Here is a 228,839-nt window from a genome sequence, read left to right on the forward strand (position 1 = left end):
GAGTCTGTGCAATGCTCATCGAAAGGGAGAAAACTGCGCCCTGAACGGGACCGGAATAGGCGGTGACGAGAAATGGCATCAGAAGGATCACTCCGACACCCATGGCTTGGGTCGGGACAGCTTGCCTGCACATTCTCACGACCTCAGCCGACGCATTGCCGTCAGTCCACAGGCCAAGTGGAGAGGCAGCCGAGCGCCGTTCGACGATACGGCTGATCATCAACCGCATGAACACAACCGACACTCCGCCTACTACGACCGTCGACATCACCACCGGTTGCCAATTCGCTAACCACACCAACGCGAGAAGAACACCAATGCGACCAGCGCTGACGATCCCGTTGATCAAGGGCAACTTCCGGGACTCGTCCAAACTGGTCAAAGTGCTGTTCTGCAGAATGAACATGCCCCAGACGACAACGCCCACAAACACCAGGCAGGCAACCGGAATCGAGCCCTTCACTTCCGGAATGAACCAAACCGCCGCGACTGCCGCCATGACGCCCACAGGAATCGACAACATGTAGAACACCCGCAGACCTCGCCGGTGTACGGCGCCGAGGCTTGCACCTGCTGCAGGCATCATCGAATTGAAGACATCGCCGACTCCGGTACCGATGACCATCGCCGGCGCAGTAACGAGCGCAAGCAGCGCCGTCATGACGCCCAGCTGTGCCGGCGGTAGAACTACAGCCGCAACCGCCCAAAATCCCATGCCCAGCGCGGCATTGATGATCTGGGACGACGCCATTGAAGCTGCATCCGCGTAGATACGCGGCCCCTTGTTCGCCATCACGGCCCTACGAAGTGCCGACGCCTGCACACGATGGCGGACAGGGCCCCCAAACCTGCCGAAACGATTCCGGCAACCACGGCACCCGCCTTCGACAGGGACACCCTGCCCCCCAAGACGTATCGCCGAAGCCCGCCGGTGAGAACACTGCGCACGTAGTCACGCTCATCGTCGAGTTCCTCGGAGCCGTTCCGGTCGTCCCGTAGTTCGATCTTTCCCTTCCCTTCGGAATAGCAGCGGGCCAGGAAGAATCGAAATGTGCTGCGTTCCAAAGGAATATCGTGATCAATAACCGAGTTCGGCACGTAGATCCAATGAAAGTCGTTGCCAAGTTCCGCCATTCGGATACACAGGTCGGTATCCTCGGGTTGCGATTGCTCGCCGCTCTTGCCGAACCCGACTCGAAACCCTCCGACCGCACGGAAAGCCGCTGTTCGAACGGCCATGCTGCCACTCCAGACGTTGCGAACACGGGTGGTCTCGATCGGCATTCCTTGAAACGATTCTCCGACGACCCACCCGAATTCATCCGGAAACCAACCGGGCTTGGGTGATCTCCATACTGCCCTGTACCGTCCCCCCGTTCCGACGACTCGCTCGTCTGCGAACGGTTTGATCAGCTCCGACAACCAGTTGCTGTCAGCAATCTCGTCGTCATCAATGAAGGCAGTGTAGGGCGTCGACACGACAGCAACTCCGGCGTTGCGGGCGCCGGACGCACCTCGGGGTCCGTCCTCGTAGGAGATCACACAGATGTCTGGCATTGCGCGGCGCAAGGTGTGCGCGAGCGCGCGATTGTGGTCGACCGCAACGATGATCTCGGCAGGCTGCAAGGTCTGCGCTGCAATCGAATGAACAGCAGCAACAATCCCCCGCAGTCGCTCCATCGAATAACAAGCCATGACGACGCTTACCGCACCGCTCTTCAAATTGAGGCCATGTCGTGTGAGCATGGTCACGTCTCCAATCATTGCACCGGCCGATTTCCCGTCCCGCCCGCATCCGGACCACGCTCTGCACGCCCGAATCAAATCGTCTAAGCCGCCACAAAAGTCCAGATTAACCGACTTTTAGTCTGTTTTTTGGCTATTATCTTGACGATTGCCCCGCCAACTGTCGTAACCCAATGTACCCCAGTAACGGCTCAGCGATCATTTCGCTGATGCGGTACAACCGAGGTTGTGACGTTTCTGAAATGGGCATGCTGGATCACCCTCGTCGTGGGCGCAGGCGTACTCGCCCTTCGATACTTGCCGCTACGCAGTCCCGCGTTGCTCTCACTGGTGATCGCCGTGCCGTACCTGCCGCTCGCAATGGTGCCCGCGACGGTGACATTGCTCGCCACTCGCGAGAGGATTGGGTCGATCATCGGACTGGCCATGATCATGCTCGCGATCGGCACACAGATCGCGATGCCCGTCACCCCGCCTCATGCAGCCGAGGCCATGCGAATCATGTCGATCAACGTCGCAAAGGGTGCAGCCGACGTAGATGCGGTCATCGACGCAGCAAGACTTCACGAAGTCGACGCAATCGCAGTACAGGAATTGACCCCCGCCTTTGCAGTCGCGCTGGAAGCTGCAGGAATGTCCGGGATCTTCCCGTTCAATGTCCTCCGGCCGGACGATGATGCACGAGGAACCGGACTATGGAGTCGATTCCCGATCAGCAACCCCCGACAGTTGCATGGATTCGGGTTCGCCTGCGTCGCCGGCACAATCGAATTCGGAGGTGCAAAATACGACCTGGTCGCGACGCATATCACCGCCCCGATACAAGATCAGGACTCTACGAATTGGATCGCGGATCTCGCACGTGTGGATGCACTGATCGAGACGAATCTCAATCCACTCGTTGTCGCCGGCGACTTCAACGCAACCGTCGATCACAAGCAATTTCGACGTTTGCTACAGGATGGAACACAGGACGCAGCGAGGCAGGCTGGCCGGTCATACGTAAACACATTCCCCGCGAACTGGTCATGGCCGCCATTCGCGGCTCTCGACCACATCCTCGTCCCGTCGGAACTGACGGCGACGGCGTTCGACACCGTCGAGATCGCCGGCTCCGACCATCTCGCTATCCTAAGCGCGCTTGTGCAGCGCTGACGAAACTTGACTTGTCGCTACTATGTGGCAAATTCTAAACAAACCTGTATCCTGTTTTCTGGCGGATCAACTATCCGAGAGTTTGTTCTCGGCTGAGGCGCTCCCTCAGCCACTTGGATGTCGAAGGATTCAGATGCAGTTAGCGCGCAGCCGCACCGATGTGGCGAGTTCGACAGACCACATCGGGTCGGCGAACGCTGTTGAAAACACGACTGATCCCGACACGTGCGCACACTCGACGTGCGGGGTCACAGATGGCGGAAAATTCACAACTTGGTTTGGCAGCGAGTCCTCGCCGTTATTCGGCACATTGCACGTTCCGACTGGGGGCACAGCACGCGGAGGGGTCGTGCTGTGCCCTCCGATCGGAAAGGAGCATGTCGATTCCTATCGCGGCCTCATGCTTCTGGCTCAAAAACTCTGCGCGCAGGGCATGTTGGTCCTTCGGTTCGACTATCTAGGCACCGGCGACTCGTCCGGTGAACAGACCCGAGAAGACGCTGTCGAAATGTGGGAGTCGAGCGTCGTGGAGGCTGCCGAGTTTCTCCAGTCCTGTGGAGTGCGTGGAATCACCCTGGTCGGGCTGCGAGTAGGCGCGTTGATCGCAACTTCTGCGGCGTCGAGGATACGAGAAATGACGACGCTGGTACTTTGGGACCCCGTCATCCGTGGGCGCACGTTCGTTCAGCAACAGAAGGCGTTGAATCTGCTCGCAGCGGGCCCCGATGCCGACGATCCACTCATCCCGCTCGTCGGGATGTCGGTGCACCCACTTGCTGCACAACGTCTTTCGGGTATGAATCTCGCTGCGCTCCCCGTCGACCCTTCAATAAACGTCCTGGTTGCGTCGCGACCAGAGCACGCCGACACTGTACGAGTAAGACAACTCGTAGAATCGCTGTCAGCTGACCATATGAACATCGACGGCCAGGCCCCCTACATCGAGCCAGCCGACTTCGCGGTCCAGATACCCTGGCATACAGTGTCTTCTCTGGCGCAATGGATTAGCGATTCGACGCGCTCGCCACGCACAAGTGTCACCGCACATCTTCGTCATTCCACGACGTTGTTGAACTCTCAGTTCGAATTCCCGATCACCGAATGCATCTCCTACGCCGGCACGAACCGTATGCTGACTATCCACACAGCGCCGGCCTCGAGTGTCCCCGGCGGCCCGACACTAGTTCTATATGGCACCGCGTCCGAACACCGGATTGGTCCCAGTCGCCTTTGGGTTGAGTTGGCAAGAGAGTTGGCTGGCTACGGAATCACGACTATCCGATTCGACCGCACTTCGACCGGTGAAACGACCGCGGCGCAGGATCGAGAAATCAGCACCATCTACACACCCGAGCAACGCGCCGATGGGGTAGAGGCGGCCAGCAACGCTGGCGTCCGCCCAGAAAACCTGGTTGTCGCCGGTCTGTGCTCCGGATCGTGGAGCGCCGCAATCGCTGCCGCAGAACTCGGAGCAAATCGAGCAATACTGGTCAATCCCCTTCGGTGGACCACGCGACAATTAGAGTTCACGCGAAGCCAGTCGCTCGCGCATGCAGAATACTCGCGAGGAACCTTCGCGCTTCGAGCACACAACTGGGCTGTCAGGTTCAAAGACAAGCTTCGTGACCGGTTGCCGTATCGCGCCTGGCTCGCGTTGGGTCAGATTGGTCTCGTACAGGTACCAGAGGTGCTTCTCGCGCCGTTGGTCGAAGCCGGCGTCGCAACGACAGTGCTTGTATCACCAACCGACGAGGAGTGGTTTAACGAGAATCGCGGTCACAGCGGAGTCCGTCGCCTACGGAAAGCATTCGGCACCATCGAGATTCGAAGGCTCGAGCAGGGCGATCACGCGCTCATCGGACCAAGGATTCGCGCCTCGGTTCACGAGGAAATGAAGAATTCAATCTTGACGACTTTTGGAATCTCTCATTCCCGAGTTCACGACTACTCTCAACGCCGCCGGAGGCAATGAGCGATCCGGCTCAGGAGACCACTTCTGCGCCGAAATCGAGTGCATTCGCATAAGCCACAATCGCTCCCCGGCCGCAAGTGCCGGTGGGCGTCATTTACATGTCCGCAGCGGCACTGCAGATCCGAACCGGTGAGGCGAAATGTCGACATCCAACAATGTTGACACATCCAGATCGTGTCGTACGAGGATTGAACGTGCGAAGGCCCTCCCGCCGGACGGACGGGAGGGCCTTCGTTAGTCTCCGACTACTTTGCGCGCACTGCTTCCCGCAGCGGAACCCGACGCTCACTCCGGATGGTTCGCAGTACTCGAAATCCGTCACGTACTGCGTTGAGATTGCTCTCGCCATAGATACGGTCGCGCTCGTAGCTCGGTACTTCGGATATCTTCAATCCCGCGTTGGCTACCCGAACATTGATCAAGGTTTCGATCTCGAAACCGTCGCCCCATTGCGCCTCCGAGGTACCCGTCTCCGGCAGGTTCATGACAGGTATGTGGCGACGCCAGAACGCGTTGTAGCCGTAGCAAAGGTCGCTGAAAGACGCACGGAACTTGATGTTTACGATTCCATTCAGTGCTTTGTTTCCAAGTTTGCGGGAAAAGGTGATGTCATCACTCCCTCCGCCTTGCGCAAACCGTGTCCCCTTGGCAAAGTCGGCCCCCCGCACCAGCGCATCGACGAACAAAGGGATCTCGGCAGGATCCGTCGAACCGTCAGCGTCGATCATGACGACAATGTCACTCGTTGCCGCCCGAAATCCACATGCGAGTGCGTTGCCTTTCCCTCGTCTCGTCTGCGTTACGATCGTCGCCTTCGGCCACAACCGCTTGGCAACATCCACCGAATCATCGACCGAATGGCCATCGACGAAAACGATCTCATCGATTCCGTCAGGCATCCGCTCTGCGACGTAAGGCAGATTCTTCGCCTCATTCATCGCCGGCACCACCACCGTCACAGAGGGACGCCGTGAAGCCGGTGCGTGCTCCTGCTCGGATATCTGGATGCGGTCAGTTGTGTCCACGCTCATTGGTCCTCTGTCTCCCCGGTTGCGTCCCCCGCCAGATGTCAAAAACGGTGAACCTTTGGCTTCAAGCAAATAGTTGGCCAACCGCCGAACGCCCCGCCGTCCGGCACTGACTGGCTCACCTCTCGCTCGACTTGTACCGAACCAACGGTTGGTACCCCCAACCTCGCAGGTAAAGCGGCAAGGTTTGCTCGTCTGGAGATAAACATACCTTGAGTTTGTTTATTTCGCAGCCTCGACCTCAGGTGACCTTCCCCTCAGCTACAGAATGGCAATCAAATCACTGGAGTCGCCGAATTCGCCAGGCATGAGCCCACCCCGCAGTCGAGCGAGCGGAAGACTCCTCGCCCTGCACATTCACCGAATTTCTCGCCGACGACCGAAACATCGACTCAGCATCACGGAAGTGTTCAGCAAAGCGCTGAGCCTCGAAGCGAAGAGCCTCGTCGGCGTCACGGGACCGCGCAACCGCGTCCCGCAACTCAACCGGTACCAGGTCCTCAGGAAACCCTCCACGAACAGCCCTCTTCACATACTGCTCAGCCAGCATCCTTGCGGGTTGGCTCTGTGCAATGCCGTCAAGCTCCGAGGCACGCGACTTCTCCTCAGCCTTTCGCTGATCCCATGCCCGCTCCTGCGCCGCAATGTCGACCGACTCCGAAGGTTCGCCGGCCAAATGTGGGCTCCGGTGGCAAAGTTTCGCCACCAATGCGCCGGCAATCGTGTCTATGTCGACTGGCGGTGCAGTTGACTCACACTCCGCTATCCGTGCGTGAAACAACACCTGCAACAAAAGATCACCGAGTTCCTCGTTCAGCGCCTCACGGTCGCCGGACAGAATCGCATCGAGCACCTCATACGTCTCTTCCAGGAGGTAGTTCGACAAGCTCTCGTGAGTCTGAGCAACCTCCCAGCCGCCGAAACTCCACATCCGGTCCATCAACGCACTCGCTGTGACAAGTCCATCGCCCTTCACGCGTTCACCGGCAATCAAACGCGCACCATCCTCGAGCCTGCTGCGCGCCGCCTCGCACTCGGGGTCGGTCGTCACCAACACCCGGGCGCCGGGGACTGACTCAGCAAATCGGTCCCGAACCCGCGCTGGCACATCTTCGGCAATCTCGACAGGACCGACGAGAGCAGTCAAAGCTTCGATTGGAACGGACATGGGGCGAGACGGGTCGAGCACGACCACAGTCGGCAGGTGGTCCTCGTCTGATATCTCGTTCACCGTGTACTCACGCCTCGACCGGGACGGCACCGGCGGCGCGCCCGTCTATCGCCAGGATGAAGTCCGCGATGTACTGGAGTAGTTCGACGTCCCGCAGACGATCCGAGCCGACTCCGCCGGTGCGAGGCAGCGGGAGTTGCACGAGCCCGGTCGTTGCCCGGTACTGCGCGCTCGGATAGATCCTCTTGAGCCTGATCTGTTTGGAATCGGGCAGTGACATAGGCGAGATCTTGAGCTGAGTTCCGGTGACGGCAACTTCCTCCAGTTGGTACTCGCGGCAGAGGAGTCGAAGCTTGGCCACCGAGATCAGCCGTCGAACCTCTTCGGGCAGTGGGCCGTAGCGATCGACCAGTTCTTCGACTACGGCAGCGATGCCGTCGGAATCGGTTGCCGCAGCGAGCTTGCGGTACCCCTCCAACCTGAGCCTGTCACTGGTGACGTAGTCGGGCGGGATGTGCGCGTCCACCGGTAGGTCGATCCGGACTTCCTTCGTGCCCTCGTCCATGGTGATCGGCTTGCCGTCGGCTGCAGCCCGGAAGGCTTCGACCGCCTCACCGACCAGCCTGACGTACAGATCGAACCCGACCCCCGCGACGTGGCCGGACTGCTCTGCGCCCAGAACGTTTCCGGCTCCACGGATTTCGAGGTCCTTCATCGCGACGGCCATACCCGCGCCGAGGTCCGAATTCTGCGAAATCGTTGCCAGCCGGTCGTATGCCGTTTCCGTCAAAGGCTTTTCGGCCGGATACAGGAAATAGGCGTATCCACGTTCGCGACTACGCCCGACGCGTCCGCGAAGCTGATGCAACTGCGAGAGGCCCAGCGAATCCGCACGTTCGACGATCAGTGTGTTGGCGTTCGAGATGTCCAGACCGGTTTCGATGATCGTGGTACAGACCAACACGTCGAAGTCGCGTTCCCAGAATCCCTGCACGGTCTTTTCGAGAGTGTCCTCGTTCATCTGACCGTGCGCGACGACGACGCGAGCCTCCGGGACGAGTTCGCGGATCTTCTTGGCTGCCTTGTCGATCGAGCTGACGCGGTTGTGTACGTAGAAGACCTGGCCGTCGCGCAACAGTTCGCGCCGGATGGCCGCGGCAACCTGCTTGTCCGCATACGCGCCGACGTAGGTGAGGATCGGATGACGTTCTTCCGGCGGCGTGAGGATCGTGGACATCTCGCGGATCCCGGCCATACTCATCTCGAGAGTACGAGGAATCGGGGTAGCTGACATCGTCAGGACATCCACATGGGTGCGCAGTGCCTTGATGTGTTCCTTGTGCTCGACTCCGAATCGCTGTTCCTCGTCGACGATCACAAGCCCGAGGTCCTTCCAGCGGATACCGGTCTGCAGCAACCGGTGAGTACCGACGACGATGTCGATCTCACCTTCCGCCATGCCTGCGATGATTTCCTTCGAGTCCTTGGCGTCGGTGAAACGGGACAGCCCTCGCACCTTCACCGGGAACGACGCCATTCGTTCAGTGAACGTCTGAAGATGTTGCTGTGCAAGCAGGGTCGTCGGAACCAGCACCGCTACCTGCTTGCCGTCCTGCACTGCCTTGAACGCGGCACGAACGGCGATCTCCGTCTTGCCGTACCCGACGTCACCGATCACCACCCGGTCCATCGGAACCGGCTTCTCCATGTCGGACTTGACCTCACTGATGACGGTCAACTGGTCGATGGTCTCGGTGAACGCAAATGCGTCTTCGAGTTCCTTCTGCCACGGCGTGTCCGGGCCGAACGCATGCCCGGGAGCTGCCTGACGCGCAGCGTACAGCTGAACCAACTCACCCGCGATCTCACGAACTGCCTTGCGGGCCTTACGCTTGGTGTTTGCCCAGTCGGATCCACCGAGCTTGCTCAGCGCAGGCAACTCTCCACCGACGTACCGGGAAAGTTGATCGAGTGATTCCATCGGGACGAACAGACGATCGCCCGGGTGGCCACGCTTGCTCGGCGCGTACTCGATGACCAGGTATTCACGACGCGCCCCGCCGATGGTGCGTTCGACCATTTCGACAAACCGGCCGATACCGTGCTGATCGTGCACGACCATGTCCCCTGCCGACAGCGCGAGGGGGTCAACCTGATTGCGGCGCTTGGCCGGCAAACGCTTTCCGTCGCCGACCGCCGCAACACGGTTGCCGGTCAGATCGGACTCGGTGACGATCACCATCCCTGGTGTCGAGTCATCGCCGGCGAGTACAAGTCCGTCGTGCAGAGAACCGCGGAGCACCGCGACCTGTCCACGGGCGGGGGTCGCTCCGGCATCGAGCATCTTGGCAGGCACTTCGGCTTCACCGAGTCGCTCCACGACGCGGCTTGCCGTTCCAGCACCTGCCACCACGATCGCCGCGCGACCGCCCGTGCTCACGTGTGCCCGCAGGCTGACGAACAGTTCGGCCAACAAGTCGTCGGAACCACGAACCTGCGGTGCTGCCTGAACCGGGAGTTCGAGTTCTTCACCATTCCCGGACGCCAGCGGGCTGACCGTCCACCACGGACGGCCGGCAGCTTCGGCAGATTCGCGAACATGACGGAGCGACCGATATGCGGAGGCGCCGAGATCGACTCCCCCGCCGTTGAGGATCGACGTGTCCAGCGGTGCAGCGCCGCCGATCGACGCCGCGGTCCACGACGCTTCCAAGAATTCCTGGCCGGTGCGCACCAGGTCGGTGGCGCGGGTGCGCACCTTCTCCGGATCACACAGAAGGATGTGCGCCCCCACGGGAAGGACATCGGAAAGTAGTTGCAGCTCACCGGGTTTGAGGACCGGAAGTAGAGCTTCCATCCCCTCGACGGGGATGCCTGCCGAGATCTTGTCCAGCATCTCGACCAACGACGCGTCGGCCTGATTCTCAGCAGCAAGTGCTGCAGCTCGGTCGCGAACATCAGCTGTCAGAATCAGCTCACGACACGGCGGCGCGATCACGGAATCGACGTCGACGTCCGGTAGTGAACGCTGATCGGCAACAGAGAAATACCGAAGTTCCGATACCTCGTCACCCCAGAATTCGATACGGACCGGATGATCCGCCGTCGGCGAGAACAGATCGAGAATGCCACCGCGGACCGCGAACTCACCGCGCTTTCCCACCATGTCGACACGGCTGTACGCCATCTCCACCAGACGAACCAGAACGGAATCGAAATCGATCTCGGTGCCGACGCGCAACGTGATCGGCTCGATCTCGCCGAGCCCCGGCGCCATCGGCTGTACGAGAGAGCGCACCGTCGTGACAATCACCCGAAGAGGCGAGCCGTACGAGGCGTCGTCTGGTCTGGCGAGTCGGCGCAGTACCTCCACTCGCCGCCCGACGGTGTCCGCGCTCGGCGACAGTCGCTCGTGCGGCAATGTTTCCCACGACGGGAACTGCGCGACGCCTCCACCGAGCATCTCGGTGAGTTCTGACGTCAGATCGTCGGCTTCGCGACCGGTGGCCGTCACCAGCAGCACCGGCGTGCGGGAGGCAAGGGCAGCGGCGATGAATGGTCGCGCCGGCTTCGGCGCCACGATGTCCAGGGCGGCCGCACCGATGGAGTCGATCACTGGAGTGAACGCGGCGTCTGCGAGGGCGACCTCGGCGAGTCCAGCGAGCGCAGTCTGGGCAGAGGACAAGGAAGTCAACGAACGCGCTCCTGAACAGTGATGACGGGTTGCGGACGCACAGCCCGAGCGCAAGATCCCCACCGAGGCAGAGTTGTGCGCCGGTTCGATTCTATCGGTGCGCGATCTCGCAGCGCAGTCCGATCCGTTCAGTTTCCCGCAACGCTCGTCTTCTTCGTCGTTCGTTTGGTCGGTGAAGATCGGGTGGCCGGGACGCTCGGCGGTGTCACGGCCACGCTGGTGTGAGAGTTGAGCGCCCGAACCCGGCCGATTACCTTCGTTGCCTGGCCGGTTCTCCGCAGATGCACGGTCCTGCGACCGTTCGGCGCGAGGTGGAACCAGGAGTCTTCGGGCTCGAAGCCCTGCAGTTCGAGGGCAACGTATTGGGCGGCAGCATCGGTCGTGACGTCGACGACCCACTCGTCGTCACCGACAGTGCGCGCAGTAGCGACAAGTCCGACCGACCGCTCGAGGGGCCGTGCCGGACTCCCCAGGAGGTGCACCACTTCGTCCACCATCTCGCCGTCTTCGCCTTCGAGTGTGACGGTGACGGCGTCGTATGTCCGCGCCCCGAACCGAAAGACGTGAGTGAGGTCGGTGAAACGGCCGACAAGACTGTCCACCGACCAGGTCAGACTCGAATGCGCCTCCACCTTGACCGGTAACGCGACGTCGACCGGGACGACACCTGACCGACTGTGCGCTCGAAACCTGATCTCGCCGACGACAGGTTCGGCGGTCTCGTTGATCGCGTCCAGCCTCAATCCGTCCATACCGTCGTCCGTGACGAGGAGCGCGATCGGTTTGGCGCTCCTGCGGAGCACGAACCACGGAGCTTTGGGGTCACCGTTCCAATCGAGGACCCCCCACCCCGGTCCGGGCTCAAGATCCCGCAGTGCGAGCGTCAAGGCGCCGTCGCACCGAGAGTCCGGCCGACGCCAGTAACCGAGAGTGGACGCGAACGCCTCACAGACAGCTGCGCGTCCGAGGTCGAGATAGCGTTCCGGGTCGGACCACCGGACTTCACGAGCATCTTCGCCGAAGAGCGCGTGGACGTAGTGGTCCCGTACATCCTCGAAATCCCACGACGATCCGTTGTCCCGCGGCACGGCGGCTTTCCACGCCGGATGGTGCCCCGCGACGGTGAGTGAACCGAATTCGTTCTCGATCACGGCATTCGACGGTGGAATCGAAAACGCCAGTGATTCGGTCGCAAAACGTACTCGCGCGCTGAGCACGTCAGCCAAGGGACGACGATAGGCACCCACCCCGAAGTAGTGAGCGACCCCGCTTCCGACGTGCGTGGTCAATTGCTCTCCCCCGCGGGGCGCCGAGGGCGACGACGTCACGTACTCGAGTTCAGGTGCCACCGTCGAGATCAGCTCCAGCAGTCTCGAATGAATGAGCGGGATGTGTTGATCGACCAAGCCCAGCATGGTCGGCTGCTGTTCGGTCTCGCTGCCGCCGCAGAAGACTGCCAATGCGGGATTTCCACGCACTCTGTCCAAGAACGCGGTGACCTCGGTGGCGACGAGTTCGAAGAATTCGTCGGTGTCGGGCGGATCGAGCGTCGCCAACATCATGTCCTGCCACACGAGAATTCCCAGACGCGCGCATTCGACCCAGAAGTGGTCGCTCTCGTAGAACATCGTCCCCGGGATTCGAACCATGTTCAGGCCCGCCTCGGCCAGTTTCTCCAGCACACGGGTGGTGCCGGCGTCGCCTTGAAGCGAGATCGGGTCGGTCGGCACCCACACCGAACCACGGCAGTACACACCGATACCGTTGACACTCAACCGGAATCCACCATCGGATCTGTCAACTTCCACCGTCCGGAATCCAACGGAACCAAGATGCTCGGAGACTCCGTCCGTTTCCAACGTCACAGGATAGGTACACGGGGCGCCATGCGTATGCGGCCACCACAATTGCGCGTCCGCCACTTCGACGACGCCGGACACGTCGTGGAATCCGTCGGGTCCGGCAATCGCAGCCAATCGTTGCGAGTGCTCGCCGACTCGCACGGTGACGTAGTCCAGCGAGGCCGGCAACCCGGTGAGCCGAGCGCTGATCGCAACGCGACCGGTTGTGCCGTGGACACTCGCCTGAGTGGACACCGAGGTTACGGCGGCAACCCTTTTGTCCAACAACCGGATACCTCGCCACGGACCCACCGGCACCGGCACGCCACTGAATACAGGGGCCATACCGAGCATCGTGGTTCGGATCCACCGAAGGCCCTGCTCGCGTACCATCGACGAGCGCCAACGTCCGCGTGGGCGGCGTGCCTTCAAAGTCGCGGCGAGCGAATGAAAATGAATAGCCACCCGGACACGTTCACCCACTCCGACTCCGGCCGGAATGCTCACTTCCCCAGGTGCGAACATGGATTCACTGGACGCGACGAGGACGCCGTCGATCCAGACGTCCGCAAACGCCGTCAGACCGTCGAACTGGAGCAGCCACGACCCCTCACCGGTCGTAGCCGCTGTGGTTACGAACCACCAATCCGACGATTCAACAGATGACGAAACTGACGGCGATGCAAACTGTTTTGCACGTCCGGCGTCCGATTGCGACTCACGCAACGCACCGACGACTGTTCCCGGCACGGACGCCGTCACCCAGTCGGTCACGGTGTCGAGAGCATCCGGATGAGTCACGGATCCGGGTTCGGTTGCAGCGCATCGCCATCTCGCGCCGGCCAACACGTCTGCCGACGATCTGGTCACGGCTAGACCAACCTCAGATGTCGATGCGAGTCGACGCCGACCGTGTCGGCCACGACTTCCATCGCCCTCTTCCACGACACCGCCATCTCGTCGAGTTGCTCACGTGGGTCCACGGCGCGGCCCCGGGCGGCGCGCGCCATCTGAAACTGCACGCTCTTGGCCCCGGACGCCACTTTGCGGAAATCCGCCGCAGCTTCGACCATCCCGGAAAAACCTGAGGTGTCCAGGAACTCACTGGCGTCGGCCGCGAGCTCCGCGCTGGCACCGCACTGACGAAGAAGCCCGAAGGACCAGAGGTGAAAGGCATCCATGCCTGCCCCCTGCACCCATTCGAGGTCGGCGATCACCTTGCGCCCCAGCTCGCGCACGGGATTACCCGCTGCTCGAACCGCGACGTTCCGCCGAGCCACTTCGGCGATGTTTCCGGCGTTGGTGGCATGGACCGGATTCAACCGGATCTGTTCGACGTAAGGAACAAACGACGGAAGTGAGGAACGATCGAGATCGAAGACACCGGAGAAGTCTTCCCCTCGCAACATGTAATACCCGCTGTTGTGGAAGTATTCGAGCTCGCCGGCAACCCTGTCGATCCGATTGGGCACGATCGTGGTCTTGGTGTGCCCCTCGTGATAACTCGTTCCGAGGGTGTCGGGAAGCCAATATCCGTCCACCTCGACCGTCGACAACATCCCAACCGCGAGATTGTCCTCGACATGTATCAGTGGCGCCCGCCAGACGTTCATCTCGGCGACTTCGATTCCGTACAGCGCGTAGATGTCTTCTGCCTTGAGTTTGAGAAACGTCCACTGATTTCCGTCGAAACGCGACGAGAAGGCACAGGCCAACGCCGGGACGGGATCCAATCCGAGCGAATGCAACACTTCGATCCACAGATCCGTGTAGCAGTTGGTCTGCGCCCATACCCGGTCGTCCTCGTGCAACGTGTGGGGCCGGTAGCGATCAGGTGAAATGTCGATGAGCCGGGACATCAGATGCCCATTCGTTCACGAACGGTAGTCGGCCACGCAGTCACATCGAGACCATGAGTCCGCAACAAGGACAAGGCAATTCGCTCCATCCCGAAGCCGACGCACGAGCTGTGTGCTACTTCGCCCGCTGCCGTTCGGATGTCGAAGTTGACACCGAAATGGTCGAGATGGTTGTTCGAGGACACGATTGCCGTGCCCTCGTCGAGATCTCCGTAGAGCCGAACCGTCAGTTCCGTCTTCAGATTCTCTTCACGCTGGTTGGCTGCAAGCATCTTTCCAGCGCGTCCGAAGAAAGGGTCATTGGCGATCACCGGGGTGGCGTCGAGTTGGAGCTGACCGAGCACCTCGAGTCCCCGCTCGATCCAGTGCTCGCGATGCGCTCGTGCTGCGGCGGCATCACCGATAGTCACGAACTCGTGCATCCGAAACGCTTGCATGCGAGCCGGATCGATCGCCGGTTCGTGCCGGAAGCAAAAACCGTAGATGTCCAGTAGCACCCCACCTTCGGGGAGCACTCCGGTGTATCGCGCATAGGCGGGATGGCACGCAGCGGACACGAGCATGGTCTCGGTCGGCTCGAGGTGGCGATCCCACGATTGCCCCTCGGCGCGATCGGCGAGCAGTCGTGCGTGATCGCGATTGGAACCGGCGAAGGTATTGATGGCGCCGGTCAGATTGGGGAATGAAGCGATGTAGTCGGTGCGCTCGAAACTGCTGCGCGGGAACACCGGCGGAAACCGCAGCCGCGTCGCGGCAGCGCCTGGTCCTGCCGCAACCACCACTCGGTCGATACCGTCGACGATGTCCTCGAACACGCCGGAACGCCCGTAGAGTCCCGGTACCTCCGTCTCGACGAGAAGTCCCTCGACGAGCAGTTCGCGCTGAAATGCGGCCCGCGCCAGATCCAGGTCGGTCTCGCCGGTCACAGTTTCGGTTGTCACAGTCTCGCTTGTCATATCGTTCCCCGGTATCCGATTGCCATGTGCGCTGAACCCGCCATGATTCGATCGTTGTTCACCATCACAGCTGCGCCGTGCGCGTCACGAAGGTGCCGGCCGAGCGAAAACTCGGTGTCCTCGCGATATCCGGAGATGCCGCAAATCAACATTGTCTGCCCGACGATTTCCACCACCGCAGTGGAGGTTGTGACTTTCAAGTTGTTCATCGCGAGCGAAAAGCCCACCGCGCCGGTCGCCTCGAAATCGGCGCTACCCTCTTCGGCCTGAACCGCCCGGTCGTACCTGCGTGCAGAAGCATCGACGAGATCGGCGAATTGTTGTGCGGAAGCAGCAACTTCGGCGAGACGCAGCGCCCCCGGCGAAGTGACTCCCGGCTGCTTACGGGCGGCGGCACGCACGTACTTGCGGGCCTTCTCGACCGCAGCGTCGGCGATTCCCAGCCACACCGAACTCCAGACGACGTGCGAGACCGGAAGCATCGTGTGGGTGGAGATATCGGAGTACGGAACGTCGGCGACCATCTCGGGCGTCGAGGTGGCCCGAAGAATGTAACCGAGACTACAAGTTCCCCTCAGTCCCAGCGTGTTCCATTCGGTGGTGCGTTCGAGCGTCAGGTCTGGGGTACGACACACCACGAGAACCTGGTCGTTCGGCTGGCTCTCCGGTGTTCGCCGGGCCGTGACGACTATCGCGTCGGAATGCTCACCGTACGAAATGACGGGCGCATTCTTGATCAGTAGTAGATGTCCACCCAAATCTTCCACCGCACAGTAACTCCGGCTGACATCTCCGCCGATTCCCAGCTCGGTGGTTGCCGACGCCAACAGCAGTTGCTTGTCCGCCGTTTCTTCGATAAACCCACGTAGCGCTTCGGTGTTGCCATGCTTGACCAACGAGTAGATCTGTGTCTGATGCATGGCAAAAATCATTCCGCTTGCTGCACAGCGCGTTCCGATCACGCGAGCGATCTGCGACACCTCCTGCAGCGAGAGCCCTTCGCCCCCGAGTTCCCTCGGTACAGCCACGGACAGCAGCCGTTCGCTCCGCATGGCATCGACAGCTTCACGAGGAAACCTTGCCTCGGCATCGACTTCGTCGGCCCACACCGCTGCAACGTCGTCGGCCAACCGTGCGGCGCGCTCGAGGGCCGTCCCGGTGGAGCACTGCGATTGCGGAGCGTTCATGCAGCACCCAACTCCGCCAGCGCACCCTCGATCGCCTTGACGCTCGAGAAAGTACTCTTCCGCAACAACTCGTCAGGAAACTCGATGTCGAACGAATCCTCCAGCGCCAACATGACATTCACGCTCGCATGCGAAGTCAAACCCAACTCGTAAAGATCGGCCTCTCCGTCGATCGTGCTCACGTCGACTGCCAGCCGACCGTGCTCGACGAGCACTTTCCGAATTGCCTGATCAATCATCAGCGATGTCGTCCTTCTTTTCGATGCGAGTGCCCGAGCGAGTTGCGATCACCATTGCGATGGCAACGTCCGCTTCGTGCGAGATAGATACTTGAAAGTCGTGCAGATCCTGGGCCCGAGCCAGTTCCGCGGCATTACCGGACAGCGTCACCCCACAACCACCCCAGTCAGCCCGAGTGATTTCGATGGAATTCCACGGAACGGGAACGTCACCCGGTCGCAGCACCTTCACAACAGCCTCTTTGGCGGCGAAACGTGCAGCCAATCGCTGATCCCGCGCCGGACCGGCGCACGTCTGCAATTCGTGTGAAGTGAAGGTTCGATCGAGATACCTCCGCCCGAAGAGGTCGATACTTCGAGTGACATCCACGACGTTCACCACGTCACAGCCGATACGCGGGCCGATGTCGAGCATCGGCGGCGGTGCAGTGTCACCCATCTGTTGACTCCCCATCTGGGGTCGTACACGCCGGGCAGCCCCCTATGCTGCCCGGTGCGCCGACGCCGTCACCCTGCCCTGACAAACCCTCGTTATCAGCAATTATTCAGCTACCGGAAGAACATACCGCAATCCGTCGATAGTCGGCAAGATCAGACTTCCGGAATCCCATCGACACTGTAAACATACTCTCAGTTTGTTTCGAATGCAGAACAAAGAGAACAAGCTCCCTACCAGGACATTTCAAACAAACAAATCAAACGAGTCGCAAGGCGGGCTGCGATTTCAGTGGTCGCTGGCTAGACGCCGTGCCGCGAATTGTCTGAAGTACTCAACTTTCGATTCCGGGACCACGATCGGAAGTATCAGGTTCCACGATGCCTTCATGGAGTCCGAAAGCTCACGAACGGTCCCGGTCGCGGCTGCCATCAGCCGAACTCCGGACGCCACTTCCAACAAGAAACGAGCGATATCGGCAGAGTCCGCGTCCGAACGAAGATCACCTTCGTCGGCCGCGCGGCTGGCAAGTTCGCGGTAAATGTCGAGCCAGACGTCCAGAGTCGCCGGCCCGGAGCCCCGATAGTCGCCGATCTCGACCAACAAGCGGAACGTCGCTCTGACCATGGCGTCGTGCGCACCGATGTCGACGATGACCGACGAGATACCGATCAGCGACTCGAGCGCCGGAGTGCGACGGTCCAACCAGAGCTCACATTTTGCGTCGAAACGTGCCGAACCCTCGTCGATCACCGCCCGCGCGAGTTCTTCCTTCGACCCGAAATGGAAGTACAGGGCGCCTTTGGTCACCTGCGACTCGGCGATGATCTCACTCAAACTGGCATTGGCATAACCCAGGCGCAAGAACACACCCGCTGCACCGCGCAGCACCGAATCACGGGTGGCTTCTGCCCGCTCTTGCCTCACCATCGATCCGGCCTCCAATCACCACACATCGAACGAATCCTTGGTCTTACCCGTTCACAGCGTCAAAATGGAAGGCACGGTTCGGCATTCAACCCACCCTGCAAACAAATGAGACATTTGCCCATCAAACGATCGTGATACAGCGAACACAGCTTAGACCGCGATCCATCTCTGCGTGGCAGGCGCGCCTGGTTAACCCTCCAATTGTGGGTCGGCTTCCAGATTCGTGAGGCCGTTCCAGCACAGATTCACGAGGTGGGCGGCGACAACTTCCTTGGACGGAGTTCGTTCGTCGAGCCACCACGTAGCCGTCGTGGACACCATGCCGACAAGCGCCTGCGCGTACATCGTTGCTAGTCCGGGGTCGAAACCGCGTCTGGAGAAGTCTCCCGCCAGCAGGTAACCCACCTGACTGATCGCGTCGTTGAGGAGGCTCGAGTAAGTTCCGCTTGGCGCGACAACAGACGAATCGCGCACGAGTATCCGGAATCCGTCGGTGTGCTCTTCCACGTAGGTGAGCAAAGCCAACGCAACCCGCTCGACTCGAACTCTCGAGCGATTTTGCGAGAGGGAAGAAGTGATCATCTCGAGAAGGCGCGACATCTCCCGGTCCACTACGACGGCGTACAGCCCCTCCTTGCCACCGAAGTGCTCGTACACGACCGGCTTGGACACGTTCGCTCGCTGGGCGATCTCCTCGATCGAGGTCGCTTCGTATCCCCGTTCGGCGAAGAGCGCCCGCCCGATCTCGATGAGTTGCTGACGCCGTTGGGTACCGGTCATCCGGATTCGTGTCGCTCGTTCGGGAACTGGATCCCCGCCACCCGAACCGGACACCGTCGCCATTGTCTTCCTCTCGCCGACTCACAAATTGTTGCTGTGGACACTCAGCCTATCGGGACTTCGGGGGCCCAATCGGAGGAGCGGTTCGACCTACGGCGGGTCGGCGTGCGATTATTCTTTCGCGCGTTCGGCCGCAAGGCTCGGCAATGCGTGGCAATCCGCCGTGGTGTAATGGCAGCACCTCTGATTTTGGTTCAGATAGTTCAGGTTCGAGTCCTGGCGGCGGAGCTGGTGAACAACATGCATTTCCCGAGCGGAAATTCATGTCTTGATCGACAGCTTGATCGACAGAGGGAGCTCAAACCAGTGCAGACCGCCGTGATCGTTCTCGCAGCGGGTGCCGGTACACGAATGAAGTCGAAGACTCCCAAGGTCCTCCACACTCTCGCCGGACGCAGCATGCTGGCACATTCGCTTCACGCGGCAACCTCACTGAATCCCACGCACCTCGTGACCGTCGTCGGCCACGATCGTGAGCGTGTCACCGAGGCCGTCAACACAGTCGCCGGCGAGCTGGGTCGTCCCGTCACCGTCGCCGTTCAGGACGAACAGAAGGGCACCGGGCACGCCGTCAGCTGCGGGCTCGAGGGGCTGCCGGCCGACTTCGCCGGGACCGTACTCGTCACAGCCGCCGACGTGCCCCTGCTCGACGGCAAGACCATCGCGGATCTCCTCGCCCAGCACACGGCTGCTCCCGCTGCCGCGGTCACGGTGTTGACATCGACGGCCGTCGACCCCACCGGCTACGGACGAATCCTTCGCACGACGGACGGCGAGGTCAACGCCATCGTCGAGGAGAAGGAAGCCACTGATTCGCAGCGCTCGATCACCGAGGTCAATTCAGGGGTGTACGCCTTCGACTTCGAAACTCTGCGCGACGCCCTGGCATCCCTCGACTCCAACAACGCACAGCACGAGTTCTATCTCACCGATGTGATCATGATCGCTCGACGCGCAGGAAAGCGTGTTCGTGCGCAACACATCGCGGATTCGGTTCTCGTCGCGGGCGCCAACGACCGAGTGCAGCTCTCGACGCTCGCCCGCGAGATGAATCGTCGAATCCTGGAGTCGTGGATGCGCGCCGGCGTCACCGTCGTCGACCCCGCGAGCACCTGGATAGATTGCGACGTGCACATCTCGCAGGACGTGACGCTCCTGCCCGGAGTTCAGCTGACCGGCACGACGTCGGTGGGCGAAGACGCCGTGATCGGCCCGGACACCACCTTGGACAACGTGACAGTCGGCGAGCGCGCAGTGGTCGTCCGCTCGCACGGGACCGACTCTGTTGTCGGCGCGGACGCAACTGTCGGCCCCTTCGCCTATCTCCGGCCGGGTACCCGCCTGGGTGCACACGGCAAGATCGGCGCTTACGTGGAAACCAAGAACGCGGATATCGGCGAGCATTCGAAGATTCCGCATCTTACCTACGTCGGCGACGCCACCATCGGCCATCACAGCAATATCGGAGCTTCGAGCGTCTTCGTCAATTACGACGGGGTGAACAAGAGCCGTACTGTGGTGGGGTCGCACGTCCGAACCGGCTCCGACACCATGTTCGTCGCCCCACTCACTGTTGGTGACGGCGCATACACCGGTGCGGGCACGGTCTTGAAGAACGACGTACCGCCTGGGGCGCTTGCCGTCTCGGGTGGGGCGCAGCGCAACATCGAGGGTTGGGTGCAGAAGAATCGACCCGGCACTCCTGCGGCCGACGCCGCTGCAGCGGCTGCTCAACCTGACAGCCCTGCAACAACCTGACAGCACAGATCACCACCAGATCGACCGGCAAGTACAAAAGGATGGCATGAACCAGTGACTGCGAATTGGATCGACAACCAGAAGAACCTGATGTTGTTCTCGGGTCGCGCACATCCCGAGTTGGCGGAGCAGGTGGCGAAGGAACTCGACATCCGCGTCACCCCGCAGACCGCGCGCGACTTCGCGAACGGCGAGATCTTCGTTCGATTCGAAGAGTCCGTTCGCGGCTCCGACGCGTTTGTCCTGCAGAGTCATCCGGCACCGCTGAACACGTGGGTGATGGAGCAGCTCATCATGATCGACGCTCTCAAGCGTGGATCGGCAAAGCGCATCACTGCAGTGCTCCCGTTCTACCCGTACGCCCGCCAGGACAAGAAGCACCGCGGACGCGAGCCGATCTCCGCTCGCCTGATCGCGGACCTGCTCAAGACCGCCGGCGCCGATCGCATCATCACGGTCGACCTGCATACCGATCAGATCCAGGGCTTCTTCGACGGGCCCGTCGATCACATGCACGCACACAGCCAGTTGGCCAACCACATTCGCGCGGGCTACAACCTCGAGAACATCACGGTGGTCTCCCCCGACTCGGGCCGCGTTCGTGTCGCCGAGAAGTGGGCCGACTCGCTCGGCGGAGCACCGCTGGCATTCATTCACAAGACGCGCGATCCGTTGGTACCCAACCAGGTCAAGTCCAACCGCGTCGTCGGTGAGGTCGAAGGTCGCACCTGCATCCTGATCGACGACATGATCGACACCGGTGGAACCATCGCCGGTGCGGTCAAGGTCCTCAAGGAGGCCGGTGCGGGTGACGTCGTCATCGCCGCAACCCACGGCGTCTTGTCCGACCCTGCGGCCGAGCGTCTGTCGACGTGTGGCGCAAAGGAAGTTGTTGTCACCAATACACTTCCGATCGACGAGTCGAAGAAGTTCCCGACGCTGACGGTGCTGTCCATCGCACCGCTGCTGGCACGCACCATCAAGGAAGTTTTCGAGAACGGTTCTGTGACTTCGCTGTTCAACGGCAGCGCCTAGTCTCCCGCCGCACTACGGGCGCGTACCTGTGACTTCACGGTCACCGGTACGCGCCCGTAGTCGTCTTCGCGAACCTCACAGAAACAGACCACCTGGTCATCATGAAACCACCTGTGGGACACACGAATACCACCAAAAGCGGCAATCAGCATGATCTTGATCACGCCCGCGTCGAGAAACCCAGGTCGATGTTGGGGCGGTGTTCACCGCGCCGCAATCTTCGCCTAGTGTGGCTCGTCGTGATCGACGCGCAAACCCTGGAATCCCGGCCCGAATCTCATTCCCTGAATTCATCAGTTCCGACGATCCGGCGGTGGCGCCCAGGATCTTGTGTCTGGTGCGGAGACGACAACTCCGTGGACATGTTCCGCAACGAACCCCGCTGCGGAAAATGCCGTGAAAACGAAGGCATCATCGACGACGCGAAGCGTTTCCTCGGCATGTACGGTCTGCGCCCGCTCGGCGGCACGCTGCAGTCCGACGACGACGAAGAGCGCGAGTACCGCGTCAACGCTCGCGAGGCACGCCGAGTCCTGAACGAGATCCGCATGGACGTCCTTCCCGATGCGGCCGCGGTTCGCAAGGCAATTCGGCCGCGCGCCGCGACTGTTGTCGCCGACACGTCGCCCGCACGCGCTTCCCGCCCCGCCAGCACGGGCACCGCGACGCGCGTTGCCGCTCCGGTCAAGACGGACACCGTGGACATCGACACGCTCCAGACGCGCGTCCTAGGGCTTCTCGATCAGCTCGGTTCGATCGACGAGCAGATCAAGGTCGCCGAACTCGCACAAGGGTTGCCGGCGCGCGCTCGACTGAGCGATCTCAACAAGCAGAAGGCCACGGTTCTTCGCACGCTGGCTGCTCTCGAGAAGGCCCGAATCGCCGCCTCCAACTAATTCCTTCGCGTCCGTCCCACGGCCCCGTCTCCTTGCGAGACGGGGCCGTTCTGTATGAGCAGGTACCTTTACGAATCGTGAATGACATCACCATCACCTTCGTCGTGCTTGCACTGGTAGTGGCGCTGTTCGTGATCGGCCGAATCCCGGTCGGCATCATCGCGATCGGCACTGCCCTGGCGCTGTACGCCACCGGTGTGATCACGATGGAGCAGGCGCTCGCCGGATTCGGCGATCCCACTGTGGTGTTCATCGCCGCGCTCTTCGTCGTCAGCGAAGCCCTCGACGCCACCGGCGTCACCACGTGGGCGGGCGAGAAACTGCTGGCGAAAGTCGGCGAATCCCGAGTCCGTCTCGTGAGTGCGATCATGTTGCTGGTTGCCGCGTTGACCGCACTGATCAGCGTCAACGGAGCCGTAGCCGCGTTGGTGCCAATGGTGGTGGTCTTGGCGGTGCGTCTCGGTAAGTCGACGTCACAACTGCTTCTGCCGTTGGCATTTGCCGCCCATGCCGGATCGATGCTCACCTTGACCGGAACGCCGGTCAACATCATCGTTTCCGAAGCCGCCGAGGAATCCGGGGCCGGTGCTTTCGGGTTCTTCAGTTTCACCTTGGTCGGTGCGCCCCTGGTGTTGGGAACGATCGCGATCGCCGTACTTCTCGGCCCTCGCGTCCTCCCCCATCGTGCGGGGACGTCCATGTCGCCTGATCTGAGCCGACACGCCAAGACCCTCGCGAAGCAGTATCAGCTGATGGGCAAGGATGCGCCGTCCGCAGAGCCCTTGATCACCAAGCACGACGGCGTGGTCGAGGTGATAATCCCGCCGCGCTCGGAAATGATCGGCGACAGGGCTTTTCCGGGCATGATGACCGACAGCGGCGATCTGGTGATACTTGCAGTCCAGCGTGCCGGTGAGGACTGCGGCCCCAAGGGCGTCGAATTGGCAGCGGGTGACACGCTTCTCCTCCAAGGCAGCTGGGACGATCTCGACACGCACACCGCGGTCGATCCGAATGTCCTCGTGGTGGACGCACCTGCCCAGATCCGTAAGCAGGCAGCGCCGTTGGGCACCCGCGCGGTCATCGCTCTCGTCGTCGTCGCAGCGATGGTCGTGTTGCTGACGTTCGGATTGGTGCCGTCGGCGATAGCCGGACTCCTCGCGGCGTGTGCGATGGTGCTGCTACGAGTCATCAGTGTCGAGCAGGCGCATCGGTCTATCTCGTGGACCACGTTGATTCTCGTCGGCGGAATGATCCCGCTGTCGACCGCGATCCAGCAGACCGGCGCAGCCGAGAAGCTCGCGCATGCCTTCGTCGACGTCGTCGGTGGTGCAAGCCCGTATGTCGTCGTCGCCGGGCTCTTTGTCGTGACGGCGACTCTGGGCCAGCTGATCAGCAACACCGCGACCGCGTTGATCATCACGCCGATAGCTATCTCGGTCGCCATCGAACTCGACATCTCGGTGCTGCCCCTACTGATGACGGTCACCGTCGCTGCGGCGGCATCGTTCCTGACGCCCGTAGCCACGCCGGCGAACATGATGGTGATGGGGCCTGGCGGGTACAAGTTCGGTGATTACTGGAAGCTCGGACTCCCGATGTTGTTGTGGTTCCTGATAGTTGCAACGGTATTGATCCCACTGATCTGGAGTTTCTGATGTGCTCACCGAAGGTCTTGTCGGAGGTCTACGAATCGATCGGACGCGAGGGCAGGAAGGTCAGCCGACGATCGATGTTCGCGGCGCTCGGCACTACTGCGCTCGGCGCGACCGTCGTGGCCGGCGCGGTGCAGCCCCTAGCGTCGGCAGCGCCATCGGGTCGGACCATTGTCGATCTGACACACGTACTGACGCCGGATTTCCCGGTGTGGCCGGGCGCGCGCTCGTTCGAGATGAGGAACCTGGCGAAGATCGCCGACGCCGGCGGGTCTCTGGGCTCGCTCGGTTCTGCCGGGTCAGGTGGAAAGTTCTACCTCAACGAACTCAGCCTCGAGGAACACACGGGTACTCACATCGACGCGCCCGCACACGCCAGTGCGGACGGGATCACCGTCGAGAAGATTCCGGTTGCCGACCTCGTCGTACCGATTGCGATCGTCGACATCAGCGCCCGCGCCGCCGTCGACCCTGACACATTGCTCACCCGCCAGGACATCCTCGATTGGGAAGCCGTCCACGGGAAGATATCTCCCCGCAGCCTGGTGGCGATGAGCTCGGGTTGGGATACCCGGGCCGGTGCCGGTGGTGCCTTCACGAATCGAGATGCACTCGGCGTGCAGCACACACCCGGATTCGCCCCCGAGGCGATCGACTTTCTCGTCCGCGAACGCGACATAGTCGCCGTGGGCTCGGACACCCTCAGCATCGACGCTGGCCGAAGCACGACCCACGGGGCTCACCGAAGCGCTTTGGGCTCAGGCAAGTACGCAGTCGAAGCCCTTGCAAACCTGTCCGCACTTCCAGCCGCCGGCGCCACGGTGATGGTGGGCGCGCCGACGCACGCGGGTGGTTCCGGTGGTCCGTGCCGGGTTATCGCCTGGTACTGAACGCTGACGTGTTGAGAGATCAGGGCGTGGGTGTCACCCGAAGCACCTTGTCGCCTGTTCCGTTGTCCGTGGTCACCAGAAGCGAACCGTCGGGCGTCGGAGTCACCGACCGCAAGCGACCGAACTGGTTCTCCAACCCGAAGGTCTGCGCGTCGACCGAGCGTCCGTCGGCACTCAGGCGGAGGAAGATCAGTTCCTTGCTCTTGAGACCACCCATTACGAGCGCACCGTCCCAGGCACCCCACGCAGCCCCACTGGTGAAGGCAGCGCTCGCAGTAGCCAACGTCGAGCTACCCGAACGCCACACCGCCGCAATCGCTCCCGGCACTCGCACGGGGTCGGTCATCGGCACGGATTCGTCGTACGTTCCGGGAAGCCGATCCGGGCGGTAGCCGTAGTTTCCGCCGGGGGCAAGCAGGTTGACTTCGTCGTCGACGCTTGTGCCCTGCTCCACCGAGTAGACCCGGCCGGTTCCCGGTTGCACGGCCAAGCCTTGGACGTTGCGGTGCCCGAGCGTGTAGACCGGGCTGGAAGCATTCGGATTCCCCGCCGCCGGAGTTCCGTCGGCATTGATGTGCAAGACCTTGCCGCCCAGCGAATTCGGATCCTGCGGCACGCTCGGTGTCGCGGTGTCACCCGTTCCGACGAACAGCGTTCCGTCCTGGGCCGCAAGAATTCGGCACCCACCATGACGGCCTGACGAGACCGGGATCCCGGGCAATACGGTTCCGGTTCTCGTCAGTGCGGTCCATCCGGCGTCGACGGTCCACGAGATCACTCGAACGTCCGTGACTCCCCCGGCACTGAATCCCTGGCAGGTGTACAGGGTGCGCGACTGAGCGAAGTCGCGAGCAAGCGCGATGCCCATGAGTCCGGTTTCGGACTGCGCGTAGAGATCCGAAAGGTCAGCAGAGACTGGACCTGTCGTGTTGTCGCTTCGGCGAACGAAGAATCCGCCGGACCGTTGTCCGGTCAGGATCGCGCCGTCCGGGGCCGCCGCGACGTCCCAGGGGTGATCGAGTCCGTCGACCAGTGTGGTGACCGACAGATGTGGGAGGGTGTTCTCGATGGGTATGTCCGGGTCGTCGCTCCCCAACGATCCGGTGCTTCCGTTGCCGAAACTGCCGGGGTCGAAGGGGAATGGTTGAGCCACACACTGCGCCACCGGCATCACCAGTACTGCAGTCAGGGCCACGGTCAATGCGGCGAGCTTCGGATGACGCACGCGTTCTCCTCGGGTCGGAAACCGTTCTGCGCCTCACTATAAACAGACAAACACCATTTTTCGGGCCGTCGCGCTATACCCGCAGGCCACAGGAGAAACGAAACCCCTTCAGAAGTCTGCAAACTCCGACAAAGCGTTCGCCAGCGGGGACGCGGTCCGTCTTGATGTAGATCGTGCCTTCCGCCAGGCGGGCACACTCCAGTCCAGGAGGTATTCAAGATCCGCTTCCACTCCCCTGTCTCGAAGCCCGAAACGTCGTTCCAGCGCATCGTCGTCCGTCAAATGCGGTCTCGCCGCGTCGGGCACTTTCACTTCGGGGTCACAAAACAGGCCTACGGGCGCGGTAACCGTTCGTCGTCCTGAGGGATCTTTCCACTCCAGATGACCACCTCCGATTTGCTGCACTGTCCACCTGCCAAACGTCTTCAGTCGGTGATGTTTTCGACACAGACAGGCCAAGTTCCGTTCTGCAGTAGGTCCTCCCTGGGCGGGGTTGCCGTGATCGAACGGCACCGTGTGATCGATATCGCAACTATCGGAACGCACAACACAATTCGGAAAGCGGCACGTACCGTCTCGCGTCCTTACAATCTTCGCCAACGCCGCGGACGGCTGGTACGTGCATTCACTGCGCCGCGAACCACTGTTCCTTCTCGAGCGATTGCCCCTTGTCGAGCGATTACCCCTTGTCACAGCGGGCAGTATCTCCGGTGAGCGCATCGACCGACCCACGCCGAGCACCGGTCCGACTGCCCCCGCAGTCGAACAATGTTGCACCTCGGACGGTGAAAGGGTGAGGACTCTCTGCCACGTGGCATCCGCGGCGATCGCGCGCGCAAGGTCGGCATCGATATGGCCGTGCCCCTGCAAATAGCCTGGCAGGTCGTCGAATCCGAGCAGGGTGGAAGCGTTGACACCCACAAGAATTGTCGAAATCGGGAGCGCGGAGGTCTTCGAATCGTCCCTGCTGGTGCAATCGCCGTCGCACTGACAATCCAACAACGTCTTTCCTTCCGCCAATGCGATCAGTGCATCGGCACGACGTTGCCCGAAAGTTCTCGGATCTGAACCACACACCTGCATCGACATCGCACGGAGTCTGGTCGCCAAAGTCTGAGCGCCGACCGCTGGAAGCATTCCGTCCAGAGTCGACATGCCGTCGTGAGACGCGCACGTCCGAACGTCCCGATCCGCCTCCGCACGAACCCGCCTGGCACGCACCCCATCAGGGTCGTGCCGAGCAATGAGACCTCGTGCGCGCGCCTTCAACTTGTTACCGGTTGCACGGCACGCACCGTCCACGAGGAGTCGCTCGATCTCATCGAGCGCGTGCTCGGAAACATTGGCGAGAGCTTCGGACAGTGCCGTCGCTTTGGCCAGATCGATGTCACCACAAGCAAAAGCGGCCGCCACCCGCGGGAGCCGCCAGCGCAGGTCACATCCCAGTGCAATCATTTTCTGCGCGGCATACTCCGTAATACTCAGTATCGACGCGATCTCCACGTGCGCGAATTGACCCTGAAAAGCCTCGTTTACTCCAACCGCGGCGTCCTCCTCACAACGGTCCAGGTACAGCGCAGTGACTGCGTCGATCTCGAGGAAGTGGGCGCGCGCGATTTCCGCATGCTGCCGAGACAGCGCATCCGCGGAAATCATTGATTCGAACATATGATCGATACTACGGGCACCTACCGACAAGTTTGCGGAATCCCGGGGTATTCACCGATACCCAAGGCGGAGACAGCATCCTCTGACGTGCGCCCACTTCACGCCCGCTGCGCACACAACAGCGCAAAGCGCTGATCCTGATCCGTCCACACCTTCCGTACCCCGAAGCCCGCCGACGCGAGTTCCGCGGCAATCCCGTCCTCGGTGAACTTCGCCGAGATCTCGGTTCGCAGTTGCTCGTCCGCTGCGAAGGTGATCTCCAGATCCAGGTCGTCGATACGCACCGAGAGTTCCCGAAGCGCTTCCAGTCGCATCTCGATCCACTCGTTCTCGGCGTCCCAGAGCGCGAGGTGGCGGAAGTCCTCCAAGGGAAAGTTCGCTCCCAGTTGCTTGTTCAGGACCGCGAGAACATTGAGGTTGAACTGCGCCGTCACGCCGGCAGCGTCGTCGTAGGCGGGCACGAGGACTGCGGGATCGATCACCAATCCGACGCCCAGGATCAGGTTCTCCCCCGGATCGAGCACCGCCGCGATCCCCGAGAGGAAATCGGCTCGTTCTGCGGGAACAAGATTTCCGAGAGTTCCGCCGAGAAACGCGACCGTCCGCCGTCCACCACCGGGCAGATGATGCAGCGAGCCGGTGAAGTCGCTGACCACTCCGACCACGTCGATTCCGGGAAATTCGGCACCGACCTGCTGCGCAGCGCCTTCCAGTGCCGTTACCGAAACATCCTGCGGTACATACGTTCGCAGAGTTCCACGAGCGGTCATCGCGTCGAGGAGCAATCGGGTCTTCTCCGAGGAACCGGAACCCAGTTCGATCAGGATCTCGGGTTCGGTCAACGCCGCGATCTCGTCGGCGTACTGCGCGAGCAAGCCGCGCTCGGTACGGGTGGGGTAATACTCGGGTAAGGCCGTGATCTCCTCGAACAATTCACTTCCACGCGCGTCGTAGAACCATTTGGGCGAGAGCCATTTCGGCATAGCGGTCAAGCCCTCCCTGGCCTCGGCTCGCAGTGCGTCGACCGATTCGGCCGGTGTCAGATAAACCTCGAGTGTAGGGGTTTTCATTGTTCTCCCATCGGAATCGGGGTGATGATCAAATGACCGGGACGCGCGCAGACGATGTGCCGGTCCGGCACCTGCTGCCAGTCCGGGAGTTGATCGAACGGTTCGGAAACGATCAGGGCCCGCGACTCGTCGACTCGCGTGTACAGCGTGTGACCCCACGCCGTGGCCCACAGTTCCTGCCCGTCGCCGAACAGGAGGTTCAATCGTGAATCCGGTGCCACCGCAGCCACATCGTGAACGAGGCTCGTCACGGCGGCCTCCGCGGGCTTCGACTTCAACCGATGCCGTAGCACCGTCCACAACAAGGCAGCATCCGTCGGGGCGGGCATCTTCAGCAGTTCGACGGCGGGTACCTCCGCCGCCAAGTCGGCAAGTGAACCAGGCCAACCGGATACCGCTCCGTTGTGGCTGAAAGCGTAGGTTCCGTCGACGAACGGTGCACAGGCCCCGATCTCGACGGCCATCCCCTCCGTCGCGGAACGTACGGCAGCGAGAACGGATCCGGAATCGATGTGGGACAACGTCTCGTCGACAGTCGGGTCCGACCAGATCGGCGAGACACTGCGGTACCGTCCCTGCCTTCCACCGTTCCACCACGCCGCACCGAATCCGTCGGCATTGATGGTCCCGCCGCCACGCATCTCGCGAGGTGCCCACGACTGTCGCATCAGCGAGTTCTCGCCGTCGTGGAGGAGTTCACGAACCGAACGCGGCGGCCCGAGATACCCGAGGTGCCGACACATGTCAGGGTCTACCCGAAATCGTTCTGGCGCACCGAAAACCCGAGAAGATCTGGCGCCTGATCGGGTGGTCCCAGTTGCGGAACGTCCCGCGACAGGCAACGCTGTCGGTCCCGAACGATCCCCCTCGCAACACCTTGTAGTCGCCGCCGAAGAACACCTCCGAATACTCCCGATACGGGAAGGCCCGGAACCCCGGATACGGATGGAAACCCGAAGACGTCCACTCCCACACGTCGCCGATCATCTGCTCGACACCCGCTGCCGACGCCCCGGCCGGGTAGGAGCCGACGCCGGCGGGACCAAGATGGCGTTGACCGAGATTGGCGAGATTCTCGTCTGCGGGGACGTCCCCCCAGGGGAACCGTCGTGATCTTCCGGATTCCGGATCCCACCGCGCCGCCTTCTCCCATTCCGCCTCGGTGGGAAGCCGTTTGCCTGCCCAGTTGGCGTAGGCCTCGGCCTCGTAGAAGCTCACGTGCACTACCGGCTTGTCCGGTGGAACCGGAGCTTCGACGCCGAAAGTCTCGTGCCACCAACCCGAACTGTCGCGTTCCCAGAACAGGGGTGCACGAAGTTTCGCATCGACACGATGCCGCCAACCGTCGCGAGACCACAGTTCCGGGCGGGAATACCCACCGTCCTCGATGAATTCGACGAACTGCCCGTTGGTGACCGGGAATCTGTCGATCGCGAAGTCGGTGAGATAGACCTGATGTGCGGTGCGCTCGTTGTCGAGTGCCCACGGTTCGTCGTCGGTTCCCATGACGAACGGGCCGGCGGGAATCGTGATCTCGTCGAGTTCCGGCATGCGGGCCGCTTGCGGAGCGGGTGTCGCAACGAGTGCCGTGGGCCCCGAACGTAATTGGTGTGTCGCAAGCATGGTCTCGGCGTGTTGCTGTTCGTGCTGCGCGATCATCCCGAAGGCAAAACCGTCCATGTCGAGTTCTGTGCGCCCGAACGTGCTGGCTTCGAGCACATCCCAGACCTTCCCGCGAACAGTACGTACGTATTCGCGCGCCTCGGCCGGGTTGAGCAGGGGAAGTGTGGGTCTCGACGATCTCGAATGCTTGAAAGCGTCGTACAGCTCGTCTATGTCGCTACGCACCGGATCGCGGCCACCGACGTCGCGCACCAGCCAGAGTTCCTCTTGATTGCCGATATGCGCCAGGTCCCACACGAGCGGACTCATCAACGGGGAATGCTGAGCGATCAATTCGGTATCGTCAACGCAGTCGGTGAGCAGCGTCGACCGCTCACGCGCCCGCAGAAGCACGGCCTCGACCGCTTCCTTGGTGACCTCCTCCGTCATGTGGTGCTCTCACCGGGCACGATGGCGCGACAACACCGTTCGGCAGCGGCATCGAGAAGGCGGACGAACTGCGGCTCCGGCGCATACGAGGCGGCAAGCGACATCAGAGATGTTGCCGCCGAACGTAGTTCGACGTCATCCAAGCCGTACTCCGCCGCGTCTCGCCACCGCCCGGCCGTTGACGCTGCAGCATCACTCGCCTCACGCATCACAGCGGGCCCGGACAGTAACGCGTCGACCGCTGCTATCGGCACTCGCCACAGATCCCCCGGTTGTGCGTCGATGTAGCGAACCTCCAGGTGGCCGACAGCGCGAACCGGCGGGAACAGCGTGGACAGGTGATAGTCCAAGTCCGCCCAGACGGGTCGGCGTCCGATCTCGGCATCCAATGCGCCGTCGATCCAGTCTCCGAAGGTGGCACCCCGCGGAGCCGTCCAATCGTCGCCTTCGTTCCTCACGCACATAAGCGGAACGTCGAGCGCCCAGCCTGCGTAGTCCTGCGCTTCCGGGACTGCACTTGTTCGCCAGGAATCGAGTTCGAGCCACGTCCGCATGCGTTGGGAGGCCCAATCTCCTCTCGGAACCCCTTGCAGGCGCGGAGAACACGCAAACGCAGCGATGAGGGCCGGGCCCATGTCCCCGAGAAGTCGCCAACGCTGGGCGATGGACTCAGGACTGCTGCCGGCATCGACACTGACCTGTACTGCTGCGGTATTGCACATCATCAACGTGCCGTACGGGCCTATCCCGGCGAAGCGGGATTCCATTGCGCAGTAACGCGGCAACCGGAGAATGCGGGAGGGTGGGCGGGCGACGTCGGCCGCGGCCGCATTGATTTCTATGGAGTACGACGCGAGGAGCGTTTCGAGAGTCCGACGGTCTTCGTCGAGACAGTCACACAGTTCGCGGGCGGACGTGCGCGGAGCTGAGGAGAGTTCGATCTGTCCGCCAGGTTCTACGGTGACGAGGCTGCCGCGTGGAAGCGGCGCCGCCGGTGAATCCGGGTCGATACTGGTGGGTGCGTGTCGCCCGAGTGCCTTTGCCAGAGTCGCGGCTGACGGCCGCTCTCCACCGGGAACCTGGCTGGTCAGCCACTCGAGCTCAGCTCCGACCAAACGGGGTGGCCCCTGTTTGAAGCACACACCACCGACGTAGGCCTCGGCCGCAGGACGTGAATCCACCTGCGTGGTCTGTGCTGCTGTCAACGCTGCTGTCACCATTCGACTTCCCCTTCGGGCGGTCTTCGCGGTCGTTACCGACGATAGAACGCCAACGTCCGAGATGCACCCTTTGTGGTGTTACGTGTCGTTGAATTTCTTCAGTCGTATCCACCGGTACCCACAACCGGCGAGAACCACACCTGCCCCGGAAACAACCGCGATCCACGGAAGTGTGACCACCAGAACGACACAACCAGCCGCGCCGACGGCCTGCAACCACTTCGGATACAACCGGTCCACACCGCGTTGGCTGTACGCACTCACGTTCGCGACGAAGTAGTAGAGCAGCACTCCGAACGACGAAAAGCCGATCACCCCACGAAGATCGGTTGTCGAGACCAAGACGATCACAACGGCACCGACCACAAGTTCAGCATGGTGGGGGACCCCGAACCGCGGATGGACGGCAGCGAGCGAAACGGGCAGATCGCGCTCGCGGGCCATGGCCATCGCCGTGCGGCTCACTCCGGCTATCAAAGCCAGCAGCGCCCCCGCCGACGCCGCCGCGGCACCGATCACCACTACGGGAACGGCCCAGTTCCACCCGGCTGCGCCCACTGCATCTGCCAGTGGTCGCGCCGCATTCGCCAGCCGATCAGGTCCCAGTGTCACCAGCAGTACCACCGCTACCAGTGCATAGAGGACAACCGCGACGGTGAGTGCAATCAGAATCGCCCGCGGAATCGTTCGACGCGGATCACGCACTTCCTCCCCCAGCGTCGCGATCCTGGCGTAACCGGCGAACGCGAAGAACAGCAGTCCCGCCGATTGCAGAATCCCGTACCACGACCCGAACGCGAGATCCGGGAGCTCGCGCACCGCACCAGGGCCGACGACGGCAACCACCAGCGCTACACACAGTGCTGTCGTCGACACGGCGACGATCACCCTGGCCATGTGCGCCGTCCGTGTCACCCCGCGGTAGTTGACCGCAACCAGCGCCGCTACTACCAGCACCGCAACGGGAACACGCCAGGACGCCGGAACAACGTACGTCGCGAAGGTCAGAGCCATTGCCGCGCAACTCGCGGTCTTCCCGATCACGAACGACCAGCCGGCGGCAAACCCCCACCAAGGTCCAAGCTGCTCACGTCCGTAGACGTAGGTCCCACCTGACGTGGGGTATCTGGCTGCAAGCTGGGCCGACGACGTCGCGTTGCAGTAGGCGATGAACGCTGCGATCGCCAAGCCCACAAGCAACCCGGTACCGGCTACTGCGGCAGCAGGCGCGAACACCACGAAGACTCCGGCGCCGATCATCGCGCCGAGGCCGATAACTACGGCATCGGCCGTGCCCAGCCTTCGCTCCATCGGGACAGCTTCGTTCACAGGTAGTTTGAACCACACCGACATGAACGGAAGGTGCCATGTTCGATCTCGACACGATCCGCCGCGACACTCCTGGATGCCTGGACAAGGTGTTCCTCGACAGTGCAGGGTCCTCGCTCCCGCCCGAGCCGGTGCTGACCACGATGATCGAGCACCTGCGACGTGAAGCCGACGTCGGCGGATACGTCGCAGCTGCTCGTCAGAGCGGCGCCCTGGCCGCTGTTCCGCATTCGCTGGCCCGGGTCATCGGCGCTCAGGCAACCGATATCGCGTTGACGGACAGCGCAACCCGCGCGTGGAACGACTTCTTCGCCGCCGTTCCGCTCGGACCTGGCGATCGAATCCTCATCAGCGGAGTCGAATACGCGAGCAACGCCATCGCCGCTCTGGGTCGGGCGCGCTCCACCGGCGCCGGAGTCGAGATCATTCCGAGCGATCAAGACGGACGCATCGACCTCGACGCACTCGAAGCCATGCTCGACGATCGGGTTCGCCTCGTCTCCGTCGTCCACGTCCCCACCAACGGCGGCCTGATCAACCCGGTCCGTGAGGTCGTCGAACTCGCCAGGGCCCACGGCTCTCTCGTTCTGCTCGACGCGTGCCAGTCCGTCGGCCAATTGCCCATCGACGTCGGCGAACTCGGCGTCGACGCACTCAGTGCCACCGGGCGCAAATGGCTTCGCGGGCCACGCGGGACCGGATTCCTGTACGTCCGCCCCGGACTCGTCGACGCGCTCGAACCCGCGGCGATGGACCTGCACGGAGCTGAATGGACCGGCGGGGACAGCTACGTCCCTGCGCCGGACGCAACACGATTCGAGCTCTGGGAAACGAGTGTCGCTGCGCGCCTGGGTCTCGGCGTCGCCGCCGATTATCTGCTCTCGATCGGCACCGACACGGCGTGGGCGCAGATCGAATCCCGAGCCGGCGCACTGAGGCAAGGTCTGGCCGCGATTCCCGGAGTCGAAGTCCGCGATCGAGGAACTCAGCTGAGCGGCATCGTCTCCTTCACCGTCGACGGCGTTTCCGAGCACCTTGTGCGGGATCAGCTTGCAGCACAGAACATCACCGTCACCGTCAGCGGTCGCGGGTCCACGCTCCTCGACATGGATGCCCGCGGGCTCGACGCCGTGGTTCGCGCATCGCCGCACTACTTCGTCGACGAATCGGACCTGGACGCATTTCTGGGAGCAGTCAGGAGACTGCAAACCTCCCGTTGACCGGGACCATGCCTGATCTGCGGAAGTCGAAACTGCAACTGTGGGGTGATCAGCAGTTTCGCCTTCCGAGAGGACTATTCGCATGGCCGACCCCACCGTCAGACCGATCTCCGCTGCCGACATCACCACCTGGGACTACGAGGCCGACGTCGTCGTCGCGGGATACGGCATCGCCGGCGTCACTGCTGCGATCGAAGCAGCGCGAGCCGGCGCCGAGGTTCTCGTCCTGGAGCGAACGGGCGGTTGGGGCGGAGCCGCGTCACTGGCGGGTGGATTCATCTACCTGGGCGGTGGAACGCCGCTACAGAAGGCGTGTGGGTTCGAGGATTCGGTCCAGAACATGAAGACGTTCATGAAGGCAGCGCTCGGACCCGGAACCGACGACGCAAAGATCGATGCCTACTGCGAGGGCAGCGTCGATCATTACAACTGGCTCGTCGACGCCGGCGTCCCGTTCAAGGAATCGTTCTGGGGTCAGCCCGGCTGGGAACCACCGTACGACGACGGCCTCATGTACTCGGGCGGTGAGAACGCTGCGCCGTTCAACGCGCTCGTCGATCCCGCGCCCCGCGGACACGTCCCGCAGATGACCGAGAAGAAGACCGGTGAGCAGGGCGGCGGCTACATGCTGATGAAGCCACTCGTCGAGACGGCCGAAAAGCTCGGTGTCCGAGCAGAATACGACCTGCGCGTCCAGACTCTGGTGGTCGACGGTGATCGGGTTGTCGGAGTACTCGCCAAGCGTTACGGCAAAGACGTCGCGATTCGTGCCCGCAAGGGTGTCGTGCTGGCGATGGGCAGCTTCGCGTACAACAACGAGATGGTGCGCTCGAACGCACCGCGCATCTTCGGCCACCCGGCAGCCTCCATCGAGGCCCACGACGGCCGAGCAATCCAGATCGGTCAGGCTCTCGGCGCCGACACCGCACACATGGACGCCACGGAGGTCGCGTTCTTCTGCGACCCACAATTGATGGTGCGCGGCATTCTTGTCAACGGCCGCGGTCAGCGATACATCCCCGAGGACACCTACCCGGGCCGCATCGGACAAGCAACACTGTTCCAGCAGGACAACCAGACATTCCTCGTGATCGACGAAGCTGCGTACGAGGAAGGCATGAATGCCGAATCGTCCAGTGCGCAGTTGCGGGCGCAACCGACCTGGGTAGCGGAAACCGTCGAGGAACTCGAAGCCGAAATGGGGCTTCCCGCCGGATCGCTGCAATCGACCGTCGACCTCTACAACCGTCACGCGTCTGAAGGGTCCGACCCGGTGCTGGGGAAGAAGCCGGAGTGGGTCAAGCCTATCGTCGGACCATTCGCAGCGATCGATCTACGCGGCCGCACAGGCGGATTCACGCTCGGCGGGTTGAAGACCACCGTCGATTCCGAGGTTCTGCACGTCTCGGGTGCGCCGATCCCCGGGCTCTTCGCGGCAGGCCGTTGCACGTCCGGTGTCTGCGCAGGTGGTTACGCCAGCGGAACCAGCCTCGGCGACGGCAGCTTCTTCGGACGTCGTGCCGGAATCAGCGCGGCGCGTTAGGTCACCACAACCCGCACGCCGTCGGCAAAGCGGTACGGCTGAGTCTGCAGGACTGCGCCGAGGTGTTTCCTCAGTCTGGACACCTCGGCGCGCACTGCCACGACGTGCTCGCGATCGCCGAAGAGCACTTCGCTGAGTCCTGCGGCATCCACGCCCGCCGAACCGACGGCTGCCAGGGCCCGCAAGATCTGAGCGTGACGCGGCGAAAGCGCGCGCGTCCAGTTGGCGTCACCACGCACCGTCACCTGCGGCGATGCACCGAGGGACAGCTCCAGCTCGATCACCGGTCCGCCTACGCCGGTGCGCAACAGCCAGCCGTCCCCGAGTGGCTCAGGCAGACACATCCCCAGACCGGGCACGATGACGGGCTTGCCCGCACTCGGTGCCGCCACGCGGTCTGGTGCGGCAATTCCGCTGGCGCCTGCCACCCAGCCGAACTCGTCCACCACCAGCGCCGGACCCGTCCCGGCCGCGAACAGCGGCGCCGCCCGCGAGCGCAGGCGCTCGAGCGTAGCCGCGTGCTCGCGCCACAGCGTCGCCTCCGCGAGGCGAACCGCGGTTCGGACCAACGCGACAGTGGTGGGGTGCACCGAGGCTGCGGACCCACTGATGTCCACCACTCCCAGAATCTCGCCGGTCCGCGGATCATGAACCGGTGAGCCGGTGCACGACCAATTGTGATGCGTCGGCGCATAGTGCTCGGCCGAGAAGAGTTGCACCGCAGAATCTTCGATCAGCGCGGTGCCTATTGCATTGGTACCCACCGATTGCTCCGACCAGCGCGCGCCTTCGGCGAACCCGAGAGCGTCCGCCGCACGTTTGACGGTCTTCGCCCCTTCGCGCCACAGCAGGACACCGTCGGCGTCGGCAACGACCACGATGAAGCCCGCGTCCTCGGCGACCTCGGTGAGCGTGGTTCGCAGTTCCGGCAGAACGCTGCGCAGCGCGGTACGCGAACGCCTCGACTCCAACTCGGAGAAGTCGGCGACAGCAGACGCACCGCAGTGATCCGGCGTGAGCCCGCCCGCGGCCACTCTCGACCACGATCGCGCCACGACGGTCCGCGGCTGCGCCGGTGGTTCCTGCCCGGAGAGAACTGCGTCGTGCACCCGACTGAGTAGGCGGGCATGCTGCGACAGGTCGGTACCCGGCACGACGGCACCGAGCCGACTGCCTTCGGGAGCGTTCCCCACGGTGGTCACTCCGTCAGGCTACCGCTTTCGATGTGACGCGAACCACGTCCACACGGCCAGGTCCCCACCACCTGCGATTAGCGGCGGGGAGCAAACTCCGGTAACGTATCCAAAGTTGTCTCGGCGAGGGTGAATCGCAGCAGTTCCACACGTTGCAGGTTTACCGTGATCGACGCGGCTACGGCTCAGCTCGAGCGTTTCGCTCCTGGCCGTGTGCGCGCCTGTCTCACTTGTCGCAGGCAAAACCACACGTCAGTAAACCGAGCACGAACCCCGTGAGTTGTAGGAGCCGTTTCATCATGTCTGAAGAAAACAACCTCGTCGCCGTCGTCCGCACCGAATTCGGCAAGGGCGCAGCTCGCCGCGCACGTCGCGACGGCCAGGTCCCCACGGTTCTCTACGGCCACGGCGAAGATCCCCGCCACCTCAACGTGCCGGCACGCGACTTCGCCGCCATCCTCCGCGCACACGGCACCAACGCCATCCTCACCCTCGACATCGAGGGCACGGAGCAGGTTGCACTGACCAAGTCGGTCGTCGTGCACCCCATCCGCAACTACATCGAGCACGCTGACCTCCTCGTCATCAAGAAGGGCGAGAAGGTCACGATCGACGTGAACGTCATCGTCGTCGGTGACGCGGCTGCAGGCACCATGGTCGCGCAGGACGCATCCACGATCTCCATCGAGGCCGACGCGCTTCACATCCCCGAGCAGATCGAGGTTTCGGTCGAGGGTCTCGAGATCGGTACCCAGATCCTGGCAAGCCAGCTCGAACTGCCCAAGGGCTCGACCCTGCAGGCTGACGCCGACACCCTGATCGTCAACGTCGTTGCTGCACCCACCGAGGCAGACCTCGAAGAGGGCGCAGAAGCTCCCGCCGCCGACGAGGCTGCAGAAGAGGCCTGATCCTCTCGGTTCCTACAGAACTCACTGCGCGCGGCGCGTCATTCCGATTCGGAGTGACGCGCCGTTCGCGCGTAGCAGGAAAAAAGAACAAGCCAGAAAGTAGCGACCGTTGAGCACAGATACCGCACTCGTCATCGGCCTGGGTAATCCCGGCCCGCAGTACGAGAAGACTCGGCACAACGTCGGCTTCATGGTCGCCGGCACCCTTGCCGGGCGCATGGGCGGAAAGTTCAACGTACACAAGAAGAGTGGCGCCGAAATCGTCGAAGGTCGTCTCGCCGGCCGACGCGTGATTCTCGGAAAACCACGCTCGTACATGAATCTCTCGGGTGGCGCTGTCGCCGGTCTCGCGCGGTTCTTCTCGGTCGACGCGGCGAACGTCATCGTCGTCCATGACGAACTGGATCTCGATTTCGGGACAATCCGACTCAAACTCGGCGGCGGCGAAGGCGGCCACAACGGCCTGCGGTCCATTTCGAGTTCGTTGACCACCAAGGACTACCTGCGCACGCGCGTCGGGATCGGTCGCCCGCCGGGCCGCATGGACCCGGCGGACTACGTTCTCAAGCCGTTCTCGTCCACGGAGCGAAAAGAACTCGATCTCGTGTGCGAAGAGGCCGCGGATGCCGTGGAACTACTGCTCGAACTCGGCCTGGAAGCCGCACAGAACCGCCTGCACTGACGGTCAGTTACCCAGCAGGGCAGCCGAATTGGCTCGTCGGAGCTTTCCCGACGACGTCTTCGGGATACTGCCGGGCCCCAGGACCGCAACGGCGCGAGGTCGGACACCGACGTCGGCAACCACGGCGTGGACCACTTCACGCTCGATACGCTTGACCTCTTCCGGATCCTCGAAAGCGTTGGTCTCGACGGCGACCGCAAAGCTCTCACGCTTCTGGCCGGCATCGAGGCGAATGGCGACGGCGTTTCCGGGACGCACACCGGCAACACTTCCGGCCGCTCGCTCGATGTCGGTCGGATACACGTTCCGGCCGCCCATGATGATGACGTCCTTGACGCGCCCGCACACCACGACCAGGCCTTCTTCGGTGAAATAGCCGACGTCACCGGTATCGAGCCAACCGTCGGCGTCCTGCGCCGGCTTGTGTCCGTCGACTGTGACATACCCTGGAGTGACTGCTTTGCCGCGAACCTCGATGATTCCGACGCCTCGGGCCGGGAGCACCTGGCCGTCACGATCGACGATGCGACCCTCGAGGTCAGGCACCATCTTTCCGAGTGTGGCGAGGGCGCGAGCGTTGGGACGATTGGACGGCACCGCCCGAGACATCGACTCGAGAAAGTCTGGATCGACGTAGTCGAGAACCTGGCCTTGATCGGGATCCGGAATCGACACGGCCAGGGTGGTTTCCGCCATTCCGTACACGGGGGCCAGAGCAGTCGGGTTCAACCCGAAACGCGCGCCCGCCTCGGCGAGGGCATCCATCGTGTCAGGATCCACCGGCTCGGCACCGTTCCACATGTATCGGACGCTGGACAGATCGACTGCCCCGTCCTCTGCCTGTGCGAGTCGACGAGCCAAGAGGGAGTATGCGAAGTTCGGTGCGGCAGTGACAGTTCCGCCGTACTTGCCCATCAGTTCCGCCCACAGCACCGGGGTGCGGAGGAAGTCCATCGGCGTGATGCTGATGACCTCCGCGCCCACCTGCATCGGAACCGTCAAGAACCCGACCATGCCCATGTCGTGGAACAACGGAAGCCAGCTCACCATCACGTCGTCCTCGATGGAGAACTTGATGCGGTTGATCATCGCGTACGCATTTGTGTAGAAGTTCTCGTGCGTGATCTGGACGGCCTTGGGTGATCCGGTGGAACCGGACGTCAGCTGCTGGAGAGCGATATCCGATTCGGCCGTCTCCACAGGATCGATCGATGTTCCGCCACGAAGCTCGTCCACTGTCACGACGGTGATGCCACGCTCTTCGAGGAGCGGTTTGGCCGCGTCGAAGGGCGCACCCAGGATGACGGCTTTTGCCGAGATCATGTCGATCACCGTCTCGGTGTCCTGAGCCCAGACACCCAGATCCGTTCGGGGGGTCGGCTGATGCAGCATCGTCACCGACGCACCGCGCATCCACGTCGCCTGGCAGGCAGGTGCGATGTCGACGGGCTGTCCGGCGAGAATGCCGATCGCGACGCCGCGATCGATACCGACGTCGGCCAGGCCACCGGCCATGCGCCGAGCTTCCTGGTGGATGTCGCCCCAGGTCTGACGGAAAGCGTTGTCCGGCTCTCCCGTCACCAGGCCGCGGTCGGTGACTGCGGCGGTCGCATACATCTCTTCGGTGAACTTGCTCAACGCAACTCCTCGGTCAGTGTCACTCTTCGATCAGTGCAACTCTTCGCAGGACACAAATGGCTGTGTGTTCGAACACACACATACATGGATAATCAGCGATCGTTCGCCGAGTGTTACGCCGCAGTGGCTATTGCATTGTGGTCTGCGAGTATCCTTTCTCTGTTGTGCTGCCGCACTGTCCACCCGTCCGCGCACCGGCACGTCGCCGGCACCGACGCCCACTTCGAGAGGTTCTTCGTTGACTACCCCGTCCGACTCGACCGTCCCTACCGACTCGACTGTCCAGTCCGACATCGAAGGCCCCGATTCCACTGAGAGCGGGTCGGTCGCGGTCACGACGACCACCAAGGGCTTGTCCGCAGAGGTGGAGCGTCGCCGCACCTTCGCCGTCATCTCGCATCCTGACGCCGGTAAGTCGACACTCACCGAAGCGCTCGCACTGCACGCGAAGAAGATCTCCGAGGCCGGCGCCGTTCACGGCAAAGCCGGCCGCAAGTCGACGGTCTCGGACTGGATGGAGATGGAGAAGGCCCGCGGCATTTCCGTCAGTTCCACCGCACTGCAGTTCAACTACCACTCCTCCGAGACGCCGGACGAGCAGATCAACGTCATCAACCTCGTCGACACCCCCGGTCACTCCGACTTCTCCGAGGACACGTATCGCGTCCTGACCGCCGTCGACGCGGCGGTCATGCTCATCGACGCTGCCAAGGGCCTCGAACCGCAGACGCTCAAGCTGTTCCAGGTATGCCGCCACCGCGGCATTCCGGTCATCACTGTCATCAACAAGTGGGACCGGCCCGGTCAGACTCCTCTCGAACTGCTCGACGAGATCAGCGAACGCATCGGCCTCACTCCCACTCCCCTGTACTGGCCCGTCGGCATCGCCGGCGACTTCCGCGGACTGCTGCGGCGCGGCGAAGACGGTGAGGCTCGCGAGTACGTCCGCTTCACCCGTACCGCAGGCGGCGCGAAGATCGCCCCCGAAGAGGTCATGGACGCCGACGCGGCGCTCGCCAAGGAAGGCTCCGAGTGGGAGACCGCGGCCGAGGAGAGTGAGCTGCTCTCCGCTACCGGCCAGGACCACGATCAGGAGATGTTCCTCGCCGGTCAGACGTCCCCGGTGATCTTCGCGTCCGCGATGCTCAACTTCGGTGTCCGCCAGATCCTCGACACTCTCGTCGAATTGGCGCCGCCGCCGCGGGGCCGCGAAGACCTCAGCGGTAAGCCGCGCGAGGTCACCGATCCGTTCAGCGCGGTCGTCTTCAAGGTGCAGGCCGGTATGGACACCGCGCACCGTGACCGACTGGCATTCATGCGCATCGTCTCCGGCGTGTTCGAGCGCGGCATGGTCGTCACGCACGCCCAAACCGGCAAGCCCTTCACGACCAAGTACGCGCAGACGGTGTTCGGCCGTGAACGTTCCACCGTCGAATCCGCGTTCCCCGGCGATGTCGTCGGCCTCGTCAACGCCACCGCACTCGCACCCGGTCACACGCTGTACACCGAGAAGAAGGTGGAGTTCCCGCCGATTCCGTCGTTCGCGCCGGAACACTTCTCGATCCTGCGCGCCGAAAGCGCCGGCAAGTACAAGCAGTTCCGTCGTGCAGTCGACCAACTCGATTCCGAGGGCGTCGTCCAGATTCTTCGCAACGACATCCGCGGCGACGCCTCCCCCGTCATGGCGGCTGTCGGTCCGATGCAGTTCGAGGTTGTCGCAGCGCGCATGAAGGCCGAGTTCAACGTCGAGGCCAAGATGGAACCGCTCGGCTACGCATTGGCTCGCCGTACCGACGCCGCGTCCGAGGTCGAACTGAACCGTCAGCGCGGTGTGGAGGTCTTCACGCGATCCGACGGCGTCCTGCTCGCCCTGGTCAGTGACAAGTGGCGACTGCAGTACATCCAGAAGGAACTCCCGGACCTGACGCTCGAACCCCTCGTCGCTGCTGCGGACTGATGAGCCTGATCGAGGCGCTGTTCGACGCCGAACTGCACATCGGCAGCGCCACGATTCTCTGGCGAGAGATCATCGGAAACGCGTTCGGAATTGGCTCCGCGATCGCGGGTGCGCGACGCTCGGTATGGGCGTGGCCTGTCGGAATAGCCGGAAATGCCTTGTTGTTCACGGTGTTCATGGGCGCGCTTTTCCACACGCCGCAAGAGCTCAATCTCTACGGCCAGGCCGGCCGTCAGTTGTTGTTCGTCACCGTCAGCATCTACGGATGGACCCAGTGGCGACGTGGGGCACGTGACTCCGGTCGCGCAGTCCTGCCCCATTGGGCGACAGCCCGCGAGCGCGTCGCCATGATCGCCGTCATGGCAAGCGGCACAATCGCTTTCGCCTGGATCTTCGACCTTCTCGGCTCGTACGGAGCGTGGGCGGAGGCCTGGATCTTCACTGGCTCCATCCTCGCGACGTACGGCATGGCACGCGGCTGGACCGAGTTCTGGCTCATCTGGATCGGCGTCGACGCCGTTGGTGTTCCCCTTCTCTTCCGAGCCGGCTACTACCCTTCGGCGATCCTCTATCTGGTCTACGCATTCTTCGTATTGTGGGGCTTCGCAATGTGGCTGCGCATTCAACGCCGAACTCCACAAGGGGTGTGACCATAAACGAACTCCTGGTATGTTTGCGTCGATTAAGCAAACCAGCGGTCTGTTTACGGGCATCAGGAGCGAAACAATGGAAGACAAGAATTCCCACGGAATAGCGGGCCCCAACGGTTCCGGCAACGGATCGAGAGCCAGTGGTTCCGCGAGTAATGGTTCTGCGAGCAACCTTTCCACGGGTAACGGTTCTGCGAGCAACGGTTCCAACAGTGCCACCGCCACAGCGGATTTTCTGTCGACCGCACCCAAGCAATCGGACGCATTCACGTTTCCGCTTCCTGCCCGAACCACGGCCGCACACAGCAGCGGAGAGGACCTTTCAGTGCCAGCTTCAACACGCGAATCATCGAGGACACTCGAGACTCGGAGTCGCACCGTCGTCCGGCGCGACGCGATGGGCATAGCCGCCGTTCGAGTGGCCGGGCGACTCACCCACACCGAACTCATCGCAAATCAGGCCTCACCCTCGAGCACGCACTCCTCCGACCCGACGACGGATCTGGACGAGTTGCTCACGATGCTCGGCAGCTACCTGTTGTCTTCGGGCTTCGAGCACCCCGAAATCCACGCCAAACTCGGTGGACAGTCGATCGTCGTCAACCTCGTGTCGCCGGAGATCAGCGCCAGCTGAGCTCGACCCAGCTGTTCAGGGCCACAGCACTGCGCGTGTCCATGCTCGGTCCGAGCCACGCCGGTACAACCACCGCTGATGCCGACGCCCGGAGTCTGCCTGCCAGAACTCGACAGACTCCGGCTCGAGGCACCACGCCCGCCAGTCCTTCGACACGAACCCCGGGTCGCCGCCGATTCTTGCTTCCGCAGCGGCCACCGATGTCTCGTACGCCCCGGAGTCTTCGAGTACCTCACTCTGCTTACTCGCCGTCGCCACCGCCCTCGCAGTGACGGATCGTTCGACGAAGTCGCGGGTCCGAATTGCGTCGTCACCCTCGCGGACCAATCCGCGAATCCGGACCTGCTGGCCCGTCTCACGCCAGTAGAACGCCAGGGATGCTCGCGGATTTTCTTTCAGCTCAACACCTTTCGGTGAAGCAGCCGAACCGGAGAACCAGAAACCGCCCTCGGTCACGTCCTTGAGGATGAGGAAGCGGGAATCAGGCATACCGTCACCGTCCACGGTCGAGAGCGCACACACCTGTGGCTCGACGACGCCGAAGGCCACGGCCGCACGGAGCCAGTCGAGGAACAACTCTCCCGGCTTATCCGGAAAATGTTCAGGCGCGGGCGGCGGAGTTCCGGTCAGTGCGGGGATACCGCGAATCCACGTCCGTACGTCAGGCAGCGAGAAATCTGCATCAACCATGAGCCGACTCTAATCGTGAGCGGCCTCAGGAGACGTTGCGAACTACCGAGTCGCCGAACGACGGTTGCTGCAGCAGTGCCCACTTGTTGGACGTCAATCGGAAACTCGGCATGTCGGCGAGCGCCACCACCGATTCCCAGGTTCGCTCGTAACTCGTGTGGGAGATTCGCCATTCACCGTCGCTGCAGCGGGTGTATCTGTCGTGATAGAAGGCCGATCCGCGAAGCAGCATGCCGTCTTCGGGGATGACCACTGTGTCCGCGAGGCACCAGATCCCGGTTGCGGTGTCTCCGTCGACGTCGATCTCGGGTTGCCCGCACTGATGTTCGGTGATGATGTGTGAGCCGAGGGTGTTCTCGAGGAAGGAGACGAATGAATCCCGGGAATCGAAACTGAGTTGTTCTCCGTAGATCGCGGTGGCGTCGACGGTCAAAGTGTCGGCGAATTCGACCCACGATTTGGTGTCCAAGGCGCGTGCGTATCGGTACTTGAGTCTTTGGATGAGAACAATCGCTTCGAGATCCATGATCCCCGCCTCCCGGTGCAGCAACCACCCGTCCTATGTGTGCACATTAGCCTGTATCACGCCGAAACGGGCATTACTCTCAAAGCTAGTAGAAATGTCAGCCGATAACACGCTTTTCCAGGCCGTCGAGCATGATCGTGATCTTCTCGTCCAACCAACCTCGCCCGTGCCACGTCGATTCGTCGCCGATCCCCTCGACCAACGACTCCGACGCATTCCAGCTCTCCTGATACGCCTGGCGCGCAGAACGTGAATCCGCGGAGCTCACGGTCTTGTCCATCGCCGCCATCATGGCGAACTGCGTCATGGTCACCTCGGAGATGAAATCCACCGCCAGGACTGCGTCATGTGGTGTGAAGCCTTGCGCAGTCAACGAACCGACCAGTCTCTCCACGATCTCGATTATCGCCGGCGGCGTGCCCGGAACTGCGAGACCGACCTGGGCTAGACCTGGATAGCGCTCGAACGAGGACCACAGAACGTCGCAGAAATCCTTCAGGAATTCACGCCACGGGCGATTTGTATCGGGCCATACAGTCTGACGCACAACATGATCCGAGCAGGCCCGCAGCAGCGCTTCGCGGTCGGCGAAGTAACGATAAAGTGCAGAATGACTGACGCCCAGACGCTTTGCCACACTCGGCATGGTCAATTCACTCAGATCACCAGCCAGGGCGGCCTCGACGATGTCCGCTGTCGACAACGTCGGCGGCCGCCCCGTCTTCTTTCCGGTCTGCATTCTGCTCAGCTTGCCACCAACCGCCATCCCGACGCACGGTGGCGCTGATTCCAGAACGCGGCGTAGTTCCCACCGGCTGTGAGCAGAACTTCGTGGGTTCCTACTTCGACGATCGAACCGTCGTCACCGAGCACGATGATCTGGTCTGCGGCCACGACGGTCGACAGTTTGTGAGCGATCACGAGCAGTGTGCTTTCACTGGCGAGTTCCTGCATCGCACGCTGCACATGGGCCTCGTTCTCGGGATCGAGCGCGGCCGTCGCCTCGTCGAGCAGAACGATAGGTGCTCGTTTGAGGAGTGCGCGCGCGATGGACACCCGCTGCCGCTCTCCACCGGACAGCGCCGTCCCGCCCTCACCGACACGGGTGTCCCAACCCCGCGGGAGGCGCTCGACGATTTCCGCGACGCCCGCGATCCGAGCGACGTCGAAGACCTCCTCGTCCGTGGCTTCGGGGCGGCCGAGGCGGATGTTCGCGATCAACGTGTCGTCGAAGAGATACACGTCCTGGAAGACCAGGGACAACTGCGACATCAGGTCGGCACTCGTGAGGTCCCGTACGTCGACACCACCGACACGCACTACCCCGGAGTCGACGTCGTAGAAGCGCGAGATCAGCCGGGTGACGGTTGTTTTGCCAGACCCTGACGGACCGACCAACGCCGTCAACGACTTCCGTGGCACGTCGAAGGAGATGTTTCGCAGAACCTGCCCGCCGTCGGCGTAACCGAAGTCGACGGCGTCGAACTGCACGGCCGTCTCCCCCGTCGCCTGCCCGCTGGTATCGGGTTCGACCAGTGGTTCCACTTCGAGGATCTCGGACATCCGCCGGATTTCGTTGCGTGCCATTCTGATTGCACCGCCGAACTCGCCGATCTCACCCAGCGGCTGGATGAACCGTGCGGTCAGGCCGAGTAGCGCGATCAACGTGACCGGGTCGATGTCGCCGCCGAGCGCGAGGAACGCGCCCAGGATGATCACGGCAGAGAACACGAACTGCAAGGCGATCCCGTTCACCACGGAACCGATCACCACGAACCACAGTTGTGAACGACCAGCGGTGTGCTGAGCTTCGATCGCGTCGTCGAGCGGCTCGTACACCCCGTGGGTGCGTCCGAAAGCACGCAGGACCGGTTGGCAACGCGCGTATTCGAGCACTCGATTGTTCGACTCGACGGCCGCGGCATGCGCTCGATCGTCGGCCTTGGCAGTCATCGTCGCTGCAAACCGTGCTGCCACGAACAGAATCGGAACACTGATCACCAGTGCGAGCCCGAGCCGCCAATCGAAGAACAGCATGCACACGACAATGGTTGCCGGGCTGGCGATTCCGGAGATGATCGGCGTCATCAGATGCGCAGCCGCCCCCATCACCGAGATGGTGCCCTTGCTGGCGACCTGCGATACCTGGCCGAGTCGGCCGGCACCGAACCAACCGAGCGGGAGTGTGACGAGGTGATCGCCGAGGCGCAGATGCATCGTCCGCAGCAGAGTGAGCGCCGACTCGAACCCCTTTATGGCCTGCAGGTAGTGCGCAATCGAACTGATCACGGCGCACACGGCCATCGCGGCGAGCCACCGAACGAAACTGCCCCAGTCCTGCTCGAACAGCGCCTGCACGGTCGGCACGAGCAATGCCACGGCCAACCCTTGCATCACGCCGTACAACACTGCCCACACCAGGAACTCGCGATAGCGGCCCTGATTCTGCGGGCCGAGTATCCGGAAGAGGTCGCGAATCATGAGTTGGCCTTTCCTGCTGCGTCATACATACCTGCGATACTGTCGGCCCGACTGTGTTGAATCGAGTCGGCCCGACTGTGACTCGCCCACATCCGGGCATACGTTGAACCATTCGCCACGAGCTGATCATGCGTGCCCTTCTCCACGATCCGCCCGGCGTCGAGGACCACGATCTGATCGGCACTCACGATCGAAGCCAACCGGTGCGCGATCACCAGCACCGTACGGCCGACCGTCAAGCGCGACAACGCTTCCTGGATATCGGCTTCGGACTCCGGGTCCGCGAACGCCGTCGCCTCGTCGAGCACGAGAACAGGGGTATCCGCGAGGATCGCCCGCGCGATGGAGACTCGTTGCGCCTCACCGCCCGAGAACCTGGCGTCGACTCCGACCACGGAGTCGTACCCTCTCGGAAGCGCTTCGATTCGGGTGTCGATCTGCGCAGCCGCGGCGGCAACCTTCACCTCCGCCAACGACGCCTGCGGCCGGGCAAGCCGAATGTTGTCGAGCACAGTCGCTTCGACCAGCTGCACGTCCTGCAGAACGAATCCGACGTGGCGGTACAGCTCGTCGGTAGCGACTTCCCTGACGTCGACACCACCGATCACCACGGATCCGGCACGCACATCGTGGAACCTCGGAACCAGCGTCGCCAGCGTCGACTTACCCGAACCCGAAGGTCCGACCAACGCCGTCACCGTCCCCTCCGGCAGTGTGAGATCGATGTCGGACAGAACATCGGCGCCGTCGTCGTAGGCGAAGGAGACTCCGGAGAATCGAACTTCGTTCCCCGCAGGCTTTTTCGGATGATCGGTTTCCGGCAGAGCGTCGGTTGCGAACAGCGCGATCAGTCGCGCCGCAGCGGCGGCTGCCTCACGGCGTGCCTGCATACCGAAACCGATGGTCGTCACCGACACCGGAATCACCATCGCGACAAGAGAACTGGTCAGCACATCGATGGGTGACACCCATCCGGAGTGGACGAACCACGAACCGAGACCAAGGTTGACCACCAGCACTACCGGTGCACTCAATGCAATCGAGGCCAGCGCCTCGGTTCGCAGCATCGGGCGAACCCAACCCTCGTACGAGACGGCGAAAGCCTTGGCGGCATCGCGGTATCGAGAATGTGACTGCTTGTCCTGACCGAAAGTTTTGACCACTGCGATGCCGGTGACGAACTCGACGATGGTGTTGCTGATAGCCGCGATGCCCTCATTCATCCGGCTCATCTTGACTGCCATGTCCCTGGTCATCGTCGCATAGGCGATCATGTAGATCGGGAGTGTGGCAATCGCGACCAATCCCAGACGCCAGTCGATCGAAATCACGTAACCGAGCCCGACCAGTGGCACCGCGATGGCGCCGGTGGTCTCGACGGCGCTGTGCGCAACCAGGTAGTGGAGATCGGAAATGTCGTTCTGCGCGGCTTTGCGCACGGTTCCGGACGAGTGGGAGGTGAACCAGCCCAGTGGAAGTCGACCGAGAGTCGCTGCGATTCGACGCCGCAGCACCGCCTGCAGATTCACATCGGCGAAGTGCGTCACGATCAACGCACCGCCTCCGAAGAACGCACGCATACCCAGACCGAAGACGACCACCCACACGATCGTCCAGACACGAGACGAGTCGACGTCACCGCCCACGATCAGCGTCTTACCGAGTTCGGCGATGGCCACGTACGGCACGATGGCCGCGACCGCGGCGATCACCTGCATCACCATCGCGATGGTGGTCCGCGTGCGAACTGGAGCAAGGAGTTCGCGTAGCGCACTCTTGTGTGCCGCCGCTTCCGCCTTGGCTCGCGAGGCTTCGGCCGCAGATCCGTGCGGTGTGTCAGCCTCCGCCGGTGGAACGTCTGCTGCCTTGTCCTGTGTTGTCGTCATTTCGAGAACGCCTTCCATCGGGTGACTGCGTCGGTGTCGGATGCGATGCGGCCCTGGAGTTCCGCGCCGGTGAGAGTGCGATCGGCAAGAGCCTGGAGGTCTTCGAGGATCCAGTAGACCGCGAAAGGATAGCTGCCGAACCAAAGTTCACCGCTCACGTCCGCCGTGCGTCCGGCCTTCACTGCGGCGATCTCGTTGAACAGTGGATTTGCGTGAACGAGAGCGCCGTCGTAGATGTTGCCCGAGGTCACGACCATCGCGTCCGCCGCGTGCTGTCCAACCTCCTCGCCCGACACCGAAGACGTGGCGACACCTGTGTTGGGGCCGATCTTCGCGTCGAGTTCGGCTTGCGGGCGCCCGAAACCGGCTTCCTCGATGATCGAGGACATCGGCGACTCCGGAATGACGGTGTAAATGCCGCCGGAGAATCCCACCAGCACTGACAACGTCTGTGGTTGCGCCTCGACCGTTCCGGATACTTCGGCAAATTTGGTCTCGAGCCTCGACACGATTTCGCGAGCTTCGGACTCTCGACCCAATGCAGTCGCCGCGGTATTCAGAACTTCGCGCCACGGCGCCGCATAGGCGAGCACCGTCGTCGGGGCAATCTCGTTGGCCTGCGAGGTGATCGACGTCAGCGAGCCGACATCACTGAGCAGGATTCGGTCAGGATGAACGGCCGCGATCTGCTCCACATCTGGTGACTGGAAGAACGTCGGTTTGTCGATGACCTCGATCCCCTCGCTCTGCAATATCTCCTTCGCCGCGTGCGATTGCAGCGTGGCGAAGACCGTATCGGGCCTGACCCCGAGCGTGAGTGCGTTGAGCGCTGCAAACTCGTCCAGTGCGAGCAATTTCTGAGGTGCAGGTACGGCCGACGACGCGCCTGTTTCCGATGCGTCTGCGTCATCGCCGCCCACGGAGCAACCGACAAGCGCCGTTGCTGTCGCTGCGAGTGCCGTTGCTCGTAGGACCCACTGCTGACGCATCTATCTCTCCCTGCCTTAGTTACATGCTGTCTCGATTAGGGGAGCCTACAATAACTCATGCCGTTTGTGCAGCCTTCTTCACCGGAAGTGCAATTGCCGGCAGACAGGCGACGACACTGATGACTGCACCCATCACGAACGCCACCGCGAACGAGTCGCCGGAAATGCCGATCGCCAGGACTGCCGTGGTCACCGGCGCACCCACCGCCGATCCCACAGTCCTGATCACGCTGTTCACACCACTGGCTGCCGCCATTTCCGATGGTGGGACGATCGAGGCAACCAACAGGGCACAGACCGCGAATCCCACGCCGTTCCCCAAGCCGACGAGGGAGAAGAACGCGACGATCGCAACCACTGAACTCGGCCAGATCGCGAGTCCGACTGCGCCCGCCGCCATGAGGGCAAGCGCCATGACCGCGGGCACCCGCGGCCCGTATCTCCGCGAGAGAGCCGGCGTCAAGCGGCCACCGAGGAAGACGAGGACAGCGGCGGGCAAGAGTGCCAACCCCGTCTGTACAACGGTGAATCCGCTTCCATACGTGGATGATTCCGGCGCTTGGAGGATCCGTGGCAGGCAAAGGTAGAAGATGTACGGCACGAACCCGAACACCAGGGTGAGTGCACTGGTGATCATCATCGGCTTGTCCCGAAAGACTCGCATGTCGACGATCGGCGCGTCGTGGCGGGAATCCACGGCAATCAATACTGCGAACGAGACGAACGCGATCACCACCAGACCCCAGAATCCTAGCGACAGGACTCCCCAGTCGGAGGCCTTGGTTATCGCCAGGAGCAGGCTCACCAGCCCGAACGCCAGGGCACCGGCACCGGCCCAGTCCGTCGGCATACCCGGCCGGCGATGCGAACCAGGAACCACAGCCACTACCGCAGCCAACGCGAGCACGATCAAGATGCCGGTGATCACGAACAGCCACTGCCAACTGAGATACTCGAGAATGACGCCGCCGATCACCAGTGCACTTCCGGCACCGATCCCCAAAGTCCCAGCGAGCCAACCTATCCCCGAAGACAACTCTGGGCCTGCGACCGTTCTCCGCAGCACTGCCATCGCGAGTGGGAAGCTCGCCATACTCACTCCCTGGACAGCCCGAACGGCAAGCAGCACGCCGATATTCGGGGCGGCCGCCGCGGCGAATGTCGCGAGAGCAAAGATGATCAGGACGATCACCAGGACTCGCTTGTCCCCGAAACGGTCACCCATCGCCCCGACGATCGGAGCCAGCACCGCGGCCGCCAACAGGTACGACGTCAGAATCCAGCCCGTAACCGCCACGGATGTCTCGAAGTGCTCACCCAACACCGGCAACGCCGGCACCAGCATGGTCTGCATGAGCGAGTAGACGAGTACCGCCCCAGCCAGCGCGGCGATCACCCGACTCCCGGATCGCACGGGCGTCTCCACCAAGGTTTCCATCATTACCTTCCTCTGGATCACGATTTGAATCGGAACGGAGCATTCCGTTCCGATTCAGTAAATCACGCATTGCTAGCCTGTGGGGATGGTGAAAGAGAATGCGGGCCTTCCCGGGCGCGCCCGCGAAGCCGCAGACAACGACGTCACCGTCCTGCGCGCGGCACGCGAGATCTTCGCCGAACAGGGTTGGAATGCACCGGTATCGGCAATCGCCGCACGCGCCGGAGTCGGAGTCGGAAGCATCTATCGGCGCTACCGCGGCAAGGAAGACCTGGCACAAGCCCTACGCGTCTGGGCGATCGACCACCTCGCCACTCTTGCCAGAGAGTGCGTGAGCAACGCAGACACCGACGAAGCCGTACTGAAGACGTTCTTCTCGCGATACCTCACCGAATCGGTGGGACCGCTCATTCCCGTCCTCGGCGGCAGATTGCCCGAACACGCCGAAGTAACCCGCGCCGCAGCTGAATTGGAGGCCGCACTGCAGTCGATGGTCGACGCCTGCATCGACACTCGCGAAGTCCCGCCCGACTTCACCTCTGCTGACGTCATGCTCATGACAGTGCATCTGCGGCCGACCCTGCCGATCGAGGGCGATCGAGCCACCGAAATACACACGCGCTACCTCGACTTCATGCTCGACGGACTTCGTGGCGGAAAACCCCGACCGTCGAGCACTCCCCCGTCCTGGAGCGAATGGCTTCAGATGTGGCAGGGCAACTGACCCCGACGACCCCCGAGCGATGGATCAGGTTAGGCTTACCTGGCTTAGTTCTCCATGTTCGGAAGGTTCCATGAAAATCAATCGCCGTCTCACCGGCTTCGCCGTACTACCCGCCGTTGCCGCGCTCCTCCTCACCGGCTGCGGAAGCAGCGACGCACCATCTTCTGCCGCGACCGATTCCGCCGACCAGTCCTGGAGTTATACAACGGGATACGGCAACACGATCACCCTCGATCATACCCCCGAGCGGATCGTCGTCGATGCGTATTCCGCAGCTGCGCTGTGGGACTACGGCATTCGGCCGGTCGGAATCTTCGGTTACGGCGTCAGCAATCCAGACGTCACCGATCACGCCGACGAGTCGACGATGACCGTCGTCGGCCGGGAAGGTGAACTCAGCGCGGAAGCTCTTGCCGCACTGGATCCCGACCTCGTCATCGGGTACGGCAACAGCGACGACCCGACCCGCTGGACATGGTGGGACGAGCCGATGGGCAAGACCGTCAACAATGTTGCACCGTTTGTCGGCGTCAAGTTCTCCGGAGCCTCGACACCGGACGTGTTGAGCGAATACGCCTCACTCGCCGAAGCTCTCGGCGGCAACACCGACACAGCCGCAGCACGCGAGGGCAAGGAAGCATTCGACTCCGGTGCAGAGCGCATCCGGACGGTCGCGGCCAAGGTCGACGACATCGAAGTCCTCGCCCTGAACGGTGACGGGTCCGAGTTGTACGCAGGCACAACAGCGCTCGCTCAGTTCGGGTACCTGAAGGAACTCGGCGTGAAGTTCACCGGCCCGGGAGGCGACAAAGGCTGGGCCGATCTCAGCTGGGAACAGGTCCCGGACTATCCGGCGGACATCGTGTTCCAGTTCGCGAAGTCGGCAGAAGCATTCGCAGCATCACCGGTGTTCGTCAAGCTGCCCGCGGTGACCGCGAACCAGGTGATCGACTTCGACGACAAGCGTCCCAACACCTACGCCAATTACGGCGCCTGGTTCGAGCAGGTTGCTCAGCTACTCGACCAGGCCCGCAACGTCGCCTGACCTACTGCCCAGCGGTGAATCGCCCGGCCGCTTCCTCGAGAACGTCGAGGAAGATGGCCGCGGTGAGCGCGAATCCTTGGTTGTATCGTGCGTCGCTCGTCAACACGTTGCCCGCCTGAACTGCAGGCAACCGCTGCCACGTCGGCTGCGTCTTGATCGCGTCGAGCGCTTCCTGATCGCGCGCCTGGGCGATGATCACATCCGCCGGAGCCAACGTGTCGAGTTGCTCGAACGACAACTCGAACGAGTTCTCTGCATTGTCGTCGTCACGGAAAAGTACGTCCAGGCCGGCATCGATGGCAACACTGATCCGCAGATTCCGCTGATGCACAAGGAATCCGGTCGGCGTCTGAACGCCGAACACGATCTTCTTTCCGCCTAGCTTCTCCTGCAACATCGGTCGCAGTCTCGCGAGCTTGTCGTCGTACTCCGCGATGGAAGCTTCGGCGATCGCCACACGGTCGAGCTGGCTCGCCTGCGCCATCAGCGCACCTCGCCAGTCGACCGGGTGTCCGGCGATCGGCTCGACGTCGTCGCCGACGACCAACAGCGGCGCGATGGAAGACAAGCGCTCGGTGCCGTACCAGTCACTGGTGTAACCGATCGCGGTGATGACGATCAGGTCGGGCTCGAGAGCGAGCAGAGCCTCGAAATTGGTGGAGAAGTCGCCGGCGACGTTGACGAAGCTCGCGTCCTCGATGGTGCGGCCGGGAAACTGGAATCCTGCCTTGGCGTCGGGGAACCAGAAGTTCCCCGAACCGACGATCGGGTAATCCATCATCATGGCGAATTCGAGGTCGACGCGGCCGTCGAGCACCACCACACGCTTCGGGTCGCGCGGAACGTCGCCACTGAACTCGGCCCACGTGTACGGGAGAATGTCACTGGCAGAGTCGGATTCGCTGTCGGAGCTTCCGCAGGCGCTCAGCGCCAGTGCTGCAGCCACACCGGCTGCGCCACCGAAGAATCGACGCCGTGAAATGCGGTCGACGATCTGAGCCCACTCCGATTCGGTGACCTGCGCATCCAGGACGAGTGTCATACCTTTGCTCCTTCGATGTTTCGCTGACGCTCGCGTCCGAGCGGAATGACAAGCGGTGTATGGGAAACCGGATCGTCGATGATGCGGCACGCCATGCCGAACACCTCCTGCACCAGTTCTTCGGTGATGATCTCCGCGGGCGGGCCTTCGGCGACCACGGCGCCGTCCTTCATCGCGATGATGTGAGTTCCGTAGCGGCACGCGTGATTGAGATCGTGAAGCACCGCCACCAGCGTGTGTCCGTCGTTCTCGTTCAGATCGCGGCACAGCTCCAGCAGCTCGATCTGATGCGCGATGTCGAGGAACGTCGTCGGCTCGTCCAGCAGCACCAACGGAGTCTGCTGCGCGAGAACCATAGCGACCCAGACACGTTGGCGCTGACCACCGGACAGTTCGTCGACCGGCCTGGCCGACAGATCCGTGACCTTGGTTGCCTCCATCGCCTTGATGACGGCGGCTTCGTCCTCCCGGGACCACTGACGGATCAGCTTCTGGTGCGGATAACGTCCTCGCGCAACCAGATCGGCGACTTTGATGCCGTCCGGCGCGATCGACGTCTGCGGCAGAAGCCCGAGTCGCCTCGCGACTTCCTTGGCCGGGTACGACGTGATCGCTTTGCCGTCGAGGAGAACTTTGCCGGTAGTCGGCTTGAGCAACCGCGACAACGCACGCAGAAGCGTCGACTTGCCGCAGGCGTTGGGCCCGACGATGACTGTGAAGCCACCGTCGGGGATCTCGACGTCGAGGTGCTCCGAGATGACGCGCTTGTCGTAACCGATCGTGACGTCCTCGGCGCGAAGCCGATTCGTCCTTTCAGCCACGACGGCGGCCGTACTTGTCTCGTTCACGCTGTTCCTCGTTCCTTCACCGATCACTGCTTACGTGCCTCTCGCGCGAGAAGCCATACGAAATAGATGCCACCGATGGAGACGGTGACGACGCCGACCGGCAACTGTGTCGGTGCAAAAGCTCTTTGCGCCACCCAGTCGCTGACCATCAGCAGCGCTCCACCCATCGCCGCCGACGGCAGCAGGGTCACTCCGGCACTACCGGTCAATCGCCTCACCAACTGCGGAGCCGCCAGCGAGACGAATCCGATCGGTCCGGCCGCCGCCGTCACCATGGCCGTCAGTGCGACGCCGAGAACAACCAGGGAAAGACGCGTGGGTTCGGCCCGGACGCCGAGCGCCTTGGCGGCGTCGTCACCCATCTCGAGCATCTGCATCCGCCTGCCCAACACCAGGATCAGCGGAACGAGTATGGCCAGCACGACGACCACCGGCCACACCTGGGTCCAGCCGAGACCGTTCAGCGAACCGGCACCCCACACTGCGGCAGCCATGGCGTCGTCGAGTTTCGCCTTGAGGATCATCCAGGTGTTGACCGAGCCCAACATCGCACTGATGGCGATACCGACGATGATCAACCGGAATCCCTGCACACCACGTTTGTACGCAAGGAGGTAAACCACTGCTGCGGTGGCGATACCGCCTACCAAGGCGCCGACTGCGATCTCGTAGTAAGTGCCACCGATGAGGAGGATGACCACCAGAGCGCCCGTGTACGCACCGGAGTTGAAGCCGATGATGTCCGGGCTACCCAACGGGTTCCTGGTGAGCGACTGGAAGATTGCACCACTCATGCCGAGTGCCGCACCGAGCATCAGCGCCAACAGAACTCGGGGCAGACGCCATTCCACGACGACCATGTGAATACGCGCGGGAGCCTCGCCGAACAGTGCGCCGAGGACGTCCCCGATCGGCACCTGGTAGTCACCACTACCGAGCGCGATGACACCGATCGCCAGTGCAAGCGCAACGAGGACGAGGCAGACCGTGACCGTGCGGACGTCGATCCGCGCGGACCAGCCTTCTTTGGGTGAGCGCACCACCGTGGTGGGGCGCCCGAAATCGATGTTCACAGACCGCTCACCTTGCTTCGACGCACCAGCATGATCAGCACCGGAGCACCGATGAAGGCCGTGACGATACCGACCTGAAGTTCACCCGGGCGCAGCACGATTCGGCCGACGACGTCGGAGAAGAGGAGAAGAATCGGCGAACACACCAATGTGTACGGAAGAATCCATCGCTGATCGGGTCCGACGAACCATCTCGCAACGTGCGGAACCATCAGACCGACGAATCCGATCGGTCCGGCCGCAGCCGTCGCCGCGCCACACAGCAACGTCACCGCGATGACGCCGAGAATACGAGTGCGAGTGATATTGGCGCCGAGCGAACGTGCCAGATCGTCACCCAAAGCCACGGCATTGAGCTGGCGTGCCAACGCGAGCGCCAGGAATAGCCCGATGAGGATGAAGGGTGCAACGGCCAGAACGATTTCCAAGGAACGCCCGCTGAGTGAGCCGGCATTCCACTGGCGCATCTGGTCGAAAGCGGTCGGGTTGAGCAGGGTGATGCCGGAGGAGATGCCGCCGAGCACGGAGCCGATGGCGACACCGGCCAGCGTCAGCCGAATGGGCGTTGCACCGCCCCTGCCGATCGAGCCCAACGTGTAGACGATCGCCGTGGCTATCACCGCGCCGAGGAAAGCGAACCAGATGTAGGACCAGATGCTGGTCAGGCCGACGACCGCGACGGCAACAACCATCGCGAACCCCGCACCGGCATTGACACCGAGAATTCCGGGGTCAGCCAAGGGATTTCGTGTCATCGCCTGGATGAGGCCACCGGCGACACCGAGCGCCATGCCGACTATCAGACCGAGGAGAGTACGCGGTAGCCGCAGGTCACGGATGATCACGTGATCATTGGAATCGTCGTAGTTCACCAGCGCGTCGATCACGGTGCCGAACGGAATGGTCTTCGATCCCACCGCGATGCTCAGGAGGAGCACGGCGGCGAGCACCACCAGGCACACCAGAAGCCCTGCCATGCGACGAGAGTTTGTCGATACCAGCCCGTCCGGTTGCTTCTGCTTTTCTTGCAGCGACTCGTCGATCAGTTCTTCGGTGTGTTTGTCGGAGGCGCTCTTGTCAGCCGGACTGTTGTCGACGGCGCTCTTGTCCAGTCCAACGCTCACAATCCGGCGCTCTCTAGAGTCTTCTCGACCTCGTCGCGGATCTCTTCCTCGTCGCGGTCGGATTCCCAGGCAGCATCGAGTGCAGCGCGGACACTCTCGTCGAGGGCCTCGTATTTCGCATTCCACACCTCGGCCTTGTAGGTCCAGTAGCCGATGACCTTGTACTGCTCACCAGGCAACTTCAGTTCGTGGCGAAGGTACTTGCGGATGTCACGGAGCATCGTGCTTTCGCCTGCCACCCACACGTATCCGAGTTCGGTCGGAAGGTTCATCGCGCGAACAGCATCCGGGAGCTTCGACGGTGCAACACCGTTGCCACTGCCGACCAGCCAGATGAACTCGACGTCGGCGGCCGAGGCGATCTGCTGCTTGTGAGACTCGTCCACCACCTCGACGATCGCCTTGGCCGACATGCCGGCGGGCAACTGTTCGATCAAGCGCCCGAGTGCGGGGAGTCCAGTCGCGTCGGCGACGAACACCTGCCAGCGCGCGTCGGCCGGCGGCTCGTAGAGGCCACGAGACTCGCCGATCGCCAACTTGGCACCGATCTCGGCCGTCTGTGCCCAGTCGCTCGCGATACCACCCTCGTGAACGACGAAGTCGATCGTCATGCGGCTGGTCTCGGAATCGAACCGTCGCACGGTGTACGGCTGGCACGGGGACGGTTCCTCGCCCTCCGGGTATCGCCAACCGCGCGGTGCATCCGGATCTTCCGCCGGCAGAACGAACTTGCCCGTGGCCGGGACCGGGAAGTGGAGACGCAGGTATTCGTCACCGGTACCGGTGGTTTCGAAGGCGGTCAGCTCCTCCCCACCGAACACGATACGAACCATTCCCGGGGTCACGTACTCCTTGTGAAGTACCTCGCCGAACACAAGACTCACAACAATCTCCAACATCGATGGAACATGAACCGGACCCGAACACGAGGATCAATCCGACTTCCGGACATAGTTAACCCGCGCTAAGTAAGGTAGACCTTAATTTATTGCAGTGTTGTCGATGAGTCGATGCCTTCTCCGCTGCAACGGGGCCAACTACTATCGCAATTCGGCCAACGCAATACGTATGGCCTGTTCACGACAAGTATTGGCATCGGTGTGACTTCTGACTACCGCCCACGATCCCTAGCGTGGACCCAGTGCCTTCGACACCACTTCTTTCGGCCGAGACAAACGGCCCCCCAGCCAGGCCGGCGATCACGCCGCGCCAGGTAATTACCCGCGCGATCGCTTCCGAAGGTCGCGGAGCCAAGCTGGCGGCCGCCTCCGTCGGCTTCACCGGCCACCAGGTCGCGGAAGCATTGGTTCCGGTGGTGATCGGTGCGGTCATCGACCGAGCTGTGGCGACCAGCGATGCCGCAGCACTCGGAAAGTGGATCCTCGTTCTCGGAATTCTCTTCACCGGCTTGTTGCTCAGTTGGCGATTCGCGGCGCGTATCTCCGATTCCGTCACCGAGCACGGAGCACACCGCCTACGGATGGACATCGCGCGCCGAGGCCTCGATCCGCATGGCATGTCGCCTCGGCGCATGCCGGGCGAGGTCTACTCGATTGCGACATCCGACGCGGGTTCGGTGGCCGGATTCACGCACACGCTGAGCACCAAACTCGCCGCGGCTTGCGGGGTGCTGACCGCGGCGATCTCGCTGCTGGTGATCTCGGTACCGCTCGGCCTGCTCGTCATCCTCGGCACTCCCCCGGTGTTGGCTCTCATGCAGGTGGTCAGTCGACCGCTCGAACGCCGAGCCGAAACCGATCAATGGCAGGGCGCCAAGGCCGGCGCGCTCGCCGCTGATCTGCTCTCCGGACTCCGAATCCTGTCCGGTATCGGCGCCGGAGACGCTGCAGCGCAGCGATATCGGGGGGCGAGCCGAACTTCGCTGGAAGCAACCCTTCGCGCACAGCGATACCAAGCGATGTACTCCGCCGCCAACGTTGCAATCGCCGGCGCTTTCCTCGCCGTCATCGCGTACGTGGGTGGGCGGATGGCAGCGTCCGGGAGCATCTCGGTCGGTGAATTCGTTGCCGTGGTGGGTCTGGCACAGTTCCTTCGCGGTCCGCTGATCGACATCATCTACTTCGGCGCCGGCCTGGCCCGGGCGCGCGCCTCCGCCAACCGCGTCGCATCGCTTCTGGCGACCGGCGAGGCTGTCACTCCCGCGAGTGATCCTGCACCCCTGAACCACGCAGAGTTCCTGACGCTGCGCGACGTCGTGCTGGCCGGAGCTTCACCGGTCGATCTGGACGTCAAACGCGGCGAGATCATCGGCATCGTCACCGAGAATGCCGCCTGGGCGGATGCGTTGGTCGACGCACTGGCTCGTCGAATCGAGCCTTCGAGCGGAACGATTCATCTCGGCGACAACGCCATTCACGAACTGCACATCGACGAACTCCGGGCTCATGTTCTGGCAGCACCGCACGACGCCGCACTGTTCATCGGCACCGTGGGCGACAACATCGAGGCACTCGCACCGATCGGCAGTCGCAGCGACGAGGCTGTCGCCGCTGCTGCCGCAGATCAGGTGATCTCGGCACTGCCGCTCGGCCTCGCCACCCGAGTCACGGAGCAGGGAAATTCGCTCTCGGGCGGTCAGCGCCAGCGCATCGCATTGGCGAGAGCACTCGCGAGCGAAGCACCGGTGCTGGTTCTGCACGACCCCACCACCGCCGTCGACTCCGTCACCGAAGCGCGCATCGCACGCGGGATCGCCGAGGTACGCGGTGCTCACGCGACTCTTCTTCTGACCAGCAGCCCCGTGCTGCTCGATATCTGCGATCGGGTGATCGAGCTGTGAACGAACTACTCCCCACCGCGACACCGAAACAGGCACGCCGCGCGGCACTTCGGTTGATGGGTCCGCACCGGATATCGGCCATCGCCGCCGTGGTCACTCTGACTGCCGCGACCGCGATCGGTCTACTCACGCCACTTGTCCTCGGCGCCATGGTCGACGCCGTGACAGACGGAGACGGCGACACTGCCTCGCGCATCGGCACGCTGACTCTCGCGTTGGTCGCCATCGCGGTTGCCTCCTCCCTTCTCGTCGGAGTGAGCAACTACCTGCTCGCCGGTGTCGGTGAACGTGTAGTCGCCGACCTGCGCGAAGAAGTAGTCGTCCGGGTTCTCGACCTGCCACAGAGCGACGTCGAGCGAGCCGGGCGCGGAGACCTGGTCTCCCGGATCACCGGAGACGTCCGGTTGGTGACCCGCGCTGTATCCGAAGCGCTTCCGGTTTTTGCCACCGCAGCACTGACCATCGTGTTGACCCTGATCGGATTGGGCAGCCTCGATTGGCGATTCGCCGTCGCCGCGGTGATCGCAGCTCCCATCCAGATCCAGGCGCTGCGCTGGTATCTCTCGAGGTCTGCCCCGGTCTACCGCGAGGAGCGGGAGGCGGAAGGTGCACGTGCGCAACAGCTCCTTGACTCGCTGAGCAACTCCGACACCGTCGGATCGCTCCGTCTGGCCCAGCCCCATCTGGAACAGATCGAATCTCGATCGATGACGGCCGTCCGGCTGAGCTTGTTGACCACTCGTTTGCGCACGAGGTTCTTCGGTCGACTCAACATCGCCGAGTTCATCGGTCTGTCCGCCGTGCTGATCACCGGCTTCTGGCTGGTGAAGGACGGTCAGATCAGCATCGGTGCCGCTACCGCCGCAGCACTGTTCTTCCACCGTCTCTTCGATCCGGTGGGTGCAGTTCTCAGCGTGTTCGACGAATTGCAGGAAGGCACAATCGCGTTGGCTCGGCTGGTCGGAGTCACGCTTGCGCCCGTGCCACCCGCACCGACCGATCCACGTGAACCTGTCGACAGCTCGGCATCGTTGGAACGCGTCACGTTCTCGTACCGACGCGGCGACGCCCCCGTTCTGCGAGACATCGACATCACCATTCCGGCAGGGACCGTCACCGCACTGGTGGGCGCAACCGGAGCCGGAAAATCGACGGTGGCCAAACTGATCGCGGGAACCTATGAACCGACCGAAGGCGTCGTGAAGATCGGGGACATCCCCCGGAACGAATTGCCGCGGTCGACTTCTCGAAGCGCGGTCGCTCTCGTGACGCAGGAGGTCCACGTCTTTGCCGGTACGTTGGCCGAGGATCTACGGCTGGCCGACCCTTCCGCAACCGACAACGACATCACTGCGGCGCTCGAAACCGTCGGCGCCTCCGATTGGTTGCGGGCCCTCCCGGACGGACTCGAAACCGTGGTCGGAGACGGTGGACACCGGCTGACCGCAACACAGGCACAACAACTTGCGTTGGCAAGAATCGAATTACTGGATCCGCCGCTGCTGATTCTCGACGAGGCGACCGCCGAAGCGGGCAGCGCCGGAGCCAAGGTCCTCGATGACGCCGCGCTCGCCCTGACCCGGGGTCGCACTGCTGTCACAGTGGCACACCGACTCTCGCAGGCCGTCGACGCCGACCAGATCCTCGTCATGAACGACGGCCGCGTGGTCGAGCACGGCTCTCACGACGAGTTGGTCAACCTCGGGGGTCGGTATGCGGAGCTGTGGGAAGCGTGGTCCGCGCCGCGGCGTTGAGCGCGACGGTTGCACCGGGCACTTCCGGCCGGTGCAACCCAACTCACGCGTGCAGAAGGTACGGCACCGATTCGGGAGCCACACTCCCCTTGTTCATCATGCTGCCGGGTGTACGGCCGGTGACTCGGCGGAACACGGCGACAAAAGCACTCGGGGTTTCGTACCCGACTCGCCTACTGACCACCGAAACCGGCACTCCAGCAGCTAAATACGTCAGCGCCGCGCGGACACGAACCTGAATTCGCCACTGCGCAAACGTCATTCCCGTACCCTGCGCGAACACGCGCGTCAAGGTCCGGACACTACCGCCAGCCGTCAGCGCCCATTCCGACAGCGAGCGCTGGTCTGCCGGATTGGCGACCAACGCTTCGGCGACGAAGAGTGCTCGCGGATCGGTCGGCATCGGCACCTCCACGGCAGCAACCTCGAGCGGCTGCAGCATGTCGAAGGCCACTCGCTCCGCGCGACTACGGGCCTCGTCGGGCATGTTCCGTCGATGCATGTGCAGGAGTACCTCACGTAGGAGAGCACTGACTCCGAACAAACCGGGAACACCCGAGGGCGCGGCGTGCGCCTCAGGCCGGAAGTAGGTGCAGAAGAACTCGGTACCAGGGCCGGCCTTCACGGCATGTAACGCACCGGCAGGCAACCACAGTCCTGCCGACGGCGGCACCTCCCACGTGATGCCGTCAGCCACAACCGTGAGCATTCCGCCGGAGTTTCCCCAGATCAGCTCGTGCTCTGGATGACGATGCGGGGCCCACTGCCGCTGGTGAGAGAGCTTCAGAGTCACCGTTGTCATCGAGTAGGGGTGATCGATGGAACGCGGCCCCACGGGCACCGAAATTCTCTCTGCCACAGCTGTCATGATGACGAGTATAGGACTTTCGTTAGGCATACCTAAATAGGAACCCGAAAAATGTTGACTGTGACCCGCGAGTTACAGATACTGCGGGCACCGATATCGTGACGTCAACTCCCGGCTACGGGTCGGCAACGAGAGGTACATGATGGTTGACGCATCACGAATCCCGGTCATCGTCGGCGTCGGTGATCTGCGCTGGAACCCAGCCGACGGGCACCGCGAACCTCTCGATCTGATTCACGACGCCACCGTCGCCGCCTTGAACGACAGTGGACACGCCGAACTGGGAACCCAGATCGATTCCGTGTTCGCAATCAAGACCGTCAGCTGGTCGTACGACGACCTCCCCGGGCTGCTTGCCTCACGATTAGGTGCGACCCCCACGGTCACGTCTACCTCTCCGATCGGTGGCCACTGGCCCGCGGCGCTCCTCGATCGGATCGGCGCGTCCATCGCCCGCGGTGAATCCTCGGCTGCTCTGCTTGTGGGTGGCGAATCGCATGCCAGCAGCACTGCGCTACGAAAGTCGGGAGTCACCCCTGACTCGATCGGGTGGACGGCAGCACCGGGTGGGCCTCCCGGATTCGATCCGGCCGACCTGGGAAGCCCTGAAATGCAGCGCGCTGGTTTCATCGTGCCGACGCGCGTCTACCCGCTCTTCGAGAACTGTTTCAGTGCTGCCGAGGGCAACGGCGCCCGCGAATCGCTCGACTGGTCCGCGCGGATGTATGCCGCATTCTCGGAACTGGCGTCGAAGAATCCTGCCTCCTGGACGTCGGAGATCCGATCGGCAGAAGAGATCGGCACCGTCGGTCCGGGCAATCGGATGGTCTCCGAACCGTACCCACTGATGCTCAACGCCATGCCCTTCGTCAATCAGGCTGCGGCCGTTGTCGTCTGTTCGTTGTCGATGGCCCTCGAACTCGGCATGGACGAGAGCAAGCTCGTCTACCTCTGGGGCGGCGCAGGTGCCAGCGATCCGTTGGACATCCTCAGCCGCAACAGCTTCGACAGTTCAGCTGCAATGCATGACGCCGTCCATCGCACACTCGACGGTGCCGGAGTCGGCGCCGACGCACTCGACATCGTCGATGCCTACAGCTGCTTCCCGATCGTGCCCAAGCTGTTGATCCGAGAACTCGGACTTCCCGATACCGCGATCCCGAGCGTCACCGGCGGTCACTCGTTCTTCGGCGGACCACTGAACAGCTACACGCTACATTCCGTCGCCGAGGTCACCCGGCGAATTCGCGACGGCGCGAACCTCGCTCTCGTCCACGGCAACGGTGGATTCCTCACCTACCAGCACTGCGTTCTGATGTCGGCCGCCGCTCATGCCGACGGGTACGTCGGCGATCCCGACGCACGAGCTTTGACCGCGGAGGCTCCGGAACTGATCACTGACTACGAGGGCACTGCAGAAATCGTCACGGCCTCAGTCGAATACGGTCGCACCGGGGAGCCTGAGATCGGATTCGTGATCGCGACAACGCCGGACGGCCGGCGCGTCGCTGGGCATACCGGTCCCGAGAATGCCGCCGAACTGACCCAGCTTCGCGGCGACAACCCTCCGGCCATCGGGCGGACCGTTCATATCAGCGACGAGAACGGGCGACTCACGCTTACGTTCTGACGGCAGACAGCCGTGAGCACCGGGGCATGATTGCGCCCCGGTGCTCATGTCTTCGGTTGTCGCGGTTCACGCCGCGGTAGGTGGACTGTTCCCGCCGATCGGCTGCTGATACGGGTCGATCGACATCGGCGGATAGAACACCGACTTCCGATCGGGGCCGATTTCCACTCTCCACTGCGTGTGGTGCAGCGTCCGGTGATGGTGGCCGCACCACAAGATCAGATTATCGAGATCTGTTGGGCCACCATCGTTCCAATGAACGATATGGTGAGCATCGCACCACCCCGACGGAGTCGCACACCCCGGAAACGCGCACCCACCATCCCGGACGGCCAATGCTCGCCTTTGCGGCACCGTCGCAGTTCTCGCTTCCTTACCGCAGTCGAGCGGAACACCATTCTCGTCCAACAAAATCCGCGTGACCGTGCAGTCGCACGCCAGCATCCGGGCGGTGTCGATACTGATCGGGCCCACCCAATCCGTCCACGCGAACCCCAGTTCCTGAGTCGACGGCAGGAGGTCTTTCAAAGCTTGCAGATCTGTCATGTCTTTCGCACTGGCCGTGACCGTGATGTGCGGTTTCACCCCACCTTCGATCGGACCCAACCCCGCCCGCTCGTACCGCCGCAACAACTCACAAAACCCATCCGCACGCCGTAATGCCGGAGTGCGGGTGTCTTTGACGCCGTCCTTCTCCGGTGTCGGAGCGGACAGGCTCGACAACAAGGTGATCAGACGGGCCCCGTTCACCGCATCCAAGTCACCCTTGACCGTCACCCGCCCGTAAAGGCCTTTCGAGGCGTAGAACTCGTTACGCTCAGAGTCTTCGCCGACCGGGACCCCGTCCTCACGCTTTCCGTACTGCTTCTCGATTCGGCGGATCGCCGCCCGCACCGCATCACAATCCGCGATGTTCTTCGACGCCAGGCCGAGCAGGATCCCGCGCGCCTTGTCCACATCGGCCGGGGTCATGTTCTTCGGCGGATGCTGACAAAACGACGCCACCTGCCGCGCCTTCAACGCATCCACATCACCGCGATGAAACGCATCGCCCACCACCGGTTCGAGCATCAGCAACCGCGCCAGGCCCACCAGCAGACTGCACTCACCGATCTCCAGATTCGTCGACCCGTGCAACCACTGCGCGATCGCCCGAAAACCCTTCCCACCGAGAACCTCCCGGGAAAACATCTCCACGATCAGCAACACCATCCGCGACTGCAACTCGTGCCGGACACGCACCAGATCGAGAACCTCACCTTTGAGGTCCTCACCATCCAGCTGCCACGCATCCCGGCTGTCCATACCGAAATCTTAATCGAACATACTTTCGATAACCAGAGACAAAGCGGACAACTTCGAGAGCACGGAGACTCGAGACCTGTTGAAGTACATCACCATTCACCTAGTCGTCCAATATCACGCGATAGAAGACATACCCCGCGAAACGTACAATCGCGACAACGCACAGCACGAGCAGGATGTCGAAAAAGACGACCATGCTTCACCCCCGATGAGTTCGACCCAGTTCAACAACTTCTCCACGTGGAGAAGAACGTATCACGGTATCTTCTCTGCGTGGAGAAATCGACGCGAGAAGCACTTCTGGACGCCGGGCTTGACCTGCTGGGCCGGGTGGGGTTTCGAGCATGGTCGATGAGAGGTGTCGAAGACGAGGCAGGCATGCCACACGGCAGCGCGCGGCACTACTTCGCGAACCAACGCGGACTGATCTCCGAAGTGGTGCAACACCTTTTGGACGGCGATCTCCCTCGACCGGGCGAGACGCCGAAGCAACAGGTAGCCCGATGGCTGGGCCCCGAATCCAGCCGCACCCGGGCACGTTACGAACTGGTCGTCGCGTCATTCCACGATCCCGACCTCGCAGTGGAACTGGTGCGTGGTCGGGATCGGTTTGTCGACATCTTGGTCGAACGCGGCATGACCTCGTCCAATGCAACGGAGTTGGTCGCGGCGCTGGACGGCCTCGTTCTGGACGCACTGCTGCGCAGGCAAGAACCGGAGACCGTGGACCCAGAGCGAATCTTCGAGAAGTTCGGGACGAAGCTCCCCTAGCCGTCCAGCTCCGCGAACAGCTCCATCCACTGCTCTTCGGCGGCTTCCTTGTCAGCGATGACCTGCTTGAGTTCGGCGCCGAGCTTCTGCAGCTTGTCCGGGTCGGTGGCCGCGTCGGCGAGGGAAGCGTGCAGCTTCTTCTCACGGTCGTCGAACTTCGCGATCGACCGCTCGAGCTTCGAAAGCTCCTTGCGTGCAGCGCGATCCGCAGCGCCGTCGCGAACCTGCTTGCTCTTCGACGCACCGCTCGCGGTCGAAGCCACAGACGGATTGTCACCATCCCCCATCGCAGCACGTCGACGCAGGTAGTCCTCGATACCGCCGGGCAGGTTGGTGAGCTTGCGATCACCGAAGAGAGCCCAGGTGGTGTCACAGATGCGCTCGATCAGGTACCGGTCGTGCGAGATGACAACCATGGTGCCCGCCCAACCGTCGAGCAGATCCTCGAGTTGCTGCAACGTGTCGATGTCGAGATCGTTGGTCGGCTCGTCGAGAAGCAGGACGTTGGGCTCGGCCATGAGGACACGCGTCAGCTGCAGGCGTCGTCGCTCACCACCGGAGAGATCTCCGACTGGCGTGCGCTGGCGGGCGGGCGTGAAGCCCAAGCGCTCGGCCAGCTGACCGGCCGATACTTCCTTGTCACCCAACGTGATTCGCTCGGCTACATCCTTGACTGCGTCGAGTACGCGCATGTCGGTCGGCAGATCGTCGAGTTCCTGCTTGAGCCAACCGATGTGGACTGTCTGCCCCTGAATGCGCTTGCCTGCTGCCGGCTCGAGTTCGCCGGCCAGGGTCCGCAGCAGCGTTGTCTTACCCGAGCCGTTGACGCCGACCAGGCCGACACGCTCGCCCGGAGCAAGACGCCAGGTCAGATCCTCGACGAGTACGCGGCCGTCGGGGGTCTCCAGACGCGCGTCTTCGAGTTCGATGACAACCTTGCCGAGTCGACGCTGGGCGAACGACGCAAGTGCCACCGCGTCACGAGGCGCCGGAACGTCGGCGATCAGGGCTTCCGCGGCTTCGATGCGGTACTTCGGCTTGGACGTACGGGCGGGAGCACCACGGCGCAGCCAAGCGAGCTCCTTGCGCGCAAGATTGCGTCGACGCTCTTCGGAGGCGTCGGCCTGACGCGAGCGCTCGGCGCGGGCGAACACCCAGTCGTTGTAGCCACCCTCGTAGCTTTCGACGCCGCCACCGACAACCTCCCAGGTGCGGGTGGCGACGGTATCGAGGAACCAGCGATCGTGGGTCACGACGACAAGCGCGCTGCGACGTGAAACGAGGTGCTCGGCCAACCACTGAACACCTTCGACGTCGAGGTGGTTGGTGGGCTCGTCGAGCACCAGCAGATCGAGGTCCTGAACGAGAGCCGCGGCCAATGCGACGCGGCGGCGCTCACCGCCGGACAGTCCGTCGACCTTGGCGTCCAATGCGGACCGCTCGCCGCCGGCGCCCAGGTTGTCGATACCGATTCCGGAGAGCACCGAACGGATGCGCGCATCACCGGCCCACTCGTGCTGAGCTACCCCGAGCGGCCCCAGGACCACTTCACCGACCGTGGAGCCAGGAGGCAGTACTCCGCGCTGGGTCACGACGGCCATGCGCAATCCGCCTACGCGGCTGACGCGTCCCGAATCCGGCTGCTCCACACCCGCGAGGACTTCGAGCATCGTCGTCTTGCCGCCGCCGTTGAGGCCGACCACGCCGATGCGCTCGCCTTCCTCGACGCCCAGAGAGACTCCGTCGAGCAACGGCTTGACGCCGAACGACTTCGACACGTTTTCCAGATTGATCAGATTCGCCATCAGTGCTGTCCCTTTGCCGCATTGTCGAGTATTCGTGCTCCGGGAACGGGTCCGCTCGCCACGCGAACGGTGCGGCACACCCCCGCTCCCGCAAGTTCTGCGCTCACTTCCACCGCAGACTGTGCGTCCGCGCAGAGGAACGCGCATGTCGGTCCGGAGCCGGAGACGATCCCGGCCAAAGCTCCGGCCTCGACGCCCGCTCGCAGCGTCCGTCGTAGATCCGGGTTGAGTGAGAGCGCTGCCGCCTGCAGGTCGTTGCCGAGGAGCGGGGCGAGCAGATGAGCATCACCGGTGGTGAGCGCCTGAATCAAGGCGTCGGCGCTCCCCAACCGTTTCGGAGAACCTTCGGCCCGCAGCTTGTCCAGTTCTCGAAACACGACGGGCGTACTCAAGCCGCCCTTGGCCAGCGCCAATACCCAGTGAAAGGTATGGCGAGTCAAGACGGGGACAAGTTGTTCGCCGCGGCCGGTTCCGAGCGCGGTGCCACCGTGCAGGGAGAACGGAACGTCGCTCCCGAGCCGTGCCGCGAAGGCATCGAGATCAGGTCGCGAGAAGTCGAGCTTCCACAAAGAGTTGAGCGCAACCAACGCGGCGGCTGCGTCGGCGCTCCCGCCGGCCATTCCGCCCGCGACGGGAATGCCTTTCTCGATGACGATCTCAACGTTCGGGGCCACTCCACCCTCGACGGCGAGCATCTCAGCGGCACGCCAGACGAGATTGGTGCGATCGGTAGGCACAGCCGCGGCGTCGTCGCCGATCACCCGCACGGTCAGGGTGTCGGCAGGCGCCACCGTGACCGTGTCTGCCAGCGACAATGCCTGAAACACCGTCGTCAGTTCGTGATAACCGTCGTCGCGCAGGTCCCCGACGGCAAGGTGGAGATTCACCTTGGACGGGGCCCGGACAACTACGGGGCGGGGAACGACGGAGAGCACAAGGAACAACAATAGGCGCTGCGAACACCTGGGCGAAAACCTGCGACCGGGGCGCCGTCCGCCGCGCCCCGTCCGACAGCCGACACACCCACGCTATTTCACCGCGCGCACACCTACGCCCAGACCGACGACCGCAACGCCCACAGCGGCCACTATTCCCGCCAGAACGCCGCCCGACGCGAAGTCACCGGCAAACAGTGCCCGCTCGGCGTCGACGACATAGCCCAGCGGATTGATGTTCACGAGGACCTTCATCCAACCCGGCGCGTCGTCGAGCGGAAGCATGGTTCCCGACAGGATCAGGAGCGGGAACATCAGCGTCTGCTGAACGACCCAGAACATCCAATCCTGCTCCTGCACAGCCAGAGCGAGAGCATACGAGAGCGCACCGAGTCCGACGCCGAACACTCCGAGCAGGACGATCCCGAGTGCGGCGCCCGCTGCGTTGACGTCCAATCCGAGTGGTAACGCGACCAGGATGATCAGAATCGCCTGCGCGGCAAGCGGAACCATCTCCTTGCACGCCCTCCCGATCAGCAACGACGAGCGTCTGAGCGGAGTCACCAGCATGCGCTCGTGCGACCCCTGCTGCATCTCCATCAGAAGGTTGGAACCGGTCATCGTCGTTCCGAAGATCGCGATCATCACCAGTACACCGGGAATGAACCAATTCCACACGCCGTCACCGGTACCCGGGACCCCTTTGAGCAGAGGCCCGAACAACGCCAGCAGGATCAGCGGCTGAACGAGGCTGAAGATGACGCTGACCGGGTCACGCAACATCGGGCGCAGCTCACGGCCCATCACTATTGCGCTGTCTCGAACAATGTTGCCGTGCACGGTACGTGGGGCGTCGAGTGTGATTGTCATGGCAGATTCCTGTTCGTCGTAGTGGTTCTAGGGAGCGACTGCGGCGGCGCTCTCGCGCAGACTGCGGCCGGTGAGGGTGAGGAAGACGTCGTCGAGAGTCGGCCTGGTGATGTCGGCGGTGAGAGCGCGTGCACCGCGGGCATCCGCTTGACGCAACAACACCGGCAGCGTCGAATCACCCTCGCCCGCACGAATACTCACCACGTTTGCGTCGACGGCGACTTCACGAACGGTGACAAGTTGCTCGGCCACCGACGCTGCGACGCCGGCCGCCTCGGTGCTGTCGAAGGTGAGCAGAAGATGGTCTCCTGCAAGATCCGCTTTGAGTGCGGTGGCAGTGTTGTCGGCGATGACTGTGCCTTCGTCGATGACGATGACCCGCTCTGCCATCGAATCCGCTTCTTCGAGATAGTGCGTGGTCAGCACGATCGTGGTGCCCATCTCTCGCCGCAACCGGAGAATGTGGTCCCAGAGGTTGGCCCGGCTCTGCGGGTCCATCCCCGTAGTGGGTTCGTCGAGGAAAAGCAGTGGAGGGCGATGAACCAGACCCAGCGCGATATCGAGCCGCCGTCGCTGCCCGCCGGACAATGTACTGACCTTTCGAGTGCCCAGATCGGTGAGTTCGAGATCACCCAGCAGCTCGTCGGCCCGGACCTGCGAGTCACCCTTCGACATTCCGTAGCACAGTCCCTGCGTCACCAACTCGTCGCGAACCCGCTGGTTATGGCCGGCGCCGTTCCCCTGACCGACGTATCCGAGGCTGGAGCGCACTTCGTTTCGCGCCGCAGCGATGTCGAAGCCTGCGATCCGCGCACTTCCGGACGTGGGCTCGAGCAAGGTGGTCAGCATGCGCAACGTCGTCGATTTTCCGGCGCCGTTCGGTCCCAGCAAGGCAACCAACTCACCCTCCGCGACGTCGAGGGTGACCCCCTTGACGGCTTCCACGAGCTTCCTACCCTGGGCGAAGTGCTTGGTGAGCGCCTTCGTCTCGATCATCGGTCTGTCGTTTCCGCGACTCATGATGTGGCCCCAATTTCTTCTCGGCTGGTCGGATGTGGACCAACCTAAAATCAATTGCGGACTCATACGGTCCTAAATGTTTGGCAGACTTCCTTCCATGAAGGAGACATCGGCTCGCCTACTGCGGTTGCTGTCACTGCTCCAGACGCGTCGAGACTGGTCCGGTGCCGAACTCGCAGACAAGCTCGCGATCACCCCGCGCACTGTGCGCCGGGACGTGGACCGCCTCCGCGATCTCGGATATCCAGTCGACGCGACGGTCGGCGTCGGCGGTGGATATCGCCTGGGAGCCGGTGCGGAAATGCCTCCGCTTCAGCTCGATGACGAGGAAGTGCTCGCGGTGGCGCTCTCTCTGCAGTCCGGGGCGACCGGATCCGTGGTCGGCATCGGCGAGGCTTCGATGCGCGCGCTCGCGAAATTACGACAGATCATGCCGTCGAGACTGCGGCACCGTCTGGAGTCCCTGTCGATCGACGTGGTGCCGCGAGAGCCGGCAGCGAGCGCAGTCGATGCGTCGGTCCTGTCCGCCATCGCGTCGGTGTGCCACAACCACGAACGCCTGAGGTTCGACTACAGCACGCACGACGGGACGCAGAGCCGGCGCGAGGTGGAACCGTACCGACTCGTGCGGTCGGGAGTTCGGTGGTACCTGGTGGCCTGGGATCTCGCTCGCGAAGACTGGCGGTCGTTTCGCGTCGACAGAATGGAACCCAAGATCCCTACCGGTCCACGATTCACGCCCCGGGACCTACCGGCCGGGGGCGCAGCAGACTTCGTCTCGCGCGGTGTTGCTCGTGCCTATTCCTCCACGCGCGCAACAGTTCTACTGCATGCACCCATCGAGCAGATTGCACCCATGGTCAGTGAACAGTGGGGATCAGTGGAGTCCACCGACGAAGGCCGTTGCGTCATAGTGCTTTCGGGAACTTCCCTGCGGTCGATCGCACAGTGGCTCAGGGCCTTCGACGCCGATTTCACGGTGGTGAATCCACCTGAACTCCGTGAGGAATGCCGCACGATCGCGGCGGAAACGGCAGTGGCCGCTCAGCGGTATCTCAATGCATGACAGCACTTTCGCGCAAAATACAACAAGACCCCAACTCCGAAGAGCTGGGGTCTTGTCAGTACGTCATGCGTCGGTTGCCCGACTTACATGGACGTCTTAGACGATGGTAACGCCGGTGGCCTGCGGGCCCTTGTTGCCCTGACCGATCTCGAACGCCACGCGCTGGTTCTCCTCGAGAGTGCGGAAGCCGCCACTCTGGATCTCGGAGTAGTGAACGAAGACGTCAGCACTGCCGTCTTCGGGAGCGATGAAGCCGAACCCCTTCTCGGAGTTGAACCACTTCACGATGCCCTCTGCCATGTAAATCTCCTCTAACACAGTGTCAACAGGCAGTCGCTTCGACCGCCCGGGTCACTTACTACGACCGTTCTGAGACAAATCCGTGGAGGATGTCCAAACGCTCGCAACCTAACCATTTGCGAGCGTGGAAACACAAACACAAACACTTACGACCAACACAAGTAGACCACACATCCGCCGTGTTGTCTTCCCTGAGGCCTTCGTCACTGCCCAAGCCGTTGACAGGCATACCCCCTGGGGGTACCTTCAGATGCAGAGCGATACCTACACCGGGTATCCGTAAAATGAGTTTTCCACAACCGAAAGGATCTGCGATGACCACCGCCGAATACACCGTTTCCGGAATGACCTGCGGACACTGCGTCGGATCCGTCAAGGAAGAGATCGGCAACATCGCGGGCGTCACCGCGGTGGATGTCGAATTGGCGAGCGGACGCGTCGTCGTCACCAGCGATGCTCCTGTCTCCGCAGCCGACGTCGTCGCAGCAGTCGACGAAGCCGGCTACACAGTCGTACCAAGCTGAGTCAGCCGTGCGCACCTCGACAACACTTGCCGCCTACGCCGTAGGGTTGGTCGCCGTCTTCGGCGCCGCCCTCGGCGTGGGGGCCGCAATCGGAAGCCCGATAGACATGTCCACCACCCAGCACAGCACCCACGAATCAACCACCGAATCGATGCCAGGCATGGATTCCGCAACACCCGCAGGACTCGAAGTCTCCTCCGGCGGATACACACTCACCGAAGTGACCGCACCCGGTCGGGCCGGGGAGCAGGGAACGTTGGCATTCCGGATTCTCGACGGCAACAACGCACCCGTCGTCGATTTCGACCTCCTGCACGAGAAGAAGCTCCACCTCATCGTCGTCCGAAACGACACGAGCGAATTTCGCCACGTACATCCTTCACTCGCCGCTGACGGCACCTGGTCGATCGACTGGACCTGGCCCGTCGCCGGCACCTACCGGGTGTTCGCGGACTTCGATCCCACCGACGGGACCCAACTGACACTCGGCCGAAACTTCGACGTGGCAGGCGAATTCACTCCTGCGCCGTTGCCGGCGAAGAGCGCGACCGCAACTGTCGACGGATACACCGTGACTCTCGACGGTGATCTGAGCACTGCCGGCGGCCCGATCACGCTGAGCGTTGCTCGCGACGGAGCCCCGGTCACCGATCTCGACCCGTACCTCGGCGCCTACGGTCACCTTGTGGCTCTGCGCACCGGCGACCTCGCCTATCTGCACGTGCACCCCGAGGGTGAGCCGGGCGACGGCGTCACAGCTCCTGGTCCGGACATTTCCTTCCACGCGCAGGCGCCGAGCGAAGGCACCTACCGACTGTTCCTCGACTTCCAGCACAAGGGTGTGGTTCGCACCGCCGAATTCACCGTTGATGCAGGCACTTCCACAGCTTCAGTTCCAGACAATCACGAGGGAGGGCACTGATGACGTCACCGACTGCGGTCGACAATGCTGCCAACTCGAGCAGCGTCGAACTCGCGATCACCGGGATGACCTGCGCCTCCTGCGCGTCACGAATCGAGAAGAAACTCAACAAGATCGACGGCGTCACGGCCACCGTCAACTACGCGACGGAAAAGGCCAAGGTCACCTTCCCGGACGGGGTACCCGTCGAGGAGTTGGTGGCTGCCGTCGAGAACGCCGGCTACGCCGCCGCTCTCCCCAAGCCGCCCAGCTCGACTGACACCGTCGACCCGGATGCGGAAACACCGCAGGACCGCGATCTGCGCGAGCTTCGCGCGCGCCTGATCATCTCGACCCTTCTCTCCGTCCCGGTCATCGCGATGGCGATGATTCCCGCGCTCCAGTTCGACAACTGGCAGTGGCTCTCCCTCACGCTGGCCGCACCGGTCATCGTGTGGGCAGCCCTGCCCTTCCACCGGGCCGCATGGGTCAACCTGCGTCACGGCGCCGCCACGATGGACACGCTCATATCCCTGGGCACCATCTCGGCATTCATCTGGTCCCTCTATGCACTGTTCTTCGGCACCGCGGGCGAAGCAGGGATGAAACACGCCTTCAGACTCACGGTCGACCGGATGGACGGCAGCGCCAACATCTACCTCGAGGTTGCCGCGGGCGTCATCACGTTCGTGCTGGCCGGACGCTACTTCGAGCACAAGTCCAAGCGCACGTCCGGGGCCGCACTACGCGCGCTCATGGAACTCGGCGCGAAAGACGTCGCGGTATTGCGAAACGGTGTGGAAGTACGAATCCCCGCCGAAGAACTGACAGCGGGCGACTCCTTCATCGTTCGGCCCGGCGAGAAGATCGCCACCGACGGCATCATCGTCGAAGGCCACTCAGCCGTCGACATGAGCATGTTGACCGGCGAATCCGTGCCGGAGGAAGTCGGTGTCGGGGACACTGTCGTCGGTGCAACCGTCAACGTCGGCGGAACCTTGACCGTCGAGGCAACCCGCGTCGGGAGCGACACCCAACTCGCCCAGATGGCGGCACTGGTCGAAGACGCACAGAACGGCAAGGCCGAAGTTCAGCGCCTCGCCGATCGAATCGCCGGCATCTTCGTACCGGTCGTCATCGCGATTGCCGTTGCGACCCTGGGCTACTGGCTCGGTACCGGCAACCCCATCGAGATGGCCTTCACTGCTGCTGTCGCCGTGCTGATCATCGCGTGCCCCTGTGCCCTCGGATTGGCAACGCCCACAGCCCTGTTGGTGGGCACCGGCCGCGGAGCCCAGATGGGAATCCTGATCAAGGGTCCCGAGGTACTCGAATCGACCCGGGCAGTCGACACCGTCGTGCTCGACAAGACGGGAACCGTCACCACCGGTCAAATGACATTGCTCGACACCGTGGTCGGCGAAGGTACAACCGTCGACGAGGTGCTTCGGCTGGCCGGCGCCCTCGAACATCGCTCCGAGCACCCCATCGCAGCAGCAATCGCGAAGGGCGCGACCGAAGTCGTGGGCGAGTTGCCTCCGGTCGAGGACTTCGTGAACGTCGCCGGACGCGGCGTGCAGGGAATGGTCGACGGTCATGCCGTCGTCGCCGGCCGAGACGCACTGCTGGCCGACTGGTCGATGCCGTTGCCGGAAAATCTCCGTGAGGCGAAAGCTGAAGCAGAGAAGGCCGGGCGGACCGCAATCGCGGTGGGCTGGGACGGCCAGGCACGGGGCGTCCTCGTGATCGCCGACGCGGTCAAGGACACAAGTGCCGAAGCAATCGCGCAGTTGAAGGCACTCGGCCTGGAACCGGTCCTGCTGACCGGCGACAACGCCACTGTTGCCCGCACCGTGGCGGATCAGGTCGGGATCAGCACCGTCTTCGCCGAGGTCATGCCGGCCGACAAGGTCGACGCCGTCAAGAAACTGCAGGCGGAAGGACGCGTCGTGGCCATGGTCGGCGACGGCGTGAACGACGCGGCAGCCCTCGCTCAGGCAGATCTGGGTCTGGCAATGGGCACGGGCACCGACGTTGCAATCGAGGCCAGCGACATCACCCTGGTGCGCGGTGACCTGCGGTCAGCAGCCGATGCAATTCGACTGTCCCGCAAGACGCTCAAGACCATCAAGGGCAACCTGTTCTGGGCCTTCGCCTACAACACGGCTGCGATCCCGCTGGCCGCGGCCGGCCTACTCAACCCGATGCTCGCCGGTGCCGCAATGGCATTCAGCAGTGTGTTCGTGGTGAGCAACAGCCTGAGGTTGCGGCGGTTCAAATAGGGGGCAAGCCCCCTGTGCGCGGTTAGGGAGTCCCTGCACTCCTTAACCGCGCACGGGGCTATTCGCCTCCAGCCAGCCGAACGAAGGCTGCCGCGTCGAGCATCTCGCCACGCGTCTGTGGCTCGATACCGGCAGCGAGGAGCCGTCGTTCGGCTTCGGCGGGCGAACCTGCCCAACCACTGAGCGCGGCACGCAAAGTCTTGCGGCGCTGCGCGAATGCGGCGTCGATCGCCGCGAAAACCTGCTTGCGGTGCTTCTCGTCCATCGGCCACGGCGGCTCCGCGTACCGGTCGATACGAACCAGACCGGATTCGACCTTGGGCACCGGCCAGAAGACGTTGCGTCCGACGGCACCGGCGCGGCGAACCTCGCCGAAGAAGTTGGCCTTGACGCTGGGAACACCGTAGATCTTGCTTCCCGGATCAGCCGCCAGGCGATCGGCTACCTCGGCCTGCACCATCACGAGTGCGGTCCGCAAACTCGGCAACGAGGCGAACAGGTGCAGCAACACCGGCACCGCGACGTTGTACGGCAGGTTCGCGACCAGCGCGGTCGGCTCGCCGGGAATCTGCGAAGGCAACACACGCATCGCGTCGGCTTCGACGACGGTCAGGCGATCGGCCAACTCCGGCGCTCGCTCGGCCACCGTCTTCGGCAGGCGAGCCGCGAGGTTGGGATCGATCTCGACTGCGATGACCCGATCGACCACGTCCATCAGCGCCATCGTCAGCGAACCGAGACCAGGCCCTACCTCGAGAACGACGTCGTCACGTGTGACGCCTGCCGTGGTGACGATGCGCCGCACGGTATTGGCGTCGTGAACGAAGTTCTGCCCCAACTGTTTCGTGGGCCGGACACCGAATTCCTCGGCAAGAGCGCGCACCTCGACCGGACCGAGCAGGGCTGCCTGCCCGCGCGGAGTAGCGATGGGTTCGTTCGATTGTTCGGCGTCTGACACCAGTAGAACTTATCCCAGTCCGAGGCGACCCGAGCACGACGGCCATGCGCCCCAGCCCTGAGTGCGCTGCGTTTGCGTCGCGATCGCGATCTGCTCTTCGCGGGTTGCGAGGTCGGCGCGAGGCGCATACTTCAACCCGCCCTGCCGTTCCCACGTGTTCTGATCGAACTGCACGCCGCCGTAGAAACCGTTGCCGGTGTTGATAGCCCAGTTGCCGGTGGCTTCGCACTGTGCAAGCGCATCCCACGTCGCACCGTTCTCCACGGGCGGCACCTCGGTGCCCGGCTTCGTTCCGACACGCACGACCTTCGGCTGCGCCGGTGTGGTGATCGTCTCCGATACCTGTGTACGTCCGGCCTCGACACCGTTGACGAGATTCACGGCGAACGTCACGTCACGCACGCCTGGAACCCCCGGGTTCTCGACGATCGTCCGGCTCTGGTTCATCGTCGGATCCTCGATGCGCTGATCCGGCGGATCGAGCGGCAAGGTCTCGACTTTGTTCTCGGTGCGGTTGCGCGTCACCGTGACCTCGAGGCCCTCGGTCAGCGGAGCGTCGGCAGCCGGAACCACGGTGTCCGACTGCTCGAGCGGGGTGCCGTTGGCGGTGAGGAACTCCCCGACCGTGGGCGCTGCGATACGCACGTCTGCTGCTGCGTTTGCGCCGTCGACCAGTTTTGCGACGACCGGTGACAGGACATCGAGTGCAGCGCCGTCGAGCGGAAGACGCTGCGAGCGCGACGCCGACACGTGCACATCCGCCGCGACGTCCAACTGCTTGAGCGCATCGTCAACGGTCAAGGCAGTGGTCCAGAGCTTCTGCGGCTGACCGTCGACCGTCAGCGTGATCTCACGAGCGCGACGGAGCACTACGGTGTCGCCGTCGGACAGTGACGCGTCGGCCGCGGGAGCAACTGCGTCCTTGTCACCGATCGGGTAACCCGCATCCTCGAGAGCGCCGTCGACGTTGGTCGACATGGTGCTCAGGCGGATCTGTTCACCGTCGACGTCGAGGGTGATGGTCTTGTGCCGGACGACGGCCAGAACGCCACCCACGAGAACCGTCAGGAGAAGCGCGGCGATCACCGAGTACAACAACGGCGACCTGGTCGAGTTGATCTTGGCGAACGGTGACATGGGTTCCTGAGTTCTGTGTGGAGTGAGGCCGCGTCAGCGCAGGCCCAATTTGCTGGTGCAGGACGGCCACGCACCCCAGCCCTGACCGGCGCGGACCTTCTCGCCGATCGCGATCTGCTGTTCACGTGATGCGAGGTCGGCGCGAGCTGCGTACTGACCGCCGCCGAATGCTTCCCAGGTGCTCTGGGTGAACTGAAGTCCTCCGTAGAAACCGTTGCCGGTGTTGATGGCCCAGTTTCCGGTCGCTTCACACTGCGCAATGGAGTCCCACGTCGACGCGTTGGAAACGGCAGGAGCGGAAGCCTGCTTGGTACCGACCTTCACCACTGCTGCGACGGGTTCCTTGATCACGGTCGCGGACAGTTCGGTTCGCCCGGCCTCGACGCCGTTGACGGTCTTGACCTCGACGGTGGCCGTGCGCTCACCCGGAACACCCGGGTTCTCGACGACGGTCTTGTCCTTCTCGAGCTCGGGGTCTTCGACCTTGTTCTCCGGCGGCGCGATCGGCTGCGTCTCGACGCGGGTGTCCGTGCGATCGCGGGTGACCTGGATGGTCAGGCCGTTGGTAACGGGTGTGTCAGCGGTGGGAACAACCGAGTCTGCCTGCTCGAGCGGCGCATTCTTGGCCGCGAGAAGATCACCGACGGTCACGGCGGCGAGCTTGATCTCCGCCGCGGGAGCGCCACCGTCGCTGACGCTGACGGTCTTCGGGCTGACGACGTCGAGCTCGGTACGTTCGAGGGGCAGACGATGCGAGCGCGAAGCCGAGACTGCGAAGTCGTCGGAAACATCGACCTGCTTGAGTGCCTCGTCGACCGTCAATGCGGTGGTCCAGATTGTGGTCGGCTGGCCGTCGACGGTCAGAGCCAACTCACGGGCACGGCGCAAAACGACGGTATCGCCGTCGGACAGGGAGGAATCGGCGCTGGGTGCGAGAGCATCCTTGGGATCGACCGGGTATCCGGCGTCCTCGAGGGCGGTACCGACGCTGCTCGACATCGTGGACAGCGAGATCATGTCGCCGTCGACGTCGAGGGTGATCGTCTTGTGCCGAACCACGGCGAGCGCACCTCCGACGATGAGCGTCAGAAGCAACGCACCCACCACTGAATAGAGAAGTGGTGACTTCGTGGAGTTGATCTTGGCAAAAGGCGACACAGGAAATCCCAAGGCAGACGACGTTCGATCACAATACGGTAACGACCGAGCGTTGCATCGGCAACCAAATCACAACGAAATGCGACTTTTGTCACGGAACGGCAACGGCGTGTCGTGTGTTCTGCACTTTCCGGCTCCGATACCCGTGTATCGATTCAGCTCTGGGCGCAGTATGTTCTCGTCTGGTTCAAAGCAGTCCGGCGATCCCGGGCGCGACAGAAGAAAGCTGGGCGATAGTGCGAAGAAGATTCGACAGACCACGTAATGCCAGGTGGCCGATCCTGGCCATCCTGCTGGCGCTGATCGCAGCGCTGTTCGCCCCAGGAATAGCGAGCGCGCAACCCGGACGCACCTACACGATCGCCACCGATCTGACATTCGCCCCGTTCGAATTCGAGAACGAAGACGGCAAACTCGTCGGCATCGACATCGACCTGCTCAACGCGATCGCCGAGGATCAAGGTTTCAAGGTCGACATCAAGCAGCTCGGCTTCGACGCTGCGCTTCAGGCCGTGCAGGCGGGACAGGCCGACGGCGTCATCGCCGGCATGTCCATCACCGACGCCCGCAAGCAGGTGTTCGACTTCTCCGACCCGTACTTCGAGTCCGGCGTCCAGATGGCAGTTCTCGAGACCGACAACGACGTGAAGTCGTACGAAGACCTGAAAGGCAAGCGCGTCGCCGTCAAGAACGGCACCGAGGGCGCCAGCTTCGCAGAGTCCATCAAGGACCAATACGGCTTCACCACAGTCTATTTCGCCGACTCCGCCAGCATGTACGACGAGGTCCGCACCGGAAACTCCGTCGCAGTCTTCGACGACTACCCCGTCCTCGCCTACGGCATCACCCAGGGCAACGGCCTCAAGACGGTCACCGAAAAAGAGGTGGGCGCGAGCTACGGCTTCGCAGTCAACAAGGGCCAGAACGCCGAACTGCTCCAGATGTTCAACGCCGGTCTGCAGAACCTGCGCGACGACGGCCAGTACGACGAGATCGTCTCGACCTACCTCGGCCAGGGCGCATCGACGTCGGACAACTCGATCATCGGCTTGATCAAAAGCACCTACCCCCAACTCCTCAAAGGTCTGTGGCTGACGATCGTTCTCTCGGTCGTCTCGATCGCGATCGCTCTGGTTCTCGGTGCGATCTTCGGCCTCTGCCGCGTATCGACCAACGTGTTCGTCCGCGGAATAGGCACGACCTACGTCGACATCTTCCGCGGCACACCGCTGTTGGTGCAGGCATTCTTCATCTACTTCGGCATCCCGGCAGCCCTGCATTTCCAGATGTCCGCCTTCACCGCAGGCATCATCACGCTCTCGCTCAACGCCGGCGCGTACATGGCTGAAATCGTCCGCGGCGGCATCCTGTCCGTCGACAAGGGACAGATGGAAGCGTCACGAAGCCTGGGCATCAGCTACATGAAGTCGATGCGAAAAGTCATCATGCCGCAGGCAATTCGCACGATGATCCCGTCGTACATCAACCAGTTCGTCATCACCCTCAAGGACACGTCGATCCTGTCGGTCATCGGACTCGCCGAGCTCACTCAGACAGGGCGCATCATCATCGCGCGCAACTTCCAGTCGTTCAACATGTGGCTGATCATCGGCGTCATGTACTTCATCATCATCATGGCGCTCACCAAGCTGTCGAACCGCCTCGAGAAGAGGATCAACAAGTGACCGAAACAGCCGTCAACATGGGCAAGTCAGACACCGAGGTCAAGATTTCGGTCAAGGGACTGAAGAAGTCCTTCGGCGACAACGAGGTTCTCAAAGGCCTCGACGTCGACATCAAGAGCGGTGAAGTGGTCTGCGTCATCGGACCTTCCGGTTCGGGCAAGTCCACCTTCCTGCGCTGCCTCAACCGCCTCGAAGACATCACCGCCGGATCCGTGCGCGTCGACCAGTTCGACCTCACGAACAAGGACGTCGACATCGACAAGGTTCGCCAGCACATCGGGATGGTGTTCCAGCACTTCAACCTGTTCCCCCACATGAGCGTCGTCGAAAACGTGATGCTCGCTCCGGTACAGACCGGGCGATCGACCAAGGAACAGGCCCGCGAGATCGCCGTCAAACTGCTCGGCCAGGTCGGCCTGGCAGAGAAGGCAGATGCCAAGCCCGCCAGCCTGTCCGGTGGGCAGAAGCAACGAGTCGCCATCGCCCGCGCGCTGGCCATGAGCCCGGACATCATGCTGTTCGACGAGGCCACCAGCGCCCTCGACCCGGAGATGGTGGGTGAGGTTCTGCAGGTGCTGCGCGACCTCGCCGAGCAGGGCATGACCATGGTCGTCGTGACGCACGAGATGGGCTTTGCCCGTGAGGTTTCCGATCGTGTCATCTTCATGGCCGACGGATACATCGTCGAAGAAGGTAAGCCGGAGAGCCTGTTCGGCAACCCCCAGCAGCAACGCACCCAGGACTTCCTGGCGAAGGTCCTCTAGGGCCAAGCCCCCTGTGTGCCTTTTCGGTAGTGGGGACTACCGGAAAGGCGCACGGGCGGTGGCCAATTCGACCACAACGGCCGTCTCCATCCAGCCACGACGACCGGCAACCAGTGATGACATGCCGCGAAAAGACCGTGGGACCTTCTCGACTCGAACAAGATCGATGCTCCCAGGCACCAACAACCAGCGCCCGGACCCTTTTTCGAGAAATTCACCGCGCTCGAGCCGGATCGAACGAACGATCCCGGCCGTAGGTTCCACCTCGTCGGGATAGATTCCTCCATGAACCGACCCGTCGAACCACAGCGACTTCTGAATCGGGTGCAAAGCCCACCAAGATTTTTTGCCGACCACCGGTAACGGTGCACAGCACTCGAATTCCCACGTTTCGATGCGGACTGTGACCACGTTGTAGTCATCCATCTGAATACTCCGCGCAGTAGACGAACCGGAACACGACGGTCCCGGGCGCGGAGTTACCTGTCAGACCACAATAGCGTCAGAGCTTGTACACGCGCTCCGCTGTCGCCGTGGACGCTGCGGCCAGCGCCTGCGGATCCTCGCCGCGGATGTCCGCGAGTGCGCGCACCGTGTACGGCAGGCAGTACGACTCGTTGGGGGCGCCGCGGAACGGGTGCGGCGTCAAGAACGGCGCGTCCGTCTCGACGATCAGCTGATCCGAGGGCACCAACAGCGCGGCCTCACGCAGCGCCTTCGCATTCTTGAAACTCACGGTCCCCGAGAAACTCAACACGTAGCCCGCGTCGATGCATGCACGGGCCATCTCCGAATCGGAGGAGAAGCAGTGGAAGACCACGGTCTCCGGCGCGCCTTCCTCGTGCAGCACCCGCAGCAAATCCTGATCGGCTTCGCGATTGTGAATCATCAGCGTCTTACCGAGACGCTTCGCCAGATCGATGTGCCACCGGAAACCGTCGACCTGCTCCTCGATGGTGGCGCACCCCTCGAGCTTGCCGGGCCAGTAGAGGTCGAGCCCCGTCTCCCCCACTGCAACGACTCGTGGATCGGCCGCCAACCGCTCGATCTCGGCTCGCGTGCCGGCATCGAGAACGTTTGCCCTGGTCGGATGGATTGCGACGGCTGCGTAGACTCTCGAATCCCAATGAGCCGCTTCGACTGCAAATCGCGCGGCATCAAGGTCGTCGGCCACCGTGACGACTCGTCCGACGCCGACGGCCTCGGCTCGATCGACTATTTCGGCCACGGTCGCAGCATCGTGCGCACCACACGCGTCGAGGTGCGTATGGGCGTCGATCAGAGGCGACAAGGGCTCAGGGGCATCGGGGGCGGGACGGTCTTTGCTCACGCCCGATAGAGTAAGCGCACCATGACTGTGCCTGCCTCACCCTCCCAGACCCCGCGCCCGGACTCCGCCGCCCAGGAAGGCGCGGAACGACCGCCGTTCTACATCACGACAGCGATCGCGTATCCCAACGGCGCTCCGCACATCGGCCACGCGTACGAGTACATCTCCTCGGACGCGCTCGCCCGCTTCAAGCGGTTGGACGGACATGAAGTGTTCTTCATGACCGGCACCGACGAGCACGGTCTGAAGATGCAGCAGACAGCGATCAAAGAGGGCATCGACGTCCGCGAACTCGCGGCCCGGAACTCCGACGTGTTCCAGAACCTCGACAAGGTCCTGAACATCTCGTACGACCGGTTCATCCGCACCACCGACGCGGATCATCAGGTGGCCAGCAAGGCGATCTGGGAGAAGATGGCCGCGTCGGGCGACATCTACCTCGACACGTACTCGGGGTGGTACTCGGTTCGTGACGAGGCTTTCTACACCGAAGCCGAGACCACACTGCTGGAGGACGGCACACGTCAGTCCACCGAGACCGGCACGCCCGTGGAGTGGACCGAGGAGTCGAACTACACCTTCCGACTCTCGGCATACGAGGACCGCCTCCTCGCGCTGTACGAAGAGCACCCCGAATTCATCGCCCCCACGACGCGCCGCAACGAGATCGTCAGCTTCGTCAAGGGCGGCCTCAAGGACCTGTCGATCTCACGCACCACGTTCGACTGGGGCGTCGAGGTTCCCGGCGACTCCGACCACGTCATGTACGTCTGGGTCGACGCGCTCACCAACTACCTGACCGGCGTGGGTTACCCGAACGTCGACTCGGCGGAGTTCGAGAAGTTCTGGCCCGCGAGCCTGCACATCATCGGCAAGGACATCACGCGGTTCCACACCGTGTACTGGCCGGCGTTCCTCATGTCTGCGGGCATCGAACTACCGGAGCGGGTCTTCGTCCACGGGTTCTTGTACAACAAGGGCGAGAAGATGTCGAAGTCCGTCGGCAACGTCGTCGACCCCATCGCGATGGTCGATCAGTACGGCCTCGACGCGGTCCGTTTCTTCCTGCTCCGCGAGATTTCGTACGGCCAGGACGGCAGCTACAGCCACGAAGCAATCGTGACACGTATGAACGCAGACCTGTCCAATGAACTGGGCAACCTCGCGCAGCGTTCACTGACGATGGTCGCGAAGAACTGCGACGCCCAGGTCCCCACCCCCGGCGAGTTCACCGAGGACGACCTGGCGATGCTGGCGTCGGCGGACGCCTTGCTTGCCAAGTGCCGCAGCGAGTTCGACGTGCAGGCTCTGCACCTCGCGTTGGAAGCCATCTGGGGCGTTCTCGGCGAGACCAACCGGTACTTCTCCAAGCAGGAACCGTGGGTTCTACGCAAGACCGATCCGGCACGCATGGCGACGGTTCTGTACGTGACGCTCGAAGTGGTCCGCATCGTCGGGCTTCTCGTTCAGCCGGTGATGCCCGACGCTGCTTCGCGAATCCTCGATCTGCTCGGCCAGAGCGAAGAGAACCGTCAGTTCGCCGACATTGCGGTTCGCATCGACGCGAACCGGAAACTGCCTGCTCCGGCGCCAGTTTTCCCCCGCTTCGTCGAAGAATGAGCTAGGCGAGAGTGCCGCAGGTGGGGTCCGAGATATCCGGTTACAGGCGGATGTGTCGGACCCCACGTGCACACTCCAGCCATGACGACGAATAGAACATACATTCGAACCAGCGCTTCGGCGCAGACACTGCCATGGAACGGAGCACGGGTGTCCACTCAGGAGGTCAGCCCTCAATCCGTTTCCGCGGCGCGAGATCTCGTTTCCGAACTGTCCGCGGCGTACGACCGCGGATGGCAGCCGGCGGATCTGATTCATCTGGCGCGCCGAAGCAAAGACGCGTCCGACGCAGATCTCGCCGCCACCACCATCCTGTTCGACGCGAAGGCGTCGCGCGCCTCCGATCGCGCACCGCTCGAATGGGTGGGGCAGTTGCAGACGATCGGCGAGCAGTATCCGAAGTCTCGGCACATCGCTTCTCGAATCACCGTGGACGACGACGTTTTTCGCTCCCTCGCGGCCGGCCTCTTGTTCCAGGATCCATACTTCCTCGTTTCGCAGATCGTCGACGTCGCGCGATCGTGGATGCGCCTGCCTCAGTGGACGATATTGCTCGCGCCACCGTCCATCTGGCCGTCGCAACGCACCGACACCAGCTATGCCGGCGTCGGTGATACGGAGGTCGACGCCAAGGTACTCAAGCGAATTCGTGGGCTGCTCGCCAAAGCGGAAGCCACCAACTTCGCCGAAGAAGCCGAGATTTTCACCGCGAAGGCACAGGAGTTGATGACTCGATACGCGATCGATTCCGCGCTGCTCCACAGTCGCGCCGGGGTCACCGACACGTCCGTGAATGCCCGACGCATTCACATCGAGAACCCGTACGTGAAGGAAAAAGTTCACCTCCTGACCGAGATCGGTGAATCGAATCGAGTCAGGACGGTCTGGTTCAGCGACATCGCACTCGCGACCGTCGTCGGCACTCCGGTCGACCTTCAGCAAGTCGACATGCTGTTCACTTCCCTGCTCGTACAGGCAACCCGTGCAATGCAATTCGCCGACTCGAGCAATCGGGGTGGCTCACGCACCACCTCGTTCCGAAAGGGCTTCCTGGCCGGGTTCGCCAGCCGAATCGGACACCGCCTACGCGACGCCGACACTAAGGCCACCGCCGAAGCGGCCGACGCGGCATCGATGGACGTCGCGGACCTTCTGCCGATTCTCGCCACCACATCCGAGGCTGTCGACGCCGAGTTCGATCGATTGTTCCCGACAACCCGCAAGACTCGCGGACGGTCCGTCGACGCCGAAGGCTGGCACGCCGGCCAAGCCGCGGCCGACGACGCCAACCTGCGTCCCGGTGCGCCTGCAGTGCACCGCTCCCGCTAGTCCTTTCGAGCGGCCAGGACCGTCTCGTACAACTCACGCTTGGAGACTCCGGCCGTTGCGACCAGAGCACACGCGTCCTTCAAGCGCGCTCCCCCCTCGACCAACCGTTCCACCTCGTCGACAAGATCGGCAGGATCAGATGCCACCAGCACGGCGCCTTCGAGCACCACCGTGATCTCGCCGCGAACACCCTCGGCCGCCCAGGCAGCTAACTCTCCGAGAGTGCCGCGCTTCACTTCCTCGTAGGTCTTGGTCAATTCCCGGCACACGGCCGCGCGGCGATTCGGTCCGAGGACGTCCACCGCGTCTGCGAGGCAATCGGCAAGGCGATGGGGTGCTTCGAAGAAGACGCATGCTCGCTGCTCTGTTGCCAAGGCAGAGAGCCACGTCTTGCGCTGCCCCTGCTTACGCGGCGGGAACCCGTCGAAGCAGAACCGCTCCACGGGCAAGCCCGAGAGCGCGAGCGCCGTCGTCACCGCCGACGGACCAGGGAGGCACGTGATCGCGAGGTTCTCGGCTACGCACGCGGCAACAAGGCGATACCCGGGATCACTGACCGACGGCATGCCTGCATCCGTGACCAGCAGGACGGTCTTGCCCTCGGCCACATCTGCGACCAGCGCGGGCAGCCGCGAAATCTCGACCTGATCGTAGAAACTGACGATCTTCCCGGTGATGGTGACGTCGAGCGCGGACGCCAGAGACTTGGTGCGTCGTGTGTCCTCCGCAGCGACGACGTCGGCGGTTGCGAGAGCAGACCGAAGACGCGGGGATGCGTCACCGACATCTCCCATGGGTGTTGCGGCGAGTACCAAACGACCAGTCATACCTGACAGCCTACGATTGCCAGGTGACTGTGCAGACGGACGAGCGGCCAACGCCCGCCACGAGCGATCGGGTAGTGCGTAGTCCCGGCCCGCTGGTACCGGATCCTGATTTCGGCCCGACAGACAGATTGCGCGGCTGGATCGTCACCGCTTTCATCACCGCCGTCGCAGCGATCACCCGCTTCACGATGCTCGCCTACCCGACCGACGCCGGCACACCGGTCTTCGACGAGAAGCACTACGTTCCGCAGGGTTGGCAGGTCCTCACCGGCGGCGGCATCGAAGACAATCCCGGTTACGGGTTGGTGGTCCACCCGCCGATCGGCAAGCAGATGATCGCGATCGGCGAAGCACTCTTCGGTTACAACGGTTGGGGGTGGCGCTTCTCGTCGGCCCTGGTCGGAACGCTGATGGTCTTGCTGATCATCCGCATCGTGCGCCGCATGACGCGGTCGACGCTCATCGGCGCCATTGCTGGAATCCTGCTCATCGTGGACGGCGTCACCTTCGTCTCCTCACGCCTCGGGATGCTCGACATCTTTCTGGCATTCTTCGTCCTTGCGGCGCTCGGATGCCTGGTGGTCGATCGCGACCAAGTCCGCGAACGAATGGCGAAGGTGTACGACGAGGGCCGCATCGGCGATTCTGTCTGGGGTCCACGGCTGGGTTTCCGGTGGTGGAGGTTCGGCGCCGGCATCCTGCTCGGCCTGGCCTGCGGAACCAAGTGGTCCGGCATGTACTTCATTCTCTTCTTCGGGTTGCTCAGTGTTGCCTTCGACCTGTCGGCGCGCCGCGCATACCGTGTTCAGCGCCCCTGGGTGGGCACCGCCGTTCGCGACATCGGTCCAGCTCTGTATGCGCTGGTGATCATTCCGCTGGGTGTGTACCTCGCGAGCTACTGGGCCTGGTTCACCAGCGAGACCGGCGTCGACCGTCATGCCGTCGGCAACGAGATCGGTGAGGGCGGTACGTGGAGTTTCATCCCGTCTGCGCTGCGCTCACTCTGGTACTACAGCGGAAACGTTCTGCAGTTCCATGCCGGTCTGACCAACTCCGCCGGAAACCACCACCCGTGGGAGTCGAAACCGTGGACGTGGCCGATGGGGCTACGACCGATGCTCTATTACTATGCCGACGGCGAGCAGGTCACCGGTTGCGGGGCCGCCAGCTGCGTCAAGGCAGTCATGCTGATCGGCACACCGGCAATGTGGTGGCTGGCGCTACCGATGTTGGCGTGGGCGATCTGGCAGACGTTCGTGCGCCGTGACTGGCGATACGCGGTGGTCCTGACGGGTTACGGCGCCGCTTACCTTCCGTGGTTCGCGACGCTCGACCGCCAGATGTACTACTTCTACGCCGTTGCGCTCGCCCCGTTCATGGTCATGGGATTCGCGCTGGTCCTCGGCGACGTTCTGGGCAAGGCGAGCGCGTCCGTCGAGCGTCGTACCACCGGACTTCTTGCAGTCAGTCTGTACATCGGTCTGGTCGTGGCCAACTTCGTCTACCTCTGGCCGATACTCACAGCCATGCCGATCACGCCCGAATCGTGGCAGAACCATTTGTGGTTGCCGAGCTGGAAATAGGGGGACAAACGAAGGAGGCACCGAACCGGGTTCGGTGCCTCCTTCGTTTCACGATTACTCCGCCGGTTTGCCGACGCGGCGCCCCCGCCGCGGGCGTAAGAGGGCACGTTTCTGTTCCTTCGCCGCAACGATGATCGGGTCGTGCGAAAGATCCTTGTACAGCGAGAAGCACAGGCCGATCATGACCAGCACGAACGGCGCCGCCGCGATGATCGTCATCGTCTGCAAGCCGTCGAGCGCTTCGGAACCACCGGTCCAGAGCAGAAGTGTTGCGACGCCACCGGTCAACATGCCCCAGAAGACCACGACCCAGCGACTCGGTTCGAGCGTTCCGCGTTGTGAGAGCGTCCCCATCACCATCGACGCAGCGTCGGCGCCGGAGACGAAGAATACCGCGACGAGCAGCATGACCAGGACGGTCGTGACACCGGCAAGCGGCAGATTGTCGAGCATGCCGAACAGTTGAGCCTCTTCCGAGCCTCTGCCGGACAAGCCGATTCCGTCGCGTTCCTCGCCGATACCCGCGCCTCCGAAGATCGCGAACCAGAGCAAGCTGACAGTCGTGGGAACGGCGATGACGCCGACGATGAATTGGCGGATCGTGCGGCCGCGGCTGATGCGCGCCAGGAACATGCCGACGAACGGCGTCCAGGACACCCACCATGCCCAGTAGAAGATCGTCCACGACGAAAGCCACGCGCCCGTTTCAGGATTCGACGATGCACCCGTGCGGGCGGACATCTGGGCAAGGTCGGAAACGTAAGCACCGATGGTCGTCGGGAGCAGATTGAGAATCAGCACGGTCGGCCCGAGAACGAACACGAACAGGGCCAAGATCAGCGCGAGCACCATGTTGATGTTGGACAACCACTGAATTCCCTTGGCCACACCGGAAACTGCCGACGCGACGAACGCCAGGGTCAGTACCGCAACGATGGCCACGAGCAGGAATACGCCGGCTTCTTCCATCCAGCCGACTACCTCGAAACCGGAGCCGATCTGAAGTGCGCCGAGCCCCAAAGATGCTGCGGTACCGAAAAGTGTGGCGAAGATTGCCAGGATGTCGATGACCTTGCCGATCGGCCCTTCGGCTTTGCGACCGAGCAACGGGATGAAGGCCGAGCTGAACAGTTGCTTGCGTCCTCGGCGATACGACCCGTACGCAATGGCAAGGCCCACAACGGCATACATCGCCCAAGGATGAAGACCCCAGTGAAACATGGTGGTGGCCATGGCAGTTCCGACGCCACCGTCGGTGCCGGGAGGCGGAGTCACGTAGTGCGCCAGCGGTTCCGCGACACCGAAGAACATCAGGCCGATACCCATGCCGGCGCTGAACATCATGGCGATCCAGCTGACGGTGCGGAACTCGGGCTTCTCGCCGTCTTTGCCCAGCGGAATGTCGCCGAATCGACTGACGGCAAGGTAGATGGAGAACAGCACGAAGGCCGAAGCCGCAAGCACGAAGAGCCAGCCGATGTTGGTCACCAGCCAGTTGAGAACACTTCCGGTTACCGAATCGAGGTTGTCGGGAGCTACGAGACCCCACACGACGATTGCCGACACGGCTGCAGCCGCGACGGAAAACACCACGTAGTCGGTCCGAACGCCTACCCGAGTAAAGCCCGTCTCCGGGCGCTCTTCGTTGGCCCCGGAATCTTGTTCGGATCGATCAGATTTCGTCACCATAGATGACTACGTTCGTCACTTTGTGGGCCAAAAGCAAGCCGGAAGGCGGGCTCAACGTCCGTTGAGCCCGCCTTCTCACCCCGATCAAGCTGGGGTTTTAACCCAACCGTTGCCCTTGCCGATCAATCCGTCGATACTGATGCGTCCTGCGCCCATCACGGCGATCAAGAGCGATCCGACACCGAGTGCGACGACGAGTTCATAGCCGCCGTTGTCGATGAAGACACCCTTGTCCGCGTGCACGATGAAGAACGCGCCGACCATGTCGAGGAACAGCAGGGCTCCGACGAGCGGGGTCAGCAGACCTGCGATGAGCAGGATGCCGCCGCCGAGTTCGATCGACGCCGCCAGAACTGCCGAAATCTTGGGGAGCGGGGCGCCCATCCCTTCGAATGCAGCCTGCGTTCCAGCGATCTTGTAGGTGAAGAACTTCTGCCAACCGTGGGCGATGAAGATGATCCCGAGGCCGACACGGGCGATGAGGAGTCCGAGGTCACGAGCAATCGACGAATTCATGAGCCAAGACTGACAGCTTTAAGTTGAAGCGTCAACTTAATCATTGTGTCACGCACCTCTCAATGCCGACTCCACCATGGCGACGATCTCACTGTCGGAGTACCCGAGCGAGCGCACGTTATGCGCGAACGCGGTCGCCGCCTGTTCTGCCTGCGCCTGCACCGGATCAGTCCCCGAAGCGATGAATGTCCCTTGCTTGCCTCGCGTCTCGATGACGCCCTGATCGCTGAGCGCGCGATAAGCCTTCGCGACGGTATTTGCCGCCAATCCCAGCTCCGACGCCAACGCACGCACCGTCGGAATCTTGGTTCCCGCGATCAACCCACCGCCGTGCACCTGCTCGATAATCTGTTGCCGCAGTTGGTCGTACGGAGCTGTGGAGGAATCGTGGTCGATCGCGATCTTCATCGTCACCCTCGTCGTATCTTCTCGGTCACAGGCCCTCGATCGCTTCGCGGATCGTATGCGGGCCGGAGGTCAGAACCAATATCTTGCCGACACTGGACGGGGCATCGATGAGCGCTTCGACCACCGCGGCGACATCGGCACGAGGCACCGAGCCTCGATCGACGGGCGGCTCGGCTAGAAGGACTTCACCGGTGGGATCGTCGTCCGTCAGAAGCCCTGGCCGAAGAATCGTCCAGTCCAGCGAAGTCCTAGTCTTGAGATCTTCCTCCGCTGCAGTCTTCGCTCGTAGATAGGCGGCAAAAACCTCGTCGGTGTTCTCTGGTATTTCGTCACCAGCACCCATGGCGCTGATCTGGATGAACCGACGCACTCCGGCCTTCTCGGCAGCATCGGCCAACAGCACCGCCGCGGCCCGGTCGACGGAGTCCTTGCGCTCGATCGAGCTACCAGGTCCGGCACCTGCGGCGAAGACCGCGACGTCGGCACCGTCGAGTACCTTCGCAACTTCCTCGACCGTGGACGATTCCAGATCGATCACCACGGGGAACGCGCCGAGTGTGCGGACGGCACCCTCGTGCGCGGAATTGCGGATCAGCGCTACCGGCCGATCACCGTGCCCTGCCAGCAAGTACGTCAGGTGCTGCGCAATCTTGCCGTGCCCACCGGCAATGACCACGCGTCGTTCGTCCACACTGCGATGTTCCGTCATCGTTTTCTCCTCACAAGTCGGTACTTCAAGTGCAGCGCGCCGGAGGTGTCCGTTGTTCCCCTGTTTGTCCCACGAGTTCGGACTCAGAGGCAGAATGACGGACATGGCATCTGCAACCATCTTCCACAATCAACGGTGCAACACCTCGCGAACTGTTCTCGGGCTCATCCGGGACGCGGGCATCGAACCCACAATTGTGAAGTACCTCGATACTCCGCCTACCCGATCCGAGCTGGAAAAACTCCTCGCCGACTCCGGCCTCGAGCCCAGCCAAGCGGTTCGCAAGCGCGAAACGCAGTACAAGGAACTCGGACTCGCCGATGCTTCCGAATCCGAAATCCTCGACGCGATGATCGAGCACCCGATTCTGATCGAACGCCCGTTCGTGGTTACGGACAAGGGCACCGTGCTCGCGCGTCCGGCAGCCAAGGTGGAAGAAATTCTCTGACAGCGTCGACGGCTTACAGCGGATCGCGGGCGATCGGGCAGGACATACACCGAGGTCCACCACGGCCGGACCCCAGTTCCGAACCCGCGATTCGCAAGACCTCGATACCCGAGGCCTCGAGCCTGGCGTTCGTTTCGACGTTGCGCTCGTAAGCGACCACGACGCCCGGTTCGACGGCCAACGTGTTGTTCCCGTCGTCCCACTGCTCACGCTCGGCCGTCACCGTGTCGAGTCCGGTGTCGATCACACGAAGTTTTCCGATTCCCATGGCGTCGGCTGCCGCTTCGAGGAACGGTGTGGCCCCGCGAATACTCACCCCGTCGTCTTCCTTGCGCAGGGTGAACGCCGACAGCGTGTCCTGGATGGCCGGATACATGACGACTGCGTCGGCCTCGACCATGGTGCAGACCGTGTCGAGATGCATCGACGCTCGGCGTTGTTCGATCGGAACGACCAGCACCGTATGGGCGAGACCATCGTCGAACACGCTACGCGCCAACGCTTCTGCTCCAGCGGGCGACGTCCGTTCACCGACACCGATTGCGATCACCCCTGATGCGAGAAGCAGTACGTCTCCTCCCTCGACCGGAGCCGTGTGCGACTCGTACGCGCGGCGCACGCCCTTGAATCGAGGGTGATGCGCGTACACGAGATCCGTGATCGAGGATTCGCGAGCTCGCGCCGACAACGCCAAGGACGTGATGATCACCCTTGGTCCCACCCAGAACGACGAGTCTCGCGTGAAGAGCAGATTGGGCAGGGGGTCGATCACGAAGTCACCGCCGTGATGCATCCTGCGTACCAACGAGGTCGAGTCGGCATCGATCGGCAGCTCGTCGAACGTCATTCCCGCGGTGAGGATCGACGACAACTCCTTCGGCTCCACCTTTCGCAGGTACGCAGCCAGGTGTTGCCCGAGCGCGTGCCCGATCTTGCGTGCGTCGACGGCGGCCGCGATCCCCTGGATCCGCGCAGCGCCGCTGACCTCGAGCGCTTCGGTGAGGAGATCGGACAACAGCAGGACCTCGACGCCGCGCTCACGAAGGACGGTCGCGAACTGATCGTGTTCTTCCTGCGCACGGTCCACCCACGGCAACGCGTCGAACAGCAACTCGTCGTTGTTGCGTGGGGTCAACCGTTTCAGCTCGTCGCCGGGCCGATGAAGAATGACCGATCGCAATCGGCCCACCTCGGAATCGACACCGAGGGGGACGGAGCCAGAAGCGTTCATGACTGAACACTAATCCCGCGGGCCCCACCCAGCAGGGAGGAGCAGCTGCCGTACCGGCCCGCGTAACGTCTTGTCCGACGCAGGCGAGAGGACCACCAAATGGGCAGTACGGATCAGGCGGCGCTGAGCGGCGCCGGAATCGACCGGTTCACCGGACGCTGGGTCGGCGCTGGAGCCGGACATTTCCCCACGATCGACGACTTCGAATATTCCGAGGAGATCGAGTTCGCTCCGACTCCGAAACCGTTTGTCACCTACTCGTCGCGCACTCGTGGGCTCCCAGACGGCCGACCGCTTCACATGGAATCGGGTTACCTACGCCCGACACCGGGTGGCGAGCTCGAACTGCTCGTCAGTCAACCCACCGGATTTGTCGAGATCCATCGCGGAACCGTCGACTCCGAAGGCACTCTCGCCTTGACCCGTAACACGCTCGCAGCATCGCCCGACGCCAAACCGGTCCACGACGTCCGGCGGGTCATGCGGGTCCAGGGCGACACGCTGACGTACGACTTGTGGATGGCGCGCGGTGACACCCCGCTGACGCATCACCTCCACGCCACCCTTCACCGGGCCACGGACCGATAGTCGCCATGGAGATGCCTTCGTGGAAAGCCAAGGAATTGACTCCCGGTCAGCTCTCCGAGCGCAGCGGTGTCGCCGTCTCGGCCCTGCATTTCTACGAACGGGAAGGCCTCATCGTCAGTCGCCGGACCAGCGGCAACCAGCGTCGATACCAACGAGACACGCTTCGACGCGTCGCCTTCATCAGAATCTCGCAGCGCGTCGGGATTCCGTTGTCGGAAATCCGGGAAGCCCTCGGCACACTTCCTGAGGGCCGCACCCCGAACCGTGCAGATTGGGAGAGGTTGTCGACTGGATGGCGGCGCCACCTCGATCTCCGTATCGAGCAACTGGAACGTCTGCGGGACAACCTCACCGGTTGCATCGGCTGCGGGTGTCTCTCACTGGAGGGGTGCTCACTGGCCAACCCTCACGATCAACTCGCGGCCGCCGGCCCCGGTGCGCGCGTGCTGGAGGTCGATTTCGGCGCCGATTCAGGCGAGAAATGACTCGACGGCATCTCGATCGCGCCCCAGCAAGTCCTCAACGGTCTTCTTCAGCAACTTCTCGATCTGACCACCGATAATCGGCATCTTCACTTCGGCCGTTCCGTCGACGGCCAGTCGCGTGCGGGACTCGGCGGCTGTGAGGTCGAGCGTCGTCTCGATTCGTATCGGCAGTCCGTGCGCGATTCCGGTGACCGACCCGGCGGCCTTCCCGTCAGACAGGGGTCCCCAGTGGTCGACCCGTGTCAGACCGAGTCGACTCGGCGCAACCTTGGCGACCAGGCTCGGGAGGGAGGCGGAGTCGATTTCCTCGGACACCGATACTTGAATCGACCCGTCTGCAACGTCGATGTCCGAGGTGGCATAGAGGTCTCCGAGTCGGACTTCCCAATAACGCGGGTCCGTCAGAGTTCGATGAACGTCGTCGATGGGATATTTGAATTCGATATCGAAGTAAAAACTCTTCGGCATGACTTTGGTCCCTATTCGGCTAGATAAAAGTCCCGGCGGAGTTAACGCTCATCGCTTGAGCAATTTACTGAACTGGTCGTTCGCTTTTTGCATCACGAACTCGTATGGCGGTGCGAATTTACGCGCCCACCAGTATCCGAATCGGATGTCATTGGACGTATATACGAGATACGTGTTCTTCTCGATTCCCCGCAGAATGCACGACGCCACCTTCTCCGGCGAAACCGCACGCTTCTCGAATCGATGCGTGAGCTTTTCGACCCGCGGGTCGCCTCTGTCGATACCCGCAATTTCCACGGTTCCCACCAATGGCGTCTTCACGCCACCCGGCACAACCAGACTGACGCCGATTCCGTGCCGCTTCAGATCGAATCGCAGCACTTCGGAGACACCGCGAAGGCCGAACTTGCTCGCACTGTAGGCGGCATGCCACGGCAGGGCCAGGAGCCCCGCGGCCGAAGACACATTGACCAGGTGCCCACCCTTGCCGGCACGAATCATGGGCGGAACAAACGTCTCCATGACGTGGATCGGCCCCATCAGGTTGACGTCCACCATGGACTTCCAGTGCCGGTGTTCGAGGTTCTCGATAGTTCCCCACGCCGAAATGCCGGCGATATTCATGACGACATCCATCGGAGAGAATTGAGTGTGAATCTCGGTACCGAATTTCACGACCTCGTCGTAGTCCGAGATATCGAGCGCCTTCGCCATGCTGACCGTGCCGCCGGCGGCGCCGACCATCGCGACTGTCTCTTCCAATCCGAGGTTGTTGATATCGGTGAGAAACAATTCGGCGCCGGCCTCGGATGCACGGAGCGCAGTTGCGCGTCCTATTCCACTACCAGCGCCGGTGATCAGGCATTTCTTGCCGTCGAGCGACCTTACAGACATGGATGAACACTCCCCCGCACTCGTACTGTGGACATGCGGGAAAGTCTACGCACGCGCGGTGTGACCGCCCCGAAACACGCAAGACGGCCGAAGGGGTGCGGCCGCACTCTGCAAACCTTGCATGGGACGACCGCGGCGATCACTACAGACGCTGCATCATCTGCTCTTGATAACCCCTGACCGTACGGTCGAGTTCTTCCGCCGCTACATCGTCCCCACGCTTGCGCGCGTCCTGGGCTCGATCCTGAATTTCACGGATTGCGCGGCGCAATTCATCATCGCTCATCGTGTGTTTCATGTCACAATTCTGCGCCTGCTCGCAGGGTTTAGCTAGCACAGATTGGAATCCGGCAAACCGTTCAAGGTTCAACTCGCAGGTGATCCGCGCGACACCGTAAACAGCGGCCCCGATTGCGGCCCTAATCCCTCAAACCTCGCTTGAACTGCAGTTTTTCAATCGAAATAGTCGCGGAAAACCAGGCTAACGCATAGCTAATATCGCCAAAACAGGTAAAAAGTTTGATATTGGGCACATTGGCCAAGTACTGGAAGGTTCGAATAGCGCAGTCGTAGCTGCGCATTTCCGCGCGGCGGAAACTCAATGTGCGCTGAGACATAGCTGAGCACTCATTGGCCGGACGAATCGAATCTCGGACACATTTGACAACTAGTCCACTAAACAGACTACGGTGAGCTACCGATCGGTTATCCGCGTGATACCGTAGGATTCACTGAACGGACAATTGCTAGCTAGAGAGGATTACGGGGCGGTTCACAATGGCTGACTTTGCAGAACGATTGAACAAACTGTTCGACAGTGTTCATCCTCCGGGGCGCAAACCCCACACCAATGCCGAGGTTGCGGCAGCGCTCATCGAAGACGGCCATCAGATCTCCAAGCCGTACATCTCGCAGCTCCGCTCGGGACAGCGCACCAACCCCTCCGACGAGACAGTCGCGGCATTCGCCCGGTTCTTCAAGGTGAAGCCCGACTACTTCTTCAACGACATCTACGCAGCCAAGATCGATCACGACCTGGAACTGCTCTCGCAGCTCCAAGGCTATGGTCTTCGCCGCCTCTCGAGCCGTGCATTCGACCTCTCGGAAGAATCGCAGAATCTACTCACCACGATGGCTGAAAAGCTCCGCGCGAGTGAAGGTTTGCCAGAGGTTCCGCCTGACGCGTCGCGCTGATGCGAGTGTGCTGAAGCTCTGCATTGACCTGAAGCACTGCATTGACCGGAAGTACTGAAATGACATGGAGTAGGTCGACTATGAACGTCGACCTACTTTTGTCGTTTCATCGAGTTCTTTCGCCAACAACAACACCCATCGGCGCGCCGACATCTTCTCCGGTGGCGCAATCCACCTGGTGTCCAACACATCCGAGGCCAAGGGATCAGCGATCCACCCAGCCAATATCCCCGCGTGTGCAGTGACGGCCCGCGGCGGTTCCTGTCCACCGACGTCGAACATCCCGGCGCCGGACTGGATGTACATCGCATCCATGATCTGAGCGATCATGTCAGATGCCCGCAGCACGGACGTACTCCCGGCACTGTCCGCGTCGACTACCTCGGGGAATCGCTTGACGAGAAGCGCGTGCATCCGCCGCAGACGGTACAGATCACGTCGCGCACGTACCCAGGTCTCGAGAAGCACCCAGGTGATGCCCAGCGCTATCAGAACACTCGACGCAGCGATGAACCACACTCCTGCGCCCGTCCAGATATCCGATTCGAGTGCGCCGGTGCCACCGATCGATTCGACCAGCATCACGACGACCACGACGAGCAGGATCGACGAACCGGTCACGATCAACGCGATTCCACGCCCCAATGGTGCCCACGCGACGTGCCGTAGCCCCGTCGAAATGACAAGGGACAGTGCAACGATGATAAAGATGAGCGCCGGCGCCGGGTAACCGAAGAGCACCGCGATCGCCACCAGCAACCCCACCGAGTACAGCACCGTGGCGAGACCGCGCATGGCTGGGCGCGACATCACCGGCCAAGCGGACACGGCGCCGACTGCGCTGGCCGCAGACAACGCGGTCCACAAGACGATGACGATCATCGCTGCGGCATGTTGCTCCGGCGCAATGCGATCGACGATGTCCCACACCGCCGGAACCATGACCGTCGAGGACAATGCGACCGAGAAGCCTGCGAAGACCATCGACATCCGCAGAGGCGTCGCGGTGCGCGCGACAACTCGACCCAATCTCGCACCGGCTGCAACCCAGACGAGAAGGGCCACAGCCCAAAAGATCATCCGATCGCCTCGTCGTACCGCAATACCGACAGCGGTGTTCCACGGCCACTCATCGTTCGCAGACGCATGATCAACATCGACGCGAACGTCTCGGCTTCCCACTCCGCGATGTCATCCATCGGCACGGGTTCATTGCGCCGCAGAGAACGTTGACTCAGCATGTACGCGATCAAATCGTCACTGACCTCGAGCGTTGCCTCGGCGATCTCGGCACCCTCGTGACGAAAAACTATGTGCCCCAACTCATGTGCCAGAGTCCGCTCGACATTGGGCAACCCGGGGGCCAAAACGATGACGTCGTGATCGTCGTAGGCCCGGCGCTGACCGCACACTCCGGTGGCGAGCGGGGTTTCCAGATCGATCTCGATCGGGCGACCACGCTCGCGGGCGACTGTCTGCACCACTGTCAGCAGTGACACAGCCTCCGACGACGCTGCTGCGTCACATACAGCATCCACCGCAGCCAGAACGCGGCGATGTGAACGTCTGTCCGGCACGACTCACGCACCTCCCTGTGATCCGGGTGCCAGGAATTCGGCACGCGCTGCAGCCAATCGCGCCTTCTGCAGCGAAGCTCCACGGAAAGTCATAGCTCCCGCACCGGCCGCTACAACTGCCATGCCGCCCACACCACCGGCGACGGCGGCAGCATTGAGAATCGGCGGAAGCCCTTGAGTGAACGCCGTCGGGAATGCCTGCGGGTTCTCACTCGGACTCGCGACGTTCGGAGCGTTCGACGGTACCTGGGGAGCTACGGGTGCCGGTGCGGCCAGAACCTCGGGCGCGGAAGGCGCTGCGACTGCGCCCGGTGCTGCGTTCGCCGGTCCACCGGCAGACGGTGCCGGCGCTCCGCCGCCGACCGACGGCCCTTGCGGGTCGGACGGCCCCGCCGGTGGAAGTGCTACCGCCGAAGACTCCTCGGAGCTCTCCTGCGACTCGGAAGGGGACTGCGTCTCAGAGGTCTTCGACTCGGAGGGCGCTTCGCTCGAAGGACTCTCGGTCGGCGAGGTTGCATTGGTCGCCGGTGACACACTGCTGCTCGGACGGTGCGACACCGAAGGGTTCGCCGAGGGCTCAGTGGTCGCCTCAGTCGTCGTCGTGGGCTCAGTCGTCGTGGGCTCAGTCGTCGTCGTGGTGGGCTCGGTCGTCGTCGGCTCAGTCGTCGTCGGCTCAGTCGTCGTCGTGGTGGGCACTACCGTCGTCCCGCAGTTGTGGTGGTGACAATGCCAGCCGTAGTTCCCGTTGTTGTTGCCGCCGTAATTGCCGTTGCCGCTGTTACCGCCACCGTTGTTGCCGTTGTTGCCGTTGTTGCCGTTGTTACCGCCACCGTTGTTGCCGTTGTTGCCGTTGTTGCCGTTGTTGCCGTGGCCGTAATTACCGTTTCCGTTGCCGTTGTTTCCATTGCCGTTGTTGCCACCGGGCTGGGCGGCGACGATGGCCGGGAAAACCGACACGGCAAGGACGCCGATACCCATCAGGCACATCACAGCAACAAGCATCATCGCTAGCCGTCGTGGCTGGCTCATCGACATTCCTCCCCGACACATACGTCCGACCTGCGGAAAACTGCGGCAGACTCACCGTGCCTATCGCACCGGACACACCCTCGTTACATTTCCGGCAAACATGTATCCGCCCAAGGATCATCCCTCACTTGGAAGCTCAACGGTCCGGATCAGCGGTCGCAATCGTATGAAACGGCGCACACTCGAGCTGAATCTTCACAATTCGGGCAGGCTCTGAAAATGCAGGAAAGGGTCGTTCAACTTTCGTTGAAAGACCCTTTTTGCTGGAACTTCTTGGTGGAGCTGAGGGGAATCGAACCCCTGACCTCTTCGATGCGAACGAAGCGCGCTACCAACTGCGCCACAGCCCCGTGCCACCGCCTGAGCGGTGCTCGGCAACTCTAACAGGAACGAATACTCCCGTTGGAATCACCCGACACGAACTTTCGGCCCGACAAGATCGGCCCAGAAGATCCTCGGTCGATCACTGTCCGGATGCGCGACGCATCTCGGTGTGCCTGACCTCTTCTTCGTAGTGATCCAAGTGATCGAACACCGGATCTTCGTCGTCGACCTCGAGGACAACCGCTCCTGGCCGGCGCAGTCGCGCGGGAATCAGGCGCAGCTCTTCGTCGGTGTGCGATTCGACTCCGAGTCGCGATCGGTTGAGGCGTTCGGTGCGACGGCGGCGAATCTCCTGCTCGATCCGAACCTGTCGACGCAAGTACGCCATGTACCCGCCGAGACCGCACACGGTCAGCGCAAACAACCACCACACCATCGGCGAGATGATCAATGCGAGAGCGCCCGAGAGAATCGCGACGAAGGCAAGCCCCAGCAATGTCCGCTGTCGGAAGGCGTACCGCGCCTCCCGGGCGATGGCATCCGCTTCGGGGTCGAACCCGCCTCGTCCGCGTCGTACGGGAACAAATTCTCCGACCGGTGCACGACCGCCGGCGTAGTCGTCTTCTGCGTGAGTGTCCATCTGGTCCTCCGCGTCGTAGCTGCTGCGCACTGGTTCTGGTTGCCAGTTCGGATCGCTTCGATGTCCTGCTGCCGGCCCGCGCTGAACAGGGTTGCTGTCGCCGCGGTGGAGTACTCGAGTCGCGAGCGCCGCGTCACTCGTCTGCCGGATCCTGGGGCGCTTGTTGACGAGCATCGGCACCAGGACGAACAGCCACACGGCCACCAGCCCGATCCACACGAATGAGCTAGGCATGCCGCGGCCTCCTCCCGATCACCTACCAGCACCTATGCCAGCCGTTGACGAGTCAAGGTTAACGGCCGACGCCCTCGCATCGTTGCCGACGCGCCGAACCCCACCATACTCATGTGTCACACGCGTACCGAACTGAACTTCCGGTTCAGTCCCAAAAGTCTCAAGTTCTAGTTGAATCAAAAATCACAATTTGCCGACCAAAAGTAGGACTACTCAGCGGTAACTGCCGTTTAGCTCGCGTTTCCCACGCTACTTGCGCCGTCTTCGTCACACCCACGAAGCGCGTCCGGACCGCACCAATCTGTCGACAACGGTGGTGGGTACTTCCTCGATGGTCATTCCGACCAGAAGATGGTCGCGCCATTGGCCGTCGACATCGAGATAGCGCTTGAGGAGACCTTCCTCCCGGAACCCCACATTGCGCAGGACTGCGCGACTCGACGCGTTCTCGGGGCGAACTGTTGCGTCGACTCGATGCAGACCGACCTTCGAGAACGCGTGATCGAGCGTGAGCGCAACGGCCGCTGTGGCAACGCCACCGCCGGTGACGTGCGAGGCGACCCAATAGCCCACCCAGGCGGACCGCAGAGCGCCGCGCACGACATTTCCGATGGTGACCTGCCCGCAGTACTTCCCATCCAGTTCGATGACCAACGGAAGGATCCTGCCCTTACGCGCTTCGGAGCGAAGATTTCCGCACAGAGACGGCCAGACGGTGATGTGATGACGCGCATCCCAGGGCGACTCTCCGGTGGGCTCCCACGGCTCGAGGTGCTCACGATCGCGAATGCGGAGTCGACTCCACACCGCAGCGTCACGAAGCTTGACGGGGCGGACGGTCACGACTCCAGCGGGCACTCGCAGCGGGCCGAGATCTTCCGGCCATCCTGGATGGACTGACATCACACCCCACTCGGGTCGGCGTTACCCACGTTGGGCGAGAAAAGCTACGTCGACTTCTTCACCGATGTGCACTTCGGTGACGTCTCGATCGACAAGAACCAAACAATTGGCTTCCGCCAAGGTCGCGAGGAGATGTGAGGACGCACCGGGCGCACCGCCGAGGGCCTGCACCAGGTACTCCCCCGTCGCTTCGTCACGCATCAGCTGACCGCGCAGGAAACCCTTGCGATCGGCGATCGACGTGATCGTTCCGACCGTGCGCGCCTTCACCACTCGCCGCATCGGTTGGCGGCGTCCCAGCGCGATTCTGATCAACGGTCGAACCATGACTTCGAATACCACCAGTGCACTGACCGGGTTGGACGGTAGGAGAAAGGTCGGAACCTCGTCTCTTCCCAGCTTGCCGAAGCCTTGCACTGATCCCGGATGCATGGCTACACGCTCGACTTCGAGTGTCCCCAGATCGGCAAGTGCCTCACGGACTTCGTCGGACGCTCCGCCGCCCACGGCACCGGCGATGACAACGATTTCGGAGCGAATCAGCTGACCCTCGACTACTTCGCGGAGACGGCGCGAGTCGTTGCCCGCGATTCCCACGCGGTTGACGTCGGCGCCGGCATCGCGAGCGGCGGCTGCGAGAGCATACGAATTCACGTCGTAGACCTGACCAGGCCCCGGCGTGCGATCCACGTCGACGAGTTCGCCACCGACGCTGATGACGGAAAGCCGGGGGCGCGGATGGACGAGCACTTTGTCGCGACCGACCGCGGCAAGCAAACCGACCTGTGCGGCTCCGATGATGGTGCCTGCCCGAACGGCCACGTCGCCCGGCTGGACGTCGTCGCCTGCACGACGAACGTAGTCACCCGAACGCACCGGCTCGAAGATCCGGACACGAGCGCGACCACCGTCGGTGTTCTCGAGCGGAAGAACTGCGTCGGCCAGCGTGGGCAACGGCGCGCCGGTGTCGACTCGGACGGCCTGACGCGGTTGCAACCGGATCGGTTGGCGTGAGCCCGCTGTCACCTCGCCGACCACCGGCAAGCTGAGGTCCGTAGGCTCGCCGTCCTCGCCTCGGAGGTCGGCTCCAGCGCCGGCGACATCGACACTGCGAACCGCGTAACCGTCGATGGCAGCTTGATCGAATCCCGGCAATGGGCGTTCGGTCACCACTTCCTCGGCACACAGCAGTCCCTGCGCTTCCGAGATGGCGACCCGAACCGGACGGGGTGCCACTGCAGCAGCGGTAACCCTGGTCTGCTGCTCCTCAACCGACCGCATCTGGTCCGCGTCCTCCTGTGTCTCGAAATTCGGTGATATCCGTCAGCTCATGATGCCTTGCCTTCGAAAAGGGACAAGCACATTGATACTGCGTTATCGGGCGATCAACCACCGTGGCGACACGCTCAGCGGTCGAGTCGATCCGCGAGCCACTTGCGCAAGGACGGGCCGTAGTCGTCACTGTCGAGTGCCAGGTCAACCGAAGCGCGGAGGTACCCACCAGGGTTGCCCAGGTCATGACGCGTTCCGCGGTGCACCACCACGTGAACGGGATGCCCCTCGGAAATCAGGAGAGCGATGGCGTCGGTGAGTTGCAACTCACCGCCGGCTCCCGGCTTGATGCGACGAAGTGCGTCGAAGATCGCACGATCGAGTAGATAGCGACCCGCAGCGGCAAAGGTCGACGGCGCGTCTTCCACAGCCGGCTTCTCGACCATGCCGACGACCTTGAGCACGTCGGGGTTGACCGCGTCGGGAACGATCTCGACGTCGAACACGCCGTAGGCGCTGACTGCGTCTTTGGGGACGTCGATTGCACAGAGAACGGACCCGCCGCGCTTGGCCCGAACTCGCGCCATGATCTCCAGGACACCACGCGGCAGTACGAGATCATCGGGTAGAAGGACGGCGATGGCATCTTCGTCGTCGTCGAGAACCGACTCGACGCAACCAACTGCATGCCCGAGCCCGAGGGGCTGTTCCTGAATGACGGAATCAACTTCGAGCAAACCCGGCGCTTTGCGCACCTTTGCCAGGGCAGCAAGTTTTCCGCTTGCTTCCAGCTTGCTTTCGAGCACGAGGTCCTCGACGAAGTGTGCAACCACCCCGTCTTTGCCGGGGGACGTCACGATGACGAGCCGCTCGGCTCCCGAGTCCGCGGCTTCACCTGCCACCAGTTCGATGCCCGGTGTGTCCACGACCGGCAGCAATTCTTTCGGAACCGTCTTGGTGGCAGGCAGGAAACGAGTACCAAGTCCGGCTGCGGGAACCACGGCCGTACGGAAGGCCCTCGTGCTGCTAGCGACAACGTCTGTCATGCCAACACCTTAGCCGCCGCTTGTTACCGCTCGGTCAGCACGACGAATATCGTTGTGGGGTGACACCGCGGACAAAAGCACAATGGCGACAAATCGCACTCGCAGCACGTGAAGCAGTCTCCGAGCACGCTCGAAAAGCGGAAACTGCGGCGTTGATCACGCACATACCTTCGGTGATAGTCGAAGGAACAACGGTGTGTGCGTACGTCCCCACTCGCACCGAACCAGGATCCACCGATTTGCTCGACGCCGTTGCCGAGGTCGCCGGGCGTGTACTACTTCCGATCACCGGGGAGCCCGGACCGTTGTCCTGGGTCGAGTACAGCGGCGCGGACGGTTTGCGACCGGCGAAGTACGGCATCCGGGAGCCTGTCGGACCTGTCCTACCACCGGAAAGCCTGTCCGACGTGGAATGCATGCTGATCCCTGCACTTGCAGTGGACGTGCGCGGAACACGCCTCGGCCGCGGCGCAGGCTTCTACGACCGCACACTGGGGTCGGTCGGTCCGCAGACTCGGCTTGTGGCAATTGTCAGAGACTCCGAACTCGTCGAGACCTTGCCGGCCGACGACCATGACGTACCCATGGGCTGGGCATTGACGCCGGGCGGCGGGCTGACGCAGCTGCAACGTGATTGATCTGCGGGAATAGATCCCTGATTAGCGCTGTTGGCACTGTCACTTGTAGAGTGCTAAAGGCTGCGGTGTAAATACGCAGCTGCTCGAACATCACAGTGCGGAGGAAGCCCGGTGCCCACCTACTCATACGCATGTACGGAATGTGACAACCGTTTCGACATCGTCCAGTCCTTCAGCGAAGATTCGCTGACGGTCTGCCCAGCTTGCTCAGGCAAGCTCCGCAAGCTGTTCAACTCTGTCGGCATCGTGTTCAAGGGCAGCGGCTTCTACCGCACCGACAGCCGCGGCGGCTCCGGAACTGCGAGCGAGCCGGCCAAGAGTGATTCGGCACCCGCTGCGAAGTCCGAGTCCAAGTCGGACTCCTCGTCGACCTCGAGTTCGTCGACCAGCACGCCGGCGCCCGCCAAGGCTGCCGCAAGCTGATTTCCACAACCTCCGGGTTGTCCACAGGTTCACATCGTTAGGGCCGGAAGCACCGCTTCCGGCCCTAACGTGCATGAATGCCGTCAGCACGTACTCGCTCGCCGAGGCGCTCCGATCCACTGCGCGCCCAGCTCGATCTCACCCCGAGCACCCTCGATCGCGTCGTCGAACTGACGCGCGGCACACGATTCCGCACGGCGACAGTCCGCAAGATCGCGGCCGTTGCCCTGGCCGCACTCGGCGTCGTCCTCTTCTTCCGAGGCGATCCTGCGACCGATACGGTCGCTGTAGTTGTCTCGAGTCGCGATCTCACTCCCGGACAGGTGATCGCGAATTCGGATGTCGAGATCCGCGAGATCGACTCGAAACAACTTCCCGAAGGAGTTGTCTCCGATACCGGCTTGGTGGTCGGAAGAACCGTTGCCGGCCCGATACGCACCGGCGAAACAGTCACCGACGTGCGCGTTCTCAGCCCACGGCTGGCCGGGTTGTCCGTAGGAACCGACGACGCCCGCATCGTGCCCGTGCGACTTGCCGATGCGGCCGTTGCAGACATGTTGCGCAGCGGGGATGTCGTCGACGTCCTGACCGTCGGCCCTGACACATCCCGCACTGACACATCCCACCCCGACACACCCAACGAATCAATTGCCGACAAGGCCCCCCAGATTCTTGCCGCGGGGGCGGTAGTCGCGTTGGTCACCAAGTCGGAAAGTACACGTAACCAGCAGGAACAGGTGATCCTGCTGGCTCTGCCGACACCGGCAGCCAACGTCGTTGCCGCGGCATCGCTGTCCAATGCGATCACCGTGACATTCCGCTGACCGCACAAAGCGGCCGAAGCTCCTCTAGGATTTTTCCAGTCGGTTCGGTATCAACGGACCATCTGGCACTTGCCATCGGAGACTCGAGGGGACACCGACATGCTCAAGGGATTCAAGGACTTCCTGCTTCGCGGAAACGTGCTCGACCTGGCCGTCGCGGTTGTCGTGGGCGCAGCCTTCACCGCCATCGTGACGGCCTTCACGTCGAACATCATCAACCCACTCATCGCTGCTATCGGCGGATCCGACGAATTGGGCTGGGGAAAGGAGATCATTGCGGGCAATGCCGAAACCTTCGTGAATATCGGCGCCGTGGTCACCGCGATCATCAACTTCATCATCATCGCAGCGGTCGTCTACTTCGTGCTGATCGTCCCCGCGAACGCGGCGAAGAAGAAGTTCGTCTCCGAGCCCGAGGACAAGGAAGCCAGCGAAACCGATCTGCTCATCCAGATCCGCGACATCCTCTCTGCCAATGCCGGTGGCGCCGACACGGGAGCGCACGCCAAGACACTTGAATAGTCAGTGCACGCAGAACAAATCAGGCCCTCGGACAGTGCGTCCGAGGGCCTGATTTTTCAGCTGAGGATCTTGTCAACCACCGTGGTGCGGGGGTCGCTGACTACGCAGCCAATCGTCGTCCGATGATCCCGGCGACCCTTCCGGTCCACGCTCGTCCGACGTCGTCTCGGGAAAGACGTCCCCGAAGATGCGTGCCAGGCGCTTCTTGTCGACTGGCGGCTTCTTCGGGGTATCTGGTTGCTCCGACAAGCTGTCTCAGCCCTCGAGGCTGGACAGCTCGGCGATGACGTGGCTCGCCAATGCCGTCAGGGTTGCCATGCCGTCGCGAATCGCCGGCCTGGTCGAGGCCAGGTTGGCCACCAACGTGCTGCCCGAAACTCCGACTAGGCCGCGGGACAAGCCTGCTTCGAGCGATCCGGCCGAAAGACCGGAGGCGCGAAGTGCTTCGGCAATTCCCGGGATCTCGCGATCGAGAACCTCTGCGGTCACATCGGGAGTGACGTCACGCGGAGACACCCCGGTACCGCCGACCGAGATGACGAGGTCGACGCCACCGATGACTGCGGTGTTGAGAGCGTTGCGGATCTCCACTTCGTCGGCTGCGACGGCAACCGTCGCATCGACGAGAAAACCCGCTTCGTTCAGCAGTTCCGTCACCAGTGGACCGATGGAGTCGGTGTTGTCGCCGTGGGCTGTGCGATCGTCGACGATGACGACCAGAGCGCGGCCGGCCGATGTGGCTTCGAGTTCCATGACTCCTACCGTAGTGTCCGATCCCGACGCCGTTGCGATCTGGCCGAAGATCGGCTCGATCGTCTGCTGATCACCGAACATCATCGGCCGCCCTGCGCCGCCGCGGTTCCCAACGTGACATCGACGGTCTTGGTCTGTCCACCGTCGGTGTAGGTGATCGAGACCTTGTCTCCAGGAGCATGCGAGCGAACCGCCGCGATCAGCGAATCACCATCTGCGACAACACGATCGTCGACCTTGGTGATGACTGCACCCTTTGGGATACCGGCCTTGGCGGCCGGCCCGTCGGCAGTGACATCCATGACGGTCGCGCCGTCGGCGTTGTCCTGCGACGGCACGGTCACGCCGATCATGGCTTGGGTCGCCTTGCCGGTCTTGATCAGTTCGTCGGCGACGCGGCGCGCCTGATCGATCGGGATGGCGAAACCGAGGCCGATGGAGCCGCCCTGGGTACCCGACGACGCTCCAAGTGAGGCGATCGCCGTGTTGATGCCGATCAGCTGGCCGTCCATGTTGACGAGGGCGCCACCGGAGTTGCCGGGGTTGATCGCCGCGTCGGTCTGCAGAGCGTCGATGACGGTGTTCTGGTTGCCCGACTCGCCGCTCGTGGACACCGGGCGATCGAGGGCGGAGATGATGCCCTCGGTGACCGTTCCGGCCAGGCCGAGCGGGGACCCGACGGCCACAACCTGCTGTCCGACCTGAACGTCGCCGGAGTTGCCGAGATCGATGGGAGTGAGGTCGTTGCGGCCGTCGACCTTGATGACGGCGATGTCGGAGACGGGATCGGCACCGACCAGGGTGGCCGAGGCCTTGGTTCCGTCGGAGAACGCGACCCGCAGTTGCGCTCCCTGGGCACCGGCAACGTGATTGTTGGTCAGGATCAGGCCGTCGGAGGACAGGATGACACCGGAACCCTCACCGCCCTGTCCCTGCGCGGTGGCCACCTCGATCTGCACGACGCTGGGCACCACCTTCGAGGCAACGGCCTGAACCGAACCGGCGGGAGCGTTGGACGTGTTGGTCGCGGTCGGCTTCGGGGCGTTCAGCGAGTTGGTGACCGTCGCGGTTCCACCGTTGCGGTCCGCGACGACGGCTCCGACCACGCCACCGACGCCGCCGCTGACCAGGACCAGAGCGAGAGCGCCGGCAACCAGGGCCATGCGTCCCGACTTCGGCTTGGTGGTGGTCGAACCGGAGTTCGGCCCCTGTAGCGGTGCGGGGATCTGGTTGTGGCCGCCGCCTGGACCGTTCGGGCCACCGGGGCCACCGGCATTGGGTGCGCCGTACGGGGCGCTCTGCTGATACGCCGCTTCATGGGCACCGTGCGGGTGGCCGAAAGCCTGAGTGGGCTGCTGCGGCGCCTGCCCGAAGGCCTCGGTGGGTCGAGCTTCGGTGGGTCGGGCTTCGGTGGGTCGGGCAAACGACTCGGTCGGCTGGTACGGCTGCTGAGGCGCCTGCCCCTGTGGCTGCTGGGGTTGCACAGGTGGCTGCGCCTGAGGTGCTGCCGGCTGCGCCTGGGTAGTGGGCTCGTTGTTGGGCTGCTCGGGCCGGGTCGGCCCGACGTTACGGTCCTCGGTCATCGGCTCGCCTTCGTCTACGGTGACCACCGGACGGGCAGTCACAACTGTTCTGCCGACAATGCTGCCTTGCGCTGCTGAGAAGGCGCTGAGACGTGCCTGTCACTTTACCCAGAGTTCGTCGTGAAAAACCGGTGCCGTCCGGCTCGGCCCGAAAGACTCTCGGGCCGAACACATTAACCCGTGACGTCAGTCACCGAAGCCCGGGACCAACGGGTCTGCAGAACACGCTACTCGGCACTCGGCCCGGGTTCGCCGGGAAGCACGATACGAACAAGTGCTCCCCCACGATCGGATTCGTCGATCGCGATGGTTCCGCCGTGCTTGACGACAACCTGACGCACAATCGCAAGTCCCAGACCCGATCCCGGCATCGAACGTGCCGCAGTCGACCGGTAGAAACGATCGAACACCAACTCCCGATCCTCCTCCGGAATGCCCGGTCCCGCATCACTTACGGTCAATTCCAACAATCCTTGGCCCACCGGACGCATTTCGACGCGTACCTGTTCGCCCTTCGGACTCCACTTCGCAGCGTTGTCGAGGACGTTCAGCACCGCACGCGACAGGCCTGCCTGGTCTCCGTAGACGTACCACGGGGTGGTGACCGCTTCGAACTCGATTTCGTTGCGCCTGCGCCGTGCTCGCTCGAGTGCACGTTCGACGACGTCGCTGACGTCGACGCGCTCGTACACGGTCTCGGGAGCGTCTTCGCGGGCCAGGTCGACGAGGTCGCCGACAAGGGTCGACAGTTCCTCGATCTGCGCGACGACATCGGCACGAAGTTCCGCCATGTCCTCGTCGGGAATCTGCGGCGCACCTGGGCGACTGGACGCGATCAGCAATTCCATGTTGGTACGCAACGACGTCAGCGGCGTTCGCAACTCGTGTCCGGCATCCGCAACGAGACGCGACTGACGCTCGCGGGACTCGGCGAGCGCCCGCAGCATCGTGTTGAAACTCTCTGTCAGGCGCGCCAATTCGTCGCTGCCGGTCACGGGGATCTGCGTCAGATCGTCGGTCCTGGCGACACGTTCGGTGGCAGCAGTCAGCCTGGCAATAGGCCGTAAACCGGTGCGGCCCACGGTGGTACCCGCCACCGCAGCCAGGATGACGCCACACCCGCCGACCACGAAGAGAACCCACGCCAGCCGGTCCAGGACCGCAACCGTGGGCGCGAGTCGCTGGCCGATCACCAAAGTGCTTCCGTCATGGGTTCGTTGGGCCAACACACGCTGGCCGTCGACCGTGCGCAGCGAGGAATCCGACTCGCCACGCGCTACGGCGTCTTCGGCTTCACCGATCGGCACGTCGGAACCGGGCGGCTGATACGTGCTCAGATCCGAGAAGATCAGCGCCACACTGATGTCGGTGGTGTAGAGCGTTGCACCGGAGATGTACCGAGGATCGAAGCGCACGACATTGCTGTCGATGAGCACCGCCGCTCTGGTACGCAACTGGTGATCCACGTCCGCGTAGAGCGCACGCGAAACCACCGCGTACGCCGCGATCGCCATGACGGCGACGGCGATGGCCACCACCGACGCAGCGAGGAGCGTCACACGCCAACGCAACGACACCGAGCGGGTGAGCGGCATCGGCGGGCGCATTTCGACGGATGCGTTGGTGCTGGTGGACTTCTTCGGTTCGGCACTCTTGCCGAACGGAGCGGTGATCACGGAGGCGTCTCCCGCAGGACGTAGCCGACTCCGCGGACGGTGTGGATCAACCTCGGCTCGCCGTCGGCTTCCGTCTTACGACGCAGGTAGCCGACGTACACCTCGAGCGCATTGCCGGACGTCGGGAAGTCGTATCCCCACACTTCTTCGAGAATGCGTCCACGGGTCAGCACGCGGCGCGGGTTGGCCATGAGCATTTCGAGAAGGGAGAACTCGGTGCGGGTCAGGCTGATCGATCGTTCACCGCGCTTGACCTCACGGGTGACCGGGTCGAGGGTGAGGTCCTCGAACGCCATCATTTCGGAATCGGCGTCCAGATCGGGTGCGGTGCGACGCAGTAGTGCACGCAACCTGGCAAGCAACTCTTCCAAAGCGAAGGGCTTGGGCAGGTAGTCGTCGGCACCGGCGTCGAGGCCTGCGACTCGCTCGCTGACCGAATCGCGGGCGGTGAGCACGAGGATGGGCAGGTCGTCGCCGGCACTTCGAAGACGACGGCACACTTCGAGTCCGTCGAGTCGCGGCATCATGACGTCGAGTACGACGGCGTCGGGCCGGTTGGCGAGGATCTTCTCGAGTGCGTCGAGCCCGTCGACCGCGAGCTCGACCGTGTAGCCGTTGAAGCTGAGCGACCGCCGAAGCGACTCGCGAACCGCCCGGTCGTCGTCGACCACCAAAATACGCATACCGACAGTTTGGACTGAAGTGCTGAGATGCGGCTGAGAGGGTCCGATTCCGGGCTCCGGCGTGTCGCGGTCAGTCCCGGGTTCGCCTCGGTCCGGGCAGGCTCCAATGACGCCACAACGCAAGCAGTCTGAACACCGCGGCGAACGCGGTGCCGCACACCAGCGCTGCGTTGGTGGACAGTCCGGCTTGCGAGACTGTGACCACCAACGCAGCGCCGAGCAGTGCGGGAACCGCGTACAGGTCCTTGTGCAGGAGCAGCGGCACCTCGTTGACGAGGACGTCGCGGATCACTCCGCCGCCGATCGCAGCGGTCGCACCGATCAACGTCGCCGCCAGCGAGCTGGCGTTGTTGTCCAGCGCGATGACGGCGCCGGTACTCGCGAACAGGCCCATTCCCAGTGCGTCGAGCGCCAGGATTTCACGGCGCAGGCGATTGAGCGGCTCGTGTAGGTAGAACACGGCGAGTGAGGTGGCGGCGGCCGTTCCGAAGTACGGCCAACTGCTCAGGGAGCTGGGCGGATGGACGCCGAGAAGGACGTCGCGGACGATACCGCCGCCGATGCCGGTGAACACACCCACCGAGCACACCCCGAAGATGTCGAGTCGCTTGGTGACGCCCACCAAGGCACCCGAGGCCGCGAACGCCACGATGCCCACCAGTTCGAGGATCCTCAGCAGCACCGGCCAAGGATCGCACGGTCAGAGGCGGCTCGGGTCGATCACCCCGAGTCGAACTGCTTTGACCAGTCGGCGCGGAACCCGGTGGGTCTGTCCGAAGGCCGTGACCTCGACCAGATCGGGCGCCGTCGCCTTCCACTGGGCACGGCGACTGCGGGTGTTGGAACGGGACATCTTCCGCTTGGGAACGGCCATCAGAGCGCCTTGCGCTTTCCGTAGCGACGCTCGAACTTCTCGACGCGTCCGGCGGTGTCCATCACGCGTTGCGCTCCGGTCCAGAACGGGTGCGAGTCGCTCGTGACATCGACGACCAGCAGCGGGTAGATGGAACCGTCTTCCCATTCGACGGTGCGGTCACTCGTCACGGTCGATCGGGTCAGGAAGCTCTTGCCGGTGCTGGCGTCCTGGAAGACCACCGGGTGGTAGTCGGGGTGCATCTGCTTCTTCATTCGTTTCCCTCTCGCGTTGATTCGGTTTCGGCATAAGGTGATTCGGATTCGTCGCACGGGTCTTCGTGGAACTCGCCGAACGGGTCTTCCCAGGTGACCCACGACGCTTCGTCCGCCAACTCGTCGTCGGTGACCAAGGCGTGCTGCAGTGTTCGGTCGATCTCGAGCGGATTCGCACCGCATGTCAGAACAACCATCGAGGTGTCGCGATCACCGAAACGCTCGTCCCATTTCAGGGCGGCGAGCGCACGGCGTTCGGCCGGCACGCGGTCTCGTTCCTGAGGCGTCATCGCGGCCAGCCAGGTGTCCGCGCTGGCAACTCGCAGGCCGCCGCCCGCCGATTCGAGCCAGAGCGCTTCGCCAGGTTGCGTCGCCACCCAGACTCGCCCGCGGGAGTACACGACGCCTTCGAGCAGGACGTCGATCGCCTCGTGCAGACGCCCGGGGTGGAACGGCCGGTTCGCGGTGAACTCGACGAGCATCACTCCGCCGTCGTCGTCGAGCGGCGGCTGACGACGCAGCAACGGCGAGTGTGCGTCGGCCAGCTCACCGCGTCGCGCGTCCGCAGGCACCTCGAGGAGCAGTGCCTCGATGTCGTCTCCCTCATCGAAGACGGGTACCCGCGGGGCGATGCGTGCGAGAACCGCGTTCAGGCGGGACCGCTGCCAGCCGTCGAGTCCATCGGACCCGCGTAGGACGAGCGCGTCGGCGAAGTCGACCTGCCCGACGACGACCTGCGCCAGGGTGCGGTCGTCGTCGAGAGCGTCGTCGCCGGTGGCGTCGGCCAGCCAGGTCTGCGCGTCGATACACGTCACGACGGCGTCGACACGGACGTCACGCTGTGCCGGTCCGTCCAGTTGGCCGACGACGCCGGTCACGACGACGTGCTCGATCGCCCAACACAGCGCTTCGGGTTCGAGTTGGCGGTCCAGCAACAGGACGATGCGCTGCACCGAACTGTGCGAGTGAAGTCGACGCAGAAGCGGCAGCAGGTCTTCGCGCAGGGTGCAGGAGACGCAGCCGTGCGCGAGCTCGAGGATCGTCTCGCGCTCGGACACTGTGCCGGCAGACCCGGTACCCCCGGTCATCGAGGTGACCGTCCGCCTGACCACCCCTTCACGGACGTGGCTCAGGTCGTGGTGAACCAGAACAGTTCCGGTTCGCAGCAACGCTCGTGCGGTGTGTGGGGTGGATTCGCTCATACCGGCGACCAGGACCAGCGGAGTCCTGCCGTCCAAGATCGTGTTCACAGCGGGCCTTTCTGGGAATGATTGTCATTACCGAGGTTGAACGCTACATTGATCTCACCGCATTGTCGAAAATGATTGTCATCTGCAAGTTGAAAGGAATACCCATGTCGGCTCACTGCCAAGTGACCGGACGTGTGCCGGGGTTCGGAAAATCCGTCTCGCACTCCCACAAGCGTTCGAACCGTCGCTGGAACCCGAACATCCAGCGCAAGACCTACCTGCTGCCCAGCGAGGGTCGTCGCATCACACTCACGCTCTCGACCAAGGGCATCAAGACGATCGACCGCGACGGCATCGAATCCGTCGTCGCCCGGATCCGCGCGCGCGGCGAGAAGGTCTGAGCAGATGGCACGCAACGAGATCCGCCCGATCGTGAAACTCAAGTCCACCGCGGGCACCGGGTACACGTACGTGACCCGCAAGAACCGTCGCAACGACCCCGATCGACTCGTACTGAAGAAGTACGACCCGGTGCTGCGCAAGCACGTCGATTTCCGAGAAGAGAAGTAGGCATGGCCAAGAAGTCGAAGATCGCGAAGAACAACCAGCGACGGGTCGTCGTCGAGCGATACGCGGAGCAGAGGTCGGCACTCAAGGAGACGATCCGCTCCCCGAAAAGCTCACCCGAGGAGCGCGCAAAGGCCCAAGCGACCCTGCAACGTCTACCACGCGACGCCAGTCCGGTACGATTGCGCAATCGAGACGCTGCGGATGGACGTCCGCGCGGCCACCTGCGGAAGTTCGGGCTCTCCCGGATTCGCGTGCGAGAAATGGCGCACCGTGGGGAACTGCCTGGCGTACACAAGTCGAGCTGGTAAGGAAGTCGGATGGCAGTCAAGCGTTCACCGTCGAAGAAGCCACGCCCCGTAGAGGGTCGTAAGCCCAAGAAGAACCCGTTGTTCGCAGCGAAGATCACGCATGTCGATTACAAGGACATCAACTTGCTTCGCACGTTCATCTCGGACCGCGGCAAGATCCGCAGCCGTCGCGTCACGGGCCTGACCCCGCAGCAGCAGCGTCAGGTCGCCGTTGCAGTGAAGAACGCCCGCGAAATGGCGTTGCTCCCCTTCACCGCCGCACGGTAGTCATACGTAGAAGTACCGAAGAGGCCGCGCAGTCACTCGACTGCGCGGCCTTTTCGTTGCCCGGACTAAGATTTCCCGGAGTCGTTCATTCCAGTCGAGAGGTGCCCGCAGCGTGTCGGGAGTTGTTGCGGGTTTCACCGTCATTTTTGTGGTCATCGCGGTCGGGTATCTCCTCGGTCGCCTCGGCACCCTCGGTAGCCAAGGACAGTTCGTTCTCGGTCGGCTCGTCTTCTTCGTCGCGACGCCTGCCCTGCTGTTCACCACGCTCGCGTCGTCCGATCTGTCGGTGATCTTCTCGCCGACGCTCGCGGTCGCGTCGGCCACCGCCTTTGCCGTCGGCGCCTTGTACGTCGTCGTCGCAAAGATCTGGCTCGACCGGCCGCTGCCCGAGCTGACCATCGGCGCACTGTCGGCGTCGTACGTGAATTCGGCCAACCTCGGTATCCCGATCGCGGTGTTCGTGCTCGGCGATGCCACGTTCGTCGCGCCACTCCTGCTCTTCCAGATCGTCGTCTACTCCCCCATCGCCTTGACGATCCTCGATCTGACGGCCCTTCGCGGCGCTGACGCCGAGAAACTCTCGCTGATCGACACCGTCACTGCCCCGTTCAAGAATCCGATCGTGCTCGCGGGCGCTGCGGGGTTGATCGTCGCGTTGATCGGTTGGGTACCGCCCCGGCCGCTGATGCAGCCTTTCGAATTGATCGGCGCGACGTCCGTACCCGGTGCACTGTTGGCATTCGGGCTCTCGTTGTACGGCGTACGGGTACTCGAGAAGGGCTCGAGTCCTCGACGCGACGTCGCGCTGGCGTCGACGCTCAAGATCGTCGTCCAACCTGTGCTGGCCTATCTGATGGCGCATTTCCTCCTCGGCATCGACGGCCATCAGCTGTTCGCCATCGTGGTCGTCTCGACGTTGCCGACGGCTCAGAACGTTTTCATCTATGCAAGCCGCTATCGGCGCGGAATGGTCCTCGCCCGAGACAGTGCCTTTGTCACTACTTTGGCGTCTATTCCGGCAATTGCGCTGGTCACAGCACTACTCGCTTGAGCAGGGTTACGGTGGATTCATGCGTGTACTAACCCTCGCCGTTCTGGCCTGCCTTGCTGTGGCCGGATGCTCCGTCGGGGCCCAGACCACGGGGCCGGTTGCCGCACCGAATCCGATGGCGGCCAACGAAGCGAGTCCCGCCGACTGGTCGCTCGGAACCCCCGTTCCCGACGAGGTCGACGACAGCGAGATGGGCACGGAGTTCGACAGCCGCGCCGACATCGTGGGTGCGACGGCCACGATGTTCGAATCGTGGTCCGAGGTCGACGATCACACGGTGGCCGTCCACTTCGTGACCGGCACTCCGGAGTGCTACGGCGCGTACGCGACCGTCGAAGAGACCGATACGACGGTGATCGTCACTCTCCGAACCGGAGCACTGCCAGAGGCCGCGGACAAGATGTGCATTCTGGTTGCCGTGTTCGGCAGCTTGGACGTCCCGCTGAGCCGACCGCTCGGCGACCGTCACGTCATCAACGGCTAGCAAGCGCGCCTAAACGGCACAACTTCGACGATCGAACACTCCGTTTCGTCAGGTGTGGCGTGCGTCTCCTCAGGACAGACTGAAAACCGACACCCGTTCACTCGCTCGTCGGCAGCTTTTCGACTCGAGCGGTGCTCAACATGAAGGAGCTCGCAAGTGCCTACTCTCCAGAGAGATGTTGCAATCGTCGGCGCCGGCCCCTCTGGCCTGGCAGCGGCAACCGCGCTGCGCAAGGCCGGCTTGTCCGTCGCCGTGATCGAAGCACGCGATCGTGTCGGCGGCCGCACGTGGACCGACACCATCGACGGCGCAGTCCTGGAGATCGGCGGCCAGTGGGTCTCCCCCGACCAGACTGCTCTGATCTCCTTGCTCGACGAACTCGGCCTGAAGACTTTCGAGCGCTACCGCGAGGGCGAGTCCGTCTACATCTCGTCAGCAGGCGAGCGGACTCGATACACGGGCGATTCCTTCCCCACGAACGAGACCACCAAGAAGGAGATGGACCGTCTCATCGACGAGATGGACGATCTCGCAGCGCAGATCGGCGCCGAGGAGCCGTGGGCACATCCCCTCGCCCGCGATCTCGACACAGTCTCCTTCAAGCAGTGGCTGATCAATCAGTCCGACGACGCCGAGGCCCGTGACAACATCGGCCTCTTCATCGCCGGTGGCATGCTCACCAAGCCCGCCCACTCGTTCTCCGCCCTGCAGGCCGTACTCATGGCCGCTTCCGCAGGCTCGTTCTCCCACCTCGTCGACGAGGACTTCATCCTCGACAAGCGAGTGATCGGCGGAATGCAGCAGGTATCGATCCGCATGGCGGAGGCCCTCGGTGACGACGTCTTCCTCAACGCACCCGTGCGTACGGTGAAGTGGAACGAATCCGGTGCAACGGTGTTGGCGGACGGCGACATTCGCGTCGAGGCAAGCCGGGTCATCTTGGCCGTACCACCCAACCTCTACTCCCGGATCTCCTACGATCCCCCGCTGCCGCGTCGTCAGCACCAGATGCATCAGCATCAGTCTCTCGGCCTCGTCATCAAGGTGCACGCCGTGTACGAGACGTCTTTCTGGCGCGAAGACGGCCTCTCCGGCACCGGCTTCGGCGCGTCCGAGGTAGTGCAGGAGGTGTACGACAACACCAACCACGAGGACAATCGCGGCACCCTGGTTGCTTTTGTCTCCGACGAGAAGGCCGACGCGATGTTCGAGCTCTCCGCCGAGGAGCGTAAGGCCACGATTCTGGCCTCACTCGCCCGCTACCTGGGCCCGAAGGCCGAAGAGCCGGTTGTGTACTACGAATCCGACTGGGGCTCGGAGGAATGGACCCGCGGTGCGTACGCGGCAAGCTTCGATCTCGGCGGCCTGCACCGCTACGGCGCGGATTCCCGCACGCCCGTCGGACCGATCCACTTCTCGTGCTCCGACATCGCGGCCGAGGGGTACCAGCACGTCGACGGTGCCGTTCGGATGGGTCAGCGCACCGCCGCCGACATCATCGCCCGCAGCAAGGCCTGACGGCCGCTTCGCCAAGTCTCGATCATTGCCCGGCAGTCACGATTGCCGGGCAATGATCGAGAGCAGCAGTTCCGCACGAACTCTCGCTACCTCCAGCCGACAGTCGATCAGGCTCTCCACCTTCGCCATTCGACTTCGCAGGGTGTGCCGGTGGACGCCCATCGTGATCGCTGCCGCTTCCCAATGCCCGTTGGCCTCGAGAAATGCCCGCAACGATGCCAACAGTTCGGTGCCGTTGTCACGGTCGTAGTCCTCGATCGGGGTGATCATCGTTTCCGCCAGCGTATTGAGCACTTCACGCGTCGAATCGAAGGACAGCAGCACGCTGCCGGTCAGAGCCGCGAATTCCAAAGGCTCGCCGCCGATTTCCGCCGCCGACGCACACAGCTGGGACTGTTCGACGGCGACCGCCAGCGCTGCGACCACGCGCCGCGCACTCAGACCCACACGAAGCGCGCGAAGATCCGACCTCGATACCCCGCCCAGTAGCTCGCGGGCGAACTGGACGTCGTCGGTTCCACGCAGCAGCACCGTGACCCGAGTGTCGTTGATCCGCGAGAACAACTGCCGCCCTGCCTTGTTCATGAACTCGGCAATCTCGACTCCGACCCGTCCCGCGACGTCGGCCGTGTCCGCCAGAACGGTCAGGCCACGGATCATTCCCGCGCCGTCTGCGGCTTGGCGGATCTGTTGCCACGCCGGCGCCGGGTCACGGTCTTCGGTGAGCAGCAGCCCGAGGGCATGCGAATTCAGCTGATCCTGAGTGGCGCGCAGGCGCGCAGGTTTCTCGAAGTCCAACGCCAGCAACGAGTTCGCGTGACCGAGAAGTATCTGATCGACGTAGCTGAGCGCCGACGCACTGATCACCGCCAGGTATCCGTACGGCGTTCGCCCGACACTGATCTGTTGCACGGCGATGGACGCTCCGGAACTGGCGAGCGTCACGCTACTGGACGCACCGCCCCCGAGAGTTGCTCGCAGTTCGTCGATCACGTCGTCGGTCGGTAGTTGAGGTGAGCTCTCGAGAACTCGTCCGGCGACGTCGAGAAGAAGCACCGTCGCCGACGTTGCGATCGCCAGCTCACGCACGGTCGCAGCCGTTCCACCGGAAACGACGGCCCGCGTCATCCGCGGTTGCGCCCGCGACGCCCGAAGGACCGCTTCGTATTCCTGTTCTGCCAACCGGCTCATCACACGCTTGACGACGGCGGCAAACGGCGTCGGCAGCGGCACCTCGATCAGCGGCAGGCCGATCTCGTCGGCGACAGCCACCAGATCGGCCGGAACTTCGGGGTACGAGAGTCCGGTCCCGAAGCCGACCGCCGCTACGCCTGCCGCATCTAGCATTCGAAGGTAGCGGCCGCGCTTTTGCTGAGTGGACGGCAAACGGATGCCCGTCGTGAGAATGAATTCACCGCCGGTCAACCATCGGAACGGGTCGAGCAACTCCGTGGCGTGCGCAAACGTGATTTCGCGACCGACCCCCTGCGCCCCGCCTTTGAGTTCCAGCGCGAGGTCCGGCTGCGCCAACATCCACCGCACAGCGATCGTCATGGGCTGGACTGTACAACTCGGCGCGTCGGCGATCAAAGATTTCACCTTTTTGGCAGCTGTCTTTACTTGTGAGTCAGCGCACACTTGCTCACACACGCCCCACACAGTGCGAGTTCTGTGTCGATCACCTCGGCCGGAACTCGTTCGACCTCGAGAGGAACCGGTACCGATGTCGATCGTCGTACTCGAGAACTACATCAACGGTGAATTCGTCGCCTCAACCGCGACGGAAACACTCGACCTGATCAACCCCGTGGACGAGAGTGTGGTCGGGCGTACGCCGATCTCCACCAAGGCAGACGTCGACGCCGCCGTCGAAGCCGCACAGCGCGCGTTCGAGACCTGGGGCAAGACGACGCCGAGCGTGCGGCAGGCCGCACTCCTCAAGCTCGCTGACGCCATCGAAGCGCACAGCGACGAAATCGTCGCAGCCGAAAGCGCCAACACCGGCCAGGCGCACCAGATGATCGCCGACGAAGAGGTCAAGGTCGGAGCCGATCAGATGCGGTTCTTCGCCGGAGCCGCACGCCTTCTCGAGGGGAAGGCCGCCGGAGAGTACATGGAGGGTTTCACGTCGTACGTCCGTCGTGAGCCCATCGGTGTCGTCGGTCAGGTCACTCCCTGGAACTACCCGTTCATGATGGCGCTGTGGAAGATCGGGCCTGCCCTCGCGGCCGGCAACACGATCGTCCTCAAGCCCAGCGACACCACACCGGGCAGCACGCTGGTCCTGACGAAGCTCTCGAAGGGCATCCTGCCGGACGGCGTGTTCAACGTCGTGCTCGGCAACGGCGGTACCGGCGCGACGTTGGTGGAGAACCCGGCCCTCGGTCTCGTCTCCATCACCGGTTCGGTACGGGCAGGCATCGCGGTCGCCGTGTCCGCGGCGCAGCAACTCAAGCGCGCGCACCTCGAACTGGGCGGCAAAGCACCGGCGATCGTGTTCGGTGACGTCGACATCGAGAAGACCGCCACCGGCATCGCCGAAGCCGCGTTCTTCAACGGCGGTCAGGACTGCACCGCGGCCACCCGCGTGCTCGTCCACGAATCCATCCACGATCAGCTCGTGGAAGCCCTCGTGCGCAACGCCGAAAAGCTGCGGCCCGGAGCGCCTTCCGACCCTGATGCCTTCTACGGCCCGCTCAACAACATCAACCACTTCAACGCCGTGAGCGACAAGATCGCCAACCTGCCGGCATCGGCCAAGATCGTTACCGGCGGAAAGCGTTCGGGCGAAACCGGATTCTTCTTCGAGCCGACGGTCATCACCGGCGTCGCACAATCCGACGACATCGTGCAGGAAGAGACTTTCGGTCCTATCCTCACAGTCCAGAGCTTCTCCGACGAGAAGGAGGCGATCACGCTTGCCAACGACGTTCGCTTCGGCCTCGCCTCGAGCATCTGGACCAAGGATCACGGTGTCACACAACGCGTCTCCGCTGCTCTCGATTTCGGTGCGGTGTGGATCAACTGCCACATCCCGCTCGTCGCCGAGATGCCGCACGGCGGCTTCAAGTACTCCGGCTACGGCAAGGATCTCTCGGCCTACGGAGTCGAGGATTACACCCGCCTCAAGCACGTCATGAGTTCGCACGACTGAGTCGCCGCCCCTCCTGCTGTGCGCCTTTATCAACCCCCCGCGGTTAATAAAGGCGCACAGCAGATTCCTCCAATCCGGAAAAGAGCCACCATGCGCCTTATCGTCGGATACCTCGCCACACCCAGCGGTAAAGACGGACTGGTCCTCGGGACCCAGCTCGCGCGCAGTCTCGGCGCGCAACTCGACATCTGCATGGTCCTCCCTCCGGATCGGACACTGCCGGCCAAGGTTCCCTCGGAGGCCGGCTACGACGACATCCTCGCCGCACGTGCACACGACTGGCTTGCCGAAGCGAAAGCCTCGGTGCCCGAGGACATCCAGGTGGAAGTACACCTGAGCTTCCACGAGTCGTTCGCTCAGGGACTGCTCGACGAGGTGGACCGGCTGAACGCTCTGGCGATCGTGGTGGGCGCTTCCGGCGACGGTCTGCTCGGCCGTCACGCGATAGGTTCGGTCTCGACCGAGCTGCTGCACTCCGCTCACGTCCCGGTGGCTCTGGCCCCTCGCGGAACGCGGCACTCGGCGGCTTCGGCGATCCGAGAGGTCACCTGCGCACTCGGCACCCGCGTCGGCGCCGACATCGTCTTGAACACAGCGGTGCGCACCAGCGAACTGATGCAGGTTCCTCTGCGACTGGTCTCACTCGTCGCGCTCGACCCGCAGAACGATCTTCGCGATCATCGCGACACCGCCGAGTCGGCGAGAGAACGGGCACGAAATCACGCTCAGGACACACTCGACGTCGCCCGAGCGGCACTCCCCGCGGAGTTCCCGATCGAGGTCATCATCGCCGACGGTTCCACGGTGGAATCCGCAGTGCGTCAACTGGACTGGCAGGACGGCGACCTCGTGATGGTCGGTTCCAGTCGCCTTGCACAGCCACGCAAACTATTCCTGGGCTCCACCGCCGCCAAGATGCTGCGCGTGCTGCCCGTTCCCATGGTCGTAGTGCCCAAGCACGAATTCACCCAGCCGGAGGCACTGTCATGACCAGCACCGAACTGAGTTCCAAAGGCCTCGCCACCGGCAAGATCGGCATGATCTCCGGTGCCGTACTCGGAATCTCCTCCGTGGCACCGGGTTACACCTTGACCGCCAGCATCGGATTGATCGTCGCCGCCGTCGGCCTCAAGATGCCCGCCATCTTCATCGCCGGCTTCATCCCGATGTTCCTCACTGCGTACGCGTACCGTGAACTGAACTCGGACACTCCTGATTGCGGGGCGTCGTTCACGTGGTCCACCAAGGCATTCGGACCGTACGTCGGCTGGATGTGCGGTTGGGGCATGGTGATCGCCACCATCATCGCGCTCTCGAACCTCGCGGCCATTGCCGTCGACTTCTTCTATCTGTTCATCGCGCGGGTGGTCGACAATCCCTCCATCGCCGATCTACCGGGCAACAAATTTGTCAACGTCGGTACGACGCTGGTGTTCATCGCCCTGGCCACTTGGATTGCCAGTCGAGGAATCACCACCAGCGAGCGCGTGCAGTTCGCGCTCGTCGGTTTCCAGATGGTGCTGCTCGTCGTCTTCGCCGTCGTTGCACTGGTTCACGTCGGCGCCGGCGACGCCCCGGCCGGATTGTCCTTCGACCTGAGTTGGTTCAACCCGTTCAGTGGACTCGCCATCGGAGCGTTCGTCATCGGACTCACCGGATCGATCTTCGCGTTCTGGGGTTGGGATACCTGTCTCACGCTGGGCGAGGAGTCGAAGAACCCGAAGAAGACCCCGGGCCGCGCCGGTTTGCTCTGTGTCGCAACCATTCTCCTGACCTACCTGTTGGTCGCCGTTGCCGCGATGATGTACGCCGGCGTCGGCGAGGAAGGTCTCGGCCTCGGCAATCCCGACAACTCCGAGAACGTCTTCGGCGCTCTGGCCGATCCGGTACTGGGCAACTGGGGTGGCATGCTCCTGTTCCTCGCCGTCTTCGTCTCTTCCGTCGCAAGCCTGCAGACCACGTTCCTGCCCGCAGCGAGAACCATGCTCGCCATGGGTGCATACGGAGCGTTCCCCAAGAAGCTCGCCGAGGTCTCCCCTCGCTTCCTCGTGCCGTCGTACGCCACCGTGGTCGCGGGCGCCGTGACCGCAGTGTTCTACAGCGTTGTCACCTTCCTCTCCGAAAGTGCGCTGCTCGACACCATCGCCGCCCTCGGCATCATGATCTGCTGGTATTACGGCATCACGGCATTCGCGTGTGTGTGGTATTTCCGCAAGACGCTCTTCGAGAGCGTACGAAACTTCGTCTTCCGGCTCGCATTCCCGCTCATCGGTGGGCTCATGCTGCTTGCGGTGTTCGTGATTTCGGTTCAGGAGAGCATGAATCCGGACAATGCCAGCGGGGCATCGATCGGCGGCATCGGCCTGGTCTTCTTCCTCGGCTTCGGCATTCTCATCCTCGGCGCGGTTCTGATGATGGTCATGCGAGTGCGCAATCCCGCGTTCTTCGAGGGCAAGACCCTCAACCGCGACACGGAGGCTCTGCGCGACGAGAACGACCTCAGCGTGTCCTAGGAGACAGTAGCGTCGGGGGCCTGTGCGATCAGGCCCGCCATCAACACACGCAAGCCGAATTCGAAGGCGGCGTCGGCACGTTCGGGATTTTTCCCGGACGTTGCCAACGCCGCCTTCATCGCGTCGTTGGCCTCTGGCCCCGACGCCCACTGGACATCCGGCGCCGCCAGATCCAACGCCGAACCGAGAACAAAACTGTCGACGGTTGTAATTGCATGCAGTGTTTCGGCCGGGTCGAAGCCGCCGTCCGCGAAGGCCTGCGCCAACGCGTTGTACAGGGTGAACGCCACACCGGCTTGCACGGTCTGCGCCGTGAAGAGCGGAATCAGACGAGGATGCGCGGCGTAGCTTCGCCGATACTCGGCCGCCAACGCCGCAACCGTCTCACTCCAGGTGCCCGAGGCCGACTCGACGTCGATTCCCGCCATCAGTTGAGCCCTCATCAGTTCGACGATCTCGGCTCGTCCGGACACGTGGTTGTACAGCGACGACGGTCGAACCTTCAGTCTTGCGGCGAGTCCCGGCATGGTGAAATCGCCGGACTCGTCCACCGACTCGATCGCTGCCTCGGTGATGATCGGCGGTGAGAGCAGTCGTTGCGATGGCCGCGGCATATGTCCTCCTGTAGTGATCCACACCGTTCGGGGCGCCGCAAAAAACAATTCCTCGAAAGTCCTTGATCAATCAGCGCTCACCCACCATACTTAACGAATCACATTCGTTTTACGTTGAACGTCGAATACCCGAGCACCGAGGAAACCCCATGCTGACGATCACCGCCCTCACCCCACCCGAGTCTTTGGCCGCGACGACGCCGTCCACGTCCACCCCTCTGCGTGTGGGTCTCGTCCAACATCGCTGGCACGAGGACCAAGACGACCTCTACACCGAATTGAGCGAGGGCATCGCGGCCGCAGCGAAGCTGGGCGCTTCCGTGGTCTTTCTTCCGGAGCTGACGCTCAGCCGGTACCCCGCCTCCAGCCCGGCCGACGACAATCCCGGACGCCAAGCGGAAGACCTGCTCACCGGACCCACTCTCGCCTTCGCCGCCAAGGCCGCCGCCGAGAACCAAGTCCTCGTTCACGCATCGTTGTACGAGCGCAGCGAGGCCGAGGACGGCCTGGGCTTCAACACCGCGATCCTGGTCGCACCCGGAGGTGAACTCCTCGGTCGTACCCGCAAGCTCCACATTCCGGTGACGGCCGGGTACTACGAGGACACGTACTTCCGCGGCGGTCCGTCCGAGGACGCATACCCCGTTCACGAGGCACTCGGCGCCAAGTTCGGACTCCCGACATGTTGGGACGAGTGGTTCCCCGAGGTCGCGCGTGCATACTCCCTCGCCGGTGCCCAGGTTCTGGTGTACCCGACGGCGATCGGCTCCGAGCCCGATCACCCGAACTTCGACACCCAACCGCTGTGGCAGCAGGTGATCGTCGGAAACGGTATCGCCAACGGCACCTTCATGGTTGTTCCCAATCGTCACGGCAGTGAAGGTCTCATCACCTTCTACGGTTCGTCCTTCATCTCGGACCCGTACGGACGCATCCTCGTTCAGGCTCCCCGCGACGAATCTGCCGTGCTGGTAGCCGATCTCGACCTGCAGCAGCGCGAAGACTGGCTGGCACTGTTCCCATTCCTTGCCACTCGCCGACCCGACACCTACTCGGCTCTGACCGCACCGGTGAAGACTGCGGGAGCCAACTGATGACCTGGCGCATGCCCGCGGAAAGTGAGCCGCACGAACGTACCTGGATGGCGTACCCCAGTGCCGGATACTCCCTCGGGGACACCGCCGAAGAACAGCATGAAGCGCGCTCGACGTGGGCGGCCGTCGCCCACGCCGTCGCTGAATTCGAGCCGGTCACCGTCGTGGTCGATCCCGCCGAGGTCGAGCAAGCACGAAAGTACCTGTCCGGGAAGGTCGACATCGTCGAGGCACCTCTCGACGACGCGTGGATGCGCGACATCGGACCGACGTTCGTCTTGTCCGACGACGGCCGTCTCGGCGGAGTCGACTGGGTGTTCAACGGCTGGGGCGCACAGGATTGGGCACAGTGGGACAAGGACTCGAAGATCGGCAGGTTTGTCGTCGAACAATCCGGTGCCCAGTTGATCGACTCACCAATCGTCAACGAGGGCGGCGGCATTCAGGTCGACGGTCTCGGCACCGTGCTGGTCACCGAAACCGTCCAACTCGATCCGGGGCGCAATCCCGACCTGACGAAGGCGGACATCGAGGCCGAACTCGCCCGCACCATCGGAGCCAAACACGTCATCTGGCTTCCCCGCGGATTGACCCGCGATCAGGAGACCTACGGAACCCGCGGACACGTCGACATCGTCGCTGCCATCTCTTCCCCCGGAGTGGTACTGGTCCATGACCAACGCAATCCGGTGCACCCCGACTACGCCGTCAGCCAGACGATCATCGAGTTGTTCGAAAGCTCGACGGACGTCGGTGGCCGGCCGTGGAAGGTCATTCGGGTACCCGCTCCCGAAATCCTGCGCGACGACGAGGGATTCGTCGACTACAGCTACATCAACCATCTCGTGGTCAACCGTGGAGTGATCGCCTGCAGCTTCGACGATCCTGCCGACGCCGAAGCGGTAGAGATCCTGTCAGCCGCCTACCCCGGACGCACTGTCGTCACCGTCGACGCCAGACCGCTGTTCGAACGCGGCGGCGGCATCCACTGCATCACCCAGCATCAGCCCGCTGAACAGAATTAGCAGCGACAGAATTAGCAGCGACGGGGCTAACGGCGCCCTCGCATGTAGTCACTCGCGACGGCTGCGCCGAGGCCGTCCAGGTCCGGCGCGATGACGCGTCCACCCACCCGGTGCGCCATCCGGTCGACCACCCTGGCCAGGCCTGGATCCTCACCGAGGCGGAAAAACGTGACCTTGGCGCCCAGCCTGGCCACCGCGTCGAGTGCTCGAACCGTCAAACCGAGGGTTCGCGCACTCGGCGGGTAGTCGAACCTGGCTTCTCCGTCCGCTTCGAGATGAGCCGTCGGCTCACCGTCGGTGACGATCAGTACCACCGGCTGCGCATTGGAATGGCGTCGAAGGTGCCTGGCTGCCAACAACAATGCGTGGTGCAGGTTGGTTCCCTGATCCCAGGCGCCGTCCAAACCGGCGAGCTCCGACGGGCTCAGTACGTGCGCGTGGCGTCCGAAGGCGATCAACTGCAGCTCGTCGCTGCGAAAACGCGTGCTCACCAGATGATTGAGTGCCAGAGCGGTGCGCTTCATCGGCACCCAGCGATCCTCCATCACCATCGAGAACGACGTGTCCACCAACAGCGCCACCGCAGCCTGGCTGCGCTGTTCGGTCTCGGCCACTTCGACATCGACGACGCTCAGCCGCACCGGCATTCGGCCCGGGTCACGTAGGACGGCGTTGGTGATGGTTCTCGTGACGTCCCAGGGTTCGGTGTCCCCGAACTCCCATTCGCGGGAAGCTCCGGTCGGTTCGCCCATCGCACCTGCCCGACGCGTATCGCGTTGACCGGTTCGCGACGACAGTTGCCCGGCGACGTCACGCAGAGCGGTCTGCCCGAGCTGCCGCATGGCCTTGGGCGACAAGCGCCATTGACCGTCCGGTGCACGATCGAAGAAACCCTGCTCCTGCAAAGCCTTTTCGAGATCGGCCAGGGTGCGAGCGTCCGCAGCGGCTTCGTCGCCGAGTTGCCGCGCGAGTAGCTCGGGGTCGATGTCGTCGAGCGCCGCGCCCGCGTACTGCTGAGACAGCTGATCTGCCAAGGATTCCAGCTCGGCGATGTCCTGCAGTGCGCCGGTCCCCTCACCCAACCCCATTCCGTTGTCGCCGCGGAACTGTTGCGAACCTTCCCAGTCCTCACCCGGCCGAGCCGCCTGAAGGAACTGGTCGAGTTGACTCAGCTCACTCATCAGGCTCGGATCACCGAACGCCTGCTGCGCCAACGCATCCAACTCGTCACGCTGCTCCTGCGAGAGCGAGTTCCGCAATCGTTGTGCGGCCGCCGCGCGCTGCGCCAACGAATCCAGAAGTTCCTCGACGTTGCGAGGGTTGTCCGGGAAATACTGCCCGTGCTTGTCCATGAATTCCGCAAACTGCTCCGGAGTGTCGACGCCCCGTGAATGCGCATCGAGCAGTTGATTCAGATCTGCCAGCATCTGGCGTATCTGCTCACGATCCTCGTCGGTAGCGCCCTCGAGCGCCTGCTTCATTCCCGAGAAGCGTTGATCGAGGACCTCACGTCCGAGCAGATCACGAATCTTCTCGTAATCCGCGCGAGCCTGTTCGCTGCGCCAGTTGTAGTCTGCCAGATCTTGAACTGCCTGAGCTGTCGAGGGTGGCAACTCCTCGATCCGCATTTCGTTGAACCGTGCGTCGTCGTCGAGAGCACGCGCCAGTTCCTTGCGCTCTTCGAGCACCGCCTTGTCGAGAAGCTGCCGAACCTCGTCGAGCGTTCCGTCGAGATTGTTGCGGCGCAACAACTCGCGTCGACGTCGGTTCGCCTGTGCGGCAAGCTCGTCCAGCCCGCGCATATCTCGATTGCCTCGCCGCAGCAGCTCCCGCAGGGCATGGCGCGGCGACGTGCCGGACAACACGTCGTCGCCGATTGCTGCCAAGGCATCGCGCAGATCTACTGGTGGCGCCAGCGGATCGGGACCACCGTCGTACGGCCCGTACCGCGGATTGTGAATCATCACTGCCCCTTACGAGTACACCGAGCGGCCGCCCGGGCCTTGATCTTTCGAGATCCGGCGCGCGAGGTAAAGCCCTTCGAGGGCAAGTTCGGCACCGGCGGCACGCTCGCCGTCGGATTGCGCACCGAGACGTTCGGCTACTTCGTCCAGGACCTCGAGGTCCGGAAGCTCGTCGAGAAATGCCTTGGCCGTGACAGATTCACCGGTGACGATCGTATTGCCCATCTCCACAGCGGAAACCAGCATCCCCAGGTCGATTCCGCCCAGACGAACCCGAACCGTATCGGCCGTCGCGCGACGCAGCAGATGCTCGAGCACCTCCAGTTCGCGGCCCTCTTCACCGGATTCGAACTCGACCTTGCCGCGAAGCACCTCGACCACGGACTCGAGATCGACGGGCCGGGCAACAGGATCGGCCTCGCCGAGCACCGCCGCGCGTCGTACCGCCGCTGCACTGACGGTTTCGGCGCCGGCGACGGCAAAGCGTGCCGACACACCCGATCGCTGGTCCACCGAGGTGGATTCGCGGAGCAGGCGAGTGAATCTGGCAAGAATTTCGAGGAGATAGTCGGGCACCTCGGCGGCCAGATGTGCCTCCTGCTCGATCACCGCAATCTCGCCCGCCAACTCGACGGGGTAGTGCGTGCGGATTTCTGCGCCGAAGCGGTCCTTGAGCGGGGTGATGATGCGGCCACGGTTGGTGTAGTCCTCGGGGTTCGCGCTCGCGACCAGAAGAACGTCCAACGGAAGCCGAAGCGTGTACCCGCGGACCTGGATGTCCCGCTCTTCCATCACGTTGAGCAACGAGACCTGGATGCGCTCGGCGAGGTCGGGAAGCTCGTTGATCGCCACGATTCCGCGATGCGCACGGGGCACGAGGCCGAAGTGAATGGTCTCGGGATCGCCGAGGCTCCGCCCCTCGGCAACCTTGACCGGGTCGACGTCGCCGATCAGGTCGGCGACCGAGGTGTCCGGCGTTGCCAGCTTCTCTGAGTATCGCTCGCTGCGATGACGCCAGGCGATCGGGAGGTCGTCGCCCAGTTCCTTGGCTCGACGTATCGAAGCCGGGGTGATCGGCTCGTACGGGTGCTCCCCCAGTTCCGAGCCTTCGATGACGGGCGTCCACTCGTCGAGAAGGAGCCCGAGGGTGCGAAGCAACCTCGTCTTTCCTTGACCTCGTTCGCCGAGCAGAACCACGTCGTGGCCGGCGATCAGCGCCCGCTCGAGTTGCGGGGCGACCGTGTCCTCGAACCCGACTATCCCGGGCCAGGGGTCACGGCCGTCCCGCAACGCGGCGAGAAGGTTCTCTCGTAGTTCTTCCTTGACACTTCGCTGTACGTGTCCGGAGGCGCGTAGCTCTCCGAGGGTTTTTGCGACAGTCACCACTCCACGCTACGAGTGTTTGCGGGGTTTCGCCTCTCGCCGAGGAAGTTCGGTCGCTCAGCCCTCGATGTTCTCGGGATTCATCCAGATGATTTCCCAGATGTGGCCGTCGGGATCCTGGAAGCTGCGGCTGTACATGAAGCCGTGATCCTGCGTCGCGTTTCCTTCGGAACCGCCGGTCGCGAGCGCTTTGTCGACGAGGGTGTCGACTGCCTCGCGAGTCTCGGCCGAGAGTCCAAGAAGCGCTTCCGTCGACGTCGAGGTGTCGGCGATGCCCTTCGTCGTGAAGGTCTTGAAGAAGGGCTCGGCCAACAGCATCACGACGATGGTGTCACTGATGACCATCGACGACGCATTCTCGTCGGAGAACTGCGTGTTCTTGGAGTATCCGAGCCCCTCGTAGAAGGTGGTGGCCTTGCCCAGGTCCTTGACGGGCAGGTTGAGGAAGAACATCGGCTGCGGGTTTGTCGCCATGGAAGGTCCTTTCCGAGACTTTGCTGTGCGCCTTTATTAACCGCCGGCGGTTAATAAAGGCGCACAGTAGACCTAAACTCCATCCATGGATACCTGGGTGTTGCCCGCCATGCTCGGCCTCGGACTCGCCGCAGCGTCCGGAATGCGAACCTTCCTGCCGCTGCTGATGCTCAGCGCTGCCGTCCACTTCGAACTGTTCGGGATCACCGTCGGCGAGTCGATGCGGTGGATCGGATCGACCGGCGCGCTGGTGGCATTGGCAATCGCCGCTGTGGTCGAACTGGGTGCCGACCTCATTCCCTTCGTGGACAACGCACTCTCGGTGATCGGCAACGTCACCGGACCGATTGCCGGAGTGATCGCCGCCTGGGCGGCATTCAGTCATCTCGACCCCGCGATGGCCGCGTTGGCGGGCATCATCGTCGGAGCGCCGACGGCGTTGACGTTCAGCGCCGCCCAGACCGGTACTCGTGCAGTCAGTACGGCCACTACCGGTGGACTGTCGAATCCCGTCGTGTCCGTCATCGAGGATGTGCTGACTTTCTTCACCTCGTTGATCGCGATGATCTTGCCGCTCCTGATCATTCCGCTGCTCGCCGCACTCTTGTGGTTCAGCTGGCGTGGCTGGCGTCGTGTCCGGAGTCTGCGCACCGCCTGACTGCACCGACCTGGTAGACAAGTCGTCATGTCCGACACCGAGATCTCGTTCCAATCCGGCGACGTCACCCTGTACGGGAGTCTTCGCCTGCCCGCCTCACCCGACGCCCCTGCCCCGGCCGCGCTGATTCTGGCCGGTAGCGGCCCCACCGATCGCAACGGCGACAGCGCACTCCTCGAAGGCGACATCGGAACTCTGCGGTTCATCGCGGATCTTCTTGAAAATCAAGGCATTTCAAGCCTGCGCTACGACAAGCTCGGGAGCGGCGAAACCGCCCTCGGCGACTACGACATCGAAGACATCGCCGATCTCGGCTTCAACACGTTTGTCGACGCCGCCTCCGACGGACTCGACTACCTCGCCGGACAACCCGGCGTCGATCCTGAGCGACTGTTCGTCGTCGGACACAGCGACGGCGCCGTCGTCGCACTGGCACTTGCCACTGCGACAGAGGGATCGAGAGTCAGCGCCCTCGCACTGCTCGAGCCACTGAGCGTGCGGCTTCTCGATCTACTCACGACGCAGATTCACCGCCAACTCGACGCCGTCGTCGGTGCCGGTCAGCTGCCGGTCGAACTGGCCGACGAACTTCGCGTCGCGCTAGCCGACGCCGTCGAGTCCCTTCGCTCCGAGGGCACGGTTCCGGATGATCTGCCCGAGCCGCTGCAGAATGCGGGACTGGTGCATGCCAACGCCAAGGCACTCGCCGAGGAAGACGCATTGGACCCGGTCGCGCTCGTGGCGGCGCTGCCGGCCGGGATGCCCGTCCTCACCAGCTGCTCGGACAAGGACATCCAAGTCATTCCCGCCGACGTCGCAGCACTCGACGCCGCGCTCTCCCATACAGCGCTGACTTCAGTGCGGATGCGCAACGCCAACTTCGTACTCAAGGACATCGGCGAAGAACAGTCCACCGGTGCCGACTACGTCGCACCGCTTCCGTACTCGGCAGAGTTCTCGGAGCCCTTCACAGCGTGGGTTCGTTCGTTCTCCTGATCACGTACAGACCGAACGTCCTCTTCTCGAGGTAGAAAGTTCCCTCCGCGAACCATCCCGGAGGGACTTCTGCTTTCTACGCCTGACCTGCAACGAAGGCTCTTTCGATCCGGTGAATCCGGGGACAGAAGTCACGCGGAGTTTACGTTCGCGGCGCTTTTTATTGGTGCGAACCCTCGATCCGTGCTGTACGGTCATCCATTAACCAGCAACGCCACACAGAAAGGAACGGACATCATGTCGCTACACCCGAACGTCGTATCCGTACTTTCGTGGCGCAGCTGCGCCGCAGACAAGCACATTTTTTCGGCCGCAATGTCGGCCGAGAACATGGGCAACAAGCGCGGTGTACCCCGAGAATGATCCCCAGTTTCACCGGATTCGTTCTCGGGCACCCAGGGCAAACGCCTCGGGTGCCTTTTCTTTTACCTTTCACACGCAGGAGCACCACATGAAACTTCGAGTCAACCAACTGTCCATCGCGCCGCCGTATGTCGATCTGCCCGGTGACCTCACCGGATACGCAGTCACGCTGGATCTTTCGCACTCCGATGCTGCCCACGAAGCCACCCTCGGCGCACTGATCAGCGAGATCCGCAGTCGCGGAGCCTCACGCGTCGTCATCACCGGCTCCCCCCGCGAACTCCAGGGCACCCACAGCAGCGCCGCCTGAAAGAACCGGGCCGCCTGAATGCAGAACGGGCCCCGAACTCCCGTCGAGGAGTCGAGGCCCGCTACCGAAGCAGGAATCAGTGCGCGAAGTGGCGCGCACCGGTCAGGTAGAGAGTGACGCCGGCTTCCTTGGCCGCGGCGATCACTTCGTTGTCACGAACCGAACCACCCGGCTGAACTACAGCCTTGACGCCGGCGTTGAGCAGTACCTGCAGGCCGTCAGGGAACGGGAAGAATGCGTCCGAAGCTGCAACCGAACCGACGACGCGGTCACCTGCCCGTTGAACAGCAAGATGCGCGGCATCGACGCGGTTGACCTGGCCCATGCCGACGCCGACGGACGCGCCGCCGGAGGCCAGCAGGATCGCGTTGGACTTCACCGATCGGCTGGCGCGCCAAGCAAATTCGAGGTCAGCAAGGGTCTCGGCGTCGGCTGCCTCACCGTTGGCGAGAGTCCAGTTGGCCGGGTTGTCGCCGTCGGCGTCCAGGACGTCGCGCTGCTGGAGCAGGGTACCGCCCGAGATCGGACGCAGTTCGATTCCGGTAGCGGTCGGAGCCGCAGCCTTCAGAACACGAATGTTCTTCTTACGCTGCAGAACCTCGACAGCTCCGTCTTCGTACGAGGGCGCGATGACAACCTCGGTGAAGATGTCGGCGATCTGTTCGGCCAGCTCGACGGTGACCTCACGGTTGGCTGCGATGACACCACCGAAAGCACTGACCGGATCGCATGCATGCGCCTTGCGGTGAGCGTCGGCGATGTCGGTGCCGATGGCGATGCCACACGGGTTGGCGTGCTTGATGATTGCGACGGCCGGATCAGTGAAGTCGTACGCTGCACGCCACGCTGCGTCGGAGTCCGTGTAGTTGTTGTACGACATCTCCTTGCCGTGCAACTGCTCTGCCTGAGCCAAACCCGCAGGGGCCGCCGGGTTTTCGTACAGCGCCGCGTCCTGATGCGGGTTCTCGCCGTAGCGAAGAACAGCGCTGCGGTTCCAGGTAGCACCGACCCAAGCCGGGAACAGCGAACCGTCCTCGTCAGCTGCGATCGTGCTCGTCATCCAACTTGCAACAGCGACGTCGTACGACGCGGTGTGCTGGAACGCCTGCGCCGCAAGCACAGTGCGCTCACGCAAGGTGAATCCGCCACCGGCAACGGCAGTCAGGACATCGGCGTAACGAGCCGGATCGACCACGACGGCAACCGACGGATGGTTCTTGGCTGCAGCACGCACCATCGACGGGCCACCGATGTCGATCTGCTCGACGCACTCGTCCGGGCTGGCGCCCGAGGCAACCGTCTCGGTGAAGGGGTACAGGTTCACGACGACCAATTCGAAGGTCGCGATGCCGAGCTCCTCGAGCTGAGCGAGGTGATCCGGCTTGCGGGTATCGGCGAGAACGCCGGCGTGGACGCGCGGATGCAGCGTCTTCACACGGCCTTCGAGGCATTCCGGGAATCCGGTCAGAGCCTCGACCGGCGTCACGGGGATACCGGCGTCGGCGATCTTCGACGCGGTCGAACCGGTCGAGACCAACTCGACACCGGCCTCGTGCAGGCCCGTGGCCAGCTCGATCAGACCACTCTTGTCGTAGACGCTGACAAGTGCACGGCGCACAGCCTTGCGTTCACTCACTGGGGATCACGGCCTTTCGTCCATCGGAAACCACTCCGCGCGTAGCAACAGCGGCGATGACGTCCGCCAACAACCGTCGCTCCACAATTTTGATGCGTTCATGCAACGAAGACTCGGTGTCGTCGTCATGCACCGGCACAGCTTCCTGCGCCAAGATCGGCCCGGTATCAACTCCACCGTCGACGAGATGCACCGTGGAACCGGTGACCTTCACGCCGTACGCCAGAGCGTCGGGAACCGCGTGCGCGCCAGGAAAGGCAGGCAGCAACGCGGGATGAGTGTTGATGATTCGGCCACCGAAACGCGCGAGAAAGGTAGGGCCGAGGATCTTCATGAAACCTGCACTGACCACCAGATCGGGTTCGTGCTCGGCCACCGCTGCCGTCAGTGCGTCGTCCCAGGCGGTGCGATCCTCGTAGGCTTTGATCGACACCTTGAAGGACGGAATCTTCGAGTCCGCGGCGTGCTCGGCAGCGAGGCAGTCCCGATCGACGCCGACAGCAACGATCTCGGCCGGGTAACCGTCGGCGTGCGAAGCCTCGATCAGCGAAGTCAACAGGGTTCCCGCGCCGGAAGCGAGTACGACTACCCGCGCGATCGAGTCGCGAAATTGGACCCTGTCGGGCATTGTCGGCTGCGGATTGTCGGCCGAGGCAGTCAGCGCACTACTCCTGAGAACTGGAAGATGATGCGGCCGGAGTATCGGCCGCATGACAGCCTAGTCGCTGGACTCCTGCGGCTTCGAGGGCAGGTCTGTCTCCGGCTCGGGTGCGGCTGTGGGGTCGACTGCCGGGTCCGCCTCAGGCGCCGCGACAACCTCGGCGTCGACTACTTCGATCTCGACGGCTTCCTCTGTCACGACCTGCACAGGTTCGCCCGATTCCTCGACGATTTCGGCTTCGACGACCTTGGTGACTACCACTGCAGATTCCTGGGCGAGCACTTCGTCGGTGTTTTCGTCGTCCGCCGCTTCCGGTGTGGCCGCGGCTGTGATCGCCAGTTCGGGCTCGACTGTTGGAGCAGGTTCAGCGGTCGGTACTGCAACCTCGTCCTTCATGTGTCCACGATGAGAGAACCACATAGCGATCAAGGCCGAGACGGTCCCGAACAACCCCAGCCACGCAAAGGTCAGGAGACCGAAGCCCCACCACAGGACCTCGACGGTGCCGAACTGCCCCAGGTCTCCGCCGGCAGCAAGAGCAAGCAGCGCCATGACGACGCCGGCACCGGCAGCTGCCGTCAGCACTGCGAGCACGCTGTCCTGCCCGGCGATGCGTCGGGCACAATCACGGCCGAGAATCACGCCCACCGCTGCCGGAACGATCAACAACACAGGCCAGATTCCACCGGCGACGCCTTCCGGAATCGCTCCGAGAAGGGGCAAGGGTGGCAGATCTCCGCCGATGTTGCCGAACACACTGATGGAGACGCTGCCGAAATCGGCCGTCGACCCGGTCATCACCGCGGCAGCGCCGACCACGAGGTTCGGCAGATAGAGCAGCGACAGCACCGTCAATCCCAGAATGCCGACAAACCCGTTTCCGCGCGCGAGTAGGTCACCGACCGTCGACCACGACACGAGTAGTGACACGACGACAGCCACGGCGCCCGCGGCCAGCAGCGCTGCCGACGCAGCCGCGGCCGGACGAACAGCGGCAGATGCCCACGGCGGAATCTCGGCGACGACGCGATCCCAGTGCGCAGCAGCAACACCGACGGACGCGGCGATCAGGTGAATCCCGGCGACCCAGCCGAAAGCGGCCAACGTGTTGGGGCTCGACAGCGGAATCGCCGCGGAGGCATCGGCGACCACTGCGAGCGCGATTGCCGTGATAGTCAACGGTCCGGCTACCGCGGCCCCCACCAGGCGGAGGGTGTCGTCACGGGAGTCGGTGTGCACCGCAGTCGACGCGCATCGGCGTGCGACCACCCACATCATGACGGCCGTCGGGAGCAATGGCAGCACGCCGAGTTGGACGCCGCTGATAGTCGCCGGCACTTGGTGGATGACCAACCAGGTGGTGGCTATGGCGCCGAAAGTTCCGGTCAGGTCGCTGCTCGCCGATACCAAGGTGACCACAACGACAGCCGCGATCAGCAGCATCGTCAGGCCCGACGGCCGGAAGGCGACGGTCAGCAGCTTGCGCGCCAGGTCCTGGTTCGGTGCCGGGCGACCACCGGCGACGCGGCCGCCGCCAGCACGACCACGCCCGGGTCGTGCGGACGCGGGACGGGACCGGGTGCCATCAATCAAAGAACTCATCCCCTCGAGGGTTTCACTCGATAGTGCGCCGCGCACTCAGGCGCGCCGTCGGGCTTATGAATGTGGCCTCCACCCGCAGCGGGTCGGAGGCCACATCCATGTTCGTGAAACGAAAAAGTACTACTGCTGACGCTCGTCGGGGTTCTGCGAGCCGAAGACCTTGGTCTCGGCAGCGGAATCGCCGCTGCCCTGGTCAGGCTCAGCAGACGGCGTCGGCGCTTCGAATGTGGGCGGCTCGAAACCCGTCGGCTGCTCGGTCGAGCCAGCCTGCTGCTGGTTGTACGGCTGGCCGTAACCGCGCGGTGCGGTGAACTGGTCCGACGAGTAACTCGGGTTCGGCTGACTCGCGGGCTGCGAGGTCAGCGGATAGTAGGACGACGTCGTTGCTGCCGACGAGTCGGTCTGTGCGGGATTCTGCACCGGGTTCTGACCGTAGGGAGACGCAGTCTGGCCGTAAGGCTGCTGCGAAGCACTCGGATCGGCGGGGGCGGCGTGCGCTCCCCCGTATCCCTGCTGCTGCGCCTGCCCGTACTGCGGATTCTGCTGGTACTGGGGCTGCTGCTGAGCCTGCTGGGGCTGGCCGTACTGGCCCTGTCCGTAACCCTGCGACTGACCCGGCGCCTGACCCTGCGGCTGGCCGTAGCCCTGCGGCTGACCGTACTGCTGAGCTACCGGACGGGGTGCGGGAGCCTTCAGGATTCCGATCTCGAACAGCAACGCGGCCACTGCGACGACGGTTTGCACGAACGAGAGGATCAGCACGATGATCAAGCCCCAACCGAGGCTGATGTCGACGTAGTCGCTGGTACCGACGGAGAACGCGGCGAACACCAAAGCGAAGAATCCCGTGAGGGTGAGCGCTGCGGCGATCCCTGCATACGACTGCTTCGGGAGCAGCGACACGCCTGCGACCACACCGCCGGCGAAAACGAATCCGAGGCCGTAGATGCTCGACTCGAAGAAGCTCGAGCTGGTGTCCAGGCCGCTACCGATGCCGCTACTGCTGCCGCTGATCGACGTAAACGGCGCAAAACCGAGCAGGAAATTGATCAGGCCGAGTGCCGCGACGGCGATGAGCAGGATGAATCCGAGATTCTTGGTTCCACCGCCCGCTGCCGGCTGATTCGGTGGCCCGAAGCTGGGCCCTTGCGGCGTGAACGTCATGACTTCTCCTCGTAGACGGTCTTCGATGGTTACCAGCGTATGTGTCTCGACTTCGCACGCTAACACCGACAGGAGACAATGGGCAGATGCCCTTCACCCTCGCGCCCGGCGCCGACCATGTCGTCGAAACCGAGGTGAAGCACTCACGATTCATCGCCGCGCTTCGCCGAGTAGACGACGCCGAAGCCGCCACGGAGTTCGTCGCTGAGCAGAAGTCGCTGTATCCCGATGCGCGCCATCATTGTTCGGCTTTCGTGATCGGATACGAGGCGAACTCACGCGTCGAGCGTGCACACGACGACGGCGAACCAGGCGGGACTGCGGGGGTGCCGATGCTTCAGGTTCTCAAGTCTCGAGATCTGGTCGATGTGATTGTTGTCGTCACGCGCTATTTCGGCGGAATCAAGCTCGGCGCCGGTGGATTGGTCCGCGCGTATTCGGGAGCCGTTTCGGTTGCTCTCGATTCGGCCGAGCTGGTGGCCAGGGAGAGGAAGGTCCTGCGCACTTTGGCGATCCGGCACTCGGAGGCCGGTCGGGTGGAATCGGAGCTGAGAGCGCGGGGCGTCTCGGTGCTCGGAACTACATATGGATCGAAGGCGGTGATGACGCTCGCCGCCGGTGACGCCGACGATCTCGACTCGATCGTCGCATCCATCACATCCGGTGCCGGGCAGTTGGAACCTGCCGGGTCGATGTGGGTCGATACCACTGTGCGTGGTTAAGGAGTCCGGAGACTCCCTAACCACGCACGGGGGCGAAGCCCCTTACAGGGACTGAAGAATCTCGCGAGCGAGAGCAGCAGTGGCGGACGGCGTCTTGCCGACCTTCACGCCTGCAGCTTCGAGAGCTTCCTGCTTGGCCTGAGCCGTTCCCGAGGAACCGGAGACGATGGCGCCTGCGTGGCCCATGGTCTTGCCTTCGGGAGCGGTGAAGCCAGCCACGTAGCCGACGACCGGCTTGGTGACGTTGGCCTTGATGTAGTCGGCTGCACGCTCTTCCGCGTCGCCACCGATCTCACCGATCATCACGATGACCTTGGTCTCGGGATCCTTCTCGAACGCCTCGATAGCGTCGATGTGGGTGGTTCCGATGACCGGGTCGCCGCCGATGCCGATGGCGGTGGAGAAGCCGAAGTCACGGAGTTCGTACATCATCTGGTAGGTCAGGGTGCCCGACTTGGAGACCAGGCCGATGGGGCCGGTGCCTGCAATGTTGGCGGGCGTGATGCCGACGAGGGCCTCGCCCGGGGTGATGATGCCGGGGCAGTTCGGTCCGATGATGCGCGTCTTCTTGCCCTTGGACTCGTTGTACGCCCAAGCGTAAGCGGAGTCCTGAACCGGGATGCCCTCGGTGATGACCACGAGGAGCGGGATCTCCGCGTCGATGGCCTCGACGATGGCGTCCTTCGAGAAGGCCGGGGGAACGAATGCGATGGAGACGTCTGCGCCGGTCTCCTTGATTGCCTCTTCGACCGTCGCGAAGACGGGGAGCTCGACAGGGGAACCGTCAGCAGCAACGTGCGAGACCGTGGTGCCGGCCTTGCGAGCGTTGACGCCGCCGACGACCTGGGTGCCGGCCTTGAGCATCAGAGCGGTGTGCTTGGTGCCCTCGCCGCCGGTGATGCCCTGGACGATGACCTTTGAATCCTTGGTGAGGAAGATTGCCATTGTTCTGTGAGTCCCTTACTTCGCTGCGTGAGCGAGTTCGGCGGCCTTGTCGGCGGCCTCGTCCATGGTTGCGACGACCGTGACCAGCGGGTGGTTGGCCTCGGCGAGGATACGACGACCCTCTTCGACGTTGTTTCCGTCCAGGCGAACGACGAGCGGCTTGTTGGCCTCGTCGCCCAGGGTCTTCAGTGCGCCGACGATGCCGTTGGCAACTGCGTCACACGCGGTGATGCCGCCGAAGACGTTGACGAACACGCTCTTGACCTGTGCGTCGTTGAGGATGACATCCAGGCCGGCAGCCATGACTGCAGCGGAAGCTCCGCCGCCGATGTCGAGGAAGTTGGCGGGCTTGACGCCACCGTGGTTCTCGCCGGCGTATGCGACGACGTCCAGGGTGGACATGACCAGGCCTGCGCCGTTGCCGATGATTCCGACCTCACCGTCGAGCTTGACGTAGTTGAGGTCGTTTTCCTTGGCCTTGAGCTCGAGGGGATCGGTAGCGTCGCGATCCTCGAATGCCTCGTGGCCGGGCTGACGGAACGCTGCGTTCTCGTCGAGGGTGACCTTGCCGTCGAGGGCGAGGATCTGATCGTCAGGCGTACGAACGAGGGGGTTGACCTCGACGAGGAGTGCGTCTTCGCCGATGAAGACCTCCCACAGCTTCTGGATCGTCACGGCCGCTGCGTCGAGCACCTCGGCGGGCAGCTTTCCTGCCTCGGCGATGCTGCGCGCGAACGCGAGGTCGACGCCCTTGACTGCGTCGACGGGGATCTTGGCGAGAGCGTCGGGGTTCTCCTCGGCGGTGACCTCGATCTCGACGCCACCCTCTACCGAGCACATGGCCAGGTAGGTGCGGTTGGTGCGGTCGAGCAGGAAGGAGATGTAGTACTCCTCGGCAATGTCACTTGCCTCTGCGACCAGCAGCTTCTTGACGACATGGCCCTTGATGTCCAGGCCCAGGATTGCCTCGGCGTTCGCCACTGCGGCATCCACGTCGGGCGAGTACTTGACGCCACCGGCCTTGCCGCGGCCGCCTACCTTGACCTGTGCCTTCACCATCACGGGCTTACCGATTTCTTCGGCAATCTCGCGTGCGCCGGCGACTGTGTCTGTAACACGTCCAGCCGAAGTCGGCACTCCGTGCTTGGCGAAGAGTTCCTTCGCCTGGTATTCGAAGAGATCCATCTGCTCACCGTCTCGTCTGCGTTGTCACCCGCTCGAGGGGTAGGAGCGGGTCTGTTCTGGACTTTAACCAGTTGCCGCGTTCGGTTTGCGCCCGCATTGATGCTATGTGGCCCAAGTCACGCGCAAATGCCCGATGAGGCGCGCCTCACCGATTCGGCAAGGTGGCCACACCGAATTTGTCAAGCATCAGTCTCACTGATTCTTGCGCTCGAGAACGCTGCAACGAGAAGCAACACTATGCCCGTGGCCGCTGTGATCGCACCCACCCCCACGGTTGCGTCCGATATGCGCGATGACGTGAGCGGCCACTCACTGACGTACACCAGCGCTGCCACGGCAGATCCGATCAGCAATGCCGCGCCCCGCGACGGCCGCGCGGACGCTGCGATCACGGCGGCGATCACGACGGTGACGCCGACGAGCAATTGACCCCAGACGTCAATTCCCCACGGCCACTCCAGAACTGAGGCCGCTGTGTAAGTGTCACCCTGATAGAGGGGGAGCGCGGTTCCGATCAGGACGGCGACGGCGCCGATCCCACCGACGAGAAGCACCAGCCCTCTCGAACCGCCGTCCACCGACGTGTCGACGTCCTCGCGCTCGGCGCTTCCCGCGAGCCAGACGAGCAGTCCCGTCGCCGCAGCGAGGAAAGCCGTGCCGCAGAGTACGAAGGCACCGATCCCCAACCCGACTCCCGGCACGTCGGTCGCGATGACCGCCGACTGCATGACCGCGGCGACTCCCATCACGACCGTCGTCCACAACACTCCGACGGCCGGACGCACTACGGCGGCGCGGCCCGGGGCGAACAGGCCCAACGCGGCGAGGAGCAATACGGCAGCGGCGAGCAGGACCAGTCGAGACGACAGCATCGACGGCTCCGGGATTCCCTCCGGCAACGACAGGACAGGCAAAGCCGAGCCGACGCCCGCAACAGCCGCCGTGATGATTGCGGCGGCGCCGGCAACGCGGTGAAGTCTGTCGACCCGCGCCTGCGCCGCCCGGGACTGCGCCACCATCGCTGCTTTGAGCGCACCCTTTGTTGTCTTCGTAGGCGCGCGGACCACACTTTCCGCGGGAATCGCACCTGTTTCACGTCTGGATGCGAGGTAAGGCGCTGAAACTCCGATCACGACGATGACCACTGCAGCCAGTGCCCCGACCACGGATCCCGAACCGACGCCGATCCGATCGCCGGCTGCGAACCCAGCCATCACCCTGGTTCCACTGACTGCGAGTGCGCCCAGACCGACACCGATCAGGGCGCCGCAGCCAACCGGCAGCGAGATGGACGTCAATGCCGCTGCGACCGCAACGAGTACCGCGACGCCAACCAGTCCTGTACCGACAGCCGTGGCCGACGCCGAGTCGACGAGTGGTTTGACCAGGAAGATCGGATCCTGCGAACTGAAGGAAGGACCGAACAGCGAGAGCACGAACACCACTGCAGCCAATATCAGCAGCGCAGTCGGCCATCCGCCGATCCGCCCGCCAACCGATCGCCCGTCGAATTCTGCGGCGCGAGCACTGCCGTATCCGTCTCGTTCCGATTCACGATGGACGACCATGAGCCCGAGAACACCGGCCACCACAAGGAGTCCGTGGCCCGCAAGCGCGAGATAAGCACCGGGACCCGCGTCGATCGAACCCGCCGAAATCGGACGGAAAAGGTCCAAGCGGTTTGCATCGATTGCGTCGACGAACAACTGAACGTCGAGGATCGCCGCGCCGAGCGACACCGCGCCTATCCCGGCCAGGAGTCCACCTGCCATGGCGGGTCTGCGGCCCGAAACGAGTAGTGCCACCAGGGGCGCGACGATGGTGCAGACGGCTGCGAAGAGCGCCGCAGAAGTGACAGCGCCCATCGTGTCGACCCCGCGGCCACTCCCGACTCCGACGACAGGACTGGCCGCCACTCCGACGGCACCGAGCAGTCCGATGACCGCCGCGAGGGGCGCCCCGGACTTCACTCGGGGGTCGTCGATACGCGCCTGCGACGTAGTTCCAGGTGTTGTGGACACTCGATCGACGGTAGTGCCTGAATGGACCGGTGATCCGGTTGTGACACGCGTGATCACGAAACGAGATGATTCGTCCGTTTTGCCCGGATCGACATATTCCCAGGTCAAGCTGTGAGGCACGTCACATAATCGGACAGGTTTCCGCTACGGCTTGCGCCCATCGCAATCATTTCGTTACCGTCAGTCGGTCTAAGTCACGGGCTGATCACGAACTCGAGGAGAGAACCGGCATATGCATCACCGCAGCCAGTTCACCGCTAGTAGGTTCTCGAACTCAGCTCCAGACGAGGTCACGACCACTTATCCAACGCACTCGGCCAGGCGTTACACCGAGACCAAAAGTTCTGAGATCTCTACCGATATGTTCACTCGAAATTCATCCTCCACGTCGTCAGATTCCGACTCTCACGAGTTCGTCGAGTCCGACGTGATCAGCACCCCCACTTACGCCTCCTCCGCACCGACCGTCGATGTCGAATCTCCGGTTCGCCGCAGCGGTGCTCACCGACTCCCCACCCCTCCCTCTGCTCTCAAGGGCCGTGCCGCCGTTCTGGCAGTTGCAGCCGGCGCAGTGGTCGCCGCGGGCCAGGCAGTTGTCAACGAGGGTTCCTCTTCCGCCGCCGACCACTCGGAAGTTGCACTCGCCAACGAGTCCTCCGCGATCGGCACCACCGCAGAACCGCAGGCCGCTCAGTTCGCTCCGGCCACCTCCACGGCAGCCACCACCGAAGCCGACGCTCCCCAGGTCCTCAACGTCGCAGCACCGACCGACCTCTCCCAGTTCAGCAACCTGCTTGCCAAGGGCCAGCGTTTCAGTGACGAGCGCGCAGCACGCGAAGCCGCTGCCCGACGCCCGCTGTTCGTCCTGCCGGCAGTCGGCACGTTCACGTCCAACTTCGGCACCCGCTGGGGCACCCTGCACGCCGGCGTCGACATCGCCGCCCCGATCGGGACGCCCATCGTCGCAGTCGCCGACGGCAAGGTCATCGATTCAGGTCCGGCTTCCGGATTCGGCATGTGGGTCCGCCTGCAGCACGCAGACGGAACGATCACCGTCTACGGCCACATCGACACGTCCACCGTCACCGTCGGTCAACAGGTCATGGCCGGCGACCAGATCGCCACTGTCGGCAACCGCGGCTTCTCTACCGGCCCGCACCTTCACTTCGAGGTTCACCTCGCCGGCGAGAACAAGATCGATCCCCTCCCCTGGCTTGCCTCACGCGGCATCAGCCTCGGCGTCGAGCAGGACTGATCGCACGCCCAACGCTTCTGAGCAAAAACTTCCGGCCCGCACCTTTCCAGGTACGGGCCGGAAGTTTTTTGCCTGTCTTTTACAGCTTGACCATCGGCACACCGCCGATGAGCATCAACCGCACCTTGCCCGCACTACCGAAGTCGATGGTGACCGTCGCGGTGGGTCCGGTGCCCTTGGTTTCCAACACGGTGCCCAGACCGTACTTGTCGTGGCTGACGCGGTCCCCCGTGGCGAGGACCAGAACGTTGTTGCGGCCACGCGCGGCACCGAAACTGGGAGTCGACGCGGCCTTGCCGGACCCTCCCCCGTAGTTCTGCCCGCCACCGTATCCCTGGCCGCCCTGGCTACCGTAGCGGCTTCCACTGCCGTAACCGGGCCTGCCGCTTCCGAATCCGCCACCGGTGCCCGGATCCTCACGGCGCCAGTTGATCAGGTCCTCCGGGATCTCCTGGATGAACCGTGACGCCGGGTTCTGGATCGGCTGCCCCCAAGCCGAACGCATGATCGCGCGCGTCAGGTACAGACGCTGCCGGGCACGGGTGATGCCCACGTAGGCGAGGCGACGCTCTTCGGACAGCTCTGCCGGATCCCCGAGGGCGCGCATGTGCGGGAACTGCCCGTCCTCCCAACCGGTGACGAAGACGACCGGGAACTCGAGGCCCTTGGCGGTATGAAGCGTCATCATCGTCACGACGCCGTCGTCGGAGTCCGGCAGCTGATCGGCGTCGGCGACAAGTGACACCCGTTCGAGGAAGGCGGCAAGCGAACCCGGATCGGGTTCGCCCTCACGCATTGCTGCCGTTTCCTCGTCGTCTGGATCGATCAGTCCGGCCGCGTTTCGTGCGTCGGAACTGAATTCCCTTGCCACACTGACGAGCTCGTTCAGGTTGTCGAGTCGCGCGCCGTCCTGCGGATCGCTGCTCGCCGCAAGCTCGGCGCGGTAGCCGGTTCGCTCGAGCACCGCCTCGGCAACCTCACCGATGTCACCGAGCTCGAAGGGTTCGTCCTCGTCGGCGGCCGCTGTCGGCAGCAGGGCCCGCAGCCCGTCCATCATCTCGAGGAACGACGCGATGGCCTTCTGTGACCGCGTATTGAGCAGCGCCACTTTGCCTTCCGCGCCGTCACGGAGAGCGGCGGCAAAGCTGATGTTGCGATGTTCGGAGTGCACGGCGACGCAGGCTTCGGCTCGATCACCGATACCCCGTCGCGGCGTGTTGAGAATGCGTCGCAGGCTCACGGTGTCGTCTTCGTTGGCGAGGACGCGCAGATACGCGACGATGTCCCGAACTTCCTTGCGCTCGTAGAAGCGAACGCCGCCGACCACCTTGTACGGCACGCCGAGTCGGATGAAGATCTCCTCGAGCGCACGTGAGGAGTTGTTGGTCCGGTAGAACACCGCGATGTCGGCGAACTTGGTGTCGCCCTGGTCCACCAGCCGATCGATCTCCGAGGCGACAAACGATGCTTCGTCGTGCTCGTTGTCTGCAACGTAGCCGACGATCAGTTCGCCTTCACCCGAATCGGTCCACAGACGCTTTTCTCGTCGACCGGTGTTCTTGGAGATCACGGAGTTGGCCGCAGACAGAATGTTCTGCGTCGAACGGTAGTTCTGTTCGAGGAGGATGGTCCGAGCGTCCGGGTAGTCGCGTTCGAACTCCTCGATGTTTCGGATCGTGGCTCCGCGGAATGCGTAGATCGACTGATCGGCGTCACCGACGACGCACAATTCGGCCGGGGCAACGGCATGGTCGGACTCTCCGGCTCCACCGACCAGTTCACGCACAAGCATGTACTGCGCATGGTTGGTGTCCTGGTACTCGTCGACGAGCACGTGACGGAAGCGGCGGCGGTAGTACTCGGCGATCTGGGGAAACGCCTGCAAAAGCGCAACGGTCTCACCGATGAGATCGTCGAAGTCGAGTGCGTTCGCAGCACGCAGCCGCTGTTGGTAGTGGCCGTAGACCTTGGCGATCAGTCGCGGCAGTTCGGCCGGATCCTGATCGGCTGCGACAACCGCCTCTTCCGGTCCGACGAGTTCGTTCTTCAGGTTGGAGATGTGAGTGGCGAGTAGCCGCGCGGAGAATCGTTTGGTGTCGAGCTCGAGGTCCTTCGAGATCATCGTCAGCAGTCGACGCGAATCGTCGGAATCGTAGATCGAGAAATTCGAGTTCAAACCGGGCAGGAGCGCCGCCTGTGCTCGCAGGATGCGCACGCAACTCGAGTGGAACGTCGATACCCACATAGCGTTGGCACGCGGTCCGACAAGAGCTGCCACACGCTCGCGCATCTCGGCCGCAGCCTTGTTGGTGAACGTGATGGCCAGGATCTGACCGGGGGTGACACCCCGTTCGGCCAGCAGATAGGCGATGCGACGCGTCAGCACTGCCGTCTTGCCCGAGCCGGCGCCCGCGACGATCAGCAACGGCGAACCGGCATGGACCACGGCCTCGCGCTGTTGCGGGTTGAGACCCTCGAGGAGGGCGTCCGAACCCGCGTCGTGTCCCCGCGCGCCGCCCCCGTCGTGCTGGGAATGTCCGTCGTGCTCACCGAGTGCTGGGTACGTGTTCATCGCCTGTCCACGCTACCGGCGTCCACCGACACGGTCGTCAGTGCGTCCACCTGCTGGTAGAGGCACTTGGATTACCTGTGTCGAGCATGGCAAACTGGACGCTATGTTCAGCATTTCCGTTCGCGACAACACGGCCGACCCCGTCGGCCCGCTGTGGCGTTACTTTACGTGCCCCGGACCTCGGTGCACGTGATCTGAACAGCTCACCCGCCCCTGGTCCGAATCGGATCCGGGGCATTTTCGTCAGTGTGCCTGGATCGGTAACGACCCGAGCCGAGACCACGATCCACGCAGTAGGAAGAGGAGACGAATAGCAATGAGCACCCAGGCTGCAGCCCCCAATGGAAATACTGTAAATACTGTCGATACTGTGAAAACTGTTCCGACCGACGTCGAGGTCCCCCAGAGTGAGGCCGAGATCGACGAACTCCGGAAAGAAATCGACCGGCTCGACGCCGAGATCCTCGCGGCCATCAAACGCCGCTCCGAGGTCTCCCAGATCATCGGCCGTACCCGGATGGCATCGGGTGGTCCGCGTCTGGTGCACAGCCGAGAGATGAAGGTCCTCGAACGGTTCAACGAGCTGGGCCAGGAAGGCCACACTCTCGCGATGCTGCTCCTGCGCCTGGGCCGCGGACGCCTGGGCCACTAGCGCACGCCCTGTTCACTCGGGAACGGCCACATCGGATGCGTCTGGCAGTCCGGATGTGGCCGTTCGCGTATGTATCAGCTCTCGAGCGCGATGTACTTCGTATTCAGGTATTCCTCGATCCCCTCGGTCCCGCCCTCGCGGCCGAATCCGGATTCCTTCACACCACCGAACGGCGCTGCCGCGTCCGAGATCACTCCGCGGTTGACGCCGATCATTCCTGATTCCAGTGCGTCGGAAACGCGAAGCGCACGGTCGAGATCCCTCGTGAAGATGTATGCGGCCAGGCCGAACTCCGTGTCGTTGGCGGCTGCGATGCCTTCGGCTTCGGTGTCGAAGCCGGTGATCGCGGCGACGGGCCCGAAGACCTCTTCTTTCAGGATCCGTGCGCTGGCCGGAACGTCGGCCAACACCGTGGCTGGATAGAAGTATCCCTCACCACCTGGCGCTTCGCCGCCGAGCCGCACCTTCGCCCCGGCATCCACCGCATCTGCAACCAACTCTGCGACCGTGTCCAGTTGGTTCTGATTGATCAGCGGGCCGAGCTTCGTCTCCGGGTCGGTACCGGGTCCCATGGTGAAAGTCGCCATTTTCTCGGTCAGCTTGGTCGTGAACTCTTCACGCACGGCGTTGGCGACATGGAACCGGTTGGCGGCGGTGCATGCTTCGCCACCGTTGCGAAGCTTGGCGAGTACCGCACCCTCGACTGCCTTGTCGACGTCGGCGTCGTCGAACACGACGAAGGGTGCGTTGCCACCCAATTCCATCGACGTACGCAGCAACCGCTTCGCGGACTTCTCCACCAGCATCTTGCCGACACCGGTGGACCCGGTGAAGGTGAGCTTGCGTAGTCGAGGGTCGTCGATGAGTGGGCCGGTCACTTCACCGGATTTCGATGTCGGCAACACCGAGAGGACTCCGTCGGGCAGCCCTGCTTCGGCCATGAGCTGAGCGAGCAGCAGCATCGTCAACGGGGTCTCCGAGGCGGGCTTGACGATGATCGTGCAGCCGGCAGCCAAGGCCGGTCCGATCTTGCGGGTACCCATCGCCAACGGGAAGTTCCACGGCGTGATGGCCAGACATGGTCCGACCGGTGCCTTCGTGACGAGGATCCGGCCGTTGCCCGCCGGTGCCGGCGTGTAGCGTCCGCCGATCCGAACGGCCTCCTCGCTGAACCACCGGAAGAACTCGGCGCCGTACTTGACCTCGGCACGGCTCTCGGCGAGTGCCTTGCCCATCTCGAGAGTCATCAGCAGCGCCACGTCCTCGGCGCGCTCGGTGATCTTCTCGTAGACGGCTCGCAGGATTTCTCCGCGCTCACGTGCAGGAGTGCTCGCCCACGTCGACGAAACCGCCACGGCTTCGTCCAGCGCGCGCAACGCATCCGCCGGGCTCGCATCGGCGACGTCGGTCAACGATTTCCCGGTCGCCGGATCCGATACCGAAAATGTCGCGTTGTTCTCCGCGGGCACGAACCGGCCGCCGACGAACAACTGGGTGGGAACTGATCGAATGAATTCGAATGTGTCCATGGGTTCCATGATGCTCGCCGCCGGCGCGTACGTCTGCTGGCGAGTAAGACTCGCGAGGAAGTTTCCAGCCTGTGCCACTAAAGTCGATGATCGTGAGCACTGATATCACCGGAACCTCAGCCTGGCAGAAACTGCGCGCTCATTACGCCGACATCGAAGGCGTTCACCTGCGAGAACTCTTCCAGGACGATCCCGCCCGCGGGCGCGAGTTGACGATCGACGCCGGTGATCTTCACATCGACTACAGCAAGCATCGCGTCAGCCGCGAGACTCTCACGCTGCTCGTCGACCTCGCCCGCGAGGCCGGCGTCGAGGCACGACGCGACGCCATGTTCGCGGGCGATCACATCAACACTTCGGAAGACCGCGCCGTACTGCACACTGCGCTGCGTCTGCCCAAGGGTTCTGATCTGACCGTCGACGGTCAAGACGTCGTGACGGACGTTCACGAAGTTCTGGACGCGATGGGCGCTTTCGCTGATCGTGTGCGCAGTGGCGAGTGGACCGGAGCTACCGGCAAGCGCATCCGCACCGTCGTCAACATCGGCATCGGCGGTTCCGACCTCGGGCCGGTGATGGTCTACCGTGCACTGCGGCACTACGCCGATGCCGGAATCAGCGTCCGGTTCGTCTCCAACATCGACCCGGTCGACCTGGTCGGGCAGCTCGACGACCTCGATCCGGAGACGACGCTCTTCATCGTCGCATCCAAGACATTCTCCACCCTCGAGACGCTCACCAACGCGACGGCGGCAAAGCGTTGGCTGTTCGCCGGTCTGGGCAGCGAGGACGTCTCGGCCGTAGCCAAGCACTTCGTCGCAGTCTCCACCCACGGCGACCGCGTGGCGGAGTTCGGCATCGACACCGCGAACATGTTCGGGTTCTGGGATTGGGTCGGCGGGCGCTACTCCGTCGACTCGGCGATCGGCTTGTCGGTCATGTGCGCCGTCGGACCCGTTCGCTTTGCGGAGTTCCTCGACGGATTCCACCAGATCGACACGCACTTCCGAAACCAACCGCTCGAGCAGAACGCGCCGGTCCTCCTCGGCCTCATCGGGCTCTGGTACTCGAACTTCTTCGGTGCTCAGTCGCGCGCGGTGCTGCCCTACTCCAACGACTTGTTGCGCTTTCCCGCCTACCTGCAGCAGCTGACCATGGAGTCCAACGGCAAGTCGGTGCGCGCCGACGGTTCACCGGTGACCACGTCCACCGGTGAAATCTTCTGGGGCGAGCCGGGAACCAACGGCCAGCACGCGTTCTATCAGCTCCTGCATCAGGGCACGTGGCTCGTGCCCGCCGATTTCATCGGCTTCGCGGAATCCACCGACGACCTGCCGACGGCGGATGGCACCGGATCCATGCACGATCTGCTCATGAGTAACTTCTTCGCTCAGACAAAGGTTCTCGCGTTCGGCAAAACGGCAGAAGAGATCGCGGCAGAGGGCACGGCACCGGAGTTGGTTCCGCACAAGGTCATGCCAGGCAACCGGCCTTCGAGCACCATCCTGGCCAAGGAACTGACCCCATCGGTCGTCGGTCAGCTGATCGCTCTCTACGAGCATCAGGTCTTCGTCGAAGGTGCTGTGTGGGGTGTCAATCCGTTCGATCAGTGGGGCGTCGAACTCGGCAAGACACAGGCCCTGGAACTGGGGCCTGCGCTCTCTTCCGAAGAGGCACCCGGCGACCTCGGCGACACGTCAACCGACGCACTGGTGCACTGGTACCGCACAGAGCGCGGACGGGCCTGACGTCACGCGGCGAACCTGACTTCACGCGGCTGCCGGGCCGAACCAGCTTTCCGTTGTGTACACGCGTCCGGATCGGTCGACGAGCCGAGCGCGAAGCTCTTGCTGTTCAACCCATTTGATCGCACTGATCCCCCGGATCAATGCTGCTTCGCTCGCGGCGTACGCCCACACCGCGTCGTCAGCAATCACCGAGACCTGTGCCCACTCCGTGGAGGGCCGCTCCTGGTTCGGCTCCCAGGAGGGAAGCTCTCCCGCCCGCGCCGTCGCCATCGCAGTTCCGTTGACCAGTTCGACTTCTTCACTGCCCGGCACCGGAATCTGCCAGCCACCGGCCGGTGCGTGACCGGCCGTGGCGATCACGTCACCGATCCGTACGGCAACGCCACATTGCAATTCGGCGGCGACGATCTGCGCGGCGCGATCGACGGTGTCCGCCTTGGCAACTCCGGTGATGTCGAACGACGCACCCCACGGTGCGTACACCACGTCTCCGTCGAGCTGTACGTCCTCGAACGTCGGGGTCGGGTGCACCGGAGGGATGGATTCGTCCTCGGAGAAGTTGTCGGCAAGCGGATTGACCGCCCCACCGGTCATACGGGCCGCCCACAGCGCCGATCGCAAGAGAGCAGACATACGCCGAGTCACTTTGACCGGAGTTCCCTGAGCGAGGTTGACGGCGTGAATCTCGGCGTCGCCCCGGCGAAGGTCGCACACCGCCTCGGTTTCGTCGATGGCAGATGCGATCAACGCGTGCGCAGTGGGCAGCGCAGCGCCCTCGGTGACATCCACCTCCACGGCGGAATCCCACATCGCCCACTTCTCGACACTGACCATGTCAGTCCTGCCCTTCGAACACCGCGTTGTAACCAGTATGCGCCGGTCAGCAAGCCCCGTGCCATAAAGCGTTTCCGAGGCCGAGGCCCACATGCTGCAGGCTGAGCATCGCGGCACGGCACCACCGGCTGGATCTGTGCGACAGAATTGCCGCCCGGACTGTCGATCTCCGTGGGCAAGGCGCGTAGTCCTCCGAATGGCGCTGACGTGCACCCGACTACGACGGACGTCGACTACTACTGGTGCAGCAGGCAATTCCGATCAGAAAGACGCAGAGGCGACGCTCGACGTGTCCAGCGGGGATGCTGCTCCTCGAGCCCGGTGTGCCGCAGCAACACGTCCGAGCGGCGCCGATATCACCGCACGAGATAGTGGCGAACGACGAGAAGCACTGTGTTCCAACGTCGATGACATACCAATCGGCCGCTTTCGGAGCGCGTCACTTTCGACAGGTGGACGCACCCGACCGCTCACTCTCGACCGCGAAAAATACGCTTCATCACTACGCGCGAGAGTCGAGCAGAGCACCGGGACGGAGTTCCGAACACGCGGCGCGCCAACCGCCGCAGAGAGTGACGCCGTGCGCCCGCCAGCAGCTCCTGCACGTTACAGACCAAGCAGGAATGCATCGACTCGAAATGGATAGGACCGGCTGAAAGAACCTGCAGCACAATGGCGTAACCACCGCCGTTTGGCTTATACGCTACCGCCGCACACCTTGGCAAAACGAACGGTCAGTACGCGGCGTAAATCACATACTTTACAAAGTCTTTGGAATCTCTCGGCGCCAAATATCCGCAGGTGAAAGGACTTTCGACCGGAGTCCAGAATAACCGTGTCGTCTACTATGTGAAAACTGCGAAGTAGCTGTGACGCTGGGTCACGCTCGAGGGAGGAATTGTGACCGATTCATTCAAGGACCGCTTGAACGCCTTGTACCCGGCCACAGCACCGAGACTCACCAACGCACAAGTTGTGGAAGCCCTTTCACAACGCGGATGCAAGATTTCGACACCGTACCTCTCTCAGCTCCGGAGCGGTGTGCGCACAAATCCGTCGGAGCAAGTCGTTTTGGCATTGGCCGATTACTTCGGCGTAGCAGCAGAGTACTTCTTCGGTCCGACGCCTCGGCAGGATCCCGAACTGATTCCGGAAGAAGACCGTTCGGTTGTCGAAGAGTTCCACGACAGCGAATTGCGTTCTCTGGCCATAAAAGCGGTCGATCTCTCCCCTGAATCGCAGGATTTGCTCTCGTCGATTGCGGAGAAACTTCGCTCGTCCGAAGGACTCCCGGCTGTACCTCCAGATTGCAGCACGTACACCCCACCGTTCACTCGTGACTGATCCAGTGTGACTATCAGCGAGTCAACCGGCCCAATAGTGCCGAGGCGGTGACGATTCCGAGCAGCGCCGCCCCGATCAGCACGCCGAAGTCGACGAGGTAGTTGGTCGGCATTCCGATCAGCAGACCGCGCAGTGCCGACACCTCGTAGCTCAGCGGGTTGATGCGGCTGAGCCACTGAACCCACGTCGGCATGAGTTCGACCGGGTAGAGCGCATTGGACGCAAAGAACAGTGGCATGGTGATTGCCTGACCGATGCCCATCAATCGATCTCGTTTGAGCACGATCCCCGCGATCGCAACCGACAGACAGGCGAAGAACGCGGAGCCGAGGACAACGACGGCCACGACGCCGAGCAGCTTGATCGGATTCCACGTCATGCTCACGCCCAGCAGTGCCGCCACGACGACTACGACCACGGCCTGGGCTACCGCGCGGATCCCGGCGGCGAATGCCTTACCGGTCACCAATGCAGCGCGCGGCGTCGGTGTGACCATCAACTTGGTGAGGACTCCCGCATCACGCTCCCAGATGATCTGGATTCCGTAGAAGATCGCAACAAAAAGAGCGGACTGCGCAATGATGCCCGGCGCGAGAAAGTCGAGATACGGTACGTCGCCAGTCGGGATGGCTCGGATATGACTGAACGTCTGACCGAAGATCACCAACCAGAGGATCGGCTGTATTGCGCGCGTGACCAATTCAGATCGGTCGTGCCGCAACTTCTGAACTTCCACGAGGCAGAATGTGTAAATTCTCGAGAGCAATCGGGCAAAGCCGTTGGTAGTGGGATCAGCCCAAGCGGCGCGCTGTGCGACGGGCAGTGCGGACATCGCGGAGACCTCCTGACTTGTCGCCGGTGAGGTCGTCGCCGGTGTAATGACGGAACACGTCTTCGAGAGTGGACTCCGGCCCCAGTTCGGCGGCCAACGCGCTCGGCTCGCCCACTGCACGAAGTTCACCGTGATGCATCAACGCAACACGATCACAGAGCTCCTCGGCTTCTTCCATGTAGTGCGTGGTGAGCAGGACAGTCATGCCGTACTGCTTCTGCATCTCCGTCACGCGCTGCCAGACGGATTCGCGGGCAATGGGATCCAGCCCCACCGTCGGTTCGTCGAGTACCAGCAGCGACGGTCGGTTCACCAGCGCCTGCGCAAGTTCGAGCCTCCGCACCATACCGCCGGAGAAACTCGACGCGAGACGATCACCTGCATCGAGCAGATCCACCATCTCGAGCGCTTGGTCGATGCGCTCGCGTCGTTCGGACCGCGGAACGTCGTACAGGCGCGCGAACCAGGTCACGTTCTCGCGTGCGGTCAATGCGCTTTCGATCGAGAGCTGTTGTGGCACGTACCCGAGGTAGCGCCGAATCGCCATCGCTTCGGCACGAACGGAGCGACCGAGAATTCGAATGTCACCGTCTTGCAGAGGAAGTAACGTGTTGAGCAATCTGATCGTCGTCGTCTTTCCTGCGCCGTTGGGACCGAGCAGGCCGAAGCACTCCCCCGCGTTGACAACCAGACTCAGGTTGTCCACCGCACGGTGATCACCGAACTTGTATGTCACCGAGTCGATCTCGACCGCGTGTGCGCCGGGGTCAGGTGAACCTGCCGCTCGGCTCTTCCACCACTGTGTCAGCATCTCACTGCCCCTCGCCTTCTGATCCGGCTGCTGCCAGAGCGCTCGCCAATCGCGACAGGGCCGGAAGCGCAGCCTCGATACTCGCCCTGTCTTCCTCGGTCAGACTCGACAATGCCTGGCCGACGATCACGCTCCGGCGATCGCGCCACACTTCGACGCGGGCGCGCGCCTCGTCCGAGAGCACCAATCGCGCAACGCGTCGATCGGACTCGTCGGCAACGCGTTCGATCACTCCTTCGTCGACCAGCTGTCGAACCAAGGTGGACACCGTGTTTGCCGCAACACCCAATCGCCCGGCGGCCTCGGCCACGGACAGACCCGGGTTGCGTCGTAGCAGCCTGACGAGTTCGATCTGGGCTCCTCCGAGCGGTCGTTCTGCAAACGGCCGCCCCGACGCCTTCCTGGTGCCCCGGCGCAATTGACCGAGCGTTTCCAGGACGTCGTCCGCAAGATCTGCTCCGACTTCATCCACACTTCACAATAGCTCTGTAACAGAGCTATTGTCGAGGCAACAATCGACCAGCGTTTTCAGCTCGCCTTCACCGGGTATCCCCGACTGCTTGCCCCGAGCACTCCCGCCCAGAACGGAGACGTCATGCGCAGACAGTGGTTGTTCGCGACGGTTGCGAGTACCGCCCTCGTCCTCACCGGTTGCTCGCCCGACGCCCTCGATTCCGGGGACAGCGCAGACAACGTCACTGCCATTTCGACGTCGCTGTCGCCACCCGCTGCCGCTGATGCGCCCCTGCTGAAGACCGCCGACTCCCCGCTCGGGACGATCGCCGTCGACGGCGAAGGCATGACCGTCTACGTCTACAACCCGGACGAGGAGAACTCACAAGCCGGTTCGTGTGACGAAGCGTGCCTTCGATACTGGCCTGCGGTCACCTCGGTCACCGACTCACCCATCGTCGAAGGAATCGACGCTGTCATCAGCACTGTCGACGGGCCGGAGGAATCCTTCCAGATCACCGTCAACGGCAAGCCCGTTTATCGGTACCTCGACGACAAGGTTCCCGGCGACATGCTCGGGCAGAGCGTCGGCAGCCTGTGGTGGATGATCGACGCCGCCGGGAACCCCGTGTTCAAGACCGAGTAGCCCTCAGTTGTACGGCTGCCGAGCGGTTTCGGGGTCGCCGTACGTGATTGCCCGTTCCCGACGGGTTTTCGACGCCAGGGTCGCGCCCCAGTTCAGCACCGTGCTGGCGCGGTTGCGGAACCCGGCGAGGAACGCGATGTGGATGATTCCCCAGGACACCCACCCGATGAACCCGGACAACTGGACCGGCCCTGCCTGCAGCAACGCATGGCGACGTGAAATGTAGGCCGCAGTTCCAAGATCGCGGTACTTGAATGGTTTTCGGTTGGGTACACCGTTCTCGACGGTTGCCGCGATCCGGGCCCCGGCGTGCCGACCGCCCTGCATCGCCACCTCGGCGACACCGGCAAGTTTGTCCCGAGACATGAGATCGCCCACCACGTAGACGTTCGGGTGGCCGGGGACGGTCAGATCTGCTTCCACTTCGATGCGGCCGCCGCCGACCTGCTTCACACCCAGCGCAGTGGCCAGGGCCTCGGCGAACGGCACTGCTTCGACGCCTGCGGTCCACAGAATCGTCCGAGTCTCGTACTGCCGCTTCTCTTTTGTCTTCTTGTCCGTCGTCTCGATGCTGGTCTCGCACACATCGGTGACATGTACACCGAGGTGCGTCTCGACGCCGATCCCGTCGAGAGTGCGTTTGGCTGCGGCCGAGAGCTTGCGACTGAACGAGGGCAACACACGATCGTCCCCGTGGAAAAGCAGCACCCGCGCTTCGTCCGGGTCGATGGACCGAAACTCGTTGGTCAGAGCGTGCATTGCCAATTCACGGATCTGTCCGGCCAATTCGACTCCGGTCGGCCCACCGCCCGCCACGGCGAAGGTCAGCCACGGTCGACGCTCCTCCGCCGTCGGGAGCGATTCCGCCATCTCGAACGCGGCAATGAGACTGCGCCTGATGGCCAAAGCGTCGTCGAGCGTTTTCATGCCGGGCGCCCATTTGATGAACTCGTCCTGGCCGTGGTACGACTGCCGCATTCCGGCCGCCACGATCAGGTAGTCGTACGGCAGCTCGAAGGTGGAACCGTCGAAACGACTGGCAGTCAGTACCCCGGCGTCCGCGTCGACCGACTTCGCTTCGCCCAGCACGACGTTCGTGTTCTTGTTGTCCTCGAGCAGATGACGCAGCGGACTTGCGATCTGTCCTTCGGAGAGCAAACCCGTAGCGCACTGGTAAAGCAGTGGCTGGAAGACATGGCTGGTTCCCCGGTCGATCAGAACCACCTCGACGTCGGCCTTCTTGAGTCGTCTAGCCGCGTACAACCCACCGAAGCCGCCACCGACGATCACTACCCGGGGCTTACCGTTCGAAATGTGGATGCTCATCAGACGAACCTCGCTGTCACGGAGTTGGGCAGGAATCGTAGGGCCGCATCTATTCCCTGCCACTTGAGGCCGGGTAGCGCCGCTCGAGTGGTTTCCTTCTCGATGGCGTCGACCATGGCGCTGACGCCTTCGTCCAAACTCGCCATGAGTGCCGCGTCGTCGCCGGCGCCCGCCGACATGTCGGTCTTTATGAACCCCGGCAACAAGGTGGTGACCCGAATAGGTGTGCGCGACAATTCGATACTGAGCGCCTCACCGAGAGCCGCAACCCCGGCTTTGCTCGCCGAGTAGGCCGCCTTTGGCCCGGGTAGCCCTCGATCCGCGCTGATCGAGGAGACGAGAACCAGGTGTCCGGCGTCCTGCGCGCGGAAGATCTCGAGTGCCGCTTCACACTGCGAAAGCGCACCGACAAAATTTGTCTGGGCTGTTGCGAGATTGGCGTGCGCTTTGCCGGTGCCGATCTTCGCGCCCTTGCCGAGTCCGGCGTTCACGATCACTCGGTCCAGGCCACCCAACTCGTCGCGCAGCTCGCCGAAAACTCGGACGACGGAATCGTGTTCGGTCACATCGAGTTCGCGTACCGCGACGCTGATCGAGGGGTACTGCGCGACCAACTCCTCACGCAGCGAGTCGAGACGATCGGTCCGCCGGGCACACAGTGCGAGGTCGCGACCTGCGGCGGCAAATCTCCTGGCCATCTCCTCCCCGAGACCCGAACTGGCACCCGTGATCAAAATCTTCTGCCGCGTCATGGGTGCAACTGTAGCCACCATCGAGCTCTCGTACCCGGCAGTAACCGAGCGAACTCGGACCGATCCGGCATACCGTGGAGCCATGACCGACGAATTCGATGTCATCGTGATCGGCGGTGGGCCCGCCGGCGAGAACGCCGCTGCATACGCCATCGCCGGAAGCAATCGCACCGCCGCAATCGTGGAACACGAGCTGGTCGGTGGTGAATGCTCGTACTGGGCTTGTATGCCGAGCAAGGCGCTGTTGCGTCCAGGGCAGGTCCTCGAGGCGGCCGAGGCATTACCGGGAATTCCAGCCGGACCGCTCGACGTCGAGGCCGTCCTGAAACGGCGTGACTCGTTCACCCACAACCACGACGATTCGTCCCAGGTCGACTGGGCCACCTCAGTCGGGATCACCGTGATCAGAGGCCACGGGGTGATCGACGGTGAGCGGGCCGTGACCGTCGACGGGACCCGCAAACTCCGCGCCCGCCAGGCCGTTGTACTCGCGACCGGCACTACTGCCACTGTCCCGAAGACGCCGGGGTTGCGAGAGGCACTCCCGTGGACTTCTCGCGATGCGACCAATCTGCACGAAGTTCCGTCGCGCGTGGCGGTCATCGGCGGCGGAGTCGTCGCTACGGAGTGCGCAACGTGGTTGTCGTCGTTCGGCGCTCACGTGACACTGCTCGTGAGGGGCGATGCGCTGTTGAAATCGGCGGAACCGTTTGCCGGAACGATGGTGGCCGAAGCACTCGGCGCCCGCGGGGTGGACGTTCGACTGAGCACCGCCGTCAACTCGGTGTCGCGACCCGATGCCACGGACACCGGAGAGGGCCACATCCACGGTGGACCTGTCAGCATCGAGACCTCTTCCGGTGTGATCGAGGTCGACGAGGTCATCGTCGCGGCGGGCCGCGGGCCGACATCTGCCGAGCTCGGCTTGTCCGTCATCGGCCTCGAGGACGGCAAGTACGTCACCACCGACGATCACCTCTGTGCCCAAGGTGAATGGCTCTACGCCGTCGGCGACATCAACGGTCGTTCTCCCCTCACTCACATGGGCAAGTATCAGGCGAGAGTCTGCGGAGATGTCATCGCCGCGCGGGCCGAGAGTCGCGGACTGCTGGGACCTCGATACACAGCCTCGGCAGACAACGGACAGGTGCCCCAGGTGGTGTTCACCTCACCCGAGATCGCCTGGGTGGGGCGCACCGAGAAGACAGCTCGCGCCGACGGCTACGACGTCGAAGTCGTGGAGATCGAACTCGCCGTCGCGGGATCGTCGCTGCTGCGCGACGACTACTCGGGACGCGCGAAGTTGGTGATCGACAAGGCCACCGACGTGATCCTCGGCGCCACCTTTGCCGGACCCGAAGTATCGGAGCTGGTGCACGCGGCGACAATCGCGGTTGTCGGCGCCGTACCGTTGGAAACTCTCTGGCATGCTGTGCCCTCGTATCCGACGGTCAGTGAGGTCTGGCTTCGACTACTGGAGGCTCGCCGCTGACGCGCTCCCGAAGTACGTATAGTCGCGACATGGCGTCCGACATACTTGTGACCACGGCCGACGGCACCCTGCGCGGTCGCCGGGTGGGAAAACTTCGTGCCTGGCGCGGAATTCCCTACGCTCGGCCACCGGTCGGAACGCTGCGTCTGACGCGGCCTCAGCCCGTCACGCCGTGGACCGGAGAACGCGACGCGACCAGGTTCGGCGACGCCTCGGTCCAACACAAGAAGGGGCTGTTGCTCGCGCCAGGGAAGTACCAGCCCAGTAGCGAGGACTGCCTGACACTCAACGTGCTCGCTCCGGCGAACACCGGCAGTACGTCGCTCCCCGTCATGGTTTTCATCCACGGCGGGGCGAACACCATCGGAACCTCCGCCACCGGCCTGTACTCCGGCGTGTCCCTCGTCGAACGCGGCAACGTCGTCTACGTCTCGATCAACTACCGGCTCGGAGCTCTGGGGTACCTCGATTTCAGCCCGTTCTCCACGGCCGAGCGCGTATTCGACTCCAATCTCGGACTTCGCGATCAAGTCGCGGCCCTGCAGTGGGTGCAACGCAACATCGCCGCCTTCGGTGGGGATCCCGAAAAAGTCACGATCTTCGGTGAATCCGCCGGAGCCACTGCCGTCACCACCCTGATGGCTACACCTGCCGCCAAGGGGCTCTTCGCTGGTGCCATCGCCGAGAGTTCGGCTCCGGACCTGGTCTCGAGCACACAGCGATCGCACGCCTGGGGTGCGCGTTTCGTCGAGATTCTCAATTCCGGACTACCACCCGCGAAAGCCTTGACCTCGGCGACAGCCGTCGAACTGGGCCGAGCGGGCAGCAAACTCGGCGCCGAGGTGCTGGCGAACACGCCCGGACTACATCCCTTCGGGCCCGTCGTCGACGGCGACTTCCTGCCGCGCTCGCCCTTGGATGCCTTCGAAGAAGGATCGGCACACCGGGTTCCGATGATCATCGGAACCAACAGGCGAGAGGGAACGCTGTTCCCGAAGGTGCTCGACGCGCTCCCGACCAACCCGTCGCGCATCGACACCATGTTCGCCCTCACCGATCCCGAGGCCGGAAAACGCATCCTCGCAACCTATCCCGGATACCCGGACGAGCAGTCCGCGATCGACGTCGGCGGCGACGTCACGTTCTGGCACCCTTCCGTGGAGTTGATGCAGGCTCACGCGAAATCGGCGCCGACGTGCGCCTACCGATTCGACTTTGCTCCGACGATGATGCGCTGGCTCGGCCTCGACGCCACTCACGGATTCGAGATGTTCGCGGTCTTCGGTATCGGTGACACCGTGATCGGTCGCGGTCTCACTCTTCCCGGCGGTCGGCGAGGATTGCGGGCAGTCACCGAATCCGTTCAGGGACACTGGCTTCACTTCGCCAAGCACGGGGTTCCGCGCGGATCGTGGCCACGGTACGACGCACAGCAGCGCCCGACCATGATCTTCGATCAGATCGTGCGCGTCGAGAACGACCCGAGGCGTGAACAACGCTTGGCCTGGGCCGGATACAGCGGTTACCGTAGCCACGGCACCGACATCTCTCTACCGTGACGAGCCCTCTCGAGATCACTCTCGATTCCGGAGTCGTGCGCGGTCGCGTCGATCGAGGGCTGCGCACTTGGCGGGCTATCCCCTACGCTGCTCCCCCGATCGGCCCCTGGAGATTTCGCGCGCCACAGGCTGTAGAGGCCTGGGATGGAGTCCGCCCGGCGGAAACATTCGGTTCTCCGTCTCCGCAGCGTAAGAGCAACTTCGACGAGAACTCGCTCTTCGTCAACGTCGTGGCCCCGCAGTCCCCTTCGGATTCGCTGCGACCGGTCATGGTCTTCATTCACGGCGGCGCGTACAACGGCGGGAATCCGTCAACGCCCATGTATCGCGGAACGACTCTGGTCGAGCGGGGCGACATCGTCTACGTTTCTGTCCAGTACCGGCTGGGCGCACTGGGTTACCTCGATTTCAGCGAATACTCCACTGCCGAAGAAGTGTTCGAGACGAATCTTGGATTGCGCGATCAGATTGCCGCACTGGAGTGGGTCCAGCGGAACATCGCTGCGTTCGGTGGTGATCCGGATGCAGTCACCGTGTTCGGTGAATCATCCGGCGCAAACGCGGTGACAACTCTGATGGCAACGCCGGCGGCCGAAGGGTTGTTCGCCCGGGCAATCGCTCAAAGTCCGCCGGCTGCTTCGGCATACGGAAAAGATCGAGCGCATCGGTGGGCGCGCGAGTTCCTCGAGATCGCACACGCACCGGCAACCGATCCGGCCTCGTGGCTGCGTTCCGCTTCGGTGAGGGAACTGGTCGATGCCGGCGAAGAACTTGCGCGACGCGGCGCGGACGAAGAACCGGGAACGCGGGCATTCGCCCCTGTAGTGGGTGACGATGTCCTTCCCGAACACCCGCTCGACGTATTCGCCGCCGGACGCGCCCACCCCGTTCCGCTGCTCGTCGGTTCGAATCTCCATGAGGGGCGGATCTTTCCGCGCGTTCTCGACATCTTGCCTACCAACCCGGTTCGTATCGAGAAGATGTTCTCCCACACCTCACCGGAGGTGAAAGAGCGCGCGCTTGCGGCCTACCCGACATATCCGCATCGTTTCGCTGCCGCCGATCTCGGCGGCGACATCACGTTCTGGGAACCGGCAATACTGTGCGCACAGGGCCATTGCCAAGTAGCTCCGACCTACAGCTACCGCTACGATTTTGCGCCGCGACTGCTCAGACTCATCGGCATGAACGCCACCCATGCCACCGAATTGCTTGCCGTCTTCGGACGTTCGGACGCACTCACCGCGGCCCTGACCGCGGTCGGTGGCCGGCGCGGACTGGCTGCAGTGACCTCCACCGTCCAGCGCCACTGGATTCATTTCGCCCGTCACGGAGCGCCGGACCTGGATTGGCCCGCCTACTCCGTGCCGAAGCGGCAAACGATGATCTTCGACGAGACGTCCCAGGTGGAGGACGACCCGATGGGTGAGCGTCGACGAGCCTGGATCGGTTACGAGCACCGACGCTGAAGTCCGATCAGAAGAACTGGCCCTTCACGAAACCTGCCAGCAGGACCGCGAATCCGCCGACCTCACCGAGAATCAGCAGAACCATTCCGAGATGCAGCGGCGGACCGGCAGACTCGAACTGGTTGTCGGTGTCTTTCATCGCACCGTGCGCGATATAGCTGAATATCGCTGCGAGAAAGAAGAACACGACCACTGCTGCACTGGTCAGGTTGATCCACGTCGGCCACACACTGAGTTCGACGAACACCGCGATCAACAGTGTTGCGAACGAATACATCAGAGCCGCACGGTGCGCGATGTCGACATACGGATGCGCGAGGTGACTGTCCGAGGTGGCCATCTGTCGGTACTTCCAGATTCCCAGGCACAGCGAGAGCAGGAAGATCAGACCGGCCGCGAGCAGCGTCAGTGACGTGTCGATCCCGAGCATCATCTGCTCACCCCGCAGTGAGCTTCCAGAGAGTCACCGCTGGGTGATCCAGTCGAAGGCGTGTCGTAGACGACGACAAGCACCGTCGCACCACCATCCGACACCGACCGCATCCGGTGTGGCGTATTCGCGTCGAAGTAGAGACTGTCACCGGCGTCGAGGTGAATCGTCTGCCCGGGAATTTCGAATTCGACGGAACCGGAGTGCACGAACACGAACTCCTCTCCCGTGTGATCCATGAACTTCGGGCCCATCATCGAGGCGGGGTGAACTACGAACGGCTGCATGGCCTTTCCGACCAGAGCGGGGGCGATCGGATCGTAGACCGAGGACTCGGCCGAGGAAGCCTGGTCGATCACGCGATCCTTGGCGCGCGCGATCGTCATGACATTGCCCTCCATACTGTCCGAGAACAGTTGTCCCACATCGGCATCGAGCACGCGCGCAATCTTGAGCGCCACCGCGATCGACGGTGTACTGATGCCCCGCTCGACCTTCGAGAGGTAACTCTTCGTCAGACCGGTCTGCTCGGCCAACCCCTCGAGCGTCAGACCGGCGCGACGCCGATGTGTTCGCAAAAACGCTGCCATTCGAAATCCTCTCACGAGACTTTGTGTCATCACCCTACCAACACATTGACCTGCGGCAATCAGTGGCGAACAAGCCAAGGGTTGCGCAATTCCGTCCTATATGACACTTTGTGTCTTATAGGTGACTTAATGTCATTCGCACCCGGATCCCGAGAAAGGCACACCCCATGACCGACACGATGCAAGCGAGCAAGCAAGAACTCATGGCCACCGCCGAAACGAAGATGCTCACCGAAGTAGCCACAGGTAGCTGGACCCTTCGACAGAAGATCGCACTGACCTGCAGGGCACTGTCGGACGCCGGCCACGATTCCGGCCTCGCCGGCCAGATCTCCGCCCGCGGTGAGCAACCCGGCACATTCGTCACCCAGCGACTCGGCCTCGGGTTCGACGAAATCACCGAGGACAACCTCCTGCTCGTCAACGAGGATCTCGAGGTCCTCGACGGCCAGGGAATGCCGAATCCGGCCAACAGATTCCACAGCTGGATCTACCGCGCGCGGCCCGACGTGAACTGCATCGTCCACACGCACCCACTGCACGCGACAGCCTTGTCGATGCTCGAGATTCCCCTCGTCGTATCACAGATGGACATTGCTCCCCTCTACGACGACTGCGCATTTCTCGCCGACTGGCCCGGAGTTCCCGTGGGAAACGAGGAGGGCGAGATCATTTCGGCTGCACTCGGAGACAAGCGAGCAATTCTGCTCGCCCACCACGGCCAACTCGTCGTCGGCAATACCGTCGAAGAGGCATGTTCCCTCGGGCATCTGATCGAACGGGCCGCGCGGCTGCAGTTGCTGGCGATGGCTGCCGGTGACATCAAGCCGCTACCGCCTCGCCTGGCGAAAGAGGCACACGATTGGACGCTGACTCCTCGGCGCAGCGAGGCGAACTTCGCGTACTACGCCCGCCGTGCTCTCCGCAATCATCCAGACACGCTGACCAACTGAATTTCGTTTCTCCCCAACAGAACAGAGAACCTCATGAGCAGCACCATCAAGGGAATCGTCGCCTATCCCATCACCCCGTTCGACCGGGACACCGGAGCCTTCGATCCCAAGCCGCTACACACGCTCCTCGACAGCATGATCAGCAATGGTGTCGACGCGATAGCCCCTCTCGGCAGTACCGGCGAGAGCGCCTATCTCGACGATGCAGAGTGGGAGACGGTCGCTCGGGAAACTGTCGACTACGTCGACCGCCGAGTCCCCACCGTCGTCGGAGTGTCGGATCTGACGACGGCGGGAGCACTCCGCCGAGCATCGATCGCGGCAGACGCAGGCGCCGACGCAATGATGATCCTCCCCACGTCGTACTGGCACCTGGGTGAGCAGGAGATTCGTGAACACGTCACTGCGGTCGCCGATTCCGTCGACATTCCGACGATGATCTACAACAATCCGGCAACCACCGGCATCGACATGTCGCCGGAGTTTCTCGTCGATCTCGTCTCCACCGTCGACGGCATCACGATGATCAAGGAATCCACCGGCGACATCACCAGGGTGAACCGCATCAACGAACTGGGCGGTGGCACGATCCCCTTCTTCAACGGCAGCAATCCTCTTGCACTGCAATCTTTCTCTGCCGGCGCAAGCGGATGGTGCACGGCAGCGCCGTGCCTGGCACCCGAACAGGTGGTGCACTTCTGGCGTCTCCTCGAGGCCGGTGATCGGTCGGGCGCCGGCGCCGTGTTCGAACAGATCGAGCCACTCCTGAAGGTCCTCGTCAGTCGCGGACTGCCGTCGACGGTCAAAGCCGGGTTGGAATTTCTCGGCGTCGACGCCGGCCTTCCCCGTCGGCCTCTCCTTCCACTCGACGACGGCACGAGGACAGCTTTGTCCGACGCTCTGTCGGTGGCTCGCGGTGTAATCGTCGCGTCGTGACCTGAGGTGGGAGTGGGTTCCGGCAAGATGGGATGCACACCGACCGAAGGAGGGGCACCATGTCCGTAGATTCACGGTCTGCGAGGATCGCCGTCACCGGCGCTACCGGTCATATCGGCGGACTGGTGGCCCAGTCGTTGGCGGACGCCGGTGTCCCGCAGCGGCTGATCGCACGGTCGGTCAACCGATTACCGCAGCTCGCCGGTACCGATTCGGCCGAGACCACATACGGGGATCAGGAGCGCGCTCTCGCGGCTCTGGCCGGAATCGACACCCTCTTCATGGTCTCGGCGGCCGAAAGCGCAGATCGCCTGGATCAGCACCGCACCTTCATCGACGCTGCAGTGGCAGCCGGGGTCAGGCACATCGTCTACACGTCTTTCCTCGGCGCCGCCCCGGACGCGACGTTCACCCTCGCTCGCGATCACTGGGTCACCGAAGAACATATCCGCGCTTCCGGACTCGCATTCACCTTCCTGCGCGACAGCTTCTACCTCGATTTCCTACCCGCTCTCGCCGGTGAAGACGGTGTGATCCGCGGACCCGCAGGGGATGGACTCGTCGGCGCGGTAGCGCGGTCCGACATTGCTGCAGTCGCTGTGTCGGTTCTGCAGGATCTGGATTCTCATGTCGGACAGACGTACAACCTGACCGGACGGGAGGCACTGACGCTCTCCGAGGCCGCGAGCATCATCACCGAAGTCACCGGCAAGCGGACCACGTATGTCGAGGAAACGCTCGAGGAAGCCTACGAGTCGCGGGCGTCGTACAACGCGCCCGCTTGGGAGCTCGACGCTTGGGTGTCGACGTACACCGCGATCGCGCAGGGCGAGTTGGCTCTGATCACGACCACAGTGGAGGACCTTGTCGGCAGACCGCCGCTCACATTGCGTGAATTCCTCACGGCGCAGCTCGATATCGCCTGATGCCGCCACGCAAAGCAACCACGGCACGCAAGGCTGCCGCAAAGAAGGCTTCACCCAAGAAGGCCACCCCGAAAAAAGCAGCACCGAAAAAGAGCTCGGCCAAGAAGACCGCCACCAAGACTGTCGCGAAGAAAAGGTCACGCGCGGCGATGCCGGAGGTTCCGACAGCCGGTCCTGGTGAACGAGTCTGGCTCCTCGACGTTCCCTTCCGAACGCCGGCCCCTGGTGCGCAGTTCGTCAAGAAGTGGAAGAGCTACGCGTGGGTGGGTGCTGATCTGCCCGCAGAACTCGCACCGTTCAAGGCACTCCCGTTCTCGTATCAGCAGTGGGTCGAGGACGACATCAATGACAGCATCGGGGAGCGTCCGGTTGCCGCCTCCAAAACTCCTCGGCCCGAGCAGGTTTCGGGCGCGGCGGCTGTTGTCGACGCTGCACGATCCGGCAAACGCGGATTTCTGTTGGCGGACAATGCCGGTCTGGGAAAAACGCTGATCGCGGTGATGTCGGCCAAGACGATTGCCGAAGAGCGCGGCGAAACCAACATCCTCGTCCTTGTCGATCGGCCAGCACAGATCACCATTCCGCATTGGCGCTATTCCATCGCCTCGGTGGGCGACGGCGGATTCCGTTGGCTGATCATGTCGCCGGACCAATTGAAGAAGCTGATTGCACGAAACGGCCGTCCCAAGTACACGTTCGGCGTGGTGATTGCGGACGAAGCCCAGCTGTACAGCAACGACACACAGCGCACGGCTGCATTCGAGAAGGTCGCACGCTTTTCTAATGCGCACGAGCAGGCTCCGTTCGTCCTGTCCGTGACGGCAACTCCGGGACATACGCCGGCAGATCAGCGTTACCTGGCACCACTTTTTGCGCAGCTGCATTCAGAACCTTCGGAGTACTGGTCCGACCTGGGTGCCAGGCTTGTCGAGTCCGGCCTGCCGCTGGACAAGTCCTACGGGAAGTGGACGTGGAGCGCAGAGGCGAAGGAATCACCGGCACTGCAATCTCAGGCGCTCGAGACCGTGCGCGGGTGGATGTCGAACAGTACACCGCCCTTGATGATTCATCGGCCGACTCCGTGGGGGCCGGTTCCGCTCGACGGTATGCCCATCGACCTCACCCATGCCCAGCGCGCCGAGTACGAGACCGAATGGGCGGAGTACGCCTACGAAATGGGATTGGCTCGTAAGAGCCGCAACGTTGCGCGGGGCCGTGCGCTGGTTCTCCGCTATCGACAGAAAGCGGGAATGATTCGCGCCGAGTCGACGGCACAGTGGGCGCAGGCCCAGGTCAAGGCGGGCAAGCAGGTGTTGGTTGCTGTCGAATTCGTCTCCACGGCAGGCGATCCACTGGTCGAGATGATCGAAGACGCCGGGATCTCTGTGGCTAAACTGTTCGGCGCAGTGCCGGACAAGGAGGGTCAGCGTCTGCGGTTTCAACGCGGGGACGCACCGGTCATCGTCTTCAATGTCACGACCTCGATTTCGCTGCACGCCAACGAAGCGCTCCCCGACGGCACTCACGCGTCCTCGCTGCCACGGACGGGGATCTTTCATCAGCCTCGGTACTCGGGAATCGCGGCAGAACAGACATTCGGTCGGTCACATCGTGACTACCAGACGTGTCCGTGGGTCATACCCTTCGGCGTGGGCACCAAGGAAGAGGACGTCGCCACCGTCATGCTGCGCAATCTCAATTCCGTGACCGGTCTGAAGGGCGGCGATCGATCCGGACTGCGTTCACTGTCCGAATTGCTCGGCGTCGAGTGGCTCGAGCCTGACGTCTTGACGTCAGATCCCTGACCATCCACTCGGCATCCAATGGGCACAGACGAACGGTTTCGGAGTTTTGCCCCAATTCCGCTTCACTGAAACCGAATTCGCTTGACCGCTTCCTTCCTTTTGGGACTTTGGGACTCAGATATCTGTGACGCGGCGTGGCACACTGTTTCGAGGTCGGCAGGCCCGATCCCGAAACAGTGCCGAGAAAGCGAGAGGTCCGATGCGCAGTATCTACCGTTCATTGATGCGCAATGTCGGCCATACACAATGGTTCTCGGATCTCGGGAAGGATCTGGTTCCGCTCGATCGGGCGGTACAGAAGGTGTCGGGTGGCAAACTCTCACTTGTCGGAGAGAACACCGTGACTCAGCTACTGCTCACCACGACGGGCCGTAAGACGGGCCGTTCTCGCACGACACCCCTTCTGTACGCACCGGACGGCGATGCCTTTGTCGTCGTCGGATCCAACTGGGGGCAGGATACGCATCCAGCGTGGACACTCAACTTGATGGCAAACCCCGCCGCGATCGTGACGGTGAAGGGGGTTGAAATACCGGTCGGTGCGAGTCTGGCGGAGGGCGCCACGCGTAAGAAGCTGTGGGAACTCGCGACCACCACGTGGCCGCCGTACGAAACCTACGCCGATCGAGCGTTCGGGCGCCAGATCCGCGTATTTCGACTCCAACCTGTCAAATAGCTGCTGCCGGGCGCAGGATGGGAAGGACCACCCTGCCGATCTCAGGAGCATTCGCGCATGTCCACAGCACTGACTCACGCAGTAGACGCACAGACCAAAGCCTCCAACGGGCGGATCGCACTGGAACCCAACCCTCGCCGAATTCGAGCGTTCTTCGCTGGTCACGCCATCGCAGACACCACTGGTTCGGTGTATCTGTTCGAGCGCGGCCGCCTGCCGGTGTACTACATCCCCCTCGCCGATGTTCGCACCGAATTTCTCGTTCCGACGTCGACGACCACTCATTGCCCGTGGAAGGGTGACGCGACGTACTGGAATATCGAAATCGGGGATCACCACGCCGAGGACGCCGTGTGGTCATATCCCGAACAGTTCGACGGTTCTTTGGACCTGAGTGAGTACGTCGCGTTCTACTGGGATCGCATGGACGCCTGGTACGAGGAGGACCAACAGGTCTTCGTCCACGCCCGCGATCCATACGTACGTATCGACGCACTCCCCTCGTCCCGCCACGTCGAGGTTTTCGTCGGCGACGTCTTGGTCGCCGAGACGACACGACCCAGACTGCTCTTCGAAACCGGCCTGCCCACGCGGTACTACATTCCGAGAATCGACGTTCGCAGCGAGTACTTTGCGCCGTCGCCGACCACCACGGCCTGCCCCTACAAGGGCACTGCATCGTATCTGTCGTTCACCGGCACAACCGAACTCGCTCCGATCGAGGATCTGGCGTGGTTCTATCCGTTCACTACCGACGAAGCGTCCGGGATCGACGACCACGTGTCGTTCTATCCCGAACGCGTCGGCAAGATCCTGGTGGACGGTGCCGAAATCTGAGAGGCGGGAGCCGAGAAGGCGTGGGTGCCTATCCCACCGCGACAGGGGATTCCGGGACCAGCAGTTCGCCCGTCTCCAACCGGCGATCGTGCATCCACACCAACGCGGTTGCTACGGAGAAGACCAACCCGGCGATGCAGACTCCAGTCCATCCGTACGACTTCCACACCACCGACCCCACTGCCGAGCCCACCGCAGCACCGACGAAGTAGGTGGTCATGTACACCGAGTTCACACGCGAACGCGCCTCGGGGACAAGGGCATAGATGACGTTCTGGTTGCTGACGTGCACTCCCTGCAGTGCGAGATCGGCTAGAACCATGGCGACGAGAAACCACACCACGTGCGTGGCACCGGAGACAAAGGGAAGCCACGACACCAAGAGAATCGCAATAGCGCCGCCGGTCGCCACCTGACCCAATCCCCGATCGGCCAGCCTGCCCGCCACCGTCGCCATCAATGCTCCCGCCACGCCGAGTAGTCCGACCAAGCCGATTTGAGTGTCGCTGTAGCCGAATTCGCCGGAGAGAAGAAAGGCCATCGTCGTGAAGACGGTGCTGACGGCAGCAAAAGCCAACCCGCCCATGGCCGATCGGGTTCTCAGGCGTGGCAAGGTCGCAGCCAACTTTCCTACCGAAGCAAGCGTGGCGCCGTAACCAGCTTTCGGTCGATCTGCGGAATCGGAAGGCAGAGATCGCCACAATGCGACGGCCATCACCACCATCAACACCGCCGCCACCTTGTAGACCGTCGACCAACCTCCCAGTCCGGAGAGCACGCCGGCAACGCTGCGCGCCAACAGGATTCCGATCAGCAGCCCGCTCATGATCGTGCCGACCACCTGACCGGACCTCTCAGGTTCGGCCAGTGAGGCGGCAAACGGAATCAGCACCTGAGCAGCGACCGAAAAGACTCCAGCGACTGCGATTCCCACTGCCAGCGTGGCAAAGTTGGGTGCAAATCCGCTGACCGCTTGACCGGTCGCCGCCAGCAGCATGAGCCCTACCGTCAGCTTGCGTCGGTCCACCATGTCGCCTACCGGAACCAGAAGTATCAATCCGAGTGCATACGCGACCTGTGCGATGGTCACCGTCGCGGCCGCTGCGGAGGCCGACACATTCAGGTGATCCGCGATGGAATCGAGGAGTGGCTGATTGAAATAGTTACCGCCCGCGCACAGGCCCGTCGCGGCAGCCATCAGCAGCACTATGGGTAGTCCGAGCCTCGGACGCGCGTCGCTTGAAATCATGTCGTCAAGCATGACCGCCCACACCGACGCGCGTCCAATAGATAGATATGCATGATCCATCTCCAGAAACGATAGATTGGTGCAATGGAACTACGTCACATCCGCTACGCCCTCGCCGTTGCGGAAGACAGACATTTCAGCCGAGCGGCCGCGCGGTTGCACGTTTCCCAGTCCGCCCTGAGTGCCCAGATCCGAGACCTCGAGAAGGAACTGGGAGTAGAACTGTTCAACCGGAACAGTCGAAACGTCGGACTGACCGCCGCCGGCGAGGTTTTTGTTGCCCGCTCTCGTGAAGTGCTCGGTGCCATGTCGAGGCTGGTCAGCGACGTCTCGGCGCAGAGCAACGAGCAAGTGCGACTGACGGTGGGCACCATCACCTCGGCCGGGCGCGTCGACGTCGGCCGTGCCCTGGCAGATCTGACGCGTCGGCATCCCGCCATCAACGTCACCGTGCGGCCGTACGGCAGTGAAGTAGTTATCGAAGGAGTGCGGTCCGGCGCAATCGACGTCGGCATCGTCGGATTGGCCGCAGGTCGCCTACCCAAGAGCTTTGCCGCCGCGCCGTTGTGGAGTGAACCCACCGCAGCGTTTGTTGCTCCCGACCATCCCTTTGCCCAGGCCTCGTCGATCAGGCTCGAAGACCTACGAGATCACACTCTCGTGGACTTCGCCTCCGGCAGCGAGGCTCGCGTCCAGACCGATCAGGCATTCGCCGAATCACAAGTCCCTCGCGGAAAAACGCTCGAAGCCAACTCCGTGGACCTGATCTGTTCACTGACCGCAAACGGCCTGGGCGTCGGCTTGCTCCCCCAGTCCATGAGCGCACCACATCCCGAACTGGTCTGCATTCCCATCACCGACGCACCGCATCGGATCGTCCACGCCATCACCGAACCAGCCCATTCGTCGGCACTCGCTCGCGAATTCGTCGAACTGCTCGCCGCGCAATTCACTACTTGAGTAATTTCGACATTCGCCTGTCCGCCAACGGCTTACCGCCAGTCTGACACGTCGCGCAGTACTGAAAAGAACGCTCCGCGAACGAGACTTCGCGTACGACGTCACCGCACACCGGGCAGGGAAGTCCGGTGCGAGCATGTACTCGCATCCCCGAGCGTTTCTCACCTTTGAGCCGGGCCGCGTCCTGGCCTTCCGAACGCTCGATCGCGTCGGCAAGTGTTGATCGCATCACGGCATACAGCACCGAAATCTGTTCCGGCGTCAGCCGCGACGAGGTCGCGAAGGGCGAGAGTTTCGCGGTGTGAAGAATCTCGTCCGAGTAGGCGTTCCCGATGCCTGCGATCAGCGACTGATCGACTATCGAGTTCTTGATCCGCGCCGAGGTTCCGCCCAGAATCTCTGCGAACTCCGCTTCGGTCACAGCCATCGCGTCCGGCCCCAGTCTGGCGATTCCCGGAACCTCCTGCGGATCGTTCACCACCCAGACGGCGAGGCGCTTCTTGGTACCTGCCTCGGTGAGATCGAATGCCGGCGTCAACCCTTCAGGTGTGAAGAAATGAATGCGCAGCGCCAACGGCCCCTTGCCGGGCTTCGGCGGTGTTGCCGACGGATTGTCGAGCCAGCGCATCCACCCTGCTCTGGAGAGATGCGTGACCAACCACAATCCGTCGCAATCGAGGGCCAGATGCTTTCCGAAGCGGGCAGCGCCCGTCACATCGCGCCCCTGCAGAGCAGTGATCGGCGGATCGAAGGTCTTGAGCACACTCAGTGCAGCGATGTCGACGCGTCCCACCACCGCGCCTACCGCGTGCTGACGAAGGAACCCTGCCAGCGCTTCCACCTCGGGTAGTTCAGGCATGGCAACAGACTAACGCCGACCACGGACACACACAGTGCGCTCAGTCCGTGTCGGTATGCAGAACCACCGAGTGCCCACCGCGTGCCTTCGCGGAGTACATCGCCCGATCCGCTCGTCGCAGCAGAGTCGGGTAAGCGACCAGCGCATCTTCCGATGATTCGAAAGGCCCTGCGATCTTCGCGATTCCGACGCTCATGGCTACGGCGGGATGATCGTAGGACGTAATCGTCGAGTGTCGAAGTTCGTGCGCGAGTCGATCGATCGAGCGTTGATCGACCGAATCGACGATGACGAACTCGTCGCCGCCGATCCGTGCGATCAACGCTGTCGGGCCGGCACATTCGACCAGTCTCGCGCCGACTTTCTCGATCACAGCGTCGCCGACGGTGTGTCCGTACTCGTCGTTGATGGCCTTGAATCGATTGATGTCGACCGCAGCGACAACCAGGAGTGCCGGGTGCGTGTACGACTTCTCCAGCAACAGTCGTACTTCGTCGGCCAGTCCCCTCCTGTTGAGCAGTCCAGTCAGCGGGTCCAATTGCGAATTCAGCGCGTCGGTGCCGAGGATGGAGAAAACGAACTGACAGGCAAAGGGAATCACGTAGATCGCCGCGCCGACCAGTACTACCAACGCAACCAGAACCGGAACATCAGAATAGTTTCGGACAACGGAAATGCGTGTCACGATTCCGATGACAACGACGAATACCCACACCATGTGCAGGGTCTGCATCCGAGCATTGTGGAAGAACGCGATGTAACCGCCGATCACCGAGAACATCACGGCATGTGCCAGTGCCGCAAGTGGGTTGGAGTACAACAGCATTGCGGCCGCTATTCCCACTTCCGAATAGAGCACGAACGCGTACGACCAGGAACGGGAGAGATTACGCCTCGTCGAGAGGGCGACGGCCATGATCACAGTGACGACGATGATGACGGTATTCGCGGTGCGTGCATGGGGACTGGTCGGCCCCTGTGGACTGAAGCGAGTCAGGAACATGATGACGGTGACCAGCACCAACGAGCAGACGACAAGAAACCGCGAAGCGACGGTCAGCCCTTTGTCCGCGAGATAACGATTGAAGGTGTCGAATTGGTCCGGCCGCCGATACCAATCGGCCAGTTGAGACGAGATCAGGCGGAACGCAGAGGCCGAGAGCGGTCGGTGCGACGCGACGGCGTCCGTGCGCTCCACACTCTCGGCAGATTCCATAAGGTCAGGGTAATCCAGTCAACTCCCCGCAATCAGACAATTCTCACTGTTTGCCGTCCCACATCACAACCTGATCGCCGCCGGCGGCCTTCGCGCGATACATCGAGGCGTCTGCTACTCGAAACAGGTCCGTCAACTCCTCGTCGGAAATAATCGAAGACCATTCGGCGGAGGTGATCGCAACTCCGACGCTGGTTGTCACCGCCGGATCACGGTCGTCGATTCGCAAGTGTCTTCGCAAACTGTCCTCGAAAGCAGGCGCTGCCCCGACGTCGATCGTGTCCACCAAGACGAACTCGTCCCCACCGAACCTGGCGAAGAGCGCGTTCTCGCTGCCGCACCATCGCAGTCGATCAGCAATCTGACGGAGGACGAGATCGCCTTCTTCGTGCCCGTGTGAGTCGTTGACGATCTTGAACGAATCGACATCGACGATTGCGACGACATACGAAGATTTGCTCGACGCACGTCCAGTCGCTCCCATTTCGACAACAGCTCGCTGCAGCCCACGACGATTCAGCAGGCCGGTCAACGGATCGACATCCGAACTGTCGGCGTCGGATCCGAGAAGAGAGAGGACGAACTGGCAGGCGAACGGAATGACCACGATCCCGGTTGCGATGATCAGACAGAGCGCCGTGGCCAGCGCAGGATCCGCGTAGATCGCGACCTTTCGGCCGATCAATGCCAGCACCACGATGGAGAACGCCATGTGGAAGGCCTGGAGTCGGGCGTTGTGAAAGTAGGCGATATAGCCGCCGATCAACACGAAGAGCACACACTGGATCAAGCCGATGAACGGATCGCTGTTGAGGAACACTCCGACGAATACGCCGACCTCGCAGTAAGCGACGAAAAAATACGACCACCGGCGTGTGATTTCGGGCAGAAGGCAGAAGAGCACGATCACCGCGCCCGTGACGGCGATGATCACGGCGTTGACGACGCTGGTGACATGGCTGTGAACGCCTGCGTCGCTGAAGCGCAACATGGTCATCGCGATGATGACCGTCGTCAGGGAGCCGATTACCAGCAACCGAACAGCTAGCTCGAGGCCCTTCGTGGCGAGGTATCGATTGAAACTGTCGAATTGATCAGGACGCCGATACCACTGGACGAGAAGGCCGAAGGCCGACTTCACAGCTGACTTTTCACGGCCACGGGGCGCGGGCAGAATCGACTGCAGTCGGTCCGGCCCGAACGATGTCATGCGCAGATCATAGGTGCGCAGACCGTCGTCGGGGCTCAAGAGCGCAGGATCGAATGTGCAATCCGCGGGCGGTTGTCAGCGCCGAAGGAGGTACGTATCCATGATCCAGCCGTGCTTCTCGCGCAACTCCGCCCGGCGCGCGACGATCCGATCTTCGACCTCGCGCAGGTTGCCGGAAATCAGCTCCTCGTCCGAGGTTCCGAGGTACGCGCCCCACCAGATTTCGGCTTCGTCTTCGCTCACCTGAGTAAACGTGCAATGCGCGTCGAGCATGACGACGGCGTTGTCCACTCCGGCAGGCAAGCCCTCGGCCAGTTTGCGGCCGGTCGTGATGTGGATCGGTTCGCCGATTCGGTTCAGGACGATTCGGTGTTGTGCAGCCAACGACTGCACACTCGTGATTCCCGGGATGACGGAGTAGTCGAACGACACTTTCCCGCGAGCGAGCACGCGCTCGACGATCCGCAGAGTGCTGTCGTAGAGGGAAGGGTCACCCCAGACGAGAATGGCGCCGACTCCAGGTTCGGCCGCGAATTCCGCTTCGAATTTCGCTGCCCTGCGCTCGTGCCAGTCCTCTACGACACCTTCGTAATCGGTCGGGGTTCGATCCCGCGGTGGGTCCGTGATCTCGACCACCTTGTAGTCGAGGTGAACATGTTCGTCGAGGATTCCGGTTCGCAGGTCGACCAGCGCCTGCTTCTCGTCACCTTTTCCGATGATGAAGAAGGTATCGGCCCTGTTCATGGCCTTGATCGCCTGGACAGTCACCTGGTCGGGATCACCAGCACCGATACCGATCACCAAGAGTTCGCGCATGTGCCGAGGCTATATTGCTGTGCGCCTTTATTAACCGCCGGAGGTTAATAAAGGCGCACAGCAGGCTAGGCCCTAGACTGATTCCCGTGACTGTCTCCACTGCTTACGAAGACCTCCTCCGGCTCGTCATGGAGACGGGTACCGCCAAATCCGATCGAACCGGAACCGGCACCCGCAGCATCTTCGGTCACCAGATGCGCTTCGATCTTGCCGACGGCTTTCCGCTCGTCACCACCAAGAAGGTCCACCTCAAGTCGATCGTCAACGAGCTCCTGTGGTTCCTGCGCGGCGACTCCAACGTGGCGTGGCTGCACGAGAACGGCGTCTCCATCTGGGACGAGTGGGCCGACGAGAACGGCGAACTCGGTCCCGTCTACGGCGTCCAGTGGCGCAGCTGGCCCACTCCGTCCGGAGAGCACATCGACCAGATCACGCAGACCGTCGAGACCCTGCGCTCGAATCCCGATTCGCGGCGGATCATCGTCTCGGCATGGAACGTCGCAGACATTCCGCAGATGGCGCTGGCTCCGTGCCACGCTTTCTTCCAGTTCTACGTCGCCGACGGCAAACTCTCGTGCCAGCTGTACCAGCGCAGCGCCGACATGTTCCTCGGCGTTCCGTTCAACATCGCCAGCTACGCACTGCTCACCCACATGATGGCCCAGCAGGCCGGACTCGACGTCGGCGAGTTCGTCTGGACCGGCGGTGACTGCCACATCTACGACAATCACGTCGACCAGGTCACCGAGCAGCTCGGTCGCGAGCCCCTCCCGTTGCCGACCCTGAAATTGAACAAGCGCGACTCCATCTTCGACTACACCTTCGAGGACGTGGAGATCGTCGACTATCAGCACCACCCCGCGATCAAAGCGCCGGTAGCGGTCTGACGATGACCGTTCGCACAGTCACCCTTGTCTGGGCGCAGGCCCATGACCGCGTCATCGGCGCCGACAACACGATCCCGTGGCGCGTGTCCGAGGACATGGCTTACTTCAAACGCGTCACCATGGGACATCCGGTGATCATGGGGCGGCGCACCTGGGACTCCATTCCACTGAAGTTCCGGCCGTTCAGCGGGCGTCGGAACATCGTTGTCACGCGCGATCCGCAATGGAAGGCCGAAGGCGCCGAGGTGGTCCACAGTCTTCACGACGCCCTGGCGTTGCCGGACGGCGACGTCTTCGTCGTCGGTGGCGGGCAAATTTATTCGGCTGCACTGCCATTCGCGACTCATCTCCTGGTGACCGAGATCGACCTCGACATCGCCGGTGATGCCTTCGCTCCCGAGATCGGCCCCGAATGGAACCTGAAGTCCGACGAGCCGTGGCAGACCTCGGAGAAGAGTGGGCTGCGCTTCCGCTGGCTGGAATACACTCGCTGACCGACTTCCGCCGATAACGAGGCACCTCGCGAGTGAGTCGGTCATACTCCTAGAACGACATTCACCGCTTTCGAGAGGTCTTCGATGGACAAGAAATCACTGACCGCTCTCGCTCGTCAACAGCTGAAACTGGCGGGCTCGGCGACCAGCGGTCGCAGTTCACAAACCGTCTACGGCGGCCACCAGCGCAGCCTGCGACAGACGGTTATCGCGCTGAGCGCCGGCAAGAGCCTCGCCGAACACGACAGCCCGGGCGAAGCCACCCTGTTGGTCCTGAGCGGGAAGCTGAATCTTGTGTGTGGGAGCGACCAGTGGAAAGGATCCACCGGCGATTTCCTCACCGTTCCAGCCGACCGGCACAGTGTCGAAGCGCTCGAAGACGTTGCATTTCTACTGACCGTCGCGATGAAGGGCTGAAGTCGGTAGCGTCTTCCGCGTGAGCGAAACCGTGATCGAAGTGTCCATCGTCGCAGCCCCGTCCGTACTTTGGCCCGCGCTGCGCGACCCGTCGCTGATTCGTCGTTGGTTCGGCTGGGAGTACGACGGACTCGACGACGAAATCACCCAGATCTACTCCACCGCTGATGCCGACCCCGAAGCGTTGACGCTGAAACTCGGAAACGGCGACCGTTTCTCACTTCTCGAACAGGACGGCAAGACGGTCGTCCGCATCGATCGTCCGGCCGAGTCCGCCGACGACGACTGGTACGACGACATCACCGAGGGATGGACGACGTTCCTCCAGTTGCTCAGATTCGCAGTGGAGCACCACGGACTCGCTGAGCGAAAAACCATTTATCTCGACGGCCTACTGCTCCGCGGCGAGAACGTGGCAACCGTCCTCGGGCTCACCGAAATCGAATTGGCAGCGGGAAGTCGGTACGCGGCGACAATCGCTCCCGGCGACTATTTCGAAGGCGTCGTCGACTACGTCACCGATCACCAATTCGGGTTGACAGTCGAAGATCTCGGCCCTGGTCTACTCTCCGTCGCGACCCAGTCGGTGACTCCGCAGCGGCCCGACGGAGGCATGTCGATCCTGCTGACCACCTACGACCTGAGCGATGACGAGTTCGACGAGATCAAGCATCACTGGACTTCGTGGTGGGAAGGCCGCCGTCAGGGTGGCTGACGTGCGGTGAGGCGATATGCTTCGACCATGGTCGAAGCATCGGGTCACAGTCCGGCACGCACGTTCGGCGAGTTGCTCGACCGCCTGGGCGATTCCAACGCCGACATCCCGACACTCCACCGTCTGCTCGAGGCGGTCCTGGTCGTCGGCTCCGGCCTGGACCTCGACCTGACGCTCCAACGGATCATCACCTCTGCGACAACGGTTCTGGATTGCCGCTACGGCGCCCTGGGGGGTCGCGGCGCCGGGGGGTGGGCTCTCGGAATTCGTCTACGAGGGAATCTCCGGGTCCCAACGCGCGACCATGGGACATTTCCCCGAAGGTCATGGCGTTCTGGGTGTTCTGATGAATCATCCGCAGACGTTGCGTGTGGCGCACCTCGGCGATCATCCCGAGTCCGTCGGTTTCCCCGCGAATCATCCACCGATGGAGAGTTTTCTCGGAGCGCCGATCATGATGCGAGGAAAGGTGTTCGGAAGCATCTACCTGACCGAGAAACGAGGAAAAGCCGAGTTCACGCAAGAGGACGAGGTCATTCTCGAAGCCCTCGCCATTGCAGCCGGCATAGCTGTGGAAAACGCACGACTGTTCGAGCAGTCTCGAACTCGTGAAAGATGGCTCACCGCAACATCTGCCATCCGCTCGCGGTTGCTGGCCGGTGACTCACTCGAGGACGGCCTGCAACTTCTCGCGAGCCGCGTTCGGGATCTGACCGGCGTCGACGACGTGATCGTGGTGATCTGCGAGAACGGTTACGCCCAGGTCCACGCCGCGGCCAGCGCCCGTACCACGTCACGCGGGGTCAGAATTCCAGCGAAGACCTATCCGTTCGACGTCGTCCGAAGCACCCGAAAGCTACAGGTACTCACCACTTTAGGCGCGCTCACGGAACTGGTGCCGTCGGCCGGGAGTGCGGTCGTGGCACCGATGTGCGTCGCCTCGGGTGTAGTCGGCGCGGTCATCGTGGCGTCGAATTCCACCAACACACACTGGGATCACGACGAACTGACCCGGATCGAGTCGATGGCCGAACTCGGCTCCGTTGCAATCGAGTTCGACGAGAAGCAGAAGGCGCAACGCCTGCTGTCGGTCCTCGCCGACCGCGATCGCATCGCACGAGACCTGCACGACAACGTCATCCAGAGACTGTTCGCGAGCGGAATGAGCTTGCAGAGCACGCTTCCGGACGAGACCCTCCCCGAGTCGGCGCGCGCGATTGTCAAACGATCTCTCGAACAGCTCGACAAGACCGTCCGCGAGATCCGGACAACGATCTTCGATCTGCAGACTCCCACTGCTGCCGGGACGTCGAGCCTGCGACGACGCCTCCTCGATGTCATCGGCGATGCCACCGCCCAGTCCTCCGTGACCCCCAGCGTCCAATTCTCCGGCGCCATCGACACTCTGGTGAACCCCGGGATCCACCAGCACGCCGAGGCTGTACTGCGAGAGGGACTGAGCAACGTCCTTCGGCACGCACACGCACACCACATCACCATCGCAGTGACCGCGGATGTCGAATTCGCCATCACGATCGAGGACGACGGCGTCGGACTCCCCTCCGACTTCCACAAGAGTGGACTTCACAATCTCGAGCGCCGTGCCGAACATTGCGGCGGTACGTGCACGATCGTCAACCACGATCCGAGCGGTGCACGTCTGCTCTGGCGAGTACCGCTCGGCCGCACCAACTCGAATCGACCGAAGTCCAGTCGGTAGACCTACCGACTGCCGCTGCGGATTTCGGTGGCCAGCACCGCAGCCTGAGTACGACGCTGCATGCCCAGCTTCGAGAGCAGACGCGTCACGTAGTTCTTGACTGTCTTCTCCGCGAGGAACAATCGCGCGCCGATCTCCCGGTTGGTGAGTCCCTCTCCGATGAGGTCGAAGACTGCTCGCTCCTGATCGGAAAGTTCGGCCAGCGGATCAGCTGTACGGTCGCTACGGATCCGCTGCATCAGCGCCTCGGTTGCCCGACTGTCGAGCAGTGAACCGCCGCGCCCGACTGTGCGGACAGCAGCAACCAGATCGGTTCCAAGGATCTGTTTGAGGACGAATCCCGAAGCGCCCGCCATGATCGCGTCGAGTAGTGCCTCGTCGTCCGCGTACGAGGTGAGCATCAGGCAGCGCAGGTTGGGCAGCATCGAGCGGAGTTCGCGGCACAGCTCGACGCCGTTGCCGTCAGGCAGCCGCACGTCCAGAACAGCGACGTCGGCGTTGCTCTGCGGTACCGCCGCCAGCGCTTCCCCCACCGACGCAGCCTCGCCCACCACCACGAAATCCTCGACCCCGCCGAGCAGATCGAACAATCCGCGTCTGACGATCTCGTGATCGTCGACCAGGAATATCCGCGTTGTCATCGAACCCCTCCAAAAGACATCTCACGTCGAACGGTACCGGAGATGGTGGACTCAGAACTCATGGAATACATTCTCTTCACTTGTTGACGTGACGGACTATGAGAACCGGGCAATCCGCAGTGTGCAGGAGCGCCCGACTGGTCGATCCGAGGAGCATTCCCGCGAATCCGCCGCGCCCGCGACTGCCGACGACTATCAACTGCGCCGTCTCCGCGTACTCGCTCAGAACTCGGACCGGACGGTCACGCGCGACGACTCTCTCGACGACGACGTCCGGGTAACGCTCGGTGAATCCGGCCAATTGCTCGGCGAGGACAACTTCCTCACCCGTCTGGATGCTGCTCCACAGCGGGTCGTCGGGGGTGGCGCCCAGCGAGGGCTGCACACTCACGTCGCTCCACACGTTGACGGCAATCAAGGTGGCGCCCCTCGCGGATGCCTGCTCGAAAGCGTGCTCGATTGCCTCGATGCTGCTTTCGGATCCATCGACACCGACCACGACGGGGCCTTCGGTCGGCGGTCGACCGTCGAGCGTCCGTCCTCGGACAACTGCCACCGGAGATTCGCCGTGCGAGACGACCGAGACCGTCGCGGAACCGACGACCAATCCGGTGAATTCGCCGTGTCCACGGGGTCCGAGCGCAATGATGTACGCGCTCTTGGACAATTCGATCAGCCGATCGGAGACACTGCCGTCGAGAAGTTCGGTGACGATCTCGAGGTCGTCGTCGATGCTTTGCCGCGCAAGGATCTGCGCACTGTCCAGACGAGCGGTGGCAGTGCGACGCAGTTCGTCCTTGAAACTCTCGGCGAGGTACGGCTCGGAGTAGTAGAAGGCAGGGATGTGCACCACCGTCGCGATGTGGAGCGGTCGACCGAGCGCCACTGCCGTCCTCGCCGCCCAGACGACAGCCGACGACGCCGATTCCGAACCGTCTACCGCTACGACGACGGGTTTGGTTGCACTCATGTTCGTCCCTCCACAATCGACCACAGAATCTCTTCGCCCCCACACTATTGCCCAATGACGGCAAAAAGGATTCATCAGCCGACGCGAGTCCCGAATCGGACATTCGGTGTTCGAGTGGACTGCGGCAACGGCCCCGCCAACATCCCTTTCGGGCGTCAACGAGGCCACCGGTGCCGGATTCGCACGCAAACCCTGGCTACTCGATCCACGTTAGGCGAAGAACCCGACCGGTCAGAAGTGAAAAAAGTCCTGTCAACAAGCGCCTAAATTCGGGTTTCGTGCGCAGGAGATCCCGAATCACCCGCTGTGCGCCTTTATTAACCGCCGGCGGTTAATAAAGGCCCACGGCAGGGTCAGTCACAAATCTTGCGGAACTTCTCGATCAGCTGCACTCGGCCGTTACGGTCGGCTGCCAACGGCGTGACGTTGAGCGTCGTGACACCGGCTTCGGCGAAGGCCGCGACGCGTTCCTTGACGTAGCTCTCGGGACCGATCAACGACACGGCGCGAACAAGATCGTCAGGGACGGCTGCTGCGGCCTCGTCCTTCTTGCCCGCGAGGTACAGGTCCTGAATCTTCTCGGCAGCTTCTTCGTAGCCGTAGCGCACCGCGAGATCGTTGTAGAAGTTCTTGCCCTTGGCGCCCATACCGCCGATGTACAGCGCGAGGCTCGGGCGTACCCAGTCGAGCATGTGGTCGACGTCGTCTCCGATGGCGAGGGCCGGCGACGCGTACACCTGAAGCTCGCCGAGGCTCGGATCACGCTTGGCCTTGCCCTTGGCGATCGGCTCGCCCCACACGCTGGCCGCCTTCTCCGGATGGAAGAAGATGGGCTCCCAGCCTTCGGCGATCTCTGCCGTCAGCTCGACGTTCTTGGGTCCGAGCGAAGCGATCAGGATCGGGATGCGCTCACGCACAGGATGATTGATCAGCTTGAGCGGTTTGCCCAGCCCGGTGCCCTTCTCGGCGGGGAGCGGAACCTGGTAGTACTTGCCCTGATATTCGACCTTCTCGCGGCGCCACACCTTGCGACAGATTTCGACGACCTCACGGGTGCGTCCCAGCGGGGCGTCGTACTTGACGCCGTGGAATCCCTCGATCACCTGTGGTCCGGAAGCACCCAGGCCCATCACGAAGCGACCGTTGGAGACGAAGTCCAGGCCCGCTGCCGTCATCGCGGTCAACGAAGGGGTACGGGTGTAGATCTGGAAGATTCCCGAAGCGAGTTCGATGGTCGACGTCTTGGCCGCCAGGTAGCCGAGCTGGCTGACGGCGTCGAAGGAATACGCCTCCGGGACGAAGGCGATGTCGAGGCCCGCCTTCTCCAGGTCACCGACCTCTTCGACGGTTTCGGCGAACCCGCCGCTGTAGTTCAAACCCATACCGATACGCACGTTGTAACCCCAATCCTGACGATTGCTGCCGTGTGCGACGCGCACACGAGCAGTGGTACTCCCATCGAACACTTACTCACATCGAACACTACGGAACCTGAGTCCGCATTCATGTGACTACCCCGTTCAAATTCGATGACCGAAATGAACGGGGTAGCGGGAGAACCTGGAGAAAGTCAGGATTCTTCGGGGCGAACCACCATGACGGGGCACTTGGCGGAAGCGATCAGAGTGTTGCTGGTCGAGCCGAGCAACATGCCGCGGAATCCGCCACGGCCACGGCTGCCGACCACGACGAGCTGCGCTTTTGCCGACCAGTCCAACAGCCGTCCGCGCGGGTTGTCGAGATAGACCTCGCGCCGGACCTTGACGTCCGGGTACTGCTCGGACCAGCCTGCCAAGCTCTCACTCAGTACGGCGTGTTCTTCCTCTTCGAGGGACTGCGGTGCCAGTGCTGCTGCCCTCGGGTCTTCGAATGCCGCGCTGCCGAGGTCACTCCACACGTGTAGAGCCACCAACTCGACTCCGCGGAACGACGCTTCCTCGAAGGCCGCACCCACGGCCTGGGCGCTCAATGCGCTGCCGTCGACACCGACCACGACCGGTCCCTCCGAGGGCACTGCACCGTCACGGTCCCGTACGACGATGACCGGACACTTGCCGTGACTGGCCACCCCGACCGCGGTGTTGCCGAGGACGGCCGTCGCGGCTTTGCCCGAAGCGGACGCTCCGACAACTACCCGCCTGGCTTGTGCAGAACTCTCGATCAGCCACTGAGTTGCGCTGCCGATGGCGATTTCGGTGTGAACTTCGAGTTTCGGGTCGATCTCACGGGCGAACTGTTCCGCCTCCGCCAAGATCGCTTTTCCTGCCTCCTCGACCCATTCGTACACCCCACCCGCGTCGACGTACGGTCCACCGAAACCGTACGGCGCGAAGTCGAGAGCGTGGATGATGTCGAGTCGCAATTCGCGCTGGGCGGCGATTTTCGCGGCCTCGCGGAGCGCAGTGGACGCCGTGTCCGAACCTTCGACTCCGACAACAACACTGTTATGTTCGCGTGAACTCATGTGCCCACCTTCCTGAAGAAGTAACCGAGCCACTTTCACTCTAACCATCCCACTTGTCCGGCTTTTTTGGGGTCGCCCCCTCCTCATTTCCGGGACTTAAGTCCCCGAAACTGTTGACGGATAGGAGAATTAGCAGAGCACTCAGGACCAGGTGTGAACAGGATCTCCTGTTCGCATGTTCTCCACGTAACCCCGGAGCATTCCGGTGAGCGCCGTCGAGCGGTCCGCACCCGAGGCCTCCTCCCGCGCCACGTGCTCTCGTTGCCAGGCGGCACCCGTCTGCCGATTCATGCACCGCCCCTCGATGACACCGAGGTAACGATCGCGGGCAGCGGCGGACAATCCGAAGTCCGCCAAACCCTCGTCTGCCAACGGCAACAGCCTTCGCAGGACCAACTCGTCGGCGCCGACCCACCCGATCTCCGGCCAGTACAGGGTGGCGTCGAGTCCGTACTTGGCACCGATGTGCAGGTTCTCTTCCGCCGCGTGGAAAGACATGTGAGACCACAGCGGCCGATCCGCGTTCACCAGTGCGCGAACGGTTCCGTAGTAGAAGGCCGCATTGGCCATGATGTCGACGACGGTCGGTCCCGCCGGCAGCACCCGATTCTCGATACGCAAGTGCGGCTTGCCATCCGAGCAGTCGTACACCGGCCGATTCCAGCGATAGACCGTGCCGTTGTGCATCTGGAGCTCGCTCAACTCCGGAACCCCACCCGCAGCGAGCACCTCCAGCGGATCGGTGTCCGACACATCGGGGAGCAGGGCCGGAAAGTACCGTGAGTTCTCTTCGAACAAGTCGAGTACCGAGTGGATCCATCGCTCACCGAACCACACTCGCGGGCGCACACCTTGGTTCTTGAGCTCGAAAGTTCTGGTGTCCGTGGCCTGTTCGAAGATCGGGATGCGCGATTCGTGCCAGAGTGCCTTACCTGCCAGGAAAGGAGAATTGGCCGCCAACGCCACCTGCACGCCGGCCAGACACTGCGCGGCGTTCCAGTGCGCGGCAAATTCTTCCGGCGCGACGCGCAGGTGCAACTGCATGGACGTACATGCCGCCTCCGGCACCACCGAATTGGTGTCGGCCCGAAGAATTTCCACGTCGCCACCAGGCAGCGCGACGCCTTCGACGTCGAGTTCGATGTCTTCTCCTCGCGCGGCAAAGATCTGCTCGTTGAGCAATTCGTAACGCGGGTTGGCGGTGATCCACTCTCGATCGAGATGCTCGAGCTGCAGTGTCGGCAACATCCCGATCATCACCATCTCGGCGTCGTGAGCGTGGATTCGCGCGTCTGCGACATCGAGGGACGCCCGCAGTTTCTTCTCCAATTCGAATGTCGCGTCGCCGGTGAGTGGACCGGGCTCGACGTTCATCTCGACGTTGAACTGTCCGAGCTCGGTTTGGAAAACCGCAGCGTCGTCAATGGATTCGAGTACTTCACGATTCGACATCGCAGGAGCCATGTCCCCGTTCACCAGGTTGAACTCGATCTCCATGCCCAGCAGTGGGGCAGGCTTGTCGACGGCGTCCCGGAAGTCGCCGCCGTCAAGCATCTGCTTCATGGCGTCGACGCACGCGCGCACCTTCTGACGAAAGAGCCTGCGGTCTGCTCTGGTGAATTCTCTCGCCGTGACCTCTGCACCCATCGCACGTTCCCCCTTCGACGATCAACGTCACTGAAGGCTATCCGGCCGCAGTCACCGACAAACGAGAACTGCGGTGGCTCCAGGAAGAATTTCCCGGCGCCACCGCAGTTCTACAAGACGTTTTCTTAAGAGTTGTCCACCCAGGTGACAGCGACGCCACGAGCCTGCAGCCATGCTGCCGGATCGACCTTTGCGCCGTTCTCGGCGACCTCGAAGTGCAGGTGCGGGCCGGTGGACTGGCCACGGTTACCGACGGTGGCGATCTGCTGGCCGGCGTTGACGCGCTGGCCGACGTTGACCTGGTAGTCGTTGACGTGGCCGTACGTGGTGACCGTACCGTCGTCGTGCTGGACGCGAACCCAGAGGCCGAAACCTGACGCCGGGCCGGCGTCGATGACCTGGCCGTCGGCTGCAGCGAGGATCGGGGTGCCGATCGGGGCCGCGATGTCGAGACCGCCGTGGTGTGCTCCCCAACGAGACCCGAACGTGGAGGTCAGCGTTCCGGACACCGGCTGCACGGTGCGAGCGGTCGTGCCGGGGTTGATCCCCGCGAGGAACTGCTGTGCCTGCGTGTTGAGGTCGGCAGCAAAATCGGGAAGCTCGGGAATGTCGAGAGCGGGAAGCGCCGCAAGCTCAGCCGGAACGACAACGCCCTCGGGAAGCAGGCCCTGCGGGATCTCGAAGCCGGCGATGGTCTGCGTTGCCGGCGCCGCAGCAGCGGTTCCTGCACCCATCTGGCCTGCACCGACGAGAAGCACACCCGTAGCCGCAGCTACGACACCAGCCTTGACACCGGCACCAGGGCCAGCCGACGGGGTGCGGTGGCGGCCGCTTGCTGCCTCGGGATCGATCTCGAAGACAACATCGTCATTGCCCGTGCGGTGGTGGTTTCCCACAGTGTGTACTCCGTCAGTCGTCGGCGTGCAGCGTCCTTCAGATGAAGCCCGCTCCTCTGTCTGCCGAAGAATGTAACAGTTTGATCAAGGCGGCCGCCACCGTTACCCGATCTTGACCAAAACTATTTGTCGCCGTTCTGTCGGCTGGCGTCCAGTTCTGACTTGAATGCGTCGTATCGTGCCCGGTGAGCGGGGCGGCGCCGAATGATCGCCCAGGCGATACCCAGAACCACGAACCAGATCGGTGTGACGACAAGTGCCTGCAAGGTGTCGTCCTTGGTTGTCAGCGCCCAGAGAATGAAGACGAAGAACGCGAGCACGACCCAGCACATCACGATGCCGCCGGGCATCTTGAACTTCGACGCCTCGTGCAGGTGCGGGCGACGCTTCCGGTACACCATGTAGCTCGCCAGGATGATCGTCCACACGAACATGAAGAGCAGCGCCGAGATGGTCGTGACGACGGTGAAAGCCTCGATCACGGAATCACCCGAGAACAGCAGGATCAACGACGCCAGCAGGAAGATGCACGAGAACATCAGGGCGTTCGCGGGGACCTTGCGTGAGTTCAGCTTGCCGAGCGCCCTCGGTGCGTCGCCCTCCTGCGCAAGGCCGAACACCATGCGCGAGGTGGAGTAGATGCCCGAGTTGGCGGAAGATGCGGCGGAGGTCAGCACGACGAAGTTGATGACCGAAGCAGCAATGCCGAGACCGGCCAGGGTGAACATGGCGACGAACGGGCTCTTGTCTGCGCTGATTTCGCGCCACGGAGTCACCGCGATGATCACGGTCAGTGCTACGACGTAGAACAGCAGCACGCGAATGGGGATGGAGTTGATGGCCTTCGGCAGGTTCTTCTCCGGGTCCTTCGCCTCGGCCGCGGTGGTGCCGACGAGCTCGATTCCCACGAAGGCGAACACGGCGATCTGGAAGCCGGCCACGAAGCCCATGAATCCGGTCGGGAACATGCCGCCGTCGTTCCAGAGGTTGTCGATACCCGAGGTGGCACCGTTCGGCGCCGTGAACCCGGAGACGACCATGACGATGCCGACGATGATCAAGCTGACGATGGCGATGATCTTGATCAGCGCGAACCAGAACTCGGTTTCACCGAAGGCGCGAACGGTCGGGAGGTTGAGCAGCAACAGCGCCGCGATCGTCAACAATGCGGGAATCCACGCTGCCAGACCTGGCCACCAGTATTTGAAGTACCCGGAAATCGCGATGACGTCCGCGATGCCGGTGACGATCCAGCAGAACCAGTAGGTCCATCCGGTGAAGAACCCTGCCCAGGGGCCCAGCAGATCCGCGGCGAAGTCGGAGAACGACTTATATGCCATGTTCGAGAGCAGCAACTCCCCCATCGCCCGCATGACGAAGAAGAGCATGAAGCCGATGATCATGTACACGAAGATCACGGAAGGCCCGGCGAGCGAGATCGTCTTACCCGATCCCATGAACAGTCCGGTGCCGATGGCCCCACCGATGGCAATCAGCTGGATATGTCGGTTGGACAGCTGACGTGAGAGGTGGGGGTCTTCGCCGGACGGCTTCGTCAGGTCTGGTGTATTCGCGTGGTCGGACACGGAGGATCCCCCTCGTCGTTCGGTTCATCCGGAGCATCGAAATCGTGCCCGTCGGGGGAACCTCGGAAAATGTGCCCTCTCAAAGTACGCGTGCACTGGCTCACATCAAGCATCGGAAAGCCGACGCCGATAACCTGTCGAGGTGAACACTGACAGCACGGCCCATCAAGACGGACATATCGCCGCGACGCTGTTCGATTTCTCCGGAACCCTCTTCCGTCTGGAGGAGAGCGACGACTGGACCGAGCACCTCGTCGATCACCAGGGCGATCCCCTCGACGTGCACGCTCAAGCCGAGCTGATGCGTCGGATGACCGCGCCGGTGGGCCGAACCGTCGAGATGGACGAAGCCGGGATCTACGCGTGGGAGAACCGCGACCGGGATCCGAAGTTGCATCGTCAGGCTTACCTCGACGTGTTGAGCAAGTCCGGAGTGCCCGATCCGGTTCGCGCCGAGGCTTTCTACGCGCTTCTGGTCGATCCGGACCAGTGGTCGCCGTACCCGGACACCGGAGAGGTCCTGAAGTCGTTGTCGGAGAAGGGCATACGCACCGCAGTCCTGAGCAACATCGCCTTCGACATCCGTCCGGCGTTCGTCGACCGCGGCTGGGACGTCTGGGTCGACGAGTTCGTACTGTCATTCGAGGTGGGTGCAGTCAAACCGGAACCCGCGATCTTCGAATACGCCCTGGCGCAGCTGGATGTGGATGCAGCACAGACCCTGATGATCGGAGACAGCGACGAAGCCGACGGCGCTGCCCGAGACGTCGGTTGCCAGTTCGCCCTCGTCGATCCCCTGCCGACGACCGAACGCCCGCACGCGCTACTCGACGCAGTTCGAAAGTTCGGCCTTCTGTAAGGAGCGCTCAGACGCCTTCGGTGAGTTCACGCAGCGACGCGTAGCGCTCACGCACATGGGGAGCTGGTTCGGCGTCGAATCGCCGCTCGTCCGGTTTCGGCCACACCGGTGGCTGCGTGTCCCCGGACAGTGCCCATGCTGCTTGCCTGCATGCCCCTTCTGCGACGTACTCACCCGGAGCAGGGATCACGACCGGGACTCCGAGAATTGCCGGCGCGATCTCACAGAGAGCACGAGACTTCGCTCCGCCTCCTACGAGGAGAACTCGCTTCACCTCGACGCCCTGGCGAATCAGATCGTCGACACCGTCGGCCAAGCCGCACAGGAGCCCTTCGACTGCAGCACGCGCAAAGTGCGCAGGCGTCGAGTTCTGCAAGCGGAAACCGTGCATTGCTCCCGTGGCGTCGGGGCGGTTGGGCGTCCGCTCACCCTCGAAGTACGGAATCATGACCAGTCCGTCGTTTCCGAGGGGCGCGGTCAACGCCAACCGGGACAGTTCGGCGTGATCGACGCCGAGAATGGACGCCGTCGCGTCAAGGATGCGTGCCCCGTTGAGAGTGCACACGAGCGGCAGGTGCAGTCCGGTTGCGTCCGCGAATCCCGCCACGTTTCCACTGGGATCGTGTGTGGGAGTGGTCGATACAGCCGACACGACGCCGGATGTTCCGATCGAGATGATCACGTCACCGGGAACTGCCCCCAAACCCAGTGCGGCTGCGGCATTGTCACCGGTGCCAGGTCCGACAATCCCTCCCGAACGTGTGCTTCCGATCTTGTCGTTCGGAGATGCGACTCGGGGAACATGCGGGGTTCGGCCGCGAAATGCCAACGCCAGCAGGTCGGTACGGTATTCGCGCGTCGAGGCAGCGTAATAGCCGGTTCCGCTTGCGTCGCCCGCATCGGTGGCAAGCTCCTCGATTGAACCGGACCCGCTGAGCTTCCAGGACAGCCAGTCGTGCGGAAGACACACCGCGGCAGTGCGATCAGCGTTGCCGGGCTCATGATCTGCCAGCCATCGAAGCTTGCTTGCCGTGACCGCGGCGACTGGAACTACGCCAACTGCGTCTGCCCACGCCTTGGGTCCGCCGAGTTCTTCGACCAGATCGGCCGCGGCCTTCGCCGAACGAGTGTCGTTCCACAGCAACGCCGGCCTGACCACCTCGCCGCCGTCGTCCAGACACACCATTCCGTGCTGTTGAGCTCCGACCGATACGGCTGCGACGTCGCCGAGCCCACCCGCCGCGGCGATTGCACTGTCCATCGCCTCGAGCCAGCATGCCGGATCTATCTCGGTACCGACGGGATGGGCCGCCCGCCCTTCTCGCACCAGCTCGCCCGAATCCGCATCACGGACAATGACTTTGCACGACTGGGTAGACGAATCGATACCGGCAACGAGGGTCACACTGGCATCCTTTCCGAAGGACCGTCAGCTCGCGTTGGCGACCGCGGGCATCCGGTTGCTGCGCTTACGCAGCGATCGCACATATTCTGCGCGCTCGGTCTCCGTCATTCCACCCCAGATGCCGTAAGGCTCGTGGACGGACAGTGCGTGTTCGCGACACTGCTGGAGTACAGGGCACGTCGCGCAGACCTTCTTGGCGTTGCGTTCACGGTTTTCGCGAGCATGTCCACGCTCGCCGTCCGGGTGGAAGTACACCGCGGAATCGTGCCCACGGCACGCTCCCTGCAGCTGCCAGTCCCACACTTCGGCGGTCGGGTACGGCATCGGAAGGTGCTTGTGCATGATGGCGACCTCAATTCCTTACTCGGGTGAAACGCATTCGGGTGACTCGGGAGTTACGCTGCGGCGGACTCGTCGACGCCTGACCGTTTCGTCGATCGGCGGAGTCGATGTGCGCAGACCGAAGCGAGTTCGCCGGCGACCGGCGGAGTCAGCGCTGCGGCGCCGTCGTCGAGAATCGCCTGCAGCCTGCGGAAATACTCGTCCGGGGCGAGGCCGAAGGTCACAAAGATCTCTTCGTCAGGTCCACCGTCGAACTGCTGCCACTTACGTGCGAACTCGACGATCTCTTGTGTATCGGTGCGGCTCATCAGGTTCTCCCCTGTTTGTGCGCCCTGCTTCACAGAAACTGCGACTCGTCTCCTCGGACGCCCGTGGCAGTGAGTCAAGACACAGACTATGCCTACTTCTGCTTTTTCACAAGACCTACTTACGTCTTTTTGTGGACAAAGTACGGCTACTTTCGCACGCTGAAGTTACCGACGAGGAATGCTTGAATAGGACAATGACCCGACCGTCCACGACTCCGGCTACCGCAGGAGAGGTATTCACGCTGATACGCAGCGGTTCCGCGACCACGCGCAGCGAGATCGGGAAGCTCACCGGCCTGTCCAGGACGGCGGTTTCGGCCAGGGTTGCCGCACTTCAATCGCTCGGATTGATCGCCGATGACGACGAGGGCCCGTCGACGGGCGGTCGGCCGCCGTCCACACTGACGTTCGCGAACTCGTCCGGCGTGGTTCTGGTCGTCGCAATCGGTCGATCGCGGGCACAACTTGCCGTCACCGACCTGGCGGGCACGATTCTCGCCGCGGAAGACATCGACAAGTCGGTCGGAGTAGGCCCAGACGAACTGATGCCCGAAATCGCCGAGCATCTTTCGTCACTACTGGCTCAGGTCCAGCGTTCGTCCTCCGAAGTCATCGGAATCGGGCTGAGCATTCCTGGCACCGTCGACGTCGCCGCGGGAGCGAGCCTCGACTCTCCGATGATGGCGGGATGGGACGGAGTCGCTCTTGCCCCCTATCTGGCATCGGTGACCACGGCGCCGCTGTTTGCCGACAACGATGCCAACGTGATGGCTCTGGCCGAATTGAGCGAACGACGCGAGAGCGCGCCCAACCTCCTGATGATCAAGGCGTCAACCGGCCTCGGCGCAGGAATCGTCATGGGCGGAATCCTCCAACGCGGTTCACTCGGAGCGTCCGGCGAGATCGGACATACGAAAACCGCTGCGGCACGGGGCATGAAATGTCGCTGCGGCGACGTGGGCTGCGTCGAGACCGTTGCCAGCGGTTGGGCTCTCGTGCACGCACTCCGCGACCAGGGCCGAAGTGTCGGGCACGTTCGGGACGTCGTCCGCCTCGCCCTGGACGGCGACAGCGAAGCACGCCGTCTCATCAGAAGCAGCGGGCGACTGATCGGCGACGTGATTTCCGGCGCGGTCAACCTCCTCAATCCCGAGGTCCTGATCATCGGCGGCGACATGGCCGAGGCGGACGAACTCTTCCTGGCCGGGCTTCGAGAGTCCGTGTACGGCAACGCAACAGCACTTGCCACCCGAAAGCTGCAGATCGCCTCGGTCAGCCACGGTGCACAATCCGGCATTCTCGGCTGCGCGGTCCTCGTCCTCGACCACCTCCTCAGCGCCCGGGAAATCGACCTGCGCATCGCCGCCTCGCCCCAGAACTGACCACCTGATTGCTCTCCTCTGCGTCGCGCCGGAGTTCGTCAGCCGAACTTTCGAAAGGCGAACTCCGGCAACTTCTTCGCGGCATTGGCGGTGCGTACGATCTTGTGGTTCTTGCCTCGCATCAGCGCCAACTGAATCCGCGACTCGATCCAGAACGCACCGCGAGGCGAGCGGTTCCAGGTCTTGTGCAGCAAGGTCTTCGTTGCTGCGACGGCGTCCGGCGAGCGAGTCGTGATCTGCGACAACAATTCCTGTGCCGGTTTGATCGGATCGTCGCTGACTCCGCTCACGAATCCCCACTCGAGAGCCTGATCTCCGTCGAACAGTTCAGCAGTCATGGCAAGGCGTTTCACGACGTCCATCGTCGCGAGTTCGCGCATCGTGACCGTTCCGGTCATATCGGGGATCAATCCCCACTTCGCTTCCATCACCGAGAACGTGCAATCGGGCGTGGAGAATCGAAAGTCTGCGGCGAGCGCCAATTGCAGTCCACCGCCGAAGCAGTGCCCGTGAACGACCGCGATGACCGGCACGGGCAATTCGCGCCACACCCAGCACGCGCGTTGAAAGAGGTTGGTCTTCTGACCGGGAAATTTCGCGAAGGCCTTCGCCATGCGCCTCGGTTGCTTACCCGCAGAGGCGAAGTCCAACCCGGCCGAGAACGCGTCACCCGCGCCTTGAAGAATCACGCCCCGGATCGAACGATCAGCTTCGATAGTTCGAGCGGCGTCCACCAGGGCGTCGAGCATGTCCAGATCGAGACCGTTGAGTTTCTCCGGTCGGCTGAGCGTCACGTACGCCACCGACTGCACTACCTCGACACGAACGCGATCACTCACGGCTACTCCTCCGGTTCGACATATCCCCGACGAACTTACCTGAGAGTAAGTTCGTCGGGGATTCGTCATGCCATCTCCGCAAGAAGTTCCATGGTCACCTTCCCAGCCGGATCCGAATCAGTGGATGAAGGCACGGCCACGACGGAGTCCACTCCCGCCGCTCGGTACGCCTCGAGTTGCTCGCGGGCATCGGCCGGAGTCCCGACGATTCCCACCGTTGCCACCATCGCGTCCGAGACCTGGCTCAAGAGCTCGCGCGGCGCGGCCCCGGCCCTGGCTGCCTCGATCACATCAGCGAAGCCCGCGCGGACGAACATGTCCGAGTACCCCGGAGCAGCCAGATACGGTACGAGCCCGCGTCGAAGTTGATCGATCGACACCTGTGACGGTCCATTCTCGGCGACGGCAGCTGGTGCCCACACCGACACGAAAGGCATGCCGGTTTCCAACTCGGCAGCGATTTCCTTGCACCGTGTGATCAGGCGCCCCGCTTGCTCCGGGCTGACCAGATTGAGCACCAGTTCGTCGCCCAACTCCACCGCGGCCCGAAGCGCCTTGTCCCCGAATGCCGCAACGATCAGCCGGCCGCCCGGCGTTTGAAGTCGCAGCCGGTATCCACTGGTCCGCATCACCGTGCCGGCGACTTCGCCCCGCTCGCCGTTCATGAGCGCTCGCACACCGCGGGCGGACTCCGCGAGCGCCCGAGCTGCCCCGGACCTGCTTCGTCCATGCCATTTTTCGACCACGACAGTGCTGGACGTACCCAAGGCGATCGATACGGGGCGCCCGGTGAGATCGGCCACCGACGCCGCCCCGATCGCGATCATCGCCGGATCACGAACCGTCACCGCGAGCGGGCCGACCACCAGTTCGGAGTGCTCGAAGCCGACGCCGACCGATGTCGCCAGCGCAAAGGCGTCGTACGTCGCCATCTCCCCCACCCACACTCGGCCGAACCCCAGTTTGTCGGCGAGGCGCGCGGTAGTGGTCACTTCCTGCGGCGGACGGTCCTGCCACAACCCCAGGGAGATGTCGATGGTCGGCAAACCTCTACTCGAAGTCGGAGACAAGACCCATTCCCTTCAACAGTGTCGGACGGTCGTAGTACTCGAGCCACTCGGTGATCCGTCCGTCTGCCATGCTGAGGATTCCGACAACAGGAACGACGCCATGGGTACCGTCGAAGTGGAAGTCGTCCACTCGCTGCACAAATACCCTTCCGTCGATAACGCCGAGAGACTCGATCTTCAGGGTGATCCGTTCACACTTGCTTGCCAGTAACGCAATTCGGCCCGCAACGGCCTCCTTGCCGACAAGAGGTTCCTGCATGACGCTGTGGAGCACACCGTCCTCGGCGAACAAGTCGACGACGCGTGTCCAGTCCATGACGTCCCAGGACTGGAACATCTCACGTGCCAGCGCGAGTTTGTCACTGTCGTTCATCACACTCATGCCACACTCTTCTGTCGAAGTTCACGCTTGAGAATCTTTCCGGTCGAATTGCGCGGCAACTCTTTCCGAACCTCCAGCCGCTCGGGAAGCTTGTACGAGGCAATGCGCTTGTCTTTCAGGAACGCAACCAGAGCATCCAGCTCTAGTTCCGCCTCGGGTCGCAGTGTCACCACTGCTGCGACGCGCTCACCGAGTACTTCGTCGGGGTCGCCGATGACGGCCACGTCCGCAACTGCCGGATGCTCGGCGATCAATCCCTCCAATTCGGCTGGAGCGATGTTCATTCCACCGCGGATCACAAGGTCTTTGCCTCGATCCAGGTAGCGGAGGAACTGTCCATGGTCACCGGCGATTTCGAAGATGTCTCCGGTGCAGAGGAATCCGCGTTCGTCGAACGGTGACGGACGATCGCCGAGATAACCGGCAAAGACTGTCGGTCCGCTGATGCGCAACTCACCCGGTTGCCCGACTTCGGTGATGTCCTTGCCGGTGACCACGTCGACCAAGCGCACGTCCATCCAGTCCGAGATCCTGGTGCTCCAGTGAAAGTTCTCGACACCGAAGCGAGGGAAGTACCGTGCGCGGTCGTCCGGATCCGGCATGTCCGCGGGCGAAGAGAGCAGACTGATTCCTTCGTTGGAACCGAAGAAGTTGATGACTCCGATTCCGTACCGCTCCTGCCATCCCCGCACCATCGGAGGTTGCAGCGGCACCGAACCCGAACCTATCCGCGTCAGGCTCGACAGGTCGACTGCCGCGAGCATCGACTCGTCGGCGAGCAGCATCCACAACAACGCAGGCGGCGCTACCGTGTACGTCACTCGCTCGGCCTCGATCTGCCCGAGGAACACTCGAAGGTCGAACGGGTGGTGCTGTACCAGTACACATCCCGTGCGAAGCCACGGCAGGAACATTCCGTTGATTCCGGCCATGTTGACCATCGGGAACGGGTTCAACAAGACGTCGCCGACGACGATGTCGGGAGCATCGATCGTGGCCCAGCAGATGGCCAGCCATTCGTAGTGTGAACGTGGGACCCCCTTCGGCTCGCTTTCGGTTCCGGAGGTCCAACAGATCGTCATCGCGTCGTTGGGGTCGTTCGGATCTTCGGTGTTCCGCCTGTCCAATTCACTGCGCTGCGTTTCGGTGGCCGCCTGAGGACTCAGCCCATCGACGCCTGCCGGCAACTCGGCCGGAAGCTCGGACGCGGGAGCGTAGGCGAATACCGATCTCAGGGAGGGGATCCTGGATCTGATTGCTGCGATCTCCGTAGCGGGGAGTCTGTCACCGAAGCTGGGTACGGTGACAAACGCTGCAAACGCTGCCTGGTTGGCCATTCCTTCCACTTCACGTTCGCGGTACTGCATGGGCAAGGGTGAGACCACGATCCCCAGCGACCACGCGGCAAGGTAGACCTCGACCAGTTCGACCGTGTTGGGCATCTGCACGCCCAGAACATCTCCCCGGCTCAAGCCCACCTCACTGAATCGAGCAGCGAGCGAGATGACTTCACTGTCCAGTTGGTTCCAGCTGAGGCGCCGTGGATCTCCGCCTGACAACTCGCTCCGGTTCGCCGGATCAACCACCGCGAGTTCGTCACCGCGCACCCGCACTTGCGTCCGGAACACCTGATCGATCGTCTCTTCGGACCACCACCCCTTCGAGGTGTATTCGTCCACCTTGCTGCGAGGGTGCAATCCCCTGTGTGTCTTGTTCATTCGCGTCTCGTTTCAGTTCTCGTAACGGCCGGAAATGTCGATCACGTCGCCCTGCTTCTCGAACGCCTGGGTGGCGGCGTTCCACTCGAACGGCTGGAATGCCAGGATTCCCAATGCATGATCGGCGGTCATCGTGAACTTGATTCCGTCGATGAACATCGGCGGGTGGTAGTCCTGCGTTCGCGCGGCACTCATGATCGTGGCGCGTGAGAGTCCGTCGGACGACTGAGAGGCCCGAGTGAAGTTGTCCACCAACAGGTCACCGATGGCCCAGCCGTTCACGGTGTAACTGTTGGTCGGGGAATCGGCACCGTGAGCAGCTGCACCGGCCAGGTAGTCACGCACCGCCGCGTCGTCCTTGTAGAGAGCGTTGTTGGGATCCTTGAGCCACACCATCACCTGCTGCCCGTCGGCAGCATCACCGGCGGGTGCGTACAGGGTCGCACCGTCGACGCAGTTCGACGGCTGTATCACGGTATCGGGCTTCCATCCGACGCGTCCGATCGCCTGAGTGATCGCGAGGCAGTCGGTGGTGACACCGGCAACCACCAAAACCTCGGCGCCGCTGGCCTTGAGAGTCGACGCCGCCGTCTTGGGGTCGGTCAAGGCTTCCTCGGCCGCAATCTCGAAGTTGGTTCCTTCGATCGCGGATTTGAAGCCGTTGGCGATCCCTTGTCCGGACTCCGTCTGGTTCGTGGCCAGTGCAACCTTGGCGCCGTTCGGATACTTCTTCTTCAAGCTTTCGACCACGACCTCCATCTCGACGCCCGGATCCGGTAGATACTCCGTGGTCCACGGGAAGTCTTCGATGACCCGGAACTCGGGCATGCCTGCCTGCGCAAAGAGGAGCGGCACGCACGCGGTAGTCTGATCGTCCGCGATCGCGTTCAACTGCCCGGCTCCGAAGGTGCCCAGAACGTCGACCTTGTCCTTCTGAATGAACTCTCCGACATTGGCTTTGGCGCGCTCCGGGGAGAATGCATCGTCCTTGACCACGACGTCGAGCTTGACACCGCCGACACCACCGGCCGCGTTCGCCACCTCGAACCGTGCTCGCATTCCTTCGATCACGTTGCCGACTGCGTCGGCGAGCGGGCCGGACGTCGGCCCACTCCAGCCCACCGTGAGTTTGTCGGTGATCGGCGCTGCAGCACCACTGGGGTCGCTGCAGTCGTCGACCGATACTGCGCCGGCCGATGTCGACGTGTCGCTCTGTGCGTCGGAGCTGCCGCCGCAGGCCGAAAGGAGTAGTGCTGCAGCGGCGATGACTGCGGGAATCGTGGTCTGCCTTTTCATGTCGTCCAATTCCTTGCTGTGTGTGGAGAGAAACGATTGCGGGCGAGGGAGATGGTGCTCAGGTGCGAGGCTCACCCTCGCGATATTTGGGATGATCTGCGGGAACCACGAGGACGAACCGTCGGAGAACGCTGTTGATTCGGCCGACGATTCCGTCAGGCATCAAGAACACGATCGCGATCAGTACCGCGCCGAACACCACTCCCGACACGGGGCCGTCGGTGACGCTGCCGGTGTAGTACGGCAGGAACACCACTGCCGTTGCCCCGACGATCGGGCCGAATTGGGTTGCGATTCCGCCCAATACCAGTCCGGTGATGAACTCGATCGACTTCATCAGCGAGAAGGACTCGGGCGAGAGCGCGCCGATGTACATCGTGAACAGCGAACCTGCCAGGCCCGTGATCGCGCCGGAAAGCCCGAAGGCGAGAATCTTGACCTTCGCGACATTGATGCCGTTTGCGCTCGCCGCGATCTCGTTGTCGCGCACCGCGACCATAGCCAGACCGAATCGACTCTTGACGAGATTGCGGATCAGGAGCATGACAACTGCCAGCGTCACCACCGACACCCAGAAGATCCAGAGGTAGGTGTCGGCTCGGGTCAGACCGGTCCATTTCGGCGGGACCAGAAGATTTGCACGAACGACCATGCCGGCGGCGCCACCGGTCAGATCGCCCGTCTTGCGGATCACTTCGGGAAATGCCACAGCAACGGCGAGCGTAACGAGAGCCAGATACAGCCCCTTGATCCGCAACGAGGGAAGCCCGACGAGAAGCCCTAGTGCAAAACACAATACGACTGCCATCGGGATCGTGGTCAAGGGTGAGTATCCGCGATCGACGATCAGAACGCCGGTCGTGTACGCGCCTAGGCCGAAGAAAGCAGAATGGCCGATCGACAGAAGTCCGGTGTAGCCGCTGACGATATTCAGTCCGGCAATGGCAATCGCAATGATGAAGACGCTCGTGAACTGCCCCACGCGAAACGGCGCGCTCTGTGACGCGAGAAGCAACGCACACACGGCGGCCACAAGCAGAACCAACTGGAGTACCCGGTACGAGGTCGATCCGGCGACCACTACACGCGGTCGCCCGACCGCCTTCTCGGCGACCGCAGGTTCATTTCTCTCGGCAAGCGTCGTCATACCCGCTCCAGTTTCTTGGTACCGAACAGTCCATTGGGTCGGACGAAGAGGATCACCACGATGATCAACAGGGCGGACGTCTGCTGCAGCGAGCCGCCGATCACCGAAATGTAGCCGCTGAGCATCGATTCCAGGACACCGATCGTCAACCCGCCGACCACGGCGCCGACGAGACTGTCCAGACCGCCGAACAGCGCTGCGGCGGATGCTGCGATGAAGATCGGGAACATGGTCGTGAGACCGAGTTGTTGCGGCGAGAGCGGAGTGACCAGGACACCGGCCAGGGCACCGATCGCGGCCGCAACACCCCAACCGATCGCCAGGATCCGGCTGGTCGAAACCCCCGCGAGAGTGGCAGATTCGGCATTGTCCGCGACTGCACGCATGTGCAAACCGACTCTCGTCTTGCGAAAGAGCAAGGACATCAACACAAGTAGGACAACGAGCGCCACAAGTACGCCGAGTGCGTCGCCGTACACGCGCGCACCGCCCACCGAGATGTAGTCGGTGGGACCGTTCGGGAACGGGCTTGGCATGATCTTCGTATCGCTCCCCCACAGCATCCCGGCGAGTGAGTTGAGCCCGGTGAACAATCCCAGTGCCACGATCAGCACCGCCATGTCGCTTCGACGCTGTACCGGCCGGATCAGCAGACGCTCCATCAACGCTCCGAGCAGGAACCCCAATGCAAGGGCCGCTCCGATCGCCGACCAGATCGGCCACGACATCGTCGTCAGCCACCAAGCGACAAAAGTTGTGAACAGCGCCAACTCGCCCTGAGCGAAGTTGATCGTGCCGGTGGCACGAAACACCACCACGAGTGCCAGCGCGAGAATTGCGTAGATCGACCCGTTGGTCAATCCCGAGATGAGTCGTTCGAGAAAGAGTGTCACCGTTTACTCCTGGTACCCGAGGTAAGCGCTGCGCACGACGTCGTCGGAACGAAATTCCTCGGGCGTTCCGGCAGCGACGATGATGCCTACGTCGAGCAGGAATACCTTCGTCGCGAGTTTCATCGCGAGATCGGCGTTCTGTTCCACGATCAGCAATGCAGTTCCATCGCTCCGGTTGATCGCACCGAGCGTGTCGAATAATTCGGCGATGACGATGGGGGCAAGTCCCAGACTGGGCTCGTCGCACAACAGTAAGGTGGGACGGCTCATCAACGCCCTTGCGACTGCGAGCATCTGCTGTTCACCGCCGGACAGCGAACCGGCCAACTGTGTGGACCTCCTCGCGAGCACCGGGAAAGTCTCACACCACCGCTCGATGTCGGCCTCGATCTCCGCCTTGTCCTTACGAAGCGCAGCGCCGACGAGAAGGTTGTCACGTACCGACAGTTGTCCGAGAGTTCCACGGCCCTGTGGGACAAGGCTGACGCCGGCGGCGACGGCGCGTTCAGGTTTGGATCCCAACGGCGAACCGTTGAAGGTGATCGTTCCCTGATGCGGAATCAATCCGGCCAGAGCACGCATCATGGTGGTCTTGCCGGCACCGTTCGCGCCGAGAACGACAGCTACCCCGCCGGGTTCCACGTCGAGCGAAATCCCGTGCAGTACGTTGCCTCGCCCGTAACCGGCATGCAGATCGTCGACGCTGAGCAGGGTCATGCCGCACGCCCCAGATAAGCATTGATCACGGCGTCGTTCTGCTGGATCTCCGCCGGAGTACCTTCAGCGATCTTGTGGCCGAAGTTCAGTGCGACAACATGATCGGAGATACCCAGCACCAATCCCATGTGGTGTTCGACCAGAAGCGCGCCAAAGCCGAAGTCGTCGCGGAGCGAGACGATCAGTTCTCCCAACTCCTTGACTTCGCTGTGTGTGAGCCCACCGGCGGGTTCGTCGAGCAGAAGCAGCGAAGGCTCGGACATCAATGCTCGTGCCAGTTCGACACGCTTGAGAGTTCCGAACGGTAGACCGGACGCGGGTGCGTTGGCGACGTCGACGAGTTCGAGACGTTCGAGCAGGTACCAGGCCTTCTCTCGTAGTTCTCGGACTCGGGCGCGCGCCGGAGGCCAACCGAGAAGCCCACTCGCGAGCCCGAAGCGGCCTCGCGACGATCCCCCGACCATCGTGTTGTCGAAGACGCTCATGCCGCCGAACAGAGCGAGATTCTGAAAAGTTCGGGCGATCCCGGCAGATGCCAACGCATAGGGGCGCAATCCCAAGAGGTCGGTTCCTTGCCAGGTGATGACACCGCGACTCGGTTCGTAAATCCTTGTGATGCAGTTGAACAGCGTGGTCTTACCAGCGCCGTTGGGTCCGATGAGTCCGCAGATCTGACCCGCGCGGACGTCGAAGCCGACGTCGTCGAGAGCCGTGACTCCGCCGAACTCGATCGACACGTCGGAAAGCGTGAGTACGACCGGTGCATTCCCAGGTTGTGCGGGTGGTGTGTTTCCAAGCATTGGTTTCACCTCCTCGTGACACTTCAATTAACAGTGTGATAGAGATTACTACAGTAAGCAGAGGCACTCCGTCAACGTGCGGCCCCCGATCCGGAGCCGAGAAGGGACATCATCGTGAGGTCCAACAACATTCACGCAGTCGACAGCGGCGGGGGCCCAGACGTCAGGGACTACAGCCCGGTCGACGCTCTCGTCGCCAAGCAGGAAATCTACGAGGTTCTGACTCGTTTCCTCCGAGCCGCAGACCGCGGCGACGTCGAGGACGCCAGGCGGTGTTATCTGCCCGGCGCAACCGAAGACCACGGGGGTGTCTTCACCGGCACCGCCGACGACTACATCGACCACATCGCCGGGGCCATCACCCACCCACGGTCGCTGACCACCCACGCAATGACCAACGTCTTGATCGAACTCGACGGGAATGCCGCAGACGTCGAGTCTTACGTGCTCGCATTCGCGCGAATCAAGCACTCGTCCGGCATAGCCGACACACTCACCTCAGCGCGCCTGATCGACCGCTTCGGGTACGAGGACGGCAGGTGGGGAATCCGCCACCGCGCACTGCGGTGGGACTGGAACCACGACATGGCCACAGCCGAAGGCTGGATCTTCGGGATGCTCGCGCCTGAAACGTCATTGAAGAAGAGCAAGAAATTCCCCGACGACCTCATCTACACCCGGCAGACACAGGAGAACTCATGACAACGTTTCGCGGAACTCCGGTCGAGGGCGCGACCGTCCTCGTCACCGGAGCCAATCGAGGCCTCGGCCTGGCTTTCGTCCAACAGGCGAAGTTGATGGGCGCAGCCAAAATCTATGCAGGGGTGCGAAATCCCGACGAGGTGCCGGCAGAGCTCCGAGCCGCCGGTGCACACATCGTCGAACTCGACGTCACCGATCCAGGACTCGTCGACGCGGCCGCCGGGGCGTGCGGTGACACCACGGTCGTCGTCAACAACGCCGGACTGTTCACCGGGAATCGCTTGATCGAGGCCGACGACCGAGAGGCCGCTCGGGCCGAGATGGAGGTCAACTACTTCGGGCCTTTGACGATGATTCGAGCCTTCGCGCCGGTGCTCGCAGCCCGCGGTGGAGGATCGATAGTCAACGTCTTGTCAGTCGCCGCAATCGCACCCACCGCCTTCATGGGCGGCTATTCACCAGCCAAGGCGGCTGCTCTATCACTCGGCGGCATCGCTCGCGCCGAACTCGAACCGCACGGCATCACCGTCACCTCGTTGATCGTCGGCAGCGTCGACACCCGCATGGCGTCACACGTGCAGGGCCACAAGGAGAATCCTCTCGACATCGCCGCGACCGGACTCGCCGCGATGCAACGCGGCGAGTGGACGTGCGACACCGATTTCATGGCAATCGATGCCCGTGCGCGCCTGGCTCGCGACCCGATTCGGTACGAACGTGGCCTGGGCAAGCTCCTCTTCGCCGGCGAACTGACCACCCGATCATGACCGATCCGATTCGTGTTGCCCAGTGGGCGACCGGAGCCATCGGCAAGACCGCGCTACGCGGAATCATCGATCGCCCCGACCTCGAGTTGGTCGGCCTGTACGTGTACAGCGACGCCAAGGCCGGTCGCGATGCCGGCGACATAGCCAGACGCGCGCCGACGGGCGTGATCGCCACACGCAGCGTGGACGAGATCATCCGCTCGCGCCCACAGGTTCTCATCCACAGTCCACGTTTGCAGATTCCGTACGGACGCCACGACGACGATCTGTGCCGTCTGCTTCGCGCCGGGATCAACGTGATCACGACGGCCGGGCAGCACTTCCCCCGCGCACACGGCACCGAGCGCGAGCACATGTTCGCCCAAGCATGCAAGGAAGGTGATTCGACGCTCTTCGGCGTCGGGGTGAGCCCGGGTGTCATCGGTGAGCGATTGGCGTTGGCGCTGACGGGAACATCGATCGAACTCGACCGCATCACGATCGACGAGGTGCTCGACGCTCGCGGCATGCCTGACCCCGACTTCGCGTTCACCGTCATGGGAATGGGCTCGCCCCCGGAAGAACTGGACGGCACCGGGCCGTTACCCTCGCTGTACGCGTCGCTGTATCTGGAAACCATCGCGTTCATGTGCGAACGACTGGGCATCACCTACGACGAAGTCGTGTCCGATCACAGGGTCGTCGCGGCGCGAACGGATCTCGACGTCGCCGCCGGACGCATCGCCGCGGGAACCGTCGGAACCACCGAATGGCGCTGGCACGCAATCGTCGACGGAAAGCAGTTCCTCACTCTGGCCATCATCTGGACCATGGAACCCGATCGCGAGGAATACGTGGGGCGCGATCAATGGGAGGTCCACCTGTACGGCAAACCCGAGATCGTGATGACCGTCAATCTCGTCGAACCACAAGATCCGAACAGCCGGACAACCGCCGGTCAGTTCATCACCGCGGGCCCGGCACTACGCGCCGTCGAGCATGTACTCGCAGCTCCCACCGGCGTTTTCGAACCCCCTGTCTTTGCCCCCTTCAGATTGGAGCATTCAGCATGACCACTCAGCCGACGGCCGTAGGTTCGACTGCCACCCGTGAACCCGCCACCCGCGAACCTTCTGTGAACGCGCTCCTACCCGATGGTCGCCCCGTGCAGAATCTCGAAGACTTGCTGCGCAGCCGGGCGATTGCCAGTCCGGAGAGCACCGCCGTCATCTCCGATGACGGCCGTACCAGTTTCCGCGAGCTGGACATCGAAGCAAATCGTGTCGCGAATGCACTTCTCCGCGATGGTGTTCGAACAGGTGACCGGGTGGCGTACATCGGCGCCAATGCACCGTCTTTCCTCTCCGTCCTGTACGGATCTTCGAAGATGGGCTCGATTCTGACGGCCGTCAACAATCGGCTGGCACCGGGCGAGGTCGACTACATCCTGAGCAACAGCGAGCCGACCGTCGTCGTACTCGGAGCAGGCGATGAGGGCCTCTCCGACGTCGCCGCGGGGGTCGGTAGCGTCCGGACCGTCGTCACGGTGGACGGTTCCGCAAACTCGGTCTCGTGGAGCGACTGGCTCTCCGGTGCAGGGGACGACGACCCAGGAGTGTCACGCCTTCCCGACGATACCGCGCTGATCTTCTACTCGTCGGGAACCACCGGCCACCCCAAGGGAATCGAACTCACCGGCGCGAACCTCGGCCGCGCCCTCGCGACCATGTATCACCTGCTCGATCTCGACACCGATTCCGTGGCCATGTGCCCGGTCCCGTTCTTCCATGTGGCGGGGCTGGGTCTCGCTCTTGTCACGACGCTCGGCGGTGGCGCTCTACTTCTCAAGACCATCGCCGGTCCGCTGGAGCTGGTGGCGCTGATGCAGGAGTACCGGGTGACTCATGCGGTCGCTGTTCCCGCGGTGATCAGCGTCCTCACCTCCCTTCCTGCTGTACGCGAGGCGGATTGGAGCGCCCTGCAGTTCCTGGTCTACGGAGCCGCTCCGATGCCACTGCCGCTGTTGCAGGACGCCACCAAGGTCTTCGGATGCAGTTTCCTGCAGGCTTACGGACTCACCGAATCGACCGGCGGTGTCACGATGCTGACCCCGGAAGATCATCGGGCGACCGACGAGTCGACCGCGCATCGGTTGAAGTCGGTCGGGCAGCCGATGTTCGGCGTACCCATCCGCATCATCGATCCCGTGACCCTCGAAGACGTCCCGGTCGGAGCCCGCGGCGAGGTCGTCATCGGCGGCGCCCACGTTATGAAGCGCTACTGGCGCAACGAGGCGGCTACTGCCGCCACCATGTTGGACGGGGGCTGGCTTCGCACCGGAGACGGCGGATCGTTCGACGAGGACGGGTATCTCTATCTCCACGACCGTCTCAAGGACATGATCGTCTCCGGCGGTGAGAACGTCTATCCCGCCGAGGTGGAGAGCGTTCTCTCCGGCCACCCCGGAATCCGGGAGGTCGCCGTAGTCGGCGTTCATTCCGATCGCTGGGGTGAGACTCCCATTGCGGTGGTCGTTCGAGCCGGCGACTCCGATGCCGCCGAAGCCGAGATCATCGAGTGGTCACGCGAGCGGCTGGCTCACTTCAAGTGCCCCAGTGCAGTTCGGTTCGTCGAGGAGCTGCCACGTAACGCGAGTGGAAAGCTTCTCAAGACTCGCTTGCGACAGGACTTCACCTGAGTCCATGACAGAAATCGGGGCCGATCGCTACGAGCGATCGGCCCCGATTTCTGTCATTCGACGTCAGGCAGGCTCAGTGTGGGTGAATCCGAAACTCGACGCCGCCGAGACTCGGACCGGGCTCGACGGCAGACGCGCCGCTCGACGCGGCCAGATCGATTGCGCTGAGCATCGACCGCTCTCCCGGAACAAACGACACGACGCGCGATCCCAGCCTGATCGAGAGTGTTTGCGCCGAATCCGGTTTCTTGCCGAACACTTCGGCCCAGAGCGTCGCCGTCTTGGCCGGATCGGGAGAGGACACGTCGACCCCGAGGATGTCGTCGACCCATGGATCGACCGAAACCTCCTTCTCCGTCTCGTCCCAGAACCACTCGTCGGCGTCGGGAATCTCGTCGAGTTCTACGAGCAGTCCGAGATCACCGGGATGGAGCTGGACGATCCGGTGACCGTAGGCCTCGAGATCAGCCACCGTCCGAACACCAACTGCGGCTGCACGTTCCAGATAGGGCGCGATATTCGATACCTGGATCGAGAGTGCATAACCGCCCTCCCCTCCGCCCTTTCGGATCCATCTCGCCAACGAGACAGTCTCGTCGAGCGGTGCGACGATCTCCAGAAAGGCTTGCGGCCCGACGGCCAGGGTCTCGTCTGCCAAACCGATGTCTTCGAGCAGTGGATCCGCGAATCCTGGTGCCAGATTCAACGCTTCACGTAATTGCCGGCCGGTCTTGTCCAGATCTCGTGCACCGATCACCACTTGCCGCAAGATCTCCCACGTGCCCGAGCCGGGCGCGTCCGTCACAGTCCGACCGCTTCGGCGGCGGTGTCGGCGGTCTGCCAGCGACGAAGCTCGGCCCCCGGAGCCCATGTCGAATGGGTACCACTCGAAATCCGTTCGGGGAGACGAAGTTTGCACAGCGGACCGTCTCCGACGCGGGCGGCGTCGAAGATCAGACAGAAGGACGCATCCTCGTTCATGTCAGTGGTCAACGTGATGAGGTAACCGTCGTCTTCCGCGGTACCGCCCACACGTGGCGCCATCGACGTCTCGCTGCCGTACACACCGTCACCGAAGGAGAATCGCTCCTCGTTCCCCGTCAGCAGGTCATGTTTGACCAAGCCGTCGAACAGGAACCACGACGGTTTACCCGAAGCCGCATATGCGTATCGGTACTTCTCCCCCGCGAAATTCCCGTTCATCATGCCGAATTCGGTGATCGAGTCACTGAGCTGCTCTTCACGCGTGGCTCCGGTGACCAGGTTCAGACGCCAGCGGTGCAGTCGGGTCTGCATGCGATCGAGAGCGAGGAAGCGGAAGGCGCGTTCCCACTGATTGCCCATCCCGTTGTCCGACGGCTCCGGATCGCCCTGGTAGAAACCGTCCAGAACGATTTCGTCCCCCTCTTCGTAGGCGTTCACGAAGTGCAGGACATAGGTCGGATCCGCCTCGAACCACTTGATTTCAGCGGTGTTTCCGCGGCGTGGGATGACTCCGAGACGTAGCGGGATATCGGGATGGAAATTCGCGACGTGCGCGCCCTTCTGGAGCAGAACCGGATCCCAGAACAAGGGGCAGTCGTTGAGGATCGCGTAGTTCTCGGTGAAGGCCATGTCGTGTGGCAACCGCGGACCGGGAAGTGGCACGTCGACGTAGTGGACCAACTCGTTGGCCGAGTCCACGACGCCGTAGTGCATGTACGGTGCTTCCTTGCTGTAGTTGAAGAACAGCATTTCTCCGGTCTTGTCGTCCACCTTCGGATGCGCGGATACACCCCATTCGAAGGGGAACTTGCCGTTCCAGCTTTCCTTTCCCAGTGTCTCCGCCGACATCGGATCGAGCCGATACAGATCTCCGCACTGGTAGAAGCTGGTGAGAGCAGTCCCCCGGTGAACGACGACGTCGGTGCTGGACGCGTCCTTCATCCGGGTGCGCGCACCCTTGCCGCCCTCAGGGCGACTGAGTTTGGGAGACTCTGCGAGCCCGGCCCACAAGGCGGCGCCGGCGTCCTGCTCGGCTGCCAATCCGTCCGTACGTACGAATCGATTGCGGTAGAACGACTCTCCGTCACGAAAGCCCACGATGTGAATCATGCCGTCGCCGTCGAAGGGGTGATACGCCTTCATCGAGGGATGGAGCGGATTCTCGGTGTTGCGCAGGTAGACACCGTCGAGGTCTTTCGGAACCTCACCGAATACGACCTCGAGGTTGTCCGCTTTGAACTCGGTGGTCTGTGGTTGCCACGGGCCGGTGCGATACGGGTGATCGTCATCGGCGGGAAGGGTGGACAACAACTTGCCTACGATTTCGACGTCCATGGAATTCTCTTTTCGACTGATGGGGAAAGACTGGGCTGCACTTTCAGGAAACGGCGTCGACGACAAAACTGACGGTGGTGGCTGTACTTCCACCGAAGTTCAGCGTCGCAAAGCGGTTCGCGCCCTCGACTTGGTAACCGCCGGCCGTTCCCGTCACCTGACGGGCCGCGTCGAGAAGCATTCGGACACCGCTGGCGCCCACCGGATGACCGCCGCCGATCAGACCGCCGCTGGGGTTGATCGGTAGCTTGCCGCCCATGGCGATGTCGCCACTCTCGATGGCTTTCCACGACTCGCCGGGCGCGGTCAGACCGATGTGGTCGATCGCGAGATACTCACTCGCGGTGAAACAATCATGTGTTTCGATCCCGTCTATCCCGGCCAGGTCGACTCCCGCCCGGGAGAAGGCGCCCATCACCGCATCCCGAACGTGCGGCATCACGTAGGGATTCTCCGCGTCACGCGTCAGTTTCTGTTCGAGACCCAAACCGACGGTGCGGTGACCCCAGCCTGCGATCTGGGCCAGTGGAGTCGCCGCGGCACCAGGGTGGTCACGGAGGTACTTGTCCGTCACCAGCACCACCCCAGCGCCACCGTCGGTCACCTGGCTGCAATCGAATCGTCGAACACCACCTTCCACAACAGGATTGGTGGTGTCGTCACCACCCGCATTTCCGAGTAGATCGGGCACCGCCCAACCGCGTGTCTGCGCATTGGGGTTGTTCTTCGCGTTCGCGAAGTTGATCTGCGAGATCGCGCGAAGGTGAGATTCGTCGATCCCGTAACGCCGCCCGTATTCCTTCGACACACGATCGAACATGTACGGCCACATGAATTTTGCTTCCTGACCTTCGTGTCCGACCCAGGCTGCAGCGCCCAGATGGCCGGCCGCGTCATCACCCGGAACAGTCTTCTCCAGTTCGATACCCATCACCAGAGCCGCGTCGTAGTTGCCGGCGCGCAGGTCTGCCATCGCTGCAAGTACAGCGATACTGCCCGATGCGCACGCTGCCTCGTGCCTGGACGAGGGCACACCCCAGAGTGCTGGATGCACGGTGGCGGGCATCGCACCCAGCTGACCTTGGCCGGCAAACAATTGACCGAAGGCATTACCGACGTGGATCACCTCGATGTCGGTGGCAGGAACCTTCGCCGCGGCCAGAGTGTGGTTCACCACCTCTTCGGCAAGGTTCGCGAAATCGAGTTCCTCACGGGTGAAGTTTCGTGCGAAGTCGGATTGGTACCCGCCGAGAATCCAAATGTTCGAAACAGTCATGACCTCTCCCCTTGCCGATCCGGCCTCGGTGACGTCACCGAGATACCCGTGCATCGGCGGTTGTAATTTCATCGCAACCGTACTACAACTAGCAGAGTAACTCTACTAATTGAAGGGTTGAAAATGACTGATGCTTTTGTCCTCGACTACGTGCGCACGCCGCGCGGCCGAGCATCGACGCGAGGCGCCCTCCACGAACACAGCCCAGTGGATCTTGTCGTCCATCTGGCCAAGGCACTGCAAGGTCGAACGAACCTCGCCGCAGAGCAGATCGACGACGTCGTTCTCGGCTGCGCATCGCAGGTGGACGAGCAGGGAGCGAACATCGCGAGAACTGCAGCCCTCCTGGCCGGTTGGGGTGATTCCGTTCCCGGCGCGACTCTCAATCGTTTCTGCGCATCCGGCGTCGACGCGGTCGGCCAGAGCGCAGCCCGCATTCGCAGCGACGACGTGTCCCTCGTCGTGGCCGGTGGCGTCGAAAGCGTCTCCCGCACTCCGATGTTCAGCGATCGAGGACCTCTGTGGACCGACCCGGCAACCATTGCGCAGATCGGCTCCATCCATATGGGTGTTGCCGCCGATTTGAATGCCACGATCGAGGGGTACTCCCGCGACGAGCTGGACGCCTACGGCGTCGAAACCCAGCACAAGGCTGCCGAGGCCTGGCGCAACGGCGCATTCGAGCGGTCCGTTGTACCTGTTCCCGGAAGACACGGTGAACCTGGAATTGCGCACGACGAACTGGTCAGGGCAGACACGACAGCAGAGGGGCTCGCAGCACTGCCTGCCGCCTTCGAAGTGCTCGGCTCCGCCGGTCAGGATGCACTCGCGCTCGCCGCCTACCCTGAGGTCGGCAAGATCGAACACCTGCACACCGTCGGATCCTCTCCCGCCATGGCCGACGGCGCAGCACTCCTTCTCCTCGGATCCGAAAAGGCCGCGGCTAGAGCCGGCTTGACCCCTCGCGCACGGATCATCGGATCCGCATCGACTTCGGTGAATCCGGTTCTCATGCTCACGGCGGGCCAGAGCGCCGTCGAGGCAGTCATCGCACGGGCCGGGCTTCGTCCGCAGGACATCGACGTGTTCGAGTTCGCCGAGGCGTTCTCCGCGCTCTGCCTACGGTTCCGTCGCGATCTCGACGCCGGGCCGGACCGGATGAACCCCAACGGAGGCACGATGGCGATGGGCCATGCATTCGGCGCTACCGGAGCAATTCTCGTCGGTGCCTGCGTCGACGAACTGGTACGGAGCGACGGACGCTACGGTGTGGCCGCGGTCAGCGGCGCCGCCGGTGTCGGAGTCGCGGTTCTCGTCGAACGAATCGCCTCATGACCGCCAGTACGCTTTCGGGCCGCGTTGCCGTCGTCACCGGAGGGGGTAAGGGCCTCGGCCGCGCCGTCGCAGTGCATCTCGCGAGCCGAGGGGTCACGGTGATCGTCAACAATCGAAATCGCACACTCGACGCGCGCGGCCGTGGCCCTGCAGATCAGGTTGCCGACGAGATCCTCGAAGCCGGTGGCCACGCCGTCGCCAACCACGACGACGTTACCGACCCCGAGGTCGGACGAAAGTTGGTGGACGAGGCTCTCACTCGCTTCGGACGACTCGACTTCTGCATCACCAGCGCCGCGGTCAGCGGTCCACAGATGCTCCATCGCACCACCGCCGAAAACCTCAGTACCGTCATCACGACAAACGTCGTCGGGACCGCACTGGTTGCCGCCGAAGCCTCCCGAGTGATGCGCGAAGCCGGATTCGGGCGCATCGTGATGATTGCCTCGACCGCAGGACTGCACGGCGAACCGACCGTATCCGCCTATGCCGCCAGCAAGGGAGCCGTGATCGCCCTGGGGCGCACCGCAGCGGCCGAAGGTGCGAGCCACAACGTCTTCACCAATGTCGTCTTGCCCTACGCCACTACGCAGATGACCGAGTCCGGAATGGACCCGCGATTCATCGACATCATGGGTGCCGACCTGGTAGCTCCGGTGGTCGCTGCCCTCGTCGATCCCGAGTCCACGACCAACGGGCAGGTGATCGTCACGGCAGGCAACGGGGTGCGTTCGGCCGACGCCGTCGAAGGCTCGACCACCTTCCTGCCCACCACCACAGAACTCGATGCCAAAGCACTCGACGCACTACTCGTGACCAGCCGGCTCGGCACTTCTCACACCTACCCGAGCGCTCAGGAAGCCTTCGCGGACTTTGCTTCCGAACTGCTCGACCACCACAATCAGAAAGCGCGCGCATGACCGACATCCCACTGGGCCATCTTGCACTGAACTTCGGTGTGAGCGCACTCGCCGTGCTCGTCTTCATCGCAGTCGTGATGGCCGTCGCCATCCGGATGAACAATCACTCGATCATCGACATCTGTTGGGGGCCTGGATTCGCCGTCGTCGCCGTCGTCTCGTACGTGACGTCCATCGGATCGGACGGCAACGATCTGCGTCGCCTCGTGGTCCTGGCGCTGACCGTGGTGTGGGGAATGCGACTGGGCCTCTACATCGGTTTCCGTAACCGTGGGCACGGGCAGGACAAGCGCTACACTGCCCTGCTCAAACACCAACAGGGCCCGCTGGTTCCGTTCCTTATCCGTAAGATCTACGGACTCCAGGGCGTCCTCATTCTCGTGGTCTCGCTGCCCGTTCAGTTCGCGATGTACGAGTTTCGGACTCTCGGAATCCTGGGCGCCATCGGCATCGCAGTCTGGACAATCGGCTTCGTCTTCGAATCGGTTGGCGACTACCAACTTTCCCGCTTCAAGACTGACCCGGCCAATGCCGGCAGGGTAATGGATCGTGGGCTCTGGGCCTGGACCCGCCATCCCAACTACTTCGGTGACGCATGCGTCTGGGTCGGACTCTTCATCCTCGCATTAGGTGATCCATTGGCACTGATCACGATCGTCTCGCCGATCGTCATGATCAAACTGCTGGTGAGCTACAGCGGTAAAGCCCTGCTCGAACGCGGCATGCGTAAGAGCAAGGGGCAGGCCTACGACGACTACGTGGCCCGGACCAGCGGATTCTTTCCCCGCCCGCCACGCCCGGCACGAAACCACGCGTCATGAGCGCCCCCACGAGTGGTCTCGCCGACGTCTTCGACCTGGAATCGACCGGCCCGGACCGGTGGCAAGGGTCGAATGACGGTGTTCGGCTACCTCAGTTGTTCGGCGGCCAACTGGTCGCCCAGTCGATTCTCGCGGCCGGGCACACGGTCACCGACGGAAAATCGATCAGTTCCGTCCACACGCACTTCCTTCGCCCGGGTTCGCCGAATCACGCGACAGAGTTCTCGGTAGATCGACTTCGCGACGGAAAACGCCTGTCCACCAGAGGCGTCGACGTCCACCAGGACGGACGACTCGTCTGCCGCTCGACGGTCTCGGCCTCCTCGATCGACGAGGGCATCACTCACAGTCGGGCAACCCCCGCAGCGCTCCCACCCGAAGAGTGCGTGACCCTGCAAGAGTTGGCCGAGGCTGACGGCGGACTAGGCGACGTGTGGGAAGAGTTCTCCGCCATCGAGATTCGTGTGTCTCCACTCGATCTGCAGTCCCCTACGACGCATTCGGCGGCGCCTCCGCGCAACATCTGGATGCGGTCGGCGCAGCCCCTGAGCGACGATCCGCTCATTCACGTCGCTGCTCTCGCCTATGCCAGCGATCTGATGCTGATGGCAACCGCGCTGACTCCGCACGGCTACGACATCGGGCAGGAGCACTCGCTCGACACGGACTGGACGGGTGTGTCCCTCGATCACACGATGTGGTTTCAGCGTCCGGTACGAGCGGACGAGTGGCTGCTCTTCGAGCACTCGACACCCACAGCTCACGCCGGCAGAGCAGTCGTGAATGCCGCGGTCTTCGATCGATCCGGACTCCAGATCTGCCAGATCACTCAGGAAGCGTTACTCATTGCCCGTGTCGAGTGATTCCCGACTCTTTCTGCAGACCACTCGGTACGGTCTCCCGGTGCCCCAGGATGCGCGGCCTATGATTTCGGGGTGGTACGAGTGAATGCAGCCGGATCTTCGACACCCACCGCGTCGGCGGGCGTCACCGAGTTGCCTGCCGGTGGTCCCAACGCACTGGCCGTCACGCTCGGACTGTTGGGCGACGAGTGGAACCTCTGGATTCTGCGATTCGCCCTGTTGGGGTCGCGACGATACAACGACTGGCTGGCTCTCGGGGGAATCTCCAACTCCGTATTGTCCTCACGGTTGGCGGTCCTGACGGCCGGCGGGATGCTCGAGCGTCGTGAGTATCAGCAGAACCCGCCCAGGCACGAATACTCGGTCACCCGCAAAGGGCAGTCGATCTGGCCCGTCCTCATCACCATGTGGTCGTGGGAGAAGCAGTGGGCGCCCAACGAAACCCAGCCGCTTCCACCACTGCGGCACAGCACCTGCGGACACGACTTCACCCCGATCCTGCGCTGCAAGGAGTGCGGCGAGGACGTGGACGTACGGTCCCTGGACTCCGAAATGGGCCCGAGTGGCGACTTCTCACGCAGTGTCCCCGAAGCAACATCGCGACGACGCTCCACCAAGTCCGAACGCCGTCCGGAAATTCTGGCTCACACGATGGAACTCGTCGGCAATCGCTGGTCAGCCGCGATCGTCGGTGCAGCTTTCCGAGGCGCTCGCCGCTACGGAGAGTTCGCCGAGATCACCGGGGCACCACCGGCGATAGTCGCGGATCGCTTGAAGCACCTCACCGAGATCGGTGTGATGGAAACGCGTCCGCTTCCGGATCGCCCACAGTGGTCGGAGTATCGACTCACCCCCAAGGGCACGGCGTACTTCCCCGTCGTGATGTGCATGATCTCCTGGGGTCAGCGTTGGTTCAGATCCGCGGACGGCCCCGACATCGTTCTCCATCACAAGACCTGCGGTAAGCGATTCGAAGCACGCTTGGGTTGCAGTGTGTGTGGTGAAGAATTGAGGTCTTCGGACATTGAGGCGATCGACCTCACCACCTCGGTTCACGTACCCGGGTCCGGCTGGTCCTGAGGTCCCCGCTCAGCCGGTCGTGCGGATCCGGTCGAAGCTCCGACCTCGGTGTTCGAGCGGCAGCCGGTCCCCTCGCCCGAACAATTTGTTGCGCAGCGTCCCTGCTTCGTAGTCGCTCTGGTAAGCGCCCCGTCTGGTCAGCTCCGGAATCACATGCTCCACAATGTCTTCGAAGGTTCCCGGAGTCACCGCGTACGCCAGATTGAACCCGTCGACGTCGGTCTCGGCGACCCATTCCTGCAACTCGTCGGCGACCTCCGCGCCGGAACCGACGACGATCGGGCCCAGCCCTCCGATGCCCGCCCACTCCGCGATGTCTCCCACCGTCCACTCGCCACCCTTCTCGTCGGCCTGACGAAACGATGCGACCGCGGATTGAATGGCGTTGCTCTCGACGTTCCCGATCGGCTCGTCCGCTCGGTATCCGGAGAGGTCGATTCCCATCCACCCCGAGGTGAAAACGAACGCGCCTTCACTACTGGCGTAACTGCGGTAGTCCTCGAGCTTCGCCTGCGCCAACTCGGGGGTTCGGTCGGTGATGATCGTCAACAGTGTGTAGATGCGGGCCGAGTACGGATCTCGTCCGACCTTGGTCAGCTCGTTCCGGATGCGCGCAACGGTGTCTTTGAGAATCGCTTTTGTCGGTGCACCGACAAAGATCGCCTCGGCATTCTCGGCGGCGAACCGAACTCCGCGAGGCGACGCGCCCGCCTGGAAGATGACCGGCGTCCGCTGCGGAGAAGGTTCGGAGATGTGGATGCCCGGAACCGTGAAGTGCTTGCCTTCGTGCTCGATCGGATGAACTTTGGCGGGGTCCGTGTAGACCCCGGTGCTTCTGTCACGCACCACCGCGTCGTCTTCCCACGACGTTTCCCACAACTTGTAGAGAACTTCGAGGTACTCGTCCGCGTGGTCGTAGCGATCGTCGTGCTGGAGTTGGTCGTCCTCGCCCATGTTCCGTGCGGCCGACGGGAGGTATCCGGTGACCACGTTCCACCCGATTCGCCCGTTCGTCAGATGATCGAGGGTGCTCAAGCGCCGAGCGAACGGGTACGGATGCTCGAAGGCTGTACCTGCGGTGATACCGAAGCCCAAGTGCTCGGTCACGGCAGCCATAGCCGATGCCAGTAGCAGCGGGTCCGAGACCGGAACCTGCGCGCCCTGCCGCAGCGCTGCGTCGTGATTACCGCCGTACACGTCGTATGTTCCCAACACATCGGCCAGAAACAACCCGTCGAATCGTCCACGCTCGAGGAGCTTCGCCAATTCCGTCCAGTACCTCAGATCCGTGTACCTGGACGACTGGTCTTCCGGGTGGCGCCACAGACCAGGCGATTGGTGGGCGACGCAGTTCATGGCAAAGGCGTTGAAGCGGATTCTGCGGGTCATTCCCGCACCATGCCGCGCGTGCTCCGCGGTGACCACCATTGCGATCAGTGCGATCGGTTCGGCCGGCAGCTTGCACGCGATAACACCGTCGACTTCGCGACCTCGTCGGCGGGCCGCTACACTGACTAGCGCAGCTGTGACGCCTGAGGCTTCGTGCCGACAGGCAGAGCGGATGCAACAGCAGCACCGAGAAGCGAAAACCCCCGGCAGCACAGGGTTTTCAGCGCTTGTCGGTAACGCTCCCCGCCCTCGTAGCTCAGGGGATAGAGCATTCCTCTCCTAAAGGAAGGGTCGCAGGTTCGAATCCTGCCGAGGGCACCAGGTGGGACTCTCCCCCACATCGGCGCGACCGACGTGCCATTCTTGAATTCATGACGACGCCTCACTCCACGGCAACTCCCCCGAAGAACATGTCTTTGATCCCGGGTGGGACGTACTGGATGGGCTCCGAAGACTTCTATCCGGAAGAACGCCCAGTTCATCAGGTCACCGTCGACGGATTCTGGATGGACACGACGGCGGTGACGGTCGCCGAGTTCCGACGCTTCGTGAAGGCAACCGGCCACGTCACCACTGCGGAAATCGCCCCGGATGCCGCCGACTATCCCGACGCCGATCCTGCCCTCCTCGTTCCGGGCTCGTTGGTCTTCACTTCACCACCCGGTCCGGTCTCACTCGACGACTACACCCAGTGGTGGTCGTTCACTCCCGGCGCCGACTGGCGCCATCCCGAGGGAGCCGACAGCAACATCGGGGGACGTGAACGGCACCCGGTCACCCACGTGTCGTATTTCGACGCTCAGGCCTACGCCGCGTGGGCCGGCAAGGAACTCCCGACCGAGGCCGAGTGGGAGTTCGCCGCCCGCGGTGGACTCGATCGCCAGGCCTATGTGTGGGGCGATCACGACTCTCCGGGCGGGCGGCCTGGCGGCAATGTGTGGCAGGGACAGTTCCCCTGGGAGAACCTGCTCGAGGACGGGTACGAGCGCACAGCGCCGGTCGGAAAGTTCCGGCCCAACGGCTACGGACTGCTCGACATGGCCGGGAACGTGTGGGAGTGGACAGCCGATCACTACACGTCCGACCACGCCCACAGTTCCAAGAACGTCGCGCCGACCTCGTCGTGCTGCATTCCTCGTAATCCCCGAGCGGAGTTCGCCACGGAGGCCTTGGCGGGCGAACCCTACGCACGACGGGTGATCAAGGGCGGCTCACATCTGTGCGCACCGAACTACTGCTTGCGCTACCGCCCTGCCGCACGGCAGGCCGAATCCGAGGAGTCCTCGACCTGCCACGTCGGCTTCCGGTGCATCATCCGCATTCCGCAGACGTAGATCAGAAGGGCACGTCTCCGAGGATCGCCACGCGCTCCATCACGCGGCGATGGGGGAAGTAATCACTCGCCGCGTAGTGCTGGGTGGCCCGGTTGTCCCAGAAGGCAATGGAATTCGGCGCCCACTTGAAGCGGCACTGGAAGTCCGGGACCTTGACCTGTGCGAACAACAGGTTGAGCAGATCGTTGCCTTCGGCAGGATCCATGTCCGGAATGTGGGTGGTGAAGAGGCTGTTGACGAACAGCGTCTTTCGCCCGGTTTCCGGATGCTTACGAACCATCGGATGCAGGACCGGCGGGTACTGCTCCTTCATCTGTTCCAACTTCTCCGGGCTCATGCCGCGTCCGAAGGACGGCACAAAATCGTGGATGGCGTCCTTGCCGTCGATCAAGTCCTTGATCTCGTCGGGGAGGCAGTCGAAGGCGTTACCCATATCGGCCCAGAGGGTGTCACCACCGGCGGGCGGTACGTCGATCGCCCGAAGGACCGAACCGAGGGGCGGTGTCTTGGTCCACGTGACGTCGACGTGCCAGATGTTTTCGGTTCCTGGACTGTCTTCTCCGCGTTCGAATCTGACGACGGCCGGAACGTCTCCTTGCGGGAGAAGTGGATGAACCTCGAGTTCACCCCAATGGGCCGCGAAGTCACGATGATTCAAGCTCGAAATCGGCTGGTCCCGAAAGAACACGACCTTCCATTCGAGGAGGGCCCGACGTAGATCCTCGATCTGCTCCTCCGACGGATCACGCAAGTCGATGTCGGTGATCTCCGCACCGATGAACGGTGTGACGGGCGTCAGAGTGAACCGCTCGTACGGCATCGATTCAACGCCTTCCGGATTGCGGCGCATGCCACGTGGTCCGAATTCGATTGTGTGATTGCCGATTTGAACTGTGCGTGATGATGTAAGGATAGCCATGGGATGACTCCGTCCTGTCGGGTCTGAAGGGGTCACACGTCAGTCGACGCGTGCACCCGCTTTGCTCGTGTGCGTTTGTGTGCGCTTTGGGGTGCGATCAGTGCTCCTACCGCGAGATCAACCAGATGATCCACCGTCGTATCGAAATCTGGCTGCACAACCGGGTTTTCGTCTTCGCGGCGCTGCTCGAAGATGGCCAGAGCGGAGACGCTCATGTTGAACGTCAGATCGATCCGTTCAACCGCGACGCGGCGGGGCAGATGCGGCAAGGCCCTCGTCAACCTGCCGACTACCTCGTTGATTCCTTCACTGACCTCACGAAACTCAGCACTCTGTGTATCCACAGACGGTGAAATTCTCGCAATGAAACGCGCGTAGTTGGACCCGTCGACTGTCGCCACGAAATCGGCCAACGGGTACAGAAAGGCTTCGACCAAGGCGCGGACCAAGTCGGTCCGCCCACTGGCGTCGATGTCGTCGAGATATGTCAGTCGTGCTGCATTGATCTGATCCATCCGATGCCGGAATACGGCCAGTACCAGACCGTCTCGCCCACCGAAGTGATACTGAACTGCAGAGTTGTTGCGCTGCCCCGCCGCCGTTGCCACGTCCCTCATGGACACTTCGTGAATACCGTGCTCGGCGAACATACGCTCGGCGACGGCGATCATGGCGTTCTTGGCATCCAACGAGGCGGGCATGCACCGACCATATAAGTCACTGCCTTAATTCTGCAACACCCACCCCCTGTGAGTGGTTAGGGAGTGCAGGGACTCCTTAACCACTCACAGGGGTGATTGTCCCAGTCAGCGAGACCGAGGCTGCTAGCGAAGTCGTGACCGTTACGCTCCAATTTAAGACGACTGCTTAATCGACCCGGTTTTGCACACGCCAAGGAGCCTGCTGGTGAATCGCCATTCCATCCCGATCATTCCCGAGACGCCGAACGTCGCGGCCGCCGTGTACTACCCCGATCAGAATCCCCCGTACACCCGCCCGGAACCGCTTCGCCCGCCTGCCGGGGCACCGAACGTGCTACTGATCATGATCGACGACGTCGGATTCGGCGCACCTTCGGCGTTCGGTGGCCCGTGCCGCACACCCACGGCCGAGCGTTTGGCCGAGACCGGTGTGAAGTACAGCCGATTCCACACCACGGCTCTGTGCTCACCGACGCGTGCCGCCACTCTGACCGGACGCAACCACCACAGCGTCGGCATGGGTGTCATCTCCGAAATGGCGAATGCTGCACCGGGATACAACGGGACGCGTCCAGCTTCCGCGGCGACTGTTGCCCGTGTCCTGCAGGGAAACGGTTATGCGACGGGCGCTTTCGGCAAGATGCACCAGACCCCGACATGGGAGACCACCGCCGCCGGGCCGTTCGATCGATGGCCGGTCCGTGAGGGCTTCGACAAGTTCTACGGTTTTCTCGGTGCCGAGTCCGACCAGTTCACCCCGGTTCTCTACGAGGACTTCACGATGGTGGACTTACCCAAGACGCCACGGGAGGGCTACCACCTCTCCGAGGATTTGGTCGACCACGCGATCGAATGGGTCGAGGGTGTCAACACGATGGACCCGGACAAGCCGTGGTTCTGCTACCTCCCCTTCGGCGCCTGCCATGCCCCACTACAGGTTCCGGACCGCTACCTGGACAAGTACGTCGGCGAATTCGATCACGGGTGGGATCGTCAACGCGAGATCACCCTCGAAAAGCAGAAGGAACTGGGCGTCGTCGCTCCAGATACCGAGCTGGCCCCGTGGGCTCCGGGACTCCCACACTGGGACGAACTCGACGACGACCAGAAGAAGGTCTCGGCCCGTTTGATGGAGTTGTACGCGGCATTTCTCGAGCACACCGACGACGAGGTAGGCAGGCTCGTCGACCGGTTGCAGGACATGGGCGTCCTCGACAACACACTGGTGCTCTACATGATGGGTGACAACGGCGCTTCCGCCGAGGGCGGTATGGAGGGCTCGTTCAACTATCTCGCCGGCCTCAACGGTTACAAGAGTGCGACATCCGACGTGCTGGCGCGCTACGACGAATTGGGAACCGAAACCAGCTACCCGCACTATCCGGCGTCGTGGGCTCTGGCTCTCGACACCCCGTACCAGTGGGCCAAGCAGGTCGCGTCTCATTACGGCGGCACCCGTAACGGCCTGATCGCCCACTGGCCCAAGGGGATCGACAAGCCAGGCATCAGAGAACAGTGGCATCATTGCGTCGACATCACGCCGACAATCCTGGAAGCTGCCGGTATTCCGGCGCCGACCAGCGTCGACGGCGTCACCCAGAAACCGATGGAGGGCGTGGCGATGAACTACACCTTCGCCGAGCCCGAAGCCGAAGAGCGCCACACCACACAGTATTTCGAAATTTTCGGCAACCGCGGAATCTACGATCACGGCTGGACGGCAGTCACGGCGCACCGCGCACCCTGGCTGATGGCCACTCACGGCCTCGAGCTCACACCGATGAGCGAAGATCGTTGGGAGTTGTACGACACCTCGGTCGACTGGTCGCAGGCCCGCGATCTCGCGGACGAGCATCCCGAGATCCTGGCCCGGCTCAAGGAAAAATTCCTCGTCGAGGCCGCCAAGTATCAGGTACTGCCACTGGACGACAGAACGGTCGGCCGCCACGCCACCGCGGAATCACGACCACCGCATCCGATGATGGGCCGCACAACCCTCACTCTGTATCCACACATGAACGGACTGGTCGAGAAGGCTGCGCCGACGTTCTTCAACCGCTCGTACACACTCACCGCGAGTCTGGGTAGCGTCGCCGACGGCATGCTGGTCAGCCTCGGCGGCCGGTTCGGCGGATTCGCTTTGTACATACTCGATTCCGTTCCGGTCTACTGCTACAACTTCAGCGGCGGCGGCCGGACCTTCGTGCGTGGGCGCAACCCGCTGACACCCGATACGCGTGAAGTCTCCGTCCACTTCGAGTACGACGGCGGCGGAATCGGCAAGGGCGGAACCGCCACCCTGAGCGTCGACGGCGAGGTGGTCGCCGAGCGCCGGGTCGAGAAGACCACACGGGCGATCTTCAGCATGAACGAACAGCTCGACGTCGGCATCAATCGGGGCAGTCCGGTGGCGGAGGAGTTCGCCGAGCACGGCACCTTCCGTTACGGCGGCAAACTCAACAGCGTGACCATCGACTTGCGCTCCACGCGCGACGTGGTGTCGGCGCAGGAGAGGGAGAAGATCTCACTCGCCGTGCACTGATCGACCAAGTGACGCTCGCCGATTGTGCAGCCGCGCGCCATATCCGGCGCGCGGCTGCACAATCGCCCTGCGTCTATCCGACCGTGTACATCTGCAGGCACGGCCCGACCGGGCGAGCGTCCAGGATGTCGCGGGCCTTCTCACGCGCAGCATTGAACTCCCAGGGCACAGTGGTACCCGGCACTCCGAATCGATATCTACTCAAGGCACATGAACGCTGCGGTTCCGGTAGACGATCCAAGGCAGGCACCGCGTCGACGGAGAGCCCGTGTAAGTAGGAAACGTCGATGCTCTTGCCGCCCTCGAACCGCTCCACGTTCTTTTGCGCGATGTACGCGTCGGGGTTGAACACCGCGAAGGCCAGCAGCGCGACGGCTGAAGTGGCGAGAACGGCTGTGGGCAGCCACTTCCCGGACATCCGGATACCCGCGACGAGCAACAATACGAACACGAATCCCAGAAGTAACTCTGTGGCGAAGACGCTGACCCGGAGCACCGTGAAACCGTACTGATTCTCGTACAACCACATCCGGTGTACTGCGGACGCCACGATCACCAGGCTGAAGAGACACAGTGCACCCAACAGTCCGCGGGCAAGACGCCTCGATCCGGCGTCGCGGCGGTCGATGAACCGCACTGCGACCGCGATGACGAGCAGCGTCAGCACGGTGACCGCCATGAGCTGCCAGAAACCCTCACGCGCGTAGTCCGCATAGGTCAGTCCGTCGGTCACCTGTACGTGCTCGTCTCCCCCGAACAGCGTTTTCGTCTGCACTGCAACAAAACCGAGAAACAGCACGTTGAGCACTCCAAGCGGGACCGCCCACTCCCACATCGGCAACGGCGTCGCCGGTGCAGGCGCAAATGCGTCCACCGTCGGCGTTCTCCGACGCAGATACACCGCAACCAGCGTGCCGAACGCCATCACGACACCGGCGAAGATCCGTGCCCCCGGGTTCGACACCGAGATGGCAGGAGTGAAGCCGCCGAAGATCTTCGCGAACTCCGGATCCGCGCTCACGAACAAAGATCCGAAGATCAGCAGGAGAACAACCGATACTGCGCTGACGACGACAACTCGCACGGCCGACACCCGCGGAGCAGAGCGGGTCGAAAGTTTGCGACGACGAACGAAGTTGACCGTCCGATGGGGCGCCCGCCAGGGAGCGACCGTTCCGAGAAGTATTCCGGTCCACGTCCGCCCGCCGATCAGAGTCCACGTGAACAGAACCCACGCGGCTACGACGCAGAGAAACACCAACCACTCTGCACCGCGAACGGCGGCAACGCCCAGTAGTGCGAGCATCCCGATGGCGGCGACCCACTGCGTCACGGTCATCCGCGGCGGCGTCAGAATCCCGAACACGATCACCACGCCGACACCGACGATCACGTACGCGACACTCACGAACCCTGGATCAAGGATCAGAGCCGCAAGCACCCCTACTGCGACCGCGCCGACGAGCATCGAGCGGGTGGCCATCGACGTGCGATCGGGACGCCAGAATCGGCTGGGACGCTTGGGTTTCACGGCCGGCATCGGCGCTTTCGGTGGAATGACTATCGGAGCGCTCATGTGATCTCCTATGTTTCTTGTTCAGATTTCAGGGTCGGAAGTACAGACGAATGCCTGATGTAGGCATGCGCCATCGCGAGATCTCTCGATCTCGTCAGAGACTTTGATTCAGTTCTGCGGCAGCACTACTCGAATGCAGCAGCCCGAAGGGGCGTCGACGACGGCGATCCTGCCGTCATGCAATTCGACGGCCCACTTCGCGATCGCGAGGCCGAGCCCGGTGCCACCGTCTGTCGATCCGCCTCGTATGAAGCGGTCGAACACTCGCTCGCGGGCTTGTGGTTCGATGCCGGGGCCGTCGTCGTGGACGTCGAGCACCAACTCCCCTGCACTGCCGGTACGCACTCGGATGACAACTTTCGTGTCGACGTTCCCGTGCTGAACTGCGTTGCCCACCAGGTTGGTCACCACCTGATGGAGGCGATCCGGATCGGCTACGACGGACAATTGCGGAGGCTTCACGTCGATCTCGATGTCGCCCGCGCTCACACTCGACAGCTCGCGTAGGAACGGCTCGACCTCGAATCGGCGCCGCTTCAACGGCATCGCGCCACCCTCGAGTTTCGAGAGGTCGAGAAGATCGGCCACCAGCGCGCCCAGTCGTTCCGTCTGCCGCAGCGCCGATTTCATCATCGCCGGATCCGGTTCTTCGACACCGTCGACGACGTTTTCGAGCATCGCTTGCAAAGCGGTGATGGGCGTCCGTAATTCGTGGGAGACGTTGCCGATCAGTTCGCGGCGGTACCGGTCGTCTGCACCGAGGTCCTCGGCCATCCGATTGAACGCATGGGCGAGCTCGCCTACCTCGTCGCGGGAAGTCGCTCGCACTCGCCGCGAGTAGTCACCGCGCGCCATCGCCTTCGCTGCGGCCGTCATCTCGCGAAGCGGTGACGTCATTCCGTGTGCGAGCACCTGCGTAACTCCGAGTGCGACAACCAACGCCGTCAGAAGGGCGAAACGAAACGGTTGTTGCGAGGTCAACCAGAAACCACCCGCGGCGAACAACAGCGCTGCGACAACCAGGAGGCCGACCTTCACTTTGAAAGACCGCATCGGATCCAGCGGCCGTGGCCATCGTGCGAAAAGCCGGTCGACGACGCTCATCGCGGCACGTCCCAGGCGTACCCGACGCCGTGAACGGTCCGGATCACGGAAGGTCCGAGCTTGCGTCGTAGCGCCTTGACGTGGCTGTCGACGGTCCGACTACCCGCTCCCTCTCCCCAGCCCCAGATCTCCTCGAGCAGCGACTCCCGCGGGATCGCAGCTCGCGGCCGCTCCGCCAGGTAGGCGATGAGATCGAACTCGGTGCGGGTCAGGTGGACTTCTTGGGCATCACGGCGTACTCGACGCTCGGTCAGGTCGATCACGACATCGCCGAACTCGAGGAGGTCGGTCACCGGGCGAGCAGCGTGCTCCGCACGATCAGCGCGCCGAAGCAATGCCTGAACTCGTGCGACGAGGACACGCATGCTGAACGGCTTGCTCAGATAATCGTCGGCCCCGACACCGAGACCGATCAGCATGTCGGTTTCGTCGGCACGGGCGGTCAGCATCAGCACCGGCACCGGGCGCACGGACTGAATGCGGCGGCAGACCTCGAGTCCGTCGAATCCCGGCATCATCACGTCGAGCACCACCAGGTCGGCGTCCATCTCCTCGCAGCGGGTCACCGCGCTGGGACCGTCGAACGCCAGCTCGACGTCGTAGCCCTCGGCACGCAGCCTCGCCGCGATGGACTCGCAGATACTGACCTCGTCGTCGACCACGAGCACTCTTCGCTGACTCATGGAACTGACTGTATTCGGCCGTCGTGGATGAACCTGGGAGGACTTGTGAAGGTTCTGTGCAGGTTCTAGAACCTGCGGATGTTGTTGATCGGCAGATCCGCCAGCGGCGTCAGTCCGGTCGGAACACCAACTCCATAGGCGTTGAACACCATTCCGAACCCAGCGTAGATGCCGACATGGGTCGCACCGGGGTAGAAGGTGATGACGTCGCCGGGCGCCAGGGCCCACCGCGGAACCGGCTGTCCGACGTTGGCCTGCTGCTGACTGGTCCGTGGCAGATTCACTCCGGCCTGCCGAAATGCCCACTGCACCAGCCCGGAGCAGTCCCACGAGTTCGGACCGACGCCGCCCCACTGGTAGGGCTTTCCGGTCTGAGTGCTCGCTGCTGCCAGCGCGATCAGGCCTGCCGGACTCGGGATGGGCAGGGCAGCTGATCCACTGCTGATGCTGCCCGCGCTTCCCAGGCTGCCGGAGCTCCCACTACTGCCGCTACTGCCGAGGCTTCCCGGATCGGCCGAGGCAGGGGCAGCGGAGAGCAACAGGACACTTCCGGTCAGCAGAGCCGCGACCGTTCCCGTGCGGAGTGTCGACTTCTTCATGCATCCGTCCTTCGTGGGAGTCGTTTCGGCGCGCGGCAGCGCACCTCGATAGCTGTGAACTGGTAAGACACGTGAAAACAAACACTTCGTTCGGATGTTAACGGCGTGGACGTGGTGTTCGGACAGGAATGATTGATCCGATTTGTCGGTTTTCAACAAACAGGCCTTACGTCCCGGCCTGGCAGAAGATCAGGGAATGATGGGGGATTTCCTGGATCCGATCCTGCGACGAAGTCCATAAATTCGACTCATGCGCTCATACCTGCTCGTCGCCGCGGTCATCATCGGAGCCACCACGGCGCTGATCGGTTGCTCGACGCTCCAGCGCGCAGTGGAGATTCAATCGGATCTCGACGGACTCACCAGGTCGGGTGTCGTCGGGTCGATCGCAACACTCGACGACGGCACCACGACGGCTGTGATGACGAGCGGCGTGCCCAACCGGACCAACGGCGATTCGATCGGCAAGAACGACCGCGTCCGGATCGGTAGTGTGACAAAGACATTCACCGCTTCGCTCGTTCTGCAGTTGGTCGCCGAAACCAAGATCGACCTCGACGCACCGATCGAGCAGTACCTCCCGGGCCTACTGCACGGCAGTGGAATAGACGGCAGGGGCATCGACGGCAGCGGCATCGACGGCAGCGCAATCACCGTGCGACAACTGCTACAACATCGCAGCGGCCTTCCCGAATTCGCCGGAGAACCCGGCGCCGACGAATGGATTGCCGCAAACGAGGACCGTACGCTGACGCCGTCCGCCGCGGTCGCCATCGCCCTCGGTAAACCGGCGCAATTCGTCCCCGGAACGTCGTTCGTCTACACCAACACCAACTACATCGTTCTCGGAATGCTCGTCGAATCCGTGACAGGCCGCAGCTACGCCGATGAACTCCAGTCTCGAATACTCGATCCGCTGGACCTGGAAGACACGTACCTCCCGCCGGCCGGCGAGCGCGACATCAGGGGCGACCACCTGACGGGCTATCAAGATCTCGACGGTGGTCTGACCGATGTTTCCCGCACCGAACCGTCGATCCCGTGGTCTGCCGGAGCGATGGTCTCGACGGGCACAGACCTGAACGTCTTCTGGCGAGCACTACTCGACGGGCAGGTGGTGCCGGCCGAGCAGCTTGCCGAGATGACCACCCCTCAGGTCGCCGCCACCGAAGCCGAGGGATCCGGGTACGGATTGGGCGTCGGCGCCACCGAACTTCCCTGCGGCGTCACCTATATCGGCCACAGCGGCGGGATCTACGGGTACTACACGCTGTCCGGGGCGACGCCCGATCGTGCGTTCACCGTGACACTGACGTCGACGCCGAAGGACCAACCGGACACCGTCGCGATGCTCGCGCACGCGCTCTGCCCCTGACGCTCTTACCAGTACTGACGACGTTTTCCATCAGTATCCGCGACGAAGATGACCGCGTCCGCTCCGTTCAACTCCGAAGGTTTCAGCGGCAGGTGCCCTGGCAGGATTGGTTCGCCCGCAGTGACCGACGTGCCGAGCGCCGCTCGCAGGGCCGGAGTCGAGAACAGGGCACGCCGAGTGGTCACTTCGGCCAACGCACCCTGCAGAGTGCCCGGATCACTGTCTGGGTTGGCGTCGGTTGCCACGACTACGTAACGCTCTCCGAGGGCAAGTCCGACGAGTGAACCGGCGCTTCCCCAACTGACCACGTCGCCGTTGACCGGCATGTCGGACTGCACTCGCAAGAGATGGGCATTGTGTGCGAACAGCAGGCCCGGCCCGCGTCGCTGCTCCTGGGCGACGACGGCCAGCAGGTTCTCGGCCATCATCTCGGCACGCAGGCTGAGCAGAGTGCCGATGCGATCAGGAGCGGAACTCGCCATCGCGGCGTGGTATCGCAGAAGACCTACAGCGGTGCGTGCGTGTGCGAGGGCCAGGTCGTACCCGGTCGGGTCGGCGGACCGCAGCACCGGTGCGGCGCGCCGCAGGACGCTGCCGAGGTCGTCCGCAATGATGCGCAGGGCGCGAGCATGATCGGAGTTGCCGATAGACGCAGCCGGATCGAACATCGCCGCCGGGTTGCTCCAGTCGGTGTCCTGCCCGAGCAGAAGGTCGATGTCGTTGAAAGAGTGCGGCCGCATCGCAGCGGGCAGGAAGTCACCTGCCGCAGACAGCGCGCCACGTGGGCTCGGCGCGCCGGAATACTCCACCGGAGCGTCGAAGCCGTAGAAGCGAACTCGGTCGGCCGGAGCGCGACCGTCGTTGTAATCGCGTAGCCATTCGACGAGTTCGCGGTTACCCGGTACCGCCCCGAATCCGTGACTGAAGCCGGTGGCGAGCACCTTCTCGATGTCCACCTCTCCCCCGTTCACGTAGTCGTCGACGAGCAACGCCGCTAAGGCATCTGTTTCGAGCACGATCGACCGATATCCTCGTTCGACGAGTTGGCCGAGAAGTTCGTTGCGCAGCAACGGAAATGCCTTGATTCCGTGGGTCGGCTCTCCGAGGGCGAGTAGAGCCGGCCCCGTGGTTCGCGTTGCGAGCAGTTCGTCGACGGCACGACCAAGACTTGCCGCGTCTTCGAGTTGGCGGCCGAACTCACTCAGCGCTGGGGCAGTGGACATGATCATCCCTTTCGAAGGTGGACTGCCTTCGACAGTATCGTTGAAGGTTCGGGTGAAACTTTGACGATAATTACCTGGGGTATACCGTGAAAAGCCTCAATCGGAGGTGATCAGTGCGGCCCATCGACCTTGCGCGTGAACACGGGTTGTCCGCACAGGCGATCCGCAACTACGACGATGCCGGCGTCCTTCCTCTATCCGAGCGCAGCAACCACGGCTACCGGCGATACAACCCAGTTCACGCACAAGCCCTGCGTACTTTCCTCGCATTGCGCGGCGGCCACGGGCACCGGCGGGCCACGGAAATCATGCGTGCGACCAACCAGGGCGACACCGAGTCCGCCTACCGCCTGATCGACAGTGCGCACGTAACCCTGCTCGCCGAGCGAGGAACTCGCACCGAGGTAGCCACTGCGCTGGGGACTCTGTCCACCACAGCACCGGCACATGTACACGGTCCAGCGCTGACGGTGGGTGAGCTCGCGCGCCGTCTCGGCGTTCATCCGGCGACACTGCGCACATGGGAAGAGCACGGCATCCTGCGTCCCGAACGCGAACAGGCAACGGGTTATCGCGAATACGGTCCCGAGTGTGTGCGCGACGCCGAGATCGCACGGCAACTGCGGCGCGGCGGCTACCGACTGTCGCAAGTCGCCCAGTTTCTCGACTCGCTGCGCGAGGCAGGCGGAGCGGACGCGTTGGCAGCGTTCCTCGACTCCTGGCAAGACCGGCTGACCACACGCAGCCGCAACCTTCTCGCCGGCGCGGCCCAACTCGATGCCTATCTCACGATGCTGGATCAGACCTGGCTGCGTCGTCGATCACCGAACGATCAAGAAGTCAGTTCACAAGCCGCGCAAGGCTCCTCACCATCTCACTGACGGTGTCCGTCGACGGCCACGGAAACTCCGGGAGATCCGCGCGCAACATCACCTGTCCGTGGAGCGAGGTCCAGATCGACACCGCATCGACGAAAGTATCTGTGCTGGTCGACTTCCCAGCATCGACACACGCTTCGAGATTGGTCACCAGCGTGTTGAATGCGGCCAACCCTCGCGTATCCGATTGTGGAGACTGACCTTTCGGCCGAGACCACCCGAACAAGACCCGATACCGAGCAGGCTCGGAGATGCCGAACTCGACGTATGCCGAGCAACCAGCATACAAACCCTCGACAGGG

The 228,839-nt window shown here is 62.9% G+C and carries 217 protein-coding genes, 3 tRNA genes and 1 pseudogene (2 of these 221 only partly in view); 91 read left to right on the top strand and 130 right to left on the bottom strand.

The features are described 5' to 3' along the window. Both I7X09_RS07035 and I7X09_RS07040 read right to left on the bottom strand, forming a co-directional pair. A protein-coding gene (locus tag I7X09_RS07035) for a hypothetical protein (protein WP_200316206.1) crosses the window boundary here: on the bottom strand, positions 1-751 show its 5' portion. The gene continues 482 nt to the left of window position 1, outside the view; only the first 751 of its 1,233 coding nucleotides appear in the window; its start codon is at positions 749-751; its stop codon lies beyond the left edge, outside the window. 41 nt (positions 752-792) lie between these two features. Next, complete coding sequence (locus I7X09_RS07040; protein WP_200316208.1) at positions 793-1,746, bottom strand: glycosyltransferase; 954 nt, start codon at positions 1,744-1,746, stop codon at positions 793-795. 228 nt (positions 1,747-1,974) lie between these two features. Here I7X09_RS07040 and I7X09_RS07045 point away from each other — a divergent pair, with 228 nt between their 5' ends. Both I7X09_RS07045 and I7X09_RS07050 read left to right on the top strand, forming a co-directional pair. Beyond that, positions 1,975-2,901: an endonuclease/exonuclease/phosphatase family protein gene (locus tag I7X09_RS07045; RefSeq protein ID WP_200316212.1), complete on the top strand. Its 927-nt coding sequence runs from the start codon at positions 1,975-1,977 to the stop codon at positions 2,899-2,901. 133 nt (positions 2,902-3,034) lie between these two features. Then, positions 3,035-4,873 carry an alpha/beta hydrolase gene (locus I7X09_RS07050; protein WP_200316213.1) on the top strand — a complete coding sequence of 613 codons (1,839 nt, stop codon included), beginning with the start codon at positions 3,035-3,037 and terminating at the stop codon, positions 4,871-4,873. Positions 4,874-5,118: 245 nt separating this feature from the next. Here I7X09_RS07050 and I7X09_RS07055 read toward each other — a convergent pair whose 3' ends face one another. The 11 genes from I7X09_RS07055 to I7X09_RS07105 all read right to left on the bottom strand — a co-directional run bounded on the left by I7X09_RS07055 (position 5,119) and on the right by I7X09_RS07105 (position 19,057). Next, positions 5,119-5,904, bottom strand: a complete 786-nt coding sequence (locus I7X09_RS07055; protein ID WP_200316214.1) for a glycosyltransferase family 2 protein — start codon at positions 5,902-5,904, stop codon at positions 5,119-5,121. A gap of 277 nt (positions 5,905-6,181) precedes the next feature. Continuing rightward, complete coding sequence (locus I7X09_RS07060; protein ID WP_200316215.1) at positions 6,182-7,132, bottom strand: MazG family protein; 951 nt, start codon at positions 7,130-7,132, stop codon at positions 6,182-6,184. A 7-nt stretch (positions 7,133-7,139) separates the two neighbouring features. Further along, positions 7,140-10,766 carry a transcription-repair coupling factor gene (gene mfd / locus I7X09_RS07065; RefSeq protein WP_200316216.1) on the bottom strand — a complete coding sequence of 1,209 codons (3,627 nt, stop codon included), beginning with the start codon at positions 10,764-10,766 and terminating at the stop codon, positions 7,140-7,142. Positions 10,767-10,894: 128 nt separating this feature from the next. After that, a complete protein-coding gene (locus I7X09_RS07070; protein ID WP_200316217.1) occupies positions 10,895-13,477 on the bottom strand; it encodes a glycosyl hydrolase 2 galactose-binding domain-containing protein in 2,583 nt (860 codons plus the stop codon). A gap of 2 nt (positions 13,478-13,479) precedes the next feature. Continuing rightward, positions 13,480-14,466 (bottom strand): DUF1839 family protein, encoded by a 987-nt coding sequence (locus I7X09_RS07075; RefSeq protein ID WP_200316218.1) that lies wholly within the window; start codon positions 14,464-14,466, stop codon positions 13,480-13,482. Next, positions 14,466-15,422, bottom strand: coding sequence for an amino acid--[acyl-carrier-protein] ligase (locus tag I7X09_RS07080; RefSeq protein WP_095972141.1), 957 nt, complete (start codon positions 15,420-15,422; stop codon positions 14,466-14,468). The genes I7X09_RS07075 and I7X09_RS07080 overlap by 1 nt, the downstream gene beginning before the upstream one ends. After that, a complete protein-coding gene (locus tag I7X09_RS07085) occupies positions 15,419-16,609 on the bottom strand; it encodes an acyl-CoA dehydrogenase family protein (RefSeq protein ID WP_095972140.1) in 1,191 nt (396 codons plus the stop codon). Before I7X09_RS07085 ends, I7X09_RS07080 begins: the two co-directional genes overlap by 4 nt. Further along, the gene (locus I7X09_RS07090) at positions 16,606-16,848 is read right to left on the bottom strand and encodes an acyl carrier protein (protein ID WP_095972139.1); all 243 of its coding nucleotides are present in this window, start codon (positions 16,846-16,848) and stop codon (positions 16,606-16,608) included. Before I7X09_RS07090 ends, I7X09_RS07085 begins: the two co-directional genes overlap by 4 nt. Further along, positions 16,841-17,287: a holo-ACP synthase gene (locus I7X09_RS07095; protein ID WP_200316219.1), complete on the bottom strand. Its 447-nt coding sequence runs from the start codon at positions 17,285-17,287 to the stop codon at positions 16,841-16,843. The genes I7X09_RS07090 and I7X09_RS07095 overlap by 8 nt, the downstream gene beginning before the upstream one ends. A gap of 285 nt (positions 17,288-17,572) precedes the next feature. Continuing rightward, positions 17,573-18,214: a ScbR family autoregulator-binding transcription factor gene (locus I7X09_RS07100; protein WP_003946317.1), complete on the bottom strand. Its 642-nt coding sequence runs from the start codon at positions 18,212-18,214 to the stop codon at positions 17,573-17,575. A gap of 189 nt (positions 18,215-18,403) precedes the next feature. After that, on the bottom strand, positions 18,404-19,057 hold the full coding sequence (locus I7X09_RS07105; protein WP_095972137.1) for a TetR/AcrR family transcriptional regulator: 654 nt from the start codon (positions 19,055-19,057) through the stop codon (positions 18,404-18,406). A gap of 154 nt (positions 19,058-19,211) precedes the next feature. Between I7X09_RS07105 and I7X09_RS07110 the strand changes: the two genes are divergently transcribed. From I7X09_RS07110 to I7X09_RS07135, 6 genes are all read left to right on the top strand, one after another. Continuing rightward, positions 19,212-19,282, top strand: a tRNA-Gln gene (locus I7X09_RS07110). A 78-nt stretch (positions 19,283-19,360) separates the two neighbouring features. Next, a complete protein-coding gene (gene glmU, locus I7X09_RS07115; protein WP_124567112.1) occupies positions 19,361-20,812 on the top strand; it encodes a bifunctional UDP-N-acetylglucosamine diphosphorylase/glucosamine-1-phosphate N-acetyltransferase GlmU in 1,452 nt (483 codons plus the stop codon). A 90-nt stretch (positions 20,813-20,902) separates the two neighbouring features. Continuing rightward, positions 20,903-21,847: a ribose-phosphate diphosphokinase gene (locus I7X09_RS07120; protein WP_202426084.1), complete on the top strand. Its 945-nt coding sequence runs from the start codon at positions 20,903-20,905 to the stop codon at positions 21,845-21,847. A 239-nt stretch (positions 21,848-22,086) separates the two neighbouring features. Beyond that, positions 22,087-22,743 (top strand): hypothetical protein, encoded by a 657-nt coding sequence (locus I7X09_RS07125; protein ID WP_030536285.1) that lies wholly within the window; start codon positions 22,087-22,089, stop codon positions 22,741-22,743. A 77-nt stretch (positions 22,744-22,820) separates the two neighbouring features. Next, complete coding sequence (locus I7X09_RS07130; protein WP_200316220.1) at positions 22,821-24,401, top strand: SLC13 family permease; 1,581 nt, start codon at positions 22,821-22,823, stop codon at positions 24,399-24,401. Then, positions 24,401-25,288 (top strand): cyclase family protein, encoded by an 888-nt coding sequence (locus I7X09_RS07135; protein ID WP_200316221.1) that lies wholly within the window; start codon positions 24,401-24,403, stop codon positions 25,286-25,288. The genes I7X09_RS07130 and I7X09_RS07135 overlap by 1 nt, the downstream gene beginning before the upstream one ends. 19 nt (positions 25,289-25,307) lie before the next feature. On the opposite strand, the gene I7X09_RS07140 is transcribed toward I7X09_RS07135, so the two are convergent. The 7 genes from I7X09_RS07140 to I7X09_RS07170 all read right to left on the bottom strand — a co-directional run bounded on the left by I7X09_RS07140 (position 25,308) and on the right by I7X09_RS07170 (position 33,876). Further along, positions 25,308-26,513: a PQQ-dependent sugar dehydrogenase gene (locus I7X09_RS07140; protein WP_200316222.1), complete on the bottom strand. Its 1,206-nt coding sequence runs from the start codon at positions 26,511-26,513 to the stop codon at positions 25,308-25,310. Between the two features lie 108 nt (positions 26,514-26,621). Next, positions 26,622-28,181, bottom strand: a complete 1,560-nt coding sequence (locus tag I7X09_RS29720; protein WP_200316223.1) for an HNH endonuclease signature motif containing protein — start codon at positions 28,179-28,181, stop codon at positions 26,622-26,624. A 98-nt stretch (positions 28,182-28,279) separates the two neighbouring features. Beyond that, complete coding sequence (egtD, locus tag I7X09_RS07150; RefSeq protein ID WP_200316224.1) at positions 28,280-29,251, bottom strand: L-histidine N(alpha)-methyltransferase; 972 nt, start codon at positions 29,249-29,251, stop codon at positions 28,280-28,282. Then, the gene (gene egtC, locus I7X09_RS07155) at positions 29,248-29,994 is read right to left on the bottom strand and encodes an ergothioneine biosynthesis protein EgtC (protein WP_200316225.1); all 747 of its coding nucleotides are present in this window, start codon (positions 29,992-29,994) and stop codon (positions 29,248-29,250) included. Before egtC ends, egtD begins: the two co-directional genes overlap by 4 nt. A gap of 1 nt (position 29,995) precedes the next feature. After that, the gene (gene egtB, locus I7X09_RS07160; RefSeq protein WP_095972129.1) at positions 29,996-31,303 is read right to left on the bottom strand and encodes an ergothioneine biosynthesis protein EgtB; all 1,308 of its coding nucleotides are present in this window, start codon (positions 31,301-31,303) and stop codon (positions 29,996-29,998) included. After that, positions 31,300-32,523, bottom strand: coding sequence for an ergothioneine biosynthesis glutamate--cysteine ligase EgtA (egtA, locus tag I7X09_RS07165; protein ID WP_124567119.1), 1,224 nt, complete (start codon positions 32,521-32,523; stop codon positions 31,300-31,302). The genes egtB and egtA overlap by 4 nt, the downstream gene beginning before the upstream one ends. 78 nt (positions 32,524-32,601) lie before the next feature. Beyond that, positions 32,602-33,876, bottom strand: a complete 1,275-nt coding sequence (locus tag I7X09_RS07170) for an APC family permease (RefSeq protein WP_200316226.1) — start codon at positions 33,874-33,876, stop codon at positions 32,602-32,604. Positions 33,877-33,890: 14 nt separating this feature from the next. Between I7X09_RS07170 and I7X09_RS07175 the strand changes: the two genes are divergently transcribed. Both I7X09_RS07175 and I7X09_RS07180 read left to right on the top strand, forming a co-directional pair. Further along, positions 33,891-35,072 carry an aminotransferase class V-fold PLP-dependent enzyme gene (locus I7X09_RS07175; protein ID WP_124567121.1) on the top strand — a complete coding sequence of 394 codons (1,182 nt, stop codon included), beginning with the start codon at positions 33,891-33,893 and terminating at the stop codon, positions 35,070-35,072. Between the two features lie 82 nt (positions 35,073-35,154). Further along, positions 35,155-36,615, top strand: coding sequence for an FAD-dependent oxidoreductase (locus I7X09_RS07180; protein ID WP_200316227.1), 1,461 nt, complete (start codon positions 35,155-35,157; stop codon positions 36,613-36,615). Here the strand turns inward: I7X09_RS07180 and I7X09_RS07185 are convergent. Beyond that, on the bottom strand, positions 36,612-37,817 hold the full coding sequence (locus tag I7X09_RS07185) for a GAF domain-containing protein (protein WP_234036827.1): 1,206 nt from the start codon (positions 37,815-37,817) through the stop codon (positions 36,612-36,614). The genes I7X09_RS07180 and I7X09_RS07185 overlap by 4 nt on opposite strands. Before the next feature lie 290 nt (positions 37,818-38,107). Here I7X09_RS07185 and I7X09_RS07190 point away from each other — a divergent pair, with 290 nt between their 5' ends. Continuing rightward, the gene (locus I7X09_RS07190; protein ID WP_003946242.1) at positions 38,108-38,716 is read left to right on the top strand and encodes a 50S ribosomal protein L25/general stress protein Ctc; all 609 of its coding nucleotides are present in this window, start codon (positions 38,108-38,110) and stop codon (positions 38,714-38,716) included. A 109-nt stretch (positions 38,717-38,825) separates the two neighbouring features. Beyond that, positions 38,826-39,398 (top strand): aminoacyl-tRNA hydrolase, encoded by a 573-nt coding sequence (gene pth, locus I7X09_RS07195; protein WP_200316228.1) that lies wholly within the window; start codon positions 38,826-38,828, stop codon positions 39,396-39,398. 3 nt (positions 39,399-39,401) lie between these two features. On the opposite strand, the gene I7X09_RS07200 is transcribed toward pth, so the two are convergent. Continuing rightward, the gene (locus I7X09_RS07200) at positions 39,402-41,036 is read right to left on the bottom strand and encodes a fatty acyl-AMP ligase (RefSeq protein WP_124567123.1); all 1,635 of its coding nucleotides are present in this window, start codon (positions 41,034-41,036) and stop codon (positions 39,402-39,404) included. A 292-nt stretch (positions 41,037-41,328) separates the two neighbouring features. On the opposite strand from I7X09_RS07200, the gene I7X09_RS07205 reads away from it, so the two are divergent. From I7X09_RS07205 to I7X09_RS29360, 3 genes are all read left to right on the top strand, one after another. Beyond that, entirely contained in the window at positions 41,329-42,993 is a 1,665-nt protein-coding gene (locus I7X09_RS07205) for a peptide chain release factor 3 (RefSeq protein ID WP_442800594.1), read from the top strand. Further along, complete coding sequence (gene pnuC / locus I7X09_RS07210) at positions 42,993-43,643, top strand: nicotinamide riboside transporter PnuC (protein ID WP_200316230.1); 651 nt, start codon at positions 42,993-42,995, stop codon at positions 43,641-43,643. Before I7X09_RS07205 ends, pnuC begins: the two co-directional genes overlap by 1 nt. A gap of 325 nt (positions 43,644-43,968) precedes the next feature. Beyond that, a complete protein-coding gene (locus tag I7X09_RS29360) occupies positions 43,969-44,277 on the top strand; it encodes a hypothetical protein (RefSeq protein WP_234036828.1) in 309 nt (102 codons plus the stop codon). Between the two features lie 15 nt (positions 44,278-44,292). Here the strand turns inward: I7X09_RS29360 and I7X09_RS07220 are convergent, their stop codons facing one another. From I7X09_RS07220 to I7X09_RS07250, 7 genes are all read right to left on the bottom strand, one after another. Continuing rightward, positions 44,293-44,967: a pyridoxine/pyridoxamine 5'-phosphate oxidase gene (locus I7X09_RS07220; protein WP_200316232.1), complete on the bottom strand. Its 675-nt coding sequence runs from the start codon at positions 44,965-44,967 to the stop codon at positions 44,293-44,295. Positions 44,968-44,992: 25 nt separating this feature from the next. Further along, positions 44,993-45,493 carry a nuclear transport factor 2 family protein gene (locus I7X09_RS07225; RefSeq protein ID WP_003946235.1) on the bottom strand — a complete coding sequence of 167 codons (501 nt, stop codon included), beginning with the start codon at positions 45,491-45,493 and terminating at the stop codon, positions 44,993-44,995. A 97-nt stretch (positions 45,494-45,590) separates the two neighbouring features. After that, a complete protein-coding gene (locus tag I7X09_RS07230) occupies positions 45,591-46,232 on the bottom strand; it encodes a TetR/AcrR family transcriptional regulator (protein ID WP_234036829.1) in 642 nt (213 codons plus the stop codon). Positions 46,233-46,237: 5 nt separating this feature from the next. Beyond that, positions 46,238-47,974: an ABC transporter ATP-binding protein gene (locus I7X09_RS07235; RefSeq protein ID WP_200316233.1), complete on the bottom strand. Its 1,737-nt coding sequence runs from the start codon at positions 47,972-47,974 to the stop codon at positions 46,238-46,240. Next, complete coding sequence (locus I7X09_RS07240; protein ID WP_234036830.1) at positions 47,971-49,860, bottom strand: ABC transporter ATP-binding protein; 1,890 nt, start codon at positions 49,858-49,860, stop codon at positions 47,971-47,973. The genes I7X09_RS07235 and I7X09_RS07240 overlap by 4 nt, the downstream gene beginning before the upstream one ends. Beyond that, positions 49,857-50,849 (bottom strand): ABC transporter substrate-binding protein, encoded by a 993-nt coding sequence (locus tag I7X09_RS07245; RefSeq protein ID WP_200316235.1) that lies wholly within the window; start codon positions 50,847-50,849, stop codon positions 49,857-49,859. Before I7X09_RS07245 ends, I7X09_RS07240 begins: the two co-directional genes overlap by 4 nt. A gap of 55 nt (positions 50,850-50,904) precedes the next feature. After that, positions 50,905-52,290 (bottom strand): MFS transporter, encoded by a 1,386-nt coding sequence (locus I7X09_RS07250; protein ID WP_234036831.1) that lies wholly within the window; start codon positions 52,288-52,290, stop codon positions 50,905-50,907. 82 nt (positions 52,291-52,372) lie between these two features. Between I7X09_RS07250 and I7X09_RS07255 the strand changes: the two genes are divergently transcribed. Both I7X09_RS07255 and I7X09_RS07260 read left to right on the top strand, forming a co-directional pair. Further along, positions 52,373-53,011, top strand: coding sequence for a TetR/AcrR family transcriptional regulator (locus I7X09_RS07255; RefSeq protein WP_124567132.1), 639 nt, complete (start codon positions 52,373-52,375; stop codon positions 53,009-53,011). Between the two features lie 70 nt (positions 53,012-53,081). Beyond that, the gene (locus tag I7X09_RS07260; RefSeq protein WP_200316236.1) at positions 53,082-54,056 is read left to right on the top strand and encodes an ABC transporter substrate-binding protein; all 975 of its coding nucleotides are present in this window, start codon (positions 53,082-53,084) and stop codon (positions 54,054-54,056) included. 1 nt (position 54,057) lies between these two features. On the opposite strand, the gene I7X09_RS07265 is transcribed toward I7X09_RS07260, so the two are convergent. From I7X09_RS07265 to I7X09_RS07285, 5 genes are read right to left on the bottom strand one after another with little or no spacing between them, the layout of a single operon-like run. Further along, a complete protein-coding gene (locus I7X09_RS07265) occupies positions 54,058-55,098 on the bottom strand; it encodes an ABC transporter substrate-binding protein (protein WP_200316237.1) in 1,041 nt (346 codons plus the stop codon). After that, the gene (locus tag I7X09_RS07270; RefSeq protein ID WP_234036832.1) at positions 55,095-55,946 is read right to left on the bottom strand and encodes an ABC transporter ATP-binding protein; all 852 of its coding nucleotides are present in this window, start codon (positions 55,944-55,946) and stop codon (positions 55,095-55,097) included. Before I7X09_RS07270 ends, I7X09_RS07265 begins: the two co-directional genes overlap by 4 nt. Before the next feature lie 23 nt (positions 55,947-55,969). Continuing rightward, complete coding sequence (fepG, locus tag I7X09_RS07275; RefSeq protein ID WP_200316238.1) at positions 55,970-57,019, bottom strand: iron-enterobactin ABC transporter permease; 1,050 nt, start codon at positions 57,017-57,019, stop codon at positions 55,970-55,972. After that, entirely contained in the window at positions 57,016-58,143 is a 1,128-nt protein-coding gene (locus tag I7X09_RS07280; protein ID WP_200316239.1) for a Fe(3+)-siderophore ABC transporter permease, read from the bottom strand. Before I7X09_RS07280 ends, fepG begins: the two co-directional genes overlap by 4 nt. Further along, positions 58,140-59,027 (bottom strand): siderophore-interacting protein, encoded by an 888-nt coding sequence (locus I7X09_RS07285; protein ID WP_234036833.1) that lies wholly within the window; start codon positions 59,025-59,027, stop codon positions 58,140-58,142. The genes I7X09_RS07280 and I7X09_RS07285 overlap by 4 nt, the downstream gene beginning before the upstream one ends. Before the next feature lie 257 nt (positions 59,028-59,284). Here I7X09_RS07285 and I7X09_RS07290 point away from each other — a divergent pair, with 257 nt between their 5' ends. Both I7X09_RS07290 and I7X09_RS07295 read left to right on the top strand, forming a co-directional pair. Further along, positions 59,285-60,943 (top strand): ABC transporter ATP-binding protein, encoded by a 1,659-nt coding sequence (locus tag I7X09_RS07290; protein WP_234036834.1) that lies wholly within the window; start codon positions 59,285-59,287, stop codon positions 60,941-60,943. After that, positions 60,940-62,697, top strand: coding sequence for an ABC transporter ATP-binding protein (locus tag I7X09_RS07295; protein ID WP_200316241.1), 1,758 nt, complete (start codon positions 60,940-60,942; stop codon positions 62,695-62,697). Before I7X09_RS07290 ends, I7X09_RS07295 begins: the two co-directional genes overlap by 4 nt. 43 nt (positions 62,698-62,740) lie before the next feature. On the opposite strand, the gene I7X09_RS07300 is transcribed toward I7X09_RS07295, so the two are convergent. Further along, positions 62,741-63,565: a helix-turn-helix domain-containing protein gene (locus I7X09_RS07300; protein WP_003946247.1), complete on the bottom strand. Its 825-nt coding sequence runs from the start codon at positions 63,563-63,565 to the stop codon at positions 62,741-62,743. Between the two features lie 139 nt (positions 63,566-63,704). Here I7X09_RS07300 and I7X09_RS07305 point away from each other — a divergent pair, with 139 nt between their 5' ends. Continuing rightward, positions 63,705-65,195 carry an acetyl-CoA acetyltransferase gene (locus tag I7X09_RS07305; protein ID WP_200316242.1) on the top strand — a complete coding sequence of 497 codons (1,491 nt, stop codon included), beginning with the start codon at positions 63,705-63,707 and terminating at the stop codon, positions 65,193-65,195. Between the two features lie 66 nt (positions 65,196-65,261). Here the strand turns inward: I7X09_RS07305 and I7X09_RS07310 are convergent, their stop codons facing one another. Then, a complete protein-coding gene (locus I7X09_RS07310; protein ID WP_200316243.1) occupies positions 65,262-66,500 on the bottom strand; it encodes an HNH endonuclease signature motif containing protein in 1,239 nt (412 codons plus the stop codon). A 273-nt stretch (positions 66,501-66,773) separates the two neighbouring features. Here I7X09_RS07310 and I7X09_RS07315 point away from each other — a divergent pair, with 273 nt between their 5' ends. After that, on the top strand, positions 66,774-67,271 hold the full coding sequence (locus tag I7X09_RS07315; protein WP_200316244.1) for a TetR/AcrR family transcriptional regulator: 498 nt from the start codon (positions 66,774-66,776) through the stop codon (positions 67,269-67,271). Here the strand turns inward: I7X09_RS07315 and I7X09_RS07320 are convergent. The 4 genes from I7X09_RS07320 to I7X09_RS07335 form a co-directional block, all read right to left on the bottom strand. Then, positions 67,268-69,076: an ABC-F family ATP-binding cassette domain-containing protein gene (locus I7X09_RS07320; RefSeq protein WP_003946255.1), complete on the bottom strand. Its 1,809-nt coding sequence runs from the start codon at positions 69,074-69,076 to the stop codon at positions 67,268-67,270. The two genes, I7X09_RS07315 and I7X09_RS07320, sit on opposite strands and share 4 nt — an antisense overlap. Further along, the gene (locus I7X09_RS07325; RefSeq protein WP_095971028.1) at positions 69,076-70,011 is read right to left on the bottom strand and encodes a 4-(cytidine 5'-diphospho)-2-C-methyl-D-erythritol kinase; all 936 of its coding nucleotides are present in this window, start codon (positions 70,009-70,011) and stop codon (positions 69,076-69,078) included. Before I7X09_RS07325 ends, I7X09_RS07320 begins: the two co-directional genes overlap by 1 nt. A 93-nt stretch (positions 70,012-70,104) precedes the next feature. Next, the gene (locus I7X09_RS07330; RefSeq protein ID WP_200316245.1) at positions 70,105-70,881 is read right to left on the bottom strand and encodes an ABC transporter permease; all 777 of its coding nucleotides are present in this window, start codon (positions 70,879-70,881) and stop codon (positions 70,105-70,107) included. A 27-nt stretch (positions 70,882-70,908) separates the two neighbouring features. Next, entirely contained in the window at positions 70,909-71,901 is a 993-nt protein-coding gene (locus I7X09_RS07335) for an ATP-binding cassette domain-containing protein (RefSeq protein WP_200316246.1), read from the bottom strand. Positions 71,902-71,998: 97 nt separating this feature from the next. Between I7X09_RS07335 and I7X09_RS07340 the strand changes: the two genes are divergently transcribed. After that, positions 71,999-72,967 (top strand): helix-turn-helix transcriptional regulator, encoded by a 969-nt coding sequence (locus I7X09_RS07340; protein ID WP_124567429.1) that lies wholly within the window; start codon positions 71,999-72,001, stop codon positions 72,965-72,967. Positions 72,968-73,063: 96 nt separating this feature from the next. Here I7X09_RS07340 and I7X09_RS07345 read toward each other — a convergent pair whose 3' ends face one another. Next, positions 73,064-73,267, bottom strand: coding sequence for a cold-shock protein (locus I7X09_RS07345; protein ID WP_003946232.1), 204 nt, complete (start codon positions 73,265-73,267; stop codon positions 73,064-73,066). A gap of 314 nt (positions 73,268-73,581) precedes the next feature. Between I7X09_RS07345 and I7X09_RS07350 the strand changes: the two genes are divergently transcribed. The 3 genes from I7X09_RS07350 to I7X09_RS07360 are packed head-to-tail and all read left to right on the top strand — an operon-like array spanning position 73,582 to position 76,974. Then, positions 73,582-73,791, top strand: coding sequence for a heavy-metal-associated domain-containing protein (locus I7X09_RS07350; protein ID WP_095971032.1), 210 nt, complete (start codon positions 73,582-73,584; stop codon positions 73,789-73,791). Between the two features lie 7 nt (positions 73,792-73,798). Further along, on the top strand, positions 73,799-74,713 hold the full coding sequence (locus tag I7X09_RS07355; protein WP_095971033.1) for a hypothetical protein: 915 nt from the start codon (positions 73,799-73,801) through the stop codon (positions 74,711-74,713). Beyond that, the gene (locus I7X09_RS07360; protein WP_124567431.1) at positions 74,713-76,974 is read left to right on the top strand and encodes a heavy metal translocating P-type ATPase; all 2,262 of its coding nucleotides are present in this window, start codon (positions 74,713-74,715) and stop codon (positions 76,972-76,974) included. The genes I7X09_RS07355 and I7X09_RS07360 overlap by 1 nt, the downstream gene beginning before the upstream one ends. Before the next feature lie 58 nt (positions 76,975-77,032). Here the strand turns inward: I7X09_RS07360 and rsmA are convergent, their stop codons facing one another. Genes rsmA through I7X09_RS07375 form a run of 3 tightly spaced genes read right to left on the bottom strand, consistent with a single transcriptional unit; the run spans position 77,033 to position 80,227 of the window. Then, entirely contained in the window at positions 77,033-77,932 is a 900-nt protein-coding gene (gene rsmA, locus I7X09_RS07365; protein WP_003946263.1) for a 16S rRNA (adenine(1518)-N(6)/adenine(1519)-N(6))-dimethyltransferase RsmA, read from the bottom strand. A gap of 9 nt (positions 77,933-77,941) precedes the next feature. Continuing rightward, positions 77,942-79,069, bottom strand: a complete 1,128-nt coding sequence (locus I7X09_RS07370; RefSeq protein WP_200316247.1) for a resuscitation-promoting factor — start codon at positions 79,067-79,069, stop codon at positions 77,942-77,944. A gap of 33 nt (positions 79,070-79,102) precedes the next feature. Next, positions 79,103-80,227, bottom strand: a complete 1,125-nt coding sequence (locus I7X09_RS07375) for a resuscitation-promoting factor (RefSeq protein WP_095971036.1) — start codon at positions 80,225-80,227, stop codon at positions 79,103-79,105. Positions 80,228-80,463: 236 nt separating this feature from the next. On the opposite strand from I7X09_RS07375, the gene I7X09_RS07380 reads away from it, so the two are divergent. Together I7X09_RS07380 and I7X09_RS07385 are read left to right on the top strand one after the other, a co-directional pair. Next, positions 80,464-81,912 carry an amino acid ABC transporter substrate-binding protein/permease gene (locus tag I7X09_RS07380; RefSeq protein ID WP_095971037.1) on the top strand — a complete coding sequence of 483 codons (1,449 nt, stop codon included), beginning with the start codon at positions 80,464-80,466 and terminating at the stop codon, positions 81,910-81,912. Next, positions 81,909-82,676 carry an amino acid ABC transporter ATP-binding protein gene (locus I7X09_RS07385; protein WP_124567434.1) on the top strand — a complete coding sequence of 256 codons (768 nt, stop codon included), beginning with the start codon at positions 81,909-81,911 and terminating at the stop codon, positions 82,674-82,676. The genes I7X09_RS07380 and I7X09_RS07385 overlap by 4 nt, the downstream gene beginning before the upstream one ends. A gap of 36 nt (positions 82,677-82,712) precedes the next feature. Here the strand turns inward: I7X09_RS07385 and I7X09_RS07390 are convergent, their stop codons facing one another. Together I7X09_RS07390 and I7X09_RS07395 are read right to left on the bottom strand one after the other, a co-directional pair. Beyond that, the gene (locus I7X09_RS07390) at positions 82,713-83,102 is read right to left on the bottom strand and encodes a DUF6578 domain-containing protein (protein ID WP_200316248.1); all 390 of its coding nucleotides are present in this window, start codon (positions 83,100-83,102) and stop codon (positions 82,713-82,715) included. 76 nt (positions 83,103-83,178) lie between these two features. Then, positions 83,179-84,006, bottom strand: a complete 828-nt coding sequence (locus tag I7X09_RS07395) for a TatD family hydrolase (RefSeq protein WP_124567436.1) — start codon at positions 84,004-84,006, stop codon at positions 83,179-83,181. Between the two features lie 21 nt (positions 84,007-84,027). Here I7X09_RS07395 and metG point away from each other — a divergent pair, with 21 nt between their 5' ends. Beyond that, on the top strand, positions 84,028-85,626 hold the full coding sequence (metG, locus tag I7X09_RS07400) for a methionine--tRNA ligase (RefSeq protein ID WP_095971041.1): 1,599 nt from the start codon (positions 84,028-84,030) through the stop codon (positions 85,624-85,626). A 150-nt stretch (positions 85,627-85,776) separates the two neighbouring features. Further along, positions 85,777-86,955: a DUF2786 domain-containing protein gene (locus I7X09_RS07405; RefSeq protein ID WP_200316249.1), complete on the top strand. Its 1,179-nt coding sequence runs from the start codon at positions 85,777-85,779 to the stop codon at positions 86,953-86,955. On the opposite strand, the gene rsmI is transcribed toward I7X09_RS07405, so the two are convergent. After that, entirely contained in the window at positions 86,952-87,782 is an 831-nt protein-coding gene (gene rsmI / locus I7X09_RS07410) for a 16S rRNA (cytidine(1402)-2'-O)-methyltransferase (protein WP_124567437.1), read from the bottom strand. The two genes, I7X09_RS07405 and rsmI, sit on opposite strands and share 4 nt — an antisense overlap. A gap of 74 nt (positions 87,783-87,856) precedes the next feature. On the opposite strand from rsmI, the gene I7X09_RS07415 reads away from it, so the two are divergent. Further along, positions 87,857-89,365: a dolichyl-phosphate-mannose--protein mannosyltransferase gene (locus tag I7X09_RS07415; RefSeq protein ID WP_419183478.1), complete on the top strand. Its 1,509-nt coding sequence runs from the start codon at positions 87,857-87,859 to the stop codon at positions 89,363-89,365. Between the two features lie 54 nt (positions 89,366-89,419). Here I7X09_RS07415 and I7X09_RS07420 read toward each other — a convergent pair whose 3' ends face one another. The 4 genes from I7X09_RS07420 to I7X09_RS07435 all read right to left on the bottom strand — a co-directional run bounded on the left by I7X09_RS07420 (position 89,420) and on the right by I7X09_RS07435 (position 92,687). Next, positions 89,420-91,054 carry a BCCT family transporter gene (locus tag I7X09_RS07420; RefSeq protein WP_200316251.1) on the bottom strand — a complete coding sequence of 545 codons (1,635 nt, stop codon included), beginning with the start codon at positions 91,052-91,054 and terminating at the stop codon, positions 89,420-89,422. An 84-nt stretch (positions 91,055-91,138) separates the two neighbouring features. Continuing rightward, entirely contained in the window at positions 91,139-91,570 is a 432-nt protein-coding gene (locus I7X09_RS07425) for a DoxX family protein (RefSeq protein WP_095971046.1), read from the bottom strand. Between the two features lie 48 nt (positions 91,571-91,618). Then, a complete protein-coding gene (locus I7X09_RS07430; RefSeq protein WP_095971283.1) occupies positions 91,619-91,978 on the bottom strand; it encodes a GntR family transcriptional regulator in 360 nt (119 codons plus the stop codon). Between the two features lie 25 nt (positions 91,979-92,003). Then, on the bottom strand, positions 92,004-92,687 hold the full coding sequence (locus I7X09_RS07435; RefSeq protein WP_124567438.1) for an SDR family oxidoreductase: 684 nt from the start codon (positions 92,685-92,687) through the stop codon (positions 92,004-92,006). 94 nt (positions 92,688-92,781) lie between these two features. Here I7X09_RS07435 and arsC point away from each other — a divergent pair, with 94 nt between their 5' ends. Continuing rightward, the gene (gene arsC, locus I7X09_RS07440) at positions 92,782-93,135 is read left to right on the top strand and encodes an arsenate reductase (glutaredoxin) (protein ID WP_200316252.1); all 354 of its coding nucleotides are present in this window, start codon (positions 92,782-92,784) and stop codon (positions 93,133-93,135) included. Positions 93,136-93,148: 13 nt separating this feature from the next. Here the strand turns inward: arsC and arcA are convergent, their stop codons facing one another. Then, the gene (gene arcA, locus I7X09_RS07445; RefSeq protein WP_095971047.1) at positions 93,149-94,366 is read right to left on the bottom strand and encodes an arginine deiminase; all 1,218 of its coding nucleotides are present in this window, start codon (positions 94,364-94,366) and stop codon (positions 93,149-93,151) included. A gap of 99 nt (positions 94,367-94,465) precedes the next feature. Here arcA and I7X09_RS07450 point away from each other — a divergent pair, with 99 nt between their 5' ends. Together I7X09_RS07450 and soxR are read left to right on the top strand one after the other, a co-directional pair. Beyond that, positions 94,466-94,954 (top strand): FABP family protein, encoded by a 489-nt coding sequence (locus I7X09_RS07450; RefSeq protein ID WP_200316253.1) that lies wholly within the window; start codon positions 94,466-94,468, stop codon positions 94,952-94,954. Between the two features lie 5 nt (positions 94,955-94,959). Beyond that, on the top strand, positions 94,960-95,439 hold the full coding sequence (soxR, locus tag I7X09_RS07455) for a redox-sensitive transcriptional activator SoxR (RefSeq protein ID WP_095971049.1): 480 nt from the start codon (positions 94,960-94,962) through the stop codon (positions 95,437-95,439). Here soxR and I7X09_RS07460 read toward each other — a convergent pair. From I7X09_RS07460 to I7X09_RS07470, 3 genes are all read right to left on the bottom strand, one after another. Next, positions 95,425-95,907, bottom strand: coding sequence for a DUF2505 domain-containing protein (locus tag I7X09_RS07460; protein ID WP_200316254.1), 483 nt, complete (start codon positions 95,905-95,907; stop codon positions 95,425-95,427). The genes soxR and I7X09_RS07460 overlap by 15 nt on opposite strands. A gap of 48 nt (positions 95,908-95,955) precedes the next feature. After that, a complete protein-coding gene (locus I7X09_RS07465; protein WP_095971051.1) occupies positions 95,956-96,801 on the bottom strand; it encodes an SDR family oxidoreductase in 846 nt (281 codons plus the stop codon). Positions 96,802-96,943: 142 nt separating this feature from the next. Then, entirely contained in the window at positions 96,944-97,099 is a 156-nt protein-coding gene (locus tag I7X09_RS07470) for a hypothetical protein (protein ID WP_200316255.1), read from the bottom strand. Positions 97,100-97,578: 479 nt separating this feature from the next. Here I7X09_RS07470 and I7X09_RS07475 point away from each other — a divergent pair, with 479 nt between their 5' ends. Further along, entirely contained in the window at positions 97,579-97,995 is a 417-nt protein-coding gene (locus tag I7X09_RS07475) for a helix-turn-helix domain-containing protein (protein WP_003946231.1), read from the top strand. A gap of 78 nt (positions 97,996-98,073) precedes the next feature. On the opposite strand, the gene I7X09_RS07480 is transcribed toward I7X09_RS07475, so the two are convergent. The 8 genes from I7X09_RS07480 to I7X09_RS07515 form a co-directional block, all read right to left on the bottom strand. Then, a complete protein-coding gene (locus tag I7X09_RS07480) occupies positions 98,074-99,075 on the bottom strand; it encodes a hypothetical protein (protein WP_166813905.1) in 1,002 nt (333 codons plus the stop codon). Further along, the gene (locus I7X09_RS07485) at positions 99,072-99,572 is read right to left on the bottom strand and encodes an ImmA/IrrE family metallo-endopeptidase (RefSeq protein WP_003946241.1); all 501 of its coding nucleotides are present in this window, start codon (positions 99,570-99,572) and stop codon (positions 99,072-99,074) included. Before I7X09_RS07485 ends, I7X09_RS07480 begins: the two co-directional genes overlap by 4 nt. A gap of 3 nt (positions 99,573-99,575) precedes the next feature. Next, complete coding sequence (locus I7X09_RS07490) at positions 99,576-100,601, bottom strand: hypothetical protein (RefSeq protein WP_200316256.1); 1,026 nt, start codon at positions 100,599-100,601, stop codon at positions 99,576-99,578. Positions 100,602-100,875: 274 nt separating this feature from the next. After that, positions 100,876-100,951: transfer RNA gene (locus tag I7X09_RS07495), tRNA-Ala, on the bottom strand. Positions 100,952-101,064: 113 nt separating this feature from the next. Next, the gene (gene sepX, locus I7X09_RS07500; RefSeq protein WP_095971057.1) at positions 101,065-101,799 is read right to left on the bottom strand and encodes a divisome protein SepX/GlpR; all 735 of its coding nucleotides are present in this window, start codon (positions 101,797-101,799) and stop codon (positions 101,065-101,067) included. 267 nt (positions 101,800-102,066) lie between these two features. Beyond that, entirely contained in the window at positions 102,067-102,702 is a 636-nt protein-coding gene (locus I7X09_RS07505) for a GNAT family N-acetyltransferase (RefSeq protein WP_200316257.1), read from the bottom strand. A 21-nt stretch (positions 102,703-102,723) separates the two neighbouring features. Next, the gene (gene glp / locus I7X09_RS07510) at positions 102,724-103,983 is read right to left on the bottom strand and encodes a molybdotransferase-like divisome protein Glp (RefSeq protein WP_003946353.1); all 1,260 of its coding nucleotides are present in this window, start codon (positions 103,981-103,983) and stop codon (positions 102,724-102,726) included. A gap of 125 nt (positions 103,984-104,108) precedes the next feature. After that, positions 104,109-105,020, bottom strand: coding sequence for a UTP--glucose-1-phosphate uridylyltransferase (locus I7X09_RS07515; protein WP_019744725.1), 912 nt, complete (start codon positions 105,018-105,020; stop codon positions 104,109-104,111). 59 nt (positions 105,021-105,079) lie between these two features. On the opposite strand from I7X09_RS07515, the gene I7X09_RS07520 reads away from it, so the two are divergent. The 4 genes from I7X09_RS07520 (at position 105,080) to mscL (ending at position 107,427) form a co-directional block, all read left to right on the top strand. After that, complete coding sequence (locus I7X09_RS07520; protein ID WP_095971058.1) at positions 105,080-105,658, top strand: 5-formyltetrahydrofolate cyclo-ligase; 579 nt, start codon at positions 105,080-105,082, stop codon at positions 105,656-105,658. A 111-nt stretch (positions 105,659-105,769) separates the two neighbouring features. Continuing rightward, on the top strand, positions 105,770-106,081 hold the full coding sequence (locus I7X09_RS07525; RefSeq protein ID WP_003946378.1) for an FmdB family zinc ribbon protein: 312 nt from the start codon (positions 105,770-105,772) through the stop codon (positions 106,079-106,081). 77 nt (positions 106,082-106,158) lie between these two features. Then, positions 106,159-106,905 (top strand): SAF domain-containing protein, encoded by a 747-nt coding sequence (locus tag I7X09_RS07530; protein ID WP_234036835.1) that lies wholly within the window; start codon positions 106,159-106,161, stop codon positions 106,903-106,905. A 99-nt stretch (positions 106,906-107,004) separates the two neighbouring features. After that, a complete protein-coding gene (gene mscL, locus I7X09_RS07535; protein ID WP_166809458.1) occupies positions 107,005-107,427 on the top strand; it encodes a large conductance mechanosensitive channel protein MscL in 423 nt (140 codons plus the stop codon). A 72-nt stretch (positions 107,428-107,499) separates the two neighbouring features. On the opposite strand, the gene I7X09_RS07540 is transcribed toward mscL, so the two are convergent. The 9 genes from I7X09_RS07540 to mrf all read right to left on the bottom strand — a co-directional run bounded on the left by I7X09_RS07540 (position 107,500) and on the right by mrf (position 114,500). After that, complete coding sequence (locus I7X09_RS07540) at positions 107,500-107,676, bottom strand: hypothetical protein (protein ID WP_185564585.1); 177 nt, start codon at positions 107,674-107,676, stop codon at positions 107,500-107,502. Positions 107,677-107,682: 6 nt separating this feature from the next. Next, positions 107,683-108,180, bottom strand: coding sequence for a MogA/MoaB family molybdenum cofactor biosynthesis protein (locus tag I7X09_RS07545; RefSeq protein WP_185564609.1), 498 nt, complete (start codon positions 108,178-108,180; stop codon positions 107,683-107,685). Positions 108,181-108,260: 80 nt separating this feature from the next. After that, a complete protein-coding gene (locus tag I7X09_RS07550; RefSeq protein ID WP_234036836.1) occupies positions 108,261-109,763 on the bottom strand; it encodes a S1C family serine protease in 1,503 nt (500 codons plus the stop codon). 227 nt (positions 109,764-109,990) lie between these two features. Continuing rightward, entirely contained in the window at positions 109,991-111,370 is a 1,380-nt protein-coding gene (locus I7X09_RS07555) for a HAMP domain-containing sensor histidine kinase (protein ID WP_020908630.1), read from the bottom strand. Positions 111,371-111,435: 65 nt separating this feature from the next. Continuing rightward, on the bottom strand, positions 111,436-112,122 hold the full coding sequence (locus I7X09_RS07560) for a response regulator transcription factor (RefSeq protein WP_003946387.1): 687 nt from the start codon (positions 112,120-112,122) through the stop codon (positions 111,436-111,438). A gap of 70 nt (positions 112,123-112,192) precedes the next feature. Beyond that, positions 112,193-112,804: a trimeric intracellular cation channel family protein gene (locus I7X09_RS07565; RefSeq protein WP_003946409.1), complete on the bottom strand. Its 612-nt coding sequence runs from the start codon at positions 112,802-112,804 to the stop codon at positions 112,193-112,195. An 18-nt stretch (positions 112,805-112,822) separates the two neighbouring features. Beyond that, positions 112,823-112,996: a 50S ribosomal protein L32 gene (rpmF, locus tag I7X09_RS07570; protein WP_200316259.1), complete on the bottom strand. Its 174-nt coding sequence runs from the start codon at positions 112,994-112,996 to the stop codon at positions 112,823-112,825. Further along, on the bottom strand, positions 112,996-113,250 hold the full coding sequence (locus I7X09_RS07575) for a type B 50S ribosomal protein L31 (protein ID WP_124567445.1): 255 nt from the start codon (positions 113,248-113,250) through the stop codon (positions 112,996-112,998). The genes rpmF and I7X09_RS07575 overlap by 1 nt, the downstream gene beginning before the upstream one ends. Next, the gene (gene mrf / locus I7X09_RS07580; RefSeq protein ID WP_200316260.1) at positions 113,247-114,500 is read right to left on the bottom strand and encodes a ribosome hibernation factor-recruiting GTPase MRF; all 1,254 of its coding nucleotides are present in this window, start codon (positions 114,498-114,500) and stop codon (positions 113,247-113,249) included. The genes I7X09_RS07575 and mrf overlap by 4 nt, the downstream gene beginning before the upstream one ends. A 104-nt stretch (positions 114,501-114,604) precedes the next feature. On the opposite strand from mrf, the gene rpmB reads away from it, so the two are divergent. The 7 genes from rpmB (at position 114,605) to I7X09_RS07615 (ending at position 118,638) form a co-directional block, all read left to right on the top strand. Continuing rightward, on the top strand, positions 114,605-114,841 hold the full coding sequence (rpmB, locus tag I7X09_RS07585; RefSeq protein ID WP_003946346.1) for a 50S ribosomal protein L28: 237 nt from the start codon (positions 114,605-114,607) through the stop codon (positions 114,839-114,841). A 4-nt stretch (positions 114,842-114,845) separates the two neighbouring features. Then, on the top strand, positions 114,846-115,010 hold the full coding sequence (gene rpmG / locus I7X09_RS07590) for a 50S ribosomal protein L33 (RefSeq protein WP_003946358.1): 165 nt from the start codon (positions 114,846-114,848) through the stop codon (positions 115,008-115,010). Positions 115,011-115,012: 2 nt separating this feature from the next. Further along, positions 115,013-115,318 carry a 30S ribosomal protein S14 gene (gene rpsN / locus I7X09_RS07595; RefSeq protein WP_095971064.1) on the top strand — a complete coding sequence of 102 codons (306 nt, stop codon included), beginning with the start codon at positions 115,013-115,015 and terminating at the stop codon, positions 115,316-115,318. A 9-nt stretch (positions 115,319-115,327) separates the two neighbouring features. Then, a complete protein-coding gene (gene rpsR / locus I7X09_RS07600) occupies positions 115,328-115,585 on the top strand; it encodes a 30S ribosomal protein S18 (RefSeq protein ID WP_003946414.1) in 258 nt (85 codons plus the stop codon). A gap of 112 nt (positions 115,586-115,697) precedes the next feature. Continuing rightward, positions 115,698-116,636: an AEC family transporter gene (locus I7X09_RS07605; protein WP_058037885.1), complete on the top strand. Its 939-nt coding sequence runs from the start codon at positions 115,698-115,700 to the stop codon at positions 116,634-116,636. A 19-nt stretch (positions 116,637-116,655) separates the two neighbouring features. Beyond that, a complete protein-coding gene (locus tag I7X09_RS07610) occupies positions 116,656-117,120 on the top strand; it encodes a hypothetical protein (RefSeq protein WP_124567448.1) in 465 nt (154 codons plus the stop codon). Positions 117,121-117,276: 156 nt separating this feature from the next. After that, positions 117,277-118,638 (top strand): flavin monoamine oxidase family protein, encoded by a 1,362-nt coding sequence (locus tag I7X09_RS07615; RefSeq protein ID WP_200316261.1) that lies wholly within the window; start codon positions 117,277-117,279, stop codon positions 118,636-118,638. A gap of 36 nt (positions 118,639-118,674) precedes the next feature. Here I7X09_RS07615 and I7X09_RS07620 read toward each other — a convergent pair whose 3' ends face one another. Continuing rightward, the gene (locus I7X09_RS07620; RefSeq protein ID WP_200316262.1) at positions 118,675-120,192 is read right to left on the bottom strand and encodes a PucR family transcriptional regulator; all 1,518 of its coding nucleotides are present in this window, start codon (positions 120,190-120,192) and stop codon (positions 118,675-118,677) included. Between the two features lie 169 nt (positions 120,193-120,361). Between I7X09_RS07620 and I7X09_RS07625 the strand changes: the two genes are divergently transcribed. The 3 genes from I7X09_RS07625 to I7X09_RS07635 all read left to right on the top strand — a co-directional run bounded on the left by I7X09_RS07625 (position 120,362) and on the right by I7X09_RS07635 (position 124,305). Then, positions 120,362-121,792: a gamma-aminobutyraldehyde dehydrogenase gene (locus tag I7X09_RS07625; protein ID WP_200316263.1), complete on the top strand. Its 1,431-nt coding sequence runs from the start codon at positions 120,362-120,364 to the stop codon at positions 121,790-121,792. Between the two features lie 90 nt (positions 121,793-121,882). Continuing rightward, positions 121,883-122,782 carry a universal stress protein gene (locus I7X09_RS07630; RefSeq protein ID WP_124567451.1) on the top strand — a complete coding sequence of 300 codons (900 nt, stop codon included), beginning with the start codon at positions 121,883-121,885 and terminating at the stop codon, positions 122,780-122,782. Then, on the top strand, positions 122,779-124,305 hold the full coding sequence (locus tag I7X09_RS07635) for an APC family permease (RefSeq protein ID WP_200316264.1): 1,527 nt from the start codon (positions 122,779-122,781) through the stop codon (positions 124,303-124,305). Before I7X09_RS07630 ends, I7X09_RS07635 begins: the two co-directional genes overlap by 4 nt. On the opposite strand, the gene I7X09_RS07640 is transcribed toward I7X09_RS07635, so the two are convergent. Continuing rightward, the gene (locus I7X09_RS07640) at positions 124,302-124,919 is read right to left on the bottom strand and encodes a TetR/AcrR family transcriptional regulator C-terminal domain-containing protein (RefSeq protein ID WP_200316265.1); all 618 of its coding nucleotides are present in this window, start codon (positions 124,917-124,919) and stop codon (positions 124,302-124,304) included. The genes I7X09_RS07635 and I7X09_RS07640 overlap by 4 nt on opposite strands. A gap of 149 nt (positions 124,920-125,068) precedes the next feature. Between I7X09_RS07640 and I7X09_RS07645 the strand changes: the two genes are divergently transcribed. Beyond that, entirely contained in the window at positions 125,069-126,013 is a 945-nt protein-coding gene (locus tag I7X09_RS07645; RefSeq protein ID WP_200316266.1) for a nitrilase-related carbon-nitrogen hydrolase, read from the top strand. Then, a complete protein-coding gene (locus I7X09_RS07650) occupies positions 126,013-127,038 on the top strand; it encodes an agmatine deiminase family protein (RefSeq protein WP_200316268.1) in 1,026 nt (341 codons plus the stop codon). Before I7X09_RS07645 ends, I7X09_RS07650 begins: the two co-directional genes overlap by 1 nt. Positions 127,039-127,064: 26 nt before the next feature. Here the strand turns inward: I7X09_RS07650 and I7X09_RS07655 are convergent, their stop codons facing one another. From I7X09_RS07655 to I7X09_RS07665, 3 genes are read right to left on the bottom strand one after another with little or no spacing between them, the layout of a single operon-like run. Beyond that, positions 127,065-129,002 carry a vWA domain-containing protein gene (locus tag I7X09_RS07655; protein WP_200316271.1) on the bottom strand — a complete coding sequence of 646 codons (1,938 nt, stop codon included), beginning with the start codon at positions 129,000-129,002 and terminating at the stop codon, positions 127,065-127,067. A gap of 9 nt (positions 129,003-129,011) precedes the next feature. After that, positions 129,012-130,388, bottom strand: a complete 1,377-nt coding sequence (locus I7X09_RS07660; protein ID WP_124567456.1) for an ATP-binding protein — start codon at positions 130,386-130,388, stop codon at positions 129,012-129,014. A 54-nt stretch (positions 130,389-130,442) separates the two neighbouring features. Continuing rightward, positions 130,443-130,859 carry a VOC family protein gene (locus tag I7X09_RS07665; RefSeq protein WP_019744746.1) on the bottom strand — a complete coding sequence of 139 codons (417 nt, stop codon included), beginning with the start codon at positions 130,857-130,859 and terminating at the stop codon, positions 130,443-130,445. 85 nt (positions 130,860-130,944) lie between these two features. Here I7X09_RS07665 and I7X09_RS07670 point away from each other — a divergent pair, with 85 nt between their 5' ends. From I7X09_RS07670 to I7X09_RS07680, 4 genes are all read left to right on the top strand, one after another. Beyond that, positions 130,945-131,517, top strand: coding sequence for a DUF4126 domain-containing protein (locus I7X09_RS07670; RefSeq protein ID WP_200316273.1), 573 nt, complete (start codon positions 130,945-130,947; stop codon positions 131,515-131,517). Between the two features lie 27 nt (positions 131,518-131,544). Next, a complete protein-coding gene (locus I7X09_RS07675) occupies positions 131,545-132,513 on the top strand; it encodes an alpha/beta hydrolase family protein (RefSeq protein ID WP_200316275.1) in 969 nt (322 codons plus the stop codon). 237 nt (positions 132,514-132,750) lie between these two features. After that, entirely contained in the window at positions 132,751-132,876 is a 126-nt protein-coding gene (locus I7X09_RS29585; RefSeq protein ID WP_267910381.1) for a hypothetical protein, read from the top strand. A gap of 88 nt (positions 132,877-132,964) precedes the next feature. Continuing rightward, on the top strand, positions 132,965-133,186 hold the full coding sequence (locus I7X09_RS07680) for a hypothetical protein (protein WP_003946391.1): 222 nt from the start codon (positions 132,965-132,967) through the stop codon (positions 133,184-133,186). Positions 133,187-133,262: 76 nt separating this feature from the next. Here the strand turns inward: I7X09_RS07680 and purH are convergent, their stop codons facing one another. The 4 genes from purH to I7X09_RS07700 all read right to left on the bottom strand — a co-directional run bounded on the left by purH (position 133,263) and on the right by I7X09_RS07700 (position 138,249). Further along, positions 133,263-134,822: a bifunctional phosphoribosylaminoimidazolecarboxamide formyltransferase/IMP cyclohydrolase gene (purH, locus tag I7X09_RS07685; protein ID WP_003946407.1), complete on the bottom strand. Its 1,560-nt coding sequence runs from the start codon at positions 134,820-134,822 to the stop codon at positions 133,263-133,265. Then, on the bottom strand, positions 134,815-135,534 hold the full coding sequence (gene purN, locus I7X09_RS07690; protein WP_124567459.1) for a phosphoribosylglycinamide formyltransferase: 720 nt from the start codon (positions 135,532-135,534) through the stop codon (positions 134,815-134,817). The genes purH and purN overlap by 8 nt, the downstream gene beginning before the upstream one ends. A 6-nt stretch (positions 135,535-135,540) precedes the next feature. Then, complete coding sequence (locus tag I7X09_RS07695; RefSeq protein WP_200316277.1) at positions 135,541-137,085, bottom strand: cell division protein PerM; 1,545 nt, start codon at positions 137,083-137,085, stop codon at positions 135,541-135,543. 120 nt (positions 137,086-137,205) lie between these two features. Next, positions 137,206-138,249, bottom strand: a complete 1,044-nt coding sequence (locus tag I7X09_RS07700) for a DUF5336 domain-containing protein (protein ID WP_095971081.1) — start codon at positions 138,247-138,249, stop codon at positions 137,206-137,208. Positions 138,250-138,335: 86 nt separating this feature from the next. Here I7X09_RS07700 and I7X09_RS07705 point away from each other — a divergent pair, with 86 nt between their 5' ends. After that, positions 138,336-138,971 carry an IMPACT family protein gene (locus I7X09_RS07705; protein WP_095971082.1) on the top strand — a complete coding sequence of 212 codons (636 nt, stop codon included), beginning with the start codon at positions 138,336-138,338 and terminating at the stop codon, positions 138,969-138,971. Positions 138,972-139,013: 42 nt separating this feature from the next. On the opposite strand, the gene sucD is transcribed toward I7X09_RS07705, so the two are convergent. The 3 genes from sucD to I7X09_RS07720 form a co-directional block, all read right to left on the bottom strand. Further along, positions 139,014-139,916 carry a succinate--CoA ligase subunit alpha gene (sucD, locus tag I7X09_RS07710; protein WP_003946432.1) on the bottom strand — a complete coding sequence of 301 codons (903 nt, stop codon included), beginning with the start codon at positions 139,914-139,916 and terminating at the stop codon, positions 139,014-139,016. Between the two features lie 15 nt (positions 139,917-139,931). Next, on the bottom strand, positions 139,932-141,101 hold the full coding sequence (sucC, locus tag I7X09_RS07715) for an ADP-forming succinate--CoA ligase subunit beta (RefSeq protein WP_003946426.1): 1,170 nt from the start codon (positions 141,099-141,101) through the stop codon (positions 139,932-139,934). 179 nt (positions 141,102-141,280) lie between these two features. Continuing rightward, positions 141,281-143,122 carry a hypothetical protein gene (locus I7X09_RS07720; RefSeq protein ID WP_234036837.1) on the bottom strand — a complete coding sequence of 614 codons (1,842 nt, stop codon included), beginning with the start codon at positions 143,120-143,122 and terminating at the stop codon, positions 141,281-141,283. 232 nt (positions 143,123-143,354) lie between these two features. Between I7X09_RS07720 and I7X09_RS07725 the strand changes: the two genes are divergently transcribed. Next, the gene (locus I7X09_RS07725; protein ID WP_200316281.1) at positions 143,355-144,377 is read left to right on the top strand and encodes a M23 family metallopeptidase; all 1,023 of its coding nucleotides are present in this window, start codon (positions 143,355-143,357) and stop codon (positions 144,375-144,377) included. Positions 144,378-144,456: 79 nt separating this feature from the next. Here I7X09_RS07725 and pcrA read toward each other — a convergent pair whose 3' ends face one another. Further along, entirely contained in the window at positions 144,457-146,949 is a 2,493-nt protein-coding gene (pcrA, locus tag I7X09_RS07730) for a DNA helicase PcrA (protein WP_124567464.1), read from the bottom strand. Between the two features lie 316 nt (positions 146,950-147,265). On the opposite strand from pcrA, the gene I7X09_RS07735 reads away from it, so the two are divergent. After that, positions 147,266-147,601 (top strand): chorismate mutase, encoded by a 336-nt coding sequence (locus I7X09_RS07735; RefSeq protein WP_206028826.1) that lies wholly within the window; start codon positions 147,266-147,268, stop codon positions 147,599-147,601. Positions 147,602-147,675: 74 nt separating this feature from the next. On the opposite strand, the gene I7X09_RS07740 is transcribed toward I7X09_RS07735, so the two are convergent. Further along, positions 147,676-149,130: an NAD-dependent succinate-semialdehyde dehydrogenase gene (locus tag I7X09_RS07740; RefSeq protein ID WP_200316283.1), complete on the bottom strand. Its 1,455-nt coding sequence runs from the start codon at positions 149,128-149,130 to the stop codon at positions 147,676-147,678. 92 nt (positions 149,131-149,222) lie between these two features. Between I7X09_RS07740 and pgi the strand changes: the two genes are divergently transcribed. Then, on the top strand, positions 149,223-150,878 hold the full coding sequence (gene pgi / locus I7X09_RS07745; protein ID WP_124567466.1) for a glucose-6-phosphate isomerase: 1,656 nt from the start codon (positions 149,223-149,225) through the stop codon (positions 150,876-150,878). Between the two features lie 21 nt (positions 150,879-150,899). Here the strand turns inward: pgi and I7X09_RS07750 are convergent, their stop codons facing one another. After that, the gene (locus I7X09_RS07750; protein WP_095971087.1) at positions 150,900-151,712 is read right to left on the bottom strand and encodes an FAD:protein FMN transferase; all 813 of its coding nucleotides are present in this window, start codon (positions 151,710-151,712) and stop codon (positions 150,900-150,902) included. A gap of 900 nt (positions 151,713-152,612) precedes the next feature. On the opposite strand from I7X09_RS07750, the gene I7X09_RS07755 reads away from it, so the two are divergent. Next, entirely contained in the window at positions 152,613-153,056 is a 444-nt protein-coding gene (locus tag I7X09_RS07755; RefSeq protein ID WP_003946341.1) for a helix-turn-helix domain-containing protein, read from the top strand. A 13-nt stretch (positions 153,057-153,069) separates the two neighbouring features. Here I7X09_RS07755 and I7X09_RS07760 read toward each other — a convergent pair whose 3' ends face one another. Genes I7X09_RS07760 through I7X09_RS07770 form a run of 3 tightly spaced genes read right to left on the bottom strand, consistent with a single transcriptional unit; the run spans position 153,070 to position 155,171 of the window. Further along, entirely contained in the window at positions 153,070-153,888 is an 819-nt protein-coding gene (locus I7X09_RS07760) for an ABC transporter permease (RefSeq protein WP_095971088.1), read from the bottom strand. Then, positions 153,848-154,699: an ABC transporter ATP-binding protein gene (locus I7X09_RS07765; protein ID WP_200316285.1), complete on the bottom strand. Its 852-nt coding sequence runs from the start codon at positions 154,697-154,699 to the stop codon at positions 153,848-153,850. The genes I7X09_RS07760 and I7X09_RS07765 overlap by 41 nt, the downstream gene beginning before the upstream one ends. Position 154,700: 1 nt before the next feature. Continuing rightward, the gene (locus I7X09_RS07770) at positions 154,701-155,171 is read right to left on the bottom strand and encodes a MarR family winged helix-turn-helix transcriptional regulator (protein WP_200316287.1); all 471 of its coding nucleotides are present in this window, start codon (positions 155,169-155,171) and stop codon (positions 154,701-154,703) included. Between the two features lie 123 nt (positions 155,172-155,294). On the opposite strand from I7X09_RS07770, the gene I7X09_RS07775 reads away from it, so the two are divergent. Further along, positions 155,295-155,798: a COG4315 family predicted lipoprotein gene (locus I7X09_RS07775; RefSeq protein ID WP_200316289.1), complete on the top strand. Its 504-nt coding sequence runs from the start codon at positions 155,295-155,297 to the stop codon at positions 155,796-155,798. 3 nt (positions 155,799-155,801) lie between these two features. Here the strand turns inward: I7X09_RS07775 and I7X09_RS07780 are convergent, their stop codons facing one another. Both I7X09_RS07780 and I7X09_RS07785 read right to left on the bottom strand, forming a co-directional pair. Further along, positions 155,802-157,124, bottom strand: coding sequence for an NAD(P)/FAD-dependent oxidoreductase (locus I7X09_RS07780; protein ID WP_124567469.1), 1,323 nt, complete (start codon positions 157,122-157,124; stop codon positions 155,802-155,804). Beyond that, positions 157,124-157,876, bottom strand: a complete 753-nt coding sequence (locus I7X09_RS07785; RefSeq protein ID WP_095971093.1) for an SDR family oxidoreductase — start codon at positions 157,874-157,876, stop codon at positions 157,124-157,126. The genes I7X09_RS07780 and I7X09_RS07785 overlap by 1 nt, the downstream gene beginning before the upstream one ends. Positions 157,877-157,958: 82 nt before the next feature. Between I7X09_RS07785 and I7X09_RS07790 the strand changes: the two genes are divergently transcribed. The 3 genes from I7X09_RS07790 to I7X09_RS07800 are packed head-to-tail and all read left to right on the top strand — an operon-like array spanning position 157,959 to position 162,396. Further along, positions 157,959-159,368, top strand: coding sequence for a dihydrolipoyl dehydrogenase family protein (locus I7X09_RS07790; protein WP_095971288.1), 1,410 nt, complete (start codon positions 157,959-157,961; stop codon positions 159,366-159,368). A gap of 29 nt (positions 159,369-159,397) precedes the next feature. Beyond that, entirely contained in the window at positions 159,398-160,927 is a 1,530-nt protein-coding gene (locus I7X09_RS07795) for a carboxylesterase/lipase family protein (protein ID WP_200316291.1), read from the top strand. Further along, the gene (locus I7X09_RS07800) at positions 160,924-162,396 is read left to right on the top strand and encodes a carboxylesterase/lipase family protein (RefSeq protein ID WP_200316293.1); all 1,473 of its coding nucleotides are present in this window, start codon (positions 160,924-160,926) and stop codon (positions 162,394-162,396) included. The genes I7X09_RS07795 and I7X09_RS07800 overlap by 4 nt, the downstream gene beginning before the upstream one ends. Positions 162,397-162,403: 7 nt before the next feature. Here the strand turns inward: I7X09_RS07800 and I7X09_RS07805 are convergent, their stop codons facing one another. Continuing rightward, positions 162,404-162,829 carry a hypothetical protein gene (locus I7X09_RS07805; RefSeq protein WP_200316295.1) on the bottom strand — a complete coding sequence of 142 codons (426 nt, stop codon included), beginning with the start codon at positions 162,827-162,829 and terminating at the stop codon, positions 162,404-162,406. Continuing rightward, a complete protein-coding gene (locus I7X09_RS07810) occupies positions 162,826-163,416 on the bottom strand; it encodes a helix-turn-helix domain-containing protein (RefSeq protein ID WP_200316297.1) in 591 nt (196 codons plus the stop codon). The genes I7X09_RS07805 and I7X09_RS07810 overlap by 4 nt, the downstream gene beginning before the upstream one ends. A gap of 167 nt (positions 163,417-163,583) precedes the next feature. Here I7X09_RS07810 and I7X09_RS07815 point away from each other — a divergent pair, with 167 nt between their 5' ends. The 6 genes from I7X09_RS07815 (at position 163,584) to I7X09_RS07840 (ending at position 169,549) form a co-directional block, all read left to right on the top strand. Further along, a complete protein-coding gene (locus I7X09_RS07815) occupies positions 163,584-164,369 on the top strand; it encodes an aldolase (RefSeq protein ID WP_200316299.1) in 786 nt (261 codons plus the stop codon). A 33-nt stretch (positions 164,370-164,402) separates the two neighbouring features. Then, positions 164,403-165,305, top strand: a complete 903-nt coding sequence (locus I7X09_RS07820) for a dihydrodipicolinate synthase family protein (RefSeq protein WP_200316301.1) — start codon at positions 164,403-164,405, stop codon at positions 165,303-165,305. Positions 165,306-165,364: 59 nt separating this feature from the next. Beyond that, on the top strand, positions 165,365-166,231 hold the full coding sequence (locus I7X09_RS07825) for an SDR family oxidoreductase (protein WP_200316303.1): 867 nt from the start codon (positions 165,365-165,367) through the stop codon (positions 166,229-166,231). Further along, on the top strand, positions 166,231-168,036 hold the full coding sequence (locus tag I7X09_RS07830; protein WP_200316305.1) for a DEAD/DEAH box helicase family protein: 1,806 nt from the start codon (positions 166,231-166,233) through the stop codon (positions 168,034-168,036). The genes I7X09_RS07825 and I7X09_RS07830 overlap by 1 nt, the downstream gene beginning before the upstream one ends. Before the next feature lie 223 nt (positions 168,037-168,259). Further along, complete coding sequence (locus I7X09_RS07835) at positions 168,260-168,712, top strand: nitroreductase/quinone reductase family protein (protein ID WP_234036838.1); 453 nt, start codon at positions 168,260-168,262, stop codon at positions 168,710-168,712. A 57-nt stretch (positions 168,713-168,769) separates the two neighbouring features. Further along, positions 168,770-169,549: a DUF427 domain-containing protein gene (locus I7X09_RS07840; RefSeq protein WP_200316307.1), complete on the top strand. Its 780-nt coding sequence runs from the start codon at positions 168,770-168,772 to the stop codon at positions 169,547-169,549. Between the two features lie 28 nt (positions 169,550-169,577). On the opposite strand, the gene I7X09_RS07845 is transcribed toward I7X09_RS07840, so the two are convergent. Continuing rightward, positions 169,578-170,810 (bottom strand): MFS transporter, encoded by a 1,233-nt coding sequence (locus I7X09_RS07845; RefSeq protein WP_200316310.1) that lies wholly within the window; start codon positions 170,808-170,810, stop codon positions 169,578-169,580. A 72-nt stretch (positions 170,811-170,882) separates the two neighbouring features. Here I7X09_RS07845 and I7X09_RS07850 point away from each other — a divergent pair, with 72 nt between their 5' ends. After that, the gene (locus tag I7X09_RS07850; protein WP_095971105.1) at positions 170,883-171,758 is read left to right on the top strand and encodes a LysR family transcriptional regulator; all 876 of its coding nucleotides are present in this window, start codon (positions 170,883-170,885) and stop codon (positions 171,756-171,758) included. Here the strand turns inward: I7X09_RS07850 and I7X09_RS07855 are convergent. From I7X09_RS07855 to cobF, 4 genes are all read right to left on the bottom strand, one after another. Continuing rightward, positions 171,751-172,617 (bottom strand): Fpg/Nei family DNA glycosylase, encoded by an 867-nt coding sequence (locus tag I7X09_RS07855; RefSeq protein WP_200316312.1) that lies wholly within the window; start codon positions 172,615-172,617, stop codon positions 171,751-171,753. The genes I7X09_RS07850 and I7X09_RS07855 overlap by 8 nt on opposite strands. A 40-nt stretch (positions 172,618-172,657) precedes the next feature. Continuing rightward, the gene (locus I7X09_RS07860) at positions 172,658-173,833 is read right to left on the bottom strand and encodes a GGDEF domain-containing protein (protein WP_200316314.1); all 1,176 of its coding nucleotides are present in this window, start codon (positions 173,831-173,833) and stop codon (positions 172,658-172,660) included. A 43-nt stretch (positions 173,834-173,876) separates the two neighbouring features. After that, complete coding sequence (locus I7X09_RS07865) at positions 173,877-175,043, bottom strand: GGDEF domain-containing protein (RefSeq protein ID WP_234036839.1); 1,167 nt, start codon at positions 175,041-175,043, stop codon at positions 173,877-173,879. A gap of 75 nt (positions 175,044-175,118) precedes the next feature. Continuing rightward, positions 175,119-175,859 (bottom strand): precorrin-6A synthase (deacetylating), encoded by a 741-nt coding sequence (gene cobF / locus I7X09_RS07870; protein ID WP_124567481.1) that lies wholly within the window; start codon positions 175,857-175,859, stop codon positions 175,119-175,121. Positions 175,860-175,945: 86 nt separating this feature from the next. Between cobF and I7X09_RS07875 the strand changes: the two genes are divergently transcribed. The 5 genes and pseudogenes from I7X09_RS07875 to I7X09_RS07895 all read left to right on the top strand — a co-directional run bounded on the left by I7X09_RS07875 (position 175,946) and on the right by I7X09_RS07895 (position 180,092). Further along, positions 175,946-176,746, top strand: a complete 801-nt coding sequence (locus I7X09_RS07875; protein ID WP_095971110.1) for a thymidylate synthase — start codon at positions 175,946-175,948, stop codon at positions 176,744-176,746. 2 nt (positions 176,747-176,748) lie between these two features. After that, entirely contained in the window at positions 176,749-177,240 is a 492-nt protein-coding gene (locus I7X09_RS07880) for a dihydrofolate reductase (RefSeq protein WP_200316318.1), read from the top strand. Between the two features lie 84 nt (positions 177,241-177,324). Beyond that, complete coding sequence (locus tag I7X09_RS07885) at positions 177,325-177,657, top strand: cupin domain-containing protein (RefSeq protein WP_003946336.1); 333 nt, start codon at positions 177,325-177,327, stop codon at positions 177,655-177,657. Between the two features lie 19 nt (positions 177,658-177,676). Continuing rightward, the gene (locus tag I7X09_RS07890; protein ID WP_200316320.1) at positions 177,677-178,372 is read left to right on the top strand and encodes a hypothetical protein; all 696 of its coding nucleotides are present in this window, start codon (positions 177,677-177,679) and stop codon (positions 178,370-178,372) included. Between the two features lie 27 nt (positions 178,373-178,399). After that, positions 178,400-180,092 (top strand): annotated as a pseudogene (locus tag I7X09_RS07895) (GAF domain-containing protein). Between the two features lie 2 nt (positions 180,093-180,094). Here the strand turns inward: I7X09_RS07895 and I7X09_RS07900 are convergent. From I7X09_RS07900 to cycA, 7 genes are all read right to left on the bottom strand, one after another. Further along, positions 180,095-180,733 (bottom strand): response regulator, encoded by a 639-nt coding sequence (locus I7X09_RS07900; protein WP_019744786.1) that lies wholly within the window; start codon positions 180,731-180,733, stop codon positions 180,095-180,097. A gap of 76 nt (positions 180,734-180,809) precedes the next feature. Then, the gene (locus I7X09_RS07905; protein ID WP_095971114.1) at positions 180,810-181,703 is read right to left on the bottom strand and encodes a universal stress protein; all 894 of its coding nucleotides are present in this window, start codon (positions 181,701-181,703) and stop codon (positions 180,810-180,812) included. Positions 181,704-182,056: 353 nt separating this feature from the next. Continuing rightward, complete coding sequence (locus I7X09_RS07910) at positions 182,057-183,097, bottom strand: LLM class F420-dependent oxidoreductase (protein WP_166809498.1); 1,041 nt, start codon at positions 183,095-183,097, stop codon at positions 182,057-182,059. 176 nt (positions 183,098-183,273) lie between these two features. Beyond that, entirely contained in the window at positions 183,274-184,167 is an 894-nt protein-coding gene (locus I7X09_RS07915) for a universal stress protein (RefSeq protein ID WP_007727672.1), read from the bottom strand. A gap of 141 nt (positions 184,168-184,308) precedes the next feature. Further along, complete coding sequence (locus I7X09_RS07920; protein WP_166809430.1) at positions 184,309-185,814, bottom strand: glutamate-cysteine ligase family protein; 1,506 nt, start codon at positions 185,812-185,814, stop codon at positions 184,309-184,311. Between the two features lie 125 nt (positions 185,815-185,939). Next, positions 185,940-186,710: a M23 family metallopeptidase gene (locus I7X09_RS07925; RefSeq protein ID WP_200316322.1), complete on the bottom strand. Its 771-nt coding sequence runs from the start codon at positions 186,708-186,710 to the stop codon at positions 185,940-185,942. Positions 186,711-186,832: 122 nt separating this feature from the next. Further along, a complete protein-coding gene (cycA, locus tag I7X09_RS07930; protein ID WP_095971117.1) occupies positions 186,833-188,296 on the bottom strand; it encodes a D-serine/D-alanine/glycine transporter in 1,464 nt (487 codons plus the stop codon). Between the two features lie 142 nt (positions 188,297-188,438). Between cycA and I7X09_RS07935 the strand changes: the two genes are divergently transcribed. Beyond that, positions 188,439-189,155, top strand: a complete 717-nt coding sequence (locus I7X09_RS07935; RefSeq protein ID WP_051636493.1) for an HAD family hydrolase — start codon at positions 188,439-188,441, stop codon at positions 189,153-189,155. Between the two features lie 7 nt (positions 189,156-189,162). Here the strand turns inward: I7X09_RS07935 and xylB are convergent, their stop codons facing one another. Genes xylB through I7X09_RS07950 form a run of 3 tightly spaced genes read right to left on the bottom strand, consistent with a single transcriptional unit; the run spans position 189,163 to position 191,210 of the window. After that, positions 189,163-190,560, bottom strand: a complete 1,398-nt coding sequence (gene xylB / locus I7X09_RS07940) for a xylulokinase (RefSeq protein WP_200316324.1) — start codon at positions 190,558-190,560, stop codon at positions 189,163-189,165. 24 nt (positions 190,561-190,584) lie between these two features. Then, positions 190,585-190,902, bottom strand: a complete 318-nt coding sequence (locus tag I7X09_RS07945; RefSeq protein ID WP_003946343.1) for a WhiB family transcriptional regulator — start codon at positions 190,900-190,902, stop codon at positions 190,585-190,587. A 53-nt stretch (positions 190,903-190,955) separates the two neighbouring features. Beyond that, on the bottom strand, positions 190,956-191,210 hold the full coding sequence (locus I7X09_RS07950; RefSeq protein ID WP_206028823.1) for a DUF3263 domain-containing protein: 255 nt from the start codon (positions 191,208-191,210) through the stop codon (positions 190,956-190,958). Between the two features lie 194 nt (positions 191,211-191,404). On the opposite strand from I7X09_RS07950, the gene I7X09_RS07955 reads away from it, so the two are divergent. Then, positions 191,405-192,592: an ROK family transcriptional regulator gene (locus I7X09_RS07955; protein WP_095971121.1), complete on the top strand. Its 1,188-nt coding sequence runs from the start codon at positions 191,405-191,407 to the stop codon at positions 192,590-192,592. A 38-nt stretch (positions 192,593-192,630) separates the two neighbouring features. On the opposite strand, the gene I7X09_RS07960 is transcribed toward I7X09_RS07955, so the two are convergent. The 9 genes from I7X09_RS07960 to I7X09_RS08000 all read right to left on the bottom strand — a co-directional run bounded on the left by I7X09_RS07960 (position 192,631) and on the right by I7X09_RS08000 (position 201,454). After that, positions 192,631-193,431 carry a crotonase/enoyl-CoA hydratase family protein gene (locus I7X09_RS07960; RefSeq protein WP_200316326.1) on the bottom strand — a complete coding sequence of 267 codons (801 nt, stop codon included), beginning with the start codon at positions 193,429-193,431 and terminating at the stop codon, positions 192,631-192,633. Between the two features lie 65 nt (positions 193,432-193,496). Continuing rightward, positions 193,497-194,477 carry an LLM class F420-dependent oxidoreductase gene (locus tag I7X09_RS07965; protein ID WP_234036840.1) on the bottom strand — a complete coding sequence of 327 codons (981 nt, stop codon included), beginning with the start codon at positions 194,475-194,477 and terminating at the stop codon, positions 193,497-193,499. Positions 194,478-194,481: 4 nt separating this feature from the next. Further along, entirely contained in the window at positions 194,482-194,883 is a 402-nt protein-coding gene (locus I7X09_RS07970) for a nuclear transport factor 2 family protein (RefSeq protein WP_200316328.1), read from the bottom strand. Beyond that, positions 194,880-196,601 carry a class I adenylate-forming enzyme family protein gene (locus I7X09_RS07975; RefSeq protein ID WP_200316330.1) on the bottom strand — a complete coding sequence of 574 codons (1,722 nt, stop codon included), beginning with the start codon at positions 196,599-196,601 and terminating at the stop codon, positions 194,880-194,882. Before I7X09_RS07975 ends, I7X09_RS07970 begins: the two co-directional genes overlap by 4 nt. A 12-nt stretch (positions 196,602-196,613) precedes the next feature. After that, a complete protein-coding gene (locus I7X09_RS07980; RefSeq protein ID WP_200316332.1) occupies positions 196,614-197,897 on the bottom strand; it encodes an ABC transporter substrate-binding protein in 1,284 nt (427 codons plus the stop codon). Between the two features lie 58 nt (positions 197,898-197,955). Next, entirely contained in the window at positions 197,956-199,044 is a 1,089-nt protein-coding gene (locus I7X09_RS07985; RefSeq protein WP_200316334.1) for a branched-chain amino acid ABC transporter permease, read from the bottom strand. After that, positions 199,041-199,937, bottom strand: coding sequence for a branched-chain amino acid ABC transporter permease (locus I7X09_RS07990; RefSeq protein WP_124567491.1), 897 nt, complete (start codon positions 199,935-199,937; stop codon positions 199,041-199,043). The genes I7X09_RS07985 and I7X09_RS07990 overlap by 4 nt, the downstream gene beginning before the upstream one ends. A gap of 3 nt (positions 199,938-199,940) precedes the next feature. Continuing rightward, entirely contained in the window at positions 199,941-200,654 is a 714-nt protein-coding gene (locus tag I7X09_RS07995) for an ABC transporter ATP-binding protein (protein WP_124567492.1), read from the bottom strand. After that, positions 200,651-201,454 (bottom strand): ABC transporter ATP-binding protein, encoded by an 804-nt coding sequence (locus I7X09_RS08000; protein WP_095971128.1) that lies wholly within the window; start codon positions 201,452-201,454, stop codon positions 200,651-200,653. The genes I7X09_RS07995 and I7X09_RS08000 overlap by 4 nt, the downstream gene beginning before the upstream one ends. A gap of 114 nt (positions 201,455-201,568) precedes the next feature. Between I7X09_RS08000 and I7X09_RS08005 the strand changes: the two genes are divergently transcribed. The 4 genes from I7X09_RS08005 to I7X09_RS08020 are packed head-to-tail and all read left to right on the top strand — an operon-like array spanning position 201,569 to position 205,600. Beyond that, positions 201,569-202,156, top strand: a complete 588-nt coding sequence (locus I7X09_RS08005; protein ID WP_095971129.1) for a nuclear transport factor 2 family protein — start codon at positions 201,569-201,571, stop codon at positions 202,154-202,156. Next, positions 202,153-202,923, top strand: a complete 771-nt coding sequence (locus tag I7X09_RS08010; RefSeq protein WP_124567495.1) for an SDR family oxidoreductase — start codon at positions 202,153-202,155, stop codon at positions 202,921-202,923. The genes I7X09_RS08005 and I7X09_RS08010 overlap by 4 nt, the downstream gene beginning before the upstream one ends. Then, positions 202,920-203,975: an NAD(P)H-dependent amine dehydrogenase family protein gene (locus tag I7X09_RS08015; protein WP_200316336.1), complete on the top strand. Its 1,056-nt coding sequence runs from the start codon at positions 202,920-202,922 to the stop codon at positions 203,973-203,975. The genes I7X09_RS08010 and I7X09_RS08015 overlap by 4 nt, the downstream gene beginning before the upstream one ends. Next, the gene (locus tag I7X09_RS08020) at positions 203,972-205,600 is read left to right on the top strand and encodes a long-chain-fatty-acid--CoA ligase (RefSeq protein ID WP_200316337.1); all 1,629 of its coding nucleotides are present in this window, start codon (positions 203,972-203,974) and stop codon (positions 205,598-205,600) included. The genes I7X09_RS08015 and I7X09_RS08020 overlap by 4 nt, the downstream gene beginning before the upstream one ends. A 73-nt stretch (positions 205,601-205,673) precedes the next feature. Here the strand turns inward: I7X09_RS08020 and I7X09_RS08025 are convergent, their stop codons facing one another. Genes I7X09_RS08025 through I7X09_RS08035 form a run of 3 tightly spaced genes read right to left on the bottom strand, consistent with a single transcriptional unit; the run spans position 205,674 to position 209,195 of the window. Next, positions 205,674-206,405, bottom strand: a complete 732-nt coding sequence (locus I7X09_RS08025; protein WP_234036841.1) for a hypothetical protein — start codon at positions 206,403-206,405, stop codon at positions 205,674-205,676. Continuing rightward, a complete protein-coding gene (locus I7X09_RS08030) occupies positions 206,402-207,919 on the bottom strand; it encodes a carotenoid oxygenase family protein (protein WP_200316339.1) in 1,518 nt (505 codons plus the stop codon). Before I7X09_RS08030 ends, I7X09_RS08025 begins: the two co-directional genes overlap by 4 nt. 43 nt (positions 207,920-207,962) lie before the next feature. Continuing rightward, complete coding sequence (locus tag I7X09_RS08035) at positions 207,963-209,195, bottom strand: acetyl-CoA acetyltransferase (RefSeq protein WP_200317730.1); 1,233 nt, start codon at positions 209,193-209,195, stop codon at positions 207,963-207,965. A gap of 123 nt (positions 209,196-209,318) precedes the next feature. Here I7X09_RS08035 and I7X09_RS08040 point away from each other — a divergent pair, with 123 nt between their 5' ends. The 5 genes from I7X09_RS08040 to I7X09_RS08060 all read left to right on the top strand — a co-directional run bounded on the left by I7X09_RS08040 (position 209,319) and on the right by I7X09_RS08060 (position 214,214). After that, positions 209,319-210,530 carry an acetyl-CoA C-acyltransferase gene (locus tag I7X09_RS08040; RefSeq protein WP_200316341.1) on the top strand — a complete coding sequence of 404 codons (1,212 nt, stop codon included), beginning with the start codon at positions 209,319-209,321 and terminating at the stop codon, positions 210,528-210,530. Continuing rightward, positions 210,527-211,450 carry an SDR family NAD(P)-dependent oxidoreductase gene (locus I7X09_RS08045; RefSeq protein ID WP_200316343.1) on the top strand — a complete coding sequence of 308 codons (924 nt, stop codon included), beginning with the start codon at positions 210,527-210,529 and terminating at the stop codon, positions 211,448-211,450. Before I7X09_RS08040 ends, I7X09_RS08045 begins: the two co-directional genes overlap by 4 nt. Next, positions 211,447-212,271: a DUF1295 domain-containing protein gene (locus tag I7X09_RS08050; protein ID WP_095971138.1), complete on the top strand. Its 825-nt coding sequence runs from the start codon at positions 211,447-211,449 to the stop codon at positions 212,269-212,271. The genes I7X09_RS08045 and I7X09_RS08050 overlap by 4 nt, the downstream gene beginning before the upstream one ends. After that, positions 212,268-213,134 carry an acyl-CoA thioesterase gene (locus I7X09_RS08055; protein WP_200316345.1) on the top strand — a complete coding sequence of 289 codons (867 nt, stop codon included), beginning with the start codon at positions 212,268-212,270 and terminating at the stop codon, positions 213,132-213,134. The genes I7X09_RS08050 and I7X09_RS08055 overlap by 4 nt, the downstream gene beginning before the upstream one ends. 81 nt (positions 213,135-213,215) lie before the next feature. Further along, positions 213,216-214,214 carry a winged helix-turn-helix transcriptional regulator gene (locus I7X09_RS08060; protein ID WP_124567503.1) on the top strand — a complete coding sequence of 333 codons (999 nt, stop codon included), beginning with the start codon at positions 213,216-213,218 and terminating at the stop codon, positions 214,212-214,214. Between the two features lie 9 nt (positions 214,215-214,223). Here the strand turns inward: I7X09_RS08060 and I7X09_RS08065 are convergent, their stop codons facing one another. Continuing rightward, positions 214,224-215,603: an LLM class flavin-dependent oxidoreductase gene (locus I7X09_RS08065; RefSeq protein WP_200316346.1), complete on the bottom strand. Its 1,380-nt coding sequence runs from the start codon at positions 215,601-215,603 to the stop codon at positions 214,224-214,226. A gap of 245 nt (positions 215,604-215,848) precedes the next feature. Between I7X09_RS08065 and I7X09_RS08070 the strand changes: the two genes are divergently transcribed. Both I7X09_RS08070 and I7X09_RS08075 read left to right on the top strand, forming a co-directional pair. Beyond that, positions 215,849-215,924: transfer RNA gene (locus I7X09_RS08070), tRNA-Arg, on the top strand. Positions 215,925-215,974: 50 nt separating this feature from the next. Next, complete coding sequence (locus I7X09_RS08075) at positions 215,975-216,937, top strand: formylglycine-generating enzyme family protein (RefSeq protein WP_124567505.1); 963 nt, start codon at positions 215,975-215,977, stop codon at positions 216,935-216,937. A gap of 1 nt (position 216,938) precedes the next feature. Here I7X09_RS08075 and I7X09_RS08080 read toward each other — a convergent pair whose 3' ends face one another. Next, positions 216,939-217,856, bottom strand: coding sequence for a TauD/TfdA dioxygenase family protein (locus tag I7X09_RS08080; RefSeq protein ID WP_124567506.1), 918 nt, complete (start codon positions 217,854-217,856; stop codon positions 216,939-216,941). Between the two features lie 32 nt (positions 217,857-217,888). Then, the gene (locus tag I7X09_RS08085; protein WP_200316347.1) at positions 217,889-218,557 is read right to left on the bottom strand and encodes a TetR family transcriptional regulator; all 669 of its coding nucleotides are present in this window, start codon (positions 218,555-218,557) and stop codon (positions 217,889-217,891) included. 205 nt (positions 218,558-218,762) lie between these two features. Here I7X09_RS08085 and I7X09_RS08090 point away from each other — a divergent pair, with 205 nt between their 5' ends. Further along, positions 218,763-221,099, top strand: coding sequence for an arylsulfatase (locus tag I7X09_RS08090; protein ID WP_124567508.1), 2,337 nt, complete (start codon positions 218,763-218,765; stop codon positions 221,097-221,099). Positions 221,100-221,172: 73 nt separating this feature from the next. On the opposite strand, the gene I7X09_RS08095 is transcribed toward I7X09_RS08090, so the two are convergent. From I7X09_RS08095 to I7X09_RS08110, 4 genes are all read right to left on the bottom strand, one after another. Further along, positions 221,173-222,675: a DUF4153 domain-containing protein gene (locus tag I7X09_RS08095; protein ID WP_325100610.1), complete on the bottom strand. Its 1,503-nt coding sequence runs from the start codon at positions 222,673-222,675 to the stop codon at positions 221,173-221,175. 108 nt (positions 222,676-222,783) lie between these two features. Continuing rightward, positions 222,784-223,779 (bottom strand): HAMP domain-containing sensor histidine kinase, encoded by a 996-nt coding sequence (locus I7X09_RS08100; RefSeq protein WP_095971203.1) that lies wholly within the window; start codon positions 223,777-223,779, stop codon positions 222,784-222,786. Continuing rightward, complete coding sequence (locus I7X09_RS08105) at positions 223,776-224,462, bottom strand: response regulator transcription factor (protein ID WP_095971204.1); 687 nt, start codon at positions 224,460-224,462, stop codon at positions 223,776-223,778. Before I7X09_RS08105 ends, I7X09_RS08100 begins: the two co-directional genes overlap by 4 nt. A 65-nt stretch (positions 224,463-224,527) precedes the next feature. Then, positions 224,528-225,061, bottom strand: a complete 534-nt coding sequence (locus tag I7X09_RS08110) for an NlpC/P60 family protein (protein WP_200316348.1) — start codon at positions 225,059-225,061, stop codon at positions 224,528-224,530. A 250-nt stretch (positions 225,062-225,311) separates the two neighbouring features. Here I7X09_RS08110 and I7X09_RS08115 point away from each other — a divergent pair, with 250 nt between their 5' ends. After that, positions 225,312-226,436 (top strand): serine hydrolase domain-containing protein, encoded by a 1,125-nt coding sequence (locus I7X09_RS08115; RefSeq protein WP_200316349.1) that lies wholly within the window; start codon positions 225,312-225,314, stop codon positions 226,434-226,436. A gap of 5 nt (positions 226,437-226,441) precedes the next feature. On the opposite strand, the gene I7X09_RS08120 is transcribed toward I7X09_RS08115, so the two are convergent. Then, a complete protein-coding gene (locus tag I7X09_RS08120) occupies positions 226,442-227,665 on the bottom strand; it encodes an erythromycin esterase family protein (RefSeq protein WP_200316350.1) in 1,224 nt (407 codons plus the stop codon). Between the two features lie 107 nt (positions 227,666-227,772). On the opposite strand from I7X09_RS08120, the gene I7X09_RS08125 reads away from it, so the two are divergent. Next, positions 227,773-228,540: a TioE family transcriptional regulator gene (locus I7X09_RS08125; protein ID WP_234036842.1), complete on the top strand. Its 768-nt coding sequence runs from the start codon at positions 227,773-227,775 to the stop codon at positions 228,538-228,540. Here I7X09_RS08125 and I7X09_RS08130 read toward each other — a convergent pair. After that, positions 228,500-228,839: the 3' portion of a TetR/AcrR family transcriptional regulator gene (locus tag I7X09_RS08130; protein WP_200316351.1), read on the bottom strand. It continues 308 nt past the right edge of the window; 340 of the gene's 648 nt are visible here — the last part of the coding sequence; its start codon lies beyond the right edge, outside the window; its stop codon occupies positions 228,500-228,502. The two genes, I7X09_RS08125 and I7X09_RS08130, sit on opposite strands and share 41 nt — an antisense overlap.

The sequence above is a fragment of the Rhodococcus sp. P-2 genome (assembly GCF_016598535.1).
GTDB lineage: Bacteria > Actinomycetota > Actinomycetes > Mycobacteriales > Mycobacteriaceae > Rhodococcus_F > Rhodococcus_F baikonurensis.

Excerpts from the sequence above, each read along its gene's own strand:
- metG (WP_095971041.1), top strand. The coding sequence starts at position 84,028 with ATGACTGTGCCTGCCTCACCCTCCCAGACCCCGCGCCCGGACTCCGCC.
- I7X09_RS08050 (WP_095971138.1), top strand. The coding sequence starts at position 211,447 with ATGACCGACATCCCACTGGGCCATCTTGCACTGAACTTCGGTGTGAGC.
- I7X09_RS07135 (WP_200316221.1), top strand. The coding sequence starts at position 24,401 with ATGTGCTCACCGAAGGTCTTGTCGGAGGTCTACGAATCGATCGGACGC.
- I7X09_RS07075 (WP_200316218.1), bottom strand. The coding sequence starts at position 14,466 with ATGTCCCGGCTCATCGACATTTCACCTGATCGCTACCGGCCCCACACG.
- I7X09_RS07735 (WP_206028826.1), top strand. The coding sequence starts at position 147,266 with ATGAGCACCCAGGCTGCAGCCCCCAATGGAAATACTGTAAATACTGTC.
- I7X09_RS07225 (WP_003946235.1), bottom strand. The coding sequence starts at position 45,493 with ATGGATCTCGAAGCGATTGTTCTCATCCAAAGACTCAAGTACCGATAC.
- I7X09_RS07970 (WP_200316328.1), bottom strand. The coding sequence starts at position 194,883 with ATGAGTGTGATGAACGACAGTGACAAACTCGCGCTGGCACGTGAGATG.
- I7X09_RS08020 (WP_200316337.1), top strand. The coding sequence starts at position 203,972 with ATGACCACTCAGCCGACGGCCGTAGGTTCGACTGCCACCCGTGAACCC.
- I7X09_RS07780 (WP_124567469.1), bottom strand. The coding sequence starts at position 157,124 with ATGAGCATCCACATTTCGAACGGTAAGCCCCGGGTAGTGATCGTCGGT.
- I7X09_RS08035 (WP_200317730.1), bottom strand. The coding sequence starts at position 209,195 with ATGACTGTTTCGAACATTTGGATTCTCGGCGGGTACCAATCCGACTTC.
- I7X09_RS07765 (WP_200316285.1), bottom strand. The coding sequence starts at position 154,699 with ATGCTGACACAGTGGTGGAAGAGCCGAGCGGCAGGTTCACCTGACCCC.
- I7X09_RS07835 (WP_234036838.1), top strand. The coding sequence starts at position 168,260 with ATGCGCAATGTCGGCCATACACAATGGTTCTCGGATCTCGGGAAGGAT.
- I7X09_RS07915 (WP_007727672.1), bottom strand. The coding sequence starts at position 184,167 with ATGAGTTCACGCGAACATAACAGTGTTGTTGTCGGAGTCGAAGGTTCG.
- I7X09_RS08030 (WP_200316339.1), bottom strand. The coding sequence starts at position 207,919 with ATGGACGTCGAAATCGTAGGCAAGTTGTTGTCCACCCTTCCCGCCGAT.
- I7X09_RS07640 (WP_200316265.1), bottom strand. The coding sequence starts at position 124,919 with ATGCCGCGGCCATCGCAACGACTGCTCTCACCGCCGATCATCACCGAG.
- sucC (WP_003946426.1), bottom strand. The coding sequence starts at position 141,101 with ATGGATCTCTTCGAATACCAGGCGAAGGAACTCTTCGCCAAGCACGGA.
- I7X09_RS07470 (WP_200316255.1), bottom strand. The coding sequence starts at position 97,099 with ATGAAACACACGATGAGCGATGATGAATTGCGCCGCGCAATCCGTGAA.
- I7X09_RS07610 (WP_124567448.1), top strand. The coding sequence starts at position 116,656 with ATGCGTGTACTAACCCTCGCCGTTCTGGCCTGCCTTGCTGTGGCCGGA.
- I7X09_RS07515 (WP_019744725.1), bottom strand. The coding sequence starts at position 105,020 with ATGACAGACGTTGTCGCTAGCAGCACGAGGGCCTTCCGTACGGCCGTG.
- I7X09_RS07575 (WP_124567445.1), bottom strand. The coding sequence starts at position 113,250 with ATGAAGAAGCAGATGCACCCCGACTACCACCCGGTGGTCTTCCAGGAC.
- I7X09_RS07530 (WP_234036835.1), top strand. The coding sequence starts at position 106,159 with ATGCCGTCAGCACGTACTCGCTCGCCGAGGCGCTCCGATCCACTGCGC.
- I7X09_RS07950 (WP_206028823.1), bottom strand. The coding sequence starts at position 191,210 with ATGAGCCGCACCGATACACAAGAGATCGTCGAGTTCGCACGTAAGTGG.
- rpsR (WP_003946414.1), top strand. The coding sequence starts at position 115,328 with ATGGCAGTCAAGCGTTCACCGTCGAAGAAGCCACGCCCCGTAGAGGGT.
- I7X09_RS07255 (WP_124567132.1), top strand. The coding sequence starts at position 52,373 with ATGGTGAAAGAGAATGCGGGCCTTCCCGGGCGCGCCCGCGAAGCCGCA.
- I7X09_RS08080 (WP_124567506.1), bottom strand. The coding sequence starts at position 217,856 with ATGGCTATCCTTACATCATCACGCACAGTTCAAATCGGCAATCACACA.
- I7X09_RS07855 (WP_200316312.1), bottom strand. The coding sequence starts at position 172,617 with ATGCCTGAACTACCCGAGGTGGAAGCGCTGGCAGGGTTCCTTCGTCAG.
- I7X09_RS07655 (WP_200316271.1), bottom strand. The coding sequence starts at position 129,002 with ATGATTCACAATCCGCGGTACGGGCCGTACGACGGTGGTCCCGATCCG.
- I7X09_RS08100 (WP_095971203.1), bottom strand. The coding sequence starts at position 223,779 with ATGAGCGTCGTCGACCGGCTTTTCGCACGATGGCCACGGCCGCTGGAT.
- I7X09_RS07880 (WP_200316318.1), top strand. The coding sequence starts at position 176,749 with ATGACCGTTCGCACAGTCACCCTTGTCTGGGCGCAGGCCCATGACCGC.
- I7X09_RS07430 (WP_095971283.1), bottom strand. The coding sequence starts at position 91,978 with ATGAAGATCGCGATCGACCACGATTCCTCCACAGCTCCGTACGACCAA.
- cobF (WP_124567481.1), bottom strand. The coding sequence starts at position 175,859 with ATGCGCGAACTCTTGGTGATCGGTATCGGTGCTGGTGATCCCGACCAG.
- sepX (WP_095971057.1), bottom strand. The coding sequence starts at position 101,799 with ATGCCTAGCTCATTCGTGTGGATCGGGCTGGTGGCCGTGTGGCTGTTC.
- I7X09_RS08075 (WP_124567505.1), top strand. The coding sequence starts at position 215,975 with ATGACGACGCCTCACTCCACGGCAACTCCCCCGAAGAACATGTCTTTG.
- I7X09_RS07695 (WP_200316277.1), bottom strand. The coding sequence starts at position 137,085 with ATGAGTTCTTTGATTGATGGCACCCGGTCCCGTCCCGCGTCCGCACGA.
- I7X09_RS07180 (WP_200316227.1), top strand. The coding sequence starts at position 35,155 with ATGGCCGACCCCACCGTCAGACCGATCTCCGCTGCCGACATCACCACC.
- I7X09_RS07305 (WP_200316242.1), top strand. The coding sequence starts at position 63,705 with ATGATGGTTGACGCATCACGAATCCCGGTCATCGTCGGCGTCGGTGAT.
- I7X09_RS07630 (WP_124567451.1), top strand. The coding sequence starts at position 121,883 with ATGCGCCTTATCGTCGGATACCTCGCCACACCCAGCGGTAAAGACGGA.
- I7X09_RS07320 (WP_003946255.1), bottom strand. The coding sequence starts at position 69,076 with ATGGCGAATCTGATCAATCTGGAAAACGTGTCGAAGTCGTTCGGCGTC.
- purN (WP_124567459.1), bottom strand. The coding sequence starts at position 135,534 with ATGCGGCCGATACTCCGGCCGCATCATCTTCCAGTTCTCAGGAGTAGT.
- I7X09_RS07550 (WP_234036836.1), bottom strand. The coding sequence starts at position 109,763 with ATGACCGAGGACCGTAACGTCGGGCCGACCCGGCCCGAGCAGCCCAAC.
- soxR (WP_095971049.1), top strand. The coding sequence starts at position 94,960 with ATGGAGATGCCTTCGTGGAAAGCCAAGGAATTGACTCCCGGTCAGCTC.
- I7X09_RS07360 (WP_124567431.1), top strand. The coding sequence starts at position 74,713 with ATGACGTCACCGACTGCGGTCGACAATGCTGCCAACTCGAGCAGCGTC.
- I7X09_RS07480 (WP_166813905.1), bottom strand. The coding sequence starts at position 99,075 with ATGATCTTTTGGGCTGTGGCCCTTCTCGTCTGGGTTGCAGCCGGTGCG.
- I7X09_RS07490 (WP_200316256.1), bottom strand. The coding sequence starts at position 100,601 with ATGAGCCAGCCACGACGGCTAGCGATGATGCTTGTTGCTGTGATGTGC.
- rsmI (WP_124567437.1), bottom strand. The coding sequence starts at position 87,782 with ATGACTGGTCGTTTGGTACTCGCCGCAACACCCATGGGAGATGTCGGT.
- I7X09_RS07345 (WP_003946232.1), bottom strand. The coding sequence starts at position 73,267 with ATGGCAGAGGGCATCGTGAAGTGGTTCAACTCCGAGAAGGGGTTCGGC.
- I7X09_RS07450 (WP_200316253.1), top strand. The coding sequence starts at position 94,466 with ATGGGCAGTACGGATCAGGCGGCGCTGAGCGGCGCCGGAATCGACCGG.
- I7X09_RS07220 (WP_200316232.1), bottom strand. The coding sequence starts at position 44,967 with ATGGTTGATGCAGATTTCTCGCTGCCTGACGTACGGACGTGGATTCGC.
- I7X09_RS07905 (WP_095971114.1), bottom strand. The coding sequence starts at position 181,703 with ATGAGTGCAACCAAACCCGTCGTCGTAGCGGTAGACGGTTCGGAATCG.
- rpmB (WP_003946346.1), top strand. The coding sequence starts at position 114,605 with ATGTCGGCTCACTGCCAAGTGACCGGACGTGTGCCGGGGTTCGGAAAA.
- I7X09_RS07975 (WP_200316330.1), bottom strand. The coding sequence starts at position 196,601 with ATGAACAAGACACACAGGGGATTGCACCCTCGCAGCAAGGTGGACGAA.
- I7X09_RS07665 (WP_019744746.1), bottom strand. The coding sequence starts at position 130,859 with ATGGCGACAAACCCGCAGCCGATGTTCTTCCTCAACCTGCCCGTCAAG.
- I7X09_RS07260 (WP_200316236.1), top strand. The coding sequence starts at position 53,082 with ATGAAAATCAATCGCCGTCTCACCGGCTTCGCCGTACTACCCGCCGTT.
- I7X09_RS07460 (WP_200316254.1), bottom strand. The coding sequence starts at position 95,907 with ATGCCGAAGAGTTTTTACTTCGATATCGAATTCAAATATCCCATCGAC.
- glp (WP_003946353.1), bottom strand. The coding sequence starts at position 103,983 with ATGCGGTCGGTTGAGGAGCAGCAGACCAGGGTTACCGCTGCTGCAGTG.
- I7X09_RS07845 (WP_200316310.1), bottom strand. The coding sequence starts at position 170,810 with ATGCTTGACGACATGATTTCAAGCGACGCGCGTCCGAGGCTCGGACTA.
- I7X09_RS08065 (WP_200316346.1), bottom strand. The coding sequence starts at position 215,603 with ATGACCCGCAGAATCCGCTTCAACGCCTTTGCCATGAACTGCGTCGCC.
- I7X09_RS08055 (WP_200316345.1), top strand. The coding sequence starts at position 212,268 with ATGAGCGCCCCCACGAGTGGTCTCGCCGACGTCTTCGACCTGGAATCG.
- I7X09_RS07235 (WP_200316233.1), bottom strand. The coding sequence starts at position 47,974 with ATGATTCGCGACCTCTTCCGGATACTCGGCCCGCAGAATCAGGGCCGC.
- I7X09_RS07055 (WP_200316214.1), bottom strand. The coding sequence starts at position 5,904 with ATGAGCGTGGACACAACTGACCGCATCCAGATATCCGAGCAGGAGCAC.
- pnuC (WP_200316230.1), top strand. The coding sequence starts at position 42,993 with ATGAGCCTGATCGAGGCGCTGTTCGACGCCGAACTGCACATCGGCAGC.
- I7X09_RS07815 (WP_200316299.1), top strand. The coding sequence starts at position 163,584 with ATGACCGACACGATGCAAGCGAGCAAGCAAGAACTCATGGCCACCGCC.
- I7X09_RS08110 (WP_200316348.1), bottom strand. The coding sequence starts at position 225,061 with ATGAAGAAGTCGACACTCCGCACGGGAACGGTCGCGGCTCTGCTGACC.
- I7X09_RS07250 (WP_234036831.1), bottom strand. The coding sequence starts at position 52,290 with ATGATGGAAACCTTGGTGGAGACGCCCGTGCGATCCGGGAGTCGGGTG.
- I7X09_RS07560 (WP_003946387.1), bottom strand. The coding sequence starts at position 112,122 with ATGCGTATTTTGGTGGTCGACGACGACCGGGCGGTTCGCGAGTCGCTT.
- I7X09_RS07505 (WP_200316257.1), bottom strand. The coding sequence starts at position 102,702 with ATGTCAGTCCATCCAGGATGGCCGGAAGATCTCGGCCCGCTGCGAGTG.
- I7X09_RS07420 (WP_200316251.1), bottom strand. The coding sequence starts at position 91,054 with ATGGTGACGAAATCTGATCGATCCGAACAAGATTCCGGGGCCAACGAA.
- egtC (WP_200316225.1), bottom strand. The coding sequence starts at position 29,994 with ATGTGTCGGCACCTCGGGTATCTCGGGCCGCCGCGTTCGGTTCGTGAA.
- I7X09_RS07645 (WP_200316266.1), top strand. The coding sequence starts at position 125,069 with ATGCTGACGATCACCGCCCTCACCCCACCCGAGTCTTTGGCCGCGACG.
- egtA (WP_124567119.1), bottom strand. The coding sequence starts at position 32,523 with ATGGTGACAGCAGCGTTGACAGCAGCACAGACCACGCAGGTGGATTCA.
- I7X09_RS08000 (WP_095971128.1), bottom strand. The coding sequence starts at position 201,454 with ATGCTTGGAAACACACCACCCGCACAACCTGGGAATGCACCGGTCGTA.
- I7X09_RS07635 (WP_200316264.1), top strand. The coding sequence starts at position 122,779 with ATGACCAGCACCGAACTGAGTTCCAAAGGCCTCGCCACCGGCAAGATC.
- I7X09_RS08120 (WP_200316350.1), bottom strand. The coding sequence starts at position 227,665 with ATGATCATGTCCACTGCCCCAGCGCTGAGTGAGTTCGGCCGCCAACTC.
- I7X09_RS07790 (WP_095971288.1), top strand. The coding sequence starts at position 157,959 with ATGACCGACGAATTCGATGTCATCGTGATCGGCGGTGGGCCCGCCGGC.
- I7X09_RS08045 (WP_200316343.1), top strand. The coding sequence starts at position 210,527 with ATGACCGCCAGTACGCTTTCGGGCCGCGTTGCCGTCGTCACCGGAGGG.
- I7X09_RS07230 (WP_234036829.1), bottom strand. The coding sequence starts at position 46,232 with ATGCAGACCGGAAAGAAGACGGGGCGGCCGCCGACGTTGTCGACAGCG.
- I7X09_RS07050 (WP_200316213.1), top strand. The coding sequence starts at position 3,035 with ATGCAGTTAGCGCGCAGCCGCACCGATGTGGCGAGTTCGACAGACCAC.
- rpsN (WP_095971064.1), top strand. The coding sequence starts at position 115,013 with ATGGCCAAGAAGTCGAAGATCGCGAAGAACAACCAGCGACGGGTCGTC.
- I7X09_RS08105 (WP_095971204.1), bottom strand. The coding sequence starts at position 224,462 with ATGAGTCAGCGAAGAGTGCTCGTGGTCGACGACGAGGTCAGTATCTGC.
- I7X09_RS07760 (WP_095971088.1), bottom strand. The coding sequence starts at position 153,888 with ATGTCCGCACTGCCCGTCGCACAGCGCGCCGCTTGGGCTGATCCCACT.
- I7X09_RS07040 (WP_200316208.1), bottom strand. The coding sequence starts at position 1,746 with ATGCTCACACGACATGGCCTCAATTTGAAGAGCGGTGCGGTAAGCGTC.
- I7X09_RS07820 (WP_200316301.1), top strand. The coding sequence starts at position 164,403 with ATGAGCAGCACCATCAAGGGAATCGTCGCCTATCCCATCACCCCGTTC.
- pcrA (WP_124567464.1), bottom strand. The coding sequence starts at position 146,949 with ATGAACACGTACCCAGCACTCGGTGAGCACGACGGACATTCCCAGCAC.
- I7X09_RS08040 (WP_200316341.1), top strand. The coding sequence starts at position 209,319 with ATGACTGATGCTTTTGTCCTCGACTACGTGCGCACGCCGCGCGGCCGA.
- I7X09_RS07885 (WP_003946336.1), top strand. The coding sequence starts at position 177,325 with ATGGACAAGAAATCACTGACCGCTCTCGCTCGTCAACAGCTGAAACTG.
- I7X09_RS07300 (WP_003946247.1), bottom strand. The coding sequence starts at position 63,565 with ATGACAGCTGTGGCAGAGAGAATTTCGGTGCCCGTGGGGCCGCGTTCC.
- I7X09_RS07700 (WP_095971081.1), bottom strand. The coding sequence starts at position 138,249 with ATGACGTTCACGCCGCAAGGGCCCAGCTTCGGGCCACCGAATCAGCCG.
- mscL (WP_166809458.1), top strand. The coding sequence starts at position 107,005 with ATGCTCAAGGGATTCAAGGACTTCCTGCTTCGCGGAAACGTGCTCGAC.
- rpmF (WP_200316259.1), bottom strand. The coding sequence starts at position 112,996 with ATGGCCGTTCCCAAGCGGAAGATGTCCCGTTCCAACACCCGCAGTCGC.
- I7X09_RS07080 (WP_095972141.1), bottom strand. The coding sequence starts at position 15,422 with ATGACAAGCGAGACTGTGACAACCGAAACTGTGACCGGCGAGACCGAC.
- I7X09_RS29720 (WP_200316223.1), bottom strand. The coding sequence starts at position 28,181 with ATGTTCGAATCAATGATTTCCGCGGATGCGCTGTCTCGGCAGCATGCG.
- I7X09_RS08010 (WP_124567495.1), top strand. The coding sequence starts at position 202,153 with ATGACAACGTTTCGCGGAACTCCGGTCGAGGGCGCGACCGTCCTCGTC.
- I7X09_RS07750 (WP_095971087.1), bottom strand. The coding sequence starts at position 151,712 with ATGGTCAGTGTCGAGAAGTGGGCGATGTGGGATTCCGCCGTGGAGGTG.
- I7X09_RS07985 (WP_200316334.1), bottom strand. The coding sequence starts at position 199,044 with ATGACGACGCTTGCCGAGAGAAATGAACCTGCGGTCGCCGAGAAGGCG.
- I7X09_RS08095 (WP_325100610.1), bottom strand. The coding sequence starts at position 222,675 with ATGAGCGCTCCGATAGTCATTCCACCGAAAGCGCCGATGCCGGCCGTG.
- I7X09_RS07170 (WP_200316226.1), bottom strand. The coding sequence starts at position 33,876 with ATGTCGGTGTGGTTCAAACTACCTGTGAACGAAGCTGTCCCGATGGAG.
- I7X09_RS07810 (WP_200316297.1), bottom strand. The coding sequence starts at position 163,416 with ATGGCAGCGTTTTTGCGAACACATCGGCGTCGCGCCGGTCTGACGCTC.
- I7X09_RS07370 (WP_200316247.1), bottom strand. The coding sequence starts at position 79,069 with ATGTCACCGTTCGCCAAGATCAACTCGACCAGGTCGCCGTTGTTGTAC.
- I7X09_RS07805 (WP_200316295.1), bottom strand. The coding sequence starts at position 162,829 with ATGATGCTCGGGATCGACACGTCACTGACGCTGCTCGCGGCCGGTCTG.
- I7X09_RS07945 (WP_003946343.1), bottom strand. The coding sequence starts at position 190,902 with ATGCACAAGCACCTTCCGATGCCGTACCCGACCGCCGAAGTGTGGGAC.
- I7X09_RS07095 (WP_200316219.1), bottom strand. The coding sequence starts at position 17,287 with ATGGGTGACACTGCACCGCCGCCGATGCTCGACATCGGCCCGCGTATC.
- I7X09_RS07740 (WP_200316283.1), bottom strand. The coding sequence starts at position 149,130 with ATGGACACATTCGAATTCATTCGATCAGTTCCCACCCAGTTGTTCGTC.
- I7X09_RS07240 (WP_234036830.1), bottom strand. The coding sequence starts at position 49,860 with ATGACGACAACACAGGACAAGGCAGCAGACGTTCCACCGGCGGAGGCT.
- I7X09_RS07085 (WP_095972140.1), bottom strand. The coding sequence starts at position 16,609 with ATGAACGCTCCGCAATCGCAGTGCTCCACCGGGACGGCCCTCGAGCGC.
- I7X09_RS07545 (WP_185564609.1), bottom strand. The coding sequence starts at position 108,180 with ATGGAACTCGAAGCCACATCGGCCGGCCGCGCTCTGGTCGTCATCGTC.
- I7X09_RS07245 (WP_200316235.1), bottom strand. The coding sequence starts at position 50,849 with ATGCGTCAGCAGTGGGTCCTACGAGCAACGGCACTCGCAGCGACAGCA.
- I7X09_RS07795 (WP_200316291.1), top strand. The coding sequence starts at position 159,398 with ATGGCGTCCGACATACTTGTGACCACGGCCGACGGCACCCTGCGCGGT.
- I7X09_RS07105 (WP_095972137.1), bottom strand. The coding sequence starts at position 19,057 with ATGGCGACGGTGTCCGGTTCGGGTGGCGGGGATCCAGTTCCCGAACGA.
- I7X09_RS07955 (WP_095971121.1), top strand. The coding sequence starts at position 191,405 with ATGACCCGACCGTCCACGACTCCGGCTACCGCAGGAGAGGTATTCACG.
- I7X09_RS07775 (WP_200316289.1), top strand. The coding sequence starts at position 155,295 with ATGCGCAGACAGTGGTTGTTCGCGACGGTTGCGAGTACCGCCCTCGTC.
- I7X09_RS07175 (WP_124567121.1), top strand. The coding sequence starts at position 33,891 with ATGTTCGATCTCGACACGATCCGCCGCGACACTCCTGGATGCCTGGAC.
- I7X09_RS07830 (WP_200316305.1), top strand. The coding sequence starts at position 166,231 with ATGCCGCCACGCAAAGCAACCACGGCACGCAAGGCTGCCGCAAAGAAG.
- I7X09_RS07625 (WP_200316263.1), top strand. The coding sequence starts at position 120,362 with ATGTCGATCGTCGTACTCGAGAACTACATCAACGGTGAATTCGTCGCC.
- I7X09_RS07620 (WP_200316262.1), bottom strand. The coding sequence starts at position 120,192 with ATGACGATCGCTGTGCGGTGGATGTTGGCGCAGCCGGACCTCGCGCTG.
- I7X09_RS08085 (WP_200316347.1), bottom strand. The coding sequence starts at position 218,557 with ATGCCCGCCTCGTTGGATGCCAAGAACGCCATGATCGCCGTCGCCGAG.
- I7X09_RS07090 (WP_095972139.1), bottom strand. The coding sequence starts at position 16,848 with ATGATTGATCAGGCAATTCGGAAAGTGCTCGTCGAGCACGGTCGGCTG.
- egtB (WP_095972129.1), bottom strand. The coding sequence starts at position 31,303 with ATGACGGAGGAGGTCACCAAGGAAGCGGTCGAGGCCGTGCTTCTGCGG.
- sucD (WP_003946432.1), bottom strand. The coding sequence starts at position 139,916 with ATGGCAATCTTCCTCACCAAGGATTCAAAGGTCATCGTCCAGGGCATC.
- I7X09_RS07980 (WP_200316332.1), bottom strand. The coding sequence starts at position 197,897 with ATGAAAAGGCAGACCACGATTCCCGCAGTCATCGCCGCTGCAGCACTA.
- I7X09_RS07100 (WP_003946317.1), bottom strand. The coding sequence starts at position 18,214 with ATGGTGAGGCAAGAGCGGGCAGAAGCCACCCGTGATTCGGTGCTGCGC.
- I7X09_RS07825 (WP_200316303.1), top strand. The coding sequence starts at position 165,365 with ATGTCCGTAGATTCACGGTCTGCGAGGATCGCCGTCACCGGCGCTACC.
- I7X09_RS07860 (WP_200316314.1), bottom strand. The coding sequence starts at position 173,833 with ATGGAATCTGCCGAGAGTGTGGAGCGCACGGACGCCGTCGCGTCGCAC.
- egtD (WP_200316224.1), bottom strand. The coding sequence starts at position 29,251 with ATGAAAACCCCTACACTCGAGGTTTATCTGACACCGGCCGAATCGGTC.
- I7X09_RS07190 (WP_003946242.1), top strand. The coding sequence starts at position 38,108 with ATGTCTGAAGAAAACAACCTCGTCGCCGTCGTCCGCACCGAATTCGGC.
- I7X09_RS07670 (WP_200316273.1), top strand. The coding sequence starts at position 130,945 with ATGGATACCTGGGTGTTGCCCGCCATGCTCGGCCTCGGACTCGCCGCA.
- rpmG (WP_003946358.1), top strand. The coding sequence starts at position 114,846 with ATGGCACGCAACGAGATCCGCCCGATCGTGAAACTCAAGTCCACCGCG.
- I7X09_RS07330 (WP_200316245.1), bottom strand. The coding sequence starts at position 70,881 with ATGACAATCACACTCGACGCCCCACGTACCGTGCACGGCAACATTGTT.
- I7X09_RS07680 (WP_003946391.1), top strand. The coding sequence starts at position 132,965 with ATGAAACTTCGAGTCAACCAACTGTCCATCGCGCCGCCGTATGTCGAT.
- I7X09_RS07850 (WP_095971105.1), top strand. The coding sequence starts at position 170,883 with ATGGAACTACGTCACATCCGCTACGCCCTCGCCGTTGCGGAAGACAGA.
- I7X09_RS07705 (WP_095971082.1), top strand. The coding sequence starts at position 138,336 with ATGCCCTTCACCCTCGCGCCCGGCGCCGACCATGTCGTCGAAACCGAG.
- I7X09_RS07435 (WP_124567438.1), bottom strand. The coding sequence starts at position 92,687 with ATGACGGAACATCGCAGTGTGGACGAACGACGCGTGGTCATTGCCGGT.
- I7X09_RS07120 (WP_202426084.1), top strand. The coding sequence starts at position 20,903 with ATGTTGTTCTCGGGTCGCGCACATCCCGAGTTGGCGGAGCAGGTGGCG.
- I7X09_RS08015 (WP_200316336.1), top strand. The coding sequence starts at position 202,920 with ATGACCGATCCGATTCGTGTTGCCCAGTGGGCGACCGGAGCCATCGGC.
- I7X09_RS07390 (WP_200316248.1), bottom strand. The coding sequence starts at position 83,102 with ATGGATGACTACAACGTGGTCACAGTCCGCATCGAAACGTGGGAATTC.
- I7X09_RS07785 (WP_095971093.1), bottom strand. The coding sequence starts at position 157,876 with ATGACGCGGCAGAAGATTTTGATCACGGGTGCCAGTTCGGGTCTCGGG.
- I7X09_RS07340 (WP_124567429.1), top strand. The coding sequence starts at position 71,999 with ATGAAGGAGACATCGGCTCGCCTACTGCGGTTGCTGTCACTGCTCCAG.
- I7X09_RS07920 (WP_166809430.1), bottom strand. The coding sequence starts at position 185,814 with ATGGGTGCAGAGGTCACGGCGAGAGAATTCACCAGAGCAGACCGCAGG.
- I7X09_RS07865 (WP_234036839.1), bottom strand. The coding sequence starts at position 175,043 with ATGACATCGTTCGGGCCGGACCGACTGCAGTCGATTCTGCCCGCGCCC.
- I7X09_RS07675 (WP_200316275.1), top strand. The coding sequence starts at position 131,545 with ATGTCCGACACCGAGATCTCGTTCCAATCCGGCGACGTCACCCTGTAC.
- I7X09_RS07310 (WP_200316243.1), bottom strand. The coding sequence starts at position 66,500 with ATGGACAGCCGGGATGCGTGGCAGCTGGATGGTGAGGACCTCAAAGGT.
- arcA (WP_095971047.1), bottom strand. The coding sequence starts at position 94,366 with ATGAACGCTTCTGGCTCCGTCCCCCTCGGTGTCGATTCCGAGGTGGGC.
- I7X09_RS29585 (WP_267910381.1), top strand. The coding sequence starts at position 132,751 with ATGTCGCTACACCCGAACGTCGTATCCGTACTTTCGTGGCGCAGCTGC.
- I7X09_RS07840 (WP_200316307.1), top strand. The coding sequence starts at position 168,770 with ATGTCCACAGCACTGACTCACGCAGTAGACGCACAGACCAAAGCCTCC.
- I7X09_RS07350 (WP_095971032.1), top strand. The coding sequence starts at position 73,582 with ATGACCACCGCCGAATACACCGTTTCCGGAATGACCTGCGGACACTGC.
- I7X09_RS07335 (WP_200316246.1), bottom strand. The coding sequence starts at position 71,901 with ATGAGTCGCGGAAACGACAGACCGATGATCGAGACGAAGGCGCTCACC.
- I7X09_RS07725 (WP_200316281.1), top strand. The coding sequence starts at position 143,355 with ATGCATCACCGCAGCCAGTTCACCGCTAGTAGGTTCTCGAACTCAGCT.
- I7X09_RS07995 (WP_124567492.1), bottom strand. The coding sequence starts at position 200,654 with ATGACCCTGCTCAGCGTCGACGATCTGCATGCCGGTTACGGGCGAGGC.
- I7X09_RS07555 (WP_020908630.1), bottom strand. The coding sequence starts at position 111,370 with ATGCGCCCGCCGATGCCGCTCACCCGCTCGGTGTCGTTGCGTTGGCGT.
- I7X09_RS07465 (WP_095971051.1), bottom strand. The coding sequence starts at position 96,801 with ATGTCTGTAAGGTCGCTCGACGGCAAGAAATGCCTGATCACCGGCGCT.
- I7X09_RS07475 (WP_003946231.1), top strand. The coding sequence starts at position 97,579 with ATGGCTGACTTTGCAGAACGATTGAACAAACTGTTCGACAGTGTTCAT.
- I7X09_RS07900 (WP_019744786.1), bottom strand. The coding sequence starts at position 180,733 with ATGACAACGCGGATATTCCTGGTCGACGATCACGAGATCGTCAGACGC.
- arsC (WP_200316252.1), top strand. The coding sequence starts at position 92,782 with ATGACGGACATGGCATCTGCAACCATCTTCCACAATCAACGGTGCAAC.
- I7X09_RS07650 (WP_200316268.1), top strand. The coding sequence starts at position 126,013 with ATGACCTGGCGCATGCCCGCGGAAAGTGAGCCGCACGAACGTACCTGG.
- I7X09_RS07425 (WP_095971046.1), bottom strand. The coding sequence starts at position 91,570 with ATGAATTCGTCGATTGCTCGTGACCTCGGACTCCTCATCGCCCGTGTC.
- I7X09_RS08115 (WP_200316349.1), top strand. The coding sequence starts at position 225,312 with ATGCGCTCATACCTGCTCGTCGCCGCGGTCATCATCGGAGCCACCACG.
- I7X09_RS07265 (WP_200316237.1), bottom strand. The coding sequence starts at position 55,098 with ATGACACTCGTCCTGGATGCGCAGGTCACCGAATCGGAGTGGGCTCAG.